208 protein-coding genes, 7 tRNA genes and 1 pseudogene (1 of these 216 running past the window's edge) are annotated in these 225352 nt (G+C 72.7%); 135 read left to right on the top strand and 81 right to left on the bottom strand.

The features are described 5' to 3' along the window. Positions 1–1418: the 3' portion of a penicillin acylase family protein gene (locus tag ACZ43H_RS13010; protein WP_464583369.1), read on the top strand. 1021 nt of this gene lie to the left of the window's left edge; 1418 of the gene's 2439 nt are visible here — the last part of the coding sequence; its start codon lies beyond the left edge, outside the window; the stop codon is at positions 1416–1418. Between the two features lie 19 nt (positions 1419–1437). Here ACZ43H_RS13010 and ACZ43H_RS13005 read toward each other — a convergent pair whose 3' ends face one another. Together ACZ43H_RS13005 and ACZ43H_RS13000 are read right to left on the bottom strand one after the other, a co-directional pair. Beyond that, the gene (locus tag ACZ43H_RS13005; RefSeq protein WP_464583367.1) at positions 1438–3546 is read right to left on the bottom strand and encodes a PI-PLC domain-containing protein; all 2109 of its coding nucleotides are present in this window, start codon (positions 3544–3546) and stop codon (positions 1438–1440) included. Between the two features lie 90 nt (positions 3547–3636). After that, positions 3637–4164: a DUF5994 family protein gene (locus ACZ43H_RS13000; protein ID WP_464583366.1), complete on the bottom strand. Its 528-nt coding sequence runs from the start codon at positions 4162–4164 to the stop codon at positions 3637–3639. A gap of 128 nt (positions 4165–4292) precedes the next feature. On the opposite strand from ACZ43H_RS13000, the gene ACZ43H_RS12995 reads away from it, so the two are divergent. The 4 genes from ACZ43H_RS12995 (at position 4293) to ACZ43H_RS12980 (ending at position 9147) form a co-directional block, all read left to right on the top strand. Beyond that, a complete protein-coding gene (locus ACZ43H_RS12995) occupies positions 4293–4742 on the top strand; it encodes an SRPBCC family protein (RefSeq protein ID WP_464583364.1) in 450 nt (149 codons plus the stop codon). A gap of 12 nt (positions 4743–4754) precedes the next feature. Beyond that, a complete protein-coding gene (locus tag ACZ43H_RS12990) occupies positions 4755–6347 on the top strand; it encodes a phytoene desaturase family protein (RefSeq protein WP_464583362.1) in 1593 nt (530 codons plus the stop codon). Between the two features lie 71 nt (positions 6348–6418). Then, a complete protein-coding gene (locus ACZ43H_RS12985; protein ID WP_464583360.1) occupies positions 6419–7495 on the top strand; it encodes a YihY/virulence factor BrkB family protein in 1077 nt (358 codons plus the stop codon). Between the two features lie 164 nt (positions 7496–7659). Beyond that, entirely contained in the window at positions 7660–9147 is a 1488-nt protein-coding gene (locus ACZ43H_RS12980) for an MDR family MFS transporter (RefSeq protein ID WP_464583358.1), read from the top strand. Positions 9148–9274: 127 nt separating this feature from the next. Here the strand turns inward: ACZ43H_RS12980 and ACZ43H_RS12975 are convergent, their stop codons facing one another. Beyond that, positions 9275–11182, bottom strand: a complete 1908-nt coding sequence (locus ACZ43H_RS12975) for a DUF7507 domain-containing protein (RefSeq protein ID WP_464583356.1) — start codon at positions 11180–11182, stop codon at positions 9275–9277. 215 nt (positions 11183–11397) lie between these two features. On the opposite strand from ACZ43H_RS12975, the gene gndA reads away from it, so the two are divergent. The 3 genes from gndA to ACZ43H_RS12960 all read left to right on the top strand — a co-directional run bounded on the left by gndA (position 11398) and on the right by ACZ43H_RS12960 (position 14531). Then, entirely contained in the window at positions 11398–12834 is a 1437-nt protein-coding gene (gndA, locus tag ACZ43H_RS12970; RefSeq protein ID WP_464583354.1) for an NADP-dependent phosphogluconate dehydrogenase, read from the top strand. Then, a complete protein-coding gene (locus tag ACZ43H_RS12965; protein WP_464583352.1) occupies positions 12835–13698 on the top strand; it encodes an aldo/keto reductase in 864 nt (287 codons plus the stop codon). 188 nt (positions 13699–13886) lie between these two features. After that, complete coding sequence (locus ACZ43H_RS12960; RefSeq protein WP_464583350.1) at positions 13887–14531, top strand: methyltransferase; 645 nt, start codon at positions 13887–13889, stop codon at positions 14529–14531. Between the two features lie 13 nt (positions 14532–14544). Here ACZ43H_RS12960 and ACZ43H_RS12955 read toward each other — a convergent pair whose 3' ends face one another. From ACZ43H_RS12955 to ACZ43H_RS12945, 3 genes are all read right to left on the bottom strand, one after another. Further along, the gene (locus ACZ43H_RS12955; protein WP_464583348.1) at positions 14545–14763 is read right to left on the bottom strand and encodes a CDGSH iron-sulfur domain-containing protein; all 219 of its coding nucleotides are present in this window, start codon (positions 14761–14763) and stop codon (positions 14545–14547) included. Then, positions 14760–15722 (bottom strand): iron-containing redox enzyme family protein, encoded by a 963-nt coding sequence (locus tag ACZ43H_RS12950; protein ID WP_464583346.1) that lies wholly within the window; start codon positions 15720–15722, stop codon positions 14760–14762. Before ACZ43H_RS12950 ends, ACZ43H_RS12955 begins: the two co-directional genes overlap by 4 nt. Before the next feature lie 185 nt (positions 15723–15907). After that, positions 15908–18166, bottom strand: coding sequence for a sensor histidine kinase (locus ACZ43H_RS12945; RefSeq protein ID WP_464583344.1), 2259 nt, complete (start codon positions 18164–18166; stop codon positions 15908–15910). Between the two features lie 180 nt (positions 18167–18346). On the opposite strand from ACZ43H_RS12945, the gene ACZ43H_RS12940 reads away from it, so the two are divergent. Further along, entirely contained in the window at positions 18347–19519 is a 1173-nt protein-coding gene (locus ACZ43H_RS12940; protein ID WP_464583342.1) for an RCC1 domain-containing protein, read from the top strand. Between the two features lie 68 nt (positions 19520–19587). On the opposite strand, the gene ACZ43H_RS12935 is transcribed toward ACZ43H_RS12940, so the two are convergent. Together ACZ43H_RS12935 and ACZ43H_RS12930 are read right to left on the bottom strand one after the other, a co-directional pair. Beyond that, positions 19588–19663: transfer RNA gene (locus ACZ43H_RS12935), tRNA-Lys, on the bottom strand. A 60-nt stretch (positions 19664–19723) separates the two neighbouring features. After that, positions 19724–21295, bottom strand: coding sequence for a phytoene desaturase family protein (locus tag ACZ43H_RS12930; RefSeq protein WP_464583340.1), 1572 nt, complete (start codon positions 21293–21295; stop codon positions 19724–19726). A 117-nt stretch (positions 21296–21412) separates the two neighbouring features. Between ACZ43H_RS12930 and ACZ43H_RS12925 the strand changes: the two genes are divergently transcribed. Continuing rightward, complete coding sequence (locus ACZ43H_RS12925) at positions 21413–23434, top strand: ATP-binding protein (RefSeq protein ID WP_464583338.1); 2022 nt, start codon at positions 21413–21415, stop codon at positions 23432–23434. Between the two features lie 67 nt (positions 23435–23501). Continuing rightward, a complete protein-coding gene (locus tag ACZ43H_RS12920; RefSeq protein WP_464583336.1) occupies positions 23502–24446 on the top strand; it encodes a pirin family protein in 945 nt (314 codons plus the stop codon). A 19-nt stretch (positions 24447–24465) separates the two neighbouring features. Here ACZ43H_RS12920 and ACZ43H_RS12915 read toward each other — a convergent pair whose 3' ends face one another. Next, complete coding sequence (locus ACZ43H_RS12915; RefSeq protein WP_464590815.1) at positions 24466–25428, bottom strand: IS481 family transposase; 963 nt, start codon at positions 25426–25428, stop codon at positions 24466–24468. A 241-nt stretch (positions 25429–25669) separates the two neighbouring features. Between ACZ43H_RS12915 and ACZ43H_RS12910 the strand changes: the two genes are divergently transcribed. Continuing rightward, positions 25670–25948: a hypothetical protein gene (locus tag ACZ43H_RS12910; RefSeq protein ID WP_464583334.1), complete on the top strand. Its 279-nt coding sequence runs from the start codon at positions 25670–25672 to the stop codon at positions 25946–25948. Between the two features lie 68 nt (positions 25949–26016). After that, positions 26017–28773 carry a DEAD/DEAH box helicase gene (locus ACZ43H_RS12905; protein WP_464583332.1) on the top strand — a complete coding sequence of 919 codons (2757 nt, stop codon included), beginning with the start codon at positions 26017–26019 and terminating at the stop codon, positions 28771–28773. Between the two features lie 7 nt (positions 28774–28780). Here ACZ43H_RS12905 and ACZ43H_RS12900 read toward each other — a convergent pair whose 3' ends face one another. From ACZ43H_RS12900 to orn, 4 genes are all read right to left on the bottom strand, one after another. After that, a complete protein-coding gene (locus ACZ43H_RS12900; protein WP_464583329.1) occupies positions 28781–29665 on the bottom strand; it encodes a bifunctional helix-turn-helix transcriptional regulator/GNAT family N-acetyltransferase in 885 nt (294 codons plus the stop codon). A gap of 93 nt (positions 29666–29758) precedes the next feature. Further along, the gene (locus ACZ43H_RS12895) at positions 29759–30766 is read right to left on the bottom strand and encodes a hypothetical protein (protein WP_464583327.1); all 1008 of its coding nucleotides are present in this window, start codon (positions 30764–30766) and stop codon (positions 29759–29761) included. 467 nt (positions 30767–31233) lie between these two features. Then, a tRNA-His gene (locus tag ACZ43H_RS12890) sits at positions 31234–31309 on the bottom strand. Positions 31310–31350: 41 nt separating this feature from the next. Beyond that, on the bottom strand, positions 31351–31965 hold the full coding sequence (gene orn, locus ACZ43H_RS12885; RefSeq protein ID WP_464590813.1) for an oligoribonuclease: 615 nt from the start codon (positions 31963–31965) through the stop codon (positions 31351–31353). Positions 31966–32070: 105 nt separating this feature from the next. On the opposite strand from orn, the gene ACZ43H_RS12880 reads away from it, so the two are divergent. Genes ACZ43H_RS12880 through ACZ43H_RS12865 form a run of 4 tightly spaced genes read left to right on the top strand, consistent with a single transcriptional unit; the run spans position 32071 to position 34625 of the window. Next, positions 32071–32544: a MauE/DoxX family redox-associated membrane protein gene (locus tag ACZ43H_RS12880; protein ID WP_464583325.1), complete on the top strand. Its 474-nt coding sequence runs from the start codon at positions 32071–32073 to the stop codon at positions 32542–32544. 2 nt (positions 32545–32546) lie between these two features. Beyond that, entirely contained in the window at positions 32547–33275 is a 729-nt protein-coding gene (locus ACZ43H_RS12875; RefSeq protein WP_464583323.1) for a DsbA family protein, read from the top strand. Between the two features lie 35 nt (positions 33276–33310). Then, positions 33311–33574: a hypothetical protein gene (locus tag ACZ43H_RS12870; RefSeq protein ID WP_464583321.1), complete on the top strand. Its 264-nt coding sequence runs from the start codon at positions 33311–33313 to the stop codon at positions 33572–33574. A 13-nt stretch (positions 33575–33587) separates the two neighbouring features. Continuing rightward, positions 33588–34625, top strand: coding sequence for an adenosine deaminase (locus ACZ43H_RS12865; RefSeq protein WP_464583319.1), 1038 nt, complete (start codon positions 33588–33590; stop codon positions 34623–34625). A gap of 108 nt (positions 34626–34733) precedes the next feature. On the opposite strand, the gene ACZ43H_RS12860 is transcribed toward ACZ43H_RS12865, so the two are convergent. Genes ACZ43H_RS12860 through ACZ43H_RS12850 form a run of 3 tightly spaced genes read right to left on the bottom strand, consistent with a single transcriptional unit; the run spans position 34734 to position 37842 of the window. Continuing rightward, complete coding sequence (locus ACZ43H_RS12860) at positions 34734–35444, bottom strand: glycosyltransferase family 2 protein (protein WP_464583317.1); 711 nt, start codon at positions 35442–35444, stop codon at positions 34734–34736. Then, entirely contained in the window at positions 35441–36784 is a 1344-nt protein-coding gene (locus ACZ43H_RS12855; RefSeq protein ID WP_464583315.1) for a PIG-L family deacetylase, read from the bottom strand. Before ACZ43H_RS12855 ends, ACZ43H_RS12860 begins: the two co-directional genes overlap by 4 nt. Continuing rightward, on the bottom strand, positions 36781–37842 hold the full coding sequence (locus ACZ43H_RS12850; protein WP_464583313.1) for an acyl-CoA dehydrogenase family protein: 1062 nt from the start codon (positions 37840–37842) through the stop codon (positions 36781–36783). Before ACZ43H_RS12850 ends, ACZ43H_RS12855 begins: the two co-directional genes overlap by 4 nt. Before the next feature lie 107 nt (positions 37843–37949). Between ACZ43H_RS12850 and ACZ43H_RS12845 the strand changes: the two genes are divergently transcribed. Together ACZ43H_RS12845 and ACZ43H_RS12840 are read left to right on the top strand one after the other, a co-directional pair. Next, a complete protein-coding gene (locus tag ACZ43H_RS12845) occupies positions 37950–38612 on the top strand; it encodes a LuxR C-terminal-related transcriptional regulator (RefSeq protein WP_464583311.1) in 663 nt (220 codons plus the stop codon). 43 nt (positions 38613–38655) lie between these two features. Continuing rightward, the gene (locus ACZ43H_RS12840) at positions 38656–38922 is read left to right on the top strand and encodes a response regulator transcription factor (protein ID WP_464583309.1); all 267 of its coding nucleotides are present in this window, start codon (positions 38656–38658) and stop codon (positions 38920–38922) included. Here the strand turns inward: ACZ43H_RS12840 and ACZ43H_RS12835 are convergent. Then, positions 38891–38964, bottom strand: a tRNA-Arg gene (locus ACZ43H_RS12835). The genes ACZ43H_RS12840 and ACZ43H_RS12835 overlap by 32 nt on opposite strands. 168 nt (positions 38965–39132) lie before the next feature. Next, positions 39133–40686: a hypothetical protein gene (locus tag ACZ43H_RS12830; protein ID WP_464583307.1), complete on the bottom strand. Its 1554-nt coding sequence runs from the start codon at positions 40684–40686 to the stop codon at positions 39133–39135. Between the two features lie 154 nt (positions 40687–40840). Between ACZ43H_RS12830 and ACZ43H_RS12825 the strand changes: the two genes are divergently transcribed. The 4 genes from ACZ43H_RS12825 to ACZ43H_RS12810 are packed head-to-tail and all read left to right on the top strand — an operon-like array spanning position 40841 to position 47091. After that, positions 40841–42262, top strand: a complete 1422-nt coding sequence (locus ACZ43H_RS12825; protein ID WP_464583305.1) for an MFS transporter — start codon at positions 40841–40843, stop codon at positions 42260–42262. A gap of 7 nt (positions 42263–42269) precedes the next feature. After that, positions 42270–44420, top strand: coding sequence for a SpoIIE family protein phosphatase (locus ACZ43H_RS12820; RefSeq protein ID WP_464583303.1), 2151 nt, complete (start codon positions 42270–42272; stop codon positions 44418–44420). Then, positions 44417–46354, top strand: coding sequence for a PAS domain S-box protein (locus ACZ43H_RS12815; protein ID WP_464583301.1), 1938 nt, complete (start codon positions 44417–44419; stop codon positions 46352–46354). Before ACZ43H_RS12820 ends, ACZ43H_RS12815 begins: the two co-directional genes overlap by 4 nt. Then, on the top strand, positions 46351–47091 hold the full coding sequence (locus ACZ43H_RS12810; RefSeq protein ID WP_464583299.1) for a response regulator: 741 nt from the start codon (positions 46351–46353) through the stop codon (positions 47089–47091). The genes ACZ43H_RS12815 and ACZ43H_RS12810 overlap by 4 nt, the downstream gene beginning before the upstream one ends. A gap of 24 nt (positions 47092–47115) precedes the next feature. Here the strand turns inward: ACZ43H_RS12810 and ACZ43H_RS12805 are convergent, their stop codons facing one another. Further along, a complete protein-coding gene (locus ACZ43H_RS12805) occupies positions 47116–48333 on the bottom strand; it encodes a glycoside hydrolase family 3 N-terminal domain-containing protein (protein WP_464583297.1) in 1218 nt (405 codons plus the stop codon). A gap of 117 nt (positions 48334–48450) precedes the next feature. After that, complete coding sequence (locus ACZ43H_RS12800; protein ID WP_464583295.1) at positions 48451–49899, bottom strand: aminopeptidase P family protein; 1449 nt, start codon at positions 49897–49899, stop codon at positions 48451–48453. A 57-nt stretch (positions 49900–49956) separates the two neighbouring features. Here ACZ43H_RS12800 and ACZ43H_RS12795 point away from each other — a divergent pair, with 57 nt between their 5' ends. From ACZ43H_RS12795 to ACZ43H_RS12780, 4 genes are all read left to right on the top strand, one after another. Beyond that, the gene (locus tag ACZ43H_RS12795; protein ID WP_464583293.1) at positions 49957–51078 is read left to right on the top strand and encodes a PrsW family intramembrane metalloprotease; all 1122 of its coding nucleotides are present in this window, start codon (positions 49957–49959) and stop codon (positions 51076–51078) included. Beyond that, positions 51075–52835, top strand: a complete 1761-nt coding sequence (locus ACZ43H_RS12790; protein ID WP_464583291.1) for a dynamin family protein — start codon at positions 51075–51077, stop codon at positions 52833–52835. The genes ACZ43H_RS12795 and ACZ43H_RS12790 overlap by 4 nt, the downstream gene beginning before the upstream one ends. A gap of 55 nt (positions 52836–52890) precedes the next feature. After that, a complete protein-coding gene (locus ACZ43H_RS12785) occupies positions 52891–54555 on the top strand; it encodes a GTPase (protein ID WP_464583289.1) in 1665 nt (554 codons plus the stop codon). 137 nt (positions 54556–54692) lie between these two features. Next, entirely contained in the window at positions 54693–55127 is a 435-nt protein-coding gene (locus ACZ43H_RS12780) for a single-stranded DNA-binding protein (protein WP_464583287.1), read from the top strand. Between the two features lie 6 nt (positions 55128–55133). Here the strand turns inward: ACZ43H_RS12780 and ACZ43H_RS12775 are convergent, their stop codons facing one another. Beyond that, the gene (locus ACZ43H_RS12775; protein ID WP_464583285.1) at positions 55134–56012 is read right to left on the bottom strand and encodes a hypothetical protein; all 879 of its coding nucleotides are present in this window, start codon (positions 56010–56012) and stop codon (positions 55134–55136) included. Beyond that, positions 56009–56533 carry a SigE family RNA polymerase sigma factor gene (locus tag ACZ43H_RS12770; RefSeq protein ID WP_464583283.1) on the bottom strand — a complete coding sequence of 175 codons (525 nt, stop codon included), beginning with the start codon at positions 56531–56533 and terminating at the stop codon, positions 56009–56011. The genes ACZ43H_RS12775 and ACZ43H_RS12770 overlap by 4 nt, the downstream gene beginning before the upstream one ends. Before the next feature lie 125 nt (positions 56534–56658). On the opposite strand from ACZ43H_RS12770, the gene ettA reads away from it, so the two are divergent. Then, positions 56659–58341, top strand: a complete 1683-nt coding sequence (gene ettA / locus ACZ43H_RS12765; protein WP_379184391.1) for an energy-dependent translational throttle protein EttA — start codon at positions 56659–56661, stop codon at positions 58339–58341. Positions 58342–58582: 241 nt separating this feature from the next. Here the strand turns inward: ettA and ACZ43H_RS12760 are convergent, their stop codons facing one another. The 3 genes from ACZ43H_RS12760 to ACZ43H_RS12750 all read right to left on the bottom strand — a co-directional run bounded on the left by ACZ43H_RS12760 (position 58583) and on the right by ACZ43H_RS12750 (position 61033). Beyond that, positions 58583–59071, bottom strand: a complete 489-nt coding sequence (locus tag ACZ43H_RS12760) for a MarR family winged helix-turn-helix transcriptional regulator (protein WP_464583281.1) — start codon at positions 59069–59071, stop codon at positions 58583–58585. 56 nt (positions 59072–59127) lie between these two features. Further along, on the bottom strand, positions 59128–60345 hold the full coding sequence (locus ACZ43H_RS12755) for an acetyl-CoA C-acetyltransferase (protein WP_464583279.1): 1218 nt from the start codon (positions 60343–60345) through the stop codon (positions 59128–59130). A gap of 85 nt (positions 60346–60430) precedes the next feature. Continuing rightward, positions 60431–61033 (bottom strand): TetR/AcrR family transcriptional regulator, encoded by a 603-nt coding sequence (locus tag ACZ43H_RS12750; RefSeq protein WP_464583277.1) that lies wholly within the window; start codon positions 61031–61033, stop codon positions 60431–60433. A 125-nt stretch (positions 61034–61158) separates the two neighbouring features. Between ACZ43H_RS12750 and ACZ43H_RS12745 the strand changes: the two genes are divergently transcribed. Together ACZ43H_RS12745 and ACZ43H_RS12740 are read left to right on the top strand one after the other, a co-directional pair. Further along, complete coding sequence (locus ACZ43H_RS12745; RefSeq protein ID WP_464583275.1) at positions 61159–61338, top strand: hypothetical protein; 180 nt, start codon at positions 61159–61161, stop codon at positions 61336–61338. A 44-nt stretch (positions 61339–61382) separates the two neighbouring features. Next, entirely contained in the window at positions 61383–62252 is an 870-nt protein-coding gene (locus ACZ43H_RS12740) for an acyl-CoA thioesterase (protein WP_464583273.1), read from the top strand. Here ACZ43H_RS12740 and ACZ43H_RS12735 read toward each other — a convergent pair. From ACZ43H_RS12735 to ACZ43H_RS12720, 4 genes are all read right to left on the bottom strand, one after another. Then, on the bottom strand, positions 62219–62773 hold the full coding sequence (locus tag ACZ43H_RS12735; RefSeq protein ID WP_464583271.1) for an RNA polymerase sigma factor: 555 nt from the start codon (positions 62771–62773) through the stop codon (positions 62219–62221). The two genes, ACZ43H_RS12740 and ACZ43H_RS12735, sit on opposite strands and share 34 nt — an antisense overlap. Beyond that, positions 62770–63492, bottom strand: coding sequence for a hypothetical protein (locus tag ACZ43H_RS12730; RefSeq protein ID WP_464583269.1), 723 nt, complete (start codon positions 63490–63492; stop codon positions 62770–62772). Before ACZ43H_RS12730 ends, ACZ43H_RS12735 begins: the two co-directional genes overlap by 4 nt. Before the next feature lie 84 nt (positions 63493–63576). Further along, the gene (locus tag ACZ43H_RS12725) at positions 63577–64206 is read right to left on the bottom strand and encodes a hypothetical protein (protein ID WP_464583267.1); all 630 of its coding nucleotides are present in this window, start codon (positions 64204–64206) and stop codon (positions 63577–63579) included. Positions 64207–64346: 140 nt separating this feature from the next. Then, positions 64347–64721 (bottom strand): globin, encoded by a 375-nt coding sequence (locus tag ACZ43H_RS12720; protein WP_464583265.1) that lies wholly within the window; start codon positions 64719–64721, stop codon positions 64347–64349. 88 nt (positions 64722–64809) lie between these two features. On the opposite strand from ACZ43H_RS12720, the gene ACZ43H_RS12715 reads away from it, so the two are divergent. Beyond that, the gene (locus tag ACZ43H_RS12715; protein WP_464583263.1) at positions 64810–65235 is read left to right on the top strand and encodes an OsmC family peroxiredoxin; all 426 of its coding nucleotides are present in this window, start codon (positions 64810–64812) and stop codon (positions 65233–65235) included. A 72-nt stretch (positions 65236–65307) separates the two neighbouring features. Here the strand turns inward: ACZ43H_RS12715 and ACZ43H_RS12710 are convergent, their stop codons facing one another. Then, positions 65308–66360, bottom strand: coding sequence for a mechanosensitive ion channel family protein (locus ACZ43H_RS12710; RefSeq protein WP_464583261.1), 1053 nt, complete (start codon positions 66358–66360; stop codon positions 65308–65310). Positions 66361–66472: 112 nt separating this feature from the next. On the opposite strand from ACZ43H_RS12710, the gene ACZ43H_RS12705 reads away from it, so the two are divergent. Together ACZ43H_RS12705 and ACZ43H_RS12700 are read left to right on the top strand one after the other, a co-directional pair. Continuing rightward, entirely contained in the window at positions 66473–66838 is a 366-nt protein-coding gene (locus ACZ43H_RS12705) for a hypothetical protein (protein ID WP_464583259.1), read from the top strand. Further along, positions 66816–67211 carry a DUF5130 family protein gene (locus ACZ43H_RS12700; protein WP_464583257.1) on the top strand — a complete coding sequence of 132 codons (396 nt, stop codon included), beginning with the start codon at positions 66816–66818 and terminating at the stop codon, positions 67209–67211. The genes ACZ43H_RS12705 and ACZ43H_RS12700 overlap by 23 nt, the downstream gene beginning before the upstream one ends. A gap of 90 nt (positions 67212–67301) precedes the next feature. Here ACZ43H_RS12700 and pepN read toward each other — a convergent pair whose 3' ends face one another. Continuing rightward, on the bottom strand, positions 67302–69848 hold the full coding sequence (pepN, locus tag ACZ43H_RS12695) for an aminopeptidase N (protein WP_464583255.1): 2547 nt from the start codon (positions 69846–69848) through the stop codon (positions 67302–67304). 104 nt (positions 69849–69952) lie between these two features. Here pepN and chrA point away from each other — a divergent pair, with 104 nt between their 5' ends. The 3 genes from chrA to ACZ43H_RS12680 all read left to right on the top strand — a co-directional run bounded on the left by chrA (position 69953) and on the right by ACZ43H_RS12680 (position 73753). Further along, the gene (chrA, locus tag ACZ43H_RS12690) at positions 69953–71305 is read left to right on the top strand and encodes a chromate efflux transporter (protein WP_464583253.1); all 1353 of its coding nucleotides are present in this window, start codon (positions 69953–69955) and stop codon (positions 71303–71305) included. A 90-nt stretch (positions 71306–71395) separates the two neighbouring features. Next, a complete protein-coding gene (locus tag ACZ43H_RS12685) occupies positions 71396–71995 on the top strand; it encodes a mycothiol-dependent nitroreductase Rv2466c family protein (protein WP_464583251.1) in 600 nt (199 codons plus the stop codon). Positions 71996–72124: 129 nt separating this feature from the next. After that, positions 72125–73753 carry a CHAP domain-containing protein gene (locus ACZ43H_RS12680; protein WP_464583249.1) on the top strand — a complete coding sequence of 543 codons (1629 nt, stop codon included), beginning with the start codon at positions 72125–72127 and terminating at the stop codon, positions 73751–73753. Positions 73754–73759: 6 nt separating this feature from the next. Here ACZ43H_RS12680 and ACZ43H_RS12675 read toward each other — a convergent pair whose 3' ends face one another. Then, complete coding sequence (locus ACZ43H_RS12675) at positions 73760–74446, bottom strand: GOLPH3/VPS74 family protein (protein ID WP_464583247.1); 687 nt, start codon at positions 74444–74446, stop codon at positions 73760–73762. 112 nt (positions 74447–74558) lie between these two features. Here ACZ43H_RS12675 and metG point away from each other — a divergent pair, with 112 nt between their 5' ends. Both metG and ACZ43H_RS12665 read left to right on the top strand, forming a co-directional pair. After that, complete coding sequence (gene metG, locus ACZ43H_RS12670; protein WP_464583245.1) at positions 74559–76376, top strand: methionine--tRNA ligase; 1818 nt, start codon at positions 74559–74561, stop codon at positions 76374–76376. Continuing rightward, on the top strand, positions 76366–77136 hold the full coding sequence (locus tag ACZ43H_RS12665) for a DUF3626 domain-containing protein (RefSeq protein ID WP_464583243.1): 771 nt from the start codon (positions 76366–76368) through the stop codon (positions 77134–77136). Before metG ends, ACZ43H_RS12665 begins: the two co-directional genes overlap by 11 nt. Before the next feature lie 7 nt (positions 77137–77143). Here ACZ43H_RS12665 and ACZ43H_RS12660 read toward each other — a convergent pair whose 3' ends face one another. Continuing rightward, complete coding sequence (locus ACZ43H_RS12660) at positions 77144–77503, bottom strand: YrdB family protein (RefSeq protein ID WP_464583241.1); 360 nt, start codon at positions 77501–77503, stop codon at positions 77144–77146. 33 nt (positions 77504–77536) lie between these two features. Here ACZ43H_RS12660 and ACZ43H_RS12655 point away from each other — a divergent pair, with 33 nt between their 5' ends. The 9 genes from ACZ43H_RS12655 (at position 77537) to ACZ43H_RS12615 (ending at position 84528) form a co-directional block, all read left to right on the top strand. Next, complete coding sequence (locus tag ACZ43H_RS12655) at positions 77537–78106, top strand: LURP-one-related family protein (protein WP_464583239.1); 570 nt, start codon at positions 77537–77539, stop codon at positions 78104–78106. 7 nt (positions 78107–78113) lie between these two features. After that, complete coding sequence (locus ACZ43H_RS12650; protein WP_464583237.1) at positions 78114–78995, top strand: alpha/beta hydrolase; 882 nt, start codon at positions 78114–78116, stop codon at positions 78993–78995. Between the two features lie 13 nt (positions 78996–79008). Further along, entirely contained in the window at positions 79009–79530 is a 522-nt protein-coding gene (locus tag ACZ43H_RS12645; protein ID WP_464583235.1) for a ribose-5-phosphate isomerase, read from the top strand. A gap of 6 nt (positions 79531–79536) precedes the next feature. Continuing rightward, positions 79537–80379 carry an Fpg/Nei family DNA glycosylase gene (locus ACZ43H_RS12640; RefSeq protein ID WP_464583233.1) on the top strand — a complete coding sequence of 281 codons (843 nt, stop codon included), beginning with the start codon at positions 79537–79539 and terminating at the stop codon, positions 80377–80379. Positions 80380–80533: 154 nt separating this feature from the next. Next, positions 80534–81523 carry a PP2C family protein-serine/threonine phosphatase gene (locus ACZ43H_RS12635; protein WP_464583231.1) on the top strand — a complete coding sequence of 330 codons (990 nt, stop codon included), beginning with the start codon at positions 80534–80536 and terminating at the stop codon, positions 81521–81523. A 116-nt stretch (positions 81524–81639) separates the two neighbouring features. Then, positions 81640–81713, top strand: a tRNA-Gly gene (locus tag ACZ43H_RS12630). A 23-nt stretch (positions 81714–81736) separates the two neighbouring features. Then, a tRNA-Pro gene (locus ACZ43H_RS12625) sits at positions 81737–81809 on the top strand. Between the two features lie 33 nt (positions 81810–81842). Then, a complete protein-coding gene (tig, locus tag ACZ43H_RS12620; RefSeq protein ID WP_464583229.1) occupies positions 81843–83243 on the top strand; it encodes a trigger factor in 1401 nt (466 codons plus the stop codon). 106 nt (positions 83244–83349) lie between these two features. Beyond that, a complete protein-coding gene (locus ACZ43H_RS12615) occupies positions 83350–84528 on the top strand; it encodes an esterase/lipase family protein (protein WP_464583227.1) in 1179 nt (392 codons plus the stop codon). 24 nt (positions 84529–84552) lie between these two features. Here the strand turns inward: ACZ43H_RS12615 and ACZ43H_RS12610 are convergent, their stop codons facing one another. After that, positions 84553–85656: a sulfite oxidase gene (locus ACZ43H_RS12610; protein ID WP_464583225.1), complete on the bottom strand. Its 1104-nt coding sequence runs from the start codon at positions 85654–85656 to the stop codon at positions 84553–84555. Positions 85657–85850: 194 nt separating this feature from the next. Here ACZ43H_RS12610 and ACZ43H_RS12605 point away from each other — a divergent pair, with 194 nt between their 5' ends. The 4 genes from ACZ43H_RS12605 (at position 85851) to ACZ43H_RS12590 (ending at position 89547) form a co-directional block, all read left to right on the top strand. Then, positions 85851–86456, top strand: a complete 606-nt coding sequence (locus tag ACZ43H_RS12605) for an ATP-dependent Clp protease proteolytic subunit (protein ID WP_464590811.1) — start codon at positions 85851–85853, stop codon at positions 86454–86456. Between the two features lie 32 nt (positions 86457–86488). Beyond that, positions 86489–87100: an ATP-dependent Clp protease proteolytic subunit gene (locus ACZ43H_RS12600; protein WP_379184431.1), complete on the top strand. Its 612-nt coding sequence runs from the start codon at positions 86489–86491 to the stop codon at positions 87098–87100. A gap of 166 nt (positions 87101–87266) precedes the next feature. Continuing rightward, complete coding sequence (gene clpX, locus ACZ43H_RS12595) at positions 87267–88550, top strand: ATP-dependent Clp protease ATP-binding subunit ClpX (protein ID WP_464583223.1); 1284 nt, start codon at positions 87267–87269, stop codon at positions 88548–88550. A 151-nt stretch (positions 88551–88701) separates the two neighbouring features. Continuing rightward, positions 88702–89547, top strand: a complete 846-nt coding sequence (locus tag ACZ43H_RS12590; RefSeq protein ID WP_464583221.1) for a hypothetical protein — start codon at positions 88702–88704, stop codon at positions 89545–89547. Positions 89548–89597: 50 nt separating this feature from the next. Here ACZ43H_RS12590 and valS read toward each other — a convergent pair whose 3' ends face one another. Further along, on the bottom strand, positions 89598–92222 hold the full coding sequence (gene valS, locus ACZ43H_RS12585; protein ID WP_464583219.1) for a valine--tRNA ligase: 2625 nt from the start codon (positions 92220–92222) through the stop codon (positions 89598–89600). 79 nt (positions 92223–92301) lie between these two features. Between valS and ACZ43H_RS12580 the strand changes: the two genes are divergently transcribed. Genes ACZ43H_RS12580 through ACZ43H_RS12565 form a run of 4 tightly spaced genes read left to right on the top strand, consistent with a single transcriptional unit; the run spans position 92302 to position 95746 of the window. After that, positions 92302–93213 (top strand): GNAT family N-acetyltransferase, encoded by a 912-nt coding sequence (locus tag ACZ43H_RS12580; protein ID WP_464583217.1) that lies wholly within the window; start codon positions 92302–92304, stop codon positions 93211–93213. A 45-nt stretch (positions 93214–93258) separates the two neighbouring features. After that, positions 93259–93942, top strand: coding sequence for an Ig-like domain-containing protein (locus tag ACZ43H_RS12575; protein WP_464583215.1), 684 nt, complete (start codon positions 93259–93261; stop codon positions 93940–93942). Positions 93943–93998: 56 nt separating this feature from the next. Beyond that, complete coding sequence (gene folC, locus ACZ43H_RS12570) at positions 93999–95375, top strand: bifunctional tetrahydrofolate synthase/dihydrofolate synthase (protein ID WP_464583213.1); 1377 nt, start codon at positions 93999–94001, stop codon at positions 95373–95375. After that, a complete protein-coding gene (locus ACZ43H_RS12565; RefSeq protein ID WP_464583211.1) occupies positions 95372–95746 on the top strand; it encodes a DUF4233 domain-containing protein in 375 nt (124 codons plus the stop codon). The genes folC and ACZ43H_RS12565 overlap by 4 nt, the downstream gene beginning before the upstream one ends. A 172-nt stretch (positions 95747–95918) precedes the next feature. On the opposite strand, the gene ACZ43H_RS12560 is transcribed toward ACZ43H_RS12565, so the two are convergent. Together ACZ43H_RS12560 and ACZ43H_RS12555 are read right to left on the bottom strand one after the other, a co-directional pair. Next, positions 95919–96401 carry an N-acetyltransferase family protein gene (locus tag ACZ43H_RS12560; protein WP_464583209.1) on the bottom strand — a complete coding sequence of 161 codons (483 nt, stop codon included), beginning with the start codon at positions 96399–96401 and terminating at the stop codon, positions 95919–95921. Between the two features lie 197 nt (positions 96402–96598). After that, positions 96599–97936 (bottom strand): aminotransferase-like domain-containing protein, encoded by a 1338-nt coding sequence (locus tag ACZ43H_RS12555; RefSeq protein WP_464583207.1) that lies wholly within the window; start codon positions 97934–97936, stop codon positions 96599–96601. A 70-nt stretch (positions 97937–98006) separates the two neighbouring features. On the opposite strand from ACZ43H_RS12555, the gene ACZ43H_RS12550 reads away from it, so the two are divergent. The 8 genes from ACZ43H_RS12550 (at position 98007) to rodA (ending at position 105754) form a co-directional block, all read left to right on the top strand. After that, positions 98007–98711: a pyridoxamine 5'-phosphate oxidase family protein gene (locus tag ACZ43H_RS12550; protein WP_464583205.1), complete on the top strand. Its 705-nt coding sequence runs from the start codon at positions 98007–98009 to the stop codon at positions 98709–98711. Positions 98712–98721: 10 nt separating this feature from the next. After that, positions 98722–99129, top strand: a complete 408-nt coding sequence (ndk, locus tag ACZ43H_RS12545) for a nucleoside-diphosphate kinase (protein ID WP_464583203.1) — start codon at positions 98722–98724, stop codon at positions 99127–99129. 100 nt (positions 99130–99229) lie between these two features. Next, positions 99230–99736 (top strand): hypothetical protein, encoded by a 507-nt coding sequence (locus tag ACZ43H_RS12540; protein WP_464583201.1) that lies wholly within the window; start codon positions 99230–99232, stop codon positions 99734–99736. A 170-nt stretch (positions 99737–99906) separates the two neighbouring features. Continuing rightward, entirely contained in the window at positions 99907–100935 is a 1029-nt protein-coding gene (locus tag ACZ43H_RS12535) for a rod shape-determining protein (protein WP_246355397.1), read from the top strand. Next, complete coding sequence (gene mreC / locus ACZ43H_RS12530; RefSeq protein WP_464583199.1) at positions 100935–101915, top strand: rod shape-determining protein MreC; 981 nt, start codon at positions 100935–100937, stop codon at positions 101913–101915. The genes ACZ43H_RS12535 and mreC overlap by 1 nt, the downstream gene beginning before the upstream one ends. Then, positions 101912–102421, top strand: a complete 510-nt coding sequence (mreD, locus tag ACZ43H_RS12525; RefSeq protein ID WP_464583197.1) for a rod shape-determining protein MreD — start codon at positions 101912–101914, stop codon at positions 102419–102421. The genes mreC and mreD overlap by 4 nt, the downstream gene beginning before the upstream one ends. Continuing rightward, complete coding sequence (gene mrdA, locus ACZ43H_RS12520) at positions 102421–104556, top strand: penicillin-binding protein 2 (protein WP_464583195.1); 2136 nt, start codon at positions 102421–102423, stop codon at positions 104554–104556. Before mreD ends, mrdA begins: the two co-directional genes overlap by 1 nt. Before the next feature lies 1 nt (position 104557). Then, positions 104558–105754 (top strand): rod shape-determining protein RodA, encoded by a 1197-nt coding sequence (gene rodA, locus ACZ43H_RS12515; protein WP_464583193.1) that lies wholly within the window; start codon positions 104558–104560, stop codon positions 105752–105754. A 6-nt stretch (positions 105755–105760) separates the two neighbouring features. On the opposite strand, the gene ACZ43H_RS12510 is transcribed toward rodA, so the two are convergent. Next, positions 105761–106876 (bottom strand): calcium:cation antiporter, encoded by a 1116-nt coding sequence (locus tag ACZ43H_RS12510; protein ID WP_464583191.1) that lies wholly within the window; start codon positions 106874–106876, stop codon positions 105761–105763. Positions 106877–106953: 77 nt separating this feature from the next. On the opposite strand from ACZ43H_RS12510, the gene ACZ43H_RS12505 reads away from it, so the two are divergent. The 3 genes from ACZ43H_RS12505 to ACZ43H_RS12495 are packed head-to-tail and all read left to right on the top strand — an operon-like array spanning position 106954 to position 109074. Then, positions 106954–107931: a phosphotransferase family protein gene (locus ACZ43H_RS12505; protein WP_464583189.1), complete on the top strand. Its 978-nt coding sequence runs from the start codon at positions 106954–106956 to the stop codon at positions 107929–107931. Next, the gene (locus tag ACZ43H_RS12500) at positions 107931–108848 is read left to right on the top strand and encodes a TIGR03086 family metal-binding protein (protein WP_464583187.1); all 918 of its coding nucleotides are present in this window, start codon (positions 107931–107933) and stop codon (positions 108846–108848) included. Before ACZ43H_RS12505 ends, ACZ43H_RS12500 begins: the two co-directional genes overlap by 1 nt. 52 nt (positions 108849–108900) lie before the next feature. After that, the gene (locus ACZ43H_RS12495) at positions 108901–109074 is read left to right on the top strand and encodes a hypothetical protein (RefSeq protein WP_464583185.1); all 174 of its coding nucleotides are present in this window, start codon (positions 108901–108903) and stop codon (positions 109072–109074) included. On the opposite strand, the gene ACZ43H_RS12490 is transcribed toward ACZ43H_RS12495, so the two are convergent. Then, positions 109044–110303 (bottom strand): amidohydrolase family protein, encoded by a 1260-nt coding sequence (locus ACZ43H_RS12490; RefSeq protein WP_464590809.1) that lies wholly within the window; start codon positions 110301–110303, stop codon positions 109044–109046. The genes ACZ43H_RS12495 and ACZ43H_RS12490 overlap by 31 nt on opposite strands. 2 nt (positions 110304–110305) lie before the next feature. Continuing rightward, complete coding sequence (locus ACZ43H_RS12485; RefSeq protein WP_464583183.1) at positions 110306–110782, bottom strand: DUF4188 domain-containing protein; 477 nt, start codon at positions 110780–110782, stop codon at positions 110306–110308. A gap of 169 nt (positions 110783–110951) precedes the next feature. On the opposite strand from ACZ43H_RS12485, the gene ACZ43H_RS12480 reads away from it, so the two are divergent. Next, positions 110952–112901 carry a TIGR03960 family B12-binding radical SAM protein gene (locus ACZ43H_RS12480; protein ID WP_464590807.1) on the top strand — a complete coding sequence of 650 codons (1950 nt, stop codon included), beginning with the start codon at positions 110952–110954 and terminating at the stop codon, positions 112899–112901. A 69-nt stretch (positions 112902–112970) separates the two neighbouring features. Continuing rightward, the gene (locus ACZ43H_RS12475) at positions 112971–113249 is read left to right on the top strand and encodes a pyrophosphohydrolase domain-containing protein (protein WP_464583181.1); all 279 of its coding nucleotides are present in this window, start codon (positions 112971–112973) and stop codon (positions 113247–113249) included. Between the two features lie 33 nt (positions 113250–113282). On the opposite strand, the gene ACZ43H_RS12470 is transcribed toward ACZ43H_RS12475, so the two are convergent. Further along, positions 113283–114491 (bottom strand): MFS transporter, encoded by a 1209-nt coding sequence (locus tag ACZ43H_RS12470; protein ID WP_464583179.1) that lies wholly within the window; start codon positions 114489–114491, stop codon positions 113283–113285. A gap of 77 nt (positions 114492–114568) precedes the next feature. Here ACZ43H_RS12470 and ACZ43H_RS12465 point away from each other — a divergent pair, with 77 nt between their 5' ends. The 14 genes from ACZ43H_RS12465 to ACZ43H_RS12400 all read left to right on the top strand — a co-directional run bounded on the left by ACZ43H_RS12465 (position 114569) and on the right by ACZ43H_RS12400 (position 132175). Then, positions 114569–115768 (top strand): winged helix DNA-binding domain-containing protein, encoded by a 1200-nt coding sequence (locus ACZ43H_RS12465; protein WP_464583177.1) that lies wholly within the window; start codon positions 114569–114571, stop codon positions 115766–115768. Between the two features lie 757 nt (positions 115769–116525). Then, positions 116526–117926, top strand: coding sequence for an HNH endonuclease signature motif containing protein (locus ACZ43H_RS12460; protein WP_464583175.1), 1401 nt, complete (start codon positions 116526–116528; stop codon positions 117924–117926). A 371-nt stretch (positions 117927–118297) separates the two neighbouring features. After that, positions 118298–119014 carry a TIGR03936 family radical SAM-associated protein gene (locus tag ACZ43H_RS12455; protein ID WP_464583173.1) on the top strand — a complete coding sequence of 239 codons (717 nt, stop codon included), beginning with the start codon at positions 118298–118300 and terminating at the stop codon, positions 119012–119014. Between the two features lie 341 nt (positions 119015–119355). Next, entirely contained in the window at positions 119356–122679 is a 3324-nt protein-coding gene (locus tag ACZ43H_RS12450; RefSeq protein ID WP_464583171.1) for an Rne/Rng family ribonuclease, read from the top strand. A 281-nt stretch (positions 122680–122960) separates the two neighbouring features. Beyond that, positions 122961–123269 (top strand): 50S ribosomal protein L21, encoded by a 309-nt coding sequence (rplU, locus tag ACZ43H_RS12445; protein ID WP_464583169.1) that lies wholly within the window; start codon positions 122961–122963, stop codon positions 123267–123269. 35 nt (positions 123270–123304) lie between these two features. Further along, positions 123305–123559: a 50S ribosomal protein L27 gene (gene rpmA, locus ACZ43H_RS12440; RefSeq protein WP_379184286.1), complete on the top strand. Its 255-nt coding sequence runs from the start codon at positions 123305–123307 to the stop codon at positions 123557–123559. A 127-nt stretch (positions 123560–123686) separates the two neighbouring features. Further along, positions 123687–125228 (top strand): GTPase ObgE, encoded by a 1542-nt coding sequence (obgE, locus tag ACZ43H_RS12435; protein WP_464583167.1) that lies wholly within the window; start codon positions 123687–123689, stop codon positions 125226–125228. Then, complete coding sequence (proB, locus tag ACZ43H_RS12430) at positions 125225–126340, top strand: glutamate 5-kinase (RefSeq protein WP_464583165.1); 1116 nt, start codon at positions 125225–125227, stop codon at positions 126338–126340. The genes obgE and proB overlap by 4 nt, the downstream gene beginning before the upstream one ends. 9 nt (positions 126341–126349) lie before the next feature. Next, a complete protein-coding gene (locus ACZ43H_RS12425; RefSeq protein ID WP_464583163.1) occupies positions 126350–127006 on the top strand; it encodes a nucleotidyltransferase domain-containing protein in 657 nt (218 codons plus the stop codon). 54 nt (positions 127007–127060) lie between these two features. Continuing rightward, complete coding sequence (locus tag ACZ43H_RS12420; protein WP_464583161.1) at positions 127061–128254, top strand: cysteine desulfurase family protein; 1194 nt, start codon at positions 127061–127063, stop codon at positions 128252–128254. Then, positions 128251–129354 (top strand): tRNA 2-thiouridine(34) synthase MnmA, encoded by a 1104-nt coding sequence (mnmA, locus tag ACZ43H_RS12415; RefSeq protein WP_464583159.1) that lies wholly within the window; start codon positions 128251–128253, stop codon positions 129352–129354. The genes ACZ43H_RS12420 and mnmA overlap by 4 nt, the downstream gene beginning before the upstream one ends. Continuing rightward, positions 129351–130364, top strand: coding sequence for a uroporphyrinogen decarboxylase/cobalamine-independent methonine synthase family protein (locus ACZ43H_RS12410; protein ID WP_464583157.1), 1014 nt, complete (start codon positions 129351–129353; stop codon positions 130362–130364). Before mnmA ends, ACZ43H_RS12410 begins: the two co-directional genes overlap by 4 nt. Positions 130365–130396: 32 nt before the next feature. Then, positions 130397–131560: a hypothetical protein gene (locus ACZ43H_RS12405; RefSeq protein WP_464583155.1), complete on the top strand. Its 1164-nt coding sequence runs from the start codon at positions 130397–130399 to the stop codon at positions 131558–131560. 78 nt (positions 131561–131638) lie between these two features. Then, a complete protein-coding gene (locus ACZ43H_RS12400; protein ID WP_464583153.1) occupies positions 131639–132175 on the top strand; it encodes a type 1 glutamine amidotransferase domain-containing protein in 537 nt (178 codons plus the stop codon). A 67-nt stretch (positions 132176–132242) separates the two neighbouring features. On the opposite strand, the gene ACZ43H_RS12395 is transcribed toward ACZ43H_RS12400, so the two are convergent. The 3 genes from ACZ43H_RS12395 to ACZ43H_RS12385 form a co-directional block, all read right to left on the bottom strand. After that, positions 132243–133883 (bottom strand): MFS transporter, encoded by a 1641-nt coding sequence (locus ACZ43H_RS12395; RefSeq protein ID WP_464583151.1) that lies wholly within the window; start codon positions 133881–133883, stop codon positions 132243–132245. A gap of 31 nt (positions 133884–133914) precedes the next feature. After that, positions 133915–134517, bottom strand: coding sequence for a TetR/AcrR family transcriptional regulator (locus ACZ43H_RS12390; RefSeq protein WP_464583149.1), 603 nt, complete (start codon positions 134515–134517; stop codon positions 133915–133917). Positions 134518–134650: 133 nt separating this feature from the next. After that, complete coding sequence (locus tag ACZ43H_RS12385; protein ID WP_464583147.1) at positions 134651–135265, bottom strand: alpha/beta hydrolase; 615 nt, start codon at positions 135263–135265, stop codon at positions 134651–134653. 51 nt (positions 135266–135316) lie between these two features. Between ACZ43H_RS12385 and ligA the strand changes: the two genes are divergently transcribed. Beyond that, positions 135317–137473 (top strand): NAD-dependent DNA ligase LigA, encoded by a 2157-nt coding sequence (gene ligA, locus ACZ43H_RS12380; RefSeq protein WP_464583145.1) that lies wholly within the window; start codon positions 135317–135319, stop codon positions 137471–137473. 21 nt (positions 137474–137494) lie between these two features. On the opposite strand, the gene ACZ43H_RS12375 is transcribed toward ligA, so the two are convergent. From ACZ43H_RS12375 to ACZ43H_RS12360, 4 genes are read right to left on the bottom strand one after another with little or no spacing between them, the layout of a single operon-like run. Continuing rightward, the gene (locus tag ACZ43H_RS12375) at positions 137495–138598 is read right to left on the bottom strand and encodes a hypothetical protein (protein ID WP_464583143.1); all 1104 of its coding nucleotides are present in this window, start codon (positions 138596–138598) and stop codon (positions 137495–137497) included. After that, entirely contained in the window at positions 138591–139109 is a 519-nt protein-coding gene (locus ACZ43H_RS12370; RefSeq protein WP_464583141.1) for a SigE family RNA polymerase sigma factor, read from the bottom strand. Before ACZ43H_RS12370 ends, ACZ43H_RS12375 begins: the two co-directional genes overlap by 8 nt. A gap of 55 nt (positions 139110–139164) precedes the next feature. Beyond that, the gene (locus tag ACZ43H_RS12365) at positions 139165–140184 is read right to left on the bottom strand and encodes a cobalamin B12-binding domain-containing protein (RefSeq protein WP_464583139.1); all 1020 of its coding nucleotides are present in this window, start codon (positions 140182–140184) and stop codon (positions 139165–139167) included. Continuing rightward, the gene (locus tag ACZ43H_RS12360; protein WP_464583137.1) at positions 140181–141518 is read right to left on the bottom strand and encodes a PP2C family protein-serine/threonine phosphatase; all 1338 of its coding nucleotides are present in this window, start codon (positions 141516–141518) and stop codon (positions 140181–140183) included. Before ACZ43H_RS12360 ends, ACZ43H_RS12365 begins: the two co-directional genes overlap by 4 nt. Before the next feature lie 241 nt (positions 141519–141759). Between ACZ43H_RS12360 and gatC the strand changes: the two genes are divergently transcribed. From gatC to ACZ43H_RS12320, 8 genes are all read left to right on the top strand, one after another. Continuing rightward, on the top strand, positions 141760–142059 hold the full coding sequence (gatC, locus tag ACZ43H_RS12355) for an Asp-tRNA(Asn)/Glu-tRNA(Gln) amidotransferase subunit GatC (RefSeq protein ID WP_464583135.1): 300 nt from the start codon (positions 141760–141762) through the stop codon (positions 142057–142059). Beyond that, complete coding sequence (gene gatA / locus ACZ43H_RS12350) at positions 142056–143570, top strand: Asp-tRNA(Asn)/Glu-tRNA(Gln) amidotransferase subunit GatA (protein WP_464583133.1); 1515 nt, start codon at positions 142056–142058, stop codon at positions 143568–143570. The genes gatC and gatA overlap by 4 nt, the downstream gene beginning before the upstream one ends. After that, on the top strand, positions 143567–145063 hold the full coding sequence (gene gatB, locus ACZ43H_RS12345) for an Asp-tRNA(Asn)/Glu-tRNA(Gln) amidotransferase subunit GatB (RefSeq protein WP_464583131.1): 1497 nt from the start codon (positions 143567–143569) through the stop codon (positions 145061–145063). The genes gatA and gatB overlap by 4 nt, the downstream gene beginning before the upstream one ends. 481 nt (positions 145064–145544) lie before the next feature. Continuing rightward, positions 145545–146618, top strand: coding sequence for a hypothetical protein (locus tag ACZ43H_RS12340; protein WP_464590710.1), 1074 nt, complete (start codon positions 145545–145547; stop codon positions 146616–146618). Then, entirely contained in the window at positions 146618–147541 is a 924-nt protein-coding gene (locus ACZ43H_RS12335; RefSeq protein WP_464590708.1) for a hypothetical protein, read from the top strand. Before ACZ43H_RS12340 ends, ACZ43H_RS12335 begins: the two co-directional genes overlap by 1 nt. Next, positions 147538–148647 carry an energy-coupling factor transporter transmembrane component T gene (locus tag ACZ43H_RS12330; RefSeq protein ID WP_464590707.1) on the top strand — a complete coding sequence of 370 codons (1110 nt, stop codon included), beginning with the start codon at positions 147538–147540 and terminating at the stop codon, positions 148645–148647. The genes ACZ43H_RS12335 and ACZ43H_RS12330 overlap by 4 nt, the downstream gene beginning before the upstream one ends. Beyond that, positions 148644–150221 carry an ABC transporter ATP-binding protein gene (locus ACZ43H_RS12325; protein ID WP_464590705.1) on the top strand — a complete coding sequence of 526 codons (1578 nt, stop codon included), beginning with the start codon at positions 148644–148646 and terminating at the stop codon, positions 150219–150221. Before ACZ43H_RS12330 ends, ACZ43H_RS12325 begins: the two co-directional genes overlap by 4 nt. Then, complete coding sequence (locus ACZ43H_RS12320; protein WP_464590703.1) at positions 150218–151042, top strand: ECF transporter S component; 825 nt, start codon at positions 150218–150220, stop codon at positions 151040–151042. The genes ACZ43H_RS12325 and ACZ43H_RS12320 overlap by 4 nt, the downstream gene beginning before the upstream one ends. On the opposite strand, the gene ACZ43H_RS12315 is transcribed toward ACZ43H_RS12320, so the two are convergent. From ACZ43H_RS12315 to ACZ43H_RS12295, 5 genes are all read right to left on the bottom strand, one after another. Continuing rightward, the gene (locus tag ACZ43H_RS12315) at positions 151039–151455 is read right to left on the bottom strand and encodes a hypothetical protein (protein ID WP_464590701.1); all 417 of its coding nucleotides are present in this window, start codon (positions 151453–151455) and stop codon (positions 151039–151041) included. The genes ACZ43H_RS12320 and ACZ43H_RS12315 overlap by 4 nt on opposite strands. Before the next feature lie 127 nt (positions 151456–151582). After that, the gene (locus ACZ43H_RS12310) at positions 151583–152758 is read right to left on the bottom strand and encodes a PQQ-dependent sugar dehydrogenase (protein WP_464590700.1); all 1176 of its coding nucleotides are present in this window, start codon (positions 152756–152758) and stop codon (positions 151583–151585) included. Position 152759: 1 nt separating this feature from the next. After that, positions 152760–153674: an alpha/beta fold hydrolase gene (locus tag ACZ43H_RS12305; protein ID WP_464590698.1), complete on the bottom strand. Its 915-nt coding sequence runs from the start codon at positions 153672–153674 to the stop codon at positions 152760–152762. 92 nt (positions 153675–153766) lie between these two features. Next, positions 153767–154009: a hypothetical protein gene (locus ACZ43H_RS12300; RefSeq protein WP_464590696.1), complete on the bottom strand. Its 243-nt coding sequence runs from the start codon at positions 154007–154009 to the stop codon at positions 153767–153769. Positions 154010–154115: 106 nt separating this feature from the next. Then, positions 154116–154967 (bottom strand): EamA family transporter, encoded by an 852-nt coding sequence (locus ACZ43H_RS12295; protein WP_464590694.1) that lies wholly within the window; start codon positions 154965–154967, stop codon positions 154116–154118. Between the two features lie 76 nt (positions 154968–155043). Here ACZ43H_RS12295 and ACZ43H_RS12290 point away from each other — a divergent pair, with 76 nt between their 5' ends. Further along, positions 155044–156126 carry a WD40/YVTN/BNR-like repeat-containing protein gene (locus ACZ43H_RS12290; protein WP_464590692.1) on the top strand — a complete coding sequence of 361 codons (1083 nt, stop codon included), beginning with the start codon at positions 155044–155046 and terminating at the stop codon, positions 156124–156126. A gap of 67 nt (positions 156127–156193) precedes the next feature. Here the strand turns inward: ACZ43H_RS12290 and ACZ43H_RS12285 are convergent, their stop codons facing one another. After that, positions 156194–157864, bottom strand: a complete 1671-nt coding sequence (locus tag ACZ43H_RS12285; protein WP_464590690.1) for an APC family permease — start codon at positions 157862–157864, stop codon at positions 156194–156196. A gap of 116 nt (positions 157865–157980) precedes the next feature. Between ACZ43H_RS12285 and ACZ43H_RS12280 the strand changes: the two genes are divergently transcribed. The 4 genes from ACZ43H_RS12280 (at position 157981) to ACZ43H_RS12265 (ending at position 162476) form a co-directional block, all read left to right on the top strand. Then, entirely contained in the window at positions 157981–158439 is a 459-nt protein-coding gene (locus ACZ43H_RS12280; protein WP_464590688.1) for an SRPBCC family protein, read from the top strand. Positions 158440–158534: 95 nt separating this feature from the next. After that, positions 158535–160241, top strand: a complete 1707-nt coding sequence (gene ilvD, locus ACZ43H_RS12275) for a dihydroxy-acid dehydratase (protein ID WP_464590686.1) — start codon at positions 158535–158537, stop codon at positions 160239–160241. 44 nt (positions 160242–160285) lie between these two features. Beyond that, a complete protein-coding gene (locus ACZ43H_RS12270; protein ID WP_464590684.1) occupies positions 160286–161272 on the top strand; it encodes an FUSC family protein in 987 nt (328 codons plus the stop codon). Further along, on the top strand, positions 161265–162476 hold the full coding sequence (locus ACZ43H_RS12265; RefSeq protein WP_464590682.1) for a kynureninase: 1212 nt from the start codon (positions 161265–161267) through the stop codon (positions 162474–162476). Before ACZ43H_RS12270 ends, ACZ43H_RS12265 begins: the two co-directional genes overlap by 8 nt. On the opposite strand, the gene ACZ43H_RS12260 is transcribed toward ACZ43H_RS12265, so the two are convergent. Continuing rightward, positions 162368–163375 (bottom strand): DMT family transporter, encoded by a 1008-nt coding sequence (locus ACZ43H_RS12260; protein ID WP_464590680.1) that lies wholly within the window; start codon positions 163373–163375, stop codon positions 162368–162370. The two genes, ACZ43H_RS12265 and ACZ43H_RS12260, sit on opposite strands and share 109 nt — an antisense overlap. A gap of 196 nt (positions 163376–163571) precedes the next feature. On the opposite strand from ACZ43H_RS12260, the gene ACZ43H_RS12255 reads away from it, so the two are divergent. After that, entirely contained in the window at positions 163572–164558 is a 987-nt protein-coding gene (locus ACZ43H_RS12255; RefSeq protein WP_464590678.1) for a GlxA family transcriptional regulator, read from the top strand. Between the two features lie 19 nt (positions 164559–164577). On the opposite strand, the gene ACZ43H_RS12250 is transcribed toward ACZ43H_RS12255, so the two are convergent. Further along, positions 164578–164928 carry a UBP-type zinc finger domain-containing protein gene (locus tag ACZ43H_RS12250; protein ID WP_464590676.1) on the bottom strand — a complete coding sequence of 117 codons (351 nt, stop codon included), beginning with the start codon at positions 164926–164928 and terminating at the stop codon, positions 164578–164580. Beyond that, a pseudogene (locus tag ACZ43H_RS12245) lies at positions 164925–165289 on the bottom strand (Pr6Pr family membrane protein). Before ACZ43H_RS12245 ends, ACZ43H_RS12250 begins: the two are co-directional and overlap by 4 nt. Before the next feature lie 190 nt (positions 165290–165479). On the opposite strand from ACZ43H_RS12245, the gene ACZ43H_RS12240 reads away from it, so the two are divergent. The 9 genes from ACZ43H_RS12240 to efeB all read left to right on the top strand — a co-directional run bounded on the left by ACZ43H_RS12240 (position 165480) and on the right by efeB (position 174718). Further along, on the top strand, positions 165480–165896 hold the full coding sequence (locus ACZ43H_RS12240; protein WP_464590674.1) for a VOC family protein: 417 nt from the start codon (positions 165480–165482) through the stop codon (positions 165894–165896). Further along, on the top strand, positions 165893–166558 hold the full coding sequence (locus ACZ43H_RS12235; RefSeq protein WP_464590672.1) for a 4a-hydroxytetrahydrobiopterin dehydratase: 666 nt from the start codon (positions 165893–165895) through the stop codon (positions 166556–166558). Before ACZ43H_RS12240 ends, ACZ43H_RS12235 begins: the two co-directional genes overlap by 4 nt. A 269-nt stretch (positions 166559–166827) precedes the next feature. Further along, positions 166828–168573 carry an acetolactate synthase large subunit gene (locus tag ACZ43H_RS12230; RefSeq protein WP_464590670.1) on the top strand — a complete coding sequence of 582 codons (1746 nt, stop codon included), beginning with the start codon at positions 166828–166830 and terminating at the stop codon, positions 168571–168573. A gap of 90 nt (positions 168574–168663) precedes the next feature. Next, the gene (ilvN, locus tag ACZ43H_RS12225) at positions 168664–169206 is read left to right on the top strand and encodes an acetolactate synthase small subunit (protein WP_464590668.1); all 543 of its coding nucleotides are present in this window, start codon (positions 168664–168666) and stop codon (positions 169204–169206) included. 51 nt (positions 169207–169257) lie between these two features. Continuing rightward, positions 169258–170286: a ketol-acid reductoisomerase gene (gene ilvC / locus ACZ43H_RS12220; RefSeq protein WP_464590666.1), complete on the top strand. Its 1029-nt coding sequence runs from the start codon at positions 169258–169260 to the stop codon at positions 170284–170286. Positions 170287–170422: 136 nt separating this feature from the next. Then, a complete protein-coding gene (locus ACZ43H_RS12215; protein ID WP_464590664.1) occupies positions 170423–171142 on the top strand; it encodes a DsbA family oxidoreductase in 720 nt (239 codons plus the stop codon). A gap of 219 nt (positions 171143–171361) precedes the next feature. After that, positions 171362–172243 (top strand): iron uptake transporter permease EfeU, encoded by an 882-nt coding sequence (gene efeU, locus ACZ43H_RS12210; protein WP_464590662.1) that lies wholly within the window; start codon positions 171362–171364, stop codon positions 172241–172243. A gap of 43 nt (positions 172244–172286) precedes the next feature. Then, positions 172287–173447 carry an iron uptake system protein EfeO gene (gene efeO, locus ACZ43H_RS12205; RefSeq protein ID WP_464590660.1) on the top strand — a complete coding sequence of 387 codons (1161 nt, stop codon included), beginning with the start codon at positions 172287–172289 and terminating at the stop codon, positions 173445–173447. 2 nt (positions 173448–173449) lie between these two features. Next, positions 173450–174718, top strand: coding sequence for an iron uptake transporter deferrochelatase/peroxidase subunit (efeB, locus tag ACZ43H_RS12200; RefSeq protein ID WP_464590658.1), 1269 nt, complete (start codon positions 173450–173452; stop codon positions 174716–174718). 220 nt (positions 174719–174938) lie between these two features. Here the strand turns inward: efeB and ACZ43H_RS12195 are convergent, their stop codons facing one another. Continuing rightward, positions 174939–176591, bottom strand: coding sequence for an ABC-F family ATP-binding cassette domain-containing protein (locus ACZ43H_RS12195; protein WP_464590656.1), 1653 nt, complete (start codon positions 176589–176591; stop codon positions 174939–174941). A 194-nt stretch (positions 176592–176785) separates the two neighbouring features. Here ACZ43H_RS12195 and serA point away from each other — a divergent pair, with 194 nt between their 5' ends. After that, on the top strand, positions 176786–178372 hold the full coding sequence (gene serA / locus ACZ43H_RS12190) for a phosphoglycerate dehydrogenase (RefSeq protein ID WP_464590654.1): 1587 nt from the start codon (positions 176786–176788) through the stop codon (positions 178370–178372). A 103-nt stretch (positions 178373–178475) separates the two neighbouring features. Here serA and ACZ43H_RS12185 read toward each other — a convergent pair whose 3' ends face one another. Together ACZ43H_RS12185 and ACZ43H_RS12180 are read right to left on the bottom strand one after the other, a co-directional pair. Further along, entirely contained in the window at positions 178476–179138 is a 663-nt protein-coding gene (locus ACZ43H_RS12185; protein WP_464590652.1) for a response regulator transcription factor, read from the bottom strand. Continuing rightward, positions 179135–181129, bottom strand: a complete 1995-nt coding sequence (locus tag ACZ43H_RS12180; protein ID WP_464590650.1) for a sensor histidine kinase — start codon at positions 181127–181129, stop codon at positions 179135–179137. Before ACZ43H_RS12180 ends, ACZ43H_RS12185 begins: the two co-directional genes overlap by 4 nt. Before the next feature lie 159 nt (positions 181130–181288). On the opposite strand from ACZ43H_RS12180, the gene ACZ43H_RS12175 reads away from it, so the two are divergent. Both ACZ43H_RS12175 and ACZ43H_RS12170 read left to right on the top strand, forming a co-directional pair. Next, entirely contained in the window at positions 181289–181753 is a 465-nt protein-coding gene (locus ACZ43H_RS12175) for a hypothetical protein (protein ID WP_464590648.1), read from the top strand. 11 nt (positions 181754–181764) lie between these two features. Further along, entirely contained in the window at positions 181765–182280 is a 516-nt protein-coding gene (locus ACZ43H_RS12170; protein ID WP_464590646.1) for a hypothetical protein, read from the top strand. Positions 182281–182290: 10 nt separating this feature from the next. Here ACZ43H_RS12170 and yczR read toward each other — a convergent pair whose 3' ends face one another. After that, positions 182291–183739, bottom strand: a complete 1449-nt coding sequence (yczR, locus tag ACZ43H_RS12165; protein WP_464590644.1) for a MocR-like transcription factor YczR — start codon at positions 183737–183739, stop codon at positions 182291–182293. Positions 183740–183801: 62 nt separating this feature from the next. Between yczR and yczE the strand changes: the two genes are divergently transcribed. Both yczE and ACZ43H_RS12155 read left to right on the top strand, forming a co-directional pair. Further along, the gene (gene yczE / locus ACZ43H_RS12160; RefSeq protein WP_464590642.1) at positions 183802–184461 is read left to right on the top strand and encodes a membrane protein YczE; all 660 of its coding nucleotides are present in this window, start codon (positions 183802–183804) and stop codon (positions 184459–184461) included. Between the two features lie 173 nt (positions 184462–184634). Beyond that, positions 184635–187211, top strand: coding sequence for a fibronectin type III domain-containing protein (locus tag ACZ43H_RS12155; protein WP_464590640.1), 2577 nt, complete (start codon positions 184635–184637; stop codon positions 187209–187211). Positions 187212–187269: 58 nt separating this feature from the next. Here ACZ43H_RS12155 and ACZ43H_RS12150 read toward each other — a convergent pair whose 3' ends face one another. Beyond that, positions 187270–187836: an O-methyltransferase gene (locus tag ACZ43H_RS12150; protein ID WP_464590638.1), complete on the bottom strand. Its 567-nt coding sequence runs from the start codon at positions 187834–187836 to the stop codon at positions 187270–187272. 412 nt (positions 187837–188248) lie between these two features. On the opposite strand from ACZ43H_RS12150, the gene ACZ43H_RS12145 reads away from it, so the two are divergent. The 5 genes from ACZ43H_RS12145 to cimA all read left to right on the top strand — a co-directional run bounded on the left by ACZ43H_RS12145 (position 188249) and on the right by cimA (position 194131). Next, complete coding sequence (locus ACZ43H_RS12145) at positions 188249–188386, top strand: hypothetical protein (protein ID WP_464590637.1); 138 nt, start codon at positions 188249–188251, stop codon at positions 188384–188386. 10 nt (positions 188387–188396) lie between these two features. Further along, the gene (locus ACZ43H_RS12140; RefSeq protein ID WP_464590635.1) at positions 188397–189476 is read left to right on the top strand and encodes a 3-isopropylmalate dehydrogenase; all 1080 of its coding nucleotides are present in this window, start codon (positions 188397–188399) and stop codon (positions 189474–189476) included. 87 nt (positions 189477–189563) lie between these two features. Beyond that, positions 189564–190637, top strand: coding sequence for a branched-chain amino acid aminotransferase (locus ACZ43H_RS12135; protein ID WP_464590633.1), 1074 nt, complete (start codon positions 189564–189566; stop codon positions 190635–190637). Between the two features lie 49 nt (positions 190638–190686). Beyond that, complete coding sequence (locus ACZ43H_RS12130; protein ID WP_464590631.1) at positions 190687–192318, top strand: serine/threonine-protein kinase; 1632 nt, start codon at positions 190687–190689, stop codon at positions 192316–192318. Positions 192319–192535: 217 nt separating this feature from the next. Continuing rightward, complete coding sequence (gene cimA / locus ACZ43H_RS12125; RefSeq protein WP_464590629.1) at positions 192536–194131, top strand: citramalate synthase; 1596 nt, start codon at positions 192536–192538, stop codon at positions 194129–194131. A gap of 26 nt (positions 194132–194157) precedes the next feature. On the opposite strand, the gene ACZ43H_RS12120 is transcribed toward cimA, so the two are convergent. Both ACZ43H_RS12120 and ACZ43H_RS12115 read right to left on the bottom strand, forming a co-directional pair. Then, positions 194158–195012, bottom strand: a complete 855-nt coding sequence (locus ACZ43H_RS12120) for a hypothetical protein (RefSeq protein WP_464590628.1) — start codon at positions 195010–195012, stop codon at positions 194158–194160. A gap of 67 nt (positions 195013–195079) precedes the next feature. Further along, entirely contained in the window at positions 195080–195682 is a 603-nt protein-coding gene (locus ACZ43H_RS12115; protein ID WP_464590626.1) for a TetR/AcrR family transcriptional regulator, read from the bottom strand. A gap of 129 nt (positions 195683–195811) precedes the next feature. On the opposite strand from ACZ43H_RS12115, the gene ACZ43H_RS12110 reads away from it, so the two are divergent. Together ACZ43H_RS12110 and ACZ43H_RS12105 are read left to right on the top strand one after the other, a co-directional pair. Further along, on the top strand, positions 195812–196357 hold the full coding sequence (locus ACZ43H_RS12110) for an NADPH-dependent FMN reductase (protein WP_464590624.1): 546 nt from the start codon (positions 195812–195814) through the stop codon (positions 196355–196357). A gap of 40 nt (positions 196358–196397) precedes the next feature. Continuing rightward, the gene (locus ACZ43H_RS12105) at positions 196398–197846 is read left to right on the top strand and encodes an amidase (RefSeq protein ID WP_464590623.1); all 1449 of its coding nucleotides are present in this window, start codon (positions 196398–196400) and stop codon (positions 197844–197846) included. 102 nt (positions 197847–197948) lie between these two features. On the opposite strand, the gene bioD is transcribed toward ACZ43H_RS12105, so the two are convergent. From bioD to ACZ43H_RS12090, 3 genes are read right to left on the bottom strand one after another with little or no spacing between them, the layout of a single operon-like run. After that, on the bottom strand, positions 197949–198632 hold the full coding sequence (bioD, locus tag ACZ43H_RS12100; protein WP_464590621.1) for a dethiobiotin synthase: 684 nt from the start codon (positions 198630–198632) through the stop codon (positions 197949–197951). Then, on the bottom strand, positions 198629–199750 hold the full coding sequence (locus ACZ43H_RS12095) for an 8-amino-7-oxononanoate synthase (RefSeq protein ID WP_464590619.1): 1122 nt from the start codon (positions 199748–199750) through the stop codon (positions 198629–198631). Before ACZ43H_RS12095 ends, bioD begins: the two co-directional genes overlap by 4 nt. After that, positions 199747–201045, bottom strand: coding sequence for an adenosylmethionine--8-amino-7-oxononanoate transaminase (locus tag ACZ43H_RS12090; RefSeq protein ID WP_464590617.1), 1299 nt, complete (start codon positions 201043–201045; stop codon positions 199747–199749). Before ACZ43H_RS12090 ends, ACZ43H_RS12095 begins: the two co-directional genes overlap by 4 nt. Before the next feature lie 73 nt (positions 201046–201118). Between ACZ43H_RS12090 and bioB the strand changes: the two genes are divergently transcribed. Together bioB and bsaP are read left to right on the top strand one after the other, a co-directional pair. After that, on the top strand, positions 201119–202114 hold the full coding sequence (bioB, locus tag ACZ43H_RS12085) for a biotin synthase BioB (RefSeq protein ID WP_464590614.1): 996 nt from the start codon (positions 201119–201121) through the stop codon (positions 202112–202114). Beyond that, entirely contained in the window at positions 202114–202296 is a 183-nt protein-coding gene (gene bsaP, locus ACZ43H_RS12080; protein ID WP_464590612.1) for a biotin synthase auxiliary protein BsaP, read from the top strand. The genes bioB and bsaP overlap by 1 nt, the downstream gene beginning before the upstream one ends. A 102-nt stretch (positions 202297–202398) precedes the next feature. On the opposite strand, the gene ACZ43H_RS12075 is transcribed toward bsaP, so the two are convergent. The 3 genes from ACZ43H_RS12075 to ACZ43H_RS12065 are packed head-to-tail and all read right to left on the bottom strand — an operon-like array spanning position 202399 to position 204301. Further along, a complete protein-coding gene (locus tag ACZ43H_RS12075; RefSeq protein WP_464590610.1) occupies positions 202399–203004 on the bottom strand; it encodes a CbiQ family ECF transporter T component in 606 nt (201 codons plus the stop codon). Next, entirely contained in the window at positions 203001–203690 is a 690-nt protein-coding gene (locus ACZ43H_RS12070; protein ID WP_464590608.1) for an energy-coupling factor ABC transporter ATP-binding protein, read from the bottom strand. Before ACZ43H_RS12070 ends, ACZ43H_RS12075 begins: the two co-directional genes overlap by 4 nt. Beyond that, positions 203687–204301, bottom strand: a complete 615-nt coding sequence (locus ACZ43H_RS12065) for a biotin transporter BioY (protein ID WP_464590606.1) — start codon at positions 204299–204301, stop codon at positions 203687–203689. Before ACZ43H_RS12065 ends, ACZ43H_RS12070 begins: the two co-directional genes overlap by 4 nt. Before the next feature lie 111 nt (positions 204302–204412). On the opposite strand from ACZ43H_RS12065, the gene ACZ43H_RS12060 reads away from it, so the two are divergent. After that, positions 204413–204979 carry a TetR/AcrR family transcriptional regulator C-terminal domain-containing protein gene (locus ACZ43H_RS12060; RefSeq protein ID WP_464590604.1) on the top strand — a complete coding sequence of 189 codons (567 nt, stop codon included), beginning with the start codon at positions 204413–204415 and terminating at the stop codon, positions 204977–204979. Positions 204980–205110: 131 nt separating this feature from the next. Here the strand turns inward: ACZ43H_RS12060 and ACZ43H_RS12055 are convergent, their stop codons facing one another. From ACZ43H_RS12055 to ACZ43H_RS12035, 5 genes are read right to left on the bottom strand one after another with little or no spacing between them, the layout of a single operon-like run. Beyond that, positions 205111–205719: a pentapeptide repeat-containing protein gene (locus ACZ43H_RS12055; RefSeq protein ID WP_464590602.1), complete on the bottom strand. Its 609-nt coding sequence runs from the start codon at positions 205717–205719 to the stop codon at positions 205111–205113. Then, entirely contained in the window at positions 205712–205981 is a 270-nt protein-coding gene (locus ACZ43H_RS12050) for a DUF2087 domain-containing protein (RefSeq protein ID WP_464590600.1), read from the bottom strand. The genes ACZ43H_RS12055 and ACZ43H_RS12050 overlap by 8 nt, the downstream gene beginning before the upstream one ends. Then, entirely contained in the window at positions 205978–206550 is a 573-nt protein-coding gene (locus ACZ43H_RS12045; protein ID WP_464590598.1) for a M23 family metallopeptidase, read from the bottom strand. The genes ACZ43H_RS12050 and ACZ43H_RS12045 overlap by 4 nt, the downstream gene beginning before the upstream one ends. A 9-nt stretch (positions 206551–206559) precedes the next feature. Further along, a complete protein-coding gene (locus tag ACZ43H_RS12040) occupies positions 206560–207162 on the bottom strand; it encodes a hypothetical protein (protein ID WP_464590596.1) in 603 nt (200 codons plus the stop codon). 10 nt (positions 207163–207172) lie between these two features. After that, positions 207173–208069, bottom strand: coding sequence for a 3-methyladenine DNA glycosylase (locus ACZ43H_RS12035; protein ID WP_464590594.1), 897 nt, complete (start codon positions 208067–208069; stop codon positions 207173–207175). A gap of 32 nt (positions 208070–208101) precedes the next feature. On the opposite strand from ACZ43H_RS12035, the gene ACZ43H_RS12030 reads away from it, so the two are divergent. From ACZ43H_RS12030 to ACZ43H_RS12010, 5 genes are all read left to right on the top strand, one after another. Further along, positions 208102–208911 (top strand): fumarylacetoacetate hydrolase family protein, encoded by an 810-nt coding sequence (locus tag ACZ43H_RS12030; RefSeq protein ID WP_464590592.1) that lies wholly within the window; start codon positions 208102–208104, stop codon positions 208909–208911. After that, the gene (gene gltX, locus ACZ43H_RS12025; RefSeq protein WP_464590590.1) at positions 208912–210420 is read left to right on the top strand and encodes a glutamate--tRNA ligase; all 1509 of its coding nucleotides are present in this window, start codon (positions 208912–208914) and stop codon (positions 210418–210420) included. A gap of 1 nt (position 210421) precedes the next feature. Then, a complete protein-coding gene (locus ACZ43H_RS12020; protein WP_464590588.1) occupies positions 210422–211378 on the top strand; it encodes a lysostaphin resistance A-like protein in 957 nt (318 codons plus the stop codon). Positions 211379–211424: 46 nt separating this feature from the next. Beyond that, a tRNA-Gln gene (locus ACZ43H_RS12015) sits at positions 211425–211496 on the top strand. A gap of 89 nt (positions 211497–211585) precedes the next feature. Then, positions 211586–211658: transfer RNA gene (locus ACZ43H_RS12010), tRNA-Glu, on the top strand. Between the two features lie 89 nt (positions 211659–211747). Here ACZ43H_RS12010 and ACZ43H_RS12005 read toward each other — a convergent pair. After that, positions 211748–212857, bottom strand: a complete 1110-nt coding sequence (locus tag ACZ43H_RS12005; protein ID WP_464590586.1) for an LCP family protein — start codon at positions 212855–212857, stop codon at positions 211748–211750. A gap of 131 nt (positions 212858–212988) precedes the next feature. Between ACZ43H_RS12005 and ACZ43H_RS12000 the strand changes: the two genes are divergently transcribed. Together ACZ43H_RS12000 and ACZ43H_RS11995 are read left to right on the top strand one after the other, a co-directional pair. Beyond that, positions 212989–214518 (top strand): DNA-3-methyladenine glycosylase 2 family protein, encoded by a 1530-nt coding sequence (locus ACZ43H_RS12000; protein ID WP_464590584.1) that lies wholly within the window; start codon positions 212989–212991, stop codon positions 214516–214518. Position 214519: 1 nt separating this feature from the next. Then, positions 214520–215005, top strand: coding sequence for a methylated-DNA--[protein]-cysteine S-methyltransferase (locus ACZ43H_RS11995; protein ID WP_464590582.1), 486 nt, complete (start codon positions 214520–214522; stop codon positions 215003–215005). A 119-nt stretch (positions 215006–215124) separates the two neighbouring features. On the opposite strand, the gene ACZ43H_RS11990 is transcribed toward ACZ43H_RS11995, so the two are convergent. Further along, positions 215125–215847, bottom strand: coding sequence for an IclR family transcriptional regulator (locus tag ACZ43H_RS11990; protein ID WP_379184121.1), 723 nt, complete (start codon positions 215845–215847; stop codon positions 215125–215127). 131 nt (positions 215848–215978) lie between these two features. Here ACZ43H_RS11990 and leuC point away from each other — a divergent pair, with 131 nt between their 5' ends. The 4 genes from leuC to ACZ43H_RS11970 all read left to right on the top strand — a co-directional run bounded on the left by leuC (position 215979) and on the right by ACZ43H_RS11970 (position 219619). Beyond that, positions 215979–217379, top strand: coding sequence for a 3-isopropylmalate dehydratase large subunit (gene leuC, locus ACZ43H_RS11985; protein ID WP_464590580.1), 1401 nt, complete (start codon positions 215979–215981; stop codon positions 217377–217379). Positions 217380–217397: 18 nt separating this feature from the next. After that, complete coding sequence (leuD, locus tag ACZ43H_RS11980) at positions 217398–217997, top strand: 3-isopropylmalate dehydratase small subunit (RefSeq protein WP_464590578.1); 600 nt, start codon at positions 217398–217400, stop codon at positions 217995–217997. 62 nt (positions 217998–218059) lie between these two features. Continuing rightward, entirely contained in the window at positions 218060–218647 is a 588-nt protein-coding gene (locus ACZ43H_RS11975) for an alpha/beta fold hydrolase (protein WP_464590576.1), read from the top strand. A 240-nt stretch (positions 218648–218887) separates the two neighbouring features. Continuing rightward, on the top strand, positions 218888–219619 hold the full coding sequence (locus tag ACZ43H_RS11970; RefSeq protein WP_464590574.1) for an HU family DNA-binding protein: 732 nt from the start codon (positions 218888–218890) through the stop codon (positions 219617–219619). Positions 219620–219698: 79 nt separating this feature from the next. Here ACZ43H_RS11970 and cofC read toward each other — a convergent pair whose 3' ends face one another. After that, on the bottom strand, positions 219699–220334 hold the full coding sequence (gene cofC, locus ACZ43H_RS11965; protein WP_464590572.1) for a 2-phospho-L-lactate guanylyltransferase: 636 nt from the start codon (positions 220332–220334) through the stop codon (positions 219699–219701). 140 nt (positions 220335–220474) lie between these two features. Between cofC and ACZ43H_RS11960 the strand changes: the two genes are divergently transcribed. Next, positions 220475–221254, top strand: coding sequence for a lysophospholipid acyltransferase family protein (locus ACZ43H_RS11960; protein ID WP_464590570.1), 780 nt, complete (start codon positions 220475–220477; stop codon positions 221252–221254). Then, a complete protein-coding gene (locus ACZ43H_RS11955) occupies positions 221251–222273 on the top strand; it encodes an NAD(P)H-dependent glycerol-3-phosphate dehydrogenase (protein ID WP_464590568.1) in 1023 nt (340 codons plus the stop codon). Before ACZ43H_RS11960 ends, ACZ43H_RS11955 begins: the two co-directional genes overlap by 4 nt. 15 nt (positions 222274–222288) lie before the next feature. On the opposite strand, the gene ACZ43H_RS11950 is transcribed toward ACZ43H_RS11955, so the two are convergent. After that, positions 222289–223410, bottom strand: coding sequence for a trans-sulfuration enzyme family protein (locus ACZ43H_RS11950; protein WP_464590566.1), 1122 nt, complete (start codon positions 223408–223410; stop codon positions 222289–222291). Between the two features lie 32 nt (positions 223411–223442). On the opposite strand from ACZ43H_RS11950, the gene ACZ43H_RS11945 reads away from it, so the two are divergent. After that, complete coding sequence (locus ACZ43H_RS11945) at positions 223443–224576, top strand: D-alanine--D-alanine ligase family protein (protein WP_464590564.1); 1134 nt, start codon at positions 223443–223445, stop codon at positions 224574–224576. A 1-nt stretch (position 224577) separates the two neighbouring features. On the opposite strand, the gene ACZ43H_RS11940 is transcribed toward ACZ43H_RS11945, so the two are convergent. After that, positions 224578–225084: a DUF3515 domain-containing protein gene (locus tag ACZ43H_RS11940; RefSeq protein ID WP_464590562.1), complete on the bottom strand. Its 507-nt coding sequence runs from the start codon at positions 225082–225084 to the stop codon at positions 224578–224580. Next, positions 225085–225321, bottom strand: coding sequence for an Lrp/AsnC family transcriptional regulator (locus ACZ43H_RS11935; protein ID WP_284536751.1), 237 nt, complete (start codon positions 225319–225321; stop codon positions 225085–225087). Positions 225322–225352: the final 31 nt, after the last annotated feature.

The following is a 225352-nucleotide window of genomic DNA, read 5'->3' as shown; positions in this document are numbered from 1 at the left end:
CCGATGCGGGCCCGCAGGAGCTCGAGCACCGCACGGTGCGGGTGACCGTGCGCAGGAAGGACGGGTCGCTCGGCAAGGTCGAGGAGGATCTCTACCGCACGCCGCAGGGCTACGTCCTCGACGCCCCCGCGGTCCTGATGCCCTGGTCGACGACCAGCGTGTGGGCGATCCGTGACGCCAACGCCGAGCAGCTGCGCACGATCGACACCTTCCTGGACATGGGCAAGGCCCACGACGTGCGGGACCTGCTGCGCCGTCAGGACGCCGGGGGCGGCATGCCGTGGGTGAACACGACGGCCGCCGACCGCCGTGGCGACGTGCTGTACGCCGACCACTCGGTCGTGCCGAACGTGCCCGATGCCCTCGCCCAGCAGTGCATGACGCCGACCGGCCGGGTCCTCGACCAGGTCGCCGGCCTGCCCGGGCTCGACGGCACGTTCGCCGACTCCTCGTGCACGTGGGGCACCGACGCCGACGCGGAGCGGCCCGGAATCTTCGGGCCGGAGAACCTCCCCTCGGAGGTCCGACGCGACTGGGTGATGAACGCCAACGACTCCTACTGGCTGCCCAATCCGGCCCAGCCCCTCGAGGGGTACGCCTCGATCATCGGCTGCGAGCGGTGCGAGCGGACCATGCGGACCCGGATGGTCTCCCACTACGTCCTCGACCGGCTGGCCCGCGGCAGGCTGGAGTCGCCCGCGACGCTGCGCGGGCACGAGCACGAGAACCGCGTGATGGCCGGCGAGGTGATGCGGACGAACGGCGACCTCGACGCGGTGTGCGACCAGACCGGTGAGACCGAGGCCTGCCGGGCCCTGCGCGCGTGGGACGGCCACTCCGACAAGGGGTCCCGCGGCTACGCGATCTTCGAGGAGTTCATCTCGCGGCTGCCCACGACCCCGGTCGACGTGCCGGGCGCGGACCCGGTCTGGCGCACGCCGTTCGACCCCGAGGACCCGCTGGACACGCCGCGGGACCTGAACACCGCGAACCCCCAGGTCGTCCAGGCGATGTCGGACGCGATCGCGTCGCTGCGGGAGCGAAGGATCCCCTTCGACGCGCGGTGGGGGTCGCTGCAGGTCGCGGGGGACCGGGGCGCCCCAGCGGTCCCCCTCGGCGGCGGCACCGGTGACGCGGCGGGCAACGCGAACGCCCTCGCATCGCGGTGGGCGCGGGACAACACCGACCACCTGCGTCCGGTCACCTACGGCTCCTCGCACATCCAGGCGATCTCCTTCCTCGACGGCGGCCGCGTCGACGCGCGCACGATCCTCACCTACGGGCAGGCGGAGGATCCGCACTCGCCGTGGTCGAGCGACCAGACGCGGCTCTTCTCGCGCGAGCGTTGGGTGCACTTCGCCTTCACGCCCGCGCAGGTGCGCCGGCAGGCGGTGACCACGCAGGTCGTCCGCGACTGACCCGCGTCGGCCGCGTCGATCAGTCGAAGCCGTTGAGCGCGTCGACCGCGGGCATCAGGCCGCCGAGGTCGTAGAAGTCGACCGCGATGAAGTTGGGGATCTGGCCGCGCTCGGCCCGGCACTGCTCGAGCCGGGGCAGCAGCACGTCCAGGGCGTTGACCTCGGCCGAGCGGCTGACCTCGGCCGTCTTGTCGGAGATCCAGTGGTTGACCAGGAAGAGCGGGGCATCGGCGGGGCCGCGGTTCGCTGCACAGCTGAAGTCAGCCGGCCGGCGGAACAGGAACGGCGTGTCCTGGACGACCTCGAAGCCGTCGATCAGCCAGGGGTGCGCGGTGCCCCCGCCGTGCCGCTCCATGAGGAGGACCAGCCGGTGACCCGACCCGACCATCGAGCCCAGGGTCGGCCAGCGGCCGTCCGGGGCGGGCGTGTACACGAAAGGCAGCAGCCCCGCCTCGCGAACCAGCTCGGCGGTGTCGGCCGGGCTCACCTCGTCCTGGATGAAGAACGTCACGACCTCCCGGGGGTGCGCGACCAGCCAGGCGCGGACCTGCTCCATCAGCGGCAGCCACTCGGTCGAGCCCAGGGCGCACAGCGCGTGGCACAGGTAGAGGCCGACCGGGCCCCGGGGTTCCAGCCGGGCGGCCTGCCGCAGGCGCAGCGCGCTCTCCACCGCCGCCGGCCCGAACGTACGACGCGCCTCGTCGAGCGCGGCCTCCCGGCTGGCGTCGGTGTTCACGACGATGCCCGGCCGATCGGTCTGCTGGCCGTACCAGCTGTCGACGAGCAGCACCCGTACCCCGTGGTCGAGCTGGCTGATCACGCCGTCGGGCTGCTCGGCGAAGAACCAGCCGGGCTGGTCGGCGGCCGACATGGCATTGTGCGTCGCCGGGAAGGCCACCTGGTCGTAGCGGCGCCCGCACAGCTCGACGTGCCCGTTGCAGGCGGCGCCGTCGCCCTGGGCCGCAGCGGCCAGCCCGTCGTCGGTCGGCAGCACGGCGACGACGTACCCGCCCACCAGGAGCGCACCACCGGCGATCCCGGCGACCACCTGGACGGTCCGGCGGTGGGCGGCGCCGGCCGCCGATGACCGGCGACGGTCGCCCCGGGCCGCCACGAGCTCGACGAGGGACGACACCAGGCTCGGGACGGCCAGCACGACCAGGGACGCACCGGCCACCGCCAGCACGATGCGGGCGACCTCGAGCGGCTGCAGGACCAGGGCGGCGCCCAGGGCGAGCAGTGCCACGGCGTGGCCAAGCCGCCGCCCCGGATCGGGCTCGGGATCGACGATCCACGAGGTGGCGCCGCGCAGCAGGGCCCGCGGCCGCAGGTCGACCCCCGGTCGCGCGGTGAGCGCCACCGCGGCGCCGCCCACGACCAGCAGGCCGGCCGCGGTCCAGAACGCGCCGGAGAGCTCGCTCCACACGGCACGGCTCAGCGCGCCCGACAGCGTGTCCGTGTCCGCGCGGTCGGCCAGGAAGCCGGTGACCACGAGCAGGGCGGCCAGCACCACGCCCGACACGACGAGCCCGCGACCGACGTACCGGACCGCGCGTCGGACCCGCCCCGACGCCGCGCCGAGCAGCCCGGCACCGGCGAGGAGCAGCAGGCCCAGCAGCGGGGCCAGGACGGCGAGCCGGTCGGCCAGGTGCACCTGCCGGAGGCCCTCGGCGGTCTGCTGCTGACCCGCGAACTCGGAGAGCCGCACGTCGAGCTGCGCCGGCAGCGTCGCCCGGATCTCCGGGGAGAGCGTGGTCGCGGTCGCGACGACCAGGGCCGCGACGTCGGCGAGGCGGAGGACGACCGAGCCCTCGTCCCCGCCGAGCGCACGGTAGGTCGGGGCGACCGCGATCCGGACCAGCGGCCCCAGCGCGGGGCTGGCGACCGTGCTCTGCGCGGTCGCCTCGATCAGCGGCCGGATCGCGGTGAGGTCGGGCTCCGCGGCCAGGACCCGGTCGGTGAGCAGGAGCCCGAGCTGGCGGGAGACGTGCTCGTCGGTGCGGACCGCGTCCACGTGCTGCTCGAAGCGGTCCGCGTCGAGCAGCTCGTGGCGCAGGACCCCCGCCACCGCGCCCACGACCAGCAACGCGACACCGAGCGTGCCCAGCAGGCGCGACACGATCCTCACGGTCCGAGTGTGGCAGCGGGACGCCGCTGCGTCTCCTGCCCGACGGCCCGGTCCGGACAGCCGCGGCGGTCGGCCCGGGCCCGGGTCGGGTCAGCGGTGCGAGGGTGCCACCGGGTCGGGTCCCCAGTAGTTGCCGCCGTCGTCGCTCCAGACCTCGTCCTCGGCGGTGTGGTCGTTCGCGACGCTGCGCAGGAGCTCGTCGGCGTCGGCCAGGTTCCCGGCCTCGGCCGCCCGGTGCATCATCAGGTTCGCGCTCGCCGTCTCGGTGTCGGCAGGGACCACGAGGAGCCGCACGACCCGTCGGGTCGCGAGGTTGACCAGCACCACGTGGGTGTCGTCGCGAGGGAAGGACCCGATCTTGATGCTGCCGCGCCGCGTCGTGACCCGCCGCGCCACGTCGGCCCAGTCGGGGCGGGAGTAGACCAGGTGGTCGACCCGTCCCCGGGGGAAGTGGTCGACCAGCTCGGCGACCTCGCGCTGCAGGTCGTCGGACCGGGGCCACCAGGCGCCGTCCAGCGGGCCGTGCCCGAGCTCGTCGGCGAGCTCCAGGCGCAGCGGCGACGAGGCGCCGGTGAGGGTCTCGGTCAGGGTGGGAACGGGTGCGTACGACGTCGTCATGACGTCCGCCTCTCGACCCGCCGAGGTGGCTCCGGCGGAGCCCGGTGGCGGGTGGTTGTCCCCAGCCTACGTCGGAGGTCGCGACGACGACCGGGAGTCGCCGGGGTCCTGCTGGGTACGTTCGCGACATGAGCCGTAACACGCGAACGATCTCCACCACCCCCGAACGGGTGTGGGCGGTGCTGGCCGACGGTTGGCTCTACCCGCTGTGGGTGGTGGGCGCGACCCGGATGCGCGAGGTGGACGACGCCTGGCCCAGGGTGGGAGCGAAGATCCACCACTCGGTCGGGGTCTGGCCGATGGTGCTCGACGACAACACCGAGGTCCTCGAGTGCGACCCGGGCCGCCGGCTCAAGCTGCGGGCCCGCGGCTGGCCGCCGGGGGAGGCGGACGTCGAGCTGACGCTGCGCGAGGTGCCGGGCGGCACCGAGGTGGAGATGCTCGAGGACATCACCGCCGGGCCGGCCAGGATCGTGCCCAAGCCGGTGCGCGCACCCATGATCACGTGGCGCAACAGCGAGAGCCTGCGCCGGCTGGCGTTCCTCGCCGAGCGCCGCGCGGCGCGACAGCAGCAGTGAGGGCGGCGACGCGTGCGCACTGAGTACGACGCCGTCGTCATCGGGGCCGGACCCAACGGCCTGTCCGCGGCCAACCACCTCGCCGACGCGGGCTGGTCGGTCCTGGTCCTCGAGGCCCAGCCCGAGGTCGGTGGCGCCGTACGCAGCGCCCGGGACGTGCATCCCGACTTCGTGCACGACACGTTCAGCTCGTTCTACCCGCTGGCGGCGGCCTCGTCGGCGCTGCTCGACCTCGACCTCGAGAGGCACGGCCTGACCTGGCGGCACGCGCCAGCGGTGCTGGGCCACCCCACGCCCGACGGTCGCTGGGCCCTGCTGCACCGAGACCGCGAGGTCACCGCGAGCCTGATGGACGAGCAGCACCGCGGCGACGGCGCCGCCTGGCTCGAGCTGTGCCACGCGTGGGACCTGATCGGCGACCAGGTGCTCGGCGCCTTCCTCTCACCCTTCCCCCCGGTGCGCCCCGGGGTCGCGGCGCTGGCCCGGCTGCCGCGCGTGGGCGGGCTCGACTTCGTCAAGACGCTGCTCACCCCTGCTGTCGACCTCGGTCGCAACCGCTTCGGGGGCGAGGCGCCGCGCCTCCTGCTCGCGGGGAACGCCGGCCACGCCGACATCCCGCTCGACTCTCCGGGCTCGGGCCTGATGGGGATCCTGATGAGCATGATGGGCCAGACCGTGGGCTTCCCGGTCCCCCAGGGCGGGGCGGGGGAGCTCTCCCGGGCCCTGGCCAGGCGGCTGGCCGCGGCGGGTGGCGACATCCGGTGCGGCGTCGAGGTCGGCGAGGTCGTCGTCCGCGGAGGCCGCGCGGTCGGCGTACGCGCCCGGGACGGTGAGCCCTTCACCGCCCGCCGCGCCGTCGTCGCCGACGTCGCCGCCCCGCACCTGTACGGCGGCCTGGTGGCCGCCGAGGACCTGCCCGGACGCACCCTGCACGCGATGCGCGACTTCCGGATGGGCCCGGGCACCGTGAAGGTCGACTGGGCCCTCGACGGCCCCATCCCGTGGGCGTCCGCGCCGGCACACGCACCCGGCACCTTCCACGTGGCCGACTCGGTCGAGCAGATGAGCACGGCGCTGAGCCAGGTGGCCGCCCGCCACGTCCCCGCCGAGCCGTTCCTGCTCGCTGGCCAGATGACCACGACCGACCCCACCCGCTCGCCGGCCGGGACCGAGTCGGTCTGGGCCTACACGCACGTCCCGCAGGAGACGGCCGGCGACGCCGGGGACGGCTCGGTGCGCGGGGTGTGGGACGACGGCGACTGCCAGCGCTTCGCCGACCGCATCCAGGAGCGGATCGAGAAGCTGGCGCCGGGGTTCGGCTCGCGCGTGCTGGCCCGCCGGGTGCTCGGGCCGCGGGAGCTCGAGGCGCGCGACGCGAACCTGATCGGCGGGGCGCTGGACGGGGGCACCGCCCAGCTGCACCAGCAGCTCGTGTTCCGGCCGGTGCCCGGGCTCGGCCGGGCCGAGACCCCGGTCCGGAACCTCTACCTCGGCTCCTCCTCGGCCCACCCGGGCGGCGGCGTGCACGGGGCCGCCGGACGCAACGCGGCGCGGGCCGCCCTGGGCCACGCGCGGCTGCGACGTCTGACCCTGCGGCGGCCCTGACCGGCTTCCGGGGGACGACAGAGCCGGCGGGGGCCACGCGTGCCCCTGCGGCGGGTGGGTACGAACCCGTCATGAGCAGCCCCCGACACCTCGACACCAGGCCCCGGTCCGAGAGCGTGGACGAGCAGCCCGACTCGCCGCTCGAGCTCACCCGGCGGTCCTGGTTCTACGTCGCCCGCAAGACCCTGCGCGAGTTCTCCAAGGACCAGTGCACCGATCTGGCGGCCGCGCTGACCTACTACGCCGTGCTGGCGATGTTCCCGGCCGCCATCGCGCTGCTGTCCCTCGTCAGCCTCGTGGGTCAGGGGACCTCGACGGTCGACACCCTGTTGAAGATCATGAGCGACATCGGCGCGTCGTCGCAGGCCAAGACGCTGGAGCCCACGCTGGTCCAGCTCAGCACCTCCTCCGGCGGGGGGATCGCGCTGATCCTCGGTCTCGCCGGTGCCGTGTGGTCGGCGTCGGGGTACGTCGGCGCCTTCGGACGCGCCATGAACCGGATGTACGAGGTCGAGGAGGGTCGGCCGATCTGGAAGCTGCGCCCCGTCATGCTCGTGGTCACGCTGGTGCTGGTGCTCCTCGCGGCGATCACGATGCTCGGCCTCGTGGTGTCCGGGCCGGTGGCCACGGCGGTCGGTGACCAGATCGGTCTCGGCTCGGCTGCGCTCCTGGCCTGGAACATCGCCAAGTGGCCCGTGCTGCTCCTCATCGTCGCCCTGATCGTGGCGATCCTCTACTGGTCGACACCCAACGTCCGCCAGCCCCGGTTCCGCTGGATCAGCGTCGGAGCCACCGTCGCCATCGTGGTGTGGGTCCTGCTCTCGGCCGTCTTCGGTCTCTACGTCGCCAACTTCTCCTCCTACGACAAGACCTACGGCTCGCTGGCCGGCGTCATCGTCTTCCTGCTGTGGCTGTGGCTGACCAACCTCGCGCTGCTCTTCGGCGCGGAGCTCGACGCCGAGCTCGAGCGCGGTCGCGAGCTGCAGTCGGGCATCGCGGCCGAGGAGACGATCCAGCTGCCCCCGCGGGACGCGCGCAACATCAGGAAGGCGGAGAAGAAGCGGCGCAAGGACATCGAGAAGGGCCGGCAGATCCGGCTGCAGAACGGCGCCGCCGACCAGGAGGAGAACCAGGCGCAGAAGTCGTAGGGCGACGGCCGGCACCGGCGGCCCGACAGGATCGGGCGGTCACCGCCACCGGGAAAAGGTGTTGAGGACGTTCCGCGGATCGGGTTGAGTTCCGGACCGGACGGCGGGACGACGTCCCGCCGCGGCCGACGGCCGCATCTCACCCTCGATCGTGAAGGACCGCCATGTCTTCTCCGGCCCTCTCGGGCACCGACCAGCCGCGTGACTACGGCGTCCTCCGCTGGCTGGTGGCCGCCACGTTCGTCGTGATCCTCAACGAGACGGTCATGTTCAACGCGCTGCCGAGCCTGATGCGCGAGTTCTCCGTCGACGTCACGACGGCCCAGTGGCTCTCGACCGCGTTCATGCTGACCATGGCCGTGGTCATCCCCGTCACCGGCTGGTTCCTCCAGCGCGTCACGACCCGGCAGGCGTTCGGCCTGGCCATGGCGGTCTTCTGCGCCGGCACCCTGATCGCGGCGGTGGCCCCGGTCTTCTGGGTGCTGCTCCTCGGCCGCGTCGTCCAGGCCTCCGGCACGGCGGTGATGATGCCGCTGCTGATGACGACGCTGATGACCATCGTCGCGCCCGAGGACCGCGGCCGCGTGATGGGCAACGTGACCCTGGCCATGTCCGCGGCGCCGGCCCTGGGACCGACGGCGTCGGGCTTCGTGCTCGAGTTCGCCAGCTGGCGCTGGATGTTCGGCATCGTGCTCCCGATCGCCGCGACCATCGGCCTGGTCGGTGTCACCCGGCTGCGCAACGTGGGGGAGCCCCGCGCCGGCTCGGTCCACGTGCCGAGCGTCGTGCTGTCGGCCATCGGCTTCGGGACCCTGGTCTACGGGCTCAGCAAGTTCGGCGAGGGTGGCGACGCCCGCGTCGAGGGCGCGGTGCTCGCGATCGTCGGTCTCGTGTTCGTCGTCGGCTTCGTCGTCGTACAGCTGCGGCTGCAGCGGGACGGGGAGCCGTTGCTCGACCTGCGCACGCTCCGCCGGCCCACCTACCGCCTGTCCCTGCTGGTCATGGCGTGCGCCTTCGCCGGGATGTTCGGCTCGATGCTCATCCTGCCGGTCTATCTCCAGAACCTGCGCGACCTGAGCACCCTGCAGACCGGGCTGATGATGATGCCGGGCGGCCTCGCGATGGGACTGCTGGGCCCGCGTGTCGGCCGCTGGTTCGACGCGTACGGCAGCCGCCGGCTGGTGCTGCCCGGAGGCACCGGGGCGATCGTGTCCCTCGCGATGCTGACCCAGGTGGACCTGTCGACGCCGATCTGGTTGATCCTCGTGGCGCACGTCCTGCTGATGGTCTCGCTGGCGCTGATCTTCACGCCGGTCTTCACCCTGGGGCTCGGCGACGTCCCGCCGCACCTCTACTCGCACGGCAGCTCGCTCTTCGGGGCCCTGCAGCAGGTCGCCGGCGCGATGGGCACCGCCGTGGTGGCGACCCTGATCGCCCTGCGCACGACGCACCTGCTCGAGCAGGGTGAGGACGCGCTCTCGGCGCAGGTCGGGGGCATGACCGCGGGCTTCTGGTTCGGGGTGGGCCTGACCGTCGTCGTCCTCGGCCTCCTGTCCCGGCTGCCGAACCGGGCCGCGGCCCCGGCGCCCGCGCCCGACGCGCAGCTGCCCGCGCCCGCGGAGACCGTGCCGCTGCAGGCACCGGAGAGCTGAGGCACCCTCGCAGGCTCGGTCCGCGGCCGGGCCGCGTGGCCGATCGACCGTCCCGGGACGCGACGAGGGCCGACTCCCATTGCGGGGGTCGGCCCTCGTCGTCACGGTGCGCGCTCGGCGCAGCGGCTCACCGCACGCGCACCGTGAAGACCTTGGTCGTGGCGCCGGTCACCGCGTCGGTGCCGTCGACCGCCAGGCGGTAGCGGAAGGTGCCCTTGCGGGCCTGCCGGCCGAAGGTGACCCGGGCGGCGCCCTCGTCGTCCGACCTGACCGTGCGGACGTCGGTCCAGACGCCGTTGGTCAGGCGCTGGAGCGTGAGGGGCTCGTCGTCGGCCTGCTGGACGCTCACCGCGTCGGAGGTGACTGCGTCACCCTTCTGCACGGTGACGGTGCTGGTGCGCCAGCCGGCGATGGTCGTGACGCCGACCGGGAGGTCCGTGGTGGCCGGGTCGCCGTCGTCGGTGACTAGGCAGCGCACGGTGCCCTGCCAGTGGTAGTTCGTGCCGCCGACCTGCGTCCAGACCACGGAGTACGACGTCACACCGGCGGGCCAGTTCCGGTGGCTGGCGTAGGGGAAGGACGTGGTGCCGCCCCAGAAGCCGTCGTTGTTGTGGAAGTTCAGGGTGACCTGGCCCTTGTCGGTCTGGACCCGGACGTTCACGTCGTTCGCCTGGCCGTCGGGGATGTTCGACGGGTAGTCGACCGTCAACGCCGCGCAGGACGGGTCGTCGTACTTCCAGTCCCAGCTGAAGTCACCCGGGACGGTCGGGTCCGTCGGGTCGGTGGGATCCGTGGGGTCGGTCGGGTCGGTCGTCGGCTCGTAGGTGTCGATGGTCGCGCTGGCGGTGCTGGTGGCGGCGGAGCCGGTGGCCGGGGTGCCCGACGCGGTGGCCGTGTTCACGATCGTGCCGGTGGCGGCCTCGGCCGCGGTCACGGTGTGCGTGGCGGCGGGGAGGGCGGGGCAGGTGGTGGTGGCGCCGACGGCCAGGGTGGCGACGCAGGTCGCGCCCGAGGCCAGGGCCGGGATCATCGGGTCGGTGACCTTGACGTCGGTCAGGGGCACGTTGCCGGTGTTGGTGACCGAGAAGCCGTAGGTGAGGGTCTCGCCCTCGGCGGCGAGGGTGTCGTCGTCGGCCGAGTCGGTGACCGACTTGGTCAGCTGGAGCGCCGGCGCCGCGGCCGGTGCGGCCTTGGTCGCGATGGTCGCCCGGGCGTTGCCCGTGGCCGTGACGGAGGTGCCGCCCGACGACTTCGCCGCGGCGCTGGCGGTGTTGACGACCGAGCCGGCCCTGACCTCGGCCGCGGTCACGGTGTGCGTGGCGGCGGGGAGGGCGGGGCAGGTGGTGGTGGCGCCGACGGCCAGGGTGGCGACGCAGGTCGCGCCCGAGGCCAGGGCCGGGATCATCGGGTCGGTGACCTTGACGTCGGTCAGGGGCACGTTGCCGGTGTTGGTGACCGAGAAGCCGTAGGTGAGGGTCTCGCCCTCGGCGGCGAGGGTGTCGTCGTCGGCCGAGTCCTTCACCGACTTGGTCAGCTTCAGCGCCGGCGCCGGGGCCTCGCAGCCCTGCACCCAGAAGACCTTGGACTTGGTCCGGTTGCCCTGGGAGCCGGGCGTGTCCACGGTGAGCTTCACGTGGTAGCCCTGCTGCGCCTGCGGCTGGCCGTCGAAGGTCATCACGTAGGTCTGTCGTCCGTCCAGACCGGCCGCGCTGGCCCCGCCGGAGTTGTCGTCACCACCGACCCAGACCGTCTGCTGCCCGCTCACCTTGAGGCCGATGTCCTTGGTCGGCGCCCACATCTCGAAGCTGACCTGGGAGACGATGTCGGACCCTGCGTCGTAGCCGTACCACTCGACGGTCACCGAGCAGCCGTCGATGTGCGGGTCGTTGCCCGGGGTGTCGATGTCGCCGAGCTCGGCGATCTTCACGGTGCCGTTGTTGCCCTTGGGGTTGGCCGCCGTGGCAGCGGACGGGACGAGGGCGGCGGCGGCCGCCATCGCCGTGACGGCGACGAGGGCTGCGAGGCGGTGGCGCACGTGGGCTCCTGCTTCTGCGCGGACTGCTGGGACGAGCAGGAGCGTTCCACGCGCCCTACGGCCTGAAGCCGTTCTTCGCCGAACCTTCCGCGGACCTTGAGGCTTTCTGGAGGAAGCCGCACCGAATGCCCGGTTCCGGGTACGGGAATGCCTGACCGCGCCGCCGGTTGTCTTCAGGTGGTAGCCCCGCGAACGCATCGACGAGAGGACCCACCGTGCCCGAGGAACTCGCCACCATCGGACTGACCGGACTGGCCGTGATGGGCCGCAACCTGGCCCGCAACATCGCCCGGAACGGTCACCGCGTGGCCGTGCACAACCGCACCACCGCCAGGATGACGTCCCTCCTCGAGGAGTACGGCGACGAGGGCGACTTCGTGGGCGCGAAGACCCTCGAGGAGCTGGTCGCCGCGATCGAGCGGCCGCGCGCGATCATCGTGATGGTCAAGGCCGGCGACCCCACGGACGCGGTCATCGACGAGCTCGTGCCGCTGCTCGACGAGGGCGACATCGTCGTCGACGCGGGCAACGCCCACTTCGCCGACACGGTGCGCCGCGAGCAGGCCCTGGCCGAGCGTGGCCTGCACTTCGTGGGCATGGGCGTCTCCGGGGGAGAGGAGGGCGCCCTGCACGGCCCCTCGATCATGGTGGGCGGCTCCGAGGAGGCCTACGAGCGGCTCGGCCCGGTGCTGCGCGACATCGCCGCGCAGGTCGACGGCACCCCCTGCTGCACCCACGTCGGCCCCGGCGGGGCGGGTCACTTCGTGAAGATGGTGCACAACGGCATCGAGTACGCCGACATGCAGCTGATCGCCGAGTCCTACGACCTGCTGCGCAGCGTCGTCGGGCTGGAGCCGGCCGAGATCGCCGAGGTCTTCCGCGGTTGGAACGACGGCGACCTGGAGTCGTTCCTCATCGAGATCACGGCCGACGTGCTCACCCACACCGACCCCGACGGCACGCCGTTCGTCGACGTCGTACGGGACGCGGCGGACCAGAAGGGCACCGGGCGCTGGACGGTGCAGAGCGCCCTCGACCTCGGGGTTCCGGTGACCGGCATCGCGGAGGCGACGTTCGCGCGCAGCCTGTCCGGGCACACCGAGCAGCGCGCGGCCGCCCGCGCCGTGTTCACGACCGGTCCCGAGGCGGTGGACGTCGGCGACCGGGACACGTTCGTCGACGACGTCCGCGCCGCCCTCTACGCCTCCAAGGTGGTCGCCTACGCGCAGGGCTTCGACCAGATCGCGGCCGGTAGCCGCGAGCACGACTGGGGCATCGACCCGGGCGGGATGGCCACGATCTGGCGCGGCGGCTGCATCATCCGCGCCCGGTTCCTCGACCGGATCCGCGAGGCGTACGCCGCCGAGCCGGACCTGACCACGCTGCTCACGGCGGAGTTCTTCGCCGACGCCGTGACCCGCGGCGCGGACGCGTGGCGCCGCGTGGTCGCGACCGCAGCGCGGGCCGGGGTGCCGACCCCGGCGTTCGCCTCGTCCCTGGCCTACTTCGACGGGCTGCGCCGCGAGCGGCTGCCTGCGGCGCTGATCCAGGTCCTGCGCGACGACTTCGGTGCGCACACCTACCAGCGCATCGACCGAGAAGGCACGTTCCACACCGACTGGGCGGGAGACCGCTCCGAGAAGGAGATGTGAATGACCACCGACAAGATCGCCACCGCCTCCGGCAGCTTCACCATCGGCGGCGACCTGCCCGTCGTACGCCTCGGCTACGGCACCATGCAGCTCACCGGCGAGGGCGTCTGGGGCCCGCCGAAGGACCACGACGAGGCGATCAGGGTGCTGCGTCGCGCGGTCGAGCTCGGCATCACGTTCCTCGACACCGCGGACTCCTACGGGCCGGTCGTCGCCGAGGAGCTGCTCCGTGAGGCGCTGCACCCGTACGCCGACGAGGTCGTGATCGCCACGAAGGCCGGACTGACGCGGCAGGGGCCGGGGATCTGGACGCCGCTGGGCAACCCGGCGTACCTCCGCCAGCAGTGCGAGCTCAGCCTGCGCCGGCTCGGTGTGGAGAGGATCGATCTCTTCCAGCTGCACCGCATCGACCCCGCGATCCGGCTCGAGGACCAGGTCGCTGAGCTGGCCACGCTGCGCGACGAGGGCAAGATCCGGCACATCGGGCTCTCCGAGGTGAGCGTCCAGCAGCTGCAGGACGCGCAGGCGGTCACCCCGATCGCCACCGTGCAGAACCTCTTCAACCTCGCGAACCGGGACGCCGAGGAGCTGCTCGACCACTGCGAGAAGGAGGACATCGGGTTCATCCCGTGGTTCCCGCTGGCCACGGGTGAGCTGTCGAAGGAGGACGGTCCGCTGGCCGCCGCCGCGAAGGAGCACGACGCCACCCCCTCCCAGCTCGCCCTGGCATGGCTGCTGAAGCGGTCGCCGGTGATGCTGCCGATCCCGGGCACCTCCAGCGTCGACCACCTGGAGTCCAACACCGCCGCGGCCGCCATCGAGCTGACCGACGAGGAGTACGAAGCCCTCTCGAAGGCCGTCTGACACGGCTCCGCGGAGATAGTCCGGCACGTTTCTGACGTGTCGACCACCTGGCTGACGTCAGGAACGTGCCGGACCATCCCCTGACGTCAGGAACGTGCCGGACTATCCCGTGACGTCAGAAACGTGTTGGACTATCCGGCGGGAGCCGGGGTGGGTGTGGGGCGGCGAGCGGCGGGTACGTCATCGCCATGACCAGCCTGCACGAGCTCGGGGAGGGCGTCCTGCCGCGCAGCGCGCCCTTCGGTGACCTTCTGATCGACTACGACGCCCGGGTCCTCGAGCCGCGGCCGTGGACGGCGGCCCAGTCGCGGTGGGCGGCCGAGCTGCTGCGCAACGCCCCGGCGGGGCCGGCCCTCGAGCTGTGCGCCGGGGCAGGGCACATCGGGCTGCTCGCGATCCGGCACGAGCCCCGGCCGCTGGTGAGCGTGGACCTGAACCCCGTCGCGTGCGACTACGCGCGGGCCAACGCCGAGCGCGCCGGGCTCGCGGACCTGGTCGAGGTGCGCGAGGGAGCCATGGACGAGGTCCTCGAGCCGCACGAGCGCTTCGCCCTGGTCATCGCGGACCCGCCGTGGGTGCCCCGGGCCGAGACCGGGCGCTACCCCGAGGACCCGGTGCTCGCGATCGACGGGGGCGTCGACGGGCTCGACCTGGCCCGCCGCTGCTGGACGCTGGCCGGCCGGCACCTGCTGGCCGGTGGTTCGGCCGTGCTGCAGCTCGGGACCGTGGCGCAGGTGCGCCGGCTGGCCCGCGAGCTGCGGGGGACCACCCGGCTCAAGGTGCGCGAGTGGCGCTCCTTCGAGCGCGGCGTGCTCGTGGCGCTGCGCGCCTGACCTGCTGCCTGACCTACGGCCGAGCCTTCGGCGGCAGCACCTTGTGCGTCCCGTCGCACCACGGCTGGGAGGCGGACTTCCCGCACCGGCACACCGCGCTGACCGGCCTGCTCGTGCGATGGGTGCGGCCCTGGTCGTCCTGAACGACGTGGTCGCCGCGCAGCAGCAGCGGCCCGCCGGGGCAGATCACCACGTCCGGGTGCTCGATCTCCCGGGGCGGCTGGGCGCTCATGCCGCCCACTGGGCGAGCAACGTTCGGGCGACCCGGTCCTCGAGGTCGAGGCAGGCGAAGGCGCCGAGGAGCACGTCCGCGACGAGCGCGGGCTCGGCGGCGACCAGGCCACCGCAGATGGTGCGCACGGCCAGCTGCTCGTGCACGGCGTCGGCCTCCACGTGCTCGCGGTAGTAGTAAGCCATCTCGTCGGCGAGCCCCAGCCTCTCGATGCCCTGAGCCATCTTCCGCGAGGGCAGCGAGCTCGTGGCCTCGAACGCCGCCAGGTGACCCAGCGCGGCGCCGCGCAGCCGCCGGTGCAGCCCGAAGAGCGACATGGCGTTGTTCTGCTCGAGCACCTCCAGGGGTACATCGTCGACGTACGCGCCGGGCTCGGCGCTCAGGCCGCACGCCTCGAGTCCGCGGGCGAACAGGTGGGCGTGCAGCCGGTTCGGGTCGCCGGTGCCGTACTCGTCGTACTGCAGCTCGACCAGCGCGGCCTTGGTCGCGACCTCGAGCCGCGGGACGACCCAGGCGGTGGGGTCGGCCTCCTTGAGGTGGTAGACCGAGCGCAGCCGGAAGAGGTCGAGGACCTGCTCGACGTCTGCCTCGCGCTGGACGTACGACGCGAGCGAGGCGCCGTCGTGGCCCTCCACGTAGGCGAACAGCGTCTCCGCGAACCCCTCGCCGGACAGGTCGCCCAGCAGGCCGTCCGGAGCGGTCCAGCGCGCACGCAGGCGGCCCTCGAAGGACCGCTCGAGCCGGCGCCGCAGGGCCAGCAGGTCGGGGTCCCACTCGAGGTCGTCGTCGACGTCCTCGAAGCCGCGGTGGTGGAGCTCGTAGAGCGCCCACAGCGCGATCTGCTCGTCGTCGACGCTCTCGGGGGTGGCGGCGAGCGCCGGGGCGAGCTCGGCCGGGCGCACCCGCATCGCCTCGAACAACGACTCGCTGAGGGCGCCGCGCGCCTTGGGGGTCAGCATGGGGGAGAGGTACCCCGGCCGTCGGACCCCATGCTCGGCGGGCCGGTCGACCGCGGCCGTCGCGAGGGAGAAGGGCGCCGACCGGCCCGACGGGGGATGCAGGCCGGTCGACGCACCTCGAATGCTGCCCGGTCGTCGGGGCGGGCGCTCGGTGCGCAGGTACCGATCCGGCTAGTACATCCGCACTAGACGGCAGGGAGGTCGCCGGCGCGACTGCCGGGGAGCCACGTCGTCACCACCGTGCCGCCGCCGGGTGGGCTGCTGAGCGAGCACCACCCGCCGGCGACGGTCGCCCGGTCCTGCATGGTGAGCAGGCCGCGGTGGCCCGGGGTGGGCGGAACGGGGGCCGCGGAGAGCCCGACGCCGTCGTCGGCGACGGACACCTCGATCCCGCCGTCGCGACCACGGACGGTGACCGTGACGTGCCGGGCGCCGGCGTGCTTGCGGGTGTTGTTCAGCGTCTCCTTCGCGATCCGGTAGGCGATGGCCAGCACCGCGTTCGGCACGTCCGGCTCGTGCTCGCCGTCGACGGCCCACTGCACGTCGGAGAGCTCGAAGATCTCCTCCGCGGCGCGGGCCAGGGCGCCGGCGAGGCCGCGCTGGAGGTCGGGCGGCTCGAGGTCGAAGAGGAGGGACCGCAGGCGTTCGGTGGCGCCCGAGACGCTGGCCTGCAGGGGCTCCAGCGTCTCCAGCAGGTCGGGGGCGCGCTCGCGCAGCCGCCGGTTCAGCAGGCCCAGGCGCAGGTCGACCGCGGCGAGGGCCTGGACGGGGTCGTCGTGGACGTCGGCGGCGATCCTGGTCCGCTCGGCGTCCTGGGCGTCGACGAGCCGGGTGAGCAGCGCCTGCTGCTGCTCGGCCAGCTCCTGCCGCGCGGCCTCGGCGGCCAGGCGCTCGCTGATGTCGCGCTGCACGGTGGCCAGCGCGAACGGCTCGCCGCTCTCGGGGTCGTTCATGAGGAAGCTGGCGATCTCCACCGGGACCGGAGCCCCGCGGTGGTTGCGGAGCGTGGACTCGCCCTCCCAGTGCCCGTGGGCGACCACGGCGGGCTGCTCGACCTCGAGCGAGGCCGTGATCCCCTCCGGCGTCAGGTAGTCGACGATGGTGGTCTCGGTGACGTCCACCCCGGGATCGAGCCCGATGAGCTCGCGCCCGCCCGGGTTGACGTAGGTCACGGCCCCGTCCAGCCCGGCGATGGCGATGAAGTCGGGAGACGCCTCGACGAGCGCCTTGAACTGCATGAGGTCGGCGTTGACGGCACGCAGCGCGGCCTCCGTCGTACGCAGCTCGGTGACGTCCTTGGCGACCCAGGCCGTGCCCAGCGCGGCACCGGTGTCGGGGTGGAAGAGCCGGAAGACCTCCACCTGGGCGAGCATCTCGCGGTCGCCGAGCGGGAGCCGGAGGTCTCCGGACCAGCGGCCCGTCGACTCGATGCGATCACGCATCTCGGCCTGGACGTCCTGGTCGACGTAGCTCCCGACGGTCGCCCACACGTCCCCCGGAGCGACCTCGATCCCCGCCTCCTCGATGCGGGGATTGAGGTAGACGAACCGGTTGTCGCTGTCGGCGATGGCGACGAGGTTGTCGGAGGCGTCGGCCAGGGCCTTGAACTTCACCAGCTGCTCGCGGTCCTCGCGCTGCGCCTCCAGCAGGAGCGCGTTGTCGAGGGCCAGGGCGCACCGGTCGGCGATGTCCGCGGTGAGGTCGAGCCGGTCGTCGTCGAAGACTCCCCAGCTCCCGGACCGGGTGATGTCGATGGCACCCACGAGGTGCCCGCGGGAGCGCAGCGGGACCCGGAGCATCGCGCGTCCCGGGACGGTGTGGACCACCTGGAGGACGCCGAGGGGCTCCACCTCGGTCAGGGTCAGCGGTGCCTGCTGCTCGCCCTCGCCCGGTCCCTCGACGCCGTCCCGCGTCCATCGGGCCCGCGCCTCGAGGTCGTCGCAGCCGCGGACGCGCACCCAGACCGTGGCGGTGTCCGCGAAGGGCTCGCCGACCGACCGGGCCACCATCCGCACGAGCGCGTCCGGGTCGAGGACCTCACGGTTCATCGCGGCGGAGATGTCGGCGAGCATCGTGGCCCGCTGCCGGGCGGCGCGCAGCTCGGCCTCGGCCTGCCGCTGCTCGGTCACGTCGGTGCTCACGCCGAGAGCGCCGGTGATGGCACCGTCGGGACCGTGCACCGGCTCGTAGTAGACGGTCAGGATCCGCCCGTGGAACTCCCGCTCGACGCTGAAGGTCTCGCCGGCGAGGACCCGGCGGAGCGCCGCGAGCGACCGCTCGTCGTCGGCGTACACCTCGAAGAGGTCCCGGCCGACCAGCTCGCCCGGACGCACCCGCAGCGGTCCCAGCCCGGGACCCGTCGAGAGGGTGCAGCGCCCGGTGGTGTCGAAGCCGAAGATGACGTGCGGTCCCATCGCGGGACCGCGCTCGGCCGGCTCGTGCATCCCTGGCCCCCTCCGGTGGTGTCGGGCGACGGTGCCTCGACAGACGGTGGCGGCCATCGTAGGCATGAGCGACCCGAAGCGGTCGTCTTCGGACCGGACCGGGCGGTCTCCTACCCGATGGAGGTCATGACGCGGGCACGGCCCCGTTCCTAGGCTGGGCCCCCTGCCCACGGAGGACTCATGCACGGACACTGCAGAGCGGTCAGGATCGTCCTCGGCCTCGTCCTGGCGCTGACGGGCGCGCTCGCGATCGCCGCGCCGGACGCCCAGGCCCTGGCTCCCCAGGCCCTGGCACCTCCCGGGGTGCCCTGGACCTGGGGCGGCAACTCCTACGGCCAGCTCGGCATCGGGACCACCTTCCCGCGCCTCGTGCCGGGGCCGGTGAGCACGTTGGGTGACGTGGTCGACCTGCACGGCGGTCGCGAGCACGTCGCTGCCCTCCGGTCCGACGGCACGGTCTGGGTGTGGGGCAGCAACGCGCAGGGCCAGCTCGGCCTCGGGACCTCCGGGAACAGGCTCACCCCGACCCGGGTCACCTCGCTGAGCGGGGCCGTCGCGGTCGAGACGGGGCACAACCACACCGTCGTGCTCCTCGGCAACGGGACCGTGTGGACCGCGGGGCTCAACTCCGACGGCCAGCTCGGCGACGGGACGACGACCAACCGCCGCTCGTTCGTGCGGGTCCAGGGCCTGAGCGACGCCGTGCTCATCGCGGCGGGTCGGGACATGTCCTACGCCGTGCGCGCCGACGGCACCGTCGTCGGCTGGGGCCGCAACGCCGAGGGGCAGCTCGGCGACGGCACGACGACCCGGCGCCTCACGCCCGTCCGGGTCGGCCAGCTGACCAAGGTCACCGCCATCGCGGGTGGCCGGGACCACGGCCTCGCGGTGCGGTCCGACGGCTCGGTGTGGGCCTGGGGCGCCAACAGCTACGGCCAGGTGGGCGACGGCACGCAGACGAACCGGAGCTCGCCGGTCCAGGTGGCCACCGGCGCCGTCGACGTGAGCGCCGGCGCGCACCACTCCCTGGCGCTGCGCGGCGACGGGCGGGTCCAGTCCTGGGGCCGCAACTACCGGTCCGAGCTCGGCGACGGCACCACCACCGCCCGCCGGCGGCCGGTCTTCGTGCTCAACGTCTCCGGGGCCACCTCGATCGGGGCCGGTCGCGACACCGGCATGGCGGTGCTCGGCGACGGCACGGTCCGGATCTGGGGTCACGACGCGAGCGGTCAGCTCGGTGACGGCGGCACCGCCAACCGCTCGACACCCATCGTCCTGCGCGGAGTCAGCGGCGCCACCAAGGCGGCCGGCGGAGGGGCGGCGTACTCCACCGCGCTGGTCGACCACCGGTGAGGTCGGGCGGGTGCGGACAGTGTCCTGGAACGACGAAGGGCCGGTCCTCAGGACCGGCCCTTCGTGGGTGGTACGGCATCAGGGACTCGAACCCCGAACCCGCTGATTAAGAGTCAGCTGCTCTGCCAATTGAGCTAATGCCGCGTGCGGTGAAGCGAGAAGAACTCTAGCAGCGGCCGGCCCGCGAGGAGAAATCGGGGGCGGTCACCGGGACTCGAGGACCGCCTGCGCTGCGTTGTGGCCGCCGATGCCGGAGACGAACCCTCCGCGCCGGGCACCGGAGCCGCACAGGAGGACCGACGGCGCCTCGGTCTGCACGCCCCAGCGCTGCGCCGGCGTGTCGAGCCGGGCCCGGTTCGAGGCCCACGGCCACTCGAGGTCGCCGTGGAAGATGTGCCCGCCCGGCATCGCCAGGTCCGCCTCGACGTCCTGCGGGATCTTGGCCTCGATGCAGGGCCGCCCGTCGGCGTCCCGCGCCACGCAGGACTCGATCGGCTCGGCGAAGTGCTCGTTGAGCGCGGCCAGCGCCCGCTCGACGGCGAGCGCCTTGGTGGCGGCCCGGTCCTGCTCGAAGAGCGCCGCCGGGGTGTGGATGCCGAAGTAGGTCATGGTGTGCATGCCGGCCGGGGAGTCGCCCAGGATCGAGGGGTCGGTGAGGGAGTGGCAGTAGACCTCGCCCGGCATCGTGGCGGGCAGCCGCCCGGCCGCGGCGTCGTCGTACGCCGCCTGCAGCTGGCTGTAGTCCTCGGCCACGTGGAGGGTGCCGGCGAATGCCACGGCCGGGTCGATGCCCGACCGGAGCCGGGGAAGCCGGTCGAGCAGCAGGTTGATCTTGAGCTGGGTGCCCTGCGGCTTGCCGGCCGGGTCCTCACCCTCGCCGAGCAGGATCCCCAGCACCCACGGCGCGACGTTGGCGAGGACGAACCGCGCCGAGGCCGTGTGGTCCCGGCCGCCGTCGTGCCAGGTCACCTCGGCGCCGTCGCCGGTGTCGCGGATGCCGCTGACGCCGGCCGACGTGACGATCTCGGCCCCCGCCGTCGTCGCCGCCCGGGCCAGGGCGTCGGTGACCGCGCCCATCCCGCCGACGGGCACGCGCCACTCCCCGGTCCCGTTGCCGATCACGTGGTAGAGGAAGCAGCGGTTCTGCACCAGCGACGGGTCGTGCACGGACGCGAACGTCCCGATCGCGCTGTCGGTGGCGACCACCCCGCGGACCGTGTCGTCGGTGAAGCGCGACTCGATGACCTCGCCGAGCGGCGTGGTGACGAAGTCGCGCCAGATGCCGGGGTCGACGTCGGCGCGGATCGCCTTCTCGGTCGGCAGGGGAGAGAGCAGCGTGGGCGCCACCACGTGCGCGAGGTCGGCCACGTCGGCGTGGAACTCGCGCCAGGCGTCGTACTCCGCGTCGCCGCCGGTCAGCTCGGCGAACGACCGTCGGGTCGCCTCGCCCTCGGGCCGCTCGACCAGCAGCCCGGTCGGCTCGCCGTTCCGGACGACGGGCGTGTACGACGAGGTCGAGCGGGACGCGAGCCGGATGTCGAGGTCGAGCTCGTCGACGAGCTGCTCAGGCATCAGCGAGACCAGGTAGGAGTAGCGCGAGAGCCGCGCCGGCTGGCCGGGGAACGCCGTCGCCGACACCGCCGCGCCGCCGGTGTGCGCCAACCGCTCGAGGACGAGCACGGAGAGTCCCGCTCGTGCGAGGTAGGCCGCCGAGACCAGGCCGTTGTGTCCGCCGCCGACGACCACCACGTCGTACTGCTGCTTCTGCGAAGTCACCACGTCAACCTAGCCGTCGCGGTCACGGGTGGGGCAAACCGGCGATCCGCCCCGCGAGCGGGTCAGCGTGTGTTTGGATCGTGAGGGTCGGTGTCCCGGTTCAAACAGGAGGCTCGGGTGCTGCATGGCTGGCCGGCGCGCGCTGCGCTGCTGTTGGGTCTGGTGTTCCTGCTGGGCCTGGCCGCAGTGAACGCGGTGCCCGACGGAGGGCACGGCATCGGTCTGTGGCCCGTCGGCGGAGCCACCGCCGCGCTGGTGCTGGCCCCGCGCCGCTGGGCGCCGCTCCTCGCGGCCGCCGCCGGCGTGGTCGCGATGGTCACGTTCGCGCTCGGGGGGCTGCCCACCGCGTTCTCCATCGCCGTGGCCGTCGGCACCGCCGTCGGCGTGTGGGCCGCCTGGCGTGGCCTCGTGCACGGCGGGGAAGAGCCTCCCGGTCTGCTCACCAGCGCCGACCTGAAGCGGTTCTTCTCCAGCGCCGCCCTGGGCGCCGTCGTCGTCGCGGCGGCCACCGCCGTCGGTGCGGCGCTGTCCGGGCGGGGGGATCCGGCCCTCACGGCGGTGACCGTCGGCATGGCCCAGGTGGCCTCGCAGCTGACCGTGCTGCCGTTCTTCCTCCGGCTGCCTGCTCACGGGTCGGTGGCGCCGCCTGTCGAGCGGGTCCTGCAGTGGTTCCTGCTGGCCACGGTGACGCTGGTCATCTTCCTGCCCCACGACTTCCCCAGCCTGGTGTTCGCGATCCTGCCGCTGTTGGCCTGGGGCGGCCTGCGCGCCAACCCGTGGGAGGCGCTGGCCCAGAGCTTCGTGGTCTTCGCCATCGCCATCCAGCTCACCAGCTTCGGCTTCGGCCCCTTCGCCGACGTGGTGCAGGAGTACGGCCTCCCCGTGGACGCCCGCCCGATCCTGCTCGCCCTCTTCGGCCTCGACTGCGCCGCCGTCGTGGTGCCGATGGTCCAGATCGTCGGGGAGCAGCTCACCCTCGCCCGGGAGGCGGCCGCGGAGCGCGACAAGGTGCAGAACATCGTCAACAGCGCGACCGGCGTGGCCATCATCGGCACCGACGCCCAGGGCCGCATCACCCTGTTCAACCCCGGTGCGCAACGGCTGCTCGGCTACTCCCCGGACGAGGTGCTGGGGAGGTCCCCGGCGATGTTCTACAGCCGGGAGGTCGTGGCCGAGAAGGCTCGGGAGCTCGGGGTCCACGCTGAGATCCGCGAGCTCGCCGCGGCGATGGCCGTGCCCACGCTGGCCGGCCAGGAGATCCCCTTCCTGCGCAAGGACGGCGTTGAGAGGACGCACTCGGTGACCCTCACGCGGATGGTCGGCGGCCGCGGCGAGCACGCCGGCTTCGTCAGCACGTCCGAGGACGTCACCGACCGGGTCGAGCTGCGGCGCACCCTGATGGAGGCGCTCGACGCCGAGCGCACTGCGGGGGAGCGGCTGCGGGAGGTCGATCGGGTGAAGGACACCTTCGTCGGCAGCGTCAGCCACGAGCTGCGCACGCCGATCACCAGCATCGTCGGCTACCTCGAGATGCTGGAGGAAGGGGAGTTCGGCGACCTGTCCGCGGCGCAGGCCGACGCGGTACGCCGGGTCAGCGCGAACAGCTCCCGGCTGCTGCTGCTCATCGACGACCTGCTCACGCTCTCCCGGGTGGAGGACGACGGGCTGGTGCTGGCCGACCGGGCGCTGGACCTGCGCGCGCTGGTCCGGGCCGGCCACGACGTGGTGTCGCCCTCGTGGGAGGCCCGCGACCTCAAGGTCCACCTCGAGCTGCCGGACGACCCGGTGCCGTTCCTGGGCGACCGGGACATGATCGAGCGGGTCGTGGTCAACCTGGTCAGCAACGCGGTGAAGTTCACGCCCGACGGCGGGCGGGTGCGAGTCGACCTGACCGCGGACGGCGACACCGCGCTCATCGAGGTGGCCGACACCGGGCTCGGCATCCCGGCGGAGGAGCAGGGCCGGATCTTCAGCCGGTTCTTCCGGTCCTCGCTGGCACAGAAGCAGGCGATCCCGGGCAGCGGGCTGGGCCTCTCGATCGCCCGAGCGGTCGTGGAGAAGCACGGCGGTCGCGTCGAGCTGGACTCCGCCGAGGGCGAGGGCACGACGTTCCGGGTGTGGCTGCCGGTCGTGGTCTGAACCCCCCTGCCGGAATATCCAATCTTCAACTATCGTTGGGGATGGTGACTTCCGAGGAGGTGGGCCGATGCCCGCGATCACCGTTCCCGACCTGACCGTGCTCGACCGGATCCGCACGCCCGGGCTGGGCGACCAGCCGCGCCCGGTGTGGCAGGTCACCACCGCTCCGCAGGGCTACGAGGGGGAGGGGTTCCCGGTGCGGCGCGCGTTCGCCGGCATCGACCTCGCGCACCTCGACCCGTTCGTGATGATGGACCAGATGGGCGAGGTGGAGTACGCCCCGGGCGAGCCCAAGGGGACGCCGTGGCACCCGCACCGCGGCTTCGAGACCGTCACCTACATCATCGACGGTGTCTTCGACCACCAGGACAGTCACGGCGGCGGCGGCACCATCACCAACGGCGACACCCAGTGGATGACGGCCGGCTCCGGGCTGCTCCACATCGAGGCGCCGCCGGAGTGGCTGGTGCAGAAGGGCGGCCTGTTCCACGGCATCCAGCTCTGGGTGAACCTCCCGCGGGACGCCAAGATGAACGCCCCGAAGTACCAGGACCTGCGCTCGGGCGAGGTCGCGCTGCTGACGACGAACGACGCGGGCTCGCTGGTGCGGGTCATCGCCGGCTCCGTGGACGGCCACGCCGGCCCGGGATCGACGTACACCCCGATGGCGCTGGCGCACGCCACCATCGAGCCGGGCGCCCGCCTCGACCTGCCGTGGGACGTCGACTTCAACGCGCTGGTCTACGTGCTCAACGGCCACGGCACCGTCGGTGACGGGACGCCGGTCCACACCGGGCAGTCTGCCGTCCTCGGCGCGGGCGACTACCTGACCGTGACCGCGGACCGCAGCCAGGAGAGCCGCTCGCCGAAGCTCGACGTGATCATCGTCGGTGGCCGTCCGATCCGCGAGCCGCTGGCCTGGGCCGGGCCGTTCGTGATGAACACCAAGGCCGAGGTCCTCCAGGCCTACGAGGACTTCCAGAGGGGCCACTTCGGCCACATCCCGGCCTAGTTGTACTCGGCTGACACGTTCATGACAGTCGGTCGATCGGGGGCAGTCCTCCGATGGCTGAGTGGCGTCGTCGATTGTTGTAGAACTCCATCCAGGGCGCCAGCGCTGCGGAGCGCTCGTCGTTGGTGAGGAAGACCTGGCGATAGGCCCATTCGACCTGCACGGTCCGGTTGAACCTCTCCACCTTCCCGTTCTGCCACGGGCAGTGCGGACGGATGGTGAGGTGGGTAGCACCCAGGGTCTTCACGGCTGCCTGGAAGTCGCGGGAGCGGGTGTAGTTCTTGGCGTTGTCGCTGATGACCTGGCGCACCGCGATGCCGTGGCGGGCGAAGAACTCGCCGGCGCGGAGCAAGAACCCTGCACATGTCGTGCCTTGTTCGTTAGGCAGGATCTCGGCGTAGGCCAGACGTGAATGGTCATCGACCGCGGCGTGGACGTAGTCGTAGCCGACCGCCTGGTGGCCGCTGACGTGGTTCTCGCGTCCTTGGCCCAGGGCTCGCCAGCCTCCGCCGTCGGGGATCTTGCCTAGCTTCTTCACGTCGATGTGGATCAGGTCACCGGGATGCTCGCGTTCGTATCGAAGAGCGGTGGTCTTGCTGGCCCTGATGATCTCGCCGGTCAGCGGGTCGCACTCGCGCAGGTAGGGCACTTGATGGCGGCGCAGGATCGCTGAGACCGTCCGCGGCGGTAGTCCGAGTTCGGGGCCGATCCAGTCCTGCCCGCGTCGTTCCGTGCGCCGCAGCTGGAGCACTTGCTGCTCAGCCTGGTCAGTGGTGCGCCGCGGGCACCGGTGCGGACGTGAGGATCGATCGGCCAGACCGGCCTCGCCCTCGGCACGGAAACGAGCCACCCAGCGGTGCGCGCACTGCCGAGAGACGCCGAGTTCCTTGGCAACGTGAGCCACAGGTCGGCGGTCATCGATCACGCGTGAGACGAGCAGACGACGACCGTGCAGGTTCAGGCGGGCGTTAGCGTGGGCCACGAGGACCTCCTGGTTGGTGAAGACGTCAGACATCTCCACTAAGCCGGGAGGTTCTCCTGATTCACAAGACCCGAACCGTCACCAACGTCCCTGCCGAGTACACCTAGTCGCCGCCCCGCACCGCCTCGGTCAGGACTCCCGCCCACGTGGTTCGTGCCCGTTTCGGGGGCGGGAGTCGCCCGTCGCCCCTACCCTGAGCGAGTCGCCCGGACCGCTCGGGCGGGGAGGAGGGCGGCGCCGGATGAGCAGCTCGATGCTCTACACCATCGGGACCGCGCTGAACCACGCGCGCGACCACACGCTCGAGGTGGACCTGCTCGTCGGCGGCCAGTGGATGACGGGCGTCGTCGCGGCCGTCGACGGGTTCGGCGTCCTGCTCGTCTCCGACGGTGACCATGCCGTGGTCCGCGCGGAGGCCGTGTCCGCAGTGCGGATCGCAGGTGGCCCGCCGCAGCGGTCCGAGATCGCCTCCCACGTCCGCCCGATGCCCGGTCCCGAGCCGGCCGGGACCCGCGACTGACGACCGCAGCACCGGATCGAGGGCGTCGGCGCGTCCCCAGCGCCGTGGCTGCAGCATGATGGGCCGCTGTGACCGGACCCGAGCTGCGCCGCCACCAGGCCGAGGCGCTCGCCGCGCTGGACCGCAGGTGGGCGGCGCGGACGACGCGGACGTGGGTCACGCTGCCACCCGGCGCGGGCAAGACCCTCGTCGGGCTGCGCACCGCGGCCGCGATGCTGGCCGACGGCAGCGTGTCCCGGATGGTGGCGTTCGCCCCCAACACCGCGATCCAGGGGCAGTGGGCCGCCCAGGCGTCCGCGCTGGGGCTGGAGGTCGGGACCGACCGGGTCCTCGACGAGCCGGTGACCGCGCTGACCTACCAGTCCCTGGCGGTCTTCGACGCCGACGCCGAGGTCGACGACGACGGCCTCGAGGGCACCCTGCTCGCTCGCCTGCACCCCGGGGGCCGGGCGCTGGTCGAGGAGCTGTCCGCCTGTGGCCCGGTGCTGCTGGTCCTCGACGAGTGCCACCACCTCCTGGAGGTGTGGGGCCGGCTCCTGGCCGAGCTGCTCGACCGGCTGCCGCAGGCCGTGGTCCTCGGCCTGACCGCCACCCCGCCCGCGGCCCTGCCGGCCGACCAGGCTGCGCTGGTCGAGGAGCTCTTCGGGGACTGCGCGTACGCCGCGTCCATCCCGGCGCTCGTCCGCGAGGGTGACCTGGCGCCGTTCAGCGAGCTGGTCTGGCTCGCGACACCGACAGCGGCCGAGTCCGCGTGGCTGGCGGAGTCCGCGACGCGGTTCGCCGAGCTGCTCACCGACCTCGTGGACCCCGGGTTCGGCTCGACGCCGTTCCTGTCGTGGCTCGACACGCGGTTCACCGATCTCGACGTGCCCTGGCTGAGCGTGCTGCGGACCGAGCCCGAGCTCGCCCGGGCCGCGCTGCGCGCCCATCACGCCGGCATGCTGGCGCTCCCGCCCGGCGCCCGCCTCGCCGAGGAGCACCGGGTCGACCCCACCTCGGACGACTGGGTCCGGCTGGTCGAGGACTGGCTGTCCCGGTGCGTGCGGCCCTCCTCCGACCCGGCGGACGAGGAGGTCCTCGAGGCGGTCCGGCGGGCCCTGCCCTCGGTCGGCTACGTGCTGACCCGGCGCGGCATCCGGAGGGGCCGCTCGGTGGTCGACCGGGTGCTGGCGAGGTCGGAGTCCAAGACGGTGGCGGCCACCGCGATCGTGGCCCAGGAGCAGGCGACGCTCGGGGACCGGCTGCGGATGCTCGTGCTCTGCGACCACGAACGGGCCTCGGCGCTGCTGCCCGCGGACCTCGACCGGGTGATGGACGCCCAGTCCGGGTCGGCGGTCGCGGTGGTCGCGGGCCTGGTCGCGGACCCCGGCACCACCGGCCTCGACCCGATGCTGGTCACCGGGTCGACGGTGGCCGCCTCGGCGCACACCCTGGCGGCGTTCCGGGAGTTCGTCGCCGCGCGTCCCCGGGCGGCGGAGGCCGACCTCGCCGCGCGCCTCGAGGTCCAGCCGATGCCGGAGGCGGACGGGCTCGTGCGCCTCGTCGGCCCGTGGTCCAGCCGCACCTGGGTGCGGCTGGTGACCGACTTCTTCACGGCCGGGGGCACCCGGGTCCTGGTCGGCACCCGCGGCCTGCTCGGCGAGGGCTGGGACGCCCCTGCGGTGACCGGCCTGGTCGACCTCACCGCGGTCACCACGACCACGGCGGTCACCCAGACCCGGGGCCGTGCGCTGCGCGTCGACCCGGCCTGGCGGGAGAAGGTGGCGGTCAACTGGACGGTGGTGTGCGTGGCTGACGACCACCCCCGGGGCGGCAACGACTGGGACCGGCTGGTCCGCAAGCACGCCGGCTACCTGGCGCTCGACCAGACCGGCGAGGTCACCGACGGGGTCGCCCACTGCGACTCCCGGTTCTCCGCCTTCGCCCCGCCCGACACGGCCGACTTCGACGCGATCAACGCCGAGATGGTCGTGCGGAGCCAGCGGCGGCACCTGACCGCGGAGGCCTGGGCGGTCGGCACGCCGTACGTCGACGCCGCGGTGCCGGCGATCCGGGTCCTCGCCGAGGAGCGGTCCCGGCTCGGGTCGGCCAGCGAGCCGGCCCCGGTGGTCGCCGGCCCGACGGCGCTCGCGGTCCGGGACACCGCACTGCTCGCCGGCAGCCCCTGGCCGGCGCTGCTGCTCGCGGTGGGCGGGCTGTCCGGCGCGGGGGCGCTGCTCGCGGGACACCCCGCGCTCCTCGCGGTCGGCGTCATCCTGCTGGTCTCCGGCTGGTTCGTCCGGCGGGCACAGCGCCGGGCCCGCGGGACGAGGGTGCTGGCCGCCGCCTGCGTCCCGCCCTCGGTCGCCCAGGTGGCGTGTGCCGTCGCCGACGCCCTGCACGCGGCCGGCCTGACCCCGGCGGGCTCGGACTCGGTGCGGCTGCAGGTCGAGCCCGGCGGCGAGTACCGCTGCGTCCTCGAGGGAGTGGGGGAGAGCGAGGCCGAGACCTTCGCGATGGCGGTCGACGAGGTGATGAGCCCGCTCGGCACGCCCCGCTACGTCGTGCCCCGGTGGGTCGTGCCCCCGGGTCCGTGGTCGGCCAGGGCCGCGCTCGCGGCCGCCTCCGGCCGTGCGGAGGCGACCGCCGAGACCTGGCACGCCGTGCCGACCGTGCTCGGCGTGAACGCGGGGCGGGCGCGGGCGTTCGCCCGGGCCTGGCAGCACTGGGTCGGGGGCGGCGAGGCGGTCTTCACCGGCTCGCCGGAGGGCGCCGGCGTGCTGGCCGCGCAGGCAGGGACCGACCCGTTCGCGGTGACGACGCTGATGCGTCGCCACTGGGGCTGACCGACACTCAGGCCAAGGACTTCTCGAAGAACGCCTGCGCGTAGGGGTTGTCGTTGTAGCGGTCGATGCGCCGGTAGCCCGCCCGCTCGTACATCGCGATCGCCTCGGCGAGCGTGCCGTTGGTGTCGAGCCGGACCGTTTCGTAGCCGAGCGCGGCCGCCTCGCCCTCGAGGTGGCGCAGCAGCCGCGACCCCAGGCCGGCGCCGCGCAGCGCCGGGTGCACCCACATCCGCTTGATCTCGGCGGTGCGCGGGTCGAGGCGCTGGACCGCGCCGCAGCCCACCACGCGGTCCTCGTCCCGGGCCACCACGAAGATCCCCGCGGGCGAGGTGAACGCCGCGGCGTCGTGGGTCCACGCGTCCCCGGGATCGAAGCCGTCGAGGAAGCGCTCGTCGAGCTCGGCGAAGTAGCTGCGCACCGCGGCGACCGCCTCGGGGGCGCTCGCCGGGACCGGCTCGAGCTCGAGGGTCGCCGCCCGCACGAGCAGCTCGGCGGTGGCCAGGGCGTCGTCCAGGCGCGCCCGCTGGGACTCCGACAGCGGGGCGACCAGGTCGCGGGCCCGCTGTTCGGAGCGGTCCTCGAGCGTCTGCCACTCCTCGAGCCCGCGCCCGGTCAGGGTGGCCAGCCTGCGGCGTCCGTCCCCGGGGTCGGGCACGACCTCCACCAACCCCTCGTCGGCGAGCTGGCGCAGCAGTCTGCTCAGGTAGCCCGAGTCGAGCCCGAGCCGCTGCCGGAGCGCGAGCACGCCGGCACCGTCCGGCCCGATCTCGAAGAGCAGGCGGGCGGGACCGAGCGGGCGGCCGGAGCCGAGGAAGGATTCATCGAGGACCCCGACCCGCTGGGTCCAGGCGCGGTTGAAGCGGCGCAGGACGGCGTACGGCGATGCGGCCATCCTCTGACCTTAGTCAGAGACATAGAGGTAGACAACGGGGAGCCGCCGGTCGACGAGATGCTGGTTCTGCCCTCTGGAGCGCACGTCCTGTGGTCAGGGGAAGAGGCATCCGTTGGGGGCGACCACCTGCACCGACTGGGCATCGGTCGGAACCAGGTGCGTCATGGCGCCGGCTTTGTGACTCCATGCCTCGATGTATGGGAAGACCAGCCACCCGGAGCGGATGGTCGCCGTCACCGGAGCCAGTCCGACTCCCGGCGCGGTCGTGCCGCCAATCGCCACGGTCAGGCCCGCGCCGTCGTCGTAGATCGACCCGTCGACCCCTGCCCCGTCGGGCCAAGGAACGTAGGGCTCCTGCCAGCGACCGCCAGAGAGGTCCTCCCAGTGGCCCTGACCGGTGGCAGGGTCGACCGCCCAGATCCAGGCCTTCCACCAGATCTGGTCTCCGTAGCCGGCAGCATCGAGCAGTGCCCAGGGCAGTGGGTCGACGACCAGGGTGCCGCCGCTGCCGCTGCCGCTTCCTTGGCAGACAGCCTGGGTGTCGCGCCAGTAGACGTCGCCCTCCGCGCCCAGGACACCACTGCGTCCCTCGCTGCGCTCGTCGGCGTCTCCGGGATCGGGTGCCCTGCCGTGGGCGTCGCGATCACGCCACGGAGGCCTGTGCAGCCTGACCGGCCCGTGTGCCGCCGTCGTGCCGGACCTCAGGCGGGCGGCCATTCGGACCCCGTGCCGGGAGAATGCGGCCTTGGCGACGTGTCGGGGCAGCCTGAACTTCACCGCCGCGTGATGGTGATGGCAGTGGAAACGGCGCGTGCCCAGGCGGTGTCCGTCACGCACGCGCAGCTTCACGACGCCGTGGGCGCGGCACGTCACCTGAATCCGCAGCTTGCGGTGGCCGGTGCGGAGAAATCCGCCGGTGATGGCGGTGCGCCGGGCGGCGTGCGGGGCGCGGGTTCGGGTGGCGACAAGCGCAGTCTGCGCGGGTGTCCTTCGAGTCATTGCCGCGGTCAGCGCGACGCTGCGTCGAGGGCTCGACGAGGTGCGGTGGGCGCCGGGGCGTGACCCGGCCGCAGTTCCCCCGATCGTCAAAGCGGCGGTCATGGTCACCACGGTGGCTGCCACTGCCGTCCGTCGCAGGCGTCGCCCACGCCTCCGAGTCCGTCGTTCCTGGGGTGCGCGGCTGCGGCCACGCGTGCCACAAGTGGTCATCGGAACCTCCCGAGTTCGTGCAGCTGGAGTCTGGCGCCGCGCTGCGGGCAGTCCTGGCTCGTACCGCGGCGGAGTGGCGTTCTCCGTTCCACTGTGTGCCCGGTCCTGCCGGCTCTGGAATTACCCAAGTGCGGTACTTGCGTGGTGCGAGCCAAGAGGGCATCGACCCCAGCTGCGCTCCTGTCCGGCGGAGGGATGCGGAGTGTCGAGCGGCTGGACCGTCGAGGTTGGCGCAGTGACCGGCTCGGTGTGTTCGGTAGGCATACCGACATCTCGTCGTCGAAGCGCTTCGCGCAGCCATGGGTGGAGACGGATCGGGCCCCTGACCACGTTCGAGGAGGTCAGGGGCCCGATCACACTGGGGTGAGTAACGGGACTCGAACCCGCGACATCTGCGACCACAACGCAGCGCTCTACCAGCTGAGCTATACCCACCAAGGCAGATCCCGGCAGTGCCGGGATCGGTGAGGAGTGTACTAGTCCTTGCCGGGTTTCCCCGCATCGGGCTCGTTGCCGGTGAGACCGGTCAGTGCGCCGCCGTGCCGGGCCGCGATCGTGCGGGCGGCCTCGGTCTCGGGGCCGGGGGAGGGCACGAAGACGGCCTCGCGGTAGTAGCGCAGCTCCTCGATGCTCTCCTGGATGTCGGCCAGGGCGCGGTGGTTGCCGCGCTTGGCGGGCGCCTGGAAGTAGGCGCGCGGGAACCAGCGCCGGGCGAGCTCCTTGATCGAGGAGACGTCGACGATCCGGTAGTGCAGGAACGACTCCAGCTGCGGCATGTCCCGGGACAGGAACGCCCGGTCGGTCGCCACCGTGTTGCCGGCCAGCGGGGGACGGCTGTTGTCCGGGCAGTGCTCCTTGATGTAGGCCAGCACCCGCTCCTCGGCCTCGGCCATGGTGATGCCGTGGTCGAGCTCGGCCAGCAGGCCGGACGTCTCGTGCATGGTGCGCACGAAGTCGTTCATCTGCTCGATCGCCTCGGTCGGGGGCTTGATGATCAGGTCGATGCCCTCACCCAGCACGTTCAGGTCGAAGTCGGTGACCAGGGCCGCCACCTCGATCAGGGCGTCGGCCTTCAGGTCGAGCCCGGTCATCTCGCAGTCGATCCAGACCAGTCGTTCGTTCACGTGACGCACCCTACTGCGCCGCACCCCCGGACTCTCAGGCGAGATTCAGCCCGGCCACCTAGGGTCGGAGGCGTGAAGGAGTGGTTCGGCCTGGTCGCGCGGCTGGTCACGGGGGGTGTCTGGATCGTCGCCGGTGCCGTGAAGCTGCCGGACCCTGCCACGAGCGTGCAGGCGGTCCGCGCCTATCAGCTGCTGCCCTCGTCGCTGGTGCCGACCGTCGGGCAGCTGCTGCCCATGGTCGAGATCGTGGTCGGGCTCTGCCTGGTCCTCGGCGTGCTCACCCGGGGTGCGGCGGTGGTCTCCTCCCTGCTGTTCCTCGGCTTCATCGTGGGCATCGCCTCGGTGTGGGCGCGCGGGATCACCATCGACTGCGGGTGCTTCGGCGGTGGTGGCTACGACCCCGACGCCCGGTCGCAGTACCCGTGGGAGATCGCCCGCGACGTCGCGCTCCTGCTCCTGTCCGGCTACCTCGTCGTCGTCGGGCGCACCCGGCTGGCCGTGGACAACCTGCTCTTCCGTCGTACCCCCGCCCCCGAAGGACACTGACCTTGTCGAAGAAGACCGCCCGTGACTCCCGCGCCGAGCGCGCCGCCGCCGCGCTGAAGGAGCAGCAGCGGGCAGAACGCCGCCGGGCCACCCTGATGATCGGTGGGGTCGTCGTGGCGATCCTCCTCGTCGTGGTCGGCGGCTTCCTCGTCAACCGGGCCCGCGACACCAGCACCGACGTGAGCGCGCCCCCGGCCGGCACCGGCGACTACGGCGTGACGATCGGCCAGCAGGGCGCCCCGCACACGGTGGTGATCTACGAGGACTTCCTGTGTCCCTACTGCGGTGAGCTGGAGAAGGTGAGCCACGACGAGCTCGCCTCGCTCGCCGACCAGGGCAAGGTGTACGTCGAGTACCGCCCGTTCAACCTGCTGCACACCGACTACTCGGTCGCCGCTGCGGCCGCGTTCAAGGTCGTCCTCGACGCGTCCGGGCCCGACGTGGCCAAGAAGTTCCACGACCTGCTCTACGCCGACCAGCCCGAGGAGTCCGGCCCCTACCCGGACAGCAGCTGGCTGGTGGACAAGGCCGTGGAGGCCGGCGCCACCGAGGCGGACGTGCGCGACGGGATCGAGAACGAGACCGGCAAGGCGTGGGTCGAGAAGGCGTCGAAGGCGGCCGACGACGCCGGGGTGCGCGGCACCCCCACGATCCTGCTCGACGGCAAGGTCTTCACCGACGGCCGGACCGTCGACCAGCTGTCGCAGAACCTGATCGACCAGCTCGGCTGATCCGCCGGGGCGCGGTCGCAGCCTAGGCTCGGGGCATGCAGGTCGAGCGGGTCCAGCGCTGGGTGATGTCCGCGCTGCTGCTGACGACCGCGACCATCTTCGCCGGCGGCCTGTCGGTGCTGGCCGGGTCGGTCGACCGGGCGGGCGCCGAGCCCGGGCTGCTCACGATCGCCGCCGTCGTCGGCCTGCTGGCCATGGCGGGGGTGCGGCTCATCAACGAGAAGCGGGTGCTCTCGCCGTGGCTGCTGCTCGGTGTGGTGCCGGCCCTCGCCATTTGGTACTTCGCGATCCACCGCTGACATCATCGGACGGGTGAGCACCCAGCACCCTCTCTCCGCGTTCGTGGCCGGTCTCCCGAAGGCCGAGCTCCACGTCCACCACGTCGGCTCCGCGTCGGCCCGGATCGTCAGCGAGCTCGCGGCCCGCCACCCGGGCACCGTGCCCAGCGACCTCGAGGAGCTCCAGCGCTTCTACGAGTTCCGCGACTTCGCCCACTTCGTCGAGGTCTACCTCGCGGTCGTCGACCTCATCAGGACGCCCGAGGACATCCGCTACCTGACCTACGAGGTGGCCCGCGAGATGGCGACCGGCCAGAACCTCCGGTACGCCGAGCTGACCTGCACGCCGTACACCTCCGTGCAGCCGCACGTCGAGGGCAAGGGCATGCCGATCGAGGCCTACTCCGAGGCGATCGAGGACGCGCGGGTCGCGGCCGAGCGCGACTTCGGGCTGGTGCTGCGCTGGATCTACGACATCCCCGGCGAGAGCGGCCTGCCCGCCGCGGACAAGACCCTGGAGTACGCACTCGAGCACCGGACCGAGGGCCTGATCGGCTTCGGCCTCGGCGGGCCCGAGATCGGCGTCCCGCGGCCGCAGTTCCAGCCGCACTTCGAGGCGGCCCGGGCCGCCGGCCTGCGCAGCCTGCCGCACGCCGGCGAGACCACCGGCCCGCAGACGGTGTGGGACGCCATCACCCTGCTCGGCGCCGAGCGGATCGGACACGGCACGTCCTCGGCCCAGGACCCGGAGCTGCTCGCCCACCTGGCCGAGCGGGGCATCCCCCTCGAGGTCTGCCCGTCGTCCAACATCGCCACGCGCGCCGTCGCCACGCTCGACGAGCACCCGATCCGGGCCTTCCGCGAGGCCGGCGTCACGATCACCATCAACTCCGACGACCCGCCGATGTTCGGCACCGACCTCAACCGCGAGTACGAGATCGCGGCCGACCTCCTCGACCTCGACGAGGCCGGCCTCGGCGACCTGGCCCGCGCGGCCGTGCACGCGTCGTACGCCGACGACGACGTCAAGAAGCGGGTGCTCGGCGAGATCGACGCGTACGTCGCGGGCTGACCCCGGCCCGGAAATGGCATCGGCCGCGCCAGCTCATACCTGGCGCGGCCGAGCATGTTCTACCCACCCAGGGGCCGGGTTCACTCATCGGGACCGGTGTTGCCCTCGTCACGCCAGACCGTCGAGGTAGTCCGCGAAGCCGCCCGCGAGGCGGCCCCGACGCCGGGCGGACGTCGTGACCGCGGTGGTGCCGGTCGCGACCCAGGGGAAGCCGGCGCACCGGACCGCCTCGACGAGGAGTGCGTCCTCGTGCAGCGGGACCGCCGGGAAGCCGCCCACCTGCAGGCAGGCGTCGAGCGAGAGCCCGAGGTTGGCCCCGTGCACGTGGGAGTGACCCTCGTGCAGGCGGTGCCGGTCGTGCCAGGCCCGCCACAGACCGGGCTCGAGCCCGCGCCGGTCGGGGCGGACGGCTCCGACGACCATCGCGAAGCCCTCGGCGGCCAGGTCGAGCTGTCGGGTCAGCCAGTGCTCCGGCACGACCGTGTCGGCGTCGGTGTTGGCCACCCACACCCGCTGCTGGTGGGTCCCGGCGCTGAGCTCTGCGGCCCGTTCCACCCCGACCCGCCGGGCCACGCCGACGCAGCCGGCGGCGGTCTCCACGACGTCGGCCCCGGCCCGCACCGCGACGGGCACCGTCGCGTCGGCGCAGCGGTCCGCGACGACCGTCACGCACGTCCGCAGGTGCGGGTGGGTGCGGGCGAGGTGGTCCACGGCGCGCGCCACCGAGGCCAGGCACGCGGCGAGCAGGGCTTCCTCGTCGTGCGCGGGGACCACGACGTGGACCCGCTCGTACGCCGTCGTCGCCCCGTGCTCGTTCACGCCGACGGCTCGGGCCACTGCTCGGCGGGGGCGAGCACCGAGATCTCCACGTCGCGGTCCTCGTAGCGCGCCATCTCCGGCGGCAGGGAGCTCGCGCGGAACCGCTCGTGCACGTCGGGGCCGTCGAGCACCCAACCCTCGACCGGGTGCCGCCAGTGGCAGAGGAGCACCACCCCGCCCGGCTCGAGGCTGGCACCGATCCGCCGTATGAGCCGGTCGAGGCTGCCCGGGCTCAGGAAGTAGCCGGTCTCGGACACGACGACCAGGTCGAACCGGCCCTCGGGCCAGTCCCGCGGGACGTCGCGCTCGCTCACCTCGACGCTGCCCCAGTCGGCCAGGCGGGCCCTGGCCCGGGCCACCGCGGTGGGGCTGCGGTCGACCGCCACCAGCTGGTCGCAGCGGGTCGCGAGCTGCTGGGCCAGCGCGCCCGTGGAGCAGCCGATCTCGAGGCCCCGACGGAAGCGCGGCCGGGGCAGGGCCGCCATCGTCAGCTGCCGCTTGCGCTCCTCGTACCAGCGCTCGTCGACGCCCCAGGGGTCGGCCCGCTGCCGGTGGAGGTCGTCGAGAGCGGGGTCGGCCAGGGGCTCGGTCACGAAGTGCTCGACGGGTGCGTTGAAGTGGGCCAGCACCCGGTCGGGGAGCAGCACCCCGTCGCTGGGCGCCGGGGACAGCGGCCGGACCTGGGTGGCGTGGGCGTGGATGGCCAGCCACTTGCGCTGGGTGACCTGGGCCGAGAGGTCGAGGCGCCGCATCTGCGGCCAGGGGGCGTCGTCGGGCCCGTCCTTGTGCCACATCCAGATGGGGTACTCCGCCAGCTTCGCGCCGGTCCGCTCCGCTGCTGCCGCCGCTGCCCGGCCCGCGGCCTCGTGGTCGGGGTGCCCGTCGCGGCGCCAGGGAGCGGCCAGCAGCGTGGCCCGGCCGTCACCGATCAGGTCGACCAGGCTCGCGGTCACCTCGGCCTCGACGTCGGCGACCGCACCGTCGGAGGCGCCGAGGAAGACGAGGGGAGCCTCGGGCGCCAGGATGCCCAGCGCGCGCTCGGCCTCGGCGAGGCGGCGGGTCGCCAGCGCGTGCCGGCTCAGGGTGGGGGAGTCGGGGTGCGAGGCCTCGCCGGCGGTGAGCAGCACGACGTAGACCGTCAGGCCGGCGGCCGCGGCGGTCGCGATCAGGCCGCCGGCGCCGAGGCTCTCGTCGTCGGGGTGCGCCGCGACCACCACCAGCCGGGAGCAGGGCACCTCCCCGTTGACGAGGGTCAGCTCGGGGACCGCGCCCCACGAGGGGTGCCGGCGCCAGGACGCGGCGTCGGTGCCGGTGCCGTCGTGGGTGAACGCTGCGGTCACCAGGGGTCTCCGTCCGTCGGGGCGCCGGCGACGACCAGGCCGCCGAGGGCGGCGGCGTCGCGCTCCGCGTGGTGCTGGCGCACGTAGAGGCGCAGGTCGGCCACGCGCGCTGCGTGCTCGGGCTCCAGCGCCAGGGGTCCCGGCCCCAGCGCGTGGTCGGCGACCGTGAGCACCCGCTCCACCGCCTCGGCGACCACCTGGCGCGTCCGCAGCGCGAGGGCCGCTCCCGGCTCGCCGGTCGCGAGGCCCGCGTCGACCTGGCGCGCCGCCTCCGCGAGCACGGCTCGGGCGGCGGTCAGGGTGGCGTCGAGGGTGCCGACGTGCGCGAGGGCGACCTGGTCGGGAGTGCGCCGGCGGGCCTGCTGGAGCACGCGGCGCGCGACGCCCACGGCACCGCCGTACCAGACCGCCGCCACCCCGATGCCGCCCCAGGCGAAGCCGTCGCGACGCAGGTACCACTCCGGATCGCCGACCGGCGTGGCCGGCGTGCTCTCGAAGTGGACCGGGCCGGAGGGTACGTCGCGCAGCCCGCGCGCGTGCCAGGCGTGCGCGTCGGGGCGGACGCCCGGGTGGCGCAGGTCGACCGCGAACAGCGCACGGCGCGTGTCGTCGACCCAGGCCGTGACCAGCGCGTGGGTGAGGCGACCGGCCAGCGAGCACCAGGGCTTGGTGCCGGAGAGCAGCCAGCCCTCGCCGTCGCGCGCGGCCGCGAGGCGCACGCCGGGACCCTCGGCCGCGAAGACGCCCCACGTGCTCCCATCCGCCGGTGCGGGGGATCCGGACTCGGCGAGGATGGCGCGCGCGTCCAGGTGGGGCTCGAGGGTGCGGGCGACGGAGAGGTTGCCGGACGCCACGGTGGCGAGGGCCTCCCACAGCTCGGCCGTGGAGCCGCGGCCCGGCAGCGGGAGCTGGGCTCCCCACGACCGGGCGAACTCGAGGGCGGACCGGGGAAGGTCGTGGGCCGCCTCGCGGGCGGCGTCCGCGACGAAACCGAGCGAGGCGCTGACCAGGCCCGGCTCGCGCCGCAGCAGGACGGGCGCGCTCACCTGGTCGGTCACGGGACTCCTCGGGATCGGCGACAGCCGCCCGGGCCCGGGTGGCACGACACGGTAGGAGATCACGGCAACCCGTCGCTTCCTCCGCCAGGGTGAAATACAGTTTCGCCATGGCCCCCGACCAGACTTCCCCCATCCGACTGGCGATCGTGAACGACTACGAGATCGTCGTCGCCGGTGTGGCGGCCATGCTCGCGCCCCACCAGGACCAGGTCACCGTCGTCGAGATGGACTCGGGGATGCCGGTGATGAGCAACGTCGACGTGATCCTCTACGACACCTTCGGGCAGGTGCAGGGAGACGGGGTCGACCTCGAGGACCTGGTGCACGGCAGCGGGGCGAAGGTCGTCATCTTCAGCTGGAACGTCCAGCCCGAGCTCGTCTCCCGCGCGGTCGCCCGCGGCGCCGCCGGGTACCTCTCCAAGGGCATCGGGGCGAAGGAGATCGTCGACGCCCTGGTGCGCGTGCACGACGGTGAGGTCGTCGTACCCGCCCAGGAGGTCGGTCCGGACCGGAGCGCCGGCGTGTGGCCGGGCCGCGAGTGGGGTCTGACCGAGCGGGAGGCGGAGGTGCTGGCCCTGATCACGCAGGGGTTGAGCAACCAGGAGATCGCCGACCGCAGCTACCTCAGCATCAACTCGGTGAAGACCTACATCCGCACCGCCTACCGCAAGATCGGCGTCACCCGTCGCTCGCAGGCGGTCGTGTGGGGCATGAAGCACGGCTTCGAGCCCGACCGGCTGCGCGTCGTGGAGGCCACCGGCACCGAGTGATCCGGCAGGTGTGGGATCGCCACATCGGGGTACCTGCCCCGACGTGACCGCCGCGGACCCCATCACCGACCTGACGCGACGCGAGGCGCAGGTGCTCGCGCTCATCGCGCTCGGCAGGAGCAACCAGGAGATCGCCGCCGAGCTGTACGTCAGCGTGAACTCGGTGAAGACCTACATCCGCACGGGCTACCGCAAGATCGGCGTCAGCCGCCGCGTCGAGGCGGTCCGCTGGGCGATGCAGCACGGGCTCGAGGCGACGGTGCTGCAGGACCTCTCGGCGCCCCCGGCAGGACTCGAACCTGCGACCTAGAGATTAGAAGGCTCTTGCTCTATCCAGCTGAGCTACAGGGGCGTGGGATCGAAGCATCCAGCCGGGAACGACCCCGGGGCGACCCGGTGCCGTCGGCTCGGCTGGTGTCCGACCCGCGGACAGTATGCCTCAGGAGGATCGGTCCGCTCCGGAAGCCGGCGTCGTGCCCGTGAGCGTGCGCCCGGGCGCACGCTCAGCCACACGACCGCGCTACCTCAGGCGTACGTCGGCCTCGTCCCGGCGGAACGGGTTGCCGTGCAGGTCGGTGAGCTCCAGCGTCCCCGCCGGGTCGAGCACGACGTGCGCGTCGGGACCGGTGAGGGGATCCTCGGGTGTCCAGGCCGCCGCACGCACCCGGCCGGTGCTGCAGGACGTGGTGTCACCGTCCTTCTCGAAGCACTCCCACGACCCCGCCAGCGGTGGACCGCCGAGATCGGGTCCCGGGTCCGCCTGCTGGACGATCGCACTCTGGTCGCTGATCCCGTTCACGGGCTCGTCGAAGGCGATCGTCACCGGTCCGGTCCGCGGGACCGAGTGCGTGGTGAACGAGAACTGCGGGGGCCGCAGGTCCCGGTGCCGCACGCGCATCTTCCGGGCCGGGTCGTACATCTCGTTGCCGGCCCCGTCCAGTGCGCGGACCACCACCCAGCTGTGGTTGCGCACCGGGCGCGTGCACGGGGTCAGCCGGAGGTGCCCCCGCCAGGTGCCGTGCTCGGCGGTGCCGCGGATGCGCTCGAGCTTCATGACGTGCGAGCTGATCAGTCCGGTCGCCTCCCGCACGCCGGACCGGGCGTCGTCGATCCGTGCCGTGAGGACGATCCGGTGCCCACGCCTGCGGACGTCGACGGCCCCGGGGTCGACGTCCAGGGACCGCAGCACGGGCTCCGCCTCGTCGATGCGGCTCACCACGTGGAAGGTGTTGTCGCCGAGGGCCCGCAGCCGGTCGCGGCGGTAGTTGGTCTGGTTGCCCAGGGCGTCACGGACGCCGATCCAGGTGATCCTCCAGTCGCCGGTGCCGACCCAGCGCGGGATGCGCAGGTCCCCGGCGTACGTGCCGTCGCCCTGGTCGACCAGCGTCGCGTCCGCCTCGTCCCCACGATGGTCGGCCCGGACGAACACGCTCTCGATGCCCGACCCCGCGTCGCTGGCCGACACCTCCACACGGAGGTCGGCGGGCCTGCGGGTGGTGTCCACCCGACGGTGGTGGACGGTCAGGGCGGTGGCGGTCGGCCCCTCGGTGTCCGGTGACGGGGAGGATGCCACGGTCAGGGTCGCGTCGAAGGGCGGCTGGTGGGTGTACCCGGGGAAGTCCTCGCCGGGGGAGTTTCCCGCGGCGTCGTACAGGTCCATGGAGCTGACCCGCCATGCCCCCGCCGGCGCGAACTGCGGCACGGTGAGCTCCGCGGACCAGGTGTCGCCGCCGGCCGGCACGAGCCGCACCCGCTCGTTGACCGTGTTGTCAGGGGACGAGACATAGGCAGAGGCGCCCCCGACACCGCTCGGCCGCGGACCGGGAGCTCCCGCGTCACTGATCTGCATGCTGAGCGTCACCTGACGCGGGCCGGCCGAGACGTCGACAGCCGAGGGGGAGAAGGTGACGTCCTCGACCACCGGCGGGCTGTTGTCGGGGTTGACGCACGCGTTGAGCGGCTCGGCGCGGGCCGGCCCCGCGCCGAGCAGCGCAGTGCTGGTGAGGACGAGTGCGCCGGCGATGAGCGCGGCCGTCCGACGTCCTGCCTGCCCGAGAACGATCGATCCCGACACGATGGCCTCCCCCGAGGAACGTGGTGCGCGACTCCCGCCATCCTGCCGCACGCCCGCGCCCAGCGGAAGGAGAACGGGCGCAGAGGACGTTGGCCCCTAGGGCCGAACAGCCCCCTGCGGGAACAGTCGGAAGCCGCAACGGAGGGAGCGGCACATGGCTGAGGACGTATCGACGAGCCGAGCGACGGGGGCGGCGCAACGGGTGCTCGTGCCGCTCGCGCTCGCGCAGTTCATCTGCAGCTTCGCCGGATCCAACATGAACGTGATGATCAACGACATGAGCGAGGACCTGGACACCACGGTCCAGGGCATCCAGCTCGCGATCACGATCTTCCTGCTGGTGATGGCCGCGCTGATGATCCCCGGCGGCAAGCTCACCGACAGGTACGGCCGCAAGAAGTGCTTCATGGTCGGCCTCGTCGTGTACGCCGTCGGCGCGCTGCTCAGCGCGGTGGCGCCGGGGCTCGGCGTGCTGATCCTCGGCAACTCGATCCTCGAGGGGATCGGGACCGCGCTGCTGATCCCGCCGGTCTACATCCTCGCGACCCTGATGTTCACCGAGGTCGCGTCGCGGGCGCACGCGTTCGGCGCCATCAGCGCGGCGGGTGGCATCGGTGCGGCGGCCGGACCCCTGATCGGCGGCCTCATCACCACCGCCATCAGCTGGCGGGCGGCCTTCGTGTTCCAGGCCCTCGTCATCGCCGTGATCGTGGTCCTGAGCCGCAAGCTGGAGGACCCGCTGCCCGCGGAGCCGGACCGGCACTTCGACACCGGAGGGGCCGTTCTGTCGGCCGTCGGCCTGATCCTCCTCGTGTCCGGGATCCTCGCGGCCGACAACAACGTCTGGGTGATGGTGGGCCTGATCGTCGCCGGAGCGCTGTTCCTGGCGTGGTTCTTCTGGTCGATGCGGGCCAAGGAGAAGCGGGGCGAGGAGCCGCTGCTGTCGCCCAGCCTGTTCCGCAACCGCACGTCCAACCTCGGCCTGGTCACGCAGAACGCCCAGTGGCTGACGCTGATGGGCGTGTCGTTCACCGTCTCGGCGTACCTCCAGGTCGTCCGCGGCTACAACGCGATCGAGACCGGTGTGATCTTCTCGGCCTCCACGGTCGGTCTCCTGGTCTCGTCGTTCGCCGCCGAGCGGCTCGCGAAGCGCCGCCCGCAGCGGACCCTGATCATGGCCGGCTTCGTCCTCACCATCGCCGGCATCGGGCTGTTCCTGCTGATGGTCCACGGCTCGCCCAAGGTCTGGGTCTTCGCTCCAGGGCTCTTCCTGATCGGTCTCGGGGTCGGGGCCATGCTGACGCCGTCGGTCAACGTCGTGCAGTCGAGCTTCGGGGAGGACCAGCAGGGGGAGATCTCGGGACTCTCGCGCAGCGTGTCCAACCTGGGCTCGTCCCTCGGCACCGCGATCGCGGGCACGATCCTGGTCGCGGGCATCGCCGAGACGCCGGGCCGCAACTACGGCCTCGCCATGGTGGCAGTCGGGGTGATCGGCCTCGTCGGGCTGGTGGCGGCAGCCCTGATGCCCAGACAACCCGCGCCGGCACCGGCGCCGGACGGTCCAGCGGTGACATGATGGGGCCGTGCCGATCCCCGGAGTACCGCCGTGGATCGGGGACCTCGATCACCTCGACGGCCTGGACGAGGCGGCCCTGGCCACCGATACCGCAGGCCAGATCATCTTTGCCAACGCCACCGCGCGCCGCCGGCACCGGTTCCTCGCCGACGACCTCGCACGCGTCGACCTCGCCACCGCCCTGCTGGCCGTGCACGAGAGGGAGGCGTTCGCGGACGTCGAGCGGCAGGCGCTCGAGGGTCGGCACTGGTCCGGGTGCCTCGACGTGATCCGCGTGGACGGCTCCGTGCGCGCCGCCGAGCTCACCTGCTCCCCACTGCGGCGCGACGGCACGGTCGTGGGCACGGTCGTCGTGGTCGACGACCAGGTGAGCGTGGACGGCCAGGACCGGGAGGTACGCCGCCTCGGCGACCGGCTGACCCGGCTCGCCCGCGTGGCCGCCGAGCTCGGCACCGCCGAGGACGCGGAGACCGTCACCAAGGTCGTCGTCTCGCAGGCCGCCGACGCGGTCGGGGCGACCGTCGCGTCGCTGTCGGTGGTGGTCGGCGAGAACACGCTGGCCCTCGTGGGGCTCCGGGGCGGGGCGGAGGGGGCGTCGCGACGCTGGGCGACGTACGCCATCGACGACGACGTGCCCGCCGCCGAGGTGGTGCGCACGGGCCAGCCGCTCGTCCTCGTCGGCCGGGCTGCCATCGACGAGCGCTACCCCGACCTGGAGCGCGCGGCTGAGGGCGAGCGCTCGATCGTGTGCCTGCCGATGCGGGTCGTGGGCCGCGCGGTCGGCGTGATCACGCTGTCGTTCCCGGGTCGCCGCGAGTTCGACGGCGCCGAGCTGGAGTTCTTCGGGATCCTCGCCGACTCCTGCGCACAGGCGCTGGAACGGATCAGGGCCCAGGCCGAGGCGACGGAGCAGTCCCTGCGGGTGCGCTTCCTGGCCGATGCGACGACCGAGCTCGCGAAGAGCCTCGACTACGAGGTCACGCTGGCCAACGTCGCCCGGCTCGCGGTGCCCACCTTCGCCGACTGGTGCGCCATCGACGTCGTCGAGGACGACCGGCTGCACCGGCTGGCGGTGGAGCACGTCGACCCCGCGAAGATCCGCGCCGCCCTCGAGATCCAGGAGCGCTACCCGTCCAACAGGGACGCGCCCGGTGGTGCCTGGGACGTGATCCGGACCGGGCGGAGCTCCCTCATCCCCGAGGTCACCGACGAGATGCTCGTCGCGGCCGCCGTGGACGACGAGCACCTGCGCATCGCCCGCGAGCTGCACCTGCGCAGCGCCATGACCGTGCCCCTGGTCGCGCGCGGCCGCGCGCTGGGCGTCATCACCTTCGTTGCCGCGGAGTCCGAGCGACGCTACACGCCGCAGGACGTGACCTTCGCCGAGGACCTCGGTCGCCGGGCTGCGATCGCGATCGACAACGCCCAGCTGCACAGCCAGACCCGGGAGGCCGCGGTCCGGCTGCAGCACGCCGTGCTGCCCGACCTCGCCGTCAACGTCCCCGGCTGGGAGCTCGCCAGCCACTACAGCCCCGCCGGACGCACTGACGTCGGTGGTGACTTCTACGACGCCATCGGGCTGCCCGACGGCCGCCTGGCGCTCTTCGTCGGCGACGTGATGGGGCGGGGCGTCGGGGCCGCCGCCGCGATGGCCCAGATGCGTGCTGCCGTGCGGGCGTACGTCGCGGTGGACCCCCAGCCCGAGGTCGTGCTGCGCAAGCTCGACCTGCTGTTCGCCACCTACGGCATGAGCCAGCTGGTCACGCTCGTCTACGCGATCGCCGACCCCTCGCGCAACGAGCTGGTGGTCGTCAACGCAGGGCACCCGCCGCCGCTCGTGCTCCGGGAGGACGGCACGGTCGAGGAGCTGCCGACCGCCGACGGCCCGCCGCTCGGCATCAGCGACGCACCGCGTCGTTCGCTGACCGTCCCGCTCCGGCCGGGCGACACGGTCCTCGCCTTCACCGACGGCCTCATCGAGCGTCGCGGCGAGGACATCGACGAGGGGCAGCGTCGCGTCCGCGAGGCGACCCCCGGACTGGTGGACGAGCCGCTCGGCCAGGCGCTGGAACGGCTCGTGGAGTCGGTCCGCGACCGGACGCGTGAGGACGACGTGGCCGTCCTCGCGGCACGGCGTGCCGGGGGCGGCGGACCGTGAGTCCCAGCGCTCCCTCGATCGTGATCGTCGACGACGCCGCCGAGGTGCGCGTGCTGATGAAGTCGCGCCTGCGGATCTCGGGGATGTTCACGATCGTCGGCGAGGGCGCGGACGGGGCACAGGCGATCGAGCTGGCGTGTCAGCACCGGCCCGACCTGATGCTGCTGGACGTCTCCATGCCGGGCGTCGACGGCCTCGAGGCGCTCCCGGAGATCCGGCGCCTCTCACCGTCGACCAGGGTCGTGCTGTTCAGCGGCTTCGAGGAGCAGGGGCTGGCCGAGCGGGCGGAGGAGCTCGGAGCGGCTGCGTTCCTCGAGAAGTCCACGCCGGTGGACACGCTCGTGGACCGACTGCTCGCGGTGGCCGACCGCTCGCGGTCCGCCGTGGACCCGACGGAGCACGCGCCCGAGCCCGAACCCGACCAGCGCGTGCTCGACGAGCACCTCGAACGCTTCCGCGAGGTCTTCGACGCGGCGGCGATCGGCATGGCCACCATGACCCTCGCCGGCCGGTTGGTCCGGGCCAACGGCGCGCTCGCGACGCTGGTGCGGCGCCCCGCGACCCAGCTGGTCGGACAGTTCTACGGCGACCTGACCGACCAGGGCGGGGAGGGCATCGCCCGGGTGCTGCAGGACATCGAGCAGGGCCGGGCCGAGGTGGTCCAGGTCGAGCACGCACTCCCGCGGTCGGCCGGCGAGCGTTGGGTGCGGGCCACCTTCGCGCCGGTGCGGGACTCCGCGGGCCGGGCGCTCTACGTCTTCCTGCAGGTCCAGGACGTCACCTCCGAGCGCGCGGCCACCGAGGAGCTGCGCCGCAGCGAGGAGCGCTTCCGGCTGCTGGTCGAGGCCGTCGAGGACTACGCGATCTTCATGCTCGACCCGACCGGGCACGTCGTGAGCTGGAACAGCGGCGCCCAGCGCAGCAAGCTCTACGCGGCCGACGAGATCATCGGCCAGCACTTCCGGGTGTTCTACCCACCCGAGCAGCAGGAGCGGCGGCACCCCGAGCACGAGCTCGAGATCGCGATGCGTGAGGGCCACTACGAGGAAGAGGGCTGGCGGATCCGCAAGGACGGCACCCGCTTCTGGGCCAACGTCCTGATCACGGCGGTCTTCAACGAGTCGGGCCGGCACGTCGGCTTCGCCAAGGTCACGCGCGACACCAGCGAGCGGCGACGCCTGGAGCAGGACCGCGAGCAGGCGGTGCGCGACCTCGCGGCGGCCAAGGACGAGCTGGAGACCCTCAACCGGCGGCTGCGGCAGGCCGCGGAGGAGCAGCAGGAGTTCCTGGCGGTCACCGCCCACGAGCTGCGTACGCCGATCGGCGTGCTGAGCGGCTCGGCCGAGACCCTGTCGCGGCACTGGAAGGAGCTCGAGGAGGACGAGCGCGGCGACCTGCTCGACGCGATGGAGTCGAGCACCGGGCGGTTGCGCAGGCTCCTGACGGACCTGTTGACGGCCTCGCGGCTGGAGTCCCGGGCCGTGGAGATGGACGCGCTTCCGGTGCGGGTGGTGGACGTGGTCGGTGACGCCGTCGCCAGCCTCCAGACGACGAACCCGGGAGTGCCGGTCGTCGTCGAGTGTCCGCCGGACCTGACCGTCTCCGGCGACCGCGACCGGCTCTCCCAGGCGCTCGACAACCTGTTGAGCAACGCCCTGAGCCACGGCGCCGCACCCGTCACCGTGAGCGCGCGGAGCGACGGTGGCCGGGTGCGGGTGCGGGTCAGCGACGCCGGCGACGGCGTACCCGCGGCGATGCAGGGCCGGCTGTTCGAGCGGTTCGCCACCGGGCGCCGTCGCGGCGGCACCGGCCTCGGGCTGTTCATCGTCCGCGAGATCGCCCGCGCGCACGGCGGCGACGCGACGTACGAGCCGGGGACGCCCGAGGACCCCGTCGGTGCCTTCGTGATCACGCTGCCCGAGGCCGAGTCGTGACCATCCGGGTGCTGCTCGTGGACGACGTCGTCGACGTCCGGCGGCTGCTGCGCACCGCCCTGCGGCTGCGGGGCGGGTTCGACGTGGTGGGGGAGGCCGGCGGCGGCGCGGAGGCGGTCCGGCTGGCCGAGTCCCTGCGGCCCGAGCTGGTGGTGCTCGACCTCGGTCTGCCCGACATCGCCGGCCGCGAGGTGCTCACGCGGATCCGGGACCGGTCGCCGACCTCGAAGGTCGTGGTGTTCTCCGGTGCCGTGGCCGACGACCGCGCCTGGATCGCCGGCCACGCCGACGGCTACGTCCTCAAGGACGTCGAGCTGGCCCAGCTCCTCGATCTGCTCGAGTCCGTCGGGCGCCGACAGGCGAACGAGGTGGAGGTCGATCTGCCGCATGCCCTGTCCACCGCCGCGGAGGCCCGCCGGTTCGTCAAGCAGGCCGTCACGCGGTGGAACCTGGCTCCGCTCCTCGACGACGCGCTGCTCGTGGTCAGCGAGCTGGCCACCAACGCGGTCACGCACGCGGGCTCGTCGTGCCGCATCCGGCTCTCGCTCACCGAGACCTCGCTGCGCATCGACGTCACCGACGCCGGCGAGGGCACTCCTGAGCCGCAGCCCTCGAGCAGCACCGCGGAGCACGGCCGCGGGCTGCACCTGATCAACGCGCTCGCCACCGCCTGGGGCCTCGAGGAGGTCCCCGGCCAGGGCAAGGTGGTGTGGGCGGAGCTCTCCCGGCCCCGCTGACGCTCTCGGCCGGCTCCGGCCCGGTCAGCCGTCCAGCAGGTGCTGGTCGGCCTTCACCCGGAGCACGCGCAGGGCGGATCGCTCGACGCGCTCCCGGAAGCCACGGTCGGACCGGGCCAGGTGCAGCACGGCGACGTACATCGACGGCAGGGTGCCGGGGTCGACGGTGAGCACGAGGTCGCCACCGGCGCGCACGAAGTGCACCGCTCGCTGGCCCGCGGTCCAGCTCGCGACCTGGCGCGCGCTGCCGAGGTCGTCGGAGACGACGACGCCCCGGAAGCCGAGGTCGCCACGCAGCATCCGCCCGATGACGAACGGCGAGAACGCCGCGGGCCGGTGCGGGTCCAGCCGTGCGTAGTACGCCGTCGACATCATCACCACCGGCACCCCGGCGCGGACGGCCGAGCGGAACGGGGCCAGGTAGGGGTCGTGGCGCCGGGTCACCCGGTCGGTGACCCGGGCCCGCAGGTCGGTGTTGGCGTGGACGCGCCCGAGGCCGGGGAAGTGCTTGACGGTGGGGACCACGCCGCGAGCGGTCATCCCGCGGGCGAAGGCCACGGCGTGGCTCGTGACGACGTGCGGGGTGTACCCGAACGCGCGGTCGTAGGCGCCGATCGGCGGGTTGGTGGCCGCCGCCCGGGGACCGGGCACGGTGTCCGCCACCGCCGCGAGGTTCATCGTGACGCCCGACGCGCGCAGCTGCCCGGCCCAGTCGGCGGCGCGGGTGCGCAGCTGCCCGGGCGTCCACCGGCCCTGCTCGAGGGCCGACGGCATCTGCGAGATCCCGTGACCGGCGAGCACCTGCACCTGGCCGCCCTCCTGGTCGGTCGCGACCAGGAGCCGGACGCCGCCCGTCGCGCCCCGGTCGGCACGGGCCTGCAGCGCCGCCACCACCCGTGCGGGGGCCCGGGTGCCGCCCCGGCTGCGTCCGGTGAGCATCACGTTCCCGACGTGGAACCGGGCGATCTGCGCACGCGTCAGCGCACTCGTCGACGCGGCTGGCGTGCCCACCATGAACAGCTGCCCGACCCGCTGCGGCAGCGTCATGCGCGACAGAGCCCGCTCGGCGGGGTCGACGCGTCGCAGGTGGGTGCCGGGCACGTGCGGCGGCTGGTCGCCGGGCTGCACGGTCGGGACCGCGCCGGCCGGCTCCGGGGCCGCAGGCGCGGGGCCGGCCACCAGACCTGCGACGACGGCGGCGACGGCCGCCACGGTGCCCGGGCGGAGCGACAACCAGGACAAGGACGAGCTCCCAACGACGACGACGTGTCCGCCGTACCCAGCCGCGGCGGACGCGGCGCCCACCCTGTCATGCGCGCCACCACCGGTGGCGCAGCACCCCGGGGTGTCGGGACGGGGTCAGCCCTGGTGGCTGCCCATCCATGCCTCGACGTCGGCCGAGGTCCGGGGGAGCGAGGCCGAGAGGTTCCGGAACCCGTCGGCGGTGACCACGATGTCGTCCTCGATGCGGATGCCGATGCCCCGCAGCTCCTCGGGGACCAGCAGGTCGTCCTCCTGGAAGTACAGGCCCGGCTCCACGGTCAGCACCATGCCCTCGGCGAGGTCGCCCTTGGGGTAGACGTCGGCGGCGGCGTTGCCGCAGTCGTGGACGTCCATGCCGAGCATGTGGCTGGTGCCGTGCAGCGTCCAGCGGGCGTAGACCTTGCTCTCCGGGTCGAGGGCCTCCTCGGCCGACACCGGCAGCAGCCCCATGCCCTCGAGGCCGTGCGCGAGCACGGTCATCGCGGCATCGTGCGCGGCCAGGAAGGGGACGCCGGGGCGCACCGCCTGGATGCCGGCCTCCTGGGCGGAGTACACGAGGTCGTAGAGCTCGCGCTGCAGGTCGGTGAAGCGGCCGTCGACCGGGAGGGTGCGGGTCACGTCGGCCGTGTACAGGTTGTTGCCCTCGACGCCCATGTCGAGCAGCACCAGCTCGCCGGGGGTGATCGCGCCTGAGTTCTCGATCCAGTGCAACGTCGTCGCGTGCTTGCCGCCGCCGACGATGGAGTCGTAGCCGATGTCGTTGCCCATCGCCCGCGCGCGGCGGAAGAAGGTGCCCTCGATCCAGCGCTCGCCGTACTTCAGCACGTCGGCCCACTCGCGCACCGAGTCCTCGAAACCGAGGGTGGTGATGTCGCAGGCCTCCTGCAGCTCACCGAGCTCCCACTCGTCCTTGACCAGCCGCAGCTCCGAGACCACCCGTGCGAAGTCCTCGTCGCGGGTGGCGTCGGCGGGCACCAGGCCGTCGACCAGCGCCGAGACACCGCGGTGCACACGGGTCTTGCCCGAGCCGGCGAGGGCAGCGGGAAGGTCGTCGACGTGGCGGACCGGGAGGCCCAGGGAGGTGGAGATCTCGTGCGCCGACGGACGACGACCGGCCCACAGCTCGCCGTACTGGCGGTCCCGGAAGAACTCGTCGGTCTCGCGCGAGGAACGGGGCCGCGCGTAGAGCGTGGCCTCGCCGTCCTCGATGACCAGCACCGCGTCGCTGGTCTGGTTGCCGGAGAAGTAGGTGTGCGCGGTGTCGGCGCGGAACCGGTAGTCGGTGTCGTTCGACCGCACCTTGTAGGTGCCCGCCGGGAGCACGAGCCGCTCGCCGGGGAACGCCTCGGCCAGCTGGGCGCGGCGCCGTGCTGCGTGGTCGGCGACGGGATGACGGGGCAGGTCGAGCTCCCGCTCGCCCCACCCGGTCCGCATGAACTTCGCCCAGGCGTCGGGCACCTTCGGGTCGTGGGACTCCGTCCTGGGGGCGGAGCTGTCGGACGGGGAGGTCTCGGACGCGGGGGTCTGCTGGCTCTGCTCGGTCACCCGGCCATGGTACGCCGGAAGGCGGGCCGGACGGCCAGTCCCGATAGGCTTCGGGGCATGCCCGGGACCCGTCGAGACAGCATCGCCTTCACGGTCGTGGTGACCGTGCTGGTGTGTCTCGGCGCGGCCGTGATGCTGCTCGTCATCGCGCTGTCCGGCGGCCCCGGGTCGCTGCTCCTGGCCACGGTTCTGGCGGCGCTGCCGGTGGGTCCGCTGGTGGCCTGCTACCTCTGGCTGGACCGCTACGAGCCCGAACCCAAGCGGCTGCTCGCCCTCGGCCTGCTGTGGGGTGGCTTCGTGGCCACCGCCGCCGCGCTGCTGGTCCAGGGCATCGGCGGCTTCGTGGTCGGCTTCAGCGACCAGCAGAGCTCGCAGGTCGTCGCGCCGCTGAGCGAGGAGGCCAGCAAGGGGCTCTTCCTCATCCTGCTGCTGTGGTGGCGCCGGGCCGAGCTCGACGGCGTCCTCGACGGGATCGTCTACGCGGGGATGGTCGGGATCGGCTTCGCCTTCACCGAGAACATCCTCTACCTCGCCGCGGCCTACAACGGCACGGACGGGATGGGGCCGGGCGGCACCGAGGCGCTGACGGGCACGTTCGTGCTCCGCTGCCTGGTCTCGCCGTTCGCGCACCCCCTCTTCACCACCTTCACCGGCATCGGCGTCGGCATCGCCGTCATGGCCCGCCGCGGCTGGGTGCGGGTGGTGGCGCCGCTCGCCGGCTACGCCTGTGCGGTCGCCGCCCACGCGACCTGGAACTCCTCCACGGCCCACGGCCTCGGCAGCTTCGCGGGTGTCTACCTCCTCCTGATGGCCCCGGCGCTGGTCGCGATCGTCTGCCTGGCGGTCTGGTCGCGCCGATCCGAGCGCCGGATGCTCACCTCCTCCCTCGACGACGCCGCCCGCCGCGGCCTGATCCCGGCGACCGACATCGGCTGGGTGGTCGACCTCGGCGCCCGCCGCCGCAGCCGGGCCTACGCGCGCTCCCTCGGCGGCAAGGAGGCTGAGCGGTCGATGCGGGAGTACCAGCAGGCCGCCGTCGAGCTCGGCTTCCTCCACTACCGCTTCCTCCGCGGCACCCCGCCGCCCGACTTCGCCGCCCGGGGCCAGGAGTACGTCGCCCGCATCGGCGCCGTCCGCCCCTCGATCGCATTCCCCGGACAGGTGGTACCCACCCGATGACCCACTCCAGCCAGCGCGCCGTCACGGCGCCGACCGACGCCACCCAGATGGTCACGTCGCTCGTCCGGTTGCGTGGATCGCTGCAGGAGGCGCCGCTGCCGTTGCAGGTCCCCGGCGTCGACGAGCAGCGGACCGCGCGCCAGGAGATGGTCGACCAGCTCGAGGACTACGTCCTGCCGCGACTGATGACCATCGACGCGCCGCTGCTGGCGGTGGTCGGCGGGTCGACCGGTGCCGGCAAGTCCACGCTGGTCAACTCGCTCGTCGGTCGTCGCGTCACCGAGCCCGGCGTGCTCCGCCCGACCACGCGCTCCCCGGTCCTGGTCCACCACCCCGACGACGCCGTCTGGTTCGGCCAGGACCGGCTGCTGCCGGACCTGGAGCGGGTGACGCACGCGACCAACGACCCCGAGGCGCTGCAGCTGGTCGCCTCCGAGACGGTGCCGCAGGGCCTGGCCATCCTCGACGCCCCCGACGTCGACTCGGTGGAGGAGCGCAACCGGACCCTGGCCGCGCACCTGCTCGCCGCCGCCGACCTGTGGCTCTTCGTCACCTCCGCGGCGCGGTACGCCGACCAGGTGCCGTGGGACTACCTGCGCCAGGCCGCCGAGCGCTCCACGGCCGTCGCCATCGTCCTGGACCGCACCCCGGCCGACGCCGTGCAGACCGTCGCCACCCACCTGGCGCGGATGCTGGCGAGCCGTGGGCTGAAGGACTCGCCGCTGTTCACCGTGCACGAGGGCCCGGTCTCCGCCGACGGGCTCCTGGAGGCGAGCGCCGTCGCCGACATCCGCGGCTGGCTGGAGTCGCTCGCCGAGGACTCCGAGGCCCGCGCCGCGGTCGTCAAGCAGACCCTCGACGGGGCGATCCGCACCCTCGCCCGGCGCAGCCACACCGTGGCCGACGCGACGGCGGAGCAGGTCGTCGCGGCCACCCGGCTGCGTGACGACGCGGACGCGGCGTACGACCACGCGATCGAGGCCGTGGTCAGCGCCTCGGCCGACGGCACCCTCCTGCGCGGCGAGGTGCTGGCCCGCTGGCAGGAGTTCGTCGGCACCGGCGAGCTGCTGAAGTCCCTCGAGAACCGCGTCGGCTGGCTGCGCGACCGGGTGGTCAACGCCGTCAAGGGCAAGCCCCAGCAGGCCGACCGGGTCACGGTCGCCGTCGAGTCCGGTCTCGAGACGCTGATCCTCGAGCACGCCGAGGCCGCCGCCGAACGCGCGGCGGCCTCGTGGCAGTCCCTGGACTCCGGCAAGGCGCTGCTCGCGGACGCGGGGGAGGACCTGGGTCGTGCCTCGCGGGACCTGCGCCGCCGCGCCGAGCGCGCGGTGCGGGACTGGCAGGCCGACGTGCTCGAGATGGTGCGCACCGAGGGCGCCGACAAGCGCAGCACGGCCCGGTTCCTGGCCTACGGCGTCAACGGGCTGTCGGTGGCGCTGATGGTGGTGGTCTTCGCCCACACCGCCGGCGTCACGGGCGCGGAGGCCGGGATCGCCGGGGGGTCGGCGGTGCTGGGCCAGAAGCTGCTCGAGGCGGTCTTCGGCGACCAGGCCGTGCGCAGCCTGGCCGAGCGGTCGAGCCGGGCGCTCGAGGAGCGTGTGCGGGGGCTGCTGGAGTCCGAGCGCGCGCGCTACACCGACCTGCTGGACAGCCTCGGCATCGAGGGCGAGGCGCCGGAGCGGCTGCGGGCCGCCGCGCGCCGGGTCGACGACCTGCGCTTCGCCCAGCTCCAGCGCGGCACCGGCTCGGCGACGTGAGAGCGACACCGCCTAGGGTTGCCCCAGCACAACCGATCGGCCGTCGAGGGAGAAGATGACGTCCTTGCTGGAGGGGGCCAAGAAGCTGGTCACCCGTGGCTCCGACATCGGGGCACGGATCGAGGGCCTCGACTCCGCGACCGACGCCGCCCGCGGACGGCTCGACGACGGCGTCGTCGACGAGGCCCGTGCGGTCGTCGACCGCGCCTCGGGCCGGCTGCGGCTGTCGGCCGAGCACACCGTGGTCGCTATCGCGGGTGCGACCGGCTCCGGCAAGTCCTCGACGTTCAACGCCCTGACCGGCCTGGAGCTCTCGGCCGTCGGCGTACGCCGCCCCACCACGTCGTGGGCGTCGGCCTGCGTGTGGGGCCGCGACGGCGCCGACGAGCTGCTGGAGTGGCTGGGCATCCCCGCCCGGCACCAGACCACCCGCGACTCGATGCTCGACAGCGGGCGTCGAGGCAAGCAGGACGCCGAGCTCGACGGCGTCGTGCTGCTCGACCTCCCCGACCACGACTCCACCGAGGTCTCCCACCACCTCGAGGTCGACCGCCTGGTCCAGCTGGCCGACCTGCTGGTGTGGGTCCTCGACCCCCAGAAGTACGCCGACGCCGCGATCCACGACCGCTACCTGGCTCCGTTGGCCACGCACCAGGGCGTGATGGTGGTCGTCCTCAACCACATCGACACGGTGCCCGAGGAACGGCGCCAGTCGATGGTCGACGACGTCCGTCGGCTCCTGGACCAGGACGGCCTGAAGCAGGTCCCGGTGATCCCGGTCAGCGCCCGGCACGGCATCGGCGTGCCCGAGCTGAAGGCGGAGATCGCCGAGCGGGTGGCCGCCAAGAAGATGACGCGGGCCCGCCTCGAGGCCGACCTGCGGGCCGCGGCCACGCGGCTCGACGAGGAGTGCGGCCAGGGCAGGACACGGGCGCTGTCGAAGGAGCGGGTCACCGCGCTGGAGGAGGCATTCGCCGAGGCCGCCGGCGTCCCGACGGTGGTCGACGCCGTCGAGCGCTCGACACGGCTCCGTGCCGGGCGGGCCACCGGGTGGCCGGTCACGGCGTGGTTCTCGCGGCTCCGGCCGGACCCTCTCAAGCGCCTGCACCTCGACCTCGGCAGCGAGGGCCGCGAGCTCACGGGCCGGGCGCGCACCTCGGTCCCGGTCGCGTCGCAGGTGCAGCGGGCGCGGGTCGACACCGAGGTCCGGGCGCTGGCCGACGACGTCTCCTCGGGGCTGGCCAGGCCCTGGGGCGAGGCGGTGCGCCGCGCCTCCGTGGCGCGCCTGCCCGAGCTGGGGGACCGGCTCGACGCCGCGCTGGCCGAGACCGACCTGGGTGCGTCCCGGACTCCCGTGTGGGCGGGCGCGGTCCGCGTGCTGCAGTGGGTGCTGCTGGCGGCGGCGCTCGTCGGCACGCTGTGGCTGCTCGCCCTGGCGGGGGCGGGCCTCCTGCAGCTGCCCGAGCCGGCCACGCCCGACGTGGCGGGCCTCCCGGTGCCGACGCTGCTGCTGCTCGGTGGGGTGGCGGCCGGCCTGATGCTGGCCCTGCTCTGCCGCTTCCTGGTGGCCGCGACCGCACGGAGCCGCGCCCGGTCGGCGGACGCCCGGTTGCGCGAGGCGGTGCGGTCGGTGGCCCAGGAGCTGGTCGTGGTGCCCGTCGAGGCGGAGCTGCAGGCCTACACGACCGTGCGTAGCGGACTGGCCCGGGTCCTGAAGTAGGCCGCGCAGCCTCCACAGGCCGGCTCGGCGTCGGGCTCGTCCACAGGGGGCCGATGGCAACGGCGTCGTTGTCGGCGTGCCCGCGGAGTCTCGTCCCGACGCGGGGACGTGCCCCGCGCGTGACGAGGAGACTTCCGATGAACGAGACCATCGTGACCCTGCAGGGCTGGCTCGGCAACGACGTGACCGTGCGCCTGGCGGGCGACACCACGGTCGCCACCTTCCGGGTGGCCTGCACGCCGCGGCGCTACCAGCGCAAGACCGACGAGTGGGTCGACGGTGACACGCAGTGGTACACCGTGAACGCCTGGCGCGGGCTGGCCGAGAACTGCGAGCGTTCGTTGCGCCGGGGCGACCCGGTCGTCGTGCACGGGCGGCTCAACGCCCAGACCTGGACCAACTCCGCCGGGGTCGAGGTGACCTCGTTCGAGGTCGACGCGACGCTCGTCGGTCACGACCTCGCCAAGGGGGTCAGCCAGTTCACCCGCACCGTCGGGGGCGCCGCCCGGGCCGCCACCGAGCCCCTGTCCGGGCCCGGGGGTGGGACCGGGGCGGACGAGGTGGCGGCCTGAGGGCGGTCATTCCGTCCGCGGGGACCAGTCCTGCCAGGCCGGGTCCTGGGCGATCGAGAGCATCTCGTCGAGGTCCAGCGGGGGCTCGTCGGCGGTGGCGGGCGGCGACATCTTGTAGCCGTCGGAGTCCGCCACCGTCAGCTCGACCACGCCGCCGTCCTTTGCCGCCACGTCGACCGTGAGGATCGTGACTCCCTGGAGGACCGAGCGCACCTGCCGGCCGTAGGCCCGCCCGGTCTCGTCACGGAGGATCTTGCAGCTCTCCGGGTCGACCATGTCGCCCGGGCACCGCAGGTGAGCCCTCGTGCCCGGCCCTGCCGCGGTCGCCGTGTCGCCGTTCGCCGTGCCGGTGGCACCGGTGGCCGGCGGGAGGAGGATCAGGTTCAGCGTGCCGGCCCCGTTGCTCGTCGACGAGGTCAGGTCGGCGAGGAGGTAGCCCTTCAACGGTCCGTACGGCTCGTCCGGGGCTCGGTCCACGTTCATCACGACCGAGTCCAGGATCCGGGTGTCGGACGGGAGCACTCCAGCCAGGCGGTCCAGCATCTCGGGGGCGGGCATGCTCCACCACCCCTGCGGAGCTTCCCTGCCGGGCAGGTCCGGGACGGAGTCGGGGGACGGGGGAGCGGTCGTCGGGTCGTTCGCCACCCCGGCGCTTCGGTCCGCGCCGCCCCCGCCCGCGAGTGCGGGAACGGCGAGACCGGCCACGGCGACGCTGGCGGCGACCCCGAGGGCCGCGCCGATCCGGCGCCGCCGGCGCAGGGCGCGGCCGCGCACGCGGGCGCCGGCCCCGATCCCGTGGGCGTCCCCGTGGATGCCGTCCAGCCCGCGGTCCAGGACCGCGCGCAGGGCCACGGCCTCGAAGGGGCGTTCGTCGGTGTTCGTCACGATGCACTCCAGGTGGCGTCGTCGGACAAGGGTGTGTGCTCGACCAGCAGGCCGCGGAGCGCCCGGAGGGCACGCAGGCTGCGGTTCTTGACCGCTGCCTCGGTGAGCCCGAGCTCGGAGGCGGTGTGCGCGACGCTTCGGTCCTCCCAGAACCGCAGCACGACGACCGCCCGGTCGAGCGCGGCCAGCTGGGCCAGGGCGTCCATCAGGGCCGCGCGATCGGTCGGGTCGTCGTCGGTCACCGCGCGGTCCGGAGCTCGCTCCACCGGCACCTCGCCGCTGCTGCGCCGGCGCCGCTCGGAGAGGAACGTCTTGATGAGCACCCCGTGCACGTAGGCGACGGGGTCGTCGGCCCGGCTGACCCGCCACCACGCGGCGTACGCCTTGGCCAACGCCGTCTGCACCAGGTCCTCGGCGCTGTGCGACGACCCCGTGAGCAGGTACGCGTTGCGGTAGAGCTGGTCCGCACGCGCGGCCACGAACTCCGAGAACTCGGCATCGAGCCGATCAGATCGACGCACCGTCGTGCCTCCTGCGGGGGCGAGCCCCTGTCCTTCGCGACCTCCCCCGTGGAGGCCGTCACCCGTAGAGACGCGGGCACCCCCGAAAGGGTCTCAGACGGGATTGCACCGTAGGCTCAGGGACCATGGCGGAATATGTGTTCACCCTGCGCAACGTGCGCAAGGCCCACGGCGACAAGGTCGTCCTCGACAACGTGACGCTGTCGTTCCTGCACGGCGCGAAGATCGGCGTCGTCGGCCCGAACGGCACCGGCAAGTCCACGCTGCTGAAGATCATGGCGGGCCTCGAGCACGCCAACAACGGCGACGCGATCCTCGACCCCGAGGCCACGGTGGGCATGCTCCAGCAGGAGCCGCCCCTGACCGAGGGCAGGACGGTGCTCGAGAACGTCGAGGAGGCCGTCGGCGAGATCAAGGGCAAGCTCGACCGGTTCAACAAGATCTCCGAGGAGCTCGCGGACCCGGACGCCGACTACGACAAGCTCCTCGCCGAGATGGGCGACCTGCAGACCGACCTCGACCACGCCAACGCGTGGGACCTCGACAGTCGGCTCGACCAGGCGATGGACGCGCTGCGCTGCCCGCCGCCGGACGCGCTCGTCGACAACCTCTCCGGTGGTGAGCGCCGCCGCGTGGCACTGTGCAAGCTGCTCCTCCAGCAGCCCGACCTGCTGCTCCTCGACGAGCCCACCAACCACCTCGACGCCGAGTCGGTCCAGTGGCTCGAGGGCCACCTCGCGACCTACCCCGGCGCCGTCCTCGCCGTCACCCACGACCGGTACTTCCTCGACAACGTGGCGTCCTGGATCCTCGAGCTCGACCGCGGCCAGGCCCACCCCTACGAGGGCAACTACTCGACCTACCTCGAGACCAAGAAGGACCGTCTCAAGATCGAGGGGCAGAAGGACGCGAAGCGTGCCAAGATGCTCGAGCGCGAGCTCGAGTGGGTGCGCTCGAACCCCAAGGCCCGGCAGGCGAAGAGCAAGTCGCGTCTGGCGCGCTACGAGGAGATGGCGGCCGAGGCCGACCGGATGCGCAAGATCGACACGTCCGAGATCAACATCCCGGCGGGTCCGCGCCTCGGCGACGTCGTCCTCGAGGCGCACGGCCTCGACAAGGGCTTCGGCGACCGCACGCTCATGCACGACCTGTCGTTCACGCTGCCCCGCGCGGGCATCGTGGGTGTCATCGGCCCGAACGGCGTCGGCAAGACGACCCTGTTCCGGATGATCACCGGCCAGGAGGAGCCCGACGGCGGTGAGCTCAAGGTCGGCCAGACGGTCAAGATCTCCTACGTCGACCAGAGCCGCGGCGGCATCGACCCCAACAAGAACGTCTGGGAGGTCGTCTCCGACGGGCTGGACTTCATCAAGGTCGCCAACTTCGAGATGAACTCGCGCGCCTACGTCGCGTCGTTCGGCTTCAAGGGCCCCGACCAGCAGAAGAAGGCCGGCGTCCTCTCCGGTGGAGAGCGCAACCGCCTCAACCTCGCGCTGACGCTCAAGATGGGCGGCAACATGCTGCTCCTCGACGAGCCCACCAACGACCTGGACGTCGAGACCCTGTCCTCCCTCGAGGACGCGCTCCTGGAGTTCCCCGGCTGTGCCGTCGTGACCTCCCACGACCGGTGGTTCCTCGACCGCGTCGCCACCCACATCCTCGCGTGGGAGGGCGACGACGAGGACCCGGCCAAGTGGTTCTGGTTCGAGGGCAACTTCGCGGCCTACGAGGAGAACAAGGTCGAGCGGCTCGGCGTCGAGGCGGCCCGTCCGCACCGCGTCACCCACCGCCGCCTGACGCGCGACTGACGTCAGACGCGTCAGCGGATGGCGTCGATGGTGGTTGAGCAGCGACCGCGACCGATGAACGAGGTCGCGACGGAGCGTGTCGAAACCCGGTGAGACGAAAGTCGGCGGTGGCCACGGACTGATCCCAGTGGCCATCGCTGCTTCTCGGCTGACCGGGTCTCGATCCGCGGTCGCGGCCTCGCCGGCTCGGCCGCGCGCTCGCCAGACCGAGATCAGTGGTAGTCCGCTGGCGCGGCCTACGTCACCTGATCTCCATCTCGGGGTGGGCGGAGACCAGGTGGTCGGCGACGGCGTTCATCACGCGCCCGACCGCCGCGAAGTCCTCGGGCGAGACCAGGTCGACGAGGTGGTCTCGCACGCCGTTGACGTGCACCGGTGCGACCCGGACCAGGAGGTCCCAGCCCTGGTCGGTCATCCTCGCCAGGATGCCGCGACCGTCCTCGGGGGAGGTGCAGCGCTCGACGAGCCCGGCGTGCTCCATCCGCGCGATCGTGTGCGTGACCCGGCTCCTGCTGTGGGCCAGCGCGTCGGCGAGCTGGGCCATCCGCATCTGGCGCCCCTCGCGCTCGGAGAGCCGGACCAGGATCTCGTACTCGACCATCGAGAGGTCGAAGGCCCGGCGCAGGTCGTCGTCGAGGCGGTCGAAGAGCAGGGTGGTGCCCAGCACCAGGGCACGCCATGACCGCTGCTGGTCGGTGTCGAGCCAGCGTGCGGTCCGCGTCTCGGTCATGGGCACCACCCTAACGACCCGCGATCCCCTCCGTGGGCGACCGCGGGCACGGGCCGTCAGCCCAGGCGCTCGAGGATCAGGGCCATGCCCTGGCCGCCGCCGACGCACATCGTGATCAGCCCGGTGGTCTTGTCGTGCCAGTCCAGCGAGTTGAGCATGGTGTTCTGCAGACGGGCGCCGGTCATGCCGAACGGGTGGCCCACCGCGATGGCGCCGCCGTTGACGTTGAGGCGGTCGATGTCGATGCCGAGGTCCTGGTACGACGGCACGACCTGGGCCGCGAACGCCTCGTTGATCTCGACCAGGTCGATGTCCCCGATGCTCATGCCCGCGTGGGCCAGCGCACGCTTGGTCGCCTCGACCGGACCGAGGCCCATGATCTCCGGGGACAGGCCGCTGACACCGGTGGACACGATGCGCGCGAGCGGGGTGAGCCCGAGCTCGGCGGCCTTCGTGTCGGACATGATCACGACCGCGGCGGCGCCGTCGTTGAGCGGGCAGCAGTTGCCGGCGGTGACCACGCCGTCGGGCCGGAACACCGGCTGCAGCTGGGAGATGGCGTCGTAGGTGACGCCGGCGCGGGGGCCGTCGTCAGCGCTGACCACGGTGCCGTCGGGGGCACTGACCGGCGTGATCTCCCGGGCCCAGAAGCCGTCGTTGATGGCCTTCTCGGCGAGGTTCTGCGAGCGCACGCCGAACTCGTCGAGCTCCTCGCGCTTGAGGCCGCGCAGCCGCGCGACGTTCTCCGCCGTCTGGCCCATGGCGATGTAGGCGTCGGGCAGCAGGCCGTCCTGGCGCGGGTCGTGCCAGTCCACGCCGCCCTCCGCGGTCTTCGCGGTGCGCGCCCTGGCCTCCTCGAAGAGGGGGTTCTGGGTGTCGGGCCAGTGGTCGGAGGTGCCCTTGGCGAAGCGCGACACCGTCTCCACGCCGGCGGAGACGAAGATGTCGCCCTCGCCGGCCTTGATCGCGTGGAAGGCCATCCGGGTCGTCTGCACCGACGAGGCGCAGTAGCGCGTCACGGTGGCCCCGGGGACGTCGTCCATGCCGTTGAGGACGTTCACGATCCGGCCCATGTTGTTGCCCGACTCGCCGCCGGGCAGGCCGCACCCGAGGTAGAGGTCGTCGACGGTGTTGGGGTCCAGTCCCGGGACCTTGTCGAGCGCGGCCTTCACGATCAGCGCTGCGAGGTCGTCGGGCCGGAAGTCCTTCAGTGAGCCCTTGTTCGCGCGGCCGATCGCTGAGCGGGCGGCGGAAACGATGACTGCCTCGGGCATGGGAACTCCGTTCGGGAAGGGGTCTGCTGCGCTGGTCACCCTAGACGCTGCGCGGCGCGGCCGGACGAGGCCTTGGTCACGTCGCTCACGCGTCGGGCGTGCCGGCGAGACTGCCCATCAGCAGGCCCAGGGATCGGGCCAGGAATCCGCGCCGCTCGGCGTCGGGCTTGGACAGGCCGGCCAGCAGGATGCCGTCGAACGACGCGCACAGCGTCTCGGCCCGCGCGTCCCCCTGCGCCTGGTCGGCGGCGTTCATGATCCCCGCCACGACCCCGACCAGCTGCGCGCGGGACGCGGTGAGGAGGGCGGCCAGCTCGGGGTCCCGCGGACCCTCGAGCGTCAGCTCCAGCTTGGCGCGCAGCAGCTCGGGCTCGTCCAGCCAGCGCGCGAACAGCCCGGTCGTCAGCTCGACCGCGCGGTCGCTGTCGCCGGAGCAGCCACGCAGCTGCTCGGCGAGCGCGGTCACGTCGTCGGCCAGGGCACCGACGACGTGCTCGGTCAACGCGGTCTGCAGGGCACGTCGGGTGCGGAGGTAGGCCGAGCAGCTGCCCTCCGGCAGGCCCGCGCGGCGGTCCACGGCCCGGTGCGTGAGTCCGCGGAGTCCGTCGTCGGCCACCACGCGCAGCGCGGCGTCGAGCAGCTGGCGGCGGCGCGGGCTCAGCCGCTTCGTCGCGGTGTCGACGGTCATGCGGACCTTCCTGCGGGCGGCGGCGGGCTGTGACTCGGCACACTACCGGCGCAGTTGGGAACAACGAGCGAGGGGAGTACCTTCTACAGGTGTAGAGATTCTACAGACGTAGAAAGGATGTCGTCATGATCGTCGACCTCAGCTCGCTCACCCCCTTGCTCGTCGGTTTCTTCGCCCTCGCCGCCGTCGCCGGCCTCCTCGCCGTCGCCGCGGTCGCCGACTTCGTGGTCAGCAACCGGCGCACCCGTCTCGCCCGGCGCCAGACCGTCCGGGCCTACTACGGCGGGATGGCTCTCACCCACTGACCGCGCCCCTGCGGGGGGCCGCCGGGTCTGACAGCATCTGGGGCGTGCGCCACGTCTACGAGTGTCCGATGCGCTGGGCCGACATGGACCTCCTCGGTCACGTCAACAACGTCGTCTACGTCGACTACCTCCAGGAGGCGCGGGTCGACATGCTGCGGACCCACGGGCCCGCCGCGCAGACCGGTGACCTCGCCGAGGGCGTGGTCGTGGTGCGCCACGAGGTGACCTACCTCGCGCCGCTGAAGTTCCGCTTCCGGCCGGTGAAGATCGAGTGCTGGGTCACCGAGGTGCGCGCGGCCTCCTTCACGATGGCCTACGAGATCTTCCACGACGACCCCGAGGACGCGCAGGGCCGTCACGTCTACCTGCGGGCGACCACGGTGCTGACGCCGTACGTCTTCGCGACCGAGCGCCCGCGCCGGCTGACCCCCGTCGAGCGCCAGACCCTGTCCGCGTTCCACGACCCCTGGGAGAAGGCTCCTCGCCTGCCGCTGGGGCCGGCCCGGCGGGACGAGGTCGGCCACTACCCGATCCACGTGCGCTTCTCCGACGTGGACGTCTACGGGCACGTGAACAACGTGAAGTACTTCGAGTACCTCCAGGAGGCCCGGATCCTGCTGACCGCCCGGCTGTGGCGCGACCTCCCCGACGGGACCCCGCCGGTCAGCATGGTCGTGGCGCAGACCGACGTCGACTACAAGGTCCCGATCCTCTTCCGCCCCGAGCCGTACGACGCGTGGTCGTGGATCTCGCGCGTGGGGGAGCGGTCGGCGACGATCGAGTCAGTCATCTGCGACGGCGAGACCCTGCTCTCCCAGGGACGGGTCACCATCGTCTTCTTCGACCAGGACACGCAGCGCTCGGCACCGCCTCCGGCGGTCTACCGCGAACGGCTGCTGAGCGCGCTGGCCTGATCCTCGGCTCCGCGCAGGCGGCGGAGCCCGCGGTGCCGGGCGACCCGGACCGCGACGGGGCTGATGCCGAGCGCTCGAGCCGTGCTCTCGACGTCGAGCCCGACCACGTCGATGCACGCGACGACGTCCCGCTCGCGGGGCGGCAGCCCGCGCAGCGCGTGCGCCACCCAGTCGCGTGCGACCAGGGCCGGCTCCGGACCGTCGGCGATCTCCAGCTCGGGGACCTCGTCGGTGGGCTGGGTGTCCCGGCGCCTGCTGCGTCGGCGGGAGTTGGCTGCGAGGTTGCGGGCGATGCCGAAGAGCCAGCCGGCGAAGTCCGACGACGTGCCGGTGAAGTCGTGGATCTTCTGGGCGGCCGTCAGCCAGGCCTCGGCTGCCAGGTCCTCCGGGGAGATCGCTGCGTCGTCACTGGGGCGGGTGGCCAGCCAGACCACCAGACGACCGGCGTGAGCCCGGTAGAGCTCGCCCCAGGCGTGGGTGTCACCGCTCTTGGCCCGCCCGACCAGCTCGTCGTCGCTCATCCACCCGCCGGGTCGTCGTCGTCGGCGTCACCATCGGTGTCACCGCCGTGGTCCGCGTGGTCGCCGGGTCGGTCGCCCGCGCCCTCCGCGCCCTCCGCGTCGTCCCCGTCGTCCCCTTCGTCCGGGTGGTCGGGGTGCCCCTGTCCTTCGGTGTGCTCACCGCTCGACCCGGGCTCGTCGGACTGCCCGTGCGGCTGGCCGGCCTGGCCGTGGCCCGACCCGGCGATGCCGTGGTCGCCGCCGCTGCCGGGCTGCCCGGGCTGCTCCCCAGGATCCGAGGACGTCGACCCGGGGAGGTCGCCCGGGTCGGCGGAGCCCTCGTCGGGGGAGCTCTCGTCGCGGGTGCCCGCGGGGACGGTGCCCGTGCCGCGCGCCGGAGAGGTCGCGGACCGCTGCCCGTCATCGGGGGACGCCTCGGAGCGCGACGGCGGGGTCGGGGCGCTGGGGAGGTCGCCCGGCCGGGTCGCGGGCGGCGCGGGTGGTGCGGGGGCGTCTCCGCCGGTGACCGCGGCTGCCACCCAGGCACCGCCACCGAGCACGGCGGCCACGCCCGCGGCGGCGAGACCCGCACGCCAGCTGTCGGCGCGTGCTGGGGCGGGTCGCGTCGGGCGCGCGGAGGACGCGGCGATGGTCGCGAGCCGGGCGACGAAGGCGTCGTCAGGCTCGAGCGTGGGGATCTCGAGCCGCAGGTCGGTCCTGTCGGCTCCGTGGTCGGTCATGTCTGGCCTCGTGAGATGGGGCAACGCCCCGGCGGTAGCGCGGGGGGATGCTACCGCCGGGACGTCGTTCGTGGGGCGCTCGGGTCAGTCGTCGGAGCCCGAGTCGCTGTCGTCGCCGGCGTCGTCGCCCTCGTCGGAGTCGTCGTCCCCGCCCTGCTGGCCGTGGGTGGTGGCGTGCTCGTCCGGGTGGTCGCCGGCGTGCTCGTCCGGGGTGGCGTGCTCGCCGTGGTCGGAGTCTTCGCCCCCGCCCTGCTGGCCGTGGGTGGTGGCGTGCTCGTCCGGGTGGTCGCCGGCGTGCTCGTTCGGCGTGGTTCCGGGGTGGTCGCCCGCGTCGTCCGTGCCGTCGGTGTCGTCACCGGTGGTGTCATCGTCCGCCGTGTCGTCACCCGTGGTGTCGTCCGCCGTGGTGTCGTCGCCCTCGGTGTCCTCGGTCGAGGTGGAGGTGCCCTCGTCGGTGGCCTCGTCGTCCCCGGCGTCGTCGGCCGGGTCCTCGGTGGGCCCGTCGGTGGCTTCGTGCCGGGCGCGCGCCTCGGCCGCGCGGGCCTGGCCCTCGGCTGCGTGCTCGTCGACCTGGTGGCCGTACTTGTTCACGACGGCGGTGCCCGTGTCGTCACCGCCAGGGGTGGCCCCGGTGGCGTAGGCCGCGCCCACGGAGGTGGCGGCGGCGATGGCGGCACTGGCGGCGATGGCCCGCGCTGCGGTGATCCTGCGCATGCTGGTGACTCCTCGATTGCTCGACGGCTTGTCGCGCGGTGAGGAGCTGCTCCTCACCGCCGCGGTCACCTGGTACCTGTCGCGACCGGTGGTCGGCGTTACACGTGGGCTGAAAGTTTCTTCGCGGCCACGGTGTGGCCTCACTCGAAGCTGTTCACCATGAACTGTGCAGCGTGCGTGACGTACTCCCAGAACTTCGCGTCCTGCTCCGGCGTCAGCTCGACCGCGTCCAGCCCGGCCCGGAAGTGCCGGAGCCAGTGGTCCTTCGCCTCGGGGGTCACGGCGAACGGCGCGTGGCGCATCCGCAGGCGGGGGTGCCCGCGGTTCTCGGAGTAGGTCGTCGGCCCGCCCCAGTACTGCACCAGGAAGAGCAGGAAGCGCTCCTCGGCGGGCCCGAGGTCCTCCTCGGGGTAGAGCGGGCGGAGCACCTCGTCGCCGGCCACGCCCTCGTAGAACGTGGCCACGATCCTCCGGAAGGTCTCGAAGCCGCCGATCTCGTCATAGAACGTGGTCACGCGCCCATTGTGCCGAGCGGCCGGTCCGGCCCGTGCACCGGCGTGGAAGACTCGGCGCGTACCGCAGTCGAGTTGAAGCGAGGAACACATGGCAACCACCCGCAAGGCCACCACGCGCTGGGAAGGCAGCCTCTTCGAGGGTGCCGGCAAGGTCACCCTCGAGTCCTCCGGTCTGGGCACGTACGACGTGTCGTGGCCCAGCCGCGCGGAGGAGGCGAACGGCAAGACCAGCCCCGAGGAGCTCATCGCCGCGGCCCACTCCGCCTGCTTCTCCATGGCGCTGTCCAACGGCCTGGCCAAGGAGGGCACCGCGCCCACCTCGCTGGACACGAGCGCCGACGTGGAGTTCACCCCCGGCACCGGGATCACCGGCATCAAGCTCACCGTCCGCGGCGTCGTCGAGGGCATGAGCAACGAGGACTTCGTCAAGGCGGCCGAGGCGGCCAAGGAGGGCTGCCCCGTGAGCCAGGCGCTCACCGGCACCACCATCACGCTGGACGCGGCGCTCGCCTGACCGCGCCCGCTGCCGGACGTGCAGGAGCCGGGACCCGCAGCAGCGGGTCCCGGCTCCTGTCGTCAGGTGGCCTCAGCCGGTGTGGGTCCCGGCACCGGTGGGCGCCTCGGACCCCTCGGCCTCCTGGGCCGCCTTCTCCTCGCGGTGCCAGATCACGCGCTGGGGGAGGGGGATCTCGATGCCCTCGTGGTCGAAGCGGGCCTTGATCCGCTGCCGCAGCTGGCGGGCCACGCCCCACTGCTCCATGGGGGCCGTCTTGATGAGGACCCGCAGGGTGACCGACTCGGGCATCAACATCTCCACGCCGGTCACCTCCGGCTCCTCGATGATGATGCTCTTGTAGTCCTCGTCCTCCCACAGGTCGTGGGCCACGTCCCTGAGCACGCTCTGGACGCGCACGAGGTCCTCCCCGTAGCCGACGTTCACGTCGACCACGGCGCGCGACCAGTTCTGGCTCATGTTCCCGACCCGCAGGATCTCGCCGTTGGGGACGTACCAGACGGTGCCGTTGAGGTCGCGCAGCCGGGTGACGCGCAGGCTTACGGCCTCGATGGTGCCACTGGCCTCGCCGACGTCGACCACGTCGCCGACGCCGTACTGGTCCTCGAAGATCATGAAGATGCCGGACAGGAAGTCCTTGACGAGCGACTGGGCGCCGAAGCCGAGCGCGAGGCCGATGATGCCGGCGCTGGCGATGATCGGGGCGATGTTGACGCCGAGCTCGCTCAGCATCATCGTGCCGAAGATCGCGACCAGGACCCCGGTGACGATGCTCTTGAGCAGGTCGCCCATCGTCTTGGCGCGCTGGACGCGGCGGGTCGCGGTGACCATGTCGCGCGCGGTGGGCCGCTCGGTCCCCTTCCCGTGGCGGGTGAACCGGTTGGCCGGGAGCACACCGCCCTCGGCGCGCGAGACGATCCGGTCGACCAGGCGGTGGAGCACCCAGCGGATGACCAGGCCGAGGACCAGCAGCCCCAGGATCGCGAGGGGTCTGCCGATCAGGACGTCGGAGGCGTTGGCGAGGACCTGGTTGTCGGTCCACCCGTAGACCGTGCTGCAGACCTGTTCACCGTCGGCGCACGGGTCGGTGTTGTCGAGCGAGAGCGTGCTTTCGAGGCCGAACATGCGCCCCAGTATGACCACGTCCGGCGGCTGATTCCGAACCGTGCGCGCCGGTGTGACCCACCCGACGTGGAGGCCGCGAGGGGCGGTGCCGGCGAGCCGATATCCTGCTGCCGTGACCACTCCGCTCCAGACTCTCGTCCGCCGGTCCACCATCGTCCTGGGCGCGGCGACCGCCGTGGCCGTCACCGGCCTGGTGACGGCCGGTCCCGCCGGTGCGGACGTTCCCGAGGGGTGGAGCAACCCCGACGACGTCTCCGCCCTGCACGCCCTGCTGATCCTCGGTGGCATCCCGCTCCTGCTCTTCCTCCTGATCACGCTGGCGGTCTACGTGCCGGCCCTGGTCCGGGGCGAGCGGGTGAAGCCGGGCGCCTCCACCGTCGAGGAGCAGTGGTTCGGCGGCCCGCGCAAGGGCACCGCCGAGCTGGCCGGCCCCGACACCGAGGAGTCGAAGGCCGGTGGCGCAAGTGGCCGCTGGTGAGTTCAGCAGCGCCGACAGGTTCGCGATCGACGAGGCGATCCGCCGCGCCGAGCAGCTGAGCCGCTGCGAGTTCTCCGTCTTCGTCGGGCAGGCCGAGGGTGACCCCCGGGCCTTCGCGACGCAGCTGCACAACTCCCTGGTCGCGCCCACGCGCAGCATCATGATCATGGTCGACCCGGTCGTGCGGGCCCTGGAGATCGTGACCGGCGGCTACGTCCGCCGCACCCTCAACGACGCGGAGGTCGAGCTCGCTGCGCTGGAGATGCGCAGCCGCTTCGCCGAGGGCGACCTCGTCGGTGGCCTCAAGCGAGGCATCGAGATGCTCGCGGAGCACGCGAGGGCCCCGCAGACGCTGCACAGCTCGGAGAGCTGAGCAGCGTCATCCAGCGCCGACTCGGCGGTTCCACCACGTACGACGAAGGCCCCCGCCGAGCGGCGGGGGCCTTCGTCGTGGTCGGGCAGGTCAGCCCTGGGCGTCCTTGGCCTGGGCGGCCAGCGCGCGGGCCACGTCGGCCCGGCCCTCACGCACGTAGCGCTTCGCCGCGGGGTTGGCCGGCGAGCTCTCGAGCCAGGCGTCGACCCGGTCGAGGAGCTCCTGGCTGGCCAGCGGCCGCGGGAAGATGAACTCCAGCGCGGTCGAGGCGCGCTGGGTGCCCTTCTCCTCCCACAGGGTGTCGGCCGCCTCGAGGTACTTCTCGACGTAGGGCGCGAGCACCTCGTCCTGGCCGTGCACCTGGAAGGCCAGCACGACGCTGCGCTGGGTCTCGTTGGCGACGTCGTCGCGGACCATCGCGATCTCCCACGCCTCGGCCTTGGCCTCGGCGGTCGGACGCAGCGCGCGGGCGGCCGCGGCGTGCTCCTGGCCGGAGATCGTGTTGTCGCGCTCGAGCTCCGCGGCGATCCGGTCGGCGTCGGCGCGGCCGTTGCGGGCGAGCCCGTTGAGCAGCGTCCAGCGCAGGTCGGTGTCGATCGCGAGGCCCTCGAAGGTCAGCGTGCCGTCGAGCAGCGCCTCGAGGTCGCAGAGCGCGGCGTCGCTGTGCGCCGCACCGGCGAAGGCGCGGGCGAAGGAGAGCTGGTGGTCGCTGCCGGCCTCGGCGTTCTCCAGGAGCTTGCGCAGGCCCTGCTCCCAGGTCTCCCGGAGGGCGGCCCGGTTGGCGGGGGCGCTGAACGAGCTGACCGCCTGGGCGGCGTACCCGGGGATCCGGCTGACGCCGAAGGCGTCGCTCTCGCTGCCGATGCCGGAGAGCACCAGGGCGACGAAGTCGGTCGCGCTCATCTCGGCGTCGCGGGTCATGTCCCACGCCGCACCCCAGCAGAGCGCCCGGGCGAGCGCGTCGTCGAGCGTCGAGATGCCGCCGATGACCGTGGCCAGCGAGCGCTCGTCGAGGCGGATCTTGGCGTAGGCGAGGTCGCCCTCGTTGAGCAGCAGCAGGTCGGGCTGCTGCTGGCCGACCAGGTCCGCGACGTCGGTCAGCTCACCGGCGACGTCGGTCTCGAGCGACGTACGCCGCACCAGGCGGCCGTCGACCGCGTCGTAGAGGCCGATGCCGAGGCGGTGGCGGCGCAGCGTCGGCTGGTCCGCGGCCGCGGTCTGACGGACCGCGAAGGAGGTGTAGCGGCCGTCGGCGTCGAGCTCGAACTCGGGGGAGAGGGTGTTCACGCCCGCGGTCTGCAGCCACTCCTGCGCCCACGACTGGAGCTCGCGGCCGGAGGCCTTCTCGAGGGCGGCCAGCAGGTCCTTGAACTCGGAGTTCGAGAACGCGAAGTCCTTGAAGTAGCCGCGGATGCCCTCGACGAAGTTGTCGAGCCCGACCCAGGCCACCAGCTGCTTGAGCACCGAGGCGCCCTTGGCGTAGGTGATGCCGTCGAAGTTGACCTCGACCGCACGCAGGTCGACGTTGTCGGCCGCGATCGGGTGGGTGCTGGGCAGCTGGTCCTGGCGGTAGGCCCAGTTCTTGCGGGCGTTGGTGAAGCCGACCCACGACTCGGTGAACTCGGTGGCCTCGACGGCCGCGTGGTAGCAGGCCCACTCGGCGAAGGACTCGTTGAGCCAGAGGTCGTCCCACCACTTCATGGTCACCAGGTCGCCGAACCACATGTGCGCCATCTCGTGGAGGATGACCTCGGCGCGGAACTCGTAGAACGAGCGGTCCTGGCGGCTGCGGGGGAGGTACTCGTCGCGCAGGGTCACGCAGCCGGCGTTCTCCATCGCGCCCATGTTGTACTCCGGCACGTAGAGCTGGTCGTACTTGCCGAACGGGTAGGGGAAGTCGAAGAGCTCCTCGAAGAACTCGAAGCCCTGGCGGGTGAGCTTGACCAGCTCCTCGACGTCCATGTGCTCGACGAGCGACTGGCGGCAGTAGTGGCCCAGCGGGATGTCGCCGTGCTTGCCCTCGTAGGTGTCGAGGACCTCGTGGTACTCACCCGCGACGATCGCGGTGATGTAGGTCGACATCGGCTTGGTCTCGGGGAACTCCCAGACCGCCTTGCCGTCGCCGGTGTCCCGGGGTGCGGGCGTCGCGGCGTTCGAGACGACCTTCCAGTGGCTCGGCGCGGTGACGCGGAAGGTGAACGGAGCCTTGAGGTCGGGCTGCTCGAAGGTCGTGTAGACGCGACGCGCGTCCGGGACCTCGAACTGCGAGTAGAGGTAGACGCGGTCGTCGGCGGGGTCCACGAAGCGGTGCAGGCCCTCACCGGTGCGGGAGTAGGTGCAGTCCGCACGCACCACGAGCTCGTTCTCGGCGGCGAGGCCGGAGAGCGCGATCCGGCTGTCGGCGTACGCCGTGGCCGGGTCGACCTGCTCGCCGTTGAGCGTGATCTCGTGGACGGTGGCGTCGACGAGGTCCGCGAACGTGGAGGAGCCGGGCTCGCTGCACGTGAAGCGGATCGTGGTGGTCGAGCCGAAGGTCTTCTCGCCGGTCGTGAGGTCCAGGTCGATGGAGTACGACGTGACGTCCAGGAGGGCGGCGCGGGTGGCGGCCTCGTCCCGGGTGAGGTTGGTTCCAGGCATGTCTCGCATCCTCTCACCGGGTCCGGTGCCGAAGAGAAATCGTTATCTTCGCCACCCCGGCGCTTACTGGACTCGTTCACTGCACTTTCGGCGATGATGGGCGGGTGAACCGGGTGGGAGACGTCGTGCCGCTGCGCGAGGCGACGAGGGCGTGGCTGCTCATCAGCCTGCAGAGCTTCGGGGGCCCGGCCGGCCAGATCGCGGTGATGCAGCGCGAGCTGGTCGACGAGCGCCGCTGGATCGGGGAGCGACGGTTCCTGCACGCGCTGAGCTACTGCATGGTGCTGCCGGGGCCCGAGGCGCAGCAGCTGGCGACCTACATCGGCTGGCTGCTCAACGGGTGGGTCGGGGGAGTGGTCGCGGGCGGGCTCTTCGTGCTCCCCGGCGTGCTCGCGATGCTGGGCCTGTCCTGGGTCTACGTGGCCCACGGGGACTCGGCGGTGGTCACCGGCCTGTTCCTCGGGCTCGCGCCCGCCGTGGTGGCCGTCGTGGTGCAGGCGGTGGTCCGGATCTCGCGCCGGGCCCTGCGCCACCGGGCGCTTGCCTGGCTGGCCGTGGCCGCGTTCCTGCTCCTCGCGGTGCTCGGCTTGCCGTTCCCCCTCGTCATCATCGGGGCGGGGGTGGCCGGCTGGGCGCTCGGGCGGTGGCGGCCGGAGGTGATGGCCCGCCCGGCGCTGCCGGTGGCGGAGGGTGAGGTCCCACCGCTGGTCCCGGACGACGCGCTGCACCGGGCCAGCCCGTCGGCCAGGAGGAACGTGGCGGTGCTGGCCGTCGGACTGGCGCTGTGGGTGGCGCCGGTGGTGGTGGCCTGGGCGCTCGCCTCCGGCTCGAGGACGGTCTTCACCGACCAGGGCGTCTTCTTCGGCGGGATGGCGCTGGTCACCTTCGGCGGTGCCTACGCCGTGCTGTCCTACGTCGCGCAGGCCGCGGTGGGCACCTTCGGCTGGCTCTCGGCGGGGGAGATGGTGCGCGGGCTGGCGCTCGCGGAGAGCACGCCCGGGCCGCTGATCATGGTCGTCCAGTTCGTCGCGTTCCTCGGCGCCTACCGCGACCCCGGCTCCCTGGACCCCTGGGTGGCCGGGGTCCTGGCCTCCCTGCTGGTGGTCTGGGTGACCTTCGTGCCCTGCTTCCTCTTCATCTTCCTCGGTGCGCCGTACGTCGAGCGGCTGCGCGAGAGCACGGCGCTGTCGGCGGCCCTGACCGGAGTCACCGCCGCGGTCGTGGGGGTCATCGCCAACCTCGCGGTCTACTTCGCGGTGCACACGCTCTTCTCGCGCACCACGACCCTGTCCGCGGGCCCCGTGGAGCTGGTGGTGCCGGTGTGGTCGTCGTACGTGTGGCCCTCGTTCGTCGTCCTCGCGGTGGCCCTGGTGCTCGTGTTCGTGCGTGAGTGGTCGGTGCTGCGCACGCTGGGCCTGTGCGCCCTGCTGGGACTCGGTCTCTCCTTCGTGTCCTGACCCGGACATGGCCCGTCCGGACTACGGAACGGGGCCAGGTCGCCACCCGATCTGGGGAATCAGGGCCGGCTCTCCGGCGTTGGGACAGTCATGACCAACGCCGACTTCTGGTTCGACCCGCGCTGCCCGTTCGCCTGGATCACGTCTCGCTGGATCCTCGAGGTGGAGAAGGTGCGTGACATCGACGTCACCTGGCACATCATGAGCCTGGCCTACCTGAACCAGGACAAGGACATCCCCGACGAGTACCGAGCCAAGCTCGCCGACGCCTGGGGCCCGGTGCGCGTGTGCATGGCCGCCGAGCAGCTGCACGGCAAGGACGCGCTCCTCCCGCTGTACACCGCGCTCGGCACCCGCCTGCACAACGAGCAGCAGGAGCAGTCGCGCGACCTGGTCGTCGCCGCCCTGGAGGAGGCCGGTCTGCCGGTGAGCCTCGCGGACGCCATGGACGACCCGTCGTACGACGAGGACATCAAGAAGTCGCACCACCTCGGCATGGACCAGGTCGGCGAGGAGGTCGGCACGCCCACCATCGCGTTCGAGGGCACGGCGTTCTTCGGCCCCGTGATGACCTCGATCCCGAAGGGCGAGGAGGCCGGCCGGATCTGGGACGCGGCCGTGGAGCTGGCTCGCTACCCCTACTTCTTCGAGCTCAAGCGCACCCGCAACCTGCCTCTCGACTTCAGCTGAGGCGCGTCGTACGGTGGACAGGAGACGACTCGTGAGTCGTCTCCTGTCACACCCGCACCGTTGGTAACGGTTCGGTAAAGATCGAAATCCATCGGCGTGTCGCTTGACGCCGGGCCCTAGGTTCCCCTCGTGCGCATCGTCCGGGGAGTCCTGCGGTCGCGAGCGAGACTGGTCCTGGTCACGCTCGCGCTGGTGCTGTCCCCGTTGGCCCTGCCCGCGGCCCCCGCCGCCGCCGACTACGTCTCCCTCTGCACCGGGTACTCCGCGTGCAAGGCGGCGGGCTACCCCAACGCCGGGTACGCAGCGAACGCGAGCCACATGTACTGGCGGATGTACGGCGGCCACAACTGCACCAACTACGCCGCCTACCGCATGGTCAAGGCCGGCATGCCCGACAGCCGCCCGTGGACCGGGAGCGGCAACGCCTCGAACTGGGGCCACGCGATGGCCTACCTGACCGACGACACCCCCATGGTCGGCTCGATCGCCTGGTGGGACGGCGGCGTCTACCCGGTCGGCAGCAACGGGCACGTCGCCTACGTCGAGGAGGTCATCTCCGACAGCGAGATCGTGATCTCCGACGACAACTGGGGCGGCGACTTCCACTGGCACCGCGTCACCAGGAGCCGGGGCTGGCCCAGCGGCTTCATCCACTTCCGGGACGCGGCGCTGCGGAACAAGCAGGTGCCCACCGTGACCGGCACCCCGCAGGTCGGCCAGACGCTGACCGCGTCGAACGGCACGTGGTCGGCCGAGCCGGAGAGCTACACCTACCAGTGGTTCGCCGACGGCCAGGCGATCAGCGGCGCCACGGAGAAGACGCTCGTCCTCGGTGCCGGGAAGCTCGGCCAGCAGATCTCCGTCCAGGTGGCGGCGACCGCGCCGGGCCTGGCCGCCGCCATCGCCAGGTCCGTCGAGACCGCCGCGGTCGCGCCCGGCGTGATCACGCCGGTGGACGAGCCGATCATCTCCGGAGACCCCCAGGTCGGCTCCGTGCTCGCCGTGAGCAAGGGCAGCTGGGCCCCGGGGTCGACCTCCAAGACGGTGCAGTGGCGGGCGGACGGCACGCCGATCGCCGGCGCCACCGGCTGGTCGCTCGAGCTGGGCCAGGAGCAGGCCGGAGCCGTCGTGACGGCCGAGGTCACGGCCACCCGCAAGGGCTACGACCCGGCCACGGTCCGCACGGCGCCGACCGGGTCGGTGCTCGGGGGCGAGGTGCGGCTGACCGCGCCGTTCACGCTGCCGGCGGAGCCGACGCTCGGCGTCCCGCTCGAGGTCGCGCCGGGCACCTACGAACCGGCGAGCGCGTCGGTCACCTACACCTGGCTGCGCGACGGCGTCGAGATCGCGGGCGCCGACGGCCCGTCGTACACGCCCGTCGAGGGCGACGTGGGCCGACACCTGTCGGTGCGCGCGGACCTGGCCCAGCCCGGCTGGAAGCCGGTCTCGCAGACGACCGACCCGACCGCCCCCGTGCACACCGTGCCCCGGCTCCAGGTCTCGGTGACTGGCCTGCGCCAGCGCGCCGAGGTGCTCGTCGCGGTCACGGCACCGGGGATCGACACGGTCCGCGGGCAGGTGACGGTGCGGGTCGGCGCGCAGACGTTGACCGTCCGCCTGCGCGACGGGATGCGCCGCGTCGTGGTGCGCGACCTGCACGGCGGGACGAAGAAGTACGTCGTCAGCTACCTCGGCAAGGGCATCGTGGACGCGGGCTCGCGCGAAGGGACCGTCGAGGTCCTCAAGAAGTCGGGCTGAGCCGACTCAGCCGGAGCCGGTCGCCCCGGCGGTGACCGCCCCCGCGGCGATCGCCGCCGTGATCGCGGCGGTGGCCGCCTGGATCGCGTCGCGGACCGCCTTGGCCGCCCACGCGCCCTCGGCGACCTCCTTCGCGCGCCTGCGGACCTCGCGCGAGGGCATCCCGGGGTGGTCGACGACCTTGTGCGCCCGGTCGATGGCGGCGAGCAGGGCGACCAGCGCCGCCGTGCGCTCGTCGGGCCGCTCGCCCTGGACGAGGACCGCCGTGAGGGCTGCGCGCAGCCGCAGCTCAGGACCGGCGTCGCGGGTCGGCCACCGCTTGTGGGGGAAGATCCCCAGCACCCGGCTGTCGCGCCGCTCGAGGATGCCGCGGTCGACGAGGCGTGCGGCCAGCCGGCCGCGCAGCCCCTTGCCGAGACGCACGACGAGGTCCTGGGCCGGACGCTCCTTCTGCGCCACCGTCGCCAGGGCCTCGCGCAGCAGCGGATCCTCCAGCTCCGCCCCGGGCTCGGCGCGGACCCGCGCGCTGCGCCAGACGCTGGTCTTCTCGGGGACCGTCACGGCGCCGACCAGCGCGAGCTCGGTCAGCAGCGCACCGCCGAGCGCGGTGTCGGCGTACGACGAGGCGGACACGGTGCCCTTCTCGTCGTCCAGCAGGAGCAGCAGCAGGTCCTCGGCGATGAGTGTCCCCATGACCGCAACGCTAGCCGTGTCCGGCGCGTTGGGACGCCCGCGGGACCGGTCGTCGGTCCGCGGTCGCAATCCGGGTCGAGCGCGTCACGGCACGACTCCTAGGATTCAGCCCATGAGTCGAGTCCTGTCCGCAGTCGCCTGGCCGTATGCGAACGGCCCGCGCCACATCGGCCACGTGGCCGGTTTCGGTGTGCCCTCCGACGTCTTCAGTCGGTACATGCGGATGGCGGGCCACGACGTCCTGATGGTCTCGGGCACCGACGAGCACGGCACCCCGATCCTGGTGGCCGCCGACACGGAGGGCGTGACCGCCCGGGAGCTGGCCGACAAGAACAACGCGATCATCGTCCAGGACCTGTACGACCTCGGGCTCTCCTACGACCTGTTCACCCGGACCACCACCGGCAACCACTACAACGTGGTGCAGGAGATGTTCCGGACGGTCCACCGCAACGGCTACATGGTGGAGCAGACGACCTTCGGCGCGATCAGCCCCTCGACCGGCCGCACCCTGCCCGACCGCTACATCGAGGGCACCTGCCCGATCTGCGGCTACAAGGACGCCCGCGGCGACCAGTGCGACAACTGCGGCAACCAGCTCGACGCGACCGACCTGATCGAGCCCCGCTCGAAGATCAACGGCGAGACACCGGAGTTCATCGAGACCCAGCACTACTTCCTCGACCTGCCGGCCCTGGCCGAGGCCCTGGGCGAGTGGCTCGACGGTCGGGAGGCGTCGGGCACCTGGCGCCCCAACGTCATCAAGTTCTCCCAGAACATCCTCGAGGAGATCCGGCCGCGGGCCATGACCCGCGACATCGACTGGGGCATCCCGGTGCCCGGGTGGGAGGGCCAGCCGACCAAGCGGCTCTACGTCTGGTTCGACGCCGTGATCGGCTACCTCTCCGCCTCCATCGAGTGGGCCCGCCGGCTGGCCCGCAGCGATGGGGGGAGCGCCGAGCGCTGGCGCGACTGGTGGAACGACCCGGAGGCCCTGTCCTACTACTTCATGGGCAAGGACAACATCGTCTTCCACAGCCAGATCTGGCCGGCCGAGCTCCTGGCGTACGACGGACTCGGCACCCGTGGTGGCGAGCCGGGCGTCTACGGCGACCTCAACCTGCCGACCGAGGTGGTGTCCTCGGAGTTCCTCACGATGGGGGACCAGCAGTTCTCCTCCAGCCGTGGCCACGTCATCTACGTCGGCGACTTCGTGTCCCGCTACGGTCCCGACGCGCTGCGCTACTACATCTGCGCGGCGGGGCCCGAGACGTCGGACGCCGCCTTCACCTGGTCGGACTTCGTGACCCGCAACAACTCCGAGCTGGTCGCCGGCTGGGGCAACCTGGTCAACCGGACCGCGACCATGATCGCGAAGAGCTTCGGCGAGATCCCGGCCGCGGGCGCCCTCGAGCCGGTCGACGAGGCGCTGCTCGCCACCGTGCGCGGCGGCTTCGACGCGGTGGGCGGCCTGATCGGGCGGCACCGGCTCCGGGCGGCGATCGCGGAGGCGATGCGGGTCGTCGGCGAGGTGAACAAGTACCTCACCGTCACCGAGCCCTACAAGATGAAGGACGAGTCGCAGCGCGAGCGGCTCGGGACCGTCCTCCACGTCGCCGCCCAGTGCGTCATCGACTGCAACACGATGCTCGCCCCCTTCCTGCCGCACGCCGCCAACCAGGTCTGGACGACGTTCGGGGGCAAGGGCGAGCTGATGCCGATGCCGCGCATCGAGCGGGTCGACGAGCTCGACCCGGAGCAGGGCGCCGGGCTGGATGCCTACCCGGTCATCACCGGCGACTACTCCGCGACGCCGGCGTGGGCGTCGCGTCCGGTCGAGGTCGGCACGCCGGTGGAGAAGCCGACGCCGATCTTCCGCAAGCTCGACCCGTCCGTGGTGGAGGAGGAGCTCGCCCGCCTTGGCGGCTGAGCTGAGCGTCACGCTCCACTTCCACCCGGACTGGCCGTTCGGGGACGGGCTGGTCATCGAGTCGCTGGCCCGCGACGGTGCCTACCGCTCGCAGTTCGAGACCGGCACGTCCAACGGTGGCCTGACCGCTCACCCCGGGGGAGACCGCTGGCGCTGGGAGAGCCGCCTGTTCGAGGGGCGGTACGACGACGGCCCGGCGGCGCAGCGACCGGTCTACGGGGCGGTCAACCACCGCCGTCGTGCCCACGGCGGGTCGGTGCGCTTCGGGTCGGCACACCTGCGGCTGCGCCCGGAGACGCTCGACCGAACGACCTTCTGCTTCCCCGACTCGGTCTTCGAGCCGCAGGCGGTCGGGGGGCGCGAGCTGCTGCCGGAGCTGGTCACGATGGCGGACTCAGCCGGGCACGACGAGCTCGACGACTACGTGGAGGCCCACGTCCACGGCGGGGTCCGGCTGGACAGGGACGTCGAGGCGGTCGTGCTCGACCCGTGCTTCGGGGAGGGTCCGGTGGCCGAGGCCGCCGCGCGGCTCGGCTGCCCGGTCGAGTGGCACCCGGGCTTCGAGGTGGCGACGGCGGGGCTCGACGAGGCCTACCGCGGTCCGCAGCCCGTCGCCCTCGCCCGCTCGCTGGGACAGGTGCTCACGCCGGACGTGATCGGCACCGCGGCCCGGTCGCGCACCCATGACCCCCAGACCCTCAAGCGGGCCTGGCACCTGCTCGCTCGCTTCGGGCAGCGGGACCCCGCCACCACCAGCTGAGCAGCGATCACCGCTGTCGCGCGCCGGCCTGCTCGGGCAGGGCCCTGATCGCAGGCAGCTGTGCCAGGCCGTTGACGACGACGGAGAAGACCAGCAGTGCCGACGCCCACCCGGGGTGCCCGGCGTCCCACAGGGCCAGCGAGGCGAGCACGAAGACCAGCGTCTTGACCACCGGTCGCACCAGGTGGCCGCCGTACGCAGCCTTGGGCGAGGCGAACAGGAACCACGCCGTCATCGCCAGCAGCGGGAGGAGCCACACCAGCAGCCAGCGCGGGCAGGCCTGCCAGCCCCAGATCCCGAACGCCGCCATCGCGAGCAGCTCGTCGAGGAACACCAGCGCGAGCACCGACCAGCCGAAGAGCACCACGTGCCCATCATGGCGGTCAGTAGGGTTCCGGCCATGACCGCCGCCATGTACCTGCCCACGTTCTACGTGCGGCAGAAGTTCGCCATGATGACGAACCGCTACAAGATCGTCGCCGCCAACCCCGACGGCAGCCCCGGCCAGCTGATGGGCCTGGCGGAGCAGAAGAAGATGGCGCTGAAGGAGCAGGTGACCTTCTTCTCCGACGACACCAAGACCCGACCGGTCTTCTCGTTCAAGGCGCGCGCGGTCATGGACCTCAGCTCGGGCTACGACATCTACGACGAGGGCGGCCAGCAGATCGGCTTCTTCCGCAAGGACTTCGCCGCCAGCCTGTTGCGCTCGACCTTCCACGTCGAGGGCCCCGGCTTCACCGGCACCGGCCAGGAGCGCAGCCAGCTCGTGGCGCTGCTGCGCCGCTTCGCCGATCTCGACTTCCTGCCCATCCACTTCGACTACGCCGACCCCGAGGGTCGACCGCTGCTCAGCGTCGAGCGCCGGGCCACCATGCGCGACCACTACACCGTCCAGGTGCCCGACCAGCGCGTGGACTTCCGGGTCGCCGCGGCCGTCGCGGTGGCCATGGACGTGCTCATGGGACGGTGACGGAGCGGTGCTGAGCCCGCAGGCCCGCGCCGCCCTGGCGGCCGTGGCCGGGCAGACGCCGGTGCACGACCCGTCGTTCGACATCGAGGGCGACCGCGCCGCCTCCCGGGCAGCAGCGGCCCTGCAGCCCAAGGAGCCGGTGGCGTCGGTGAGCGACCTTGACGCCGACGGCGTGCCCTGCCGCCTCTACGTGCCCGACGGTGCCGACGGGGTGGTCGTGCTCCTCCACGGCGGCGGCTTCGTCTTCCACGACGTCGACGTCTACGACGCCCCCGCGCGCCGGCTCGCGAACCGGTCGGGGGCGGCCGTCCTCAGCGTCGACTACCGCCGCCCTCCCGAGCACCGGTTCCCCGCGGCGCCGGACGACGTCGACACCGCGCTCGCCTGGCTGGGAGCGCACGCTGAGCAGGAGGGCCTGCGCGGCCCGGTCTTCGTGCACGGCGACAGCGCGGGCGCCAACCTCGCGCTGGTCGCCGCGCTGCGCAACCCCGGCCGGTTCGCGGCCGTCGTGCTGGTCTACCCGTTCCTGGACCCCGAGGCCGGCTACGACTCCTACCGGACAGAGGCGCACGGCATGGACGCCGCCGAGGGGGAGTGGTACTGGCAGCAGTACGCCGCCTCGGCGGACGACCTCCGGCACCCGGACCTCGCGCCGCTGCGGTCCGACCGCCTCCACACGCTGCCGCCGACCCTGGTGGTCACCGGTGAGCACGACCCGCTGCGCGACGAGGGCGAGCGCCTCGCCGCCGAGCTCGCGGAGCTCGGGGTGGACGTGGTCGGCACCCGCTACCTCGGCCAGGTGCACGGCTTCTGGCGGCACTTCCAGGTGTTCCCGCAGGCCGAGGCGCTGACCAGGCAGGTGGCCGGATTCCTCCGGAGCCACCTCTGAGAGGATGCGGGCCATGCGCGTGCACCTCGGCTCCGACCATGCCGGCCTCGACCTCAAGGACCACCTGCTCACCTGGCTCGTCGACCACGGCTACGAGGTCGTCGACCACGGCCCGTTCGTCTACGACGCCCTCGACGACTACCCGGTCTTCTGCCTGCGCGCCGCCGAGGCCGTCGCCGCGGAGCAGGCCGAGGGGCTCGACAGCCTCGGCGTGGTGATCGGCGGGTCGGGCAACGGCGAGCAGATCGCGGCCAACAAGGTCATCGGCGTCCGCTCGGCCCTGGTCTGGTCCGAGGAGACCGCCGTGCTCGCGCGCGAGCACAACGATGCCAACGTGGTCTCGGTCGGCGGCCGCCTGCACTCCCTCGACGAGATGACCCGGTTCGTCGAGGTCTTCCTGAGCACCCCGTTCACCGGGGAGGAGCGCCACGTGCGCCGGATCGGCCAGCTCGCGTCGTACGAGACGACCCGCGAGCTGCCCCCGCTGCCGGACTCCGCGCTGCAGGGGCCGAGCGCCCCCGCGGACGGCGCCTGAGCAGACGTGCCCGAGGGACACACCCTCCACCGGCTGGCCGGTGAGCTGTCGACCGCGTTCGGTGGCCGCGTGGTCCGGGCCGGCAGCCCCCAGGGTCGGTTCGAGGACTCCGCGGCGCTGATCGACGGTCACGTGCTCGAGGGAGCCGAGGCGTGGGGGAAGCACCTGTTCGTGGCCTTCCCCGACGACCGGTTCGTGCACGTGCACCTCGGCCTCTACGGCCACTTCGACGTGCACACGGCGGTCACCGAGGTCCCGCTCCCCGTGGGCCAGGTCCGGCTGCGGCTGGTCGCGGCCGACGGCGACGCGTACGCCGACCTGCGGGGCGCCACGACCTGCGAGCTGGTCACCCGCGCCCAGCGCGACGCCGTGGTCGAGCGCTCCGGCCCCGACCCGATCCGGCCGGACACGAGCTGGCGGCCGGCCTGGGAGCGGGTACGCCGCAGCCGGGCGCCGATCGGCGGGCTGCTGATGGACCAGTCGGTGATCGCCGGCGTCGGCAACGTCTACCGGGCCGAGCTGCTGTTCCGGCACCGGATGCACCCGCTGCGCCCCGGCAACACCCTGCGGATCGGGCAGTTCGAGGCGATGTGGGACGACCTGGTCGCCCTCATGGCCGAGGGGGTGCGCACCGGACGCATCGACACCGTCCGGCCCGAGCACACGCCGGAGGCGATGGGCCGTCCGGCGCGGGTCGACGACCACGGCGGCGAGGTGTACGTCTACCGCCGGACGGGCCAGCCGTGCCATGTCTGCGGTGCCGCGATCCGCACCGAGGAGCTGCTCGGCCGGAATCTGTTCTGGTGCCCGCGTTGCCAGCCTCGGTTCCGCTCGCGAGCCGTACAGTGAGTCGACCCGAACGACCGAGGACCGAGGACCGATGACCGCTCTGCGTGATACGAGCCCGCCGGCGCGACCGGCGCGGCCCTCGAGCGCGCGCCGCGCCTGGACGAACGTCTGGCGTCGCGGAGGCCCCCGCCAGAACCGCGAGATCGTGTCCCTGGTGGTCGGCACCATCCTCGTCGCGACCGCGATCATCACCTGGCCGATGGTGATGCCGCTGAGCGCGCTGATCGTCCCGCTGCTGCTCGGGAGCCTGTTGCTCGGGCCCCGCCAGCTGCCCTGGTTCGTGGTGTTCGTGCTGGTCATGCTGATGCTGACCCTCGGTCGTCAGAGCCCGATCACGCCGCGCACCGTCGCGGCGGTCGCGATCCTGTTCCTGCTCAGCTTCATCATCCTGCTGACCAGCTTCCGCCGGTCGCGGCTCGGGGTCGCCGGTGCGCTCGGGGAGTCGATGCTGGTCGACCTCCGCGACCGGATCCTGGGCCAGGGCGGCATCCCGGAGCTGCCCGAGGGGTGGTACGCCGAGTCCGCCCTCAGGTCCGCCGGAGGGACGCCGTTCGCCGGTGACTTCATCGTGGCCACCGGTGCCCGGGACGGGAACCGCCTCGAGGTCGCGTTGGTCGACGTCTCCGGGAAGGGCGAGGACGCCGGCACCCGTGCCCTGCTCCTGTCGGGCGCCTTCGGAGGCCTGCTCACCGCCCTGCCCTCCGAGCGGTTCCTGCCGTCCGCCAACGACTACCTGCTCCGCCAGCAGTGGGACGAGGGGTTCGCCACGGCGATCCACCTCTCCCTGGACCTGGTGTCGGGCGCCTTCGAGATCCGGACCGCGGGGCACCCGCCGGCCGTGCAGCTCGCCGCCGGCTCGGGCCGCTGGACGGTCCTCGAGACCACCGGCCCCGTCCTCGGGCTGATCGAGGACGCGGACTTCCCCTCCGTGGCGGGGACGCTGCGCCACGGCGACGCGCTCATGCTCTACACCGACGGCATGGTGGAGACCCGGAGCCGGGACATCGGGCTGGGCATCGACCGGATGGTCGGCCAGGCCGAGCGGCTGCTGCGCGGCACCTTCGACGGGGGAGCCGCCCGGCTGGTGGACACCCTCGGCTCCCAGAACGACGACCGGGCGCTGCTGCTGGTCCACCGGCGCTGAGCGCCGGACCGGCCGGCCGCCCGCTGGGTGCGCCTCGGTTGGGGAGCTCGGGTCGCCGTGTGGCACGATGACACCCGCGGACTCCCACCCCACACCCGTCGGGTGGATCTGCGCGCGCGGATGTAGCTCAATGGTAGAGCCCCAGTCTTCCAAACTGGCTACGCGGGTTCGATTCCCGTCATCCGCTCCAAGGAGCCTCTCGGGGCAACTTGGCGGGGCGTAGCGTAGTGGCTAGCGCGCCTGCTTTGGGAGCAGGAGATCGCAGGTTCGAGTCCTGTCGCCCCGACGCACAACCGGAACCCAGATGAGGAGACAACCTGTGAAGAGCGCCGTCGAGACCTTGAGCCCGACCAGGGCCAAGCTGACCGTCGAGGTGCCCTTCGAGGAGCTCAAGCCGAGCCTCGACGCGGCGTACAAGAAGATTGCCCAGCAGATCAACATCCCCGGCTTCCGCCGCGGCAAGGTGCCCCCGATGGTCATCGACCGTCAGGTCGGGCGCGGCGCGGTGCTCGACCAGGCGATCAACGACGTGCTCCCGCAGAAGTACGTCGAGGCGCTGCAGGAGAACTCCCTCCAGCCGCTGGCGCAGCCCGACATCGAGGTGACCAAGTTCGAGGACAACGAGACCCTCGAGTTCACCGCCGAGGTCGACATCCGTCCCGAGATCACCGTGCCCGACTACGAGGGCCTCGAGGCCGAGGTCGAGGACGTCGAGGTGACCGACGAGGACGTCGAGGAGCAGGTCAAGGCGCTGCGTGAGCGCTTCGCGACCCTCACCGACGTCGAGCGCGCCGCCGCTGACGGCGACTTCGTCGTGATCGACCTCAAGGCCACCAAGGACGGCGAGGTGCTCGAGGGCGCCGAGGTCGCCGGGATGAGCTACCAGGTCGGGCGCGGCGGCATGCTCGACGGCCTCGACGAGGCCCTGACCGGCATGAAGGCCGGCGACGAGACGACCTTCTCCTCCCAGCTCGTCGGTGGCGACCTGGTCGGCGAGGAGGTCGAGGTCACCGTGGCCGTCACCCAGGTCCAGGAGCAGGAGCTGCCGGAGTTCGACGACGAGTTCGCCCAGCTCGCCTCGGAGTTCGACACCGCCGAGGAGCTGGAGGCCGACGTGCGCGAGCGCCTGGGCCGCGGCAAGCGTCTCGAGCAGGCCGCCGCCGCGCGCGACGCCGTGCTGGAGGCCCTGCTCGAGAAGGTGGAGGTGCCGCTGCCGGAGACGATGGTCACCGACGAGCTGAACGCCCGCCGCCAGAACATCGAGCAGCAGCTGGCCTTCGCCGGCATCACGATGGAGAAGTACCTCGAGGACGAGAAGCAGACCGTCGAGGAGTTCGAGGCGGAGCTCGAGCGCCGCGTCCGTGACGCCGTCGCCGCGCAGTTCGTCCTCGACGAGATCGCGAAGAAGCAGGAGCTCGGCGTCGAGCAGAACGAGCTCTCGCAGCACCTGGTCCGCCGTGCCCAGCAGTCCGGCCAGGACCCGCAGGAGTTCGCGAACCACATGTTCGAGCACAACCACATCCCCGACCTCGTGCAGGAGATCCTGCGCGGCAAGGCGCTCGCCAGGATCGTGGAGTCCGCGGTCGTCAAGGACGCCTCGGGCAACGTGGTCGAGCTGAAGAACCTCCGTCCGGACGGCACCATCGGCGAGCCCGAGGCCGAGCAGGAGGCCGACGAGGCCCCCGCCGCCGAGGCCGAGGAGTCCTCCGAGGACGCCTGACCCGCACCGTCACGTCGACCCGCCCGCCTCACCGGCCGGCGGGTCGTCGTGCTTTCGGCGGCGTTTTGGGTGTACAACTGTGCACCGGGCGGCGTATGGTCGGGCGATGACCACCAGCACCCGCGCGGGAGGGCCGGGCGTCCTCGACGCGCTCTCCCTGCTGTCCGAGGTCGCCGACGAGCTGCTCGTGCGGACCGTCCGCGACACCCACTACGCGTGGTCGGACCGCGTCCACGGCCTCACCCGCCGTGTGGGCGGGGACACCGCGGCCGTGCCGGAGCTGGCCCACCGGGGCATCGCCGCTGCGGTGTACGGCGGCCTGTCACTGGGCCTGCGCGCCGCCACCCGGGGCCTGGACGCGGTCGCCGCGACGGGCGTCGGGCCGCGGCTCGAGGGCCGGCCCGAGGGCCGCTTCCTGAGCTCGGCGGTCAACGGGCTGATCGGCGACCGGCTGGTCCGGGAGCGCCCCCGGCTGGCCATCCCGATGGCCGTGCGCGACCGGGGGCGCGACGTGCCCCTCACCGCGGACGGGCTGGCCGCGGCCTTCCCCGCGGCGTCCGGCCGGGTCGTGGTCCTGCTCCACGGCCTGTGCGAGAACGAGTCCCACTGGGACCGCGGTCGCGAGCAGCACGGCACGACGTACGCCGAGGCGCTGGCGGCCCGGGGCTGGACCCCGGTCCTCCTGCGCGCCAACACCGGGCTGGGGCTGCGCGAGAACGGCGCGGCGCTCTCCTCGCTGCTGCAGCACCTGGTCGAGGGCTGGCCGGTGCCGGTGCACCGGATCGCGCTCGTCGGCCACTCCATGGGCGGCCTGGTGATGCGCGCCGCCGGCGCGGTGGCCGGCGCGGTGGAACGTCCGTGGCGGGACCTGGTCTCCGACGTGGTCACGCTCGGCACGCCCCACCTCGGCTCCCCCATCGCCCGCGGGGTCGGGCGCGGCAGCCGCGGGCTGTCGCGGCTGCCGGAGACGTCGGCCTTCGGGCGGATCCTGGACTGGCGCTCGGTCGGGGTGCACGACCTGGTCGAGGGGCTGGCCGAGGACGTTCCTCCGCTGCCGCACGCGCGGTACCGGCTGGTGGCTGCGACGCTGACCCGCTCGCCGCGACACCCGGTGGGTCACGTCGTGGGCGACCTGCTCGTCCGGCCACCCTCGGCGTACGGCCGGGACCGGTGGGGAGGCGAGCTCTTCCCCGGTGCCGACGTGCTGCACGTCGGGCGCACCGACCACTTCGGGCTGCTCAACCACCCCGACGTGCACCGGGCGCTCGAGGCGTGGCTGTCCTGAGGCAGGGTCTGCTCGGGCCGGGCGTCAGTCGTCGAGGACCAGGCAGGGGACCGGCTGGTCGGCGTTGTTGGTGAAGCCGCCCCGGTTCCAGACGGGCTCGGTGCTCTGGACACGACCGGTGGTGTCGTGCGCCCTGACCCGCAGGGAGTGCTCGCCCGGCGCCGCGTCCCAGGTCGCGGTGAACCCCCGCCAGGCCCAGCGTCCGGCGTCCGGACCCAGCGTCGCCTCGTCCCAGGTGGCGCCGTCGTCGGTGCTCACCTCGACCCGGTCCACGGGTCCCCAGCCGGACCAGGCACGGCCCTCGAGGGCCACGCGCCCGGGTCTGAGCACCCGCGCGCGGGTCATGAAGTCGGGGAACCCCGGCGGCACCAGCAGCGCCCGCGGCTCGATCCACGTCACCGGCACGCCCGGGTCGTCGACGTGCTGCTTCACCCGGTAGGCGTGGTGCTGGTAGCCGTCGAACTCCTCGCCCGAGACCGTCACGGACGCCAGCCACTTCACCGACGCCATGCCGTACCACCCCGGGACCACGAGGCGGGCGGGGAAGCCGTGCTGCGGCGGCAGTGCCGAGCCGTTCATCTCGTAGGCGACCAGCACGTCCTCACGGCGGGCCTCGGCCAGGGAGAGCCCGCGCTGGTAGTCCTGCTCCACGCCGCGCTCGATCCCGTGGTCGAGGCCGGTGAAGACCACGTCGACCGCGTCCTCGGACACCCCGGCCCGGTCGAGCAGGTCGGAGAGCCGGACGCCGGTCCAGTCGGCGGTGCCCACGGCGCCGTTGAGCCAGGGCTGGCTCACCGGGCGGGGTTCGAGGGCGGCCCGGCCGTTGCCGGCGCACTCCAGGGTGGCGCGCACGGTGTGCCGGGGGAGCGAGGCCAGGGTGGCCAGGTCCAGGCCGAGGGGCCGGTCGACGAGCCCGTCGACGGTGAGCTCCCAGGCGGTGGGGTCGACGTGGGGGATGTCGTAGTGGGTCAGCACGTAGTGGAGCCCCGGCGGGGTCACGTCACGGCGCAGCGCCTCGAGCGGCAGGGCATGGTTGCGCGAGGCGAGGTGCAGCTCGTCGGGCCCGATGCCCTCGCCGGGCTCCGCGACCCGCGAGGCCGCGCTGATCTCCTCCAGTGACGGTGCCATGTGCCCTCCCGGTCAGCCCGATGCGGCGAGCGTACGCCGGGGCGGCCGGCCCCGGCGGCCGGCGAGGCGGCGACCCGGGGCGCCGGTGAAATCTGCTGTCGGCGAACAGGGGCGGTCAAGCCGTGGAACTGTCCGTGCTTGCGGCTAGGGTCGCTGTCGTGACCCAGAATCCCAGCCCCAGTCTCGCGCCCCAGATGAACGGGGCGGCGGGCTTCAACGTCCTCGACGACCACATCTACCAGCGCCTGCTGCGTGAGCGGATCATCTTCCTCGGCTCCGAGGTCCGTGACCAGAACGCCAACGCCATCTGCGCCCAGCTGCTGCTGCTCTCGGCCGAGGACCCCGAGGCCGACATCTTCCTGCACATCAACAGCCCCGGTGGCTCGGTCGACGCGGGCATGGCGATCTACGACACCATGAACTACATCCCCAACGACGTCGCCACGGTCGGCATGGGCCTGGCGGCCTCGATGGGCCAGTTCCTGCTCTGCGCCGGCACCAAGGGCAAGCGCTACGCCCTGCCCCACGCCCGCATCATGATGCACCAGCCTTCCTCGGGCATGGGCGGCTCGGCCTCGGACATCAAGATCCAGGCGCAGCAGTCGCTGCACATCAAGAAGGTGCTCCTCGACCTCATCGCCGAGCACACCGGCCAGCCGATCGAGCAGGTCGTGGCCGACGCGGACCGCGACCGTTGGTTCACCGCCGACCAGGCGCTGGAGTACGGCCTGGTCGACCAGGTCATCAAGAGCGCGCGCGACGCCGCCGACCACGGCCGCCCGGCCCACGAGAAGGACTGAACGCCATGACCACCCCTGACCTGAGCCCCTCGATGAACTACTACATCCCGCAGTGGGAGGAGCGCACGTCGTACGGCTTCCGCCGCATCGACCCCTACGCCAAGCTCTTCGAGGACCGCATCATCTACCTCGGCACGCCGATCTCCGACGACGTGGCGAACGCCGTCATCGCGCAGCTGCTGTGCCTGCAGTCGATGAACCCCGACCAGGACATCAGCATCTACATCAACAGCCCCGGCGGCTCGTTCACCGCGCTGACGGCGATCTACGACACGATGAAGTTCATCAAGCCCGACGTGCAGACGGTGTGCATCGGGCAGGCGGCGTCCGCGGCGGCGATCCTGCTCGCGGCCGGCACGGCCGGCAAGCGGCTCGCGCTGCCCAACAGCCGGATCCTCATCCACCAGCCCTACACCGAGGGCACCTTCGGCCAGACCTCGGACATCGAGATCCAGGCCAACGAGATCCTGCGGATGCGCGAGCTGCTCGAGAAGATGATCAGCGACCACAGCGGTCGCAGCATCGAGCAGGTCAGCCGCGACATCGAGCGTGACAAGATCCTGACCGCCGAGGGCGCCGTCGAGTACGGCCTCATCGACGCGGTGCTCGAGTCCCTCAAGGGCACGCCGGCCGTGACCGGCTGACGTACCCCTCATGGCGGGAACCTCGTGTCCCGCCCCCGTCCGGGGGCGGCACGGGGTACCGTCGAGGGGCGCCGGTCACCGGCGCTCCCGCACCACCTTGATCAACCAGTCTCGATGTAGGACTGCCGGCGGACCCTCTGCCGGCCGAACCGGAGGATGACCGCCCGTGGCACGTATCGGTGACGGAGGGGACCTGCTCAAGTGTTCCTTCTGCGGGAAGAGCCAGAAGCAGGTCAAGAAGCTCATCGCGGGCCCCGGTGTCTACATCTGTGACGAGTGCATCGACCTGTGCAACGAGATCATCGAGGAGGAGCTCAGCGAGGGCGCCGAGGTCAGCCTCGACGAGCTGCCGAAGCCCCGCGAGATCTTCGAGTTCCTGAACTCCTACGTGATCGGCCAGGAGCAGGCCAAGAAGTCGCTCGCCGTCGCGGTCTACAACCACTACAAGCGCGTCCAGGCAGGCCTCCAGCCCATCGCGGGCAAGCACAGCAAGGAGGAGTCGGTCGAGGTCGCGAAGTCCAACATCCTCGTGATCGGCCCGACCGGCTGCGGCAAGACCTACCTCGCGCAGACGCTGGCCCGGATGCTCAACGTCCCGTTCGCCATCGCCGACGCCACCGCGCTCACCGAGGCCGGCTACGTCGGTGAGGACGTCGAGAACATCCTGCTCAAGCTGATCCAGGCCGCCGACTACGACGTCAAGAAGGCCGAGACCGGCATCATCTACATCGACGAGATCGACAAGGTGGCCCGCAAGGCCGAGAACCCGTCGATCACCCGGGACGTCTCCGGTGAGGGCGTGCAGCAGGCACTGCTGAAGATCATCGAGGGCACGACCGCCTCGGTGCCTCCGCAGGGTGGCCGCAAGCACCCCCACCAGGAGTTCATCCAGATCGACACCACGAACATCCTGTTCGTCGTCGGCGGTGCCTTCGCCGGGCTCGAGCACATCGTCGAGCAGCGGGTCGGCAAGAAGACCCTCGGCTTCACCGCCGAGGTGCGCGGCGCCGCCGAGCGCGACGCCGACGACCTGCTCGCGCTGGTGCGCCCCGAGGACCTGACGAAGTTCGGCCTGATCCCCGAGTTCATCGGGCGGCTGCCGCTGATCGCCAGCGTCTCCAAGCTGGACCAGGAGGCCCTGGTCCAGATCCTGACCGAGCCCCGCAACGCCCTGGTCAAGCAGTACCAGAAGCTCTTCGAGCTCGACGGCGTCGAGCTGGAGTTCAGCGAGGACGCGATCGCGGCGATCGCCGACAAGGCACTCGAGCGGGGGACCGGCGCCCGCGGACTGCGCGCCATCATCGAGGAGGTCCTTCTCCACGTGATGTACGACGTGCCCTCGCGCGGCGACGTCGCCAAGGTCATCGTGACCGGCGAGGTCGTCACCGACGACGTGGCGCCCACGCTGGTCCCGCGCGAGTCCGAGGCGAAGAAGAAGAAGTCCGCCTGACCCGCAAGCGCCCCGGCCGGACCAGATCGGACTAGTCATATCGGACTAGTCCGATTGGGGTAATCGGGCCATTCAATCCTCGGGTTCACTCCGATTGACTTGGGGCGGGCCGCTGCCTGCCCACCTGCACGTCCGACGAGGGAACCCCACCATGAGCGCCGACCACAAGCGACCGCTGCTCGCGTTCGTCATCGTGGCACTGCTGTGCGCCCTCATCATCGCCGACAGCATCCGCAGCCAGGCGGTCGTGGGCTACCTGCGTGCCGGCGCGGTGCGTGTCGTCCAGGGGGTCGAGCTCACGCCGCTTCCGACGGGACACCACGTCGTGCGCGCTCCCGTCGCGTCCGCGCCGGTCCCGACCGAGCCGCCGTCGGTCCCCGTGGTCGTGCCGGTCGCGCCCGCAGGCGCGGGCCGGACCCCGCAGTCGGGGCCGTCCGGGCAGCCGGCAGGCCACGCTGCCGACGTGGGCAACGACCACGGGGCGGCAGCGGCGGCCGGAGCCCAGCCCCAGGGCCACGCCCAGGGCCAGTCAGCCGCGAACGCCTCGCCCGGCCACTCCTCGCCCGGCCACTCCTCGCCCGGCCACTCCTCGCCCGGCCAGCAGGCGGGCCCGGGAAACGCCCCCCTGACCACCGGCACCAGCGGTGACGGTTGGACGGGACCCGGGACGCAGTACGCGACCCACGACTCGAGCCACCTCGTCAACAGCCCGGTCGGCGAGCCCACGGCGGAGACCGGCCACGTCGACGGTCCGTGGTCGCAGGGCGGGCACGCACCCTCCTCCGACCCCTCGCCGGGTCCCGGGTCGAGCCCGGGCGGTCCTGCGGGCGGGCCTGCCGCCCAGTGGCACACGTGGACCGGTCAGGTCCACCAGGCTCCGGGACAGGGGCACGGACACCACGGGCACGGCAAGCACGGGCACGGCCACAGCAAGCACGGCCACGGCCACAGCAAGCACGGCCACGGCCACAGCAAGCACGGCCACGGCCGGCACTGAGGTCGATCCGCACCGAGGCCCGGCGACCGGGCCCCGGTGCGTTCGCGTGATCAGGCCTGCGGGACCTCGGCCAGCTGCGCGTCGACGCTGATCTGCTCGGCGTCGGGCACGACGGTGAAGACCAGCTCGCCGGTGATCCGGCCGGTCTTGCGCAGGTCGTCGGCAGCCTGCTCGGCCGCCCGGACGAGCGCCTCGGGGCCGGTCACCTCGACGCGGGACAGCTCGGCCCGCATCGACACCTTCGCCTGGGACTTCGCGCCACGGATGCCGATCAGCGCGGCGGCGACGGCGTCCACGAGGGCCGGGTCGGCCGCCGCGGCGGAGCCGAGGTCGAGCTCGGTCGGCCAGGGCGCCCGGTGGATCGAGCCCTCCTGCCACCACGACCAGACCTCCTCGGTCACGTAGGGCAGGAACGGCGCCAGCAGTCGCAGCTGCACCTGGAGGGCGAGCGCGAGGGTGGCCCGGGCCGAGTCGGTGGCCGCCCCGCAGTCGGCGGCGTAGGCACGCTCCTTGACCAGCTCGAGGTAGTCGTCGCAGAACTCCCAGAAGAACTTCTCGACCGTCTCCAGCGCCGTCGTGTAGTCGTAGGCCTCGAAGGCCTCCGTGGCCTTGCTGATGACGTTGGCCAGGCGCCCGAGCAGCGCGCAGTCGAGGGGCTCGGAGACCTGGTAGGGGTTCAGCTCGGTCGCGCCGACGCCGCCGAGGACGAACTTCGAGGCGTTGAGGACCTTCATGGCCAGCCGGCGGCCGACCTTCATCTGGGTCTCGTCGAAGGGCGAGTCCAGGCCCGGTCGCGCCATCGCCGCACGCCAGCGGACCGCGTCGGCGCCGTACTTGTCGAGGATGTCGGTCGGGACCACGACGTTGCCCTTGGACTTCGACATCTTCTTGCGGTCCGGGTCGAGGATGAAGCCCGACACGAGGGCGTGGGACCACGGTGCGGCGTGGTTCTCGTACTGCGCCCGGACGACGCGGGAGAACAGCCAGGTACGGATGATGTCGTGCGCCTGGGTGCACAGGTCCATCGGGAAGACCCGCTGCCACAGGTCGTCGTCGGACTCCCAGCCGCCGGCGATCTGCGGGGTGAGGGACGAGGTCGCCCAGGTGTCCATCACGTCGGGGTCGCCGATGAAGCCGTTCGGCTTGCCACGCTGGTCCTCGGTGAACCCGTGGGGGGCGCGGGTGGACGGGTCGATCGGGAGCTCGTCCTCGCTGGGGAGGAGCGGGTGGTCGTAGTCGGGCTCGCCATCGGCGTCGAGGGGGTACCAGACCGGGAACGGGATGCCGAAGAACCGCTGCCGGGAGATCAGCCAGTCGCCGTTGAGGCCGCCGACCCAGTTGTCGTAGCGGTGCTTCATGTGGGCGGGGATCCACTGGATCTCGCTGCCCCGGTCGAGCATCTCGCCCCGGACCGCGGCGTCGCGGCCGCCGTTGCGGATGTACCACTGGCGGGTGGCGACGATCTCGAGCGGCTTGTCGCCCTTCTCGTAGAAGTTCGTCATCCGCTGGGTCGGCTGCGGGTCGCCCTCCAGGTCGCCGCTCTCGCGGAGCAGCCCGACCATGGCCTCGCGGGCCGAGAAGGCGGTCTTGCCGGCAAGCTGGGCGTACGCCGCGGTTGCGGCCTCGCCCGACCCGGCGATCCACTCCGGCGTCTCCCGGGCGATGCGGCCGTCGCGGCCGATGACCGTGCGGACGGGCAGGTCGAGCTCGCGCCACCAGGTGACGTCGGTGAGGTCGCCGAAGGTGCAGCACATGGCGATGCCGGCGCCCTTGTCCATCTCGGCCGCCGGGTGGGCGAGGACCGGGATCTGCACGCCGAAGACCGGGCTGGTCACCGTCGTGCCGAACAGCGGCTGGTAGCGCTCGTCGTCGGGGTGCGCGATGAGTGCGACCACGCTCGGGATCAGCTCGGGCCGGGTGGTCTCGATCGCGACCGTCCCGCCGTCGGGCCGGTGGAAGTGGACGCGGTGGTAGGCGCCGGCGTACTCCCGCGCCTCGAGCTCGGCCTGGGCGACCGCGGTCTGGAAGGTGACGTCCCAGAGGGTCGGCGCCTCCTGGAGGTAGGCCTCACCGCGGGCGAAGTTGCGCAGGAATGCCCGCTGGCTGACGGTCTGGGCCTTGGCGCCGATCGTCGTGTAGTGCTGCTTCCAGTCGACCGAGAGGCCGAGCGTGCGCCACAGCTGCTCGAAGACGACCTCGTCCTGGACGACGAGCTGCTCGCAGAGCTCGATGAAGTTCGGGCGGCTGATCGGGACCTGCTTCTTCGGGTCCGGCTTCTCCGGCGGCGTGAAGTCCTCGACGTAGGGCAGGCTCGGGTCGCAGCGCACGCCGAAGTAGTTCTGGACGCGACGCTCGGTGGGGAGGCCGTTGTCGTCCCAGCCCATCGGGTAGAAGACGGACTTCCCCCGCATCCGCTGGAAGCGGGCGATCAGGTCGGTGTGGGTGTAGGAGAAGACGTGCCCGACGTGCAGGCTGCCGCTCACGGTGGGCGGCGGGGTGTCGATCGAGTAGACGTTCTCGCGCGGCTGGGTGCGGTCGAAGGCGTAGGTGTCGTCGTCCTTCCACCGCTCGCTCCAGGTGGCCTCGAGCCCCTCGAGCGCAGGCTTGTCCGGTACGACGACGGCACGCTGGTCGGTGCTCGTCGCGGTCGGGGCCTGGGGCTGGGTCTCGGTCATGGGCGAAATCCTAGGGCGCGGGGCACCACCCCCGGAAACCGGTTGTGACTGCCGGGGTCCCCCCGCCTACCCTCCGGCCATGCGCGACGCGACGCACGACGACGGCCTCGAGGTGGTCATCACCGAGGACCCGGGGGAGTTCCTGGCCCTCGCCGAGCAGCACCTGGCCCTCGACCCGGTGGTCACCACGGTCGTCTCGACGGTGACCCACCGCGCGCTGGACCAGGTCGGGCGGGGCGTGCCCGCGCCGGACCATCCGCGCTGGTGGGCCGTCGTGCGGGACGGCGGCGGCACGGTCCTCGGCGCGGCCATGCGCACGGCGCCGTTCGCGCCGTACCCGCTCTTCGTGCTGGGTATGGCCGACGAGGCGGCGATCGCGCTCGCCCGGGCCGTGCACGCGCGCGGCGAGGTCGTCGGCGGCGCCAACGGGGTGCTGCCGGCCACCCGGGTCGTGGCCGAGGAGGCCGCCCGGCTGCAGGGTCGACGCACGTCGGTGTGGGAGCACACACGGCTCTTCGAGCTCGGCGACCTCGTGGAGCCCGCGCCGGTGCGCGGCGGCATCCGGGCGGCGACCGACGCCGACACCGACCTGTGCCTGCACTGGTTCCAGGCCTTCGCCGCCGATGCCGCCGAGCAGGCGGGACGGGAGCACGAGGAGGGTGCGGGGGAGTACTTCACCCGCGAGGACATGGTCGAGCGGGTCGGTAAGGGCCGGGTCTGGCTCTGGGAGGTCGACGGGGAACCCGTGCACCTGACCGGCTTCAACCCTCCGAGCTTCGGGGTGGCGCGGGTCGGTCCGGTCTACACGCCGCGCGAGCATCGGGGACGCGGCTACGCGAGCGCGGCGGTCGCGGCCGTCTCCCGGCGGCTGCTCGACGAGGGCGCCCGGGTCTGCCTCTTCACCGACCAGGCCAATCCCACGTCGAACAGGATCTACCAGTCGCTGGGCTACCGCCCGGTCGTGGACATGGCGAACCTGCGGGTCGGTTGAGGCCATTCGGCCGCATCGTCGTTCCTCCGCGGCTACCGTCCCGGCATGGGCTCTCGATGGCGCGCGCGTTGGATCCTGGTCGGCACGGTGGCGCTCGTCGCGACGTCCTTCCAGGCGGCGGGGGCGACCGAACCGACGCCGATGACCACCTCGGACGTGAGCTCGAGGTGGGACGGGGTCGCCCGGTTCGTCGCGAGTGACCTGCCCGACGACGCCACCGGGACGGTGACCTTTGCCCTCGACAGCGGCGAGGTGTGCTCCGGTGAGGTGACCGGGGGAGTCGCCGCGTGCTCGTCGGTCACGCCACCGGAGGTCGGGAGCCACGCCGTGTCCGCGGTGTACTCCGGAGACGAGACGTACGCCGGCGCGACCACGAGCCTGCAGTGGACCGTCACCAAGGCGGTCCGGCAGCTCTGGGTGCGCTCACCGGACCGGGTGGTGGTCGGTGGCCGGGCCCTGCTGCGCGCGCGACTGGTGACGGTTCGCCCGTGCGGGCCGTACGGAGCGTGCCGGACGAGCCAGGACGAGGGCGTGGTGGTCTGGAGGGTGGTCCGCGCGAAGGGCGGCGTGGTCCTCCGGCACCGCAGCGTTGTCGAGGACGGGGAGGCGCGGTTCCGCACCCCCCGGCTGCCCCGAAGGGGCGTCTACGCCATCAAGGTGTCCTACGACGGAGGCCGCCTCTACCACGACGCGGACGCCCGCACCGAGCTGCGGGTCACCCGTAGCTGACCGCGGCCGCGCTCGGTTCGGGTCCCCGCCGGGCCCGCCTCTAGACTCGAGCCGAGATGAGTGAGACCCCCGCCGCCCCCCGCCTCGCCCAGACCTTCGAGGAGGTCGAGGACGCCCTGCTGTCGCGCTGGCCGGAGACCCGGCTCGAGCCGTCCCTGGACCGGATCCGTGCGTTCACCGAGCTGCTCGGCGACCCCCAGACGTCGTACCGGCTGATCCACCTGACCGGCACCAACGGCAAGACCTCGACCTCGCGGATGATCGACACCCTGCTGCGGGCGCTCGAGCTGCGGACCGGTCGCTTCACCAGCCCCCACGTCGAGCGGATGACCGAGCGGATCTCCATCGACGGCGAGCCCCTGACCGACGAGGAGTTCGTGCGCGCGTTCAACGACGTGGCGCCCTACACCCACCTCGTCGACGAGGACCAGGAGCACCCGCTGTCGTTCTTCGAGACCGTCGTCGGCATGGCGTACGCCGCGTTCGCCGACGCGCCCGTCGACGTCGCGGTCGTCGAGGTCGGCATGGGCGGCTCGTGGGACGCGACCAATGTCGCCGACGCCGACGTGGCCGTGGTGCTGCCGGTCGCGGTCGACCACGCGCAGTACCTCGGTGACTCGCCGCTGGCGATCGCCGAGGAGAAGGCCGGCATCATCAAGCCCGGCTCGATCGCGGTACTGGCCCAGCAGGAGCCCGAGGTGGCCGCCCTGCTGGTCGCCCGGGCCGCGGAGGTCGGGGCGACGGTGGCCCGCGAGGGCGTCGAGTTCGGCGTGGTGTCGCGGGTGCCGGCCGTCGGCGGGCAGGTCGTCTCGCTGCAGGGCCTGCGCGGCCGGTACGACGAGGTCTTCCTGCCGCTCTACGGCGCCCACCAGGCGCAGAACGCCGCCGTCGCGCTGGCGGCGGTCGAGGCGTTCGCGGGGGAGCAGCCGCTCGACGACGAGATCGTGCGGGCCGCCTTCGCCGAGGTCACCTCGCCCGGCCGCCTCGAGATCGTGCGGCGCAGCCCCACGGTGGTCCTCGACGCAGCCCACAACCCGCACGGCGCCGAGGCGCTGGCCGCCGCGCTGGACGACTCCTTCACGTTCTCGCCCCTGATCGGTGTGCTCGGCGTGATGTCCGACAAGGACCACGAGAGCCTGCTGGCGGCGCTCGAGCCGCACCTGGCCCACCTGATCTGCTCGCAGAACTCCACGTCGCGCTCGTTGCCGGCGGCCGAGCTCGCCGAGGCGGCGCGCAACGTGTTCGGCGAGGACCGGGTCTCCGTGGCGCCCCGCCTGGCCGACGCCATCGACCAGGCCGCAGCCCTCGCCGAGGCGGGCGAGGCGTTCGGTGACCCGCTCGGCTCGGGGGCGGTGCTGGTCACCGGGTCGGTCGTCACGGTCGGGGAGGCGCGCAGCCTGCTGGTCCCGCGCGGCAAGGAGGCCCGGGCGTGAGCGACGACCGCACCCGCTCGCCCCGCCGCGGCATGTGCGCGGCGGTCCTGAGCCTCGAGGCGATCACGCTCGGCCTGACGACCCCGGTGATGATCTCGGTCTCCGACGTCGCGACCGGGACGGCCCTCGCGGTCGGCCTGGGCCTGATGGTCGTCTGCCTGCTGCTCGCCGGCATGCTGCGCGCCCAGTGGGCCTACACCCTCGGCTGGGTCGTGCAGGTGGCCGCCATCGCGTTGGGGTTCGTGATCCCGCTGATGTTCTTCCTCGGCGCCGTCTTCGCGCTGCTGTGGGGCACGGCGTACCTCCTCGGCCGCAAGATCGAGCGGGAGCGCGCCGCGGCGTACGCCGCCTTCGACGCGCAGCAGGGCTGAGCGACCGCCGGCCGCGCCGGCTTCATAGCGGTGACGACGGCCCGGGCGCGGCCGCTCTCACCGGGTGCGTCCCATGAGAGGTTCCAGCACTGGCCGCCAGCCCCATGTTCCGGTAGGACATGCCGAACCCTCATGAGCGGCCGGAGATCCGGACGTTCACGTGCGCGGATGTTCAGCGCGTGGATCTACCGGAGACTTCTGTGTCCAAGGACATCGACGTGTAGCCGTCGACGGGCTCGAACCCGAAATCCCTGTACAAGGTGAAAGCTCCGATGTTGTCAGCCTCCGTGGTCAAGAAGACCCGTAGCGCCCCCTCGGCCGCAGCCGCATCCCGAACGCGGGCCAGGAGCGCACGACCGACGCCGCGGCGGCGGTGGCGATCCGCTACGTACAGGTCCCGGAGCTGCCAGAAGAGCCCGAGCCGCAAGGAAGCGGGGGTCGATGCGACGAGCGCCATGCCTCTGGGCTCGCCGTCGCGGTGTGCGAGGAATCCTCGGAGACCACCACTGGCAAGCTGAGATTTCAGCCAGTCCCGGACTTCAACCAAGTCTCCCGGCTGCCCGTAGTGTCGTCGGTAGCAGTCGAACAGGGCCACCAGGTCGGGCATCCATGGAGACGCAGTGTGGACCTCCGCGACCTCCAGTCCGGTGCTCATCTGAGAGAGGCTACAAGCCGACGACGCTGACACGGACCCGTCACGACGCACCTCGCGGCCGCGGTGACCCCACGGTCCGCCAGGACCAGCTCGAGCCGCCCGGTGACGCTCGTCGGTCAGGTCACTGGGGTACGACGTGCCGCACACCGCGCCGACCAAGCCGGCACGGCAGTCACCACCCCATGGGACACACCCAGTCAGCGCAGCGGCCGGGTGAGCGCCGCCAGCGCCCGGTCCAGCTGCTCGTCGGTGCAGCCGCCGAAGCCGACCACCAGGCCGGTCAGGTCCGAGGACCGGCAGTAGTCGGAGAGCAGGTTCACCCCGAAGCCGGCGACGCGGGCCGCGTCGCGGGCCCGCCGGGCGTCCGCGTCCGGCAGCAGCCACGTGGAGTACATCCCGGCCAGCGGACCGGCCAGCTCGGCGTACGGCGACAGCGCCGCGGCCACCCGGGGCGCCCGCTCGGCGTACACCCGGCGCGCCGTGCGCACCACCTTGTCGACGTAGCCCTCGCGCAGCAGCGACACGAAGGCCCGCTGCACCGGCCAGGGGGCCGCGTCGTGGGTGATGCGGCGGTGCGCGTTGATCTTCTCGAGCAGGTCGGGCGGGGGCACGAGCCAGCCCAGCCGCAGGCTGGGGGCGACCGCTTTCGAGGCGGTGCCGAGGTAGGCGACCCAGGTCCGGTCGAGGGTCGCCAGCGCGGGCACCGGTGCGACGTCGTACCGGAACTCCGAGTCGTAGTCGTCCTCCACGAGGACTGCCCCCGCCGCTCGGGCCGCGGCCAGCGCGGAGAGCCGGTCCGGCGCCGGCATCACTCGGCCGAGCGGGTGCTGGTGGGCGGGGGTGAGGTAGGCCGCGACCGTCCCGGTCAGGTCGGTGACGGGCTCGGTGGCCGGTAGGTCGACAACCGCCCGGTTGCCGCCGCGGACCGTCTCGACCGCGGCGCGGTAGCCGGGGTCCTCGAGTGCCACCGGGCCCGGTGGCAGCGCCGCCAGGACGTGGCGCAGCCCGTCGGTGGTGCCGTAGGTGACGACCAGCTCGTCGGGGTCGACGGCCAGGCCCCGGGTCCGGGCCAGGTGGGCGGCCAGCAGGGAGCGGAGCTCGGGGAGGCCGCGCGGGTCGTCGTACCCCCGTGGCGGCCGGACGGTGGAGACCTCGCGCCAGGCCCGGCGCCAGCCGGCCGCGTGGCGTGGGTCGATCCACGGCGTGCCAGCGTCCAGCCACACCAGGTCGGGAGCCGGGGGCGGGGTGCGACGCCGGGCCGGGACGGCGAGGCCCGGGCCACCGTCGGAGGCGACGAACGTCCCGGCCCCGCGGCGCGCCTCCAGCCAGCCCTCGGCGAGCAGCTGCTCGTAGGCCTGCTCGGTGACCGAGCGGGCGACCCCGAGCTCGGCGGCCAGCGCCCGGGTGCTGGGCAGCCGGTCCCCGCGGGAGAGCGTCCCGCCGACCACCAGCTCGCGGATCTGGCCGGAGAGCTGGACACCGAGGGGGAGGGTCCGCTCGCGGTCCAGGCGGACGGGCAGCGGGGTGTGGGCCACGGGAGTGTCCTGTTCGAATGGTTCCGGATTGGCCCGTGACGGCGGGCCACTGGTGGACGACCCTAGTGCCGTGACCACGACCTCGCCCAGCGCGCCCTCCCCGTCCCCGCTCTCGCCCACCCCCCGCACGACCGTCTCGCGCGGTCGCAACCGCGTGGTCACCGACCGCGCCCGCCTGCACGACCTCCTCGCCGACGCGCTGGTCGCGCACGTCGGCGTCACCCTGGGTGGGCACCCGGTGGTGCTGCCGTCGGCCTACGCCGTGGACCCGGACGGCCCCGACCGGGACGGGACCCTCTACCTCCACGGGTCCGTGGCCGCGGGCTGGCTGCGCGGGGCCACGGACGCCACCGTCTGCGTCACCGTCACCCAGCTCGACGGCCTGGTCGCCGGCCGCTCGGCCTTCCACCACTCGATGAACTACCGCTCGGCAGTGGTGATCGGGCCGGCCCGCGTCGTGGAGGACGCGGCGGAGAAGGAACGGGCGCTGGCCCTGATCGTCGACCACATGGTCCCGGGTCGGTCGGCGACCCTGCGGGCCAACACCCGCAAGGAGCTGGCCGCGACCGCGGTGCTCGCGGTGCCCCTGCACGAGGCGTCGCTCAAGGCACGCGACGGTGGGCCCGTGGACGAGCCCGGCGACGTCGCCGCGGGTGTCTGGGGTGGCCACGTGCCGCTGCGGCTGGTCGCCGGGCCCCCGGTGCCGGACGCCGACTCGACGGGGGCGGTGCCCGGCGACGTGGTCGCCCGGGCGCGTGACCTGGCCGCTCGGTAGGGTGCCGCCCATGACGCAGCGCACCCTCGTCCTCCTCAAGCCCGACACCGTCCGCCGCGGGCTGGTGGGGGAGGTCATCTCCCGTTTCGAGGCCAAGGGCCTCACCATCGTCGCGATGGAGCACCGCACCATCGACGCCGCCAAGGCCGACGAGCACTACGCCGAGCACGTCGAGCGCGACTTCTACCCGCCGCTGCGCACGTTCGTCACCAGCGGCCCCCTGGTGGCCATGGTCCTCGAGGGGGACGAGGCCATCGAGGTCGTGCGCGCGCTGAACGGCGCCACCGACGGTCGCAAGGCGGCTCCCGGCACGATCCGCGGCGACCTCTCGCTGTCCAACCGCGAGAACCTCGTGCACGGCTCCGACAGCACGGAGTCGGCCGAGCGCGAGATCAAGATCTGGTTCCCCGGGCTCTGACCCACGCGACAGCCCCGGCCCGAGGTGCCGGGGCTGTCTGCTGGCACACAGCCGGTGGACGCCGGGTTTCCCCGCCGGCGTGCGGGGCAGGCTGCACGACATGCAGCCGCCACCGCCCAGCGCGTCCCGTCCGGACCGGGCCGACGCTGCCCGGCCTCGAGGTGGCAGCCATCTCGTGGCGGTGCCCGACGCGGCGGACCACGACGGCGAGCCGGAGCTCGCCGACGACGGCACGCTGGTGGCGACGCTCGGCCGCGTCTCCACCAGTGCGGACCTCCACTGCTCCCGCGCGGTCGGCACCGTCGCCGAGTGCGACCCACGGTTCCGTCCCGGCCCCGAGGACGGGACGGTGGTGGCCACGGCCCGGCACGCCGCCGAGGTCTCCGAGGACCTCGCGCCCCTGGACCGGCTGGCCGCCCAGCTCGCCGAGGACGGTTGGCACCAGCGCCACCTGGCCGGCGAGGACGCCGGGCGGATGGTCGCCGAGCGGGACGACCTGCACCTGACGGCGTCGTACGCCCCCGCCACCGGCGCCTTCCTCCTCGAGGTCGTCTCGGCGCCGCTCGCCGTCGGCGCCGCGCGCGCCCGGCGGCTCGTGTCCGGCTGACCGCCCACCTGCCCCGGGCGGGCGTGTGATCCCGTCCTTTGCCGTCCCGACTCGCGTGTCCTGCCGGGGTTGGAGCCGTCGCGCTCTTACCCTCGATCCGGGTCGTCACATTCGCACCTGACGTCCCATCTTCCCCAGGAGCACTAGCGAGCTTGCGAGGCATCACGGCAATGGCGAACAGCTTCATCGGCCGGGACATGGCCGTTGACCTCGGCACCGCCAACACGCTCGTCTACGTGCGGGGCAAGGGCGTCCTGCTCGACGAGCCCAGCGTGGTCGCGCTCAACGCGACCACCGGCGAGATCCTCGCCGTCGGTCACGAGGCCAAGCGGATGATCGGCCGGACGCCCGACAACATCACGGCCATCCGGCCGCTCAAGGACGGCGTCATCGCCGACTTCGAGGCGACCGAGCAGATGCTGCGGTTCTTCATCCAGCAGGTGCACCGGCGGCGTTACTTCGCCAAGCCGCGGATGGTCATCTGCGTGCCCAGCGGCATCACCGCCGTCGAGCAGCGTGCGGTCAAGGAGGCCGGCTACCAGGCCGGTGCCCGACGGGTCTACATCGTCGAGGAGCCGATGGCGGCCGCGATCGGCGCCGGGCTCCCGGTCCACCAGGCGACCGGCAACATGGTCGTCGACGTCGGCGGCGGCACCACCGAGGTTGCCGTCATCTCCCTCGGCGGCATCGTCACCTCGCTCTCGATCCGGACGGCCGGCGACGACCTCGACCAGGCGATCGTCGCGTGGATGAAGAAGGAGTACTCCCTCATGCTCGGCGAGCGCACCGCCGAGGAGGTCAAGATGACCCTCGGGTCGGCGTTCCCGCTGCCCGACGAGCCGGAGGCCGAGATCCGCGGCCGGGACATGGTCTCGGGGCTGCCCCGGACCGTCGTGGTCTCCAGCGCCGAGGTCCGGCAGGCGCTCGAGGAGCCCCTGCACGCCATCGTCGACGCGGTGCGCGCGACCCTCGACCAGACGCCGCCCGAGCTGGCCGGCGACATCATGGACCGCGGCATCGTGCTCACCGGTGGCGGCGCGCTGCTGCGCGGCCTCGACGAGCGGCTGCGCCACGAGACCGGCATGCCGGTCCACGTCGCCGAGGACCCGCTCACCTCCGTCGCCCACGGGGCCGGCAAGTGCGTCGAGGAGTTCGAGGCGCTCCAGCAGGTCCTGGTCTCCGACCCTCGGCGGTACTGATGGGTCTCGACATGCTCGACCGTGGGGCGGGGAAGCTCGACCCGCGGGGCCGGTCCCGCGCGCCGCGTGAGCGTCGCTGGAGCTCGTCGGGGCAGCTCGACGAGCGGTCCCGGCCCTCGCGCTCGCTGCTGGTGGCGCTGGTGCTCGCCAGCCTGACGCTGATCACGCTCGACTACCGCGGCGGCGACGACTCGCCCGTGGAGTCGGCCCGCCGTGCGGTCGGTGAGGTCTTCGGCCCCGTCGAGACCGGCACCGCGGTCGCGATCCGGCCCTTCACCGCCGTCCCGGACTACTTCCGCTCCCGCAGCGACCTCAACCACGACGTCGCCCGGCTGGAGGCGGAGAACTCCCGCCTGCGGTCCCAGGCCGCCACCGAGGACTACGACCGCAACCGGCTCCAGGAGTACGACGGCCTGACCGCCGCCGCCAAGGACCTCGGCTACGCCCTGGTCCCGGCCCGGGTCGTCGCGCTCGGCCCGGCCCAGTCCTTCTCCGACACGGTCACGATCGACGCCGGGTCGAACGCCGGGCTGCGTCCGGACATGACGGTCGTCAACAACGACGGCCTGGTCGGGCGCGTGCTGCGCGTCACCCGCACGACCGCGACCGTCCTGCTGGTCGTCGACACCGACTCGGTCGTCGGCGGTCGGGTCGGCACGAGCATGGAGGTGGGCTTCCTCCACGGCCGCGGCGTCATCGGCGACGGCGGCCGCCTCGACCTCGAGCTGCTCGACGAGTCCGAGGTGCCGGCCAGGGACGACACGGTGGTGACCTGGGGCAGCGAGGACGGGGCGCCGTACGTCTCCGGGGTCCCGGTCGGACGGGTCACCAGCGTCTACAGCAGCGTGCGGGAGACCACCCAGCGCGCCGTCATCGAGCCGTACGTCGACTTCGGCTCGCTCGACCTCGTCGGAGTCGTCGTGCCGTCCGGCACGACCAGCGACCGGGCCGTGATCGAGGCAGACGGGAGTCTCCAGTGAGCCTGCTCCGTGGCCTCGTGGCCGCCCTCGCCGTCGCCGTGGCGCTGGTGCTGCAGGTGACGGTCTTCCCGCACCTGGCCTGGCAGGGGATCGTGCCCAACCTGTGCCTGCTCGTCGTCGTCGGCGCCGCCCTCACCCGCGGGCCGCAGTTCGCCGCCGTGCTGGGCTTCCTCGCCGGGGTCGTGCTCGACCTGGCGCCGCCGGCCGACCACGTGGCCGGCCGCTGGGCGCTGGCCCTGGTGATCGTCGGCTACGTCGCCGGCCGGGTCCGCCAGGACGTCCGGCCCACGGCCACCGCCGTGGTCGCCACCGTCGCCGCGTCGTCCTTCGTCGGCACCTCCGTCTTCGCGATCAGCGGTCTCGTGCTGCGCGACCCGGCGCTGGCCGTTCCCGACCTGCTCCAGGTGATCCTGGTGGCGGTCGCCTGGGACGTGCTGCTCACGCCGTTCGTGCTGCCGCTGGTGATGCGGATGTTCCACCGGCTCGAGCCGGCGCGGACGGCGTGATGGCGCCGAGCTCCTCCGGCCGGTTGTCGGCCACCGCGACCACGAAGAGCAGGCTGCGGCTGCTCGTCATCCAGGCGCTGGTGTTCTCGCTGTTCGTCACGCTCTTCGCGCGGCTCTACTACCTGCAGGTCGTCGGCGGGGAGGAGTACCACGCCCAGGCCGCCTCGCAGTCGGTGCGCGAGGTCGTGGTCCAGCCCCAGCGCGGCCTGATCGTGGACGACATGGGCCGGCCGTTGGTCGCGAACCGGACCTCGTGGGTGGTCTCGGTCGACCGCAGCATGCTGGACAAGATGTCGAAGGAGCAGCGCCACAAGCTGATCGACCGGTTGGCGCAGGTCCTGGACGGCAGCCCGGCGATGATCCACAAGCGCCTGGTCACCTGCGGCGACGCCGGCAGCGTGACCGGGGTGTGCTGGAACGGCTCGCCGTACCAGCCGGTGCCGGTCGCCTCCGACGTCACCCAGGCGACCGCGCTGCGCATCCTCGAGCAGCCCGAGGACTACCCGTCGGTCCTCGCCGAGCAGCAGAGCGTGCGTGCCTACCCGCGTCCCTTCGGCGTCAACCTCGCCCACGTGCTCGGCTACCTCAGCCCGATCACCGAGGAGGAGTACGACAAGGCGCAGGAGGACGGCGACCGCTCCGTCAACGGCGCCTCCTCGGTCGGCCGCGCCGGCGTCGAGAAGGAGTACGACGCGTGGCTGCGCGGGATGCCCGGCTACAAGCGGGTGGCCGTGGACTCGATGGGCCGCGTCCTCGGTGACGACAGCGAGGTCGAGGGCCAGCCGGGGGACACCCTCGTCACCTCGATCGACGCGAAGGTGCAGGGCGTCGTCGAGAAGCAGCTGGCCGAGACGATCCAGCTCGCGCGCAAGACCTACGACCCGGTCACGCACACGAACTACAAGGCGGACTCCGGCGCGGTCGTGGTCATGGAGGCCAAGACGGGCCGGATCGTCTCGATGGCCAGCCAGCCGACGTACGACCCCTCGGTCTGGGTCGGTGGCATCACCAAGAAGCAGCTCGCGCACCTGTACTCCGACGCGGCCGGCACGCCGCTGCTCGGCCGGGCGACCCAGGGGCAGTTCGCGCCCGGCTCGACCTGGAAGCCGATCATGACCGTCGGCGCCCTCAACAACGGTTTCTCGCCGTCCACCCGGCTCGACTGCTCCGGTGGCCTCCAGGTCGGCAACCGCTGGTTCAAGAACTACGAGTCGGCGTCCTACGGGATGATCGGCTTCGACCGGGCGCTGCAGCTCTCGTGCGACACGTTCTTCTACCGCGTCGGCCTGCACTACTGGAACAAGTACGGCTCGGACCCGCAGGACGTGGACGCCAAGGACCCGCTGGTCCAGGAGGCGAAGAACTTCGGGTTCGGCAGCGAGACCGGGGTCGACCTGCCCGGCGAGGCCAGCGGCCGGATCGCCGACCGGCACTGGAAGCTGGCGTACTGGAAGTCCATGAAGGGCTACTACTGCACGATGGACCGCAAGCAGAACGCGCCCAGCTCGTTCCTGCGGGTCTTCGCCCACGAGTTCTGCCTCGAGGGCAGCTACTACCGCGCCGGCGACGCGGTGAACTACTCGATCGGCCAGGGCGACACGATCGTCACGCCGCTCCAGCTGGCCCGTGCCTACTCGGCGCTGTCCAACGGCGGCACCCTCTACGAGCCCCGGATCGCGAAGGCGATCGTCAGCGCCGACGGCAAGGTCCTCAAGCGGATCAGGCCGAAGGCGACCGGCAAGGTCGACGCCTCCGCCTCGAGCATCCGCTACGTCAACCAGGCGCTGCTGGGCACCCCCAAGGTCGGCACCCTGGCCTGGAAGTTCATCGACTTCCCGCTCGACAAGGTCCACATCCGCGGCAAGACCGGCTCGGCCGAGGTCTACGGCAAGCAGTCGACCTCGTGGGTGGCGACCTTCGACGAGAACTACGTCGTGATCATGATGGTCAGCCAGGCCGGCACCGGCTCGGGCACCTCGGGCCCGGCGGTCCGCAAGATCTGGGAGACCCTCTACGGCGTCGACGGGATGGACGTGAACCCGAAGAAGGCCGCGATCCCCGGCACGGTCCCGCCCGCGGACCTGCCCACGTTCATGAAGGACGGCTCGATCCTGCCGCCCGCACGGGAGGACTGACATGCCGCTCGCCCCCAGCCCCCGCCCGGCGCGAACCACCCTGCGCGCCCCCGGGCTCGACTGGATCCTGATGCTGGCCGTGCTGGCCCTGGTCACCCTCGGCAGCCTGCTCGTCTGGTCGGCCACCTCGCACCGGGAGGACCTCACCCTCGGCGACCCCACGGCGTACCTGAAGAAGCAGCTGGTCAACGTCGCCATCGGCCTGGTGCTGCTGGTGATCGTGATGGCGACCGACCACCGCTGGGTGCGCATCGTGGCGCCGCTGGTCTACCTCGCCTCCATCGCGGGGCTGGCGCTGGTCCTCACCATGGGCTCGACCATCAACGGCTCCCGCTCGTGGCTGCAGCTGGGCGGGATGTCCATCCAGCCCTCGGAGTTCGCCAAGCTCGCCGTCGTGATCGGCATGGCCCTGCTCGTCGCCGAGCGCGCCGAGGGCAAGTGGCAGAACCAGGTCGGCACCACCGAGGTGGTCGCGATGCTGCTCATCGCCGGGCTGCCCGCGTCGCTGATCATGCTGCAGCCCGACCTCGGCACCATGCTGGTGCTGTCCGCGACGGTGTTCGGCGTGCTGGCCACCTCGGGTGCGCCGCGTCGCTGGCTCGCGCTGCTCGGCGCCGGAGGTGGGACCGCGGCGGCCGCAGCCGTGGCCGCGGGCTTCCTCAAGCAGTACCAGGTCGATCGGTTCATGGCGTTCACCAACCCCGACCTCGACCCGCGCGGCGCGGGCTACAACACCGAGCAGGCCCGGATCGCGGTGGGCAACGGAGGCCTGTTCGGCCAGGGCCTCTTCGACGGCTCCCAGACCCGGGCCGGGTTCGTGCCCGAGCAGCACACCGACTTCATCTTCACCGTCGCCGGCGAGGAGCTCGGCCTGGTCGGCGCGGGCGTCCTGATCGCCCTGCTGGCCATCGTGATCTGGCGGGCCCTGGCGATCGCCCGGCACACCGACGACGTGTTCGGTCGGGTGGCCGCCGCGGGCATCGCCTGCTGGTTCGGGTTCCAGGCGTTCCAGAACGTCGGCATGTGCCTGGGCATCATGCCGGTCACCGGCGTCCCGCTGCCGTTCGTGTCGTACGGCGGCAGCTCGATGTTCGCCGGCATGCTCGCGATCGGGCTGCTGCAGAACATCCACCTGCGCTCGACCGCGTCGCTGCCGACCCGCTACGTGATGCCGGTGCGGGTGCTCGCCTCCCGCTGAGCGTTCTCAGGGCTGCACGGACAGGAACAGGTACGCCGCGAGCAGCACCAGGTGCACGCCACCGTTGAGGGGCTTGGCGCGGCCGGGCACGACGGTCAGGACGCTGACCACCACGGAGATCGCCAGCAGCACGATCTGCATGGGGTCCAGACCGAGGGACAGCGGCCCGTCCAGCCAGATGCTGGCCGCGGCGATGGTCGGGATGGTCAGGCCGATCGAGGCCATCGCCGAGCCGTAGGCCAGGTTGAGGCTGACCTGCACGTCGTCGCGGGCGGCGGCACGGACCGCCGCGATGGACTCGGGCAGCAGCACGAGCAGGGCGATCACGACACCGACGACGGCCGCGGGGAAGCCGACCGCGGCCACCCCGTCCTCGATGGCCGGCGACTCCACCTTCGCCAGGCCGACCACCGCGACCAGCGACACGACCAGCAGGCCGAGGCTGGTCAGCGCCTCGCGGTCGGTCGGGGGATCGGCGTGACCGTCACCGTCGGCGTCCACCGGTCCCCGCCCGGACTCGACGGGCAGGAAGAAGTCGCGGTGCCGGACGGTCTGGGTGAACACGAACAGCGCGTAGAGCGCGAGCGAGGCGACGGCGGCGAACGCCAGCTGGGACGAGGAGAACTCGGGCCCCGGCTCGCTGGTCGTGAACCGCGGCAGGACGAGCGTCACGGACGCCAGCGTGATCACGGTGGCCAGGGCCGATCCGGTGCCCTCGGGGTTGAAGACGGCGAGGTGGTGGCGCAGCGCGCCGACGACGAGCACCAGCCCCACGATCCCGTTGACCGAGATCATCACCGCCGCGAAGACGGTGTCGCGGGCCAGACCGGAGGTGTCCTTGTCGCCGCTCACCATGAGCGTGACGATCAGCGCGACCTCGATCACCGTGACCGCGACGGCCAGGAGCAGGGACCCGAAGGGCTCGCCCACCCGGTGCGCCACGACCTCGGCGTGGTGCACCGCGGCCAGCACCGAGCCGATGAGGAACACGGCCACGCCTGCGATGAGGAGCGCGCCGGGCGCACCGTGCGGGTGCCGGCCCCAGGACGCCACGAGCACCAGCGCGCCCAGGATCGGGACGAACACCGTCCAGTGGAAACGTCCGGACGTCGTCGCGCTCATGACGCACACCCTAGGGAGACAGACCTAGCCCGGGTGGGCCATGGTGCGCGACGCAGGACCGGTGCCACCGTGAAGACGTGGCGCCTGCAGAGCTGTTGCGCGACGTCGTGGAGCGTCGCGCGTTCTCGGGCCATGAAGGGAAGTCGGGGGCCGGACTCGAGCGGGTCCGGCTCGCGGACGGTCGTGCCCTCGTCGTCAAGCGGGTGGTGCCCGGAGCGGACTTCACACTCGAGCTGACCGGGGGAGGACCCGGTCGCGAGTACCTCCTGTGGCGCTCCGGCGTGCTGGACCGGCTGCCGGACGGGGTCGGCCACGCCGTGGTGGACGCGTGGCTGGAGGGGGAGGTCACCGTCGTGGTGATGCGGGACCTCGGCGACACCGTCCTCACGTGGGAGGACCGGCTCTCCCGTGCACGGGCCACCTGGGTCGTGGAGCGGCTGGCCGCGCTGCACCGGACCTTCCTGGGGGACGCACCTCCCGGTCTGGCCCCGCTCGACCTCGTGCTCGGCCTGTTCGCGCCCGCGCGGGTCGCTCCGCTGGCCGGGGCGGGCAGCGAGCTGATGTCGCTCGTGCTGCGCGGCTGGGAGCTCTTCGCCGAGCTGGTGCCGGGCGACGTGGCCGACCCGGTGCTCTCGCTGCTCGACGACGTCGCGCCCCTCACCGGGGCGCTCGCCGCCGGTCCGGTGACGCTGGCGCACGGGGACGTGGCCACGGTCAACATGGCCGTCGAGGGCGGGCGGCTGGTGCTGCTGGACTGGGCGATGCCGACGGCGGCTCCCGGCACCCTCGACGTCGCCCGGTTCCTCGCCGGCTGCTCACAGGTCCTCGACGCGACCCGCGAGGAGCTGCTGGCGGCGTACCGGCGCGCGGCCGGCCCGGCGTACGACGAGCGGTCGATGCAGCTCTCGCTCCTCACCGGCCTGCTCTGGCTGGGGTGGAACAAGGCGCTGGACACGGCCGAGCACCCGGACCCGGCGGTCCGGGACCGAGAGCGGGCGGACCTGCAGTGGTGGGTCCGCGCGGCACGCAGCACGTTCGAGAGCGGAGGACCCTGATGGATCTCAACACCCTGTACGCCCGCACCGTCGAGGGCTGGGCAGAACGCGTCAACGCGGTCCCGGCCGACCGCTGGGACGACCCGACCCCGTGCCGGGACTGGACGGTGCGCGACCTGGTCAACCACGTCTGCGGCGAGGACCTGTGGACCGCGCCGCTGGTGGAGGGGAGCACCATCGCGGAGGTGGGGGACCGGTTCGACGGCGACCTGCTCGGCGCGGACCCGATCCGCAGTGCGCTCGACGCGGCGCGCGAGGCGACCCGCGCCGTCGCCGGGTCGCTGCCCTCGGGCGGCACCGTTCACCTGTCCTACGGCGAGGAGAACCTGGACGAGTACGTCCACCAGCTCGCTGCCGACCACCTGATCCACGGCTGGGACCTCGCGGTGGCGACCGGTGGTGACCCGCGGCTCGACCCGGCTCTGGTGCACGAGGTGGCGGCCTGGTTCGCGGAGCGCGAGGAGATGTACCGGGCCGCGGGCGTCGTGGGCCCGCGCGCTTCGTCGAACGGGGACGCGCAGGGGGACCTGCTGGCCGGCGCGGGCCGGGACGCCGGCTGGGGACCCAACCACGCAGCCCTGGCCCGGTTCTCGACGGCGTTCGGCAGCGGCGACGTGGACGCCATCATGGCGCTGATGAGCGACGACTGCGTGTTCGAGGCGACCGGTCCGGCACCGGACGGGCAACGGCACGTCGGCGCCGCGGCCGTGCGCGGCGTGTGGGACGAGCTCTTCGGGCAGACCGGGCAACCAGCCTTCACGGAGGAGGAGGCCTTCGTGTGCGGGGACCGCGGCGTGCTGCGGTGGCGGTTCGACTGGGTGGACGAGCAGGGCGGGCCGGGCCACGTGCGCGGCGTCGACGTGCTGCGCCTGCGCGACGGCAAGGTCTGCGAGAAGCTCTCCTACGTCAAGGGGTGAGGCGTGCCGGACCGCGCGGACCCACGTGTTCGGCGCGTGTTTGGATGGACGCATGACCGAGCCCCACAGCTCCCCGCACAGCATCGACCCGGCCATCACCGAGGCGGTCCAGGGCGTCTCGAACCGGTTCGGCGTCACCGGCCTCGAAGAGCTCATCGCTGCGGCGACCGAGGAGCTGGCGCGGGCCCGGGCCGCCTACGCCGAGCTGTCGCCGGACACGGACTGACCGCCGGCGGCGGACGGCCAGGTCCGGGGAGGGACCGGGACTCCGCGCACCCACACCGCAGTGGGTCTTCCCAGGGCCGACGGGTCCTCGCGCAGGTCGCCGGTCACCACCAGCAGGTCGGCAGCCAGCCCGACGCGCAGTGACCCGGTGACCTCGCCGAGCCCGCACTCCCGTGCGGCCACGCCGGTTGCGGCGGCCAGGGCCTCCTCCACCGGGTAGCCGCCGTCCACGAGATCGACGACCACGAGCCACAGGTTGCCGTGCGCCTTCGGCGGCGAGACACCCGCGTCCACGCCCGCGACCATGGTGACTCCGTGCCGCCGGATGGCCGCGAGCGCGGTGAGCCGGCGGTCCCGCACCTGGTCGAGCCGGAGGCCGAGGCGGTCGAGCATCTCCCGGATGCCCGGGGGCGGGACACCCATGGCGGCCATCACCGTCTGGTCGTTGCCCAAGGTGAGGTCGACGGCCACCCCGTGCGCGGCCACCTCGGCCAACAAGTCCTCGGGGATGACCGCGCGGTTCTCGGCCAGGCAGCTGAAGTGCTCGATGCCGTCGACCCCGGCGCGGAGCGCCTGCCAGGCGCCGGCCAGTGAGTGCGCGTGCGCGAGCACCGGCATCCCGGCTGCGTGCGACTGCTCGACGAGCAGGCGCAGCTCGTCGTCGGTGAACTGCACCCCGAACGGGTCGGTGCCCGGCGTCGTCATGCCGCCGGACGCCATCACCTTGACCACGTCGACGCCGCGGCGCTCCCGCTCGGCCACCGCGGCACGGATCCGGTCCGGCCCGGTGACCGCGCCGCCGAGGTAGTGGCAGTGCCCCTCGGCGGTGGTGATCGGGGGCCCGGCGGCGACGATGCGCGGCTCGCCGGGCCTCGCGGCCTCCCGGTGGGGGAGCGTGCAGAAGGCGGCGTCGCCGAGGTCCCGGACCGTGGTCACGCCCGCAGCGGCCTGCTGGGCGAGCGACCGGCGGACCAGCGCGTCGAGCGCGTCGGTGGGGAGGGCGCCGGCTCGCTCCAGCCCGCCGATCGTGGCGTCCGCGACCAGGTGCACGTGGGCGTCCACCAGGCCCGGCAACAGGGTGCCGTCGTACGTCGTCACCGCGACGTCATGGGGCACCTCGAACGCAAGGGGCTCCACACCGGCGATGCGGCCACCGTCGACGAGGACGGTGGCCCCCTCCCCGCGGAACCGCTCCCCGTCGTACGCGACCTCGGCCCGGACGGCGTGCACGGTCAACCGGTGAGCCGCTTGAGCCGGCCGCGCGCCGAGGAGTCCTCCTTGAGCGAGACCAGGCGCGCGGCCTTGCCGAGGCCGTGCGGGGGCATGTTGCCGTAGACGGCTTCGTACTCTCCGGCGCGGACCAGGAACGTCTCGTGCCAGATCCCCGAGCGGGGGTCCTTCCCGACCCGGCGCCAGTAGTTGCGCCACGCGGGCACGTGCGGCGCGTCCTCGTCACGCGCGAACCGCTCGAGATCCTCGAACGAGCGCCAGTACTGCACGTTCATCGTCAGGCCGTAGGTCTCGTAGCCGAGCAGGCCCTTCTCGGGGTGCTGCGTCAGGTGCTTGAGCATGTACGGCATCCCGCGCATCCCGCCGAGGTCCCGCAGCGTCCGCACCGGGTGGCGCGGGTCGAGCCGCGCCCCGATCAGGAACACCACGAAGTCACCGTCGATGCCGGCCGACCAGCGGCCCTGCCTCACGTCCGCCATCTCGTGATCGTCCCTCGCGGGAGGAGTGCTCGGCAATGGCCCATTCGGATGTGCGGGAGTTGGGCGCGCGCCGGGCGGGCGACGTACCCTAGACCGTTCCCCGATCGCTGAGAGGTACTCCGTGTCTGCCGCACCGCTCGACCAGCTCGACCGACGCGAGGGCGAGAGCATCTTCGACCGCCTCGAACCCCGCCTGTCCTCGGTCTCCAAGCCGATCCAGTACGTCGGCGGCGAGCTGAACTCCACGATCAAGGAGTGGGACTGCGCGCCCGAGGGTGACACCGTCCGCTGGGCGCTGATGTATCCCGACGCCTACGAGGTCGGCCTGCCCAACCAGGGCGTCCAGATCCTGTACGAGGTGCTCAACGAGCGCGACTGGATCGTCGCCGAGCGCACCTACGCGGTGTGGCCGGACATGGAGAAGGTCATGCGCACCGGCGACCAGCGCGGGCCCATCCCGCAGTTCACCGTCGACGCCCACCGCCCGGTGCGCGACTTCGACGTGTTCGGCCTGAGCTTCTCGACCGAGCTCGGTTACACCAACATGCTCAACGCCCTCGACCTGGCCGGCATCCCGCTGCACGCGGTCGACCGCGCCGAGGACGACCCGATCGTGCTGGCCGGCGGACACGCAGCGTTCAACCCCGAGCCGATCGCGGACTTCCTCGACGCGGCGGTCCTCGGTGACGGCGAGGAGGTCGTGCTCGCGATCTCCGAGGTCGTGCGCGAGTGGAAGGGCGAGGGTCGCCCCGGAGATCGGGACGAGCTGCTGCGCCGGCTCGCGGTCAGCGGCGGCGTCTACGTCCCGAAGTTCTACGACGTGACCTACGGCGACGACGGGTCCATCGAGGCCGTCGTGCCCAACCGCCCGGGCATCCCGTTCCGCGTCCGCAAGCACACCCTGATGGACCTCGACGCCTGGCCCTACCCGGCCAAGCCGCTGGTGCCGCTGGCCGAGACCGTCCACGAGCGCTTCTCGGTCGAGATCTTCCGCGGCTGCACCCGCGGCTGCCGCTTCTGCCAGGCCGGCATGATCACCCGCCCGGTCCGCGAGCGCTCGATCGAGACCATCGGCAACATGGTCGAGAACGGCATCCGCAAGTCCGGCTTCGAGGAGGTCGGCCTGCTCTCGCTCTCCTCTGCCGACCACACCGAGATCGGCGACGTGGCCAAGGGCCTTGCCGACCGCTACGAGGGCTCGAACGTCTCGCTCTCGCTGCCCTCGACCCGCGTCGACGCCTTCAACATCACGCTGGCCAACGAGTTCTCCCGCAACGGTCGCCGCTCGGGCCTCACGTTCGCGCCCGAGGGCGGCTCGGAGCGGATGCGCAAGGTGATCAACAAGATGGTCACCGAGGAGGACCTGATCCGCACCGTCGCCACGGCGTACTCCCACGGCTGGCGGCAGGTGAAGCTCTACTTCATGGTCGGGCTGCCGACCGAGACCGACGAGGACGTGCTCCAGGTCGCCGAGCTCGCCAAGAAGGTGATCGCCAAGGGCCGCGAGGTGTCCGGGCGCAACGACATCCGCTGCACCGTCTCCATCGGTGGCTTCGTGCCCAAGCCGCACACGCCGTTCCAGTGGGCCGCGCAGCTCGACCACGAGACGACCGACGCCCGGCTGAAGAAGCTGCGCGACACGGTGCGCGAGGACAAGAAGTTCGGCCGCGCGATCGGTTTCCGCTACCACGACGGCAAGCCCGGCACCATCGAGGGCCTGCTCTCGCGCGGCGACCGCCGGGTGGGCCGGATCATCGAGCAGGTGTGGCGCGACGGCGGCCGCTTCGACGGCTGGAGCGAGCACTTCTCCTACGACCGCTGGATCGAGTCGGGCGCCACCGCACTGGCCGGGACCGGCGTGGACCTCGACTGGTTCACCACCCGTGAGCGGGAGTACGACGAGGTCCTGCCCTGGGACCACCTCGACTCCGGGCTCGACAAGGACTGGCTGTGGGCCGACTGGGAGGACGCGCTCGCCGTGGCCGACGGCAGCTCCGACGTCGAGGTCGAGGACTGCCGCTGGACGCCGTGCTACGACTGCGGCGTGTGTCCTGAGATGAACACCGAGATCCAGATCGGGCCCACCGGCCGGCAGCTCCTGCCGCTGTCCGTGGTCTGACGCCTGTGCTCGCCCGCGGTCCGGGGGCGCCGACCGGACCAGCAGCGGCCCGCCGGTAGTCTGCCGGCCGTGCCGTCGGTCCATGCGCTGCTCCATGACTACCTGTCGGCCCGCGGGCTCACGATCACGGACAGCCACAACGCCCGGAAGGTCGCCGAGGAGGCGATCGAGCTGGTCGAGGCCTGCAGCCGGGACATGCCGCGCCGCGACGAGGTGATGCACGAGCTCGCCGACGTGGTCCTCGCCGCGACGGTCCTCGCCGAGCACCACGGATTCACCGTCGAGGAGGCGATCAGGGCGAAGATCGCGCTGGACACCGGACGTGAGGGTCTCGCGTCCCGGCCCTGAGCTGCGCAGGGCGCAGAGCTTGCTCGTGCGGGGTCAGACCGACTGAGGCTCCCCGTCGCGGGTCCGCAGCTGGTCCTCGACGTACGCCGGCCGCGCGACGTACATCCCGACCGCGACCTGGGGGACGGTCAGCGCCGTGAGCATCACCAGCGGCCAGGTCCAGCCCCCGGTGGCGTCGTGCAGCACACCGACGCCGAACGGGCCGATCGCGGCCATCAGGTAGCCCATCGACTGGGTGAAGCCGGACAGCGCCGCGGTGCCCTGGGGGGTGCGGGACCGCAGCCCGATGAGCACCAGCACGATCGGGAAGGTCACCGCGCCGACGCCCACCAGCAGTGCCCACGGGATGGCGAGGGAGTGCGGCGCGAGCATCAGCCCGATGTAGCCCACCGGGTAGCAGAGCATCACCCCGAGCAGGATCCAGCGCTGGTCGTCGCGCCGCGCCACCGCCGCCGGGGCCCACAGCGAGAGGGGGATCGACACGGCGGCGATCAGCCCGACCAGCGCGCCCGCCTGGGTGGCGGTGAAGTCGTTGTCGCGCCACAGCTGGGCGAACCAGCCGAACACGGCGTACGCCTGCAGCGACTGGAGCCCGAAGAACAGGGCCATCGCCAGGCCGAGACGGGTCCGGGCGACGTCACCGAAGCGGATCGTGGTGGGCGTCCGGTCCAGTGCCTTGTCGTGCGTGACGAGGCCCAGCCACGGGACGGCGGCGACGAGCGCGACGAACGCCCAGGTGCCGAGCCCGCTGCGCCACCCGTCGTACGCGTCGGAGATCGGGACCGTGAGCACCAGCGCCCCGGTGAGCCCGATCGAGAGCGCCGTCGTGTAGATCGCGGTGACGGGGCCGACCTTGTCGGGGAAGTGCAGCTTGACCAGCGAGGGCAGCAGCACGTTGGCCATCGCCATGCCGCCGAGCGCCAGCATCGAGAGGAGCAGGAAGACCGGCTCGCTGCTGGTCAGCGCCCGGCCGAGCAGGCCGGCCGCGACGACGAGGAGGGCCACCAGGGTGACCCGGTGGACGCCGGCGACGCGGGCGGCGGCCGGAGCGAGGGCGCCGAAGAGTGCGAACGCGAGCACCGGGAGGGAGGTGAGCAGACCGGCCGCCGTGCCCGACATGCCGAGGCCGTCGCGGACCTCGGCGAGCACCGGACCCACGCTGACCGCCGCCGGGCGGAGGTTGAGTGACAACAGGACCAGGCCGAGGAGGACCAGGAGGGAGGCGCGGCGGGAGGCGGTCACTGGATCGATGATCCCAGCAACCGATCCCGTGTCGTCATACGGGTCCGGCTGTCGGTCCCGTCGGTCAGGATGGGGTCATGAGGCAGATCTCCGACGCGGCGCGACGCGCCCGGCTGGCCCGGCGGCACGCCGTCGCTCCCGCGCACCGGGCGTCCGACCCCGTGGCTGCGACGCGCGCGATGACGGTGCTGCACGCGACGGAGCCGGCCAGCGTCTACCTCTCGCTGTTCGCCCGGGTCGACGGCCTGACGCACGACGTGGTCGACCGGGCGCTGTACGACGACCGGGCACTGGTCAAGCAGCTCGCGATGCGGCGCACGCTGTTCGTCTTCCCGCGGGACCTGCTTCCCGCGGCCTGGGGAAGCGCGTCGGCCCGGGTGGCGGCCCAGCACCGGGCGCGGCTGGCCAAGGACGTCGAGGCCGCGGGGATCGCCGACGACGGCGCGGCGTGGCTGGAGGCCGCCCGCGCGGCCGTCCTCGAGCGGCTGGCCGACGGCTCGGCGCTGAGCGCGCAGGCGCTGCGCGAGCAGGTCCCGCAGCTGCACGGCCGGATCGACGTCGCCGCGCACAAGTCGTACGGCGGCAACTTCCCGATCGCGCCCCGGGTGCTCACCCAGCTCGGCGTCGAGGCCGCGACGGTGCGCGGGGCGAACGGCGGACACTGGCGGCTCTCGCGTCCGCAGTGGACGCTGATGCGCAGCTGGCTGGGGGAGGAGCCCACGCCCTGGAAGTCCGACGAGGGGTACGCCGAGCTCGCGCAACGGTGGCTGGCGACCTTCGGTCCGGGCACCGCCGCGGACCTGCAGTGGTGGCTCGGCGGCACGGCCGGCGCGGTGAAGCAGGCGCTGGCCGACGTCGGCGCCGTGCAGGTGTCGCTCGAGGACGGCGCCGTCGGGTGGGTGCTGCCCGGAGACGACGAGGACGAGCCCGCCCCCGGGCCCTGGGCCGCCCTGCTGCCCGTCCTCGACCCGACGATCATGGGGTGGAAGGACCGCGCCTTCGTCCTCGGCCCCCACGGCCCCGCCCTCTTCGACACCAACGGCAACGCCGGCACCACCGCCTGGTGGGACGGCCGGGTGGTCGGCTGCTGGATCCAGGACCCCGACGGCGTCGTCGAGGTCGAGCTCCTCGAGGACGTCGACGCCGACGGGCGGGCCGCCCTCGCGGCGGAGGCGGACCGGCTCACCGCGTGGCTCGACGGCGTCCGGGTGAGCACCGTCTACCCGTCCCCGGCGATGAAGGCTGCGCTCGCGCGGATCGTGGGTGCTCGCGGCTGACGGGTCTGGTGGGCCGGGGTCGGTCCAGGTGGGCTCGCGGACCGGTCCGCTCCCGGCTCTGCGGTTGCCTTCGGTGGCGGTCCTTTGGCTGGCTACGGGGAGGTCCGCCTCGGTCGGCGCCGGCTCCCGGCGTCGGGGTGTGCGGTTTGGTCACCAACCGCATCCGATCGGCGCGGTCCGGTGCGGGCTGTGACCATTCGGCACCCCTCCTGGGCGAGCCGGCCGGGCGGCGGGCGTCGGGTTCGGGCTCCGGTGCGTTCCCGGCCCTCCGGCTGCTTTCGGTTGCGGTCCTGGCTGGCTACCGGGGAGGTCCGTCTCGGTCGGCGCTGGCTCCCGGCTTTGGGGTGTGCGGTTTGGTCACCAACCGCATCGAATCTGGCCGATCCGGTGGAGTCTGTGACCAATCGGCACCCCTCCTGGGCGACCCGGCCGGGCGGCTGGCGTTCGGCTTCAGCTCCGGCTCGCTCACGGCCTTCCGGCTGCTTTGGGTGGCGGTCCTGGCTGGCTACCGGGGAGGTCCGCCTCGGTCGGCGCCGGCTCCCGGCTTCGGGGTGTGCGGTTTGGTCACCAACCGCATCGAATCTGGCCGATCCGGTGGAGTCTGTGACCACTCGACGAGGGTCCCTGCGGCCAACCCCGACGTCGTTCCAGAGCCCCGACATGTTGCTCGAAACTTTCATCGGAAAGCATCTCGCCTAGCGAGATATCCACAGGTCAGGAGCCCGGGACTGTCGGTGCCCTCTGGTTGAGTCAGGTCATGGAGCAGCAGCCGACCGACACGACGACCAGCCCCGCCGGGGTGGCCGCCGCCGCGGCCGCGCTGCTCACCCAGCTCGGCGAGGTGCTGTGGGCCGCCAAGACCAGTGACGAGCTGGTCGACGTGGTCGCCGCGTTGGAGCAGGTCCGCTGCCAGGTCGCGGCCGTGCAGGCGCCGGTGCTGGCCGAGATCGAGGCCCGCGGGGTCGCCAAGACTCAGCTGGCGTGGGGGTCGACCGCGGCGTGGTTCACCCACCTCGCCGGCCTGCACCACGCCGAGGGCCACCGCACCGTCCGCCAGGCCGCGGCCCTCGTCGGCGACTACGCGACCACCCACGCGGCGCTGTCGCGGGGTGCGATCTCGCCGGAGCAGGCGTCGGTGATCGTGACCGCGGTCGACAGGCTCCCCCTGAACCCAACGGTCCGCGCCGACGGCGAGACCGCGCTGTTGCGGGAGGCGGGCCGGTTGAACGCCACCGACCTGGCCACCGTCGGCAAACGCCTCGACGTCCTGGTGGACCCCGACAAGGCCGAACGGAAGCTCGAGGCCGCGCTGTACCGGGAGGACCGGGCCGCGCACCACCACCGGTACCTCGCGATCACCGAGGACGGCGCCGGCGGCATCCGGTTGCGCGGCCGCGGCACCGTCGAGGACGCCGCCCTGATCAAGGCTGCCCTGCTCCCACTCACCAAGCCCCAGCCCGCCACCGCCACCACAACCGACACCGGCACCGGCACCGGCACCGGCACGGAGGATGACCCGGACTGCCTGGTCGAGAGGGATCCCCGCGATCACGGCGCCCGGTTGTGGGACGCGCTGGTCGAGACCGCGCGGCACGCCCTGACCACCGAGCTGCCACCCGACTGCCACGGCGCCCGTCCCCGGGTCGCGGTCACCGTCACCCTCGAGACCCTCCGGGGGCAGATCGACTGGGCCAGCCTCGACGCCACCACCCTGGACGCCACCACCCCGGTCGGTGGGGTGACCGACGACGGCCTGGAGCTGACGCCGGCCGTGGTGCGGCGGCTGGCCTGCGACGCCGACATCATCCCCATCGCCCTCGGCAACCACGGCGAGGTCCTCGACGTCGGCCGGGCACATCGACTGGTGACCCCCGCACTGTGGCGGGCCCTGGTCTGCCGCGACCGGCACTGCGCCTTCCCCGGCTGCACCCGACCCCCGGTGATGGGCCACGCCCACCACATCACCCCCTGGACCGACGGCGGCGTGACCAGCCTGGACAACCTGGTGCTGCTGTGCGGACACCACCACCGCACCGTCCACCACACCCCCTGGGAAGTGCGGATCAGCAGCCACGACGGCAAGCCGGAGTTCCTGCCACCCCCGAGACCCGGGCATCCGCCCGACCAGTGGACCCGATCCCGCCCCCGACGCGAGTGAGGAGACGAATCAGCCGTCGAGCACGGTCAGGGATCGACAACAATCCTCAGCAGAGAAGGGGCGAAGGAGAGGCAGCCGGCCAGGAGTGGCCCGCAGCCGCGAACCGCGCGCGAGGAGCGTAAAAGCGAGCGAAGGCGCCGAAACGGAGCCCAACCCCAGCGGCGAGGGACCGGCGCCGCAGCGAAGCAAGCGACGGCGCACGGTCCGCGGCGGAGGGCCACACGAAGCCAGCAGCGAGCCACAGCAACAAGAGAGCCCGGCCACCGCCGGAGAAGGCCACCCCCGGAGAAGGGCGCCGCCGAAAGAGATCGAGCCCCGGGGACGCAGTCGCGAACTCACGCCCGACCCGACGAGTGGCCTAGCCTTTGCCGGTGCGTGAACAGCCCGAGCAGCAAGCCCCGCCCGTCCAGCGGCTCCGGATCCGCTACGCCAAGCGCGGCCGTCTCCGGTTCACCAGCCACCGCGACTTCAGCCGGGCGTTCGAGCGCGCGGTCTTCCGGGCCCGCATCCCGATGGCGTACTCCTCGGGCTTCAACCCGCACCCGCGCATCTCGTACGCCGGTGCCGCGCCGACCGGCTCGGCCAGCGAGGCGGAGTACCTCGAGATCGCGCTGGCCGAGGTGGTCCGCCCCGACGACGTACGGGTGGCGCTGGAGGAGGCACTTCCTGACGGGTTGGACATCCTGGAGGTCGTGGAGTCGGCGGGCGGGTCGCTGGCCGACCGGCTCGAGGCCAGTCGGTGGAACCTCGACGTGGCTGTCGCCGCGGAGGTGGTCGCGCCCGCGGTCGAGCAGTTCCTGGCGACCGACGCCGTGTCGGTGGAGCGGATGACGAAGAAGGGGCTCCGCGAGTTCGACTGCCGCGCGGCCGTGGTCTCCCTCGAGGTCGCCCCGCACGATCGCGGTGCGCGCCTCGACCTGGTCCTGCGCCACACCGTGCCCGCCGTCCGCCCCGACGACGTCCTCACCGGGCTGGCCTCCGTCTCCGGTCTCGAGGTGGGGGAGTCGCCCCTGCTCACCCGGGTCGCCCAGGGGCCTCTCGACCAGGTCGCCGGCACCATCGGCGACCCGCTGCTCGGTTCGGCATAGGTCCCTTTCGCGCTCCGTGTGCGATACTCGCCATGGTTGACGAGGGACGGCCTGGCTGCCCCGGACTCGACCCGACGACGTTCTCGCCGTCCCCCTCGCGGGGTCGGCACAGTGGTTGTACGTCCTCGCCAGACCGCGACGCGGCAGAGGGTCGGTGACAGCGATCCGTAGCAGTCCTCCAGGACTGTGCCCGGCGACCGCGGCAGGTGGGACAGCGAACAGCCAGTGACGCACTGCGGAGAGTGTCGCCGCCACCGAAGGCTTTGCGCTGTCGGCCCTGAACTCGCGGGCCCGCAGCGTCCGACACGCCCGGCGCGCGACGCCGGGTCGAGGAGCATTACATGCCCGACGACCTCAACGCAGGAACCCCCTCGCACGGTGAGGAACCCTCGGCCGAGTCCAGCGGGAGCCCCGCTGAGTCCGCGCCCGGGACCACCCCGGACGGCCCCGCCCCGGTGAAGAAGGCTGCGGCCCGGAAGACGGCGGCGAAGAAGGCCCCCGCGAAGAAGACCGCGACGCGCAAGGCGGCCGCGAAGAAGACGGTGGCCACGGACGCCCCCGTCGAGCCGGCCCCTCTCGCCTCGACCGCCGTCGAGCCCGCTCCGCAGGAGTCCGGTGCCGTCGAGCCCGCGGCCGAGCTGACCGGCGACACGGCCGAGGCCCCCGCCAAGAAGGCCACGGCGAAGAAGGCGGCCGCGAAGAAGACCGCCAAGAAGGCGCCCGCCAAGAAGGCCCCCGCGAAGAAGGCGGCGGCCAAGAAGGCGGTCGCGGTCGAGGAGCCCCCGGCAGAGCTGCCCGTCGAAGCCCTCGAGGTCGACGAGGAGGAGGCCGAGTCCGCCGCGCCTGCCGCGGAGGGGACCGGGTCCGCCGCGCCTGCCGCCGAGGCGGTGGCCCCGCTGGTGCTCTTCCAGGCCCCCGAGCCGACCAAGGCGCCGGCCAAGCGGACCCGCAAGGCCGCCCAGCCGAAGACCAAGCCGAAGACCCAGCCCGAGGCCCAGTCGGCCGAGGAGCAGCCGGCCGGGGAGCAGCTGGAGACCGAGCAGCCGGCCGAGCCGGGTGCCGAGACCGCGCCCGCCGAGCCGCAGCCGTTCGAGTCCGCCGATGAGTCGGCCGCACAGCAGGACCAGCAGCAGCCCGACCAGGGTGCCGGTGAGGGCGAGGAGGGCGAGGGCGGCGGTCGCCGTCGCCGCCGTCGCGGTGGACGACGTCGCCGCAAGTCCGGGGACGGTGAGTCCAACGAGGCGCAGGACGGCTCCGCCGCCGCGTCCGAGGAGGAGCCCGACCCGGCCGCGCAGGCCGCGCAGGCCGAGGGCGACCAGGAGGAGTCCGGCGGCGAGGGTGGTTCCTCGCGCCGGCGTCGCCGCCGTCGCCGTTCGGGAGACTCGGGGGACGACTCGGCCGACGAGTCGCAGAACACCGTCACCCGGGTGCGCAAGCCTCGCAACGCCGAGGACGAGATCACCGCGGTCTCCGGCTCGACCCGCCTCGAGGCCAAGAAGCAGCGTCGCCGCGAGGGGCGCGAGGCCGGTCGCCGTCGCGCCCCGATCGTGAGCGAGGCCGAGTTCCTCGCCCGTCGCGAGTCGGTCGAGCGCGTGATGGTGGTCCGCCAGCGCGACGAGCTGACCCAGATCGGCGTGCTCGAGGACAAGGTGCTCGTGGAGCACTACGTCGCCCGGGAGTCCCAGACCTCCCTGATCGGCAACGTCTACCTCGGCCGCGTCCAGAACGTGCTGCCCTCGATGGAGGCCGCCTTCATCGACATCGGCAAGGGCCGCAACGCCGTGCTGTACGCCGGCGAGGTCAACTGGTCGGCGCTCGGCCACCGCGAGGGACAGCCTCGCAAGATCGAGTCGGTGCTCACGTCCGGGCAGCCCGTGCTCGTGCAGGTCACCAAGGACCCGATCGGGCACAAGGGTGCCCGCCTGACCAGCCAGATCAGCCTGGCCGGACGGTTCCTCGTCTACGTGCCGGACGGCACCACCAGCGGCATCTCGCGCAAGCTGCCGGACACCGAGCGCAACCGCCTCAAGGCGCTGCTCAAGGAGATCGTCCCGGACAGCGCGGGCGTCATCGTCCGCACGGCCGCCGAGGGCGCCAGCGAGGACGAGCTCACGCGCGACGTCGAGCGCCTCAAGGCCCGCTGGGAGGACATCGAGAAGAAGGCCAAGGGCAGCGCCCCGCAGCTGCTGTACGGCGAGCCGGACCTGACGCTCAAGGTGGTCCGCGACCTGTTCACCGAGGACTTCTCCAAGCTCGTCATCCAGGGCGACGACGCCTGGGACACCGTGCAGGGATACGTCTCGCACGTCGCACCGGACCTCGAGAGCAGGCTGGAGCGCTACGTGCCGGAGAACGGCAAGGACGTGTTCGCGACGTACCGCATCGACGAGCAGATCGCCAAGGGTCTGGACCGCAAGGTCTGGCTGCCCTCGGGGGGATCGCTGATCATCGACCGCACCGAGGCGATGACGGTCGTCGACGTGAACACCGGCAAGTTCACCGGCTCGGGGGGCAACCTCGAGGAGACCGTCACCAAGAACAACCTGGAGGCGGCCGAGGAGATCGTCCGCCAGCTCCGGCTGCGTGACATCGGCGGCATCATCGTCGTCGACTTCATCGACATGGTCCTGGAGTCCAACCGCGACCTCGTGCTGCGCCGCCTGGTCGAGTGCCTGGGCCGGGACCGCACCCGCCACCAGGTGGCCGAGGTGACCTCGCTCGGCCTGGTGCAGATGACCCGCAAGCGGATCGGCACCGGCCTGGTCGAGTCGTTCAGCGAGAACTGCGAGCACTGCCAGGGCCGCGGAGTCGTCATCAAGGACGCGCCGGTCGAGCCGAAGAAGGCCGAGGACGAGTCGCGTCGCGGTGCTCGCCGCAGCCGCGGTGGTCGCGGTCGCGGCCAGGACGGCGACGGGCACGGCCACGAGTCGGGCAACGGTCAGGGCGGTGAGCACAGCAAGGCGCCCTCGCCCAAGGACATCGCCGCGGTCGCGAAGCCGGAGAACGCCGAGAAGGCCGCCCACGACGGGCAGGAGCCCCAGCCGGTCGAGCAGAAGCAGGCCGAGCAGAAGCAGGCCGAGCAGAAGCAGGCCGAGCCCCAGCCGGTCGAGCAGAAGCAGGCCGAGCCCCAGCCGGTCGAGCAGAAGCAGGCCGAGCAGAAGCCGGTCGACGAGCCCGTCGCGACGCTGACCGAGGCCGAGCCGAAGCAGGCGCAGCCCGAGCCCGTGGAGCCGGCGGCCCCCAAGGTGGTCACCCGCACGCGCCGCCGCGCCGCCAGCCGGCCGGCCGGACAGCCCGAGCAGCAGTCCACCCCGCAGCCGGTCGTGGTGCCGGCTCCGGCTGCCCCGGTGGCGGCCAGCACCGAGCCGGAGGCCCCGGCCGCACCGGTGGAGCCGCCGAAGGTCGTGACCCGCACCCGTGGCCGCAGCGCGAGCCGCCCTGCCGGTCCGCCGGCTGCGCTCCCGAACGCGACGGTGCCCGCGATGGCACCTGTGGCGGGTGCTCCGTCGGGCAGTGTCGGCAGTGTCGGGGTCCCGCCGGAGCACGGCGTGGTCGAGCCGGGCACCGCGGTGACCGAGCCCGGCGCGGACGTCGCCGAGGCGCACGAGGACAGCCACCCGGTCGAGCACGTCCCGATCAAGAAGAAGGGCTCGCGCAAGCGCTGAGCGCCTTCGCGAGCCAGCGATGCGAAGGACCCGGAGCACCTGGTGCGCCGGGTCCTTCGCGCTGCAGGCTGCGCTCCGCGAGCGGGGAGCAGCGCCCGTGGACTCGCGTTTTGCGGTGACCGGGCCCGATCCGTACTATTGACCCTCGGTGCGCTTGTGCGTGCCTCTCTCTGTGTGGCAGTCCGCGCCGCGCTCGATCCAGGCTCGACCCGGGGATCGTCGGTGCGTGCAGGTCAGCCCCAGACCATGACGTAAGCGAGAGTTCGACGAAGGAGACCGCGGTGTACGCGATCGTGCGCGCAGGCGCCAAGCAGCAGAAGGTTGCCGTGGGCGACGTCATCGAGATCGACAAGGTGACGACCGAGGTGGGCCAGACGCTGACCCTTCCCGTCGTCCTCGCCGTCGATGGCGAGACCATCACCTCCGACGCGAAGGCGCTCGACAAGGCCTCCGTGACCGTCGAGGTGCTCGGCGCCACCAAGGGCCCCAAGATCATCATCCAGAAGTACAAGAACAAGACCGGTTACAAGAAGCGCCAGGGTCACCGTCAGAAGTACACCCAGGTCAAGGTCACCGACATCTCCCTCTGAGCGCAGCTCTGCTCCGAGACACCTAAGGACTCGAAATGGCACACAAGAAGGGCGCGGCGTCGACCAAGAACGGTCGCGACTCCAACGCGCAGCGGCTCGGCGTCAAGCGGTACGGCGGCCAGACGGTCAACGCGGGCGAGATCATCGTGCGCCAGCGCGGCACCCACTTCCACCCGGGCGCCGGCGTGGGTCGCGGTGGCGACGACACCCTGTTCGCCCTGGTCGCGGGCGCGGTCGAGTTCGGTACCCGTCGCGGTCGCCGCGTCGTGAACATCGTCCCGGGCGAGTGACCTGACGCTCACCTGAGGCAAGTCTTTTCGAAGGGCGTCCCTGTCGACGGGGCGCCCTTCGTCCATTTCGGTCCCATCGCAGTGATCCCACTGCAGTGATCCACCCACGTCCGATCGGCGGTTGACCATGGCTGTACCCACCTTCGTGGACCGGGTGACGTTGCACGTCAGCGCCGGTCGGGGCGGCAACGGCGTCGCGTCCGTCCACCGCGAGAAGTTCAAGCCCCTCGGGGGCCCCGACGGCGGCAACGGCGGTCCGGGCGGATCGGTGATCCTGCGCGTCGACCCCGACGTGACCACGCTGATCGACTACCATCACAGCCCGAAGCGTCGCGCCGAGCACGGCGGCCACGGTGCCGGCGGCCACCGCAACGGCGGCCACGGCTCCGACCTGGTGCTCCCCGTCCCCGACGGCACCGTCGTCACCGACTCCTCCGGCAAGGTGCTCGCCGACATGGTCGGGCCCGGCACCGAGCTGGTCGTGGCCCAGGGTGGCCGCGGCGGCCTCGGCAACGCCGCGCTCGCGTCGTCCAAGCGCAAGGCGCCCGGCTTCGCCCTGCTCGGCGAGCCCGGCGACGAGCTCGAGATCGGCCTCGAGCTCAAGGTCGTGGCCGACATCGGCCTGGTCGGCTTCCCCAGCGCCGGCAAGTCCAGCCTGATCGCCGCGATCAGCCGCGCCCGGCCCAAGATCGCCGACTACCCGTTCACCACGCTGGTGCCCAACCTCGGCGTGGTCACCGCCGGCGACACCACCTTCACCGTGGCCGACGTGCCCGGCCTGATCGAGGGCGCGAGCGACGGCCGCGGGCTGGGCCACGACTTCCTGCGCCACATCGAGCGCTGCGCGGCACTGGTGCACGTCGTCGACACCGCCACCATGGAGCCCGGCCGCAACCCGGTCGAGGACCTCGACATCATCGAGAACGAGCTCAGCCGGTACGGCGGCCTCGAGGACCGGCCCCGCCTGGTGGCGCTGAACAAGGTCGACGTGCCGGACGGTCGCGACATCTCCGACTTCGTGGTCGAGGAGCTGCGCGAGCGCGGCCTGCGGGTCTTCCCCGTCTCCGCCGCGTCGGGCGAGGGGCTGCGCGAGCTGACCTTCGCGATGGCCGAGATCGTGGCCCGGGCCCGCGCCGAGAAGCCGGTCGTCGAGGCGACCCGGATCGTGCTGCGCCCGGCCTCGGCCGACGGGGCTGACTCCTTCACGGTCAAGCAGACCGGTGAGGGCTGGCGGGTGCGGGGCGAGAAGCCCGAGCGCTGGGTGCGCCAGACCGACTTCAGCAACGACGAGGCGGTCGGCTTCCTCGCCGACCGGCTGAACCGGCTCGGCGTGGAGACGCGTCTGGTCGAGCTGGGCGCCCAGGAGGGCGACGCCGTGCTGATCGGTCACCCCGACAACGCGGTGGTGTTCGACTTCAAGCCCGGCATCGACGCGGGCGCGGAGATGCTCGGACGCCGCGGCGAGGACCAGCGCTTCGACGAGTCGCGTCCGGCGGCCCGGCGTCGCCGCGCCATCGACGAGGCGATGCCGGAGCGCGAGGAGGGCGAGACCAGGGCCGACGTGGCCCGACGCCTCGACCGCCCCGCCGGCCCCACGTCGTACGAGATCGGCAGCGCGCAGGACCCGGACTGGGCGGAGAACGACCCGGGCGCGGACGACCGGGCATGACCGGACGCCCGGAGGTCGCCGACGCTCGTCGCGTGGTGGTCAAGGTCGGTTCCTCGTCCCTGACCACCGCCGCCGGCGGCATCGACCCGGACCGGGTGAGCCGGCTGGTGGACGTGCTGGCCGCCGTCCGGGCCCGCGGGGCCGAGGTCGTGCTGGTGTCCTCCGGGGCGATCGCCGCCGGGCTGGCCCCGCTCGGGCTGAGCCGGCGCCCCCGGGGCCTGCCGGCCCAGCAGGCGGCGGCCTCGGTGGGCCAGGGGCTGCTCGTCCACCGCTACACCGAGGAGCTCGCCCGGCACGGGCTGATCGCCGGACAGGTGCTGCTCACCCTCGACGACGTCACCCGCCGCCCGCACTACCGCAACGCCTACCAGACCTTCGCCAAGCTGCTCGACCTCGGCGTGCTGCCGATCGTCAACGAGAACGACACCGTGGCCACCACCGAGATCCGGTTCGGCGACAACGACCGGCTGGCGGCCCTGGTGGCCCACCTGGTCCACGCCGACCTGCTCGTGCTGCTCTCCGACGTCGACGGTCTCTACGACGCCGACCCGTCGGCGCCGGGCAGCTCCCTCGTCGCCGACGTCGTCACCGAGGCAGACCTCGCCGCCGTGAGCATCGGCAGCGCCGGGGCTGCGGGCGTGGGCACCGGCGGCATGCAGACGAAGGTCGAGGCGGCCCGGATCGCCACCGGCGCCGGCATCCCCGTCGTGCTGACTGCGGCGGACCGGGCGCCCGAGGCGCTCGAGGGACGCCGGGTCGGCACCCTGTTCCACGCGACCGGCCGCCGCCGCCCCACGCGCCTGCTCTGGCTCGCCCACGCCACCGAGCCCAAGGGCAGCCTCCACCTCGACCCCGGTGCCGTGCGCGCGGTCGTCGAGCGCCGCGCCTCGCTGCTGGCGGCGGGGGTCACCGGCGCCACGGGGACCTTCGTGGCCGGCGATCCCGTCGACCTGTGCGGGCCGGACGGGGTCGCGGTGGCCCGTGGCCTGGTCAACTTCGACGCCGAGGAGGTCCCGAGCCTGCTCGGGCGCTCCAGCCACGAGCTCAAGCGCGAGCTCGGCTCCGGCTACGAGCGTGAAGTCGTCCACCGCGACGACCTGGTGCTGCTCTAGGCTGCGACCGTGACGGCCCGCGAGCCCCTGCCCCGGACCGCCGACGAGGTGGCGGAGGACGAGGAGTTCTTCCGGCGGTACGGCGCCTGGGCGCCACTCGACCCGTCCGGGCTGGCCGAGTTCATGAGCGGGTTCCCGCGGCCCTGGTGGATCGTGGGCGGCTGGTCGATCGAGGCCTTCACGGGCGCGCCGCGCGAGCACGAGGACGTGGACCTGTCCATCCTCGCCTGCGACGTGCCGCGGCTGCGTGAGCACGTGGGGGACCGGTGGCACCTGTGGAGCAACCACGGCGGCACCCTGCGTCCGCTCGACGACCGGTTCCCCGAGCCGATCAGCGTCGAGAGCCAGATCTGGGTGCGGGCGAGCGCGCAGGACCCGTGGGTGATCGACCTCCCGATCACGCCGGACCGCGACGGGCTGTGGACCAACAAGCGGATGCCCGACCACGTGGCACCGCTCGACGAGGTCACCTGGGTGGCTGCGGACGACATCCGCTACCTCCGGCCCGAGATCACGCTGCTCTACAAGGCCGCCCTGGCCCGCCCCAAGGACGACCGCGACCTGGATCGGACCTGGCCGCTGCTCGACCACGGGGCCCGTGCGTGGCTGCGCGACGCCGTGCGCCGGCTCCACCCCGACCACGCCTGGCTGGAACGGCTGGCCTGACGGTCCCCGGCGGTTGGGCGCCGCAGCCGGGGGCGCCGTACGCTGGTCGGTGCGATGACCACCCGTACCGCCTACCTCGACCATGCCGCCACCACGCCGATGCGTGCTGAGGCCGTCGAGGCGATGACGCGGCACCTGCTCGACGTGGGCAACCCCAGCTCGCTGCACGCGTCCGGCCGGAAGGCCCGCCGTGTCGTCGAGGAGTCCCGCGAGACGATCGCGCGGGCCCTGGGCTGCCGCCCCGGCGAGGTCGTCTTCACCTCCGGCGGGACCGAGGCAGACAACCTGGCCCTCAAGGGCATCTACTGGTCGCGCCGCGCCGCGGACCCGGCCCGCACCCGCATCCTGTCCACGGCCGTCGAGCACCACGCCGTCCTCGACGCGCTCCACTGGCTGGGGGAGCGGGAGGGGGCCGAGGTCGAGCTGCTGCCCGTCGACGCGCAGGCCCGCCTCGACGTCGAGGCCCTGCGGGCCAGCGTCGAGCGCGACCCGGGCTCCGTCGCCCTCATCTCGGTGATGTGGGCCAACAACGAGGTCGGCACGGTCCAACCGATCGACGAGGTCGTCGCGATCGCCGCCGAGCACGGCATCCCCGTGCACACCGATGCCGTCCAGGCGGTCGGTGCGGTGCCGGTGGACTTCGCCGCGTCCGGCGTCGACGCCCTGACCCTGACCGGGCACAAGGTCGGCGGGCCCTACGGCGTGGGCGCGCTCGTCGTACGCCGCGAGGTCGACGTCACCGCGCTCGTGCACGGTGGCGGCCAGGAGCGCGACATCCGCAGCGGCACCATCGACACCCCGGCCATCGCCGGCTTCGCCACGGCCGTGGAGCTGTCGGTCAAGCAGCAGGCCGACCACGCGGTCCGGGTCGGCGCGCTGCGCGACGACCTCGTGGCCCGGGTGATCGAGGCGGTCCCCGACGCGCACCTGCACGGGGCCGCGCTCGACCCGACCGGCGTGCACCGGCTGCCCGGCAACGCCCACCTCGGCTTCCCCGACTGCGAGGGCGACAGCCTGCTGATGCTGCTCGACGCCCGCGGCATCGAGTGCTCCACCGGCTCGGCCTGCTCCGCGGGCGTGCCCCAGCCCTCCCACGTCCTGCTGGCGATGGGCTGCACCGACGAGGCCGCGCGGCACTCCCTGCGGTTCTCCCTCGGGCACACCTCCACCCAGGCCGACGTCGACGCACTCGTCGAGGCCATCGCCCCGGTGGTCGAGCGCGCCAGGATGGCGAAGAGGCCGTCATGAGAGTGCTCGCCGCCATGTCCGGCGGCGTCGACTCGGCCGTCGCCGCCGCACGCGCCGCCGAGGCCGGCCACGACGTCACGGGCATCCACCTCGCCCTGTCGCGCAACCCCGCGTCGTACCGCTCCGGGGCTCGCGGCTGCTGCACGATCGAGGACAGCAACGACGCCCGCCGGGCCGCCGACGTGATCGGCATCCCCTTCTACGTCTGGGACCTCTCCGAGCGCTTCCACGAGGACGTCGTCGAGGACTTCATGGACGAGTACGCCGCCGGCCGCACGCCCAACCCCTGCCTGCGCTGCAACGAGAAGATCAAGTTCGCGGCCGTGCTGGACCGCGCCCTCGCCCTCGGCTTCGACGCGGTCGCCACCGGCCACTACGCGCAGCTGCGCACCGGCGCGGACGGGCTGATCGAGATGCACCGTGCCGTCGACGGCGGCAAGGACCAGTCCTACGTCCTCGGCGTGCTGGACCAGCAGCAGCTCGCGCACTCGCTCTTCCCGCTCGGCGACTCGACCAAGACCGCCGTGCGGGCCGAGGCGGCCGAGCGTGGCCTGCTCGTCGCCGACAAGCCCGACAGCCACGACATCTGCTTCGTCGCCGACGGCGACAACGCCGGCTGGCTGCGCGAGAAGCTGGGGGAGCGGGCCCCGAACCACGGCGGCGACATCGTCGACGAGGCCTCGGGGGAGGTGCTCGGCCGGCACGACGGCACCTACGCCTACACGATCGGCCAGCGCAAGGGCCTGCGGATCGGCCGGCCGGCGCCGGACGGCAAGCCCCGCTTCGTCCTCGACATCGAGCCGGTCAGCGGCACGGTCACCGTCGGACCGCGCGAGCGTCTCGCCGTCGACGGGCTGACCGGCATCCGGCCACGCTGGTGCGGCACCGTGCCCGACGCGCTGGAGGGGACCGTCCAGCTGCGGGCGCACGGCGAGGAGCACCGGGCCGTGGTGACCGTGGACCCGACCGGCCAGGAGCTGGACATCGAGCTGCTCGACCCGGCGTACGGCATCGCACCGGGCCAGGCGGCGGTGCTCTACGACGGGACCCGCGTGGTCGGGTCCGCCACGATCTCCGCCACCGAACGGGTCCGCGGATGAGCATCGCCACCGGCGTCGGGTCGATGCCCGGCGAGGACCAGCACGCCTACGACGAGGCGGTGCGCCTGGTCCTCGGCGAGCTGCCCGACCTGCCCCACCTGCCCGAGGTCCCCGGTCGCGGCGCGATCGCCACCATGACCGGTCGCGCGCTGGCGGTCGTCAGCGAGCTGGGCGCCGACCTGCAGCCCGCCGGCTGGCGGCTGACCGGCAGCGACGGCCCCGGGATCGACCACCGTCGCGCGCGCAGCCTCCTCGGCCAGGACCTCGACGGCCTCGAGGAGCAGGCCGAGGGCGCCCTGCCGACCGAGGGGGGCGCGTTCAAGATCCAGGTCGCGGGCCCGTGGACGCTGGCCGCGACCGTCGAGAAGCCTCGCGGCGACCGGGTGCTCAGCGACGTCGGTGCCCGGCGCGAGCTGGCCCAGGCGCTCGCCGAGGGCCTGCGCGTCCACGTGCGCGACGTACGCCGGCGGCTCCCCGGGGTCGACCGGCTGGTCGTCCAGGTCGACGAGCCGGTGCTGGCGGCGGTGCTGGGCGGGCGGGTGCCGACGGCCTCCGGCTTCCACCGGCACCGCAGCGTCGACCTGCCGCACGCCTCGGCCGCCCTGGAGTGGGTCCTCGCCGCGATCGCCGAGGAGGGCGCCGAGCCCTGGGTGCACACCTGCGCGGCCGGCACGCCCCTGGGCCTGCTCCGGGGCGCCGGCGCCCGCGGCCTCTCGGTCGACCTGTCCCAGATGGGCGCCGCCGACCACGACGTGCTGGCCGAGGCGCTGGAGGCCGGCGAGTCCGTCGCCCTGGGCGTCCTGCCGTCGACCGCACCGGCGACCGTCCCGACGCCCGGCCAGCTGGCCGAGTCCGTGCACCGGTGGCTGGACATGGTCGGTCTCGATCCGGCAACGACGGGATCCGGACTGGTCCTCACGGCAACCTGCGGGCTGGCCGGCGCGTCTGATGGGTGGGCGCGCCGTGCGCCCGCGCTGCTGCGCGCCGCCGCGCAGGAACTCACCGGCTGACCCGCCCTCGGGGGCGGACACGAGGGGGAACGATGACGAGACGACTGCTGGCGTCCGGGAGCCTGGCCCTGCTGGTCGTGGGACTGCTCGCGACCTCCGCCTGCGGCAGCGATCCGGCCGGCCCGACCGGTGGGGCGGGCGACGTGCCGATCACCCAGCGTGCCATCGCCGCCGTGGCGCTCGACCACCTGCCGGGCGAGCCGAACCACCTCGAGGCGACGTACACCGACCGGCGCTCGCCACGGGGCCTGCTCGGCGCCGACCTGCGCTACGGGTACGGCGGCGAGGACGACGGCGACCTGGTGCGGGTCACCCTCAGTCCCGAGGTGACACCGCACCCCTGCCACGGCGACGGTGCCGACGGCTGCGTGCGGCTCTCGGACGGCACGACCGGCCGGGCGTTCCTGCTGTGGGACCTCGAGGAGCCCGAGGAGGACCCCGGCTTCGTCGCCGTGGTGCTCCAGCGCGAGGGCGAGCAGGTCGTGGCGCTCACGGCGGGTGAGGTCATCCGCAAGGACCCGCGCAAGCAGCAGCTGCGGGTGCCGGTCGCGACCCTCGAGGAGCTGGTCCGCGACGACCGCCTGCACCTGATGACCACCCAGGACGTCGTCGACGCCGGCGCCGACCTGCAGAACTGGAGCGGCGGCGAGCCGGACCCGCACGCCTACGACCTGGTTCCGGCGACCGACTACGCGCTCGCCGTGGTGTACCCGTTCCTCAACGGCGGCTACCTCTACTACAGCCGTCCCCGGTCCTCGCCGGTCAAGGCGGACTTCGGGGACGGCGCGGTCGGCGGCCGCGTACACCGCCAGGGCGACGGGGAGCTCCCGGGCCGTGCCATCGACGTGCTGGCCTCGCGCAGCGGTCCCTCCTGGCTGGCCGAGGACCCGTGCCGCACGGCCCGCTTCAAGGGGCACTGCGTGGAGCTGTCGGGCCGCCGCGGCCCTCGCTACCTGGCGTGGGTGCCGGGCCGGGCCGCCGACGGTGGCGAGGTGTGGGGGTTCCAGCGGCGCGCCCACCAGGTGGTGGGCATCCGGCTCTCGGGCTTCAGAGTGCCCGAGTCGCGCCAGCGGGTGGAGGTGCGCACCGAGTGGTTCCTGGTCAAGCGCGTGCTCGGCAGCCGGACCGTCGGGGTGCGCGTCGAGAAGCGGCTGCTCGACTTCGACCTCGAGGCGGCCCAGGACGCCGGCCGCTGAGCCCACGCCCGGGTGGTGCATTCCTCACCGGGCGCCGGGTACTCAGGAGGCAGACAACCGAGCCCGAGAGGAGTGCCCATGAGCGACCTGACCGGCAAGAAGGTGGCCATCATCGCCACCGACCACTTCGAGGAGGCCGAGCTCGTCGAGCCCCGTGACGCCCTGATCCGGGCGGGTGCCGAGGTGAGGATCTACTCCAGCGGGACCGACCCCATCCAGGCCGTGGAAGGGGACACCGAGCCCACGCAGAAGGTCGAGGTGGACGGCACCTTCGACGACCTCGACACCGGTGCGGTGGACGCGGTGGTGGTGCCGGGCGGCACGGTCAACGCCGACACCATCCGGACCGACGAGAAGGCCCGGGCCATCGTCCGGGCGGTCACCGAAGCGGGCAAGCCGCTCGCGGTGATCTGCCACGCGCCCTGGCTGCTGGTCTCGGCCGGGCTCGTGAAGGGCCGGCGGCTGACGTCGTACTCCAGCCTCGCCGACGACGTGCGCAACGCGGGCGGCGACTGGGTCGACGAGGAGGTCGTCGTGGACGGCAACCTGATCACGAGCCGCAACCCGGGTGACCTGCCGGCCTTCATCAAGGCCCTGGAGGACGCGCTGTCCTGAGCCGCCCCCGGACGCACGAGGGCCCGGTCACCAGCGCGGTGACCGGGCCCTCGTCGTACGTCGGGCGTCAGCCCACGTGCACGCCGGCCTCGGGGCCGTCGGTGGCCAGCTCCTCGTGCTTGACGTCGAGGAAGACCCAGATGAGCAGCGAGGCGAGCAGGATCATCCCGGAGCCCACGAGGAACGCGTGGGTCGCGCCCTCGGTGAACGTGGCCTGGAAGCCGGCGGCCTGCAGGAACGACAGGGACGTGCCGGGGACCTGCGCCGTGGGGTCGATGCCCGCACCCTGGGCGGCCTGTGCCAGGCCCGAGCCGATCTCGTCGGCACGGGCGTTGGTGAAGTGCAGCGAGACCGTGCTGAGCGTGGCCAGCCCGAGCGCGCCACCGACCTGCTGCATGGTGTTCAGCACCCCGGACCCGATGCCGGAGTCCTCCGCCCGGACGTGGTGGACCGCCGTGAGAGTCAACGGCACGAAGGTCATGCCCATGCCGATCGACATCATCACGATGAACGGCAGGATCGAGGTCCAGTAGTTCACGTCGGCACCGGCCGGCGTGCCGCTGGCGATGGCCTGCACCACGGCCGAGGGCGAGTCGTCGATCGCGAGCCTCGAGAACCCGAAGAGCGCGCCGGCCGCGAGCAACGTGCCGACCCCGGCGATGAAGCGCGGGTCGATCCGGGCCACGAGGTTCGACGACAGGCCTGCACCGATCACGATGCCGACCGAGAACGGCAGGAACGCGAAACCGGTCCGCAGCGGGCTGTAGCCGACCAGCTGCTGGATGAACAGGCTGAGGAAGAAGAACATCGCGAACATCGCCGCGGGCACCAGCATCATCACCACGAAGCTGGTGGCGCGGGTGCGGTTCTGGAGGATGCGGATCGGCAGCAGCGGGTGCTCGACCCGCGACTCGACGAACGCGAAGAGGCCGAGCAGCGCGACACCGGCCGCCAGCGAGGCGATCGTCCACGGGTCGTCCCAGCCGTGCGCGGCCTCGCCGGCGCGGGTCAGGCCGAAGACGATGCCGAGCAGGCCCAGGGTGCCGGTCAGGGCGCCGGGGATGTCGAGCTGCCCGTGGTGGGACTCGGACTCGGCGAGCAGCCGCGGGGCGAGCGCCGCCGCGACGAGGCCGATCGGCACGTTGATGAGGAAGGTCAGCCGCCAGCCGCTGAACTCCAGCCCGCCGATGCCGTCGAGGCCGGTCAGCCAGCCGCCGAGGATGAGGCCGACGGCCGCGCCGGCGCCGGACATCGCGGCGTACACCGCGAAGGCGCGGTTGCGCTGCGGGCCGGCGGGGAAGGTCGTGGTGATCAGCGCCAGCGCAGCGGGGGAGGCCAGGGCGGCGCCGAAGCCCTGCAGGCCCCGGGCGCCCAGCAGCAGCGCCTCGTTCTGGGCGAGGCCGCCGAGCAGCGAGGCGACGGCGAAGACGATCAGGCCGGTCATGAAGATCCGGCGCCGGCCGTAGAGGTCGCCGAGGCGACCGCCGAGCAGCAGCAGGCCACCGAACGCCAGCGCGTAGCCGGTGACGATCCAGGAGAGGTTCGCCTGTGAGATGTCGAGGTCCTGCCCGATGTAGGGCAGGGCGATGTTGGCGATCGTCGCGTCGAGCACGACCATCAGCTGGGCGACCGAGATGAGCACCAGGGCCCATCCGAGGTGGGCGTGCTGCCCGGGGGCGCGCGCCTCGGTCTGGGTGACGTCGGTCATGAGAGAGGTCCTTCGGTGTGTGTGGATCCGGTCAGCGCCGGCCGGTGGCGGCCGGGAGGATGATCTGGTCGATGACACGGGTGATGAGCGCCTCGTCGGGCAGCTCACCCATGACGTACATGCGGTGCAGGACGATGCCGGCGAGCGCCGGCGCGAACAGCTCGATGTCGACCCCGTCGGCCAGCTCGCCCCGGTCCCGCGCCCGCTCGAAGACGGTGCGGGAGACCTGGGACTTGGGGCCGATGACCTCGCGCCGGAACGCGGCGGCGAAGTCCTGGTCACGGTGGATGGCGGTGAGGACGCTGGCGAACGTCCCGACCGACTGCTGGTCGGTGAGGCCGCCCATGCCGCAGAACGAGGCGATCAGGTCGCCGCGCAGCGAGCCGGTGTCGGGCACCTCGGGGGTGGTCTTGACCGAGAGCAGTGCGTCGATGACCAGGCTCACCTTGCCGTTCCAGCGGCGGTAGAGCGTGGCCTTCGAGGCCTTGGCGCGGGTCGCGACCGCGTCCATGGTGAGGCGGTCGTAGCCGACGTCGGCGAGCACCTCGAGGGTGGCGTCGAGGATCTGCTGCTCACGGTCGCCCTCGACGCGGGGTCGGCTGACCGCGGTGTCGGTGGCGGGGGCGGGTGTCATGGGTCTCCTGCGTCGATGAAACGAAACGGTTTCGTTTCGTCGAACAGGGTAGGCCGGGGCGTCATTCCCCCTCGACCGAATTACCTGCGGTGGTCTGGTCCACCGTCCGCGGCCCGTCCGGGCACGCGCCCGGTCAGGCGAGCTGGGCGAGCGCCGCCTCCGCGGCGAGGTCGTTCCACGCCGCGACCCGCTTGAGCATGTAGTGGCCGACCGGCCCCATGTCCCGCAGCTCGGCCCGTGCGGCGACGTCCCGGGCCCGGGCGACGAAGGCCTCCGTGGCGCGGTACGACGTGATGTGGTCGCGCCGTCCGTGGGCGGCGACGAGCTGCTTGCCGGTCAGTGCGGTCACCGGCTCGTCGGCCGGGAACCACGGCGCCAGCCCCACCACGCCGACCACCGACGGGTCGTCCGCCACGTGCACCGAGGTGCGCGCGCCCATCGAGTGGCCGAGCAGGACGACCGGGACGTCGCCGTGCGCCCGGCGTACCTGCTCGAGGGCGCGGCGCGCGTCGGCGACCGGCCCGCTGCCGCCGTTCCAGCCACGCTCGCGGTAGCGCAGCAGCCAGGTGCTCGCGCCCGCTGCGTGGACGCGCGGGGTGATGGCGCGCTGCATCGCCGCCGTACGCCGCCACGAGGCGCTGCGCCCGTCGACCGGCGTCGTGGAGCGCTCCTTGCCGCCGTGCAGCATCAGCACCACCGCGCTCGGGCGCCCGGGAGGGTCGAGGATGGTGAGGGAGGGGTCGGTCACTGTCGTCTCCGCGGCTGCCACGTCGGTGGTTCGGAGCCGCGCCGCGCGCGGATGGACTTCTCCGGGTGTCGGCGTCACCGGGCTGTCGGTGACGTTCGGCAAGATAGTCCCGTGGAGACGACCGACGCTGCCCCGACCCCCGCGACCGACGAGGCCCGGGACGAGCACCGGCTGCTCACCGAGGAGGTCGAGGAGGCGCGCTGGCGCTACTACGTCCTCGACGACCCGACCCTCTCGGACGCCGACTTCGACCACAGGATGCGGCGGCTCGAGGAGCTCGAGGAGGAGTTCCCCGAGCTGCGCACCCCTGACTCGCCCACGCAGAAGGTCGGCGGAGCGGTCTCGACGGAGTTCACCGCGGTCGACCACCTGCAGCGGATGGAGAGCCTCGACAACGCGTTCTCGGCCGAGGAGCTCGCGGCCTGGCACGCCCGGCTGGCCCGCGACGGCGTGGCCGACCCGGCGCTGCTCTGCGAGCTCAAGGTCGACGGCCTGGCCATCAACATCCTCTACGAGGACGGGCGACTGGTCCGCGCGCTGACCCGCGGTGACGGTCGCACCGGCGAGGACGTCACGCCCAACGTGCGGACCATCGACTCGGTCCCGCACCGGCTCACCCCCACCGACGAGTTCCCGGTGCCGGCCCTGGTGGAGGTGCGCGGTGAGGTCTTCCTCCCGGTGGAGGCGTTCGAGCGGCTCAACGCGACCATGGCCGACGCCGGCAGGCCGATGTTCGCCAACCCGCGCAACGCCGCGGCCGGATCGCTGCGGCAGAAGGACCCCCGGGTCACGGCCACGCGCGCGCTCGGCATGGTGTGCCACGGCATCGGCGCCCGGGAAGGGTTCGAGCCCGGGTCGCAGTCCCGGGCGTACGACGCGCTCGCGGCCTGGGGCCTGCCCGTCTCCGACCGGGTCCGGGTGCTCAACAACCTCGCCGAGGTCGAGGACTTCATCGCCCACTACGGCGAGCACCGCCACGACGTCGAGCACGAGATCGACGGCGTGGTGGTCAAGGTCGACGACGTGCAGCTGCAGCGGCGGCTCGGCTCGACCAGCAGGGCCCCCCGGTGGGCGATCGCCTACAAGTACCCGCCCGAGGAGGTCAACGCCGAGCTGCTCGCGATCGAGGTCAACACCGGCCGGACCGGGCGGGTGACGCCGTTCGGCCGGATGGTGCCCACCCGGGTGGCCGGCTCGACGGTGGAGATGGCGACCCTGCACAACGCCCACGAGGTCAAGCGCAAGGACGTGCGGCCCGGCGACACGGTGATCCTGCGCAAGGCCGGCGACGTCATCCCCGAGATCGTCGGGCCGGTGCTGGCGCTGCGGCCCGAGGGGCTCGCGGAGTGGGTGATGCCGACCGAGTGTCCCGCCTGCGGCACCCCGCTGGTGCAGCAGAAGGAGGGCGACAAGGACCTGCGCTGCCCCAACCACCAGAAGTGCCCGGCCCAGGTGCGCGAGCGCATCTTCCACGTGGCCGGCCGGGGTGCCTTCGACATCGAGGGGCTCGGCTACGAGGCGGCGGTGGCGCTGCTCGAGGCCGGTGTCGTGACCGACGAGGGCGACGTCTTCGACCTCGACGAGGCCGCACTGCGCCGCGCGCCGCTGTTCACGCGTGCCCCGAAGAAGGACGAGGGTGATCAGCCGGTGCTCTCGGCCAACGGCCGGCGGCTGCTCGACAACCTCGGCAGGGCCAGGCAGGTGCCTCTGTGGCGCGTCCTCGTGGCCCTCTCGATCCGCCACGTGGGGCCGACCGCGGCCCGGGCGCTGGCCACCGAGTTCGGCTCGATGGAGGCGATCCGCGCGGCCACCGAGGACGCGCTCGCCGCGGCCGAGGGTGTCGGGCCGACCATCGCCGAGTCGGTGATCGAGTGGTTCTCCGTCGACTGGCACCGCGACATCGTCGACAAGTGGGAGCGCGCCGGGGTCTCGATGGCCGACGAGCGCGACGAGTCGACGCCGCGGACGCTCGAGGGGCTCACGGTCGTGGTGACCGGGTCCCTGGTCGACTTCAGCCGCGACTCCGCCAAGGAGGCGATCCTGGCCCGCGGTGGCAAGGCCGCCGGCTCGGTGTCGAAGAAGACCGACTACGTGGTGGTGGGCGAGAACGCCGGCTCCAAGGCCGACAAGGCCGAGCAGCTCGGCGTGCCGGTCCTCGACGAGGACGCCTTCAAGCGGCTGCTCGACGGAGGAACGGACGCTCTCTGAGCGGTCCCCGCCGGGCCCGCTTCACGACCCGTAGGGGTTCCCGCCAAGCTTGAGCTGCCCGCTGCCGTGGAAGTCGTACGACGTGCAGTCGCCGCCGATCGGGGTGCAGGTCGAGAGCGTGTGGCCGCGGACCTCCATGGTGTGGCCGTCCGGGGTCCACCCAAGGTCGTCCAGGGGCCCGGTGACGTCACGCTCCTCGCCAGTGCGGGCGTCGTACACGATCGCGGCGGGGCCGTCGTCGCCCGTGCCCTCGTTGTCGAAGGCGTGCAGGTAGCGGCCGTCAGGGGAGAAGAAGGCGTACCAGCCCCGGCGCAGCGGCACCGTCCCGGTCGCCCGGCCGTCAGCCATCGCGTGCACGGTCCACACGTCCTTGGCGTCGCGGGTCCCGTAGGAGCCGTTCGCGGCCTCGAACACGCCGTCGCTGCCGGGGACCCCGCGCGCCTGTCCGGTCCGCCAGTCCACCTCGGTCCACCCGCCGTCGAAGTGCACCCACACCGCGTCGCCGTCGAGCACCACCGGGGGTGCCTCCCAGCCGCCCCAGGTGAACGTGCCGTCGATGGTGACCCGGGCCAGCTCGGTGTCGGAGACGACGTCGTGGACCACCACGTCCCAGCGGTCGCCGCGCGCGGCGGCGTACGCGAGGTGCGTGCTGTCGGGCTCCAGGCCGACGATCCGGTCGCCCGTGGACACGTGGATCGGGGAGCGACCGCTGTCCGGGGTCACCAAGGTGTACCGGGAGGTGCCGGGGGCGTCCGTCGCGGCCCGGTCGCCGCTGCGCACGACGGCGCCGGCGGACGTGTAGTACACGGACTTGACCGGCTCCCCGAGGTCGACGACCCGGCCGCCGATGTGGACGTCGGACCCGATCGCGAAGGCGCCGGTGGAGGCGAAGTCGGCGGTGGTGCCGGCGGGCTCGAGGGCGCGGTCGTCGTGACGGAAGGAGTTCGACGCCAGGGTGGTACCCGAGCCCAGCAGGGCCAGCGTCACCGCAGCGGCGGCCCCGGTCGAGGCGCGCCGGCGCCGGCGCAGGGTGCGCCCCCGGGCGAGGACGACCCGGGCCGCGGGGGGCGGGACCTCGAGGGAGGAGGCCTCCTCGTGGAGGAGGGCAGAGAGTCGTTCAGTCATGGTGGGCTCCCAAGGTCTGGGGGACGACGCTGTCGCCGAGGACGCGTCGGAGGTGGACCAGCGCGTCCGAGGTCTGGCTCTTGACGGTGCCCTCGCTGATCCCGAGGGCGGAGGCGACCTCGCGGACGCTGAGGTCGTCGTAGTAGCGGAGGACGACGACGGCCCGCTGCCGCGGCGGCAGTCCGCGCAGCGCCGAGACGAGAGCCGGACGGCTGCTCGGGTCGTGCTCGAGGCCCTGCTCCGGCAGCACCTCGGTGGGGTGCTCGTTGCGCCACGACCGGCGCCGGAACCACGAGGCGGCGGTGTTCGCGAGCACGACCCGGGCGTATGCCGGCGCGGCGGCGAGGTCCTGCACCCTGCGCCAGGATGCGTACGTCTTCGCCAGCGACGTCTGCACCAGGTCCTCGGCGAGCTGGTGCTCACCGAGCATGAGATAGGCGGTGCGGTACAGCCCCGGCCAGGCGGCATGGACGAACTCGGTGAACTCGTCGTCCGTCAGCGGTCGTGCCATCGATCCTCCTCGAGTGGTCACCACGAAGGATGCGGTGGGGTCGGGATCGGTTGGGTCAGGCCTCGTCGAGGAGGCGGACGGCCTCGGGGTGGTCGTGCAGGCGCTGCCGGAGTGCCTCCTCGGCGACCCGCACCGTCCCGGGAGGCGCACCGCGTCCGGCCAGGACGCCCTCGAGCCAGGTGCGATTCTCCGCGACGACGCGGGGGTCCTCGGTCAGCAGGGCGCCGGCCAGGCAGTCGACGAGGTGGGGCACGAAGCTCGCGAGCACCACCCGCCAGTCGTCGACGCTGGTGGCTCCGCGGCCGGTGTCCAGGCCCAGGGAGGCGCCGATCGCGGCGATCACGTCCCGGCTGATGGTGTCGACCTCGGCCTCGATGCTGCGGGCCTCGAGCGCGCCCGGGTGCCGCAACGCCGGGACGGGCGCCGCGTGCACGGGCAGGGAAGCGACCAGCCGCACGGCGTCCTCCGGCGTCGCGGCGAAGCCGGTGGCGCCCAGCCGCTGGGCCCGGACGCCCTCCGCGTCGAAGGCCCGGCCCCCGACCACCACCGGGGTCCCGGTCCCGCGCACCGCCTCGATCGCCCGGCGGACCCGGGGCAACGACGAGGTCAGTGAGGCACTCAGCAGGACCGTGCGCGGGCCGGTGTCGAGGATCGCGCTCACCAGGTGGTCGCGAGAGGCACTGGGGCCGAGGTACGCCACGCGGCACCCGTGCGCCTGCAGGTCGACCGCCACCACCAGGGCCGGCAGCGAGTGCCACTCGCGTTCGACGCACGCGACGGCCAGCAGCGGACCGGTGTCGACGGGGGCGAGGGTGTCGCCGAGCCGACGGACCACCGCCTCGTTCACCGCGGTGGCGGCGTGCTCCCGGGCCACGGTCCACTCGCCGGCCGCCCACAGCGCGCCCACCCGGCGCTGGCTGGCGATGACGAGCGTGTCGAGGAGGACGTCGAGGGGTACGCCGCGCCCCCGGACCGCCGCCGCGGTGGCGTGGGCTGCCCGCTCGTCCCCGGACGCGACGGCCGACCAGTAGGCGTCGAGGTCGGCGCCCTCCACCGCGGCCGTCGCCCGGCTCACGGGGAGTCCGGGCTGAACTGGGCCGCGAGCAGGGCGATGTCGTCGTGGGGCCGCTCGCCGAGGTGGTCGGACACTGCGACGGCCACCGACTCGATGAGGGCGGACGGGGGCAGGCCGCCGAGGTCGCGCAGCGCCGCCCGCAGGCGATGGTCGCCGAACAGGTCGTCGGCGCCCCTGGCCTCGGTCACGCCGTCGGTGTGGACGAGGAGCGTGTCGAGCGGACCGAGCAGCACCTGCGTCTCGGCGTAGACGGCGCCGTCCAGCAGGGCCAGCGCGACCCCGTCGGCGGTCACCTCCTCGAGGGTGCCGTCGGCCCGGACCACCAGCGCCGGGGGGTGCCCGGCGTTGGCGAGGTCGACGCGCAGGTGGCCGTCCCGGGGCCGCAGCCGGGCGCAGACCCCGGTCGCCATGCCCTCGGAGAACTCCTCGGCCTCGGCCACCAGCACCCGGTTGGTCAGGCCCAGGATCCAGCTCGGTGCGCGGTCGACGTGGGAGGCGGTCCGGACCGCGTTGCGGATCCGCTTGGCGTGGACCGCCGCCTCGACGCCCTTCCCGGCGACGTCGCCGCACAGCAGGATCAGGTCGTCGTCGGGGCCGTGCACGTCCAGGAAGTCCCCGCCGAGCTCCTGGGACTGGTGGGCGACCCGGTAGTACGTCGCGAGCTGGAGGCCGGGCACCCGCGGCATCTCGGCAGGTGCGAGCGAGCGGCGCAGCACCGAGGCGACGTACCGGCTCTCGGCCACGACCAGGGTGGCGTCGAGGCCGACCGCGACGCGGGCGGCGAGGTCGTCGAGGAAGTTCTGGGCGTCGCCGAAGCCGAAGCCGGGGGCGCGGCCGATCACCAGCACGCCGAAGGAGCGCCCACGGGCCGCCAGCGGCAGCACCGCGAGCTGCTCGGTCCCGAGCGCGTCGACCTCGGCCAGCAGGTCGGGGTCCGGCAGGAACGCCGCGAGCGCATCGCGGCGCGCGGGGCCGCCGGCGGGGACCACGACGTCGTCACGCAGGCCCCGACGCAGGGCGTTGTCGAGATCCACGGGCGTGCCCTCGACCAGTCGGGAGGACCTGCTGCGCAGCGGTCCGTCCTGGACGGCACCGGAGACCAGCTGCCACTGACCGGTCCGCACGACCACCTGGGCGACGTCGACCATCTCCTCCAGCAGTACGGCGACCAGCGTCTCGAGCGCGCGTTGCGGGTTCTGGATCGCCGAGACGGTGCGGGAGAGACGGAGCAGGAACTCCGCACGCGTGGAGGCCTGCGCGAGCCGTGCCCGCGGCTCGGCCGAGCGCGACTCGGCGAGCAGACGCGCGTGCCGCTCCCGGACCGAGGTGCTCACCGCTGCTCCCGCCGTTGCGCGCAGGCCCGAGTGGCGTATGCGTCCAGTGGACGGATTGTAGGGCGAGCCGGGAACGATCCGGGCACGAACGGGCGTGAAACCAGAAGGTCCGCCCCAAAGGGTGAACGACCGACCGCCGCGTGCGGCTCAGGGTGCGCCCGGGCGCACCCTGAGCCGCACGACCCGGGGTCGGTGCCGGGCGGGGGGAGCCGGCCCGACGGGCTCTCCTAGGATTGAGCCCATGCCCGATATCACCCGTGACGAGGTCGCCCATCTGGCGAACCTCGCCCGGATCGACCTCGACGACGCCGAGCTCGACCACCTCGCACCGCAGCTGTCGGTGATCCTGGAGTCGGTGGCGTCGATCAGCGGGGTCGCCGGCGATGACGTCCCCCCGACCTCCCACGCGATCCCGTTGACGAACGTCTTCCGTGACGACGTCGTGCGCCCGTGCCTCACCGCCGAGCAGGCGCTGGCCGGCGCTCCGGCGCAGGAGCAGCAGCGCTTCGCGGTGCCGCGCATCCTCGGGGACGAGCAGTGATCCGCCGTACGGCGGCGGAGCTCGCCGACGCGCTGGCGGCGGGGGAGACGACCTCGGTCGAGATCACCCGCGCCCACCTCGACCGGATCGCCGAGGTCGACGGCGCCGTGCACGCGTTCCTCCACGTCGACGCCGAGGGTGCGCTCGCCCAGGCCGCCGCGTCCGACGAGCGCCGGGCGGCGGGCACCCCCGCCTCCGCGCTGGACGGCGTCCCGATCGCGGTCAAGGACGTGCTGGCCACCGAGGGCCTGCCCACCACCTGCGGCTCCCGGATCCTCGAGGGCTGGATCCCGCCGTACGACGCCACCGTCGTCGCGCGGCTGAAGCAGGCCGGCCTGCCGATCCTCGGCAAGACCAACATGGACGAGTTCGCGATGGGCTCCTCCACCGAGCACTCGGCCTACGGCCCGACCCACAACCCGTGGGACCTCGACCGGATCCCCGGCGGCTCCGGCGGCGGGTCGGCGGCCGCGGTCGCCGCGTTCGAGGCGCCCCTGGCCATCGGCACCGACACCGGCGGCTCGATCCGCCAGCCCGGTGCCGTGACCGGCACGGTGGGTGTGAAGCCGACGTACGGCGGGGTGTCCCGCTACGGCCTCGTCGCGCTCGCCAACTCCCTCGACCAGGCCGGCCCGGTGACCCGCACGGTGCTCGACTCGGCGCTCCTGCACGAGGTGATCGGCGGGCACGACCCGCTCGACTCGACCAGCATCGACCAGCCGCTCCCGTCGCTCGTCGACGCCGCGCGACAGGGCGCGGCCGGCGACCTGACCGGCGTCCGTATCGGCGTCGTGAAGGAGCTCGGCGGCGACGGCTACCAGGCGGGCGTGCTGGCGCGCTTCCGGGAGTCGGTCGACCTGATGGTCAAGGCCGGCGCCGAGGTCGTCGAGGTGTCCTGCCCCAGTTTCGTGCACGCCCTGGCGGCGTACTACCTGATCCTCCCGGCCGAGGCCTCGAGCAACCTCGCGAAGTTCGACGCGATGCGCTACGGCCTGCGGGTGCTGCCGGAGCACATCGAGAACCCGAGCGCCGAGGAGGTCATGCGTGCCACGCGTGACGCCGGCTTCGGCGACGAGGTCAAGCGCCGCATCATCCTCGGCACCTACGCGCTCTCGAGCGGCTACTACGACGCCTACTACGGCCAGGCGCAGAAGGTCCGGACCCTGATCAGCCGCGACTTCGCTGCCGCGTTCGAGCAGGCCGACGTGCTGGTCTCGCCGACCGCGCCGACCACGGCCTTCAAGCTCGGCGAGAAGCTCGACGACCCGATCGCGATGTACCTCAACGACCTCGCGACCATCCCCGCCAACCTGGCCGGCGTGCCCGGCATCTCGGTGCCCAGCGGCCTGGCCGACGAGGACGGGCTCCCGGCGGGCGTCCAGATCCTCGCCCCGGCGCTGGCCGACGACCGGCTGTACCGGGTCGGCGCCGCCCTCGAGGCGGCGCTGCTCGGGCAGTGGGGTGGCCCGCTGCTCGACAAGGCCCCTGCCCTGGAAGGAGCGGCCCGATGACCGCCGACGTCCTGGTCCCCTTCGACGAGGTGCTCGAGCGCTTCGACCCCGCGCTGGGCCTCGAGGTCCACGTCGAGCTCAACACCGCCTCGAAGATGTTCTGCGGCTGCCCGACGGAGTTCGGCGCCGAGCCGAACACCCAGGTCTGCCCGACCTGCCTGGGCCTCCCCGGCGCGATGCCCGTCGTCAACGGCAAGGCCGTGGAGTCGGCGATCCGGATCGGCCTCGCACTGAACTGCCAGATCGCGGAGTGGTGCCGGTTCGCCCGGAAGAACTACTTCTACCCGGACATGCCGAAGAACTTCCAGACCTCGCAGTACGACGAGCCGATCGCGTTCGACGGCTTCATGGACGTCGAGGTGGACGGTCAGACGTTCCGGGTCGAGATCGAGCGCGCCCACATGGAGGAGGACACCGGCAAGTCGCTGCACGTCGGCGGCGCCACCGGTCGCATCCACGGCGCCGACTACTCGCTGGTCGACTACAACCGCGCCGGGATCCCGCTGATCGAGATCGTCACCAAGCCGATCGTGGGCGCCGGTGCGAAGGCGCCCGAGATCGCCAAGGCGTACGTCGCCCAGCTGCGCGAGCTGATCGTCGCGCTGGGTGTCTCGGACGCCCGGATGGACCAGGGCTCGATCCGCGCCGACGTCAACCTCTCGCTGGCCCCGAAGGGCTCCGGGGTGCTCGGCACCCGCACCGAGACGAAGAACGTGAACTCGCTGCGCTCGGTCGAGCGGGCGGTCCGCTACGAGATGTCCCGGCACGCAGCGGTCCTCGGGGAGGGCCGGTCCATCCTCCAGGAGACCCGGCACTGGCACGAGGACACCGGGATCACGACCAGCGGTCGTGAGAAGTCCGACGCCGAGGACTACCGCTACTTCCCCGAGCCGGACCTGGTGCCGGTGGCCCCGGCGCGCGAGTGGGTCGAGGAGCTCCGCGGCACGCTGCCGGAGAACCCCACCCAGAAGCGGGCCCGCCTGCAGGCCGAGTGGGGCTTCTCCGACCTCGAGATGCGCGACACGGTCGGCGCCGGCGCGCTCGGACTCGTCGAGCAGACCATCGCGGCCGGCGCGACCCCGCAGGCGGCGCGCAAGTGGTGGCTCTCGGACATGGCGCGGCGCGCGAACGAGGCCAACGTGGAGCTGACCTCGCTGGCCGTCACCCCGGGTGACGTCGCGCGCGTCCAGGCCCTGGTGGACGAGGGCAAGATCAACGACAAGCTGGCCCGCCAGGTCTTCGACGGCCTGCTCGCCGGTGAGGGCACGCCCGACGAGATCGTCGAGGCCCGCGGGCTCGCGATCGTGTCCGACGACGGCGCCCTCGGCACCGCGGTCGACAACGCGATCGCCGCCAACCCCGACGTCGCGGACAAGATCCGCGACGGCAAGGTCGCGGCGGCGGGCGCGCTGATCGGCGCGGTCATGAAGGAGATGCGCGGCCAGGCCGACGCCGCCCGGGTCCGCGAGCTGATCCTCGAGAAGCTCTCCTAGGAGTCGAGTCGGCGCAAGTGCAGGCGAAGAACGGGTCGAGTCGGCGCAAGTGCAGGCGAAGAACGGGTCGAGTCGGCGCAAACTCGTCAGTCAACTGACGAGTTTGCGCCGACTCGACGTCGTTTCGCGACGAGTTTGCGCCGACTCGACGTCGTTTCGCGACGAGTTTGCGCCGACTCGACGTGGTTTTGCGGCGAGTTTGCGCCGACTCGACGTCGGTCCGGACGCTGCTGACGCCCCGCCGTCCTGCGTTGGTAGGCTGCCGCCACCACTCATCACGCCCGCACTGGGGAAAGCCGGTCGAAGTCCGGCGCTGACCCGCAACCGTAGGCCGTCCCGCACCTGCCCCGGCAGGATCGGGACTGCGAGCCGGAGCACCCGCTGCGACGCGTCCTGATCACACGCTGTCGAGGAAAGCAGCGGGTGGCGCCCGGGCCGTCGGCCTCGGTTCCTGCCCGCTCAGCAGCGGGAAGGAAACACCATGCGTCACCTCCACCGTCCGGCCGCCGTCCTGGCCGCCGGCGCTCTCATCGCCACCACGATCGCCGGTGCCGCCCAGGCGGCTCCCGCCGACCGGAGCGGCCAGTGGCTCGACCGCCAGCTGACCGACGGGCTCGTCCACAACGACCAGTACGACTTCGACGACTACGGCCTGACCGCCGACACCGCGTTCGCGCTCGAGGCCCTCGGCGGCCACCGCACGGCCGTCAAGCAGGTCCGCAAGGCGCTCGCCGGGAACGTCGACGCCTGGACGACCTTCGGCGACGAGGTCTACGCCGGCTCGGTGGCCAAGGCCCTCGTGCTGGCCGAGTCGACCGGCGCCGACCCGCGCTCGTACGGCGGCGTCGACCTGGTCAAGCGGCTGGCCGCCCGGGTCAGCAGCAGCAAGCCCACGGTCGGGCGGATCCAGGACAAGGCCCAGACCGACTACGCCAACACCATCGGCCAGGCGCTCGCGGCCCGGGGGCTCAGCAAGGCCGGTTCCGGCAAGGCGGACGAGGCCGTCCGGTTCCTGCTGAAGCAGCAGTGCAGCGCGGGCTACTTCCGGCTGAACTTCGCCGCGCCGGCCAAGAAGGACCAGAGCTGCGACGCGGGCAAGCGGGCCACGAGCAGCGCCCCGGACACCGACGTGACGGCGCTGGCGGTGCTGAACCTGCGGGCCACGCCGCACAAGACGAAGGCCGTGCGGTCCTCCATCAAGGCGGCCGTGGCCTGGTTGAGGCGGCACCAGAAGGACAACGGCAGCTTCGGCGGCGGGCCGGCGACCGAGGCCAGCAACGCCAACAGCACCGGCCTCGCCGGCTGGGCGCTGGCCGAGGCGGGCGCCTGCAAGCCCGCGGCCGAGGCTGCCGCGTGGGTGAAGCGACTGCAGGTCTCGGGTGACGTCTCCGGCACCCCGTTCGCGGGTGAGAGGGGTGCGATCGCCTACGACCGCGCCGCGTTCAAGGCTGCCAAGAGCGACGGCATCGGCGACGCGCAGCGCGACCAGTGGCGCCGGGCGACCTCGCAGGCCGCCCCGGCCCTGGCCTACCTCCGGGTCGAGAACTGCCGCTGATGCGCGCGCTCGTCGCCCGCCTCGCCGCCGCGGTCGTGCTGACCGCGGCGGTGGGGCTCGTCGTACCCGCCGCCCCCGCGGTGGCCGCCGCATGCCCCGACGCCGACGGTGTGACCGTGGTCGTGGACTACCACGAGCTCGGGGGAGGGCTGCAGCAGGTCTGCGACACCGGTGGCGCCGGCAAGGACGCCGCGCAGCAGCTCACCGAGTCCGGCTTCACGCTGACCCGCGTGCAGCAGCAGCCCGGCTTCGTCTGCCGCGTCGACGGCCTCCCGACGCAGGACGACGAGTCCTGCGTCCGCACGCCCCCCGCCGACGCGTACTGGGGCCTGTGGTGGTCCGACGGGACCTCCGGCACCTGGACCTACGCCACCGAGGGCGTGGACTCGCTCGAGGTCCCCGAAGGTGGCTACGTCGCCCTGTCGTGGAACGGCAGCTCCACCAAGTCCCCGCCGGGGGCCACCCCGAGGGCGCACAGGAGCAGCTCGCCGAGCCCGACGCCGCACCCCACGTCCCACCCCACGACCAGCGGCGGTGGCCCCGGTCCCGGCACCGGGGGCAGCAGCAGCCCGGCCGGCGGCGCGACCGACGCCGGCTCCCCGTCGACGTCCCCCTCGACGGCTCCGTCTGCCTCGGGTTCGACGGCCCCGGGCGACCAGAAGACGAAGCAGAAGCCCGGCAAGCGCCCGGGCAAGGCGGACGCCGCGGACAAGAAGAAGCACTCCCGGGGCCCGAGCGACGAGGCGTCGCCCTCCCCGGAGGACAGTGCGTCTCCGAGCCCCGCCTCGGCGACCTCGGACCCGCCCGGGACCGATGCCGGTGGCCTCCCGTCGTGGGTGGCCCCGGCCGCCATCGGCCTGCTCTTCGCCGCCGCTGCAGGCACGGCCGTCGTGCGCCGCAGACGGGGGGCCTCCGGGTCGTGAGCTCCCGACTCCCGCGCGACCTGCACCCCGTGGCCTGGTGGCTGTGGGCCATCGGCCTGGCCACGGCCGCCTCGCTGACCACCAACCCGTTGGTGCTGCTGCTCCTGGTGGCGGTGGCGACGGTCGTGGTGGTCGCGCGGCGGTCGGACCAGCCGTGGGCGCGGTCCTTCCGGCTCTACGTCGGGATGGCCGTGGTGATCGTGGTCGTGCGGGTGGCCTTCCGGCTCGTCTTCGGGGGCGGGTACGCCGGCACCGTGCTGCTCGACCTGCCGGAGGTGCCCCTACCTGACTGGGTCGCGGGCATCACCCTGCTGGGGCCGGTGACCCTGGAGTCGCTGCTCGCCGGGCTGTACGACGGACTCCGCCTCGGCACCATCGTGGTCTGCGTCGGCGCGGCCAACTCGCTGGCGAATCCCAAGCGGCTGCTCCGCTCCGTGCCGCCGGCGCTCTACGAGATCGGCACCGCGCTGGTCGTCGCGGTCTCGGTGCTGCCGCAGCTCGCCGACAGCGCGCGGCGGGTGCGCGCCGCCCAGAGCCTCCGGGCCGGGGACACCAGCCGCGTCGGCCGGCTGCGTCGGTTCCTGGTGCCGGTCCTCGAGGACGCGCTCGAGCGCTCCCTGGCGCTCGCCGCCGGGATGGACGCCCGCGGCTACGGCCGCACCGGCGGCCTCTCGGCCGGGCGCCGGCGGCTGACCGGCGCGCTGATGCTGGCCGGCCTCGGGGGCATCTGCGTCGGCGTCTACGCGGTGCTCGACCGGACCGCCCCGCGCTACCTCGCGCTCCCCATGCTCGTCGCCGGGACGCTCGCCGCCGTCGTGGGCCTGCTGAGCGCCGGCCGCCGGGTCGAGCGGTCCCGCTACCGGCCCGACCCGTGGGAGTGGCCGGAGCTCGCCGTCGTCGGCGCGGGCGTGGTCACCGGCGCGCTCGGCTGGTGGGTGGCGAGGAACCAGGTGCCGCTCGCGTTCCCCGACCTCACGTCGTTCCCCCAGGTCAGCGCGGTCTCGCTGCTGGCGGTCGCGGTCGCTCTCGGCGGCGGTCTCTGCGCGCCGCCGCCCACCACGCCGTACGTCGCGCCGCGACCCGTCCCGCAGGAGGTGGCGGCATGATCGAGCTGCGCGGCATCCGGTTCGCCTACGACGACGCGCCCGTGCTCGACGGCGTCGACCTCACCATCGACGAGGGCGAGCTGGTCCTCGTGTCGGGGCCGACCGGCGTCGGCAAGTCGACGCTGCTGGGGGTCGTGACCGGGCTGGTCCCACGGTTCAGCGGCGGCCGTCTCGACGGTGACGTGCTGCTGGACGGCGAGAGCGTCGTGGGCCGGCCACCGCGCGAGCGCGCGCACGTCGTCGGCTACGTCGGCCAGGACCCGGCCGCCGGTTTCGTGACCGACACGGTGGAGGAGGAGCTGGCCTACGGCATGGAGCAGCTCGGGCTGCCGCCGGAGACGATGCGCCGCCGGGTCGAGGAGACGCTCGACCTGCTCGGCATCGCGGACCTGCGCCACCGGGCGCTGCGCACCCTCTCGGGGGGACAGCAGCAGCGGGTCGCGATCGGCTCCGTGCTGACCATGCACCCTCGGCTGCTGGTGCTCGACGAGCCGACGTCCGCCCTCGACCCCACCGCGGCCGAGGACGTGCTCGCCACCCTGACCCGGCTGGTGCACGACCTCGGGGTGTCTGTCCTCCTGGCCGAGCACCGCCTCGAGCGCGTGGTGCCGTTCGTGGACCGGATGTGCCTGATGACCGGGGACGGCACCGTGCGGGTGGGGGACCCGGTCGACCTGCTCGCCGACTCGCCGGTGGTGCCGCCGATCGTGGAGCTCGGCCGCGCGGCCGGCTGGCACCCGCTGCCGCTCAGCGTGCGTGACGCGCGGCGCCGGGCCCGCGGCCTCGGCGACCGGCTCGGCACGCCGCCCCCGACGCCCGAGATCGCCACCGAGCCCGGCCTGCAGGCCCGGGGGGTGACCGTGGTGCACGGCCCGACCGTGGCGCTGCGCGACGTCGACGTCGCCCTCCCGGGGCGCCGCGTCACCGCCCTGATGGGGCGCAACGGCTCCGGCAAGTCCTCGCTGCTGTGGGCGCTGCAGGGCAGCGGCCGCCGTCACTCCGGGGACGTGCGGGTCGGGGCGCTGGACCCGGCTCGTCTCGACGCTGCCGGGCGTCGTTCACTGGTCGGGTTGGTGCCGCAGAGCGCTGCGGACCTGCTTTACCTCGAGACCGTCGGGGAGGAGTGCGCCGCGGCCGACGGCGGCACCGGCGAGTGTCGCCGGATCCTGGACCGGTTGGTGCCGGGGATCCCGGACGACCACCACCCCCGCGACCTCTCCGAGGGGCAGCGGCTCTCGCTCGCGCTGGCCCTCGTGCTCGCGACCCGGCCCGACGTCGTGCTCCTCGACGAGCCGACCCGGGGCCTGGACTACGCCGCCAAGCACGTGCTGGCCGGGATCCTGCGCGACCTCGCCGGCGACGGCCACGCCGTGCTGGTGGCCACCCACGACGTCGAGTTCGTGGCCCAGGCCGCCGACGACGTGGTGGTCCTCGCCGACGGCGAGGTCGTCTCCTCCGGGCCGGTACGCCGCGTGGTCGCCGAGTCACCCGCGTTCGCCCCGCAGGTCACCAAGGTCCTCGGCGCCCCGTGGCTGCGCGTCGACGAGGTCGTCGCCGCGCTGGACGCGTCATGAGCCGCCCCGCCGTCGCGCTCGCCCCCCGGTCCGCCGTGGTGCTCGCCGTCGCCTCGCTCGCCGGCCTGATGATGCTCGCCTGGCCGCTGCTGGTGAGGGTCCCCGACCACGCGCGCGTGGATCCGCCGTTCCTCTTCCTGGCGCTGCTGCCGGTCGTGATCGCGGTGGTGCTCGCCGAGGTGAGCGAGGGCGGCATGGACCCACGGGTCCTGGCGGTGCTGGGCGTCCTCAGCGCGATCAACGCGCTGCTGCGCGGGCTCTCGGCGGGCGTGGCCGGCGTGGAGCTGGTGTTCTTCCTGCTGATCCTGGCCGGCCGCGTCTTCGGGCCCGGCTTCGGCTTCGTGCTCGGCTGCACGTCGCTGTTCGCCTCGGCGCTGATGACGGCCGGCGTGGGGCCCTGGCTGCCGTTCCAGATGCTCGTCTCGGCGTGGGTCGGGATGGGGGCCGGACTGCTCCCGCGCCGGGTGACCGGCCGGGCCGAGATCCTGATGCTCGTGGTGTACGGCGTCTTCGCGGCGTACGCCTTCGGCCTGCTGATGAACCTCTCCAGCTGGCCCTTCACCCTCGGCATCGAGGTGCCCGGTCACGAGGGCTCGCTGTCGTTCGTCCCCGGCGACCCGGTGTGGGAGAACCTGCAGCGCTTCGGTGTCTACACGCTGCTGACCTCCACGGGCAGCTGGGACACCGGCCGCGCGATCACCAACTCGGTCGCGCTCGTGGTGCTCGGCCCGGCGGTGCTGACCACGCTGCGCCGGGCGTCGCGCCGGGCCACGGTCACCGGCACGGTGGGGACCCGCGCGCCGAGCCGGACGGCGGGCTAGAGCCGACCCTGCTTGCGCCTGATGCGGGGGTCCTCGTCGGTCCACGGCGTCCAGTGCACGGCGACACCACGGGAGCGCAGCTCCTCGACGGCCGCGTTGATCCCCTCGGCGGCGCGCCTGGCCGGTGCGCTCTGGTGGGGGTTCCTGGCGGTCGAGATCGTGATCGACGACTCGTGCGCCCGGACCTCCAGCTCGGTGCGGTAGGCGGTCTCACCGGCGAGCATCCAGGCCCAGCGCCAGTAGCGCGCGCGGAAGCCGTCGGAGGAGCTGTCCCGGGTCCGGAAGTCGTGGGCGTGGAGGGTGCGGGCGAGCACCTCGAGCGCCTGCTCGCGGGGTCCGCCGACCCGCAGCTCGATCTGGGGCCGGAGCATGGTGCTCGGCCACTTCGGGACGACGTCGTGCACCGAGGTCACTGCAGTCATCGTGTGCGGTCCGCGTCGCGGCTCCTGGCCCGCTGCGCCTCGACGACCACCATCTCGTCCCCCCTGGCCTGTGCTGCGGTGCTGCCTACCTGCAGGAACCTGCCCAGATCCGGCATGGTCAAACAGGGTCGACGAGGAGGATCCGGTCGTCACCGGCGACCGGGGCGCCCCGGCCGTCGCGGTTGCTGGTCGTCACCCAGAGCCGACCGTCGGGCGCGACCACGACGGTGCGCATCCGGCCGTACCTCCCGACGAAGAAGTCCGTGGGGTCGGTGGCCCTGGGGCCGCTGACGTCGATGCGCCACAGCCGCTCACCGCGCAGCGAGCCGAGCCAGAGGTGGCCGTCGGTGAACGCCAGCCCGGACGGCGAGGCGACCTCCGGGTCCCAGACGACCTGCGGATCGGTGAGCCCGTCGCGGCCGCCGCGCCCCTCGACCATCGGCCAGCCGTAGTTGTTGCCGGGCTCGATCAGGTTGAGCTCGTCGAAGGTGTCCTGGCCGAACTCCGAGGCCCACAGCCGGTCGCGGTCGTCGAAGGCGAGGCCCTGCACGTTGCGGTGCCCGTAGGACCAGACCGGCGAGCCGGGGAAGGGGTTGCCGGGGGCGGGGTCGCCGTCGGGGGTGATCCGCAGGATCTTGCCCGCCAGGGAGCTCTTGTCCTGGGCGAGGCTGCCGACCCCCGTCTCGCCGGTCGAGGCGTAGAGGTAGCCGTCGGGGCCGAACACGAGCCGGCCGCCGTCGTGGATGAAGCCGTTCGGGATGCCGTCGAGGACGACCTCGAGCGGCCCCAGACGACCACGTTCGTAGGTCGTGCGCACGATCCGGTTGTCGACCGCGGTGGTGAGGTAGAGGAACAGCGTGCGGTCGCTGCGGAAGTCGGGGGACACCGCGACGCCGAGCAGCCCGGACTCGCCGGCGTCACCGGGCCCGACCGGGTCGTCGAGCGTGTCGACGACCTCGACCCGGTGCCCGGGGCCGTGGATGCGCAGCACCCGTCGGGTGTCCCGCTCGGTGACGATCGCGTCGCCGTCGGGCAGGAAGCCGATGCCCCACGGCACGCTGAGGCCGGTGGCGATGGTGCCCACGACGCGCGGCGGCCGCGCCGGCCGGGGCGTTGACGGGGACTCGGACGACGGCCCCCGCGACGACCGGCCCTCGGACGACGCTCCGCCCGTCGGCGCCGGGGTCGCGGTCACGGTCCGGTCCGGGCTCGCGGTCTGGTCGTCGGAGCACCCTGCGAGGACGCACGCCGCGAGCAGGCACCCCGCGAGGGACGACGCCGCGCGCGTCCGCACGTCAGCCCACCCGCTCCAGGAAGGCGCGCAGCAGGTCGTGGACCCGGTCGGGGTGCTCCATCTGCAGGAAGTGGCTGCCCCGGATCTCGACGTACGTCGCGTCGGCGAGCCGCTCGGCCGCGGTGGCCATGTGCCGGGCACCGGCGAGCACGTCGAAGGTGCCGGCCACCAGCACGACCGGGACCCGGACCTGGCTGAGCGGGACCCGGGCGTGCTCGGAGGTGCGCAGCGCGAGGTGGAAGTACCACTCGACCGGGGTCTTGAGGAACTCCGCGACCGCGAGCGCGGCCAGCTCGGGATCGGGCACGGGGAACATGAAGCCGGTGCGGGAGAGCACGGCGATGCCGCGGGGACCCACCGGGAGCCGCGAGGCGACGGGCGTGAGCAGCCTGCCGCCGAGCTTGAGCACCCGGGAGAGGCCGACCGTGACCGCGCGGGCGGCGAAGCGGGGGAGCAGGAACGGGCCGAGCATCGTGGAGAAGGTGTCGCCCGGGACGCCCGCGACCGCGAAGAGCCCGGTGACCCGCTCGGGGTGGGCGAGCGCGAGCTCGAACATCGTGTTGACGCCCATCGACCAGCCGACGAGCACCGCACGGTCGATGTCGAAGTGGTCCATGACCGAGAGCCCGTCCTCGACGAACTCCTCGATGCCGACCCGGTCGGGGTCGGCGGGGCGGTCGGAGCCGCCGGTGCCCCGGTGGTTCCACGAGACGACGCGGACGCCGCAGTCGGGGCTCAGCAGCGCCGGCCATGTCCACGGGCTGGTGCCGAGGCCGTTGCAGAGCACCACGGTGGGTCCGTCGATGACGCCGTCCGGGTCGTTGGTCCAGGCGCTCAGCCGGGTCCCGTCGTCGGAGAGCACGTCGTGGAAGCCGACCTGGGTCGCGGGTACCGAGCGGGTGGCGGGGACGGGCATGCGCCCGATTGTGCCCCAGCGTCGACGTCCGACGCGGGAGGAGTGGCTGAGCTCACCGGGTCTTCCCAGGGAGGAGAGAGCGCCCGGTGAGCTCAGCCGTTCGCAGCCCTGCGGGCTGCCTCCTCCGCGACCGAGCCCCCGCCGAGAGCGGCGAGGAACTCCTCGACCTCGTCGAGCTCCGCACGCCGTTGTGCGAGTGCCGTGGAGGCGATCAGGGCGTTGCGTCGAGCCCGCTGCTGGGACTCGACGGGCCAGCTCAGCACGGCGCTCGCCAGACGGTGGGCCGGCTGCGTGAGCGGCGACAGCGGCTGGGTCAGCAGTGCGGTGGTGAACATGAGCGGCTCCCCGTGACGTGGTCGTGCCTCCACGCTAGGAGCCGTGCGCGTCACCGGCGTCAACGTCGTGTGACGGCTGCGTGAACTCCGCCACGAGGTGGACGGCTCAGTCCGGGACGGGTTCGGTGATGGCGCGTCCGCTGCGGGTCGCCCCGACGCTCGCGACCACCACGCAGGCCATCGCGACCCACTGCACCGGCTCGAGGAACTCACCGAGCACCACGATGCCGGCGAGCGCGGCAGCCGCCGGCTCGAGGCTCATCAGGATGCTGAACACCGCGGGGCTCAGCGAGCGCAGGGCGACGAGCTCGCAGCTGTAGGGGATGACCGAGCTGAGCAGGCCGACCAGCGCGCCCAGCAGCACCACCCGTCCGTCCGCGAGGTCGGAGCGACCGGCGCCCAGCGCCAGCGGGGTGAGCAGCAGGGTGGCCACGACGCTGGCCACCGCCAGCCCGTCGAGGCCGGGCCACCGGCGTCCGGTCTGCGCGCTCAGCAGGATGTACGTCGCCCAGGCGACGCCGGCGAGCAGCGCGAACAGCACGCCCGCCAGGGTGACGTGGCCGCGCTCGAGGCCGAGCAGGGCCACCCCCAGCGCCGCCAGGCCGACCCAGACCAGGTCGCGCACGCGCCGGGAGCCGAGCACCGCCAGCGCGAGCGGGCCCACGAACTCGACGGTGACCGCGATGCCGAGGGGGATCCGGGCGAAGGACTGGTAGATCGCCCAGTTCATGACCCCGAGGCTGGCTCCGAACCCTGCGACGACCAGCCAGTCACGGCTCGTGCGCCGCAGCGCCGGGCGGGCGATGGCGACCAGCACGACCGCGCTGGTGACCAGCCGCAGCCAGACGATCAGCGTGGGGGAGACCTCGTCGAAGAGGCTCTTGGCGACGCCCGCGCCGAACTGCACCGACAGGATCCCGACCAGCACCAGCCAGACCGGTGAAATCCGAGATGTCACCGGGTCAATGTAGGTGTCGGCGGCGCATGCTGTGATCAACGGGGTCAGGGGCGCGCCGCGCGAAGGGAGCAGTTGCATGGACACAGTGCTGTTGGTCGGCACCCGCAAGGGCCTGTGGATCGGATCGTCCGACGAGGGGCGCGAGGAGTGGCACTTCACCGGTCCCCACTTCGACATGGAGGAGGTCTACTCCTGCATGGTCGACACCCGTGGCGACCGGGCGCGGCTGCTCGTCGGCACCTCCAGTCCGTGGCTCGGGCCCCAGGTGCGTCGCTCCGACGACCTCGGCGCCTCCTGGGAGGAGACACCGGGTGGTGCGATCCGCTTCCCCGAGGGCTCCGACGCGAAGGTCGAGCGGGTGTGGCAGCTCGTCCCCGGCGCCGAGCCCGACGTGGTGTACGCCGGCACCGAGCCGGGCGCCGTCTGGCGCTCGACCGACGGAGGGGCGAGCTTCGCCCTCGAGCAGGCGCTCTGGGACCACCCGCACCGTCCCCAGTGGAACGCCGGCTTCGGCGGCCAGGCCTTCCACACGGTGCTCCCGCACCCGGGCGACCCGGCCTCGGTGACGGCCGCGCTCTCGACCGGCGGGGTCTACCAGACGGCCGACGGGGGCGCCTCGTGGGAGCCGCGCAACCAGGGGATCCGCGCGGAGTTCCTGCCCGAGGGGCAGCAGTACCCCGAGTTCGGCCAGTGCGTGCACAAGGTCGCCCGGCACCCCGAGCGGCCCGAGCGGCTCTTCCTGCAGAACCACGGCGGCGTCTACCGCTCCGACGACCACGGCGGCTCGTGGCAGTCCATCGCAGACGGGCTGCCGGCCGACTTCGGCTTCCCGATCGTGGTCCACCCGCACGATCCCGACACCGTCTACGTCTTCCCGATCAACGGCGGCGACGGACGCTACCCACCGCAGGCCAAGGCACGGGTCTGGCGCTCGCGCGACGCCGGGCAGACGTGGGAGGAGCTCGGCAAGGGACTCCCCGACGGGTTCTACGTCGCGGTGATGCGCGACGCCATGTGCACCGACGGCCACGAGCAGGCGGGCCTCTACTTCGGTGCCCGCAACGGCGCGGTCTGGGGCTCGGCCGACGGCGGCGAGACCTGGCGCAACGTGGTCAGCGACCTGCCCGACGTGATGTGCGTGCGGGCCGCAGCAGTCTGACCCGGGACGACAGACCCGCCCCGGCAAGGGCCGGGGCGGGTCTGGTCTGCACGTGCGGCGGCTCGGGTCAGTGCGAGCCCTCGAGCTCCTCGTCCTCGAGCGCGGCCTCGGCGCGGGTGTTCTCGATGTGGCGCTCCATCTCCCCGGTGGGGAGGCAGAACTTCATCGCCAGCGCGTAGATCGCGAGCGAGAACACGAGGATCAGCGGGACCGAGGTCTGGAACGTCAGGATGTTCAGGTTCCCGGCGGCCGGCTCGGGGTAGTTGCCGATCCAGGAGAGCAGCACCAGGCCGCCCAGCCAGGGGAGGACCCAGCTCGCGCCGGCAGCGAAGTCGAGCTCGGGCACGTCGTTGCCGAGCACCTTGTAGATCGGCAGCAGCACGAAGCCGATCGCCACGGCGACGCCCAGCTTCCAGACGATGTCCCAGCCGGACCAGTAGACGATCATGTTCGAGGCCCAGAAGGCGAGCACCGGGATCACGTGGCCGCCCGGGACCCGGAACGGCCGCTCGGCGTTCGGCAGCTGGCGGCGCAGCGCCCCCAGCACCAGCGGGCCCGAGGCGAACGAGAGCACCGTGGCCGAGGTGATGAAGCCGACCAGCTGCTGCCAGCTGGGGAACGGCAGGAACACGATGAGGCCCACGAAGAAGGTGACGATCAGCGAGATCATCGGGACACCGCGGTCGGTGGTGCGGGCCAGCGCCTGCGGGGCGTTGCGGTTCTTGGCCATCGCGTAGGAGATGCGCGAGGTCGTGGTCGTGTAGATCAGGCCGGTGTCGCCGGGGGAGACGATCGCGTCGGCGTACAGCAGGACCGCCAGCCAGCCGAGCCCGAGGGCGGTCGCGACCGCAGCGAGCGGACCGAAGTCGCCGCTGAACGAGAGCGCCGACCAGCTGCCGGACTTCTCCAGGTTGGCCGGGTCCAGGGCGCCGATGAAGGCGACCTGCAGGGCGATGTAGATCAGGCCGGTGATCAGCACCGAGCCGACGACCGCGATCGGGACGTTGCGACGCGGGTTGTCGGTCTCGCCCGCGAACTCGATGCCCTGGCGGAAGCCGAGGTAGGAGAACACGACGCCCGACGTCGCGATGGCGGTGAAGACGCCGTGCCAGCCCGAGGGCATGAACCCGTGGCTGGTGAAGTTCTCGCCGTGCACCGCGCTCAGCAGGAACGCCGCGATGACGACCAGGATGATGAAGACCTTCCAGCCGACCAGGGCGTTGTTGACCCGCGCGAACCAGCGGACGCCGAAGAAGTTCACGACGACGAAGAGGGCCATCAGGATCACGGCGCTCACGTAGCCGAGCCCGGTGAGCGTGTAGACGGTCTCGCCGGCGACCGTGTGCGCCGCGGTGAACGGGGCGTACTTCGTGGCGTACTGCAGCGCCGCCTCGACCTCGATGGGGGCCGTGGTCGCCACCGCCACCCAGGTGATCCAGCCGGCGGAGTAGCTCGCGAACGATCCGAACGCCAGGTGGGGGAAGCGGACGACACCACCGGACAGGGGGAACATCGTCCCGAGCTCGGCGTACACCAGGGCGATCAGCAGGATCATCACGCCGCCGAGGGCCCAGGAGATGATCGCCGCGGGTCCGGCCGCGACGGACGCGTTCAGCGCGCCGAACAGCCAGCCGGAGCCGATGATCGAGCCGACGCTGGCGAACAGCAGCCCGACCACGCCGACATGACGTTTGAGATCGGTCTGTTCCGCCGATCTGGATTGGGTGTCCGTGGACATGTGCACCATCTCTTTTCCACCGGGGGTCGGACATGGTCCGGCGAAATCGGCCGAACACTTTCCGATACCCGTCGTGTGACGTGGCAAACCCTCGGCGGAGGCGCGAGGATGCCGCCATGAGCCACTTCGAGGTCGTCCGTTCGACACAGGTCCAGGCCGACCCGGCGCGGGTGCACGCGCTGGTCGACGACTTCCACGCATGGACCGCCTGGTCACCCTGGGAGGGGCTGGACCCGGACCTGCGCCGCACCTACTCCGGGCCGGAATCCGGCGTGGGAGCCCACTACGCGTGGGCCGGCAACCGCAAGGCGGGCGAGGGCAGCATGGAGATCACGTCGTCGACGCCGGAGGCGATCGGGATCAAGCTGGCCTTCCTCAAGCCGTGGGCGGCCACGAACGACGTCACGTTCAGCTTCGTGCCCACCGGGTCCGGCACCGAGGTGACCTGGCGGATGGACGGCGAGCACCGCGGCTTCGGCAGGGTGCTCGCGAAGGTCGTGCCCATGGACAGGCTGGTCGGCAAGGACTTCGAGAAGGGGCTGGCCCGGCTCAGGGCCGTCGCCGAGTCCGCCTGAGCCGCGCCTCGTGGCGGTGGGAGCCGACTGACGCACCTTCTCGGCGTACGAGCCTGGGCCCGGCGGTGCCCCCGACCCGGACTAGGCTCCACGGCATGACCGACGAGCGCGCCCAGGACGGACAGATCGACATCAAGCCCCGCTCCCGCGACGTCACCGACGGCCTCGAGAAGGCGGCCGCCCGCGGCATGCTGCGCGCGGTCGGCATGGGGGACGAGGACTTCGCCAAGCCGCAGATCGGTGTCGCGTCGAGCTGGAACGAGATCACCCCCTGCAACCTCTCGCTCGACCGGCTCGCCAAGGCCGTGAAGAACGGCGTGCACGCGGCCGGTGGCTACCCGCTCGAGTTCGGCACGATCTCGGTCTCCGACGGCATCTCCATGGGCCACGAGGGAATGCACTTCTCCCTGGTGTCGCGCGAGGTCATCGCGGACTCGGTCGAGACGGTGATGATGGCCGAGCGGCTCGACGGATCGGTCCTGCTCGCCGGCTGCGACAAGTCGCTACCGGGCATGCTGATGGCGGCCGCGCGGCTCGACCTGGCCAGCGTGTTCCTCTACGCCGGGTCGATCATGCCGGGGCAGGTCGACGGCCACGACGTCACGATCATCGACGCCTTCGAGGCGGTCGGCGCCTGCCTGGCCGGGAAGATCAGCCGTGAGGAGGTCGACCGCATCGAGCGCGCGATCTGCCCGGGCGAGGGCGCCTGCGGTGGCATGTACACCGCCAACACCATGGCCGCGGTGGGCGAGGCGCTCGGCATGTCCCTGCCCGGTTCGGCCGCGCCGCCGGCCGTCGACCGGCGCCGGGACGGCTTCGCACACCGGTCCGGGGAGGCGGTCGTGGAGATGCTGCGTCGCGGCATCACCGCCCGCCAGATCATGACCAAGGAGGCGTTCGAGAACGCCATCACCGTCGTCATGGCCCTCGGCGGCTCCACCAACGCGGTCCTGCACCTGCTCGCGATCGCCCGCGAGGCCGAGGTCGACCTGACCCTCGACGACTTCAACCGGATCGGCGACAAGGTCCCGCACCTCGGCGACCTCAAGCCGTTCGGGAAGTACGTCATGAACGACGTCGACAAGGTCGGCGGCATCCCGATGGTGATGAAGGCGCTGCTCGATGCCGGCCTCATGCACGGCGACTGCCTCACCGTCACCGGGCGCACGATGCGCGAGAACCTCGAGGCGCTGGCCCCGCCGGCCGTCGACGACGACGTCATCCGCAAGCTCGATCGACCCATCCACAAGACCGGCGGCCTGACCATCCTCAAGGGGACGCTGGCGCCGGAGGGCGCGGTGGTGAAGTCCGCCGGTTTCGACGAGTCGGTCTTCACCGGCACCGCCCGGGTCTTCGACGGCGAGCGGGCCGCGATGGACGCCCTGGCCGCCGGCCAGATCACCGCCGGTGACGTGGTGGTCATCCGCTACGAGGGCCCCAAGGGCGGTCCCGGGATGCGCGAGATGCTGGCGATCACCGGCGCCATCAAGGGGGCCGGGCTCGGCAAGGACGTGCTGCTGCTCACCGACGGCCGGTTCTCCGGCGGCACCACCGGCCTGTGCGTCGGGCACGTCGCCCCCGAGGCCGTCGACGCCGGCCCGATCGCCTTCGTCCGCGACGGTGACCGCATCACCCTCGACGTCGCCAACCGCCGGCTCGACGTCGAGACCGACGGAGGTGACGACGACTGGGAGGCGCGCAAGCAGGGCTGGGAGCCGCACCCGCCGAAGTACACCCGCGGGGTGCTCGGGAAGTACGCCAAGGTCGTGCAGTCCGCCGCCCACGGCGCGGTCACGAGCTGACCTCCCGGCTGCTCGCGGTCGGCCCGCACGCCGGCGCCCACCGGGTGGCGCTGCGGGCCGGCGTCAGCGTCCTCGTCCCGCTGCTGGCGCTGTGGGCCGTCGGCCGGCAGGAGTGGTCGATCTACGCGGCGTTCGGCGCGTTCACCTCCCTCTACGGTCGCAACCACCTCCACCTGTCCCGGACCCGGATGCAGGCCACCCTGGCGGTGCTGCTGACCTCGGCGACCGCAGCGGGGGTCGTCGTCGGCCTCTCGCCGCACCGCGCCTGGCTGGCCGTGCCTGCCACCGCCCTGGTGGCGACCGGCGGGTCCCTGGTCTCCGACGCCCAGGACTGGCACCCGCCCGGCCCGCTGTTCCTGGTGTTCGCGTTCGCCGCCTGCGCCTCGCTGCCGAGCACCCCCGCTGACGTCCTGGCGGCGCTGGCCGTCGCGGGCGCCTCCGCGGCCTTCTCCGTGCTCGTCGGCGCCGCCGGGGGCTGGTGGCGCAGGGTCCGCACGGGCCCGCCCGCGCCGCGCCCCGTCGTACGACGCAGGGAGTACGCCGAGGTCGCCCGCCGGCACGCTCTGCGCAACGGCCTCGCGGTCCTGGTCGCCGGCTCGATCGCGACCGCCGCCGGGATCGGGCACCCGTACTGGGCGATGGTCTCCGCGGTCGTGCCGCTGGCGGCGCGAGACCTGGGCCACCAGGCCAGCCGCGGCCTGCACCGCGTCGTCGGCACCGGGCTGGGGCTCGCCGTCGCTGCGCTGCTCTTCGAGCTCGACCCCCGCGGCCTGGTGCTCATCGGTGTAATCGTGCTGCTCCAGGTCGCCGCCGAGCTGCTGGTCGGCCGCAACTACGCCCTGGCGCTGGTGGCGGTCACGCCGCTGGCGCTGCTGATGGTGCACGTCGTCGCGCCGACCCCCGCCGGCACGCTGCTGTGGGACCGCGGCGTCGAGACCGTGATCGGCGTCGTGATCGGGCTCGGCGTCGGCTGGCTGACGCGTCGGCCCGCCCGGGAGGGCACCGGTCCGGTAGACATGGCGCGTGACTGATCCCACCGCCGAGCAGCTCGACCGCGACGACCCGCTGGCGTCGTACCGAAACCACTTCGTCGGTGCGGAGGCGCCGCTGGTCTACTTCGACGGGAACTCGCTGGGTCGTCCGCTGCGTGTGACCGGGCCGCGGCTGGCCCGGTTCGTCGAGGAGGAGTGGGGCGGCCGGCTGATCCGAGGGTGGGACGAGCGCTGGTTCGAGCTGCCCCTCGTGATCGGGGACGAGCTCGGGCGGACCTGCCTGGGGGCGGGGCCGGGCCAGACCACGATCGGCGACTCCACGACCGTGCTGCTCTACAAGGCGATGCGCGCCGCGCTGGCGGCCCGGCCGGGACGGACCGAGATCGTGGTCGACCGCGACAACTTCCCGACCGACCGGTTCCTGGCCCAGGGTCTCGAGCGCGAGTGCGGTGTCCGGCTGCGCTGGATCGACGTGGACACGACGGCCGGCGTGACCGCCGAGCAGCTCGCCGGGGCCGTCGGACCGGAGACCGCGCTGGTGCTGCTCAGCCACGTCGCCTACCGCTCGGCCTGGCTCGCCGACCTGCCCGGGCTGACCCGCATCGCCCACGAGGCCGGGGCGCTGGTGCTGTGGGACCTCAGCCACTCGGTGGGATCGGTGCCGCTGCAGCTCGACGCGGCCGAGGTGGACCTGGCCGTGGGCTGCACCTACAAGTACCTCAACGGCGGACCCGGCTCCCCGGCCTTCGTCTACGTCGCCGAGCGCCACCTCGCCGAGCTCACCCAGCCCATCCAGGGCTGGATGGGTGCCGCCGACCCGTTCCTCATGGGCCCCGAGTACGCCCCCGCGGACGGGATCCGACGCTTCCTGTCCGGGACGCCGCCCATCGTCGGGATGCTCGCAGTGCAGGACATGCTGGCGCTCGTCGACGAGGTGGGGATGCCCGCGGTCCGCGACAAGTCGGTGGCCCTGACCGAGTACGCCGTCGCGGTGGCCGACGAGCTGCTCGGACCCGCCGGCGTCACGGTCGCCTCACCCCGGGACCCGAAGCGACGCGGCGGCCACGTGACCCTCAACCACCCGCGGATGCGCGAGGTGACCGCGACGCTGTGGGAGCGCGACGTCATCCCGGACTACCGCGACCCGGACGGGCTCAGGATCGGGCTCTCGCCGCTCTCGACCTCCTTCGCGGAGGTACGCCGCGGGCTCGAGGCGGTCCGCGAGGTGGTCGGGGTGGCCTGAGCGCGCCGGGCCACGAGGTTGCTGGCGACCAGTGCGGCGAGGGTGACGGCGACGCCGAGCAGCTCGCCGGGGTGGGGCGAGTCGCCGCGCAGCGCCTGGATCGTGAACGTCGTCACCGGCACCAGGTTGATGAACAGCACGCCGTCCTGGGCGCCGAGCGCGCGCATGGCGTGGTTCCAGCAGAGCACGGCGACGACGGCGGCCACCAGCGTGACGTAGGCGAGCTGCCACCCCACGGCGGTCACGTCGCCGGGTGACGGCGCGTGCAGCACGCCGGCGGCGCTGAGGGCCACCGCGATCACGACGATCACCACGCTGCCGGCGCCGGCGCTGAGCGCGGTGTAGCGCAGGGGGGACCAGCCGGGCACCGTCGCCGCTCCGGTCGTGTAGACCACCCACGAGGTGGCGCCGAGGAGCACCAGGAGGTCGCCCCACCCGACGCCGCCGTGCAGCACCCGCTCGACGTGCCCGTCGCCGAGCACGAGCGCCACGCCGAGGAGCGCGACGGCGCTGGTCCACCAGGTCGTCGGCCGTGGTGCGACGCCGGTGCGCGCCCACAGGACGAACGCGGTGATGAGCGGCATCGTCGAGACGATGAGCGACGCGGCCTGCGGAGTCGTCCGGGTCAGGCCGACGAAGGCGAGCAGGTTGAAGCCGGCGAAGCCGATGGTGCCGAGCACGGCCACCCGGGGGAGGAGCGGGTCGCGGGCGAACGCCGTACGCCCCTCCACGGCCGCCAGCAGCACGAGGAGGACGGCACTGGCCGTGCCGTAGCGGATCGCGGTGAGCCACACCGGGTCCACGTGCTCGAAGGCCGAGGCGGCGACGGGGAACTGGGCACCCCAGGACAGGGTCGTGACAGCGGCGGCCAGGGCGCCGAGGGAGCGGGGGCTGGGCATCGGATGGCCTTTCGGAGGGGGACTGACCCGCCCAGCGTGGAACCGGTCCCGGTCGTCCGACAGTGGCCCGTGGGACAGCGTCCGCCCGATTCGGGCCAGCTTCGGACAGTTGGCCCGAACCGAGCGACGGATGGCCCGCGGGCCGTGGTCACCGGGACGTCCGGTCCCTAGGCTGGAACCGACGAGAGGAGCCCCGATGGCCAGGATCGCCGTGGTCGCGATGGACCGGACGCCGCTGTTCCACCTGTCCGTGCCCTGCGAGGTGCTGGGCGCCGACCGCAGCGACATGGGCCTGCCGCGGCACGAGGTGCTGGTGGCGCGGGCCGAGCGCGGACCGCTGCAGACCAGCAGTGGTGTCACGCTGCAGACGCCGTACGGCCTCGAGGCCCTCGAGGACGCCGAGATCGTCATCGTCCCGTGGTGGGGCCGGCTCGCCGACGAGGCGCCGCCCGCCCGGCTGCTCGCGACGCTCCGTCGCGCGCACGCCCGCGGGGCGCGGATCGCCGGGCTGTGCGGAGGGGCGTTCGTCCTCGCCGAGGCGGGGCTGCTCGACGGGCGCCGGGCCACCACCCACTGGCGGTACGCCGACGAGCTGGCCGCGAGGTACCCGCTCGTGCGGGTCGAGCCGAAGGTGCTCTACGTCGACGAGGGGGACGTCCTCACCTCGGCGGGCACCGCCGCGGCGATCGACCTGTGCCTGCACCTGCTGCGCGGCCTGAGCGGCGCCGAGGTGGCGAACGCGGTCGCCCGGCGGATGGTGGTCCCACCGCACCGGGCAGGAGGCCAGGCGCAGTACGTCGACGTGCCCGTGCCCGCCGTCCGCGACGACGACGGGCTGGCCGCCGCCATGCGCTGGGCGCTCGAGCACCTCGACGAGCCCCTCGGCGTGGAGGACCTGGCCGACCGCGCCGTCATGAGCCGACGCACCTTCACCCGCCAGTTCCGCCAGCGGACCGGCACCAGTGCGCACCAGTGGCTGCTGCAGCAGCGCACGCTGCTGGCCCAGCGGCTGCTGGAGACCACCGACCTGCCGGTCGAGGTCGTCGCGCACCGCAGCGGCTTCGGGTCGGCGGTCACGCTGCGCAGCCACTTCCAGCGCTCGCTGGGCACCTCGCCACGGGACTACCGCGCCACGTTCTCGCGCGACGCGCACCCCGAGCTCGAGCGGATCGCGGTGGGGTAGCGCCCGGCCTCAGCCGGGCTCAACGGTGGACCTGGTCCTGCCAGTCCGCGGGGACCCGGCCCCGGGGACCGGGGGCCGGCTGGTCCTCCGGGTGCGAGGTCGGCGGCGCCAGTGCGACGCCGGCGACCCCCTTCTCGACGGCGTAGTCCCAGAACCAGTCCTCGCCGGGCTCGAAGCTGGTGACGACCGCGTGCCCGGTCTCGCGGTAGTGGGCGGTGGCGTGCTGCGCGGGCGAGCTGTCACAGCAACCGATGTGACCGCACCGTGCGCAGCGCCGGAGGTGGACCCACCACCCGCCGCCCGCCTCGCACTCCACGCGCCCCGCCCCGGAGGGCGTCACGGTCGGGTCGATCTGCTCCGCGGTGCTCATGGAGCGACGGTAGTGGCGGCCGGCGCGGAGGGCGAGCGTCGCTCGACGAGGACGACGGCTCCGCAGAGGAGCAGCACCAGCCCCGTCACCCCTGCCGACGTGACGAGGACGGGTGCCCAGCCCCGCTCGCCCACGTCGATGAACGGGTAGGGGTACCACCCGGTCAGCGCGCCCGTCGCCAGGGTCCAGACGAGCACGCCAGCGGCCAGAGCAGGGTCAGGGCGACGGTGCGGCCGCTCGTCCGCGGCCGCGGCCCGAACACGGCCCAGCCCACGACCGCCAGCAGGGGGACCGCGACGTGCAGCAGCTTGTCGGCGACGTAGTTCAGGCCGTCGAGGTCGAGCAGGGGGCGCAGGAGCACGAAGTGCACGAGGCCGGTGACGGTGATGCCGACCAGTCCCGCCAGCCGCAGCACGCGCCAGCCGGCGCCGTCGTACGCCGGGTCGCGGGCGAGCGTGACCAGGGCGGTGACCGTGTGCCACTGCCGGGCGCGCGACGAGCTCACGCGCCGAGCCTAGGGGCATGTCGGTGGCCTGTGTCACAGTGGCGCCATGGACCAGCGGATCAGCTTCGTGACCCTGGCGGTGCGCGACCTCGACGCGACCCGGGCGTTCTACGTCGACGGCCTCGGGTGGACGCCGGCGCTCGACGTCCCGGGGGAGGTGCTGATGATCAAGGTGGGGGAGCACGTCGTGCTGTCGCTGTGGAGCGAGAGCGGCTTCGAGGGCGAGGTCGGCCCGATCCGGCGGGGCGAGGGAGTCGTGCCGATCACGCTCGCCCACAACGTGCGCACCGAGGACGAGGTCGACGCCGTCCTCGAGACCGCCCGCGCGGCCGGGGCCGAGCCCGTCACCGCAGCCGTCCGGCGCGACTGGGGCGGCTACACCGGCTACTTCGGCGACCCCGACGGCTTCCGCTGGGAGATCGCCGTCAACCCCGGCCCGATCGGACAGGAGGTGCTGCCGTGAGCGTCGACCGGATCATCCGCAGCTACGCCGAGGTCAAGGAGGCCGGTCTCGACGACTGGCGCTGGCTGGTCGGCGGGCTGCACGCGCGGTTCGCCACCGGCGACTTCGCGACCGGCATCGCCCTCGCCGATGCCGTCGCCGCTGCGGCCGAGGAGGCCGACCACCATCCCGACCTCGACCTGCGCTACCCGTTCCTCGCCGTGAAGCTGGTCAGCCACGACGTGGGTGGCGTGACCGACCGCGACCTCCGTCTGGCCCGCCGGATCAGCGAGCTGGCGGCCTCGCAGGGCGTGCCGGCCGCGCCCGACCGGATCACGACCCTCGAGCTCGGCCTCGACACGGCCGACCGCGACGCGGTGCTCCCGTTCTGGCGGGCGCTGCTCGGCTTCGGCGACAGCCCGACCTTCCCCGGTCGCGAGATCCTCGACCGCGACGGCCGGCTGCCGACGGTCTGGACCCAGGAGACCGACGCGCACGAGACGCCTCGCCAGCGGTGGCACCTCGACGTGATCGTCCCGATCGAGCAGGCACAGGCCCGCATCGACGCGGCGCTCGCCGCCGGCGGCACGATGGTGTCCGACGCGGCCGCGCCCGCGTTCTGGGTGCTGGCCGACGCCGAGGGCAACCGGGCCTGCGTGTGCACGCCGGAAGGGCGTGGCTGAGTCCTCGACCGACACCGTCGGGCGTCTCGGAACTCGGGACCGGCGTACCAGATAGTGGGACGCCTGACAGACTCGGATGACGGACCCGAGGCCCGACGGCTACCGTGCTCGCATGCGCCAGCAGATTCTTGTACGCACGCGACGCGTGAGCTGAGTCCACCGACCACAGCACGCGCGTCGACCCCTCGTTGCCCAACGGCCGAGGGGTTTTTTGTTGGCCGGGGCCCGCACGGGCGAGATCGCAGACAGTGAGGACGAGGAAGCACCAGATGAGCGAGCAGATCACGGGCGCGCAGAGCCTGATCAAGTCGCTGGAGGCGGCCGGCGCCGAGAACATCTTCGGCATCCCGGGCGGCGCGATCCTCCCGGCGTACGACCCCCTGATGGACTCCAGGGCGATCCGCCACATCCTCGTGCGACACGAGCAGGGGGCCGGCCACGCCGCCCAGGGGTACGCCGCGGCCACCGGCAAGGTGGGCGTCTGCATGGCCACCTCCGGCCCGGGGGCGACCAACCTGGTGACGCCGCTGGCCGACGCGCACATGGACTCGGTCCCGATGGTCGCGGTGACCGGCCAGGTCGGCGCGTCGATGATCGGCACCGACGCGTTTCAGGAGGCCGACATCCGGGGCATCACGATGCCCATCACCAAGCACAACTTCCTGGTGACCGACCCCGCCGAGATCCCCCGGACCGTGGCCGAGGCGTTCTACCTCGCCTCGACCGGTCGGCCCGGCCCGGTGCTCGTCGACGTGGCGAAGTCGGCGCTCCAGTCCACGACGACCTTCCGGTGGCCGACCGAGCTGAACCTGCCCGGCTACCGCCCCGTCACCCGGCCGCACTCCAAGCAGATCCGCGAGGCGGCCAAGCTGATCCTCGAGGCCCGCCGGCCGGTGCTCTACGTCGGCGGCGGCACCATCCGTGCCGGGGCGTCGCGTGAGCTCAAGGTGCTCGCGGAGTTCACCGGCATGCCCGTGGTCACCACGCTGATGGCCCGGGGCGCGTTCCCCGACAGCCACCCCCAGCACCTCGGCATGCCCGGCATGCACGGCACCGTCGCGGCGGTGGCCGGGCTGCAGCGCAGCGACCTGATCATCAGCCTGGGCGCGCGCTTCGACGACCGGGTGACCGGCAACCTCGACTCGTTCGCCCCCGGCGCCAAGGTCATCCACGCCGACATCGACCCCGCCGAGATCGGCAAGAACCGCATCGCCGACGTGCCGATCGTCGGCGACTGCCGCGAGGTGATCAGCGACCTGCTGGTGGCGCTGAAGGCCGAGGCCGACGCCGGCCACACCGGTGACTACGAGGCCTGGGTCGAGTTCCTGGCCGGGATCAAGCAGCGCTACCCCCTGGGGTACGACGAGCCCGCCGACGGCAGCCTCGCCCCGCAGTACGTCATCGAGCGGCTGGGGAAGATCGCCGGCCCGGACGCCATCTACACCTCCGGCGTCGGCCAGCACCAGATGTGGGCCGCGCACTTCATCGGCTACGAGAAGCCGAACACCTGGCTCAACTCCGGCGGCCTCGGCACCATGGGCTACTCCGTGCCCGCCGCCATGGGCGCGAAGGTCGGCTGCCCGGACACCACGGTGTGGGCGATCGACGGCGACGGCTGCTTCCAGATGACCAACCAGGAGCTGGCCACCTGCGCGATCAACAACATCCCGATCAAGGTCGCGGTGATCAACAACGAGTCGCTCGGCATGGTGCGCCAGTGGCAGACGCTCTTCTACAACGAGCGCTACTCCAACACCGACCTGCACTCCAAGCGGATCCCCGACTTCGTGAAGCTCGCCGAGGCCTACGGCTGCGTGGGGCTCTCGTGCGAGAGCCCGGCCGACGTCGACGCGACCATCGACAAGGCGATGGAGATCGACGACGTCCCGGTCGTCGTGGACTTCCGGGTCCACCGCGACGCGATGGTGTGGCCGATGGTGGCCGCCGGCACCAGCAACGACGACATCAAGTACGCCCGGGACATGGCGCCGAAGTTCGACGAAGACGAGCTCTGAGGGATCTGACATGAGTGAGCGAAGCGAGCGAGTAATCCAGGAGAGCGCCCTGAGAGCCTCATCGGCGCCCGGAACGAAGTGAGGACGTCGATGAGCAAGCACACCCTGTCCGTTCTCGTCGAGAACAAGCCCGGCGTCCTGGCCCGGATCGCGGGCCTGTTCAGCCGCCGCGGCTTCAACATCGACTCGCTCGCCGTGGGCCCGACCGAGCACGACGAGGTCTCCCGGATGACCATCGTGGTCAACGTCGAGGAGTCCCCGCTCGAGCAGGTGACCAAGCAGCTGAACAAGCTCGTCGAGGTGATCAAGATCGTCGAGCTCGACGGCCCCGCCTCGGTCAACCGCGAGCTGCTCCTGGTCAAGGTCAGGGCCGACGCGGACTCCCGCGGCCAGGTCCTCGACGCCGTCGGCCTGTTCAAGGCCCGGGTCGTCGACGTCGCGACCGACGCGATCACGATCGAGGTGACCGGCAACGGCGACAAGCTCGCGTCGTTCCTCAAGGTCGTGGAGCCCTTCGGCATCCGCGAGCTCGTCCAGTCCGGCATGGTCGCCATCGGTCGGGGCTCCCGGTCCATCAGCGAGCGGACCCTGCGCCCGGTCCCGATCCCCGCGCCTCCCGCGGCCACCGGCTGACCACCAGCACCACCCGACGTACACAGAAGACAACCCAGAAGGAGAGCCCCAGTGGCTGAGATGTTCTACGACGACGACGCCGACCTCGCCCTGATCCAGGGCAAGAACGTGGCCGTCATCGGCTACGGCAGCCAGGGCCACGCCCACGCCCTGTCGCTGCGCGACTCGGGCGTCGACGTCCGGGTCGGCCTGCAGCCGGGGTCGAAGAGCCGGGCGAAGGCGGAGGCCGAGGGCCTGCGCGTCCTCACGCCGGCGGAGGCGGCCGAGGAGGCCGACGTCATCGTGATCCTGGCGCCCGACCAGCACCAGCGGAAGCTGTACGCCGAGGAGATCGCCCCGCAGCTCGCCGAGGGCGACACCCTGGTGTTCGGTCACGGCTTCAACATCCGCTTCGGCTACATCACCCCGCCCGAGGGCGTCGACGTCTTCATGGTCGCGCCGAAGGGGCCGGGCCACCTGGTCCGTCGCGAGTACGTCGACGGGCGCGGCGTGCCGGTGCTCGTCGCGGTCGAGAAGGATGCCTCGGGCCAGGCCTGGGACCTCGCGCTGTCCTACGCCAAGGCGATCGGCGGCCTGCGCGCCGGCGGCATCAAGACGACCTTCACCGAGGAGACCGAGACCGACCTGTTCGGTGAGCAGGCCGTCCTGTGCGGTGGTGCCAGCCAGCTGGTGATGTACGGCTTCGAGGTGCTCACCGAGGCCGGCTACCAGCCCGAGGTCGCCTACTTCGAGTGCCTGCACGAGCTCAAGCTGATCGTCGACCTGATGTACGAGGGCGGCATCGCCAAGCAGCGCTGGTCGGTCTCCGACACCGCGGAGTACGGCGACTACGTCTCCGGCCCCCGGGTGATCGACGAGCACGTGAAGGAGAACATGAAGGGCGTCCTCGAGGACATCAAGAACGGCTCCTTCGCCAAGCGCTTCATCGACGACCAGGAGGCGGGCTCGCCGGAGTTCAAGAAGTTCCGCGAGCAGGCCGAGCAGCACCCGATCGAGAAGACCGGCCGCGAGCTGCGCAAGCTGATGTCGTGGGTCAAGAGCCACGACTCCGACTACGTCGAGGGCACCTCCGCCCGCTGACGACAGATAGTCCGGCACGTTTCTGACGAGATAGTCCGGCACGTTTGTGATGGTCCGGCACGTTCCGGGTGGTCAGAACGTGCCGGACTATCCCATTTGAGGAACAACCGGGGGGTCGTTGAACGTTCCACCACGCATGCGCATCGAGATCTGGAGTGACGTCGTCTGCCCGTGGTGCTACGTCGGCAAGCGTCGGCTGGAGGAGGCCCTGGCCCGGCTGGCGGAGGCCGACCCCGTGGCGGCGGACCGGATCGAGGTGGTCTACCGCTCGTTCGAGCTCGACCCCTCGGCGCCGCAGCACGGCCACGAGCTGACCACCGGCGTGCTGGCCCGCAAGTACGGCCGCAGCGAGGCCGAGATGCGGCAGATGCAGCAGCAGCTCATCGACCTCGCCGCCGAGGAGGGCCTGGCGTTCCGGCTCTTCGACAACGTGCACACCAACACCGTGGACGCGCACCGGTTGCTGCACCTGGCCCTCGAGGCCGGCGGTCCCTCCCTGCAGGTGGAGCTGAAGGAGGCGCTGCTCGCGGCGTACTTCCTCGACGCCCGGGACGTGGGTGACCACGAGGTCCTCGCCGCCGTCGCGGCGGGTGTCGGCCTCGACGAGACCCGGGTCAAGGAGGTCCTGACCTCCGACGAGTACGCCGAGGCCGTCGCGGCGGACGTCGCTCAGGCGCGGGCGTACGGCGCCACCGGCGTGCCCTTCTTCGTGATCGACGAGAAGTACGGCGTCTCCGGGGCCCAGCCCGGCGAGGTCTTCGACCAGGTCCTCGAGCGTGCCTGGGCCGAGTCGCGACCCCGCCTCGACCTGGTCGGCGGCGGCGACGTCTGCGGCCCGGACGGCTGCAGCGTCTGATCCCGTCGAGTCGGCGCAAGCTCGTTGCCCAGCGACGAGGTTGCGCCGACTCGACGTGTTTTCACGACCAGCTTGCGCCGACTCGACCTGGTCCTGGTGGGGGAGTGTGATCCATTTCGCGTGGACCGGGGGTCGGACGCGGGTTCCGCCGATCGGGGAGGCGGCTGTAAGGTTAGGCGTACCTAAGTAAGCCCAGCCTCACCTGCAAAGGAAAGCGCCGTGCTCGCCAACTACCTGATCGGCCTTCGCGAGGGCCTCGAGGCCGCGCTCGTCGTGAGCATCCTCGTCGCCTACCTCGTGAAGACGGACCGCCGCCACCTGCTGCCCCGCATCTGGGCCGGCGTCGGGGTCGCGGTCGGGGTCAGCCTCGCGTTCGGTGCGCTGCTCACCTGGGGTCCCCGCGGCCTCACGTTCGAGGCGCAGGAGGCCATCGGCGGCACGCTCTCGATCGTGGCCGTCGGCTTCGTCACCTGGATGATCTTCTGGATGGCCCGCGCCGCCCGCGCGATGGGCGGGGAGCTGCGCGGCCAGATCGACAAGGCCGCCGACGGCACCCGCTGGTCGCTCGCGCTGGTCGCCGTCCTGGCCGTCGGACGCGAGGGCCTGGAGACGGCGCTGTTCCTGTGGGCGGCCACCCAGGCCGGCACCCGCGAGGCCGCCGGCGCCGCGACCGCGACGTGGCAGCCGCTGCTCGGCGCCGCGCTCGGGCTGGGCACCGCCGTCGTGCTGGGCTACCTCATCTACCGCGGCGCGATCTCGATCAACCTCAGCCGCTTCTTCACCTGGACCGGCGCCTTCCTGATCCTCGTCGCCGCCGGGGTGCTGTCCTACGGCGTCCACGACCTGCAGGAGGCCGGGATCCTGCCGGGTCTCAACACCATCGCGTTCGACGTGTCCGGCACCATCGACCCCGGCACGTGGTACGCCACGCTGCTCAAGGGCGTCTTCAACTTCTCGCCGGTCACCACGGTGCTCGAGGCGACGGCCTGGCTGCTCTACGCAGTGCCCACGATGGCGCTGTTCATCTACGGCGTACGCCGCCGCTCGGCGCAGCCTCAGCCCGCGAAGCAGCCGCAGCCCGCCGCCCCGGTTGCCCGCTGACCTTCCTGCCCTGACCACACGCACCTGAAGGACTCTCACCCCGATGCGTCTTCCCCTGCTCACGGCCGTCCTCGTGGCGGTCCCCGCCCTGGCCGCCTGCACCCAGAACGGCTCCACCGACACCGCGAGCGACGACGACCGCACCATCACGGTCAGCTCCACCGACGACGCCTGCGACCTCTCGGTCGACGAGGCCCCGTCGGGCAAGCTGACGTTCGACGTCACCAACGACGGCTCGAAGGTCACCGAGTTCTACCTCTACGACGAGGGCGGCAAGCGCATCGTCGGCGAGGTGGAGAACATCGGGCCGAACCTCACCCGTCAGCTCGTCGTCAACGCCGCCCCCGGAACCTACGTGACCGCCTGCAAGCCCGGCATGAACGGCGACGGCATCCGGGCCGACTTCACCGTCACCGACTCGGGGGAGAAGGTCGACACCTCCGCCGACGAGGCGGCCATGATCGACAAGGCGCAGGGGGAGTACGGCGAGTTCGTCCAGGACGAGTCCGACCAGCTGCTCACCGGCACCGAGAAGTTCGTCGCGGCGTACAAGTCCGGCGACGACCGGACCGCCAAGGCGCTCTACCCCGAGGTCCGCACCCACTGGGAGCGCATCGAGACGGTGGCCGAGTCCTTCGGTGACCTCGACCCGAAGATGGACGCCCGCGAGGCCGACCTCGAGCCCGGCCAGAAGTGGACCGGCTGGCACCGCATCGAGAAGGACCTCTGGCCGGCCCGGGCCGAGAAGTACGAGTCGTTGAGCATGAAGCAGCGCGCCGTCTTCGCCGACGACCTGCTCGCCAACACCAAGACGCTCGACGGCCGCATCGGCGAGCTCGGGTTCACCGTCGACCAGATCGCCAACGGCTCCCGCGGGCTGATGGAGGAGGTCGCGACGGGCAAGGTGACCGGCGAGGAGGAGTACTGGTCGCGCACCGACCTGTGGGACTTCCAGGCCAACGTCGACGGCGCCAAGAAGTCCTTCGAGGTCCTCGAGCCCGTCCTCGAGCGCAACGACCCCGAGCTCGAGGAGACCCTCGACGAGCGCTTCGACGCGCTCCAGGAGCTGCTCGACGCGCAGCGCGAAGGCGACGGGTTCACGTCGTACGACCAGCTCTCGACCGAGGAGGTCAAGCAGCTCGCGGATGCCGTGAACGCGCTCTCCGAGCCGCTCTCCCACCTGACCGCGGCGGTCATCGGCTGACCATGTCCGGACCGCTCAACGTCTCCCGCAGGAGCCTCGTCGGTGGCGGCGCTGCCGCCGTCGGCGTGGCCGGCGCGTTCGTGGCGGGCCGGGCCAGCGCCGACGACAGCGTCGGGGCGTCGGGGGGTGCCGACGCGGCGTACGCCTTCCGCGGCGAGCACCAGGCCGGCATCGTCACCCCCGCGCAGGACCGACTGCACTTCGCCGCGTTCGACGTCACCACGAAGTCCCGGGCCCAGCTCATCGCGCTGCTCGAGTCCTGGACCGAGGCCGCCGACCGGATGACCCGGGGCCTGCCCGCCGGCGAGATCGGCCCGGTGGAGGGCGCCGCGAACCTGCCGCCGGACGACACCGGCGAGGCGATCGGTCTCGACCCGGGCGGCCTGACGATCACGTTCGGCTTCGGGCCGGGCCTGTTCCGCGACGCCGATGGCAAGGACCGCTTCGGGCTCGCCGACCGGCAGCCCGAGGCGCTGCGCGACCTGCCGCACTTCCCGGGTGACAACCTCGACCCGGCGCGCTCGGGCGGCGACCTGTGCGTCCAGGCCTGCGCCGACGACCCGCAGGTCGCCGTGCACGCGATCCGCAACCTGGCCCGGATCGGCTTCGGCGTGGTCTCCGTGCGCTGGTCGCAGCTCGGCTTCGGGCGCACCTCCACCACGTCGACCGCCCAGTCCACGCCGCGCAACCTGTTCGGCTTCAAGGACGGCACCGCCAACGTGAAGGCCGAGGAGTCCGATGCCCTCGACGACCACGTGTGGGTCGGCTCCGGCGACGACACGGGTGCGGACTGGCTGGCCGGTGGCTCCTACCTCGTCGCCCGGCGCATCAACATGACCATCGAGGTCTGGGACCGCCAGCCCCTCGGCGACCAGGAGGCGTTCGTGGGCCGCACGAAGGCCAGCGGCGCGCCCCTCTCCGGCGGTGAGGAGTTCACCGAGCCCGACTTCTCGATGCCGGGCAGCGACGGGCCGATCATCCCGCGTGACTCCCACGTCAGCGTGGTCCATCCCGACCACAACGACGGGGTGCGGATGCTGCGCCGCGGCTACAACTTCGTGGACGGGACGGACGCGCTCGGTGGCCTCAACGCCGGCCTCTTCTTCCTCGCCTACGTCCGCGACCCGCGGACCCACTTCATCCCGGTGCAGACCAAGATGGCGAAGGTCGACGCGCTCATGGAGTACCTCAAGGTCTCCGGCTCCGCGCTCTTCGCGGTGCCGCCCGGCGTGCAGTCGGGGGAGTACGTCGGCCAGGCGCTCTTCGCCTGACACCGACCCGTCGCTGGTTCACGGCTCAGGGCGTCGACCTGTCGTGAAGCCACGACAGGTCGGCGTCGTACGGGGTGAAGCTGCGACGGGTCGACGTTATTCAGCGTGAAGCTGCGACAGGTCGACGTCCCCTGGCGTGAAGCTGCGACGGGTCGACGTTACCCGGCGTGAAGCTGCGACAGGTCGACGTCCCCTGGCGTGAAGCTGCGACAGGTCGACGTCAGGGCTCGGACACCGACACCCGGCCGGCGTCGACGTGCCAGCGGTGGGTGAGCCCGAGCGACTCGACCAGCGCCTCGTCGTGGCTGACCACCAGCAGCGTGCCGGTGTAGTCGGCCAGGGCCGACTCCAGCTGCTCGATGGCGGCCACGTCGAGGTGGTTGGTCGGCTCGTCCAGGACGAGCACGTTCACCTCCCGCGCCTGGAAGACCGCCATCAGCGCCCGGGTCCGCTCGCCCATGGAGAGGGTCCGGGCGGGTCGGTCGACGTGCTCGCTCCCGAGCCCGAACTTCGCCAGCAGCGTGCGCACCTGCCCACGGTCCGGGCCCTGGCCGTCCGGACCGGCCAGCTCGGCGCGCACCACGTCGACGACCGATGCGTCGGAGTCGAGCAACGACCGGCGCTGGTCCAGGACCCCGGTCCGCACCCGGGTCCCGAGCGACTGACGACCGGAGGACAGCGGGAGCTCGCCGAGCAGCGCCTTGACCAGGGTGGTCTTGCCGCTGCCGTTGTCGCCCGCGACGGCGATCCGGTCGCCGCGCCCCACGGTCAGGTCGACCGGTCCGAGCCGGAACCCGTCCCGGACCACCTCGGCCGCGTCGAGCGTGGCGACCACGGCGGCCGGGTCCGGTCCCGGCGTGATCGAGTAGCGCAGCTCCCACTCCTTGCGGGGCTGCTCGACCACGTCGAGCCGGTCGACGGCCCTCTTCAGCCGTGCCGCCTTGGCGCCCTGGCGGTCGGCGCGGGCGCGGTGCTTCTCCCTGATGTGCTTGTCCGGCTCGTCCCCGGCGGCGACGTTGCGGCGACCCTTGGCGGCCCAGTCGTCACGGCGCCGGGCCTGCGAGACCAGGTCGTCGCGCCGGCCGGCGTAGGTCTCGTAGGCCTCCCACGCCTGGCGGCGGACCAGCTCGCGGGCAGCTGCGTACTCCGACCAGCCGCCGCTGTAGTGGCCGATCCGCTGCTGGGGCAGGTCGAGCTCGACCACGTCCGTCGCGACCCGGTCCAGGAACGCGCGGTCGTGGCTGGCGATCAGGACCGGTCCGCGGTGGGCGCTCACGAAGTCCACCACGAGCGCGAGCCCGCGGGCGTCGAGGTCGTTGGTCGGCTCGTCGAGCAGCAGCACGTCGTACCTGCTCAGCAGCACGGCCACCAAGGCGGCCCGGGCGGCCTGACCGCCCGACAGGCTGCCGAGCGGGCGGTCCGGCGCGACGTCCAGCCCGACGGACGCGGCCACCTGGGGAAGCCGGTCCTCGAGGTCGGCGGCGCCGAGCGCCAGCCAGCGGTCCAGCGCCGCGGCGTACTCCTCATCGGCCCCGGGCGCCTCGTCCGCGAGGGCCGCGGTCGTGCGCTCGAGGTCGCGGTCGGCGGCCTCGACACCGGTACGTCGGCGGGCGTACGCGAGGAGGGACTCCGCCGGGTCGGGGACCACCTGGGGCAGCCAGCCCACGGTCGCGTCGCGCGGGGCCAGCCTGACGGAGCCGGACTCGACCGGCAGCTCGCCGACGATGGTCCGCATGAGGGTCGACTTGCCGGCGCCGTTGGGGCCGACGACGGCGGTGACCGAGCCGTCGGCCAGGACCAGGTCGAGGCCGGTGAAGAGGGTGCGGGCGGCGAACGAGACGTCGAGGCCGGCGATGGTGAGGGTGGTGGACATGGGCGCTCCAGGGATGACGAGAAGGGCCCCGCGCGGGCGGGAGGGCTCGAGGTCGTCAGGCGATGTCCACGGCGGAAGACTAACGGCGCGGGTGGGCGCGGACACAACCGATTTACCGCAGCGGGCTCGGGTAGTGTGGAGAGCCGCACAGCGTCGTGCACGCCAGCCTGTACTCCAGGAGCAAGGACACCGCTGTGACCAAGCCCGTCGTACTCATCGCCGAGGAGCTGAGCCCGGCCACCGTCGAGGCGCTCGGCCCGGACTTCGAGATCCGCACCTGCGACGGCGCGGACCGGGGTCAGCTGCTTCCGGCGATCGCGGACGCCGACGCGATCCTGGTCCGCTCGGCGACGAAGGTCGACGCCGAGGCGCTGGCCGCCGCGTCCCGGCTGAAGGTCGTGGCCCGTGCGGGCGTGGGCCTCGACAACGTGGACGTGCGGTCGGCCACCCAGTCCGGCGTCATGGTCGTCAACGCCCCGACCTCCAACATCGTCTCGGCCGCCGAGCTCGCCGTCGGGCTGATGCTGGCGGCCGCCCGGCACATCTCACCGGCGCACCAGGCCCTGCGCCACGGTGAGTGGAAGCGGTCCCGCTACACCGGGACGGAGCTGTACGAGAAGACCGTGGGCATCGTCGGCCTGGGCCGGATCGGCGTCCTCGTCGCGCAGCGGCTCTCGGCCTTCGGGATGAAGGTCGTGGCCCACGACCCGTACGTCCAGGCCGGCCGCGCCGCGCAGATGGGTGTCCGGCTGGTCGACCTCGACACCCTGCTCGCCGAGGCCGACTTCATGTCGGTGCACCTGCCGAGGACCCCCGAGACGATCGGGCTGATCGGCGCCGAGCAGCTCGCCAAGGTCAAGCGCTCCCTCGTCCTGGTCAACGCCGCGCGCGGGGGCATCGTCGACGAGGCAGCGCTGTACGCCGCGCTGAAGGAGGGCCGCGTGGCGGCCGCCGGGCTCGACGTGTTCGCGCAGGAGCCGTGCACCGACAGCCCCTTGTTCGAGCTCGAGAACGTCGTCGCGACCCCGCACCTCGGAGCCTCGACCGACGAGGCGCAGGAGAAGGCGGGCCTGGCCGTCGCCCGGTCGGTGCGCCTCGCGCTGGCCGGCGAGCTGGTGCCCGACGCCGTCAACGTGCAGGGCGGGGTGATCGCCGAGGAAGTACGGCCGGGCATCCCGCTGACCGAGAAGCTGGGCCGGGTCTTCACGGGGCTGGCCGGCGAGGTGGCCCAGCAGGTCGACGTCGAGGTCCGCGGCGAGATCACCGACTACGACGTCAAGGTGCTCGAGCTCGCCGCGCTCAAGGGGGTCTTCGCCGACATCGTCGAGGAGCAGGTCTCCTACGTGAACGCCCCGCTGCTCGCGGCCGAGCGCGGCTGCGCCGTACGCCTGGTGGCCGACCCGGAGAGCCCCGACCACCGCAACCTGATCACCATCCGCGGCACCCTCGCCGACGGGTCCCAGGTCTCCGTCAGCGGCACCCTGATCGGGATCAACCAGAAGGAGCGGCTCGTCGAGGTGAACGGCTTCGACGTCGACATCGAGCCGACCGACCACCTCGCGTTCTTCCGTTACTCCGACCGTCCCGGCATGGTCGGCACGGTCGGCGGGATCCTCGGTGACGCGGGTGTGAACATCGCCGGCATGCAGGTCGCCCGCGACTCCAAGGGCGGCCAGGCCCTCGTCGCCCTCTCCGTCGACTCCGCCATCCCGCACGAGGCCCTCGCCGAGATCCAGCAGGCCATCGACGCGGTCTCGGTCCGCGCGGTCGACCTCGTCTGAACGGATAGTCCGGCACGTTCTGAACGGATAGTCCGGCACGTTCTGACGGGATCGGCCGGCGAGTCTTGTCAGGAACGTGCCGGACTATCCGAGGGAACCCGCCTCACCCGCTCGGGGGTCGGAGGCCCGCCTCCCGGGCGCGCAGGGCGGCCGCGGTGCGGTCGGGCACCTGGAGCTTGGCCAGCACCTGCGAGATGTGGTTGCGGACCGTCTTCTCCGACATGCCGAGGCGCCGAGCGATCTCGTGGTTGCGGCAGCCCTCGGCCAGCAGCTCGAGGACCTCGCGCTCGCGGGGCGTGAGGTGCGGGAACGCCGGTGTCGGGGGAGCCGCCGGGGCGCCGTCGTGCCCGCCGAGGTACGCGACGATCCGCCGCGCGACCGAGGCGCCGTACACCGCCTCGCCCGCCGCTACCGACTCCACCGCGCGCACGATCTCCGCGGCGTCCGAGCCCTTGACGAGGTAGCCGCGGGCCCCGGCGCGGAGCGCGGCGAAGACGTGCTCGTCGTCCTCGTGCATGGTCAGGACCAGGACCGGCAGGTCGGGACTGCTCTCGAGCAGTCGGCGCGTCACCTGGAGGCCGTCGAGGCCCGGCATCGACAGGTCGGTGATCACCACGTCCGGCTCCAGGTCGCGGACGCGCACCACGAGCTCGGCGCCGTCCCCGACGTCCGCGACGACCTCGATCGAGTCCGCCTGCTGGAGCACCGCGGCCAGGCCATAGCGGTACATGGGGTGGTCGTCGGCCAGCACCACGCGGATCGTCATGACGTGCCCGCCAGGGGAAGCACGACGCTGACGGTGGTGCCGTGCGGACGGGCGGGCCCCACCTCGAGGGTCCCGCCGAGGTCAGCGGCCCGCTTCCTCATGGAGTCGAGACCGTGCCCGGGACCCGGGCCGGCGGCGAAGCCGTGGCCGTCGTCGGTCACGAGCAGGCGCAGGTCGCCGTTGGCGCGGACCAGGCGTACGTCGCACCGCCGCGCGTCCGCGTGCCGCACCACGTTGGTCAGGGACTCGGCGAGGATCCGGAAGGCGGCCTCCTCGACCGCAGGCGGCAGGGCAGGGAGTCGGTCAGCGGAGAGCTCGAGGCAGGGGGCCCCGGCCCTGCCCATGCCGAGCGAGGAGGCCGTGTCGCGGACGGCGCCCTCCAGGCCGTGCAGGTCGAGCGAGGTCGGTCGCAGCCCGTCGATCACCCGCCTGACCTCACGCACCGCCGCCTCGGACTCCTCCCGGGTCCGGGCGAGCAGCTCGCCTGCCGCGTCGAGGTCGGTCCGCAGCGCCGTCGTGGCGGCCTCCAGCCCCAGCGCGATCCCGGACAGGGAGGGGCCGAGACCGTCGTGCAGGTCCCGGCGGAGACGATCGCGCTCGGCCAGCGTCGCCTCGGTGACGCGCGCACGCTCCTGTGCGAGGTCCGCGGTCAGCCGCTGCGAGCGGACGACGACGGCGAGGTGGGGTGCGAGCGCGAGCAGCAGCCGGGCATCGGCGTCGGACACCTCGCGTGCACCGCGTCGGGGGCCGACCGACAGCGTGCCCAGGACCGAGCCGCCGTGGCGCAGCGGCAGCTCGAGGGTCGTCGCGGTCGGCTCCCCGACCGTCGCGAGCCGGTGGCCCTCCTCGTCGCACACCGCGGCGTACGTCGCGCCCGCCGCGGACGCGACGGCCTCGAGCATCGCGACCACCGGGTCGTCGTGCTCGACCGCGAGCCCGGCGCCGAGCCGGTCGACGACGTCGAGCGGATCGGCCCGCTCCCCGCGCACGAACCTGTCGACCAGGACCCGCAGCCGGGCCGCGAGCGGGATGACCAGCACCGCCACGACCGCGGAGGCCGCCAGCAGCGGCAGCGGTCCGTCCGGCGCGAGGCGGGCGAGCGCGGTGGTGAGTCCCCCGACGACGAGGGCGACGAGCAACGTGAGCGGGACGTAGAGCAACGTGCGACGGACCACCAGCTCGATGCCCAGCAGCCGGTACCGCAGCACGCCGACCGCGACGGCGACCGGGACCAGGCAGTACGACACCACGAACAGCACGCGGTGCTGGCTGAAGACCGTGGCGATCATGGCGGTGACCACCACCAGCAGCCACAGCAGCTGCTGCCGCTCGGGGGCACGCGCGCCCACGACGCGGACCAGGGTGCCCACGATCGTGACCGCGGCGGTCCCGATCAGCAGCGCCCCGGCCGGCGGACCGACCAGGTAGACCCACCAGGCCGGCACGTCCCAGGGGAGCTCGGTGCCACGGACGCTGTCGTCCACCCCGCCCGGCCCGGTCGCGACGGCCAGCACGGCCAGCGCGATGCCGAGCAGGGCGATGCGCACGTGCCAGGACCAGAACCTCGACGCCGGCCGGCCCGTGGGGTAGAGCGGCGGCAGCACGATGATCGGCAGCAGCAGCGACGGGAACCACGTGAACGACGCCAGCCAGGCGGCGGGCAGGCCGAGCGGCAGCGAACCGTCCGGGTCGGTCAGGGCGCGCGTCGCGTAGGCGTCGGCGGCCACGTTGGTCACCTGCAGAAGCGCGGAGCCGACCAGCAGCCAGCCGATCGCGTTGCGCGGCCGCAGGTGGATGAGCGCCGCCCCCGAGAGGGCGAAGGAGACCACCGCGGGGGCGACCCAGCCGTCCGGTGCCGGGGTGACCACGTCGGGTCGGGTGTACACGTCCCCCGACACCGAGAACGGCACCGTGGCGAGCAGCAGGAGGGCAAGGGCAGCCAGGGACCAGCCGGCTGCCCGCAGCCACCGCTCGTCGCGCTCGGCCCACATGTCTGCAGTGTGCGCCCGCGAGGGCCGCGCTGTCCCGGGACCGGTGTCTCGGGAGACCCGGGAGACCCTCCCGGGCCGACCGGGGCTGCGGGCCCATCCGGCTCCGCGGCTGTGGTGCTGTGCTGGCCGGGTCCGACACCACAGGAGAGGGAGCAAGCCATGACCACACCGACCAGCACCGTCCACTCGCACGGGGTCGACGTCCTGCATCCGCTCGTGGCCTCGGCCTTCGGGGCCGCGGTCTTCGCCGTGTCCATGACCGCGGGCGAGGCCTACGACCTCAACGCCGACTCCGGGTCCGACAGCGGGGTCGGGACGGGCGACCTCATCGCCTACGCCGGCTTCGTCCTCGTGGCCGCGGCGATCTCGGTCTCGCTGGGCCTCTGGGCGCGGGCGGGATCGCCACGACGGCTGTCCCGCACCGCACTCGGGCTCGCCGTGGCGGCGGCCGTCACCGTCGTCGCCTTCTGGTCGAGCTGGCCGCTGGTCTTCGGGGCCACCGCCGTCGCCCTGGCGATGGAGCACCGGCGCCGGCTCGGCTCGCTGTCCGCCACCAGCGCCGGCGCGGCCGCGGTCGGCTCCCTGGCCCTGGCAGTCGCAGCCCTGTTCTGCGTCATCGGCTGAGGAAGGGCGCCATGACCAAGCGCGCCCTGCTGGGCCTCGTCACCACCGTCGCCGCCGTGACGGCACTCGTCGGCGCTCCTGCGCCGGCCAACGCCGGCGCCGAGCACCACTACCTGGCCGAGGAGTACGACGCGGCCGAGCACTTTGGCGCGGGCGAGGGCCTGTGCGTTGCCTGGGCCGGCACCTTCCACGAGGTGCGGCACGGCGGCTACCGGGTCGTCATCGCCTCGGGCGGCCAGCAGCCGGGGGAGGTGCACGTCAACGGCGCGGTCGACGGACTCGTCGAGCTGGTCCCCGACGACGCTGCGCTGCCGACGTACACCGGGACCTACCGCGAGAAGGTCGACGGGATCCTCGTCGGGGTGACGCCCGAGGGCGACGACGTCCTGAGGGTCGGGCAGTTCCGGCTGCGCAGCACCCTGCGCGGGACCGACGGGTCGACGTACACGCTGCGGGGCTCGGGCAAGGTGACGCTGAACGCGCGCGGCGAGCTGGTCGTCGATCGCAGCCGGTTCACCTGCGCGTGACGGGTCCCGGTCAGGCCACCATCACCCGGCCGGCGCCGCGAGCGGCCCGGCCGGTGCGGCCGCGCACCACCTCCCAGGCGGCAGCCAGTCGCCGGACCGCCTCCTCGAGCTCCTCGGGTGGGCGCGTCCACGGGATGCGCACGAAGCGGTCGAGCCCACCCTCGGCGGCGAAGACCGGGCCGGGCGCGATGATCACACCGCGCCGCTCGGCCTCCGCGACCACGACGGTGCCGAGCGGACCGGGCAGCTCGCACCAGACGGCGAGACCACCCGCGGGGAGCCGGAAGCGCCACTCGGGAAGCAGGTCGCGCAGCGCGGCCGCCAGTGCGTCGCGCTGCTCGCGCAGCCGCGAGCGGTGGTCGCGGAGGATCGGCCCGGCGTCCGCCAGCAACCGGGCGAGCACGAGCTGCTCCATCACCGGGGCGCCGAGGTCGAGCCCGACCCGCGCCCGGGTCAGCTCCTCCATCCGGCCCTCGGGGGAGCGGATCCAGCCCAGCCGCAGGCCGCCCCAGAAGCTCTTGCTGGCGCTCCCGATGGTGATCGCGTCGGGCGAGTACGCCGCGAAGGGCCGCGGCATCTCCTGGCCCTCCAGCGCCAGCGCCTGGTGGGCCTCGTCGACGACGGCGACGGTTCGGGTGCGGCGCAGGGCGGCGGCGTACTCCTCGCGCTGGGCGTCGGTCATCACGTGGCCGGTGGGGTTCTGGAAGTCGGGGATCAGGTAGGCCAGCTTCGGTGCCGCTTGCCGGAGTGCGGCGCCGACGGCGTCGAGGTCCCACCCGTCGGGGTCGACCGGGGCGGGCACCAGCCGGGCGCCGCTGTGCCGGATCGCCTGCGTGGCGTTCGGGTAGACCGGAGACTCCACCAGCACCCGGTCGCCGGGGCCGGTGAACGCCTGGGCGACGATCGACGCCGCGCTCAGCGCTCCCGGCGTCACCATGATCTGGTCGGGGTGCGTGGGCAGGCCCCGGGCGTCGTACGTCGCCGCGATGGCCTGCTGGAGCTGGGGGAGACCGGCGGGGAAGTAGCCGTGACCGCCGAGGTACGCGGGGAGCTCGGCCGCGGCCTCGGCGTACGCCGCCGCCACCCCGGGGGGCGCGGACGCGGCCGCGCAGTTGAGGTCGATCGCCTCGTCGTCGCCGGGCCGGGGGAGCAGGGCCCGGTCGTGTGCCCGCGCCCGTCCCCCGGGCACCCGGGTGAAGGTGCCCGAGCCCTGCCGGGCCTCCGCGTAGCCCGCGTCGCGCAGGGCGGCGTACGCCCTGGTCACCGTGGTGCGCGAGACGCCGAGCGCCTCGGTCAGCTCGCGCTCGCTGGGCAGGCGGGTGCCCAGGCCGATCCGGCCGTCGCCGATGAGCAGCCTCAGCGCGTCGGAGAGGCCGGCGTAGGCAGGCGTCCGGTCGAACCCGTCGACGAGGGTGGCCACCCGGGTGGCGCTCACCGTGCGCGCTGTGGACTGGGTCATGCAGTCCACTGAACCACAATTGGCTATTGAGGAGAAGGCCAATCGCTGGTCAGGATGGATCCATGTCCACGATCGCCACCCCCGTCACCGCCCGCCCCGGGCTGACCGACCTCGGTCCCGTCGCGCAGCTGCGCGCGGGCCGACTGGCCCGCCGGCTGCCCCAGCTCTACATCGGGCTGGTGCTGTACGGCGTCTCGCTGGCGATGATGGTGCGCGGCGACCTGGGCCTGGCACCCTGGGACGTTCTCCACTCGGGCCTGATCCGGCACGTGCCGATCAGCCTGGGCCAGGCGGTCGTGGTGATGAGCTTCGTGGTGCTGCTCGCCTGGATCCCGCTGCGGGAGGCCCCGGGGATCGGCACCATCTCCAACGCGCTCGTCGTCGGGTTCTCCGCCGACGCGACCCTGGCGCTCCTGGGGCGTCCCGACGACCTGGTCCTGCGCGCAGGCCTCACCGTCGGCGGGGTGCTGCTGTGCGGTCTCGCCAGCGCCATGTACATCGGTGCCCAGCTGGGCCGGGGGCCTCGTGACGGCCTGATGACCGGGCTGCACCGGCGTACCGGCCTGTCGCTGCGTCTGGTGCGCACCGCCCTCGAGGTGGCCGTCGTGCTGGTCGGCCTGCTGCTCGGCGGCGTGGCCGGCCTCGGCACGGTGCTGTACGCGCTCGCGATCGGGCCGCTGACCCAGCGCTGGCTGCCGCGCTGGACCGTCGACCTGACCTGACCCCTGCGCGAGGCATGGCCCGGACGGATGGTCCGGAGTGGTCCTCGTGGTGCCGTCCCGGCCGCCCGATCGGGTGGAGGGCTTCCGGCCGCTCGTTCCTGCTTGCACCGTTCGCCCCCCGACTCCACCGGTGCGCTGCAACGCTCCGTCCCCTGACGACAGGGGGAAGAACAATGGGGGAGACACGTCGCGCCCGGTCCGGGGTGCGCATCGGGATGCTGGTCCTCGCGGTGCTCGCGCCGCTGCTGGTGGGGTGGACTGGTACGCCGGCACTCGCCGCGGTGGCGAGGCCGGCAGGGCTGGACAGCCAGTCGAGCACGACGGCCGTGGTGCTGTCCTGGAAGCCGGTCAGGGGTGCGACCTCGTACCACGTGCAGGCAGCGACCTCACGCTCGTTCGCCGACACTGTCATGGACGTCGTGACGGTCAACACGCACGCGACGCCGACCGCGGTCGTGCCGTTCGGCAAGGTGTTCTGGCGGGTCTCCGCGACCAAGGGCGGAGGCTGGAGCAAGTGGTCCACCGCTGCCTTCAACCGAGCACAGCGGAGCGGTCCGATCCTGACCGAGCCCGCCAACGGTGCGGACCTCGACCAGCCCGCACATCCCCCGGTCCTGACGTGGGACCCGGTCCCCGGAGCCCGCAGCTACCAGGTGGAGATCGACGGCGAGGAACGGGACTGGGTCGACACCGAGACCTACACGACCCGGACCACGTCACTGGTGCCCACCGAGACCCAGCAGCCCGGCACCTACTGGTGGCGGGTGCGCGCGTTCTTCGACAACGAGGTCAACTCCCGACCCTCGGCCGAGTGGTCCTACTCCATCTCCCCGCTGCCCACGGTGAGCCTCAAGGCGACGGACGACACCATGGAGGACGTGGTCCTGCAGTGGGACCCGGTCCCGGGTGCCGTCGACTACGAGGTCCGGGTGAGCACCGACAACGGCTTCAACGTCATCACCGACCGCCAGTACGTCACGGGGACCCGCTACTCGCCGCCCACGACCTACGACAACGCTTCGTACTGGTGGCAGGTCCGGGCCCGCGACGTGTTCGGCCAGACCGAGGAGTGGCCCGTCTACCCCGACCGGACCGGCGTCTTCCGGCGAACCTGGCCGGACAAGCCCACCCTGGTGAACCCTGCCTCCGGCTCCACGCCGACCGGCGACCTCTACTTCCAGTGGACCCCGGCGCAGCACGCCGCGAGCTACATCCTCGACGTGGGCACCGACCCCGGCTTCTCGATACCCGGGAGCTTCGGGTCCTGCCCGACCACGCAGACCACCTACACGCCGAGCTGGTCGGGCTACTCGTACTACTACGACCGCTGCATGCCCAGCGCGAAGGGCACGTACTACTGGCGGGTGCGCGCCATCGACGACAACAGCCAGTGGGGCCCCGATGTCAACGGTCGGTTCTCCGAGGTGGGCTCCTTCCCCTGGGACCCGCCGACGGCCGCGACTGGCCAGCTCGGGCCGGTCACCGGCCAGCGGCTCGTCCTCGACGGCAACGGCTCCTCGCCCTGCACCGCATCGCTCACCAACGCAGGTGGGGTCTGCGCCGGCGTCACCTCGACGCCCATGCTGGACTGGGACCCGGCGCCGGGCGCGACGTCCTACGTCGTCTACCTGGCCCACGACCGCAACTTCACGAACATGGTCGACGGGTACGGCGACATCGGCAGCCCGTCGTCCTGGGTCCGCACGTCCAACACCCGCTTCGCCCCGTTCGTCGCACTTCCGGACACCCAGGCCGGTGAGGCGTACTACTGGTTCATCCGGTCCTGCAACGCCTCCGGTTGCGGACTGACGCCGGACGAGGCGTCCAACGCCTTCCAGAAGAAGTCGCCGGAGGTCGGCCTGGTCTCACCCGCGAACAACGCGGTCGTCGCCGACCAGGTCACCTTCGACTGGGCCGACTACCTCGACACCAACCAGTCGACGACCGACCCGGCGACGCGGGAGCACCCGACGCAGGCCGCCCGCAGCTACCGGATCCAGGTGTCCCAGAACCCCTCCTTCGCGCCGACGCGGCAGGACGCGGTCTACGAGCAGGTGGTGGACCAGACGACGTACACCGAGTTCGCGCACTCCTACCCGGAGGGGGTCCTCTACTGGAGGGTGCAGGCGATCGACGGGGCCGGCAACGGTCTCACCTGGAGCCCCGTGCGCCAGTTCACCAAGACGTCGCCCACGCCGGACGTGACCTCGCCGTCGGACGGCGACGTCGTCAACGGGGTCCAGCCGTTCCGGTGGCACCCGCTGCCGTACGCGCACTACTACGACCTGGAGGTCTACCGGAACAGCGACACCACGGCGTCGCCGGCCAACCTGGCCCTGAAGGTGACCAACATCCGTCAGGCCGCCTACACGGCCAGCGAGCCGCTGCAGGCGCTCGGCAAGGACTTCGTGTGGCGGGTACGCCGCACCGACTACGACCTGCACGCGGGTGCGTGGAGCCCGTGGCACCGGTTCCGGGTGGCCGCCCAGCTTCCGAAGCTGCTGCATCCGGGGCGCAAGGTCAGCCGAACGCACGGGCTCTTCACCTGGCGGGCCACCCGTCAGGCAGCCTCCTACCGGTGGGAGCTGCGACGCGGTTCGTACGTCGAGCAGGTGGCCACGACGGTGTCCACCAGCTATGCGCCGACGACAGCGCTGACCAAGGGCCGGTACAGCTGGCGGGTCACGAGCCTCGACAGCAGCGACCACGTCCTGCGCGCGACCAGGTGGAAGAAGGTCAGGGCGAGGTGACGCCGTAGACGCACCGGGCCGGCGCACCTGGGGACAGGTGCGCCGGCCCGGTGGTGCGTCAGCGGCGGGTGGCGATCAGGGTGGATGCGTCCGAGGCGACCATCACCTCGACGGCCGTGAACCGCTCGTCGGTGAGCCACTGCTCGCGCAGGGTGTCGACGCGGCCGCCCGAGATGGGCGGCCAGATCTCGCAGGGCGTGAAGTCGTCGAGGACGACGATCCCGCCCTCCTCGACCAGGTCGGCGATCGCGTCGACGCCGACCTCGGTGGGCTCCCCGGAGTCGAGGAACAGCAGCGAGAACGGCCCCTTGTCCAGCAGCGTCGACCAGTCCGCGGCGAGCACCTCGACCTGCGGGTCGTCGACGAAGATCTCCGCGGCCGCGCCGGCCAGCCTGGGGTCGAGCTCCGCGGTCACGATCCGCGCGTCCCCGCGCACGCCGGAGCGCAGCCAGGCCGTCCCGACCCCGCACCCGGTGCCGAACTCCGCCATCGTCCCGCCCCGGGTCGCGGCCAGCGTGGCCAGCAGGCGCCCGGTCTCGTTGCGGCAGAAAGACACGTACCCCGACTTGCGGGAGACGGCGAACGCGCGGGACACGATGTCGGGGAGATCGGGTGGGGCACTCATGCGGGGGAGTCTTCCATCTTGGGAACGTCGTCTCGCATCCTGAGCAGTCTGCGAAAAGTCGTGTCGCCGACGCGGGGCCACGGCGTACGGTTTCCACACCATGCGGAGCGTGTTCGTACTTATCGAGCGCCGCGGCGAGGCCCAGCAGTAGCACTGCGAGTGAGGCCACCTCGCCGCGGAGTTCGGCGTTGCACGGCTTCACGTCTCATCTGAAGACGCCTCCGCGGCGGGACCGCACCCCACAGCACGTGCGAGATCCGCAACCTGATGGTTCCCCCTCCTCTCATGTGATCCATGAGTCGACCAGCCCCCGTCGCGGGGCGTCTCAGCGCACGACCCACGTGCACGGCTCATCCAGTCCGCAGCCGCTCGGCCGTCGAGCACTGCACCGATCACCAGAGGAGAAGCTCCGATGTACGACATGTACCCCGAGTGGGGACCCGCCAGCCACCACCCCGAGAACCCCCGCAGCGCCGAGAACACCCACGCCGCGGTCCAGGCCTCGCTCGACCTGCGGGACAACGGCGGCCAGCGCCCCGACGACAACTAACGTTCCGCCCATGTCCACCACCGACCCGAACCCCAGCTCCGGCACGCTCAAGCTCGCCGTCATCCCCGGCGACGGCATCGGCCAGGAGGTCACCGCCGAGGCGCTCAAGGTCCTCGAGGCCGGCGCCCCCAGCGGCGTGAAGTTCGAGCCGACCCGCTACGACCTCGGCGCGGAGCGCTACCTCGCGACCGGCGAGGTGCTTCCGGACTCGGTGCTGGAGGAGATCCGCGGCCACGACGCGATCCTGCTCGGCGCGGTGGGCGGCAAGCCCGGCGACCCGAACCTCCCGCCCGGCATCCTCGAGCGGGGGCTGCTGCTGCGGCTGCGCTTCGAGCTCGACCACTACGTGAACCTGCGTCCGTCCCGCATCTTCCCCGGAGTGTCCTCCCCGCTGGCTGCGCCGGGGGAGGTCGACTTCGTGGTGGTCCGCGAGGGCACCGAGGGTCCGTACACGGGCAACGGCGGAGCGCTGCGCGTGGGCACCCCCCACGAGGTGGCGACCGAGGTCTCGGTGAACACGGCGTTCGGCGTGGAGCGGGTCGTCCGCGACGCCTTCGCGCGGGCCCAGCGCCGACCGCGCCGTAAGCTCACGCTGGTCCACAAGACCAACGTGCTCGTGAACGCGGGGGCGGTCTGGTCGCGCCTGGTGAACGAGGTGGCCCGGGAGTTCCCCGACGTCACCGTGGACTACCTGCACATCGACGCGGCGACGATCTTCATGACGACCGACCCCGCGCGCTTCGACGTGATCGTCACCGACAACCTCTTCGGCGACATCATCACCGACCTCGCCGCCGCGATCACCGGCGGCATCGGGCTGGCGGCGTCCGGGAACATCAACCCGGACCGCACCGCCCCCTCCATGTTCGAGCCCGTGCACGGCTCCGCGCCCGACATCGCCGGGCAGCAGAAGGCCGACCCCACCGCCGCGATCCTGTCCGCCTCCTTGCTGCTCGACCACCTCGGGTACGCCGACGCAGCGGCCGCCGTCGAGTCCGCGGTCATCGCCGACCTGGCCGACCGCGCCCCCGGCACCACGCGTCGTACCTCCGAGGTCGGCGACGCGATCGCCGCGCGAGTAGCCGGCTGACGCCTGTCATCACGTCCTCCCGAGACGCCGGGCACCGAGAGGTGCTCGGCGTCTCGCCTTTCCGAAAGGTCGACTACCGTGAGTCCCATGCAGATCCGCACCACCCACAACGCCCAGCCGGTCGACGACGCGCGCCTCGCCGAGATCCTCGCCAACCCGGGGTTCGGCCAGCACTTCACCGACCACATGTTCACCGTCGAGTGGACCCCGGACGCCGGCTGGCACGACGCCCGGATCGAGCCGTACGGCCCGCTCACGCTCGACCCGGCCACGGCGGTGCTGCACTACGCCCAGGAGACCTTCGAGGGGATGAAGGCCTACCGGCACGCGGACGGCTCGATCTGGTCGTTCCGCCCGGAGGAGAACGCGGCGCGGATGACGCGCTCGAGCAAGCGGCTGGCCTTCCCGGTCCTCGACGTCGCCGACTTCGTCGAGGCCGTCGACGAGCTGGTCAGGGTCGACCGGCGCTGGGTCCCGGACGCGGAGGGGGAGAAGAGCCTCTACGTCCGCCCGTTCATGATCGCCACCGAGAAGTTCCTCGGCGTGCGGCCCAGCCAGCACGTCACGTTCATGGTGATCGCCAGCCCGGCGGGCTCCTACTTCAAGGGCGGCGTCAAGCCGGTGACGCTGTGGCTCACCGAGGAGTACACCCGCGCCGGACGCGGCGGCATGGGTGCGGCCAAGACCGGCGGCAACTACGCCAGCTCGCTGGTCGCGCAGCAGGAGGCGACCGCCCAGGGCTGCGACCAGGTCGTCTTCCTCGACGCCCAGGAGGGGAAGTACGTCGAGGAGCTCGGCGGGATGAACATGTACTTCGTCTTCGACGACGGCCGCATCGTGACCCCCGAGACCGGCACCATCCTCGAGGGCATCACCCGCTCCAGCATCATCGAGCTCGCCGGCAAGCTCGGCCACCAGGTCGAGGAACGGAAGTTCTCGATCGACGAGTGGCGCGAGGGTGTCTCCAGCGGCCGGATCACCGAGATCTTCGCCTGCGGCACCGCCGCGGTCGTGACCCCCGTCGGCTCGCTGAAGTGGGACGGGGGCGAGGTGCCCGCCCCGGCCAGCACCGAGCTCACGACGAAGGTGCGCCAGGCCCTCGTGGACATCCAGTACGGCCGCGCCGAGGACACCTTCGGCTGGATGCACCGCATCGACTGAGGCCGCGCGCCCGACCGCGCCGGCGCACCGGCGCAGGTAACCTCCTTCCGTGACGACCGCACCACGCCCCGACCTGCCCGTCAGCAGGACCGTGGGCGACTACACCCTCCTCGCGCGCATCGGCGAGGGCGGCATGGGCGTGGTCCACCTGGCGCGCCGGCCGGGCGGCGAGCGGGTGGCGCTCAAGGTGCTCCGCCCGCACATCGTCGGTGACGACGAGGCCCGGCAGCGGCTGGCCCGCGAGGTCAGCTCGCTGAGCCGGATCCGCAGCCGGTGGGTCGCCGAGATCGTCGATGCGGACCCCTGGGCGGAGATCCCGTACGTCGCCACGCGCTACGTCCCCGGGCTCTCGCTGCACGACCACGTCGTCGACGAGGGGCCGATCACCGGTGGCGACCTGACCTGGTTCGCCGGCTGCCTCGCGGAGGGGCTGGCCTCGGTGCACGCGGTCGGCGTCCTGCACCGCGACGTCAAGCCGTCGAACGTCCTGATGGAGGGCCGCACCCCCATCCTCATCGACTTCGGCCTGGCCCGGGTCGCCGACGACCCCAAGCTGACCCACACCGGCTGGCTGCTCGGCACCCCGGGTTACCTGGCCCCCGAGATCCTCTACGGCGACGACGCCACCACCGCCTCCGACGTCCACTCCTGGGCGGCGACGGTGGCGTACGCCGGCACCGGCCGGCCGCCGTTCGGCCGCGGCCCGTCGATGGCGATCATGGACCGGGTGCGCCGCGGTGAGCACGACCTCGACGGTCTGCCGGCCGAGCTGCGGGGCATCGTCGGCGCCGCCCTCGACCCGGACCCGGCCCGCCGGCCCTCGGTCGAGGACCTGCTGCGCTGGCTGCGACCGGACGCGACCCGCGTCCCGCCGGCTGCGGCACCGGCCGAGGACCCCTACACCGTCCCGCTGGCGCTCGCGGCGCAGTCCGCGGCGTACGACCCCACCGACCAGCTCCACCGGGAGACCCTGGTCGACGGCCCGGAGCCGACCACCCGGATCCTCCCCGACGAGCGGGCCGCCTGGCCCGGCCGGCAGCACGACGGCTGGTCGGACGACGCCGAGCCCTGGCCGCCGGCCGCCCCCACGGTGCCGTGGCCCGAGCGGCTGCGCCGGGGCCTGCTGCTCGGCGGCGGCGCCCTGGCCGCCGGCGCGGCCGTCGCGGCGTTCCCCTGGCCGGCCACGGCGCTCCTGGTCGGGCTGACCTGGCTGCTGCGCAGCGGCTCGCTGGCCGCCAGTGCGGCCGGTGACCGGCGCCGCCTGCGCGGCCGCAGGTGGTACGACGGCGTGCAGTTCCTGGTGGCGGCCCCCTGGCACCTGGTCCGCTCGATCGCGGGGACCGTGCTCCTCGCCCTGTGGAGCCTCGGCCTGGCCGTCGCCGCTGCGCTCATCTGCTACGCGGTGGCCGCGAGCGTGTCCACGACACTTGCCGCCAGCGGCACGGTGTTCGCCGCGTCGTTGTGGCTCGGCCCCGGCGGGTCCCGGGTCCGCTCACCGCTGGGCCGTGTGGTCAACCCGGCCTCGGCGTCGCTGCAGGCCTGGATCGGGGCGGTGCTGGTGGTCCTCGCGGTGGCGCTGCTGCTGGGCGTGCGGGTCGACACCGCGGGCACCTCGTGGGTGCCGTTCCGGGACCAGCCGTTCGCGGGGCTGTCGATCCCCGATGGCCTGCCGCTGGGCTGAGCGGGGCCGGCGCACGGGAGGGGTGGCTCGGATGGCGAGATCCACGCCCGCCCGGCGGACACCCGTGGCAGCATGGACGGCATGCAGCAGAACGGGATCATTCCCTAGCGCGTCGTCGCCCCGCCGGGGCCGCCGACGCGCCAACCTCTCGTGCCACGGGAGGTTTTTTTGTTGCCCGGACCGTTTCACGACTGCTTCACGGAATAGGGACTGACCGATGGACCTGCACGGCGCGTTCCACGTCTACGACACCACCCTGCGCGACGGTGCGCAGCAGGAGGGGCTGAACCTCTCGGTCGCCGACAAGCTGAGCATCGCGCGCCAGCTCGACGGCCTCGGAGTGGGGTACATCGAGGGCGGCTGGCCGGGCGCCAACCCCAAGGACACGGAGTTCTTCCGGCGCGCCGCGCAGGAGCTCGACCTCCGGCACGCGCAGCTGGCGGCGTTCGGGGCGACCCGCCGCGCGGGCGTGCGAGCGGCCGACGACCCGCTGGTGGCTGCGTTGCGGGACAGCGGCGCCGGAGTGGTCACCCTGGTCGCCAAGTCGCACGACCGCCACGTCGAGCTGGCGCTGCGGACCACCCTCGAGGAGAACCTCGCCATGGTCCGCGACACCGTCTCCCACCTGCGGGCCGAGGGGCAGCAGGTCTTCCTCGACGCCGAGCACTTCTTCGACGGCTACCGCGCCAACCGGGACTACGCGCTGGAGGTGCTGCGCACGGCCTATGACGCGGGCGCCGAGGTGGTCGCCCTGTGCGACACCAACGGCGGCATGCTGCCCGGCTGGGTCGCCGACGTGGTGCACGACGTCATCGAGACCACCGGCGTCCGGGTGGGCATCCACTGCCACAACGACACCGGGTGCGCGGTCGCCAACACCCTCGCGGCCGTGGACGCCGGCGCCAGCCACGTGCAGGGCACGATCAACGGGTACGGCGAGCGCACCGGCAACGCCGACCTGGTCTCGGTGGTGGCCAACCTCCAGCTCAAGCTGGACCGTCCGGTGCTGCCCGACGGGCTGCTGCGCGAGGCCACCCGGATCGCGCACGCGGTCGCCGAGGTCACCAACTTCCCGCCGGCCTCCCGCCAGCCCTACGTCGGCACGTCGGCGTTCACGCACAAGGCCGGGCTGCACGCGAGCGCGATCAAGGTCGACCCGAACCTCTACCAGCACCTGGACCCGGTCGAGGTCGGCAACGACATGAGGCTGCTCGTCTCGGACATGGCCGGCCGGGCCTCGATCGAGCTCAAGGGCCGGGAGCTCGGCTTCGACCTGTCCGGCGACAAGGACCTCGTGTCCCGGGTGACCGACCGGGTGAAGCGGCTCGAGTCGCGCGGGTACACCTTCGAGGCCGCCGACGCCTCCTTCGAGCTGCTCCTGCTCGAGGAGGTCGAGGGCGCGCGGCCGTCGTACTTCGAGGTCGAGTCGTGGCGCGTCATCACCGAGACCCTGAGCAACCGGACGGTGGACGACGAGGCGGTCTCCGAGGCCACGGTGAAGCTGAAGGCTGCCGGGGTCCGCTACGTCGTGACCGGGGAGGGGAACGGCCCGGTCAACGCGCTGGACGCCGCGCTGCGCTCGGCGATCGGCCAGGCGTTCCCCGAGGTCGCGAAGTTCGAGCTCATCGACTACAAGGTCCGCATCCTCGACCAGGGGCACGGCACGGACGCGATCACCCGGGTGCTGATCGAGACCAGCGACGGCGAGTCGTCGTGGGTCACCGTCGGCGTGGGCCACAACGTCATCGAGGCGTCGTGGGGCGCCCTGGTCGACGGGCTCACGTTCGGCCTGCGCCGCCACCACGCCGGCTGAGCGCCCGCCCGGGGCGGCCGGAGGGCTCAGTCGCAGCCGATGAGCGAGCTCGCCGCCGGCCAGCGCTCGACGTCGGTCCGGTCGCTGGTGCTCACCAGGTACGCCGCGCTGCCGTCGTCGGCCAGCCACAGCCGGCGGCCGTCGTGCTGGTAGCCGGTGTCGGTCGCGTCTCGGGGGAGCGCGACCGAGTCGGAGAAGGTCGTGCGCAGCAGGTCCTGGAGCACGCCCTTCTCGTCGCGGAGGAACAGGTGGTCGGCGGGGTGCCTCTCGCTGCCCACTGTCAGGAAGACGATGTCCTGCCAGTCACAGTGCTCGGGCCCGCGGTGGGACGAGACGGTCGTGACCGGGACCCGGTCGCCCTGCGTGTCCTCCCAGACCTCGTCACCGTGCGCCTCGGCGACGCGGGCCGGCAGCTCGGCGGGGTCGCACTGCGCCCAGGCCTCCACGCCCCAGCCGGTGTCGCCCTTCCAGTCGCGGATGCCGTCGGCGGCGACCAGCGCCACCTTGGTCTGGCCGCGCACGTCGTAGGAGAGCAGCACCCGTCCGTCCTCGACCCGCTCGACCACGAAGTCGTCGGTGGGGCCGGGGTAGGTCCCCTCCTCCTCGCTGACGAAGTTCGCGACGGCAGCGCGCGCGTCCTCCTGGACGCTCTCGAGCCCGCTGTCGGCGTAGTCGCCCCCGCCGGCGGCGTAGACGTCGCCCTCGCACTCCAGGGCCAGGGCCGCCGAGCCGCCGCGCCTCGCCGGGTCCGGGCTGTCGGGGCGCGGCTCGACGGTCAGCGGGCCGTCGTACGGATCGGCCACCGGGCTGTCCACGGTCACGTGCGTCTCTCCGCAGGCGGCGAGGAGCAGCCCGGCCGCGGCCAGGATCATCGTGCGCACTCGTGCTCCCGTCTCTCGCCCCAGTTCCTGGAGGTCGGACGCGTCCGGCCGGCTGCCGGTTCCCGGCTCAGGCGGGCCGGCCGACGATCCGGCGCGCGAGGTCGACCCAGCCGGCGTACACGCGATCCACGTCGATCCCCTCGATCCGCACCTGCTGGTCGAGGATCGGCGCCTCCAGGGGTGCCATCAGCGCCGTCGCGAGCAGGGGGAGGTCACCGGTGACCTGCAGCTGCCCGAGCAGGTAGCGAACGTGCATCGCGTGGAAGGAGTACGCCGCGTACGACCGGGAGCCGGCCCGCCCGGCCTCGCGGATCAGGTCCGCGTGGAGCAGCGTGGTCTCCAGCCGGGAGCGGCCGAAGGCCATCAGCCGGTCCCACGGGTCCGCGCCCGGACCCAGCGGAGGGGGCCCCGACATGACCGCGGCCTGCCACTCGGTCTCGGAGTGGTTCAGCAGCGCCGCCATCAGCCCCTCGCGGGACTCGAAGCGCCGGAAGACCGTGCCCTTGCCGACCCCGGCGGCCGCGGCCACGGCGTCCATCGTCACGCCGTCCACCCCGCAGCTGTCCACCAGCCGCTGCGCCGCCTCCAGCAGTGCCAGCCGGTTCCGGGCGGCATCGCTGCGCTCGCGCGCGGGCGCATCCACGAGGGGGAGAAGGGTGTGCTCGGACATGACGTCGCTCACTCTAGGCGGGGCAGGCGGCCGGGTCGCGGGAAAAAGGTCCCGCCTCGGGGAATAGTAAACGGACCGCGGTCCGTTTAACCCGTGACTGGAACCACCCCCGACCCTCAGGAGTCCCCCATGACCGACACCCGCATCGTCGTCCTCGTCGGCAGCCTCCGCGCCGACTCGCTCAACCGCCGGATCGCCGAGAAGCTGCGTGAGCTGGCCCCCGCCGGCGTCACCGTCGAGATCGCCGAGAACCTGCACGAGCTGCCCTTCTACAACGAGGACCTCGACGGCGAGAGCGTGCCCGCCGCGGCCGCCGCGCTGCGCGACCTTGTCGGCGGCGCCGACCGCGTCCTGGCGGTCACCCCCGAGTACAACGGCACCATGCCGGCCGTGCTCAACAACGCGATCGACTGGCTCTCCCGCCCCTACGGCCAGGGCGCGATCAAGGGCAAGCCGTTCGGTGTCGTCGGCGCCACCCCCACGCCGTACGGCGGCAAGTGGGCGCACCAGGACACCGCCCGCTCCGCCGGCATCGCGGGCGCCGTGGTCGTCGAGGACGTCACCGTCTCCCAGTCCGCCCTCGAGGTGGACGTGCTCAGCGACCCCGAGGTGCTCGAGCGCCTCGTCGGTGCCGTCACCACGCTGGCGGAGTACGACGACGCCGTCGCCGCCTGATCGCTGCTGCCCGTTCGCGCGGGGTGGGTAGCGTCGGCGCATGGCCGACCTCCACGACCTGACCGCGCTGGAGCAGGGCGAGCTCGTGCGACGCCGCGAGGTGTCGCCCGCCGAGCTCGTCGAGCACTACCTCGAACGCGCCGACCGGCTCGACTCGGTCGGCGCGTTCGTCACGCTCACCCCCGACCGGGCGCGGGAGCAGGCCGCCGCGCTGGCCCTGGGGGAGCTGGGGGAGCTGGGGGCGCTGGGGACGGGGGAGCCGGGGCCGGGCGGCCAGGGGGCCTCGCCGCTGTTCGGCGTGCCCACCGCGATCAAGGACCTCAACCTGACCGCGGGGGTGCGCACCACCTTCGGGTCCGCGGCCTTCGCCGACTTCGTGCCCGACGTCTCCGACGGCGTGACGCTGTCCATCGAGGCCGCCGGCATGATCAGCATCGGCAAGACCAGCACGCCCGAGTTCGGCTCGCCCTGCTACACCGAGCCGGACGTGGCGGCCCCCTCCGTGACGCCGTACGACCCCAGCCGGATGGCCGGCGGCTCCTCGGGCGGCGCGGCCGCGGCGGTGGCGGCCGGGCTGGTGCCGGTGGCCCAGGGGTCGGACGGCGGCGGCTCGATCCGGATCCCCGCGTCGTGCTGCGGGCTGGTCGGCCTCAAGCCGAGCCGCGGCCGGATCAGCGGGTCCCCGATGTACGGCGATCCCGTGGGGCTGGCCACGGCCGGGTCGCTGGCCCGCACGGTGCGCGACGCGGCTGCGCTGCTGGACGTGCTCGCCGGGCGCCGCCCCGGGGACCCGTCCTGGGCGCCCGCCCCCGCCGCGTCCTTCCTGTCGGCGTGCGACCGGGAGCCCGGGCGGCTGCGCATCGCCCGGTTCGTCGAGCCGGTGATCGCCGACGTGGCGGTGGACCCGGACTGCGTGCAGGCCTGGGAGGACGCCTCGCGGCTGCTGGAGTCCCTCGGCCACGAGGTCGTCGACGTCCCGGTGCCGCTGCCGCGCGAGGCGGTGCCCGTGTTCGAGACCTGCTGGTCGGTGCTGACCGCGCTCTCCGTCGTGCCCCCCGAGCGCGAGCACCTGCTGCGCCCGTTGACCCGGTGGCTCACGGAGCGCGGCCGGGCCGTGAGCGGGCCCGAGTTCGGCCTCGCGATCGGGGCGATGCGCCGGTACGCCGCCGAGGCGCTGACCGCGCTGGCGTCGTACGACGCGGTCCTGACCCCGACCCTGGCCACCCCGCCGCTCCCGCTCGGTGCGTTGCGCGACGACGACGACCCGGCCGCGGACTTCGAGGCCCAGAAGGCCTTCACGCCCTGGACCTCGGCGTGGAACGTCACGGGGATGCCGGCGGTCTCGCTGCCCCTGCACCGGACCGCCGAGGGGCTCCCCGTCGGCGTGATGCTCGCCGCCCGGCCCGCGGAGGAGGAGCTGCTGCTCTCGCTCTCCGCGCAGGTCGAGGCCGCCGCGCCGTGGGCGGACCGGCGCCCGCCGGGGTGGTGAGCGCCCGTCACTTGTAACGCTCCGTTAGGGAGACTGGGACCCCGCTACAACGGAGCACCAGAGCCCTTAACGGAGCGTTACAAGTGGCGAGCCGGACCCGACTCAGGCGAACCAGCCCGGCGCCTGCTCCGCGAACTCCGCCCGGTCCAGGGCGCCCGCCCCCGCGGGGATCGTCGCGATCACGGGGACGCCGGTGACCCGCGGCAGGTCCTCGGCGTTGCAGCGCTCCGCCAGACCCGGATCGGCGGGCCACGAGCCGATCACGAGCCCCGCCGGCTCCACCCCCCGCGCCCGCAGCGCACCCACCGTCAGCTCGCTGTGGTTGAGGGTGCCGAGCCCCGCGGCCACCACCACGACCACCTCGGTCGGCACGGACGCCGCGAGCGCGGCGGCCAGGTCGAGCAGGGTGCCGCCGTCCGTGTCGAGCCGCACGAGCAGGCCCCCGGCGCCCTCGACGACCACCGTGTCGTGGAACTCGGTGAGCACCCGGACCCGGTCGGCGTGCTCCGCCACCGACGGGATCCGCACCCCGGCGCGCCGGGCCGCGGTGTCGGGAGCGAGGGGCTCGTCGAGGGCGGTGTGCTCCTGCACCGCGCAGCCGGTCAGCCGGTGCACCTCCTCGGCGTCCGAGTCGCCGTCCGCGACTCCGGTCTGCACCGGCTTCACGACCACGACCGACTCGCCCGCACCGAGGCTCCGCCTCACCAGGGCGGCGGTCGCCACGGTCTTGCCCACTCCCGTGGAGGTGCCCGTCACCACGACGACGCGGCCGGGCCGGGCGCTCACGCGTGCTCCTTGACGACCGCGACGAGCACCTCGACGGCGCGCACCCAGTCCTCGGTGGCGACTCCGGCGCCGGCGGTGACCCGGAGCCGGGAGACCCCGTCCGGCACCGACGGCGGCCGGAAGCAGCCGACGCGGACACCGTGCGCGAGCGCCTGCGCCTGGGCGGCCAGCGCGGCGCGGGGCGAGGGCATCGGGACCGACAGCACCGCACCGGCGGGCGGGTCGACGCCCAGCGCGGCGGCGAGGTCCGAGACCCTGCCGTGCACCAGGCGGGACAGGTCGGGGTGGTCGCGCAGCACCTCCAGTGCCGCGAGCGCGGCTGCGGCCGAGGTGGGCGCCAGGCCGGTGTCGAAGATGAAGGGCCTGGCCCGGTTGACCAGGTGCTCGACCACGGCCTCGGGTCCGAGCACGACACCACCCTGGCTGCCGAGCGACTTCGACAGCGTCGCGGTGACCACGACGTGGGGGAGGTCGGCCAGGCCGAGCTCCGCGACGAGACCCGGGCCGTGGACGCCGAGCCCGTGGGCCTCGTCGACGACCAGGAGTGCGTCGTACTCCTCGCAGACAGCGGCCAGCTCGACCAGCGGGGCCCGGTCGCCGAGCACCGAGTAGACCGACTCGGCCAGCACCAGCGTGCGCTGCTCCCGGGCGCCGGCCAGGGCGGACCGCACCGCGGCGACGTCGTTGTGCGGGGCGATGGTGAGGGAGGCGCGGGACAGTCGGACGGCGTCCACCAGCGAGGCGTGGATGTGGGCGTCGGAGACCACCCGGCAGTCGCGGTCCGCCAGCGCGCTCACGACCGAGAGGTTGGCGTGGTAGCCCGACGAGAAGACCAGCGCCGCCGGCTGACGGAGGTACGCCGCCAGCGCGGTCTCGAGGTCGGCGTGGACCTGGAGGGTGCCCGTCACCAGCCGCGATGCGCCGGCGCCGGCGCCCCAGGTCCGGGCCGCGGACACCGTCGCGGCCACCACGGCGGGGTGCCGGGAGAGCCCGAGGTAGTCGTTGCCGGCCAGGTCGACGCCCCGGTCGCCAGCCGCGCGGGGCGTCAGCGTACGCCGCAGCCCGTCGCGCTCGCGCTGCTCCGCCTGCCCGGCCAGCCACTCCGCCCAACGGCTCATGCGACCGCCGCCGCGGCCTCGATCGCCGCGCAGATGCGGGCGACGTCCTCGTCGGTGGAGACGTAGGGGGGCATCGTGTAGATCAGGTCGCGGAACGGGCGCAGCCACACGCCGTTCCCGATCGCGGCCTCGGTGGCGAGGACGACGTCGACGGGGTGGTCGAGCTGCACCACGCCGACGGCGCCGAGGGTGCGCACGTCGGCGACGCCGGGCAGGCGCCCCACCGGGGCCAACCCGGCACGGAGGCCGGTGTTGATGCGCGCGACGTCGGCCCTCCAGTCCCCGCTGGCGAGCAGGTCGAGGCTGGCGAGCGCGACGGCGCACGCGAGCGGGTTGCCCATGTACGTCGGCCCGTGCATCAGGACGCCGGACTCGGAGTGCGAGAGCCCGGCCGCGACCCGCGGCGTGCACAGCACGGCCGCCAGGGTGAGGTAGCCGCCGGTGAGCGCCTTGCCGAGGCACAGCACGTCGGGCGTCACGCCTGCGGCCTCCGCTGCGAAGAACGTCCCGGTGCGGCCGAACCCCGTCGCGATCTCGTCGAGGACCAGCACCAGCCCGTATCGGTCGGCGACCTCGCGCAGCACGGACAGGCAGGCAGCCGGGTAGACGTGCATCCCGCCGGCGCCCTGGAGCAGCGGCTCGACCACGATCCCGGCGAGCTCGTGGGCGTGCGCGGCGGCGACGGCCTCGAGCTCCGCGGCCCACGCGGCCACCCCCTCCTCGGAGGCGGGCGGGCGGGGCGCGAAGACCTGCTGCGGCAGCACGTCGGCGAACATCGAGTGCATCCCGCCCACCGGGTCGCACACGCTCATGCAGCCGAACGTGTCGCCGTGGTAGCCACCACGCACGGTCAGCATCCGGGTGCGCTCGGGGTGGCCGACCCCGCGCTGGTACTGCAGGACCATCTTCAGGGCCACCTCGACGCTCACTGATCCGGAGTCGGCGAGGAAGACGTGCTCGAGACCGGCGGGGGCGAGATCGACCAGCCGTTCCGCCAGCCGGATGGCGGGCTCGTGGGTGAGGCCGCCGAACATCACGTGCGCGAAGTCCCGGGCCTGCTCGGTCAGGGCCGCGTTGAGGGCGGGGTGGTTGTAACCGTGGATCGCGGCCCACCACGACGACATGCCGTCGACCAGGTCCGTGCCGTCGGCCAGGGTGAGGTGCACGCCGCGGGCGCCGGTGACCAGCCTCGTCGGTGCCGGCTCGGTCATCGAGGTGTACGGGTGCCACACGTGGGCGCGGTCGAGGTCGAGCAGGGTCGCGTGGAGGGCGTGGGCTTCGGGGGCTGCGGTCATGGCGGACCCGAGTCTAGGGGCATTCCTGAACGCCGTTCAGAACAGCGTTCAGTTCTGGTCTACGCTGACGTCCGTGACCGACATCCTGGAGCGCGCCCGGACCACCACCCTCGACCGCGGGGAGGGCCTGTCGTACGACGAGCTGGTGGAGGTCCTCCGGCTCCCCGACGACCGGGTCCCCGAGCTGCTCGAGCTCGCCCACGCCGTACGCATGAAGCACTGCGGACCGGAGGTCGAGGTCGAGGGGATCATCAGCCTGAAGACCGGCGGCTGCCCCGAGGACTGCCACTTCTGCAGCCAGTCGGGCCAGTTCACCTCCCCGGTGCGCTCGGTGTGGCTCGACATCCCGCAGCTGGTCAAGGCGGCGCAGGAGACCGCGGCCACCGGTGCCACCGAGTTCTGCATCGTCGCTGCGGTCCGCGGCCCCGACGAGCGGCTGATGTCGCAGGTCCGCGACGGGATCAGGGCGATCCAGGAGGCCGTCGACATCAACGTGGCCTGCTCGCTCGGGATGCTCACCCAGGAGCAGGTCGACGACCTGGCCGCGATGGGGGTGCACCGCTACAACCACAACCTGGAGGCGGCGCGGTCGTACTTCACGAACGTGGTGACCACCCACACCTGGGAGGAGCGCTGGGAGACCTGCGAGATGGTCCGCGAGGCCGGCATGGAGCTGTGCTGCGGTGGCCTGGTCGGCATGGGCGAGACCCTCGAGCAGCGGGCCGAGCTCGCCGCCCAGCTCGCCGAGCTCGACCCGCACGAGGTCCCGCTCAACTTCCTCAACCCCAGACCGGGGACCCCCTTCGGTGACCTGCCGGTCATGGGCTCCGCCGACGCGCTGCGCACGATCGCGGCGTTCCGGCTGGCGATGCCGCGCACGATCCTGCGGTACGCCGGCGGCCGCGAGCTCACCCTCGGCGACCTCGGCACCCGCGACGGTCTCCTCGGTGGCATCAACGCGGTGATCGTCGGCAACTACCTGACGACGCTCGGCCGCGATGCCGACGAGGACCTCGCCCTGCTCTCGGACCTGAAGATGCCGATCAGGGAACTCGCGAAGACCCTCTAGTGGAGACGTACTGCGGCCACTGCGGCGAGCCTGTCGATGCGCGTGACCACGCCTCGTGCGCCCGGCGGCTGGCCCTCGAGCCGCCGCGCTTCTGCAGCGAGTGCCGGCGCCGGATGAAGGTCCAGGTCACCCCGCGCGGGTGGTCGGCCGAGTGCGTCGAGCACGGCACCCGCACGGGTTGAGACGCCCGTCGGAATCGCCGGTGGGCCGGTGACTCCTGCACTTCTCAGCCGTTGCAACGCCTGAGAACGTCAGGAATCGCCGGTGCACCGGTGACTCATCCGTCAGTCGTCGCCGATCCCCCGCGCATGCAGCGCGTCACCGGTCGCACGGGCGTGGGCGACCACCCGGATCACCATCGGCGTCAGCCGCGCCCGGGGGTCCCGCTCGAGCCCGCGCGCCAGGGCGGCGTCCCGGGTCTCGTCCGCGATCTCGATCGTCGTGGGGACGGCCCGGATCATCAGCGCGAAGGCCAGCGCCACCCGGTCGGCGTCGACCCCCAGGCGGCGCAACGGCCGCAGCGCCCGGGTGACGGTGTCGAGGATCTCGTCGATCGACGTGGTGACGGTCAGGACGGTCGCGAGCAGCACCAGCGCGAGCAGGTCGCCCACCGACTCCACCGCGCGCGGCCAGCCCCGCTGCCAGAGCTGGTAGGCGCCCAGGGCGGCGGCCACCAGCAGCATGCCGCGCAGCGCGCGCACCGTGAGCCGCACCCCGGCGCCCGACCAGGCGACCAGCAGCGCTGCGGCCACCAGCAGCACGATGCTGCTGACCGGACCGCGCAGTCCCACCACGACCGCGCCGGCGACGAGCAGCCCGAGGAGCTTGGCGCCGGCAGGGAGGCGGTGGAGCAGCGTGGTGCCCGGCCGGTGCAGGCCGAGCATGCTCATGCGGTGGCCCGGTAGTGCTCCACGACCGAGGCCGCCTCACCGTCGGCGACGACCCGTCCTCCGTCGACCAGCAGCGCCCGCTCGCACCGGGCAGCCAGCTCGAGGTCGTGGGTGACCAGCACGAGCTGCTGGGGGAGACCCAGCAGCAGCTCGCCGATGCGCCGGCTGTTCGCGAGGTCCAGCAGCGTCGTGGGCTCGTCGGCCACCAGCACCCGGGGATCGGTCGCCAGCACGCCGGCGAGCGCCAGCAGCTGCCGCTGTCCGCCGGAGAGGGTGTGCACGCTGCGGTCGGCGAGCTCCTCGAGGCCGTACGCCGCGAGCACCTCGAGGGCCGCCCGGCGACGGTCCGCCTTGGTGCGATGCGTACGCCGCAGCGACAGCGCCACGTCCTCGACCACCGTCGGCATCACCAGCTGCGCGGCCGGGTCGGTGAACACGAAGCCCACGCGGCGGCGTACCTCCCGACCCTGGCGGGCGACGTCGAGGTCGTCCACGAGCACCCGGCCGCTCGTCGCGGTCACCAGGCCGTTGAGCAGCCGGGCGAGGGTGGACTTCCCCGAGCCGTTGGCCCCCACCAGCGCGATCCGCTGCTCGGTCAGCTCGAGGGTGGTCTCCTCGAGGATGCGGACGTCCCCGTCGGCGGTGGGGACGCGCACGGTCGCCCCGTCCAGCCGGATGGTGCTCACGCGGCGAGCGAGCCCTCCCGGGCCGCCTCCGCCGGACCGCGGTCGAGCAGGTCGGGGAAGGCGCGGTGCACCGCGGTGGCGACCAGCGCCATCGCGACGTTCTTGATCACGTCGCCGATCCAGAACACCTTGTCGATGTCGAAGGCGCCCGACCAGGTCATGCCGTCGATGCGCCACACGAGGCCGGCCATGCCGAGGGTGTGGATGCACAGGGCACTGCTGACCAGCCCGGCCAGGAAGATCGCCGGCACGCTGGACTGGACCGTGCGGCGGGGGAGGCGCTCGACGATCAGCCCGCAGAGGCCGGCGGCGAGCGGGAAGCCGATGAGGTAGCCGACCGTCGGGCCGCTGAAGACGGCCAGGCCGGACGCGCCGTTCGCGAAGACCGGGAGACCGGCCGCGCCGACGACGAGGTAGAGCAGCACGGCCAGGAAGCCCCGTCGGGCACCGAGCACGGCGCCGGACAGCAGCACCCCGAAGGTCTGCAACGTGATCGGCACCGGGCCGGTGAGGTTGATCGACGGCAGCACGGCGCAGGCCGCCACGAGCGCGGCGAAGCCGGCGATCAGGGCGAGGTCGGTGCTGCGCCGGGCGGAGTCGTTGCTCGTCACGTGGGTTCCTTCTCGGGGAGCGGCCTGTCCGGGTGGTCAGGTGAACGGCGTTCAGGTTAGGTTCGGGGCCGGTGCCCGTCAAAGCGGGGCCGCCCCGAGCACAGGAGATCCATGCGCTACCAACGGTCCGACGTCGTCGAGCGGGCGATCGCCGTCCTCGACACCTACGGCCTCGCCGACCTGACGATGCGGCGGCTCGGGGCCGAGCTGGGGGTGCAGCCCAGCGCGCTCTACCACCACTTCGCCAACAAGCAGACCCTGCTGGCGGCCGTCGCCGACGAGATCCTGGCCCGGGGCCGTCGTGACCGCCGGACCGGGCTCCCGTGGGACGAGCGCGTGGTCGCCGTCTGCACCGAGCTGCGCGACGCGATGCTGGCCTACCGGGACGGCGCCGAGGTCGTCGCGACGGTGCACGCGTTCGGGCTCGGTGCCGCCGAGCCCGAGCAGGCCCTCGGCGACGCCCTCGCCGACGGCGGCCTGGCCCCCGAGCTGCGTCGTACCGCCGCGCGCACCCTCCTGCACTTCGTCTTCGGCCACGTCTCCGAGGAGCAGACCCACCTCCAGGCCGGCAGCGCCGGCGCGATCGAGGGGGCACCCCGCGAGGAGTCCGACTTCGACCTCGGCCTCGCGATCGTGGTCGACGGGATCCGGCTGCACCAGGCCGCTGCCAAGCGATAGTCCGGCACGTTCCTGACGGCCAGGCGATGGTCCGGCACGTTCCTGACGTACGACGCCGTCAGAACGTGCCGGACTATCCGGGGGATGACGAAACGTGCCGGACTATCCGGGGGATGACGAAACGTGCCGGACTATCCGGGGGGAGCGGCGTCCACCTCGGCGCCGTGCAGCTCAGCGAGCAGGACGGCACCGGGGAGGTCCAGGTGGGTACGCCGCAGCCGGGCGGCGGCCAGGTCGACCCGGTCCAGCCGCGCTCCGCGCAGGTCGGCCTCGCCGAGGTCGGTGTCGCGGAGGGTGGCGCCCTCGAGCCGGGTGCCGCGCAGCGAGGTCCCGCTGAGGTCGGAGAGGGACAGGTCCGCGTCGCGGAGGTCGAGGCCCGCCAGGTCGAGCTTCGAGAGGTTGGCGCCGCGCATCGTGACGCCGCGCCACTGCCCGCCCGTGACCCGCATCGGCCGCAGGGTGCAGTCGGAGAACACCGAGCCGAGCAGCTTGCAGCCCTCGAACGTCGCGTCGAAGAAGCTGGTGCGGCGGAAGTCGCAGGCCACGAATGCCGAGCTCTGGTGGACCGACGCGTTGAACCGGCAGTTGTGGAAGATGCACCGGTCGAAGGTCGCGCCGGCCGTGCTGACCTCGCTGAGGTCCACGGCGGTGAACGTGCACTCCTCGAAGCGCGCCGCGCCGAGGTCCTCGCCGTACCAGTCCTCGTCGCGGAAGCTCGTGCCCGTCGACGCCTCAGACATCGACGGTGCCCCCGCTGCGCCAGTAGACGCCGTCCTCCCGGGAGAGGAACTGGCTCTCGACGAGGTAGCGACGCAGCGCGGCGTGGTCGGCGTGGAACCCGTTCAGGATCTCGTTGACCTCCGCCTCGGCGTAGCGCTCCCCGGGTTCGAAGGACTGGGCGAGGTGGTCCAGCACGACCAGCAGCTTGGCGCGCTTGGACGGGATGGTGTGCAGCCGGCCGTCGGCGTCCAGGAAGCTGCGCAGGACCCGGTCGTCGGTCACGACTTCTTCTTCTCGGTGAGGTGCAGCAGCGGGCGCGGCAGGACGGCGCTGTCGAGCCCGCCCCCGACGGCCCGCCGCTCGAAGTGGAGGTGGCACCCGTCCGGCGCCCCGTTGTCGGAGGCCAGCGCGATCTTCTCGCCGCGGCGGACCCGGTCGCCGGGGTGGGCGAAGACCTTGCGGGTGTGCCCGATCACGAGGTCGTAGCCGCGGTGCCGGTTGCGGATCAGCATCGGGTTGGTGCCGTACGCCGGCCCCAGCGACTCGTGCGACACCACCCGGCCGCGGAACCGTGCGTAGAGCGGGGTGCCGCACTTCATCGCGATGTCGATCCCGTGGTGGAAGCCTCGGTCGTGCGCGCACCGCGGGTCGGGGTCGTAGTACGGCGCCGGGGTGCAGCCGTAACGGACCATGATCCGGTGCGCCCCGGCGTACCACGGCGAGGTGTAGCGGGTCTTCTCGTTGGTGTAGAAGACCCAGCGCGGGTCGCCCCCGGCGTCGGCCGGCGCGGTCAGGACCCCCAGCAGCAGGGGCAGCAGGAGCAGGGCGGCGAGTGCACGTCCGAGTCGCATGCGCCCACGCTAGACCGACGCGGTCGTGCAGGCGGGGCACGCCTGCGGATCGCCGCGGTGGAACGCCGTCCCCAGCTCGGTGAGGCCCGGTCGCGTGAGGCCGCACCTGGTCCGTTCGGGGGTCGTCAGCCCGTGCACGAGTCCCTCGACCACCCAGTCGCCCCGGCGCGGGTGGCGGACGCGGACGGGGACCGTCCCGGCGCCGTCGGGATCGGTGCGCTGGCGGGCACGGTGGGCGGCCAGGGCACGTGGCTCGGTCTCGTCGACGCGGCGCAGGTCACGCTCGCGGACCACGGCCGGGTACCACACCGGCCACGCCACCCAGCGGTGGTCGCCCTCGCGCCAGGCCTCCTCCACGAGGACCCGCAGGTCGTGCAGGTCCGTCGGGTGCGCCCTCCCGGGGACCGCGGTGGGCGACGTGGTGCGGCGGACCCACATCGGAGACGTCGTCAGACCCTCGGGGTGGTAGGCGACCTCGAACCGCGCGGGGCGGAACCACCCCCGTCGCGCCCCGACCTGGCGGACCAGGACCTGGCTGCTCGCGACCTCCGGAGTCGCCCAGGTGGGACGCACGTCGGGCGCATCGCCCCGGCCGAAGTCCGCTGTCCCCACGCGTCGGACGCTAGCAGCGGGCGCGGACGCCGACGGCCGACAGCAGGCGCTCGCACTCGGCGAGCAGCCGGGCCCGCAGCGGGGCGCCCCGCTCGGCGAACGCCCGCTGCGCGGCGGCGTACTCCTGCTTGCCCTCGGCGGTCTCGACCCGGACCGGCTCGAAGCCGAGGTCCGCGAGGTCGTACGGCGCGGCGCGCATGTCGAGCACCCGGATGTCCCGGGCGAGCTCGAAGCAGTCGGCCACCAGGTCCGAGGAGATCATCGGGGTGAGCCGGAAGGCGTGCTTGTAGAGGTCCATCCCGGCGTGCAGGCAGGCCGGCTGCTCGAACGCCGGACGGTCCGCCGAGGTGGGGGAGAGCGTGTTCAGCGGCCGGGCCGGGCCGGTGAAGAACCGGTAGGCGTCGAAGTGGGAGCACGCGATCCGGTGGGACTCGACCACCGCGTCGGTGCCCTCCGGCCCCAGCCGCAGCGGCCAGTCGGCGTGCCGGGTCTCGTCCTCGGCGAGCCGGTAGACCATCGCCCACTCATGCATGCCGAAGCAGCCGAAGTTGGGGGTGCGTCCTGCCGTGGCCGAGAGCAGCGCGCGCAGGGACTCGAGCAGTGGACGCTGCGACGCGACGTACTCGTCCGAGACCGTGACCACGTCACCGTCGGAGCGCCGCTCCAGGACCGAGTACCCCTTCAGGCCGGCGTACGCCGAGGCATCGCCGCCCAGCCCCACGCCGTGCCCCGGGTGCCAGCGGCGCAGCTGTGCCGGGCGCTGCGAGTAGTAGGTGAACAGGAAGTCGTGCACGGGGTGCTTGACCCGCGACTCGCGCCGGGCCAGGTGCGGCTGCACGAACGCGTCCACACGCTCGGCGTGTGCGGCAGCGCACGCCCTCCACTCGACCTCGTCCAGCACCTCCACGGGCACAAACCCTAGGTCGATAGGCTCGGCAGGTGCGCATCGCGAGATTCACCACCGGAGAAGACCCGCTCTACGGAGTCGTGACGGGGGAGCTCGACGAGTTCGGGCAGCCCGCCGAGGACAGCATGGTCGTGGCCCTGGCCGGCGACCCGCTGTACGTCGGCGTCAAGCTGCTCGACCAGGAGCACCGCCTCGAGGACGTCCGCCTGCTGGCGCCGGTGCTGCCGCGCAGCAAGGTGGTGGGCATCGGCCGCAACTACGCCGCCCACGCCGCCGAGCTCGGCAACGACGTCCCCTCCGAGCCGCTGATGTTCCTCAAGCCCAACACCAGCGTGGTCGGCCCGGGCGACCCGATCTTCTACCCGCCGCAGACCCAGAACCTCCACTACGAGGGCGAGCTCGCGGTCGTGATCGGCCGCATCTGCCGCGACGTGCCGCCGGAACAGGCGACTGACGTCATCCACGGCTACACGATCGCCAACGACGTGACCGCGCGCGACCTGCAGAAGTCGGACGTGCAGTTCACGCGCGCCAAGGGCTTCGACTCGTTCTGCCCGCTGGGCCCGTGGATCGAGACCGACCTGGACCCGCAGACCTTCGCCGACGGCGTGAAGATCCAGACCTTCCTCAACGGCGACGTCGTGCAGGACGGCAGCACCAGCGACCTGATCTTCGACATCCCCACGCTCATCGCTCACGTCTCGAGCGTGATGACGCTGCTCCCCGGCGACGTCATCCTCACCGGCACCCCCGAGGGTGTCGGCCCCATGAACGTCGGCGACGAGGTCGAGGTCTCGATCGCCGGACTCGGCACTCTCACGAACAAGGTGGCTCTGCGCTAAATGGTCCCGACAAGCTCGACCAACCAGAACAACGGCTCGACCGAGGGGCGGCCCGTCCGGGTCCGGATGGCGCCCTCGCCCACCGGCAGCCCGCACGTGGGCCTGGTGCGCACCGCGCTGTTCAACTGGGCCTACGCCCGACACCACGGCGGGACCTTCGTCTTCCGGATCGAGGACACCGACAAGGAGCGCTCCACCGAGGAGTCCTACCGGTCGATCATCGACCTGATGCAGTGGCTCGGTCTCACGTGGGACGAGGGCGTCGAGGTCGGCGGCGACCACGGTCCCTACCGCCAGTCCGAGCGCACCGAGCTCTACCGCGACGTGCTGGCCAAGCTGGCCCATTCGTCGTACACCTACGACTGCTTCTGCACCAACGAGGAGGTGGACGCGCGTCGCAAGGCCGCCGGCTCCAAGGTGCAGGGGTACGACGGCTTCTGCCGCGAGCTCTCCGCCGAGCAGCGGGCCGCGTTCGAGGCCGAGGGTCGCTCGTCGATCGTGCGGTTCCGCATGCCCGAGGGCTCCATCACCTGGGACGACCTGGTGCGGGGCGACGTGACCTTCGAGACGCAGTACGTCCCGGACTTCGCGCTGTGCCGCGCCAACGGCGACCCGCTCTACACCCTCACCGCCCCGGTCGACGACGCGACCATGCGCATCACCCACGTGCTGCGCGGTGAGGACCTGCTGTCGTCGACGCCGCGCCAGCTGGCCCTCTTCGAGGCGCTCAAGGCCATCGGCATCGCCGAGATCACGCCCGAGTACGGCCACCTGCCCTACGTCATGGGCCAGGGCAACAAGAAGCTCTCCAAGCGCGACCCCGAGGCGCACGCGCTGGCCTACCGCGACCAGGGCTTCCTGCCCGAGGGCCTGCTCAACTACCTCGCCCTGCTGGGCTGGGCGATCGCGGCCGACCGCGACGTCTTCTCGATGCAGGAGATGGTCGAGAAGTTCGACCTCAAGGACGTCAACCCCAACCCTGCGCGCTTCGACCTCAAGAAGGCCGAGGCCATCAACGCCGCCCAGATGCGGCTGCTGCCCCTCGACGAGATCACCCACCGGGTCATCCCGTTCCTCAAGGCCGCCGGCGTCCTGTCCGACCCGGTGCGCGACGCCGACGCCCAGCTCCTCGAGCTGGCGATGCCGCTGGTCGCCGAGCGCATCAACAAGCTCACCGAGGCGGTCGACATGCTGGACTTCCTCTTCGTCGACGAGGGGTCGTTCACGCGCGACGCGACCGACGTGGAGAAGCTGCTCACCGAGGACGGCAAGGCGGTCGTGCAGGCGTCGTACGACGCGCTCGCGAGCCTCGAGGGCTGGTCGACCGCCGGGATCCAGGAGGCCCTCCAGACGAAGCTGGTCGAGGAGATGGGGCTCAAGCCCCGCAACGCGTTCGGACCCGTCCGCGTGGCCGTCACCGGCCGGCGGGTCTCCCCGCCGCTGTTCGAGTCGCTGGAGCTGCTGGGACGCGAGCGCGGGCTCGGTCGACTGCGCAGCGCCCTCGCGTGACATGAGCGGCCCGTCCGTCCCCGGGGAGGGGCTGCCCTACCACCTCGTCCAGCGCGGCGGCCGGCCCGGCTGGTGGCGCCCCGTGCTGGGGACGGTCGGGTTCGTGGTGGTGATGCTGGGCGTGGTGCCGCTGCTGCTCCAGGTGCTCTTCGCGCTGGGGTACGCGCTCGCCGGTCGCGACGTCGGCGACAGCCTGCAACGGCTGGTCGACCTGGAGGACCCGACGCCCCTGGGGCTGGCCTACCTCAACCTGGTGCTCGCCGCGGCGATCCCGGTCACCTGGGTCGTCGTGAGAGTCGTGCACGGCATCCTGCCGCGCTGGCTGGCCTCGGTCCGGCCGCGGATCCGCTGGCGCTGGTTCGCCGTCTGCCTCGGGCTGGCGGTCCTGTCGCTGGTCGTGACGCTCATGGTCTCGGCGATGGTGCCCTCGTCGTCCAGCGACCCGCAGGTCAACGGCTCGGTCAACGACTTCACCAGCACGACGCGCGACTTCCTGCTGGTCGTGCTGCTGCTCACGCCGTTGCAGGCGGCAGGGGAGGAGTACGCCTTCCGCGGCTACCTGACCCAGGCCTTCGGCGGCCTGTTCAACAGGCGGTGGGTCGCGGTCGTGGGCCCGGCCGTCCTCTTCGCCCTCGCGCACGGCGCCCAGAGCGCACCGGTCTTCTTCGACCGCTTCGCCTTCGGGGTGGTCGCCGGCACGCTCGTGGTCCTCACCGGCGGCCTCGAGGCCGGCATCGCGATGCACGTGCTGAACAACTGGCTGGCCTTCGGTCTCGCACTCGCGTTCGGCGACATGGGGTCGACCCTCAACCCGACCGGAGGGAGCTGGTGGACGTTGCCGGTGACCCTCACCCAGTCGCTGGTCTACCTCGCCCTGGCGCTGCTCGTGGCCCGCCGTACAGGCCTGGAAACCACCTCGCACGAGGCCGTTTTGGTGGCCGCGAGAGGTCGCGTGTAAGGTTCCTTCTCGGCTCGGGGCGGTGATTCGAACCAGCCAAAGTCAATGGGATATGGTGTAATTGGCAGCACGACTGATTCTGGTTCAGTTAGTCTAGGTTCGAGTCCTAGTATCCCAGCGAAGTCCCGGTCAGCCGGCCGGGATTTGGTGTGAAACCGGCGGTTTCGCTAAGGTTTCACCCGCTGCTCGAGAAGAGCAGCAAGGCAAGCCCCCGTTGTGTAGCGGCCTAGCACGCCGCCCTCTCAAGGCGGTAGCGCCGGTTCGAATCCGGTCGGGGGTACGCAACGAAGAAGGCCCGGTCCGTCAGGACCGGGCCTTCTCGCATCTCGTCGATCTGGAGCGTCGGCCGCGCAGTGTGACGCTCGTGACTCAGGCGCAGATCCCGGCCGCCGCGGCCGCGTCCTTCTGGACCTGGCTGCTGTGCTTCTTCGGGCCGTCGGCCGACAGCGAGTCCCGCACGAACGAGCCCAGCGGAGCGTCGTCGTGCACCTGCCGGACCAGCTTCTCGTACGCCGGGTCGAGACCCACGTGAGGGTAGCCGGCCGTCCCGGGGGCGTACAGGAAGTTCGGCATGGTGACGAACTTGATGTGCGCCGGGTCGGCGTCCTTGAGCTGTCCCGCGAGATCGACGAGGGCGCTGGCGCTGGCCAGGTCAGGGCTGGCCTGGAGCGAGCTGGTGAGCGCGTCCGCGAAGCCGAGCAGCCGGTCCGGCCGGGTGAGCGTGTCGGCGGAGAGGACCTTGTTGGTCATCGCGGCGATGAACGACTGCTGGCGCTTCATCCGGCCGATGTCGGTGCCGCTGAGGACGTGGCGCAGCCGGACGTAGTTGAGCGCCTGCCTGCCGTCGAGGTGGACGTCGGCGCCGGCGTCGAAGTGCACGTGGAGGTACTTCGGGTCGTCGAGCGGCTCGGGGATGCACACGTTGACGCCGTGGATCGCATCGACCATGTCCTTGAAGCCGGCGAAGTCGATCGTGAGGTACTCGTCGACGTAGACGGGCGCGAACACCGACTCGAACTGCTCGACGGTGCACTCCGGGCCGCCGCGGGCGAACGCGTCGTTCCAGAGCACGTCGCCCCCGCCGGGGACGACCTTGCCGTCCACCGTGCAGTCCGGACGGTCGACGAGGAGGTCGCGGGGGACCGAGATGCCGTACGCCGACTTCCGGTCCGCCGCGACGTGGAGCAGGATCGTGGTGTCCGAGACCCCGCCGCCCGCCTCGGCGTCGACGTGGCAGCCGTCGCAGTCGCGGGTGTCGTTGCCCATGATCAGGATGTTGAGCGGCTCGTGCGGCTGGTCGGCGGCCTTGGGCTGCTTGGTGTTGTGGTGCTTGATGGCCGGGCCGGCCGTGATGTTGCCGTCGATGTGCCGGTAGGCCAGGACCACGCCCACCCCGGTGACGAGCGCGACGACGAGCTCCGCCACGAGGATGACCCGCAGCACGGGGAGGCGGCGTCGCCGGGCGGTGGCTGCAGGCATCGTCGTCCTTCGGTGCTCGGGTGAGGTCTCGGAGACTATGACGTGATCGCGGCGCTCCGTGTTGCATCGCCGGGGACGGCCGTGTCCGATTCCCGCCAGAAGCTGTCGGTGGCCTGGGTGATGATGGACGCATGCACGCCGCCACCGTCCCCGGCACCGCCCCGGCAGCCGGGCTCGACCCCGAGTCCTGCTACCGGGCCGTGAAGTCCCGGGACCGCCGCTTCGACGGCGTCTTCTACACCGCGGTCCGCACCACCGGCATCTACTGCCGCCCGTCGTGCCCCGCGCGCACCCCGGCGTTCGCCAACGTCACCTTCCACCCGAGCGCCGCCTCGGCCCAGGCGGCCGGCTACCGCGCCTGCAAGCGCTGCCTGCCCGACGCGACGCCGGGCAGCCCGGACTGGGACGTCGCAGCGACCGCCGCGGGCCGGGCGATGCGGCTGATCGCCGACGGGGTCGTCGACCGCGAGGGAGTGGACGGTCTGGCCCGCCGGGTCGGCTACACCCCCCGCCACCTCAGCCGCATCCTCGCGGCCGAGCTCGGCGCCGGACCGCTCGCGCTCGCGCGGGCACGTCGCGCCCAGACCGCTCGCGTCCTCATCGAGACCACCGAGCTGACCTACGCCGACGTGGCCTTCGCGGCCGGGTTCTCGAGCGTGCGGCAGTTCAACGACACCATGCGTGAGGTGTACGCCGCCTCGCCGACCGAGCTGCGCGGGCGTCGGGGCGGGCGTCCTGCCACCGGCACGGTCACGATGCGGCTCGCCGTACGCACCCCGTTCGCCGGCCGGGCGCTGCTGGCCTTCCTGGCCTACCACCTCGTGCCCGGAGTCGAGGTCGCGGGGAGGGGCTGGTACGCCCGCACCCTGGACCTGCCGCACGGGCCGGGCACGGTGCGGCTGGACGTCGACGACGCCCTCGAGGAGGGCCAGACGGCCTTCGTGACCGCGACGTTCGAGCTGCGCGACCTGCGTGACACCGCGGCGGCCGTCGAGCGCACCCGTCGCCTCGTTGACGCCGACTGCGACCCGCTCGCCGTCGACGACCACTTCGCCGGCGACCCCGTCATCGGCCCGTTGGTGCGCCGTCAGCCCGGGCTGCGGGTGCCCGGCCAGGTCGACGGGGACGAGGTCGCGATCCGCACCGTGATCGGCCAGCAGGTCAGCGTCGTCGGTGCGTGCACGGTGACCGGGCGTCTGGTCGCCGAGCACGGACGGTCGGTGCAGAGCTCGATACCCGGTCTGACCCACCTCTTCCCCACGCCCGAGAGCCTCGCCGGCGTGGATCCGGGGTCGCTGCCGATGCCGCGGGCCCGGGGGCGGGCGCTGGTCGGCCTGGCGCGGTCGCTGGCGTCCGGCGAGGTCGCCCTCGACCGCGGACCGGACCGCGACGGCGTCCGCGCCGCGCTGCTGGAGCTGCCCGGCATCGGACCGTGGACCGCCGACTACGTCGCGATGCGTGCGCTCGCGCACCCCGACGTCTTCCTGCCCACCGACGTGGGCGTGCGCAACGCGCTGACTGGCCTCGGGCACGACGCCGCCGCCGCCGTCGCCCGGCAGGACGACTGGCGCCCGTGGCGCTCCTACGCCCTGATGCACCTGTGGAACACGCTGATGCCGCCCGTCCCGGCGACGTCGGCAGCCGAGACCGAGGAGTACTGACATGTGGACCGTGACCGACAGCCCCGTCGGCGAGCTGCGCATCATCGAGACCGAGGGCGCGATCTCCGCGATCGAGTTCTCCCCGTTCGAGGACGGGGGCACGCGGCCGCGAGGAGAGCAGGACGACAGCGTCCCGGTGCTCGTGGAGGCGGCGCGGCAGCTGCGCGCCTACTTCGACCGCGATCTCAAGGAGTTCGACCTGCCGCTCGCTCCGGTGGGCACGCAGTTCCAGCAGCGCGTCTGGGAGCAGCTGCGCACGATCGGGTACGGCGAGACCGCGACGTACGGCCAGATCGCCCTGCGTCTCGGCCTCACCGGCCACGGCTCGCGCGCGGTCGGCCTGGCCAACGGGCGCAACCCGATCCCGATCGTGGTCCCGTGCCACCGCGTGGTCGGCGCCGACGGCACCCTCACCGGCTACGCCGGGGGCCTCCCGCGCAAGCAGACCCTCCTCGAGCTCGAGCAGGCCGCCCACGCCCTGTTCTGATCAGGGACGCGAAGCGGACCTGATCGTCGGTGGTCGAGCAGCGACCGCGACCTCGCGGGCTCGGTCGCGCTCGACCTGGGTGCTGCTTCTCGGACCTCGCAACCTCGGTGCGAGGCACCTCACTCGGCGGCGGCCCGGCGCAGTGACTCCGAGAGCCGCTCGGCGGCGGCGAGGACAGCGGGGGCGTGCATGCGACCGGGCTGGCGGGAGAGCCGCTCGAGCGGTCCGGAGACCGAGACGGCGGCGATGATCTTGCCGCTGGGGGAGCGGACCGGGGCCGAGACCGAGGCCACGCCCTGCTCGCGCTCGCCGACCGACTGGGCCCAGCCGCGACGGCGGATGCCGGAGAGGGCGGCGGCGGAGAAGGCGGCGTTCTGCAGCCCGCGGTGCATCCGCTCCGGGTCCTCCCAGGCGAGCAGGACCTGGGCCGCGGAGCCCGCCCGCATCGTGAGCTGCGAGCCCACGGGGATGGTGTCGCGCAGGCCGCTGGGCCGCTCGGCGGCGGCCACGCAGACCCGGTGCTCGCCCTGGCGACGCCACAGCTGCGCCGACTCACCGGTGATGTCCCGCAGCCGGGCCAGCACCGGGCCGGCGGTCGCGAGCAGCCGGTCCTCACCGGCGGCGGCCGAGAGCTCGGCGAGGCGGGGCCCGAGCACGAAGCGGCCCTGCATGTCGCGGGCGACGAGACGGTGGTGCTCGAGCGCCACGGCCAGCCGGTGGGCCGTCGGGCGGGCGAGGCCGGTGCCGGCGACGAGACCGGCCAGGGTCGCCGGGCCGGACTCGAGGGCGGTGAGCACGAGGGCGGCCTTGTCGAGGACGCCGACTCCGCTAGAGTTGTCCATATGGCAATACTGCCGTCTCAGATCATGGGATGCAAGCGGTAGCCTGTGTGACGTCCTCGGGACCGCGGTCCCCACCGGGTCGACCGCCGAGGTGAACAGCACGAAGACGAACGAGCAAGAGGGAGACAGTCATGGGCAAGACCCTGGCCGAGAAGGTCTGGGACGAGCACGTCGTCCGCACCGCTGACGGAGAGCCGGACCTGCTCTACATCGACCTCCACCTCCTGCACGAGGTCACCTCCCCGCAGGCCTTCGACGGCCTGCGGCTCGCGGGCCGGACCGTGCGCCGTCCGGACCTCACCCTCGCCACCGAGGACCACAACGTGCCCACGCTGGACTGGGACAAGCCGATCGCGGACCCGGTCTCGCGCACCCAGGTGGAGACGCTGCGGAAGAACTGCGAGGAGTTCGGGGTCCGGCTGCACCCGCTCGGCGACATCGAGCAGGGCATCGTCCACGTCGTGGGCCCACAGCTCGGGCTCACCCAGCCGGGCATGACGATCGTCTGCGGTGACAGCCACACCAGCACCCACGGCGCCTTCGGGGCCATCGCCTTCGGGATCGGTACGTCGGAGGTCGAGCACGTGCTCGCCACCCAGACGTTGCCGCAGGCCAAGCCGAAGACCATGGCCGTCACCGTCAACGGCAGCCTGCCCGAGGGCGTCACCGCCAAGGACCTCGTCCTCACCCTGATCGCCCACACCGGCACCGGCGGCGGGCAGGGCTACATCGTCGAGTACCGCGGCGAGGCCATCGAGGCGCTCTCGATGGAGGCCCGGATGACCGTGTGCAACATGAGCATCGAGTGGGGCGCGAAGGCCGGCCTGATCGCGCCGGACCAGACGACCTTCGACTACATCGAGGGTCGCCCCGAGGCCCCGAAGGGCGCGGACTGGGACGCCGCGGTCGAGCACTGGAAGACCCTCGTCACCGACGAGGACGCGCAGTTCGACGAGGAGATCGTCCTCGACGCGAGCACGATGACCCCGTTCGTCACCTGGGGCACCAACCCCGGGCAGGGCGTCCCGCTGGGAGCCAGCGTGCCGGACCCCGCGGACCTCGACGACGCCCAGGACCGCATCGCCGCCGAGAAGGCCCTGCAGTACATGGGCCTCGAGGCCGGCACCCCGATGCGTGACGTCAAGGTCGACACCGTCTTCGTCGGCTCCTGCACCAACGGTCGCATCGAGGACCTGCGCGCGGCCGCGGCCATCGTTGAGGGCCGCAAGGTGGACAAGGACACCCGGCTGCTGGTGGTGCCCGGCTCGGTCCGGGTCCGCCTCCAGGCCGAGGAGGAGGGGCTCGACGTCATCTTCAAGGAGGCGGGTGCCGAGTGGCGCGGGGCCGGCTGCTCGATGTGCCTGGGCATGAACCCCGACCAGCTCCAGCCCGGCGAGCGCAGCGCATCGACCTCCAACCGCAACTTCGAGGGGCGTCAGGGCAAGGGCGGCCGCACCCACCTGGTGTCGGTGCCGGTCGCCGCCGCCACCGCCATCCGGGGCACCCTCTCCTCGCCCGCCGACCTCGACTGAGACACCGAAGGACATCCGATGGAGAAGTTCACCAGCCACACCGGCGTCGGCGTCCCGCTGCGTCGCAGCAACGTCGACACCGACCAGATCATCCCGGCGGTCTACCTCAAGCGCGTGACCCGCACCGGCTTCGAGGACGGCCTCTTCGCGGCCTGGCGCAACGACGAGTCCTTCGTGCTCAACGACCCGGCGTACGCCGGCGGGTCGGTGCTCGTCGCCGGCCCCGACTTCGGCACCGGCTCCTCGCGCGAGCACGCCGTCTGGGCCCTGCAGAACTACGGGTTCAAGGCCGTCGTCTCGCCCAGGTTCGGCGACATCTTCCGCGGCAACGCCGGCAAGGCGGGCCTGGTCGCGGCCAAGGTCGACGAGAAGGTCGTGCAGCGGCTGTGGGACCTCCTGGAGGAGGACCCGGGCGCCACGGTGACCGTGGACCTCGAGTCGCGCACCGTCCGTGCCGGGGAGGGTCCGGACGCGATCGAGGACTCCTTCGACATCGACGACTACACGCGCTGGCGGCTGCTCGAGGGCCTCGACGACGTCGGCATCACCCTCGGCCACGAGGCGGACATCGCGTCGTACGAGTCCTCTCGCCCGGCCTGGAAGCCCGCCACGCTCTGAGTCCCTCGGCCGCGGGCCGAGACATGTGACCGCCCATCCGCGGGGTACGACCGCGCCTCGCCGTGCTGCTGGAGGGCCTGCAGCTCCAGGACGCGTCCCTCGTGGGCTTCTCGATGGGCGGCGGCGAGGTGGCCCGCTACGTGTCGACGTACGGCGAGGACCGCCTGCACTCGGTGGTGTTCGCCGGCGCGGTGCCGCCCTATCTGCTCAAGACCGCGGACAACCCGGACGGCGGGTTGGGGGAGGGCGACGTCGACGGGATGCAGCAGGGCGTGCGCGAGGACCGCGCCGGCTTCCTGGACGGGTTCACCACCGACTTCTTCTCGGTCGACGGTGAGCTCAAGGTCTCCGAGGAGCAGCGCCGGCAGGCGCTGGCCCTCGAGGAGCCTGCCCGCGACGAGGCGGTGGTCGCCTGCATCGACTCCTTCGGCCGCACCGACTTCCGCAAGGACCTCGAGCGCATCAGCGTGCCGACCCTGGTGATCCACGGGGACAGCGACTCGATCGTGCCGCTGGAGGTCTCCGGCAGGCGAACGGCCGACAGTGTCGACAGTGCGCGGCTCGTCGTCGTCGAGGGAGCGCCGCACGGATTCAACGTCAGCCACGCCAACGAGTTCAACGAGCACCTGCTCGCTTTCCTGGCCGGCTGATCCGACCGCAAAGTGCCCGAATCCCCAAGCAGGACTGGGGATTCGGGCACCTTGTCTTTCCCGCGATGATGCGAATCGACGGCGATTCCCTGATTCCACGCGGGATATCGGTCCGGACGAGCGTGAAAAAAGAACGCCAAATAGTCGGCGTGGTGATTGTGGCGATGGCCACGAATACCTAGCGTGCGTTGAAGAAAGTCGAGCACGGGCTCGGCCCACAGTTCATTGGAAGGGAAGCTAGTGAACAAAACTCAGCTCATCGACGCGCTGGCCCAGCGTTACGAGGGGAACCGGAAGGCTGCCGCGCACGCGCTCGATTCCGTCCTGGACACGATCACTCGCGAGGTCGCCAAGGGCGAGAAGGTCGCGATCACCGGGTTCGGCTCCTTCGAGAAGCGCATCCGCGAGGCTCGCTGGGTCCGCAACCCGCAGACCGGCCAGCGGATCAAGGCGAAGAAGACGGCCGTCCCCAAGTTCAGCCCCGGGCAGGACCTCAAGAACGTCGTCTCCGGCGCCAAGAAGCTGCCCAAGCTGACCCTGGCCGCCTCGGGCACCGCCGCCAAGAAGGCCGCCGCACCCGCGAAGGCCGCCGCATCCGCTGCCAAGAAGGCGGCACCTGCCAAGAAGACCGCCACGGCGACCAGGTCGACGGCGGCCAAGAAGACCAGCACCGCGAAGTCGGCTCCGGCCAAGAAGACGGCCGCGAAGTCGACGCCAACCAAGAAGACGACCACCGCCAAGGCGACGCCCGCGAAGAAGGCGCCCGCCAAGAAGACCGCCACGGCGACCAAGACGACGGCGGCCAAGAAGACCAGCACCGCGAAGTCGGCTGCGGCCAAGAAGACGGCGGCCAAGTCGACCCCGGCCAAGAAGACCAGCACCGCCAAGGCGACGCCGGCCAAGAAGGCGCCTGCGAAGAAGGCACCTGCGAAGAAGGCGCCGGCGAAGAAGTCCACGGCCAAGAAGTCCTGATCAGCAGCGGCGCCTGATGGTGGGCCTCCTCCGGGAGGCCCACCATCACTGCATTTCGGCCATCACCGCACTTCGGCCGTCACTGCCTGTCGGGGTCCTGACCCGCGATCGCCGCCGTGTGGCGGCCGACGCCGAGTGCCAGGGCTCCGCGGAGGTCGTCGAGGTCGTCGACGTCGAGACGCAGCGTCGGCAGCGCACCCTCGATCTCGACCGCTCCCGTGCCGAGGTGCGCGAAGCGGGAGCCGGGGCCGAACCGCGGCGCGAACAGCGCGTACGGCGCGGCGTACATGGTCGTGCCGACGCGCTCGTGGTCGGCCACGAACGCCGCCCCGTCCGCGGGCACCCCGGCCAACGCGTCGTCGAGCTCCTCGGGTCGCAGCGCCGGCAGGTCCGCGCAGACCGCGACCGGGACCAGCCCCGGCCAGCGCCGGTCCACCTCGGCTGCGGCCTGGCGCAGGGTGGCGTTGAGGTCGCCGGTGACGCCGTCGGGGATGGACGAGCACCCGAGGGCGGCCAGCCGGGCGGCGAACGGCGCATCGTCGGTGACGGCCAGCACCGCGGAGACGCGGGAGGCGGCCAGGCACGCGGACACGGTGTCGAGGGCGAAGGCGGCCGCGAGGTCGCGGCGGCGCTCGTCGGAGGCGCCGGCGAGCCGGGACTTCCCGTGGGCCGGTGGCTTGACCGGGACCAGCACGGCGTACTGCGGAGAGGTCATCGCGACGATCCTGTCAGGCCGTCCTGCGGGCCGTCCCGCCGGTGTGTCGTGGCGAGGCGCCGGGCGGCTACGACCGAGTAGCCTGCACTCGACGTAGAGAGCGCCACGGCCGTGGGGCCGGAGTGAGGACAGGGACGCACGTGAAGGTTCGCAAGCTGCAGCAGCGGCGTGGATGGGCGTTCAACATCGCCGTGCCCATCGTCAAGCCCGCGCTGCTCGCGACGACGAAGCACGAGTGGATCGACGGGGAGAAGATCCCCGAGACCGGTGGCTTCATCCTCGTGCTCAACCACATCTCCCACATCGACCCACTGACCGCCGCGCACATCGTCTACGACCACGGCCGACTGCCGCGCTACCTCGCGAAGTCCGGCCTGTTCAGGAACAGGGCGCTCGCGTACTTCCTCTCGGCCGCCGGGCAGATCCCGGTCGAGCGGCTCAGCCGCAACGCCGTCGGCGCGTACGACGCCGCCGTGCGCGCCGTGCGGCAGGGCGAGTGCGTGGTCGTCTACCCCGAGGGCACGATCACCCGCGACCCCGGCATGTGGCCGATGACCGGCAAGTCGGGCGCCGCCCGGATCGCCCTGGCCACCGGCTGCCCCGTGGTCCCGGTGGGGCAGTGGGGCGCCCAGGACCTGCTGGCGCCGTACGCCAAGAAGCCCGACCTGTTCCCGCGCAAGCGGATCACCATGAAGGTCGGCGACCCGGTCGACCTGGCCGACCTGCTCGCGCTGCCTCCGGGGCCCGCCGTCACCCATGAGGCCACCGAGCGGATCATGGCCGCCATCACCTCGCTGGTCGAGGACATCCGCGGTGAGCAGGCACCGCCCGAGCCGTTCGACATGCGCAAGGCCGGCGTCCGCGAGACCGGCAACCCGAACAAGACCCAGAAGAAGTCCCGGAAGAAGGAGCGCCCATGAACCACGAGCCGACGAAGCACGGCAAGGTCGCCGTGTTCACCGCCGGGTCGTGGGGCACGGCGTTCTCCATCGTGCTGGCCGACGCCGGCAACGAGGTCGTGCTCTGGTCCCGCCGCGAGGAGCTGGCACGCGCGATCAACGAAGGTCACGAGAACCCCGACTACCAGCCCGGCATCGAGCTGCCGCGGACCGTCTCGGCCACGTCGGACGTCGAGAAGGCACTGCACGGCGCCGACATCGTGGTGCTCGCCACGCCATCGCAGTCCCTGCGCGGGAGCCTGACCGAGTGGGCGCCGTACATCGAGCGGGACGCCGTGATCGTCTCGCTGATGAAGGGCGTCGAGCTCGGCACCCTGGAGCGGATGAGCGAGGTCATCGCGCAGATCACCGGCGCCGGCCCGGACCGGATCGCCGTCGTCAGCGGCCCCAACCTCTCCCCGGAGATCGCGCGCCGCGAACCCGCCGCCTCGGTGGTGGCCTGCGAGGACGAGGCGGTGGCGAAGATGATCCAGCACCGGATCCACTCGCCGGCCTTCCGCCCCTACACGAGCACGGACGTGCTCGGCTGCGAGCTCGGCGGCGCCTACAAGAACGTGGTGGGCCTGGCCGTCGGCATGGCGGTGGGCCTGGGCTTCGGGGACAACACGACCGCGTCGGTGATCACCCGCGGCCTGGCGGAGACGGCCCGCCTCGCCACCGCCCTCGGCGCCAACCCGCTCACCCTGATGGGCCTGGCGGGCCTGGGCGACCTGGTCGCCACCTGCTCCTCACCGCTCTCGCGCAACCGCAGCTTCGGCGAGAAGCTCGGCCAGGGCATGACCACCGAGGAGATCTACGCCTCCACCCGCCAGGTCGCCGAGGGTGCGAAGTCGTGCTCCTCGCTCCTGGCACTGGCCCGCCAGACCGGCATCGACGCGCCCATCGCCGAGCACGTCGACGCCGTCGTGGCGGGGCGGATGACGGCCAACGAGATGATGGACGCCTTCATCGCCCGCGACACCAAGGCCGAGACCGACTGACCTGAGCTGACCGGCTCAGGTCAGCGTGTCGAGCGCCTTCGCCAGGTCGTCCCAGAGGTCGTCGACGTCCTCGATGCCCACCGACAGCCGGACCAGGCCGTCGGGGATGGTGGCCGGCTCGGACTTCCAGCGGCGCCGCCGCTCGAAGGTCGACTCCACGCCACCCAGCGACGTGGCGTGCACCCAGAGCCTCGTCTTGCGGGTCAGCAGGTCCGCGGCCATGGCACCCTGCGCCAGCACGATCGAGACGATGCCGCCGAAGCCGGGGTAGCGCACCTCCCCGACCGCCGGGTGCGCGGAGAGCCGCCGGACCAGCTCCTGGGCGTTGGCCTGGGCCCGCTCCACACGCAGGTGCAGGGTGCGCAGCCCGCGCAGGGCCAGCCACGACTCGAGGGTGCCCGGCACGGCGCCCAGCAGGTCGCGCCGTCCCTTCAGCACGGTGTGCAGCTCCTCGTCGCGGGTGACGACGGCTCCCATCAGGACGTCGCTGTGGCCGGCGAGGTACTTGGTGGCGGAGTGGACGACGAGGTCGACCTCGAGGTCCAGCGGCTTCTGCAGCAGGGGAGTGGCGAAGGTGTTGTCGACCACGACGTACGCCCCGGCCTCGTGGGCTGCCTTGCGGATGGTCTCGATGTCGGCGACCTCCAGCGCCGGGTTCGTCGGGGACTCGAGCCAGACCAGGGCCGCGTCGTCGCAGGCGGCCACGACCGCGTCCGTGTCGGTGATGTCGACCAGCTCGGTGCGCAGCCGTCCGCGCGACTCGAGGTCGCCGAGCTGCAGGACGGTGCCGTTGTAGGCGTGCCGCGGTGCGACGACCTTCGCGTCGTTGCCGACGAGGTCGAGCACCGTGGCGACCGCGGCGAGGCCCGAGGAGAAGGTCAGGCACCGCCCGCCCTCCAGAGCGCCGAGCGCCTCCTCGAACGCGTTCCAGGTGGGGTTGCCGTAGCGGCCGTACTCCAGGTCGCCACCGGCGACGTACGTCGAGGCCATCACGATCGGCTGGTTGAGCGGCTGGTCGGGGGCGTGCCCCGGCCGGCCGGCGGTCACCGCGACCGTCGAGGGCCGCCACGACGGGTCGAGCGGCACGGATGTGGGGCCGGACACGGGCTGGGGGGTGGCGGGCGAGTCCTGGGACATGGCCCCGAGCCTAGGTGGATAGTGTCAGGGCGATGAACGAGCCCACCCCCGCCACCCAGCACAGGCCTCGCGTCGCCGTCGTCTTCGGCGGCCGTTCCAGCGAGCACGGCATCTCGTGCGTGACGGCCGGCAGCGTGCTGCAGGCCATCGACCGCGCGAAGTACGACGTGGTACCGGTCGGCATCGCCACGGACGGCCGGTGGGTGCTCGAGTCCGGCGACCCCGACCGGCTGCGCATCGAGAGCGCGGACAAGCTGCCCGAGGTCGACCCGACCGGGTCGTCGGTCGCCCTGGCCCAGCAGGTGGGCTCCACCGACCTCGTGGTCAGCGAGCCGTCCCAGCCGCCGCAGAAGCTCGGCGAGGTCGACGTGGTCTTCCCGCTCCTGCACGGCCCCTGGGGCGAGGACGGCACGATCCAGGGCATGTTCGAGATGGCCGGGGTGCGGTACGTCGGCGCCGGAGTGCTCGCCTCCGCGGTGAGCATGGACAAGGCCTACATGAAGGTCGTCCTGCAGGCCGCGGGCCTGCCGGTGATGCCGTCGGTGACGGTCACCGCGCGCGAGTGGGCGCGGGACGCGCAAGCGTGCCGCGAGCGTGCGGCCGGTCTCGGCTACCCGCTCTTCGTCAAGCCCGCCCGGGGTGGCTCGAGCTTCGGGATCTCCAAGGCCCACGACGCCTCCGAGATCGACGAGGCGATCGAGGAGGCGCTGCGCCACGACCCGAAGGTGCTGGTCGAGGTCTCGGCCGAGGGTGCCCGCGAGGTCGAGTGCGGCGTGCTCCAGGCGCTCGACGGCACGCCGGAGACCAGCCTCCCGGCCGAGCTGCGGGTCGGTGGTGACCACGAGTTCTACGACTTCGCGGCGAAGTACCTCCCCGGCGAGCACACCGAGATCGACATCCCGGCCGACCTGCCCGACGACGTCTCCGGCCGCCTGCGGGACATGGCGGCCAGCGCGTTCGACGCGGTCGGCTGCGAGGGCCTGGCCCGGGTCGACTTCTTCGTGATGCCCGACGGCTCGCTGGTCGTCAACGAGATCAACACGATGCCCGGCTTCACGCCCACCTCGATGTTCCCCCAGATGTGGGCCGCGAGCGGGCTGGACTACCCCGCGCTGGTGGACCGGCTGATCCAGCTCGCGCTGCAGCGCGACACCGGCCTGCGCTGAGCTAGAGGCAGCGCTCCACGCGCTCGAGGTGCCGCTTGACGGGGTCGGCCAGCTCGCCGAGCGCGGCCGCTCCCTTCTCGGGCAGGTAGTCGCGGGGCACCTCCAGCCGCACCCGAGGTCGGTAGCCGTCCGCTGTGAACGTGGCGTCCCGGTCGCCCTGGGTCTCGTCGGGCGGCACCAGCCAGCCCACGCCGTCGACCACGGAGCAGCCCGGGATGTCCTCGAGGTCCGCCGGTCCGACGCCGCAGGTCAGCACGATCGCCGGGTCACCCCAGGCGGCGCCGTACGCGCTGTCGCCGGTGACGTCCACCGACGGCAGCCCGACCAGCGTGTCGGGGAGGTCGGCCACCAGCTCGCGGCAGGTCCGGGCGTCGGCCGCGGACAGGTCGCCGCTGTCGATCTCCGGGGGGCCGGAGCTGCACGCGGCCAGCAGCAGGAAGGTGGACGCGACGACGCCCCGTGTCCTTCCGGACCCGGGGCGTCGTCGACGTGCGGCGCGGTCAGGCACTCAGATGTGCACGACCGGGCAGGTCAGGGTGCGGGTGATGCCCTCGAGGTTCTGGACCTTCGAGACGACCAGCTTGCCGAGCTCGTCGACGTTGCGGGCCTCGGCGCGGACGATCACGTCGTACGGGCCGGTGACGTCTTCGGCGAGGGTGACCCCCTTGACCTGGGCAATGGCTGAGGCGACCTCGGCTGCCTTGCCGACATCGGTCTGGATCAGGATGTACGCCTGGACGACCATCGTGGACTCCTCGTGTGGTGCGGGGATCGTG

This window comes from Nocardioides sp. DN36 (assembly GCF_055380375.1).
This window is presented reverse-complemented; position numbering and strand designations above follow the sequence as displayed.

Coding starts and splice junctions, on each gene's coding strand:
- yczE (WP_464590642.1), top strand. CDS start 183,802: ATGTCCACGATCGCCACCCCCGTCACCGCCCGCCCCGGGCTGACCGAC.
- ACZ43H_RS12260 (WP_464590680.1), bottom strand. CDS start 163,375: ATGCCCAGCCCCCGCTCCCTCGGCGCCCTGGCCGCCGCTGTCACGACC.
- ACZ43H_RS12195 (WP_464590656.1), bottom strand. CDS start 176,591: ATGTCCACCACCCTCACCATCGCCGGCCTCGACGTCTCGTTCGCCGCC.
- ACZ43H_RS12180 (WP_464590650.1), bottom strand. CDS start 181,129: ATGTGGGCCGAGCGCGACGAGCGGTGGCTGCGGGCAGCCGGCTGGTCC.
- ACZ43H_RS12785 (WP_464583289.1), top strand. CDS start 52,891: ATGACGTCCTTGCTGGAGGGGGCCAAGAAGCTGGTCACCCGTGGCTCC.
- ACZ43H_RS11950 (WP_464590566.1), bottom strand. CDS start 223,410: ATGTCCCAGGACTCGCCCGCCACCCCCCAGCCCGTGTCCGGCCCCACA.
- yczR (WP_464590644.1), bottom strand. CDS start 183,739: ATGACCCAGTCCACAGCGCGCACGGTGAGCGCCACCCGGGTGGCCACC.
- rpmA (WP_379184286.1), top strand. CDS start 123,305: ATGGCACACAAGAAGGGCGCGGCGTCGACCAAGAACGGTCGCGACTCC.
- ACZ43H_RS12780 (WP_464583287.1), top strand. CDS start 54,693: ATGAACGAGACCATCGTGACCCTGCAGGGCTGGCTCGGCAACGACGTG.
- ACZ43H_RS12170 (WP_464590646.1), top strand. CDS start 181,765: ATGACCAAGCGCGCCCTGCTGGGCCTCGTCACCACCGTCGCCGCCGTG.
- ACZ43H_RS12095 (WP_464590619.1), bottom strand. CDS start 199,750: ATGAGCCGTTGGGCGGAGTGGCTGGCCGGGCAGGCGGAGCAGCGCGAG.
- ACZ43H_RS12920 (WP_464583336.1), top strand. CDS start 23,502: ATGCCCGCGATCACCGTTCCCGACCTGACCGTGCTCGACCGGATCCGC.
- ACZ43H_RS12960 (WP_464583350.1), top strand. CDS start 13,887: ATGACCAGCCTGCACGAGCTCGGGGAGGGCGTCCTGCCGCGCAGCGCG.
- ACZ43H_RS12580 (WP_464583217.1), top strand. CDS start 92,302: ATGCGCGACGCGACGCACGACGACGGCCTCGAGGTGGTCATCACCGAG.
- ACZ43H_RS12685 (WP_464583251.1), top strand. CDS start 71,396: ATGACCAACGCCGACTTCTGGTTCGACCCGCGCTGCCCGTTCGCCTGG.
- ACZ43H_RS12340 (WP_464590710.1), top strand. CDS start 145,545: ATGCGTCACCTCCACCGTCCGGCCGCCGTCCTGGCCGCCGGCGCTCTC.
- ACZ43H_RS11995 (WP_464590582.1), top strand. CDS start 214,520: ATGTGGACCGTGACCGACAGCCCCGTCGGCGAGCTGCGCATCATCGAG.
- folC (WP_464583213.1), top strand. CDS start 93,999: ATGAGTGAGACCCCCGCCGCCCCCCGCCTCGCCCAGACCTTCGAGGAG.
- ACZ43H_RS12985 (WP_464583360.1), top strand. CDS start 6,419: ATGAGCAGCCCCCGACACCTCGACACCAGGCCCCGGTCCGAGAGCGTG.
- ACZ43H_RS12755 (WP_464583279.1), bottom strand. CDS start 60,345: ATGCCCGAGGCAGTCATCGTTTCCGCCGCCCGCTCAGCGATCGGCCGC.
- ACZ43H_RS12675 (WP_464583247.1), bottom strand. CDS start 74,446: ATGGGGACACTCATCGCCGAGGACCTGCTGCTGCTCCTGCTGGACGAC.
- ACZ43H_RS12940 (WP_464583342.1), top strand. CDS start 18,347: ATGCACGGACACTGCAGAGCGGTCAGGATCGTCCTCGGCCTCGTCCTG.
- ACZ43H_RS12790 (WP_464583291.1), top strand. CDS start 51,075: ATGACCCACTCCAGCCAGCGCGCCGTCACGGCGCCGACCGACGCCACC.
- ACZ43H_RS12745 (WP_464583275.1), top strand. CDS start 61,159: ATGATCGTCGACCTCAGCTCGCTCACCCCCTTGCTCGTCGGTTTCTTC.
- ACZ43H_RS12255 (WP_464590678.1), top strand. CDS start 163,572: ATGGCCAGGATCGCCGTGGTCGCGATGGACCGGACGCCGCTGTTCCAC.
- ACZ43H_RS12285 (WP_464590690.1), bottom strand. CDS start 157,864: ATGTCCACGGACACCCAATCCAGATCGGCGGAACAGACCGATCTCAAA.
- ilvN (WP_464590668.1), top strand. CDS start 168,664: ATGAGCAAGCACACCCTGTCCGTTCTCGTCGAGAACAAGCCCGGCGTC.
- efeB (WP_464590658.1), top strand. CDS start 173,450: ATGTCCGGACCGCTCAACGTCTCCCGCAGGAGCCTCGTCGGTGGCGGC.
- ACZ43H_RS12110 (WP_464590624.1), top strand. CDS start 195,812: ATGACCGACACCCGCATCGTCGTCCTCGTCGGCAGCCTCCGCGCCGAC.
- ACZ43H_RS11945 (WP_464590564.1), top strand. CDS start 223,443: ATGAACGAGCCCACCCCCGCCACCCAGCACAGGCCTCGCGTCGCCGTC.
- ndk (WP_464583203.1), top strand. CDS start 98,722: ATGACGCAGCGCACCCTCGTCCTCCTCAAGCCCGACACCGTCCGCCGC.
- ACZ43H_RS12370 (WP_464583141.1), bottom strand. CDS start 139,109: ATGGCACGACCGCTGACGGACGACGAGTTCACCGAGTTCGTCCATGCC.
- ACZ43H_RS12645 (WP_464583235.1), top strand. CDS start 79,009: ATGCGCGTGCACCTCGGCTCCGACCATGCCGGCCTCGACCTCAAGGAC.
- ACZ43H_RS12460 (WP_464583175.1), top strand. CDS start 116,526: ATGGAGCAGCAGCCGACCGACACGACGACCAGCCCCGCCGGGGTGGCC.
- ACZ43H_RS12945 (WP_464583344.1), bottom strand. CDS start 18,166: ATGCACGAGCCGGCCGAGCGCGGTCCCGCGATGGGACCGCACGTCATC.
- ilvD (WP_464590686.1), top strand. CDS start 158,535: ATGACCGACGAGCGCGCCCAGGACGGACAGATCGACATCAAGCCCCGC.
- ACZ43H_RS12090 (WP_464590617.1), bottom strand. CDS start 201,045: ATGACCGCAGCCCCCGAAGCCCACGCCCTCCACGCGACCCTGCTCGAC.
- ACZ43H_RS12335 (WP_464590708.1), top strand. CDS start 146,618: ATGCGCGCGCTCGTCGCCCGCCTCGCCGCCGCGGTCGTGCTGACCGCG.
- ACZ43H_RS12615 (WP_464583227.1), top strand. CDS start 83,350: ATGACCACCAGCACCCGCGCGGGAGGGCCGGGCGTCCTCGACGCGCTC.
- ACZ43H_RS12610 (WP_464583225.1), bottom strand. CDS start 85,656: ATGGCACCGTCACTGGAGGAGATCAGCGCGGCCTCGCGGGTCGCGGAG.
- ACZ43H_RS12145 (WP_464590637.1), top strand. CDS start 188,249: ATGTACGACATGTACCCCGAGTGGGGACCCGCCAGCCACCACCCCGAG.
- ACZ43H_RS12105 (WP_464590623.1), top strand. CDS start 196,398: ATGGCCGACCTCCACGACCTGACCGCGCTGGAGCAGGGCGAGCTCGTG.
- valS (WP_464583219.1), bottom strand. CDS start 92,222: ATGACCGAGACCCAGCCCCAGGCCCCGACCGCGACGAGCACCGACCAG.
- efeO (WP_464590660.1), top strand. CDS start 172,287: ATGCGTCTTCCCCTGCTCACGGCCGTCCTCGTGGCGGTCCCCGCCCTG.
- ACZ43H_RS12900 (WP_464583329.1), bottom strand. CDS start 29,665: ATGGCCGCATCGCCGTACGCCGTCCTGCGCCGCTTCAACCGCGCCTGG.
- ACZ43H_RS12155 (WP_464590640.1), top strand. CDS start 184,635: ATGGGGGAGACACGTCGCGCCCGGTCCGGGGTGCGCATCGGGATGCTG.
- ACZ43H_RS12115 (WP_464590626.1), bottom strand. CDS start 195,682: ATGTCCGAGCACACCCTTCTCCCCCTCGTGGATGCGCCCGCGCGCGAG.
- ACZ43H_RS12600 (WP_379184431.1), top strand. CDS start 86,489: ATGAACTACTACATCCCGCAGTGGGAGGAGCGCACGTCGTACGGCTTC.
- ACZ43H_RS12760 (WP_464583281.1), bottom strand. CDS start 59,071: ATGACCGAGACGCGGACCGCACGCTGGCTCGACACCGACCAGCAGCGG.
- ACZ43H_RS12280 (WP_464590688.1), top strand. CDS start 157,981: ATGAGCCACTTCGAGGTCGTCCGTTCGACACAGGTCCAGGCCGACCCG.
- ACZ43H_RS12495 (WP_464583185.1), top strand. CDS start 108,901: ATGACCGAGCCCCACAGCTCCCCGCACAGCATCGACCCGGCCATCACC.
- ACZ43H_RS12305 (WP_464590698.1), bottom strand. CDS start 153,674: ATGCCCGTCCCCGCCACCCGCTCGGTACCCGCGACCCAGGTCGGCTTC.
- ACZ43H_RS12575 (WP_464583215.1), top strand. CDS start 93,259: ATGGGCTCTCGATGGCGCGCGCGTTGGATCCTGGTCGGCACGGTGGCG.
- ACZ43H_RS12410 (WP_464583157.1), top strand. CDS start 129,351: ATGAGCATCGCCACCGGCGTCGGGTCGATGCCCGGCGAGGACCAGCAC.
- ACZ43H_RS12000 (WP_464590584.1), top strand. CDS start 212,989: ATGCACGCCGCCACCGTCCCCGGCACCGCCCCGGCAGCCGGGCTCGAC.
- ACZ43H_RS12540 (WP_464583201.1), top strand. CDS start 99,230: ATGCAGCCGCCACCGCCCAGCGCGTCCCGTCCGGACCGGGCCGACGCT.
- ACZ43H_RS12300 (WP_464590696.1), bottom strand. CDS start 154,009: ATGTTCACCACCGCACTGCTGACCCAGCCGCTGTCGCCGCTCACGCAG.
- ACZ43H_RS12390 (WP_464583149.1), bottom strand. CDS start 134,517: ATGACACCCGCCCCCGCCACCGACACCGCGGTCAGCCGACCCCGCGTC.
- ACZ43H_RS12325 (WP_464590705.1), top strand. CDS start 148,644: ATGATCGAGCTGCGCGGCATCCGGTTCGCCTACGACGACGCGCCCGTG.
- ACZ43H_RS12895 (WP_464583327.1), bottom strand. CDS start 30,766: ATGACCGCCGCTTTGACGATCGGGGGAACTGCGGCCGGGTCACGCCCC.
- ACZ43H_RS12175 (WP_464590648.1), top strand. CDS start 181,289: ATGACCACACCGACCAGCACCGTCCACTCGCACGGGGTCGACGTCCTG.
- ACZ43H_RS12535 (WP_246355397.1), top strand. CDS start 99,907: ATGGCGAACAGCTTCATCGGCCGGGACATGGCCGTTGACCTCGGCACC.
- gatC (WP_464583135.1), top strand. CDS start 141,760: ATGCCCGATATCACCCGTGACGAGGTCGCCCATCTGGCGAACCTCGCC.
- obgE (WP_464583167.1), top strand. CDS start 123,687: ATGGCTGTACCCACCTTCGTGGACCGGGTGACGTTGCACGTCAGCGCC.
- ACZ43H_RS12450 (WP_464583171.1), top strand. CDS start 119,356: ATGCCCGACGACCTCAACGCAGGAACCCCCTCGCACGGTGAGGAACCC.
- ACZ43H_RS12910 (WP_464583334.1), top strand. CDS start 25,670: ATGAGCAGCTCGATGCTCTACACCATCGGGACCGCGCTGAACCACGCG.
- ACZ43H_RS12135 (WP_464590633.1), top strand. CDS start 189,564: ATGCAGATCCGCACCACCCACAACGCCCAGCCGGTCGACGACGCGCGC.
- pepN (WP_464583255.1), bottom strand. CDS start 69,848: ATGCCTGGAACCAACCTCACCCGGGACGAGGCCGCCACCCGCGCCGCC.
- ACZ43H_RS12980 (WP_464583358.1), top strand. CDS start 7,660: ATGTCTTCTCCGGCCCTCTCGGGCACCGACCAGCCGCGTGACTACGGC.
- ACZ43H_RS11935 (WP_284536751.1), bottom strand. CDS start 225,321: ATGGTCGTCCAGGCGTACATCCTGATCCAGACCGATGTCGGCAAGGCA.
- ACZ43H_RS12715 (WP_464583263.1), top strand. CDS start 64,810: ATGGCAACCACCCGCAAGGCCACCACGCGCTGGGAAGGCAGCCTCTTC.
- proB (WP_464583165.1), top strand. CDS start 125,225: ATGACCGGACGCCCGGAGGTCGCCGACGCTCGTCGCGTGGTGGTCAAG.
- orn (WP_464590813.1), bottom strand. CDS start 31,965: ATGACCGGGCTCGACCTGAAGGCCGACGCCCTGATCGAGGTGGCGGCC.
- mreC (WP_464583199.1), top strand. CDS start 100,935: ATGGGTCTCGACATGCTCGACCGTGGGGCGGGGAAGCTCGACCCGCGG.
- ACZ43H_RS12215 (WP_464590664.1), top strand. CDS start 170,423: ATGCGCATCGAGATCTGGAGTGACGTCGTCTGCCCGTGGTGCTACGTC.
- mnmA (WP_464583159.1), top strand. CDS start 128,251: ATGAGAGTGCTCGCCGCCATGTCCGGCGGCGTCGACTCGGCCGTCGCC.
- ACZ43H_RS12290 (WP_464590692.1), top strand. CDS start 155,044: ATGGACACAGTGCTGTTGGTCGGCACCCGCAAGGGCCTGTGGATCGGA.
- cofC (WP_464590572.1), bottom strand. CDS start 220,334: ATGACCTCTCCGCAGTACGCCGTGCTGGTCCCGGTCAAGCCACCGGCC.
- ACZ43H_RS12150 (WP_464590638.1), bottom strand. CDS start 187,836: ATGAGTGCCCCACCCGATCTCCCCGACATCGTGTCCCGCGCGTTCGCC.
- ACZ43H_RS12510 (WP_464583191.1), bottom strand. CDS start 106,876: ATGAGCGCGACGACGTCCGGACGTTTCCACTGGACGGTGTTCGTCCCG.
- ACZ43H_RS12420 (WP_464583161.1), top strand. CDS start 127,061: ATGACCACCCGTACCGCCTACCTCGACCATGCCGCCACCACGCCGATG.
- ACZ43H_RS12140 (WP_464590635.1), top strand. CDS start 188,397: ATGTCCACCACCGACCCGAACCCCAGCTCCGGCACGCTCAAGCTCGCC.
- ACZ43H_RS12710 (WP_464583261.1), bottom strand. CDS start 66,360: ATGTTCGGCCTCGAAAGCACGCTCTCGCTCGACAACACCGACCCGTGC.
- ACZ43H_RS12020 (WP_464590588.1), top strand. CDS start 210,422: ATGAGCGGCCCGTCCGTCCCCGGGGAGGGGCTGCCCTACCACCTCGTC.
- ACZ43H_RS13000 (WP_464583366.1), bottom strand. CDS start 4,164: ATGACGACGTCGTACGCACCCGTTCCCACCCTGACCGAGACCCTCACC.
- ACZ43H_RS12965 (WP_464583352.1), top strand. CDS start 12,835: ATGACCACCGACAAGATCGCCACCGCCTCCGGCAGCTTCACCATCGGC.
- ACZ43H_RS12605 (WP_464590811.1), top strand. CDS start 85,851: ATGAACGGGGCGGCGGGCTTCAACGTCCTCGACGACCACATCTACCAG.
- ACZ43H_RS12725 (WP_464583267.1), bottom strand. CDS start 64,206: ATGCGCAGGATCACCGCAGCGCGGGCCATCGCCGCCAGTGCCGCCATC.
- ACZ43H_RS12045 (WP_464590598.1), bottom strand. CDS start 206,550: ATGCGACTCGGACGTGCACTCGCCGCCCTGCTCCTGCTGCCCCTGCTG.
- ACZ43H_RS12230 (WP_464590670.1), top strand. CDS start 166,828: ATGAGCGAGCAGATCACGGGCGCGCAGAGCCTGATCAAGTCGCTGGAG.
- leuD (WP_464590578.1), top strand. CDS start 217,398: ATGGAGAAGTTCACCAGCCACACCGGCGTCGGCGTCCCGCTGCGTCGC.
- ACZ43H_RS12060 (WP_464590604.1), top strand. CDS start 204,413: ATGCGCTACCAACGGTCCGACGTCGTCGAGCGGGCGATCGCCGTCCTC.
- ACZ43H_RS12320 (WP_464590703.1), top strand. CDS start 150,218: ATGAGCCGCCCCGCCGTCGCGCTCGCCCCCCGGTCCGCCGTGGTGCTC.
- ACZ43H_RS12795 (WP_464583293.1), top strand. CDS start 49,957: ATGCCCGGGACCCGTCGAGACAGCATCGCCTTCACGGTCGTGGTGACC.
- ACZ43H_RS12075 (WP_464590610.1), bottom strand. CDS start 203,004: ATGAGCATGCTCGGCCTGCACCGGCCGGGCACCACGCTGCTCCACCGC.
- ACZ43H_RS12590 (WP_464583221.1), top strand. CDS start 88,702: ATGAGCGCCGACCACAAGCGACCGCTGCTCGCGTTCGTCATCGTGGCA.
- ACZ43H_RS12655 (WP_464583239.1), top strand. CDS start 77,537: ATGACCGCCGCCATGTACCTGCCCACGTTCTACGTGCGGCAGAAGTTC.
- ACZ43H_RS12560 (WP_464583209.1), bottom strand. CDS start 96,401: ATGAGCACCGGACTGGAGGTCGCGGAGGTCCACACTGCGTCTCCATGG.
- gatB (WP_464583131.1), top strand. CDS start 143,567: ATGACCGCCGACGTCCTGGTCCCCTTCGACGAGGTGCTCGAGCGCTTC.
- ACZ43H_RS11990 (WP_379184121.1), bottom strand. CDS start 215,847: ATGGACAACTCTAGCGGAGTCGGCGTCCTCGACAAGGCCGCCCTCGTG.
- ACZ43H_RS12995 (WP_464583364.1), top strand. CDS start 4,293: ATGAGCCGTAACACGCGAACGATCTCCACCACCCCCGAACGGGTGTGG.
- mrdA (WP_464583195.1), top strand. CDS start 102,421: ATGGCGCCGAGCTCCTCCGGCCGGTTGTCGGCCACCGCGACCACGAAG.
- leuC (WP_464590580.1), top strand. CDS start 215,979: ATGGGCAAGACCCTGGCCGAGAAGGTCTGGGACGAGCACGTCGTCCGC.
- ACZ43H_RS12405 (WP_464583155.1), top strand. CDS start 130,397: ATGACGAGACGACTGCTGGCGTCCGGGAGCCTGGCCCTGCTGGTCGTG.
- ACZ43H_RS12955 (WP_464583348.1), bottom strand. CDS start 14,763: ATGAGCGCCCAGCCGCCCCGGGAGATCGAGCACCCGGACGTGGTGATC.
- rodA (WP_464583193.1), top strand. CDS start 104,558: ATGCCGCTCGCCCCCAGCCCCCGCCCGGCGCGAACCACCCTGCGCGCC.
- ACZ43H_RS12250 (WP_464590676.1), bottom strand. CDS start 164,928: ATGAGCACCGCGGAGCAGATCGACCCGACCGTGACGCCCTCCGGGGCG.
- ACZ43H_RS12240 (WP_464590674.1), top strand. CDS start 165,480: ATGGACCAGCGGATCAGCTTCGTGACCCTGGCGGTGCGCGACCTCGAC.
- ACZ43H_RS12465 (WP_464583177.1), top strand. CDS start 114,569: ATGAGGCAGATCTCCGACGCGGCGCGACGCGCCCGGCTGGCCCGGCGG.
- ACZ43H_RS12500 (WP_464583187.1), top strand. CDS start 107,931: ATGGATCTCAACACCCTGTACGCCCGCACCGTCGAGGGCTGGGCAGAA.
- metG (WP_464583245.1), top strand. CDS start 74,559: ATGAGTCGAGTCCTGTCCGCAGTCGCCTGGCCGTATGCGAACGGCCCG.
- ligA (WP_464583145.1), top strand. CDS start 135,317: ATGGACTTCTCCGGGTGTCGGCGTCACCGGGCTGTCGGTGACGTTCGG.
- ACZ43H_RS12950 (WP_464583346.1), bottom strand. CDS start 15,722: ATGCTGACCCCCAAGGCGCGCGGCGCCCTCAGCGAGTCGTTGTTCGAG.
- ACZ43H_RS12735 (WP_464583271.1), bottom strand. CDS start 62,773: ATGAGCGACGACGAGCTGGTCGGGCGGGCCAAGAGCGGTGACACCCAC.
- ettA (WP_379184391.1), top strand. CDS start 56,659: ATGGCGGAATATGTGTTCACCCTGCGCAACGTGCGCAAGGCCCACGGC.
- ACZ43H_RS12750 (WP_464583277.1), bottom strand. CDS start 61,033: ATGACCGTCGACACCGCGACGAAGCGGCTGAGCCCGCGCCGCCGCCAG.
- ACZ43H_RS12185 (WP_464590652.1), bottom strand. CDS start 179,138: ATGACGATCCGCGTGGTGCTGGCCGACGACCACCCCATGTACCGCTAT.
- ACZ43H_RS12055 (WP_464590602.1), bottom strand. CDS start 205,719: ATGTCTGAGGCGTCGACGGGCACGAGCTTCCGCGACGAGGACTGGTAC.
- cimA (WP_464590629.1), top strand. CDS start 192,536: ATGGACCTGCACGGCGCGTTCCACGTCTACGACACCACCCTGCGCGAC.
- ACZ43H_RS11955 (WP_464590568.1), top strand. CDS start 221,251: ATGAACCACGAGCCGACGAAGCACGGCAAGGTCGCCGTGTTCACCGCC.
- ACZ43H_RS12730 (WP_464583269.1), bottom strand. CDS start 63,492: ATGACCGACCACGGAGCCGACAGGACCGACCTGCGGCTCGAGATCCCC.
- ACZ43H_RS12005 (WP_464590586.1), bottom strand. CDS start 212,857: ATGCCTGCAGCCACCGCCCGGCGACGCCGCCTCCCCGTGCTGCGGGTC.
- ACZ43H_RS12375 (WP_464583143.1), bottom strand. CDS start 138,598: ATGACTGAACGACTCTCTGCCCTCCTCCACGAGGAGGCCTCCTCCCTC.
- ACZ43H_RS12870 (WP_464583321.1), top strand. CDS start 33,311: ATGCAGGTCGAGCGGGTCCAGCGCTGGGTGATGTCCGCGCTGCTGCTG.
- ACZ43H_RS12845 (WP_464583311.1), top strand. CDS start 37,950: ATGGCCCCCGACCAGACTTCCCCCATCCGACTGGCGATCGTGAACGAC.
- ACZ43H_RS12400 (WP_464583153.1), top strand. CDS start 131,639: ATGAGCGACCTGACCGGCAAGAAGGTGGCCATCATCGCCACCGACCAC.
- ACZ43H_RS12825 (WP_464583305.1), top strand. CDS start 40,841: ATGGCTGAGGACGTATCGACGAGCCGAGCGACGGGGGCGGCGCAACGG.
- ACZ43H_RS12485 (WP_464583183.1), bottom strand. CDS start 110,782: ATGGCGGACGTGAGGCAGGGCCGCTGGTCGGCCGGCATCGACGGTGAC.
- gltX (WP_464590590.1), top strand. CDS start 208,912: ATGGTCCCGACAAGCTCGACCAACCAGAACAACGGCTCGACCGAGGGG.
- ACZ43H_RS12395 (WP_464583151.1), bottom strand. CDS start 133,883: ATGACCGACGTCACCCAGACCGAGGCGCGCGCCCCCGGGCAGCACGCC.